Origin of the sequence: Enterococcus sp. 3C7_DIV0644 (assembly GCF_002141235.1) — a bacterium.
GTDB lineage: Bacteria > Bacillota > Bacilli > Lactobacillales > Enterococcaceae > Enterococcus_D > Enterococcus_D entomosocium.
In genome coordinates this window covers 710,122-940,807 of the sequence record NZ_NGLK01000001.1, presented here as the reverse complement: position 1 = coordinate 940,807, position 230,686 = coordinate 710,122, and the positions used below count along the sequence as shown (strand labels likewise).

Annotated in this window: 208 protein-coding genes, 1 tRNA gene, 1 riboswitch and 3 other annotated features (2 of these 213 running past the window's edge); of the genes, 160 read left to right on the top strand and 49 right to left on the bottom strand. The window is 44.4% G+C overall.

Features of this window, described 5'->3' with window-relative positions:
• The 11 genes from rhaB to tkt form a co-directional block, all read left to right on the top strand.
• Positions 1-1,274 carry the 3' portion of a rhamnulokinase gene (gene rhaB / locus A5877_RS04425; RefSeq protein WP_061053120.1) on the top strand. Its footprint begins 211 nt before the window's first position, so 1,274 of the gene's 1,485 nt are visible here — the last part of the coding sequence; the start codon falls outside the window, past its left edge; its stop codon occupies positions 1,272-1,274.
• The gene (rhaA, locus tag A5877_RS04420; RefSeq protein ID WP_061053119.1) at positions 1,249-2,502 is read left to right on the top strand and encodes an L-rhamnose isomerase; all 1,254 of its coding nucleotides are present in this window, start codon (positions 1,249-1,251) and stop codon (positions 2,500-2,502) included. The genes rhaB and rhaA overlap by 26 nt, the downstream gene beginning before the upstream one ends.
• 7 nt (positions 2,503-2,509) lie before the next feature.
• On the top strand, positions 2,510-3,334 hold the full coding sequence (rhaD, locus tag A5877_RS04415; RefSeq protein ID WP_005234418.1) for a rhamnulose-1-phosphate aldolase: 825 nt from the start codon (positions 2,510-2,512) through the stop codon (positions 3,332-3,334).
• An 84-nt stretch (positions 3,335-3,418) separates the two neighbouring features.
• Entirely contained in the window at positions 3,419-4,570 is a 1,152-nt protein-coding gene (gene fucO / locus A5877_RS04410; protein WP_061053118.1) for a lactaldehyde reductase, read from the top strand.
• A 345-nt stretch (positions 4,571-4,915) separates the two neighbouring features.
• Complete coding sequence (locus tag A5877_RS04400; protein WP_086316452.1) at positions 4,916-6,394, top strand: PRD domain-containing protein; 1,479 nt, start codon at positions 4,916-4,918, stop codon at positions 6,392-6,394.
• Complete coding sequence (locus A5877_RS04395) at positions 6,387-6,824, top strand: PTS sugar transporter subunit IIA (protein WP_086316451.1); 438 nt, start codon at positions 6,387-6,389, stop codon at positions 6,822-6,824. The genes A5877_RS04400 and A5877_RS04395 overlap by 8 nt, the downstream gene beginning before the upstream one ends.
• A 58-nt stretch (positions 6,825-6,882) precedes the next feature.
• On the top strand, positions 6,883-7,335 hold the full coding sequence (locus tag A5877_RS04390; protein ID WP_016612612.1) for a PTS sugar transporter subunit IIA: 453 nt from the start codon (positions 6,883-6,885) through the stop codon (positions 7,333-7,335).
• Positions 7,336-7,360: 25 nt separating this feature from the next.
• Positions 7,361-7,681 (top strand): PTS fructose transporter subunit IIB, encoded by a 321-nt coding sequence (locus A5877_RS04385; RefSeq protein ID WP_008380953.1) that lies wholly within the window; start codon positions 7,361-7,363, stop codon positions 7,679-7,681.
• A gap of 24 nt (positions 7,682-7,705) precedes the next feature.
• Positions 7,706-8,806 (top strand): PTS fructose transporter subunit IIC, encoded by a 1,101-nt coding sequence (locus tag A5877_RS04380; RefSeq protein WP_005234436.1) that lies wholly within the window; start codon positions 7,706-7,708, stop codon positions 8,804-8,806.
• A 71-nt stretch (positions 8,807-8,877) separates the two neighbouring features.
• A complete protein-coding gene (gene alsE / locus A5877_RS04375; protein WP_008380955.1) occupies positions 8,878-9,570 on the top strand; it encodes a D-allulose 6-phosphate 3-epimerase in 693 nt (230 codons plus the stop codon).
• Between the two features lie 166 nt (positions 9,571-9,736).
• Entirely contained in the window at positions 9,737-11,740 is a 2,004-nt protein-coding gene (tkt, locus tag A5877_RS04370) for a transketolase (protein WP_086316450.1), read from the top strand.
• A gap of 85 nt (positions 11,741-11,825) precedes the next feature.
• Here the strand turns inward: tkt and A5877_RS04365 are convergent, their stop codons facing one another.
• On the bottom strand, positions 11,826-12,698 hold the full coding sequence (locus tag A5877_RS04365; RefSeq protein WP_086316449.1) for an alpha/beta hydrolase: 873 nt from the start codon (positions 12,696-12,698) through the stop codon (positions 11,826-11,828).
• A 169-nt stretch (positions 12,699-12,867) separates the two neighbouring features.
• On the opposite strand from A5877_RS04365, the gene allC reads away from it, so the two are divergent.
• The 7 genes from allC to arcC (A5877_RS04330) are packed head-to-tail and all read left to right on the top strand — an operon-like array spanning position 12,868 to position 20,835.
• Positions 12,868-14,097, top strand: coding sequence for an allantoate deiminase (allC, locus tag A5877_RS04360; RefSeq protein WP_086316448.1), 1,230 nt, complete (start codon positions 12,868-12,870; stop codon positions 14,095-14,097).
• A 15-nt stretch (positions 14,098-14,112) separates the two neighbouring features.
• Positions 14,113-14,898: a (S)-ureidoglycine aminohydrolase gene (gene allE, locus A5877_RS04355; protein ID WP_086297689.1), complete on the top strand. Its 786-nt coding sequence runs from the start codon at positions 14,113-14,115 to the stop codon at positions 14,896-14,898.
• Positions 14,899-14,911: 13 nt separating this feature from the next.
• A complete protein-coding gene (allD, locus tag A5877_RS04350; protein ID WP_005234452.1) occupies positions 14,912-15,988 on the top strand; it encodes an ureidoglycolate dehydrogenase in 1,077 nt (358 codons plus the stop codon).
• An 8-nt stretch (positions 15,989-15,996) separates the two neighbouring features.
• A complete protein-coding gene (gene fdrA, locus A5877_RS04345) occupies positions 15,997-17,751 on the top strand; it encodes an acyl-CoA synthetase FdrA (RefSeq protein WP_086316447.1) in 1,755 nt (584 codons plus the stop codon).
• Between the two features lie 12 nt (positions 17,752-17,763).
• Complete coding sequence (locus A5877_RS04340) at positions 17,764-19,026, top strand: DUF1116 domain-containing protein (protein WP_005234461.1); 1,263 nt, start codon at positions 17,764-17,766, stop codon at positions 19,024-19,026.
• Between the two features lie 37 nt (positions 19,027-19,063).
• Positions 19,064-19,927: a DUF2877 domain-containing protein gene (locus A5877_RS04335; protein WP_086316446.1), complete on the top strand. Its 864-nt coding sequence runs from the start codon at positions 19,064-19,066 to the stop codon at positions 19,925-19,927.
• A complete protein-coding gene (gene arcC / locus A5877_RS04330) occupies positions 19,900-20,835 on the top strand; it encodes a carbamate kinase (RefSeq protein ID WP_086316445.1) in 936 nt (311 codons plus the stop codon). Before A5877_RS04335 ends, arcC (A5877_RS04330) begins: the two co-directional genes overlap by 28 nt.
• Positions 20,836-20,865: 30 nt before the next feature.
• On the opposite strand, the gene A5877_RS04325 is transcribed toward arcC (A5877_RS04330), so the two are convergent.
• Positions 20,866-22,497 carry a PucR family transcriptional regulator gene (locus A5877_RS04325; RefSeq protein WP_016613699.1) on the bottom strand — a complete coding sequence of 544 codons (1,632 nt, stop codon included), beginning with the start codon at positions 22,495-22,497 and terminating at the stop codon, positions 20,866-20,868.
• A 130-nt stretch (positions 22,498-22,627) separates the two neighbouring features.
• On the opposite strand from A5877_RS04325, the gene A5877_RS04320 reads away from it, so the two are divergent.
• The 4 genes from A5877_RS04320 (at position 22,628) to abc-f (ending at position 28,360) form a co-directional block, all read left to right on the top strand.
• On the top strand, positions 22,628-23,842 hold the full coding sequence (locus tag A5877_RS04320; RefSeq protein WP_086316444.1) for an alanine--glyoxylate aminotransferase family protein: 1,215 nt from the start codon (positions 22,628-22,630) through the stop codon (positions 23,840-23,842).
• Positions 23,843-23,993: 151 nt separating this feature from the next.
• Positions 23,994-25,244: an MFS transporter gene (locus tag A5877_RS04315; protein ID WP_005225368.1), complete on the top strand. Its 1,251-nt coding sequence runs from the start codon at positions 23,994-23,996 to the stop codon at positions 25,242-25,244.
• A gap of 18 nt (positions 25,245-25,262) precedes the next feature.
• Positions 25,263-26,531 carry a dicarboxylate/amino acid:cation symporter gene (locus A5877_RS04310; protein WP_005234475.1) on the top strand — a complete coding sequence of 423 codons (1,269 nt, stop codon included), beginning with the start codon at positions 25,263-25,265 and terminating at the stop codon, positions 26,529-26,531.
• A gap of 359 nt (positions 26,532-26,890) precedes the next feature.
• Positions 26,891-28,360: a ribosomal protection-like ABC-F family protein gene (gene abc-f / locus A5877_RS04305; RefSeq protein ID WP_086316443.1), complete on the top strand. Its 1,470-nt coding sequence runs from the start codon at positions 26,891-26,893 to the stop codon at positions 28,358-28,360.
• A 156-nt stretch (positions 28,361-28,516) separates the two neighbouring features.
• On the opposite strand, the gene A5877_RS04300 is transcribed toward abc-f, so the two are convergent.
• The 3 genes from A5877_RS04300 to A5877_RS04290 form a co-directional block, all read right to left on the bottom strand.
• On the bottom strand, positions 28,517-29,662 hold the full coding sequence (locus A5877_RS04300) for a cation:proton antiporter (RefSeq protein ID WP_081117446.1): 1,146 nt from the start codon (positions 29,660-29,662) through the stop codon (positions 28,517-28,519).
• Positions 29,663-29,866: 204 nt separating this feature from the next.
• Positions 29,867-30,664: an alpha/beta hydrolase gene (locus A5877_RS04295; RefSeq protein ID WP_086316442.1), complete on the bottom strand. Its 798-nt coding sequence runs from the start codon at positions 30,662-30,664 to the stop codon at positions 29,867-29,869.
• The gene (locus A5877_RS04290) at positions 30,661-32,238 is read right to left on the bottom strand and encodes a PucR family transcriptional regulator (RefSeq protein ID WP_086316441.1); all 1,578 of its coding nucleotides are present in this window, start codon (positions 32,236-32,238) and stop codon (positions 30,661-30,663) included. Before A5877_RS04290 ends, A5877_RS04295 begins: the two co-directional genes overlap by 4 nt.
• A 116-nt stretch (positions 32,239-32,354) precedes the next feature.
• Between A5877_RS04290 and fdrA (A5877_RS04285) the strand changes: the two genes are divergently transcribed.
• From fdrA (A5877_RS04285) to A5877_RS04230, 11 genes are all read left to right on the top strand, one after another.
• Positions 32,355-35,363 (top strand): DUF1116 domain-containing protein, encoded by a 3,009-nt coding sequence (gene fdrA, locus A5877_RS04285; RefSeq protein ID WP_016621459.1) that lies wholly within the window; start codon positions 32,355-32,357, stop codon positions 35,361-35,363.
• Positions 35,353-36,174, top strand: a complete 822-nt coding sequence (locus tag A5877_RS04280; protein WP_016621458.1) for a DUF2877 domain-containing protein — start codon at positions 35,353-35,355, stop codon at positions 36,172-36,174. Before fdrA (A5877_RS04285) ends, A5877_RS04280 begins: the two co-directional genes overlap by 11 nt.
• 15 nt (positions 36,175-36,189) lie before the next feature.
• On the top strand, positions 36,190-37,440 hold the full coding sequence (locus A5877_RS04275) for an MFS transporter (RefSeq protein WP_008379204.1): 1,251 nt from the start codon (positions 36,190-36,192) through the stop codon (positions 37,438-37,440).
• Positions 37,437-38,369: a carbamate kinase gene (gene arcC, locus A5877_RS04270; RefSeq protein ID WP_005234499.1), complete on the top strand. Its 933-nt coding sequence runs from the start codon at positions 37,437-37,439 to the stop codon at positions 38,367-38,369. The genes A5877_RS04275 and arcC (A5877_RS04270) overlap by 4 nt, the downstream gene beginning before the upstream one ends.
• Before the next feature lie 13 nt (positions 38,370-38,382).
• The gene (locus A5877_RS04265; RefSeq protein WP_086316440.1) at positions 38,383-39,600 is read left to right on the top strand and encodes a dicarboxylate/amino acid:cation symporter; all 1,218 of its coding nucleotides are present in this window, start codon (positions 38,383-38,385) and stop codon (positions 39,598-39,600) included.
• A 48-nt stretch (positions 39,601-39,648) separates the two neighbouring features.
• Positions 39,649-40,710 (top strand): ureidoglycolate dehydrogenase, encoded by a 1,062-nt coding sequence (gene allD, locus A5877_RS04260; protein ID WP_086297667.1) that lies wholly within the window; start codon positions 39,649-39,651, stop codon positions 40,708-40,710.
• Positions 40,711-40,938: 228 nt separating this feature from the next.
• The gene (locus A5877_RS04255) at positions 40,939-41,421 is read left to right on the top strand and encodes a single-stranded DNA-binding protein (protein WP_086316439.1); all 483 of its coding nucleotides are present in this window, start codon (positions 40,939-40,941) and stop codon (positions 41,419-41,421) included.
• 293 nt (positions 41,422-41,714) lie between these two features.
• Positions 41,715-42,425, top strand: a complete 711-nt coding sequence (locus tag A5877_RS04245) for a gamma-glutamyl-gamma-aminobutyrate hydrolase family protein (RefSeq protein WP_008379192.1) — start codon at positions 41,715-41,717, stop codon at positions 42,423-42,425.
• A gap of 28 nt (positions 42,426-42,453) precedes the next feature.
• Positions 42,454-44,097, top strand: a complete 1,644-nt coding sequence (locus tag A5877_RS04240) for a peptide ABC transporter substrate-binding protein (RefSeq protein WP_086316438.1) — start codon at positions 42,454-42,456, stop codon at positions 44,095-44,097.
• A 463-nt stretch (positions 44,098-44,560) separates the two neighbouring features.
• Positions 44,561-46,315, top strand: coding sequence for an ABC transporter ATP-binding protein (locus A5877_RS04235; protein WP_016613682.1), 1,755 nt, complete (start codon positions 44,561-44,563; stop codon positions 46,313-46,315).
• A complete protein-coding gene (locus tag A5877_RS04230) occupies positions 46,299-48,047 on the top strand; it encodes an ABC transporter ATP-binding protein (RefSeq protein WP_016613681.1) in 1,749 nt (582 codons plus the stop codon). Before A5877_RS04235 ends, A5877_RS04230 begins: the two co-directional genes overlap by 17 nt.
• Before the next feature lie 137 nt (positions 48,048-48,184).
• On the opposite strand, the gene A5877_RS04225 is transcribed toward A5877_RS04230, so the two are convergent.
• Positions 48,185-49,096: a LysR family transcriptional regulator gene (locus A5877_RS04225; protein WP_005234515.1), complete on the bottom strand. Its 912-nt coding sequence runs from the start codon at positions 49,094-49,096 to the stop codon at positions 48,185-48,187.
• 134 nt (positions 49,097-49,230) lie between these two features.
• Positions 49,231-50,070, bottom strand: coding sequence for a MetQ/NlpA family ABC transporter substrate-binding protein (locus A5877_RS04220; RefSeq protein ID WP_086316437.1), 840 nt, complete (start codon positions 50,068-50,070; stop codon positions 49,231-49,233).
• A 49-nt stretch (positions 50,071-50,119) separates the two neighbouring features.
• Positions 50,120-50,351: a binding site (T-box leader), on the bottom strand.
• 201 nt (positions 50,352-50,552) lie between these two features.
• Between A5877_RS04220 and A5877_RS04215 the strand changes: the two genes are divergently transcribed.
• The gene (locus A5877_RS04215; RefSeq protein ID WP_086316436.1) at positions 50,553-51,158 is read left to right on the top strand and encodes a short chain dehydrogenase; all 606 of its coding nucleotides are present in this window, start codon (positions 50,553-50,555) and stop codon (positions 51,156-51,158) included.
• An 82-nt stretch (positions 51,159-51,240) separates the two neighbouring features.
• Here the strand turns inward: A5877_RS04215 and A5877_RS04210 are convergent, their stop codons facing one another.
• A complete protein-coding gene (locus A5877_RS04210; RefSeq protein ID WP_005234526.1) occupies positions 51,241-51,825 on the bottom strand; it encodes an SOS response-associated peptidase in 585 nt (194 codons plus the stop codon).
• Between the two features lie 219 nt (positions 51,826-52,044).
• Complete coding sequence (locus tag A5877_RS17150) at positions 52,045-52,191, bottom strand: hypothetical protein (RefSeq protein WP_005234527.1); 147 nt, start codon at positions 52,189-52,191, stop codon at positions 52,045-52,047.
• A 717-nt stretch (positions 52,192-52,908) separates the two neighbouring features.
• On the opposite strand from A5877_RS17150, the gene A5877_RS04200 reads away from it, so the two are divergent.
• From A5877_RS04200 to A5877_RS04190, 3 genes are read left to right on the top strand one after another with little or no spacing between them, the layout of a single operon-like run.
• Positions 52,909-53,766, top strand: coding sequence for a PRD domain-containing protein (locus tag A5877_RS04200; protein WP_034872360.1), 858 nt, complete (start codon positions 52,909-52,911; stop codon positions 53,764-53,766).
• The gene (locus tag A5877_RS04195) at positions 53,756-55,627 is read left to right on the top strand and encodes a beta-glucoside-specific PTS transporter subunit IIABC (RefSeq protein WP_086316435.1); all 1,872 of its coding nucleotides are present in this window, start codon (positions 53,756-53,758) and stop codon (positions 55,625-55,627) included. The genes A5877_RS04200 and A5877_RS04195 overlap by 11 nt, the downstream gene beginning before the upstream one ends.
• Before the next feature lie 28 nt (positions 55,628-55,655).
• On the top strand, positions 55,656-57,086 hold the full coding sequence (locus tag A5877_RS04190) for a glycoside hydrolase family 1 protein (RefSeq protein WP_086316434.1): 1,431 nt from the start codon (positions 55,656-55,658) through the stop codon (positions 57,084-57,086).
• Positions 57,087-57,203: 117 nt separating this feature from the next.
• On the opposite strand, the gene A5877_RS04185 is transcribed toward A5877_RS04190, so the two are convergent.
• Positions 57,204-58,808, bottom strand: a complete 1,605-nt coding sequence (locus A5877_RS04185) for an amidohydrolase (protein WP_086316433.1) — start codon at positions 58,806-58,808, stop codon at positions 57,204-57,206.
• The gene (locus A5877_RS04180) at positions 58,809-59,888 is read right to left on the bottom strand and encodes a PotD/PotF family extracellular solute-binding protein (RefSeq protein ID WP_061054440.1); all 1,080 of its coding nucleotides are present in this window, start codon (positions 59,886-59,888) and stop codon (positions 58,809-58,811) included.
• A 267-nt stretch (positions 59,889-60,155) separates the two neighbouring features.
• On the opposite strand from A5877_RS04180, the gene A5877_RS04175 reads away from it, so the two are divergent.
• The 4 genes from A5877_RS04175 to A5877_RS04160 all read left to right on the top strand — a co-directional run bounded on the left by A5877_RS04175 (position 60,156) and on the right by A5877_RS04160 (position 63,425).
• Positions 60,156-61,124, top strand: coding sequence for an NADP-dependent oxidoreductase (locus A5877_RS04175; RefSeq protein WP_061054439.1), 969 nt, complete (start codon positions 60,156-60,158; stop codon positions 61,122-61,124).
• Between the two features lie 14 nt (positions 61,125-61,138).
• Positions 61,139-61,501: a TIGR02328 family protein gene (locus tag A5877_RS04170; protein WP_016613668.1), complete on the top strand. Its 363-nt coding sequence runs from the start codon at positions 61,139-61,141 to the stop codon at positions 61,499-61,501.
• A gap of 153 nt (positions 61,502-61,654) precedes the next feature.
• Positions 61,655-62,716 carry an LLM class flavin-dependent oxidoreductase gene (locus A5877_RS04165; RefSeq protein ID WP_008379161.1) on the top strand — a complete coding sequence of 354 codons (1,062 nt, stop codon included), beginning with the start codon at positions 61,655-61,657 and terminating at the stop codon, positions 62,714-62,716.
• Positions 62,709-63,425: an NADPH-dependent F420 reductase gene (locus tag A5877_RS04160; protein ID WP_086316432.1), complete on the top strand. Its 717-nt coding sequence runs from the start codon at positions 62,709-62,711 to the stop codon at positions 63,423-63,425. Before A5877_RS04165 ends, A5877_RS04160 begins: the two co-directional genes overlap by 8 nt.
• A gap of 235 nt (positions 63,426-63,660) precedes the next feature.
• Here A5877_RS04160 and A5877_RS04155 read toward each other — a convergent pair whose 3' ends face one another.
• The gene (locus tag A5877_RS04155) at positions 63,661-64,113 is read right to left on the bottom strand and encodes a DIP1984 family protein (protein WP_005234539.1); all 453 of its coding nucleotides are present in this window, start codon (positions 64,111-64,113) and stop codon (positions 63,661-63,663) included.
• A gap of 221 nt (positions 64,114-64,334) precedes the next feature.
• Positions 64,335-64,563: a binding site (T-box leader), on the top strand.
• Positions 64,564-64,675: 112 nt separating this feature from the next.
• Here A5877_RS04155 and A5877_RS04150 point away from each other — a divergent pair.
• Complete coding sequence (locus A5877_RS04150; RefSeq protein WP_086316431.1) at positions 64,676-66,328, top strand: peptide ABC transporter substrate-binding protein; 1,653 nt, start codon at positions 64,676-64,678, stop codon at positions 66,326-66,328.
• A gap of 93 nt (positions 66,329-66,421) precedes the next feature.
• Here A5877_RS04150 and A5877_RS04145 read toward each other — a convergent pair.
• A tRNA-Leu gene (locus A5877_RS04145) sits at positions 66,422-66,503 on the bottom strand.
• A gap of 452 nt (positions 66,504-66,955) precedes the next feature.
• Positions 66,956-67,195, top strand: a binding site (T-box leader).
• A 92-nt stretch (positions 67,196-67,287) separates the two neighbouring features.
• Between A5877_RS04145 and A5877_RS04140 the strand changes: the two genes are divergently transcribed.
• From A5877_RS04140 to A5877_RS04115, 6 genes are all read left to right on the top strand, one after another.
• Entirely contained in the window at positions 67,288-68,136 is an 849-nt protein-coding gene (locus tag A5877_RS04140; RefSeq protein WP_008379156.1) for an S-adenosyl-l-methionine hydroxide adenosyltransferase family protein, read from the top strand.
• Positions 68,133-68,687 carry an ECF-type riboflavin transporter substrate-binding protein gene (locus A5877_RS04135; protein WP_005234545.1) on the top strand — a complete coding sequence of 185 codons (555 nt, stop codon included), beginning with the start codon at positions 68,133-68,135 and terminating at the stop codon, positions 68,685-68,687. The genes A5877_RS04140 and A5877_RS04135 overlap by 4 nt, the downstream gene beginning before the upstream one ends.
• Before the next feature lie 26 nt (positions 68,688-68,713).
• A complete protein-coding gene (locus A5877_RS04130) occupies positions 68,714-70,423 on the top strand; it encodes an ABC transporter ATP-binding protein (RefSeq protein ID WP_086316430.1) in 1,710 nt (569 codons plus the stop codon).
• Positions 70,413-71,243, top strand: coding sequence for an energy-coupling factor transporter transmembrane protein EcfT (locus A5877_RS04125; RefSeq protein ID WP_086316429.1), 831 nt, complete (start codon positions 70,413-70,415; stop codon positions 71,241-71,243). Before A5877_RS04130 ends, A5877_RS04125 begins: the two co-directional genes overlap by 11 nt.
• Positions 71,244-71,688: 445 nt before the next feature.
• Complete coding sequence (locus A5877_RS04120) at positions 71,689-72,573, top strand: ABC transporter ATP-binding protein (RefSeq protein ID WP_086316428.1); 885 nt, start codon at positions 71,689-71,691, stop codon at positions 72,571-72,573.
• A complete protein-coding gene (locus A5877_RS04115) occupies positions 72,570-73,385 on the top strand; it encodes an ABC transporter permease subunit (protein WP_086316427.1) in 816 nt (271 codons plus the stop codon). The genes A5877_RS04120 and A5877_RS04115 overlap by 4 nt, the downstream gene beginning before the upstream one ends.
• Before the next feature lie 284 nt (positions 73,386-73,669).
• Here the strand turns inward: A5877_RS04115 and A5877_RS04110 are convergent, their stop codons facing one another.
• Positions 73,670-74,560, bottom strand: coding sequence for a neutral zinc metallopeptidase (locus A5877_RS04110; RefSeq protein WP_086316426.1), 891 nt, complete (start codon positions 74,558-74,560; stop codon positions 73,670-73,672).
• A 201-nt stretch (positions 74,561-74,761) separates the two neighbouring features.
• On the opposite strand from A5877_RS04110, the gene A5877_RS04105 reads away from it, so the two are divergent.
• From A5877_RS04105 to A5877_RS04070, 8 genes are all read left to right on the top strand, one after another.
• A complete protein-coding gene (locus A5877_RS04105; RefSeq protein WP_086316425.1) occupies positions 74,762-76,402 on the top strand; it encodes a PRD domain-containing protein in 1,641 nt (546 codons plus the stop codon).
• Positions 76,399-76,827 carry a PTS sugar transporter subunit IIA gene (locus A5877_RS04100; RefSeq protein WP_016613656.1) on the top strand — a complete coding sequence of 143 codons (429 nt, stop codon included), beginning with the start codon at positions 76,399-76,401 and terminating at the stop codon, positions 76,825-76,827. Before A5877_RS04105 ends, A5877_RS04100 begins: the two co-directional genes overlap by 4 nt.
• A 12-nt stretch (positions 76,828-76,839) precedes the next feature.
• Entirely contained in the window at positions 76,840-77,121 is a 282-nt protein-coding gene (locus tag A5877_RS04095) for a PTS sugar transporter subunit IIB (RefSeq protein WP_016613655.1), read from the top strand.
• A gap of 2 nt (positions 77,122-77,123) precedes the next feature.
• On the top strand, positions 77,124-78,374 hold the full coding sequence (locus A5877_RS04090) for a PTS ascorbate transporter subunit IIC (RefSeq protein ID WP_005234555.1): 1,251 nt from the start codon (positions 77,124-77,126) through the stop codon (positions 78,372-78,374).
• Positions 78,375-79,112: an SIS domain-containing protein gene (locus A5877_RS04085; protein ID WP_005234557.1), complete on the top strand. Its 738-nt coding sequence runs from the start codon at positions 78,375-78,377 to the stop codon at positions 79,110-79,112.
• A 399-nt stretch (positions 79,113-79,511) separates the two neighbouring features.
• Entirely contained in the window at positions 79,512-83,639 is a 4,128-nt protein-coding gene (locus tag A5877_RS04080) for a S8 family serine peptidase (RefSeq protein WP_016613653.1), read from the top strand.
• Positions 83,640-83,771: 132 nt separating this feature from the next.
• Complete coding sequence (locus A5877_RS04075; protein WP_016613652.1) at positions 83,772-85,313, top strand: hypothetical protein; 1,542 nt, start codon at positions 83,772-83,774, stop codon at positions 85,311-85,313.
• 67 nt (positions 85,314-85,380) lie between these two features.
• Positions 85,381-86,910 (top strand): hypothetical protein, encoded by a 1,530-nt coding sequence (locus A5877_RS04070; RefSeq protein ID WP_016613651.1) that lies wholly within the window; start codon positions 85,381-85,383, stop codon positions 86,908-86,910.
• Between the two features lie 351 nt (positions 86,911-87,261).
• Here the strand turns inward: A5877_RS04070 and A5877_RS04065 are convergent, their stop codons facing one another.
• Both A5877_RS04065 and A5877_RS04060 read right to left on the bottom strand, forming a co-directional pair.
• Complete coding sequence (locus tag A5877_RS04065) at positions 87,262-88,101, bottom strand: aldo/keto reductase (protein WP_016621425.1); 840 nt, start codon at positions 88,099-88,101, stop codon at positions 87,262-87,264.
• Positions 88,102-88,229: 128 nt separating this feature from the next.
• Positions 88,230-89,057: a manganese catalase family protein gene (locus A5877_RS04060; protein ID WP_034872349.1), complete on the bottom strand. Its 828-nt coding sequence runs from the start codon at positions 89,055-89,057 to the stop codon at positions 88,230-88,232.
• A 186-nt stretch (positions 89,058-89,243) separates the two neighbouring features.
• Between A5877_RS04060 and A5877_RS04055 the strand changes: the two genes are divergently transcribed.
• Positions 89,244-90,185, top strand: a complete 942-nt coding sequence (locus A5877_RS04055; protein WP_005234580.1) for a magnesium transporter CorA family protein — start codon at positions 89,244-89,246, stop codon at positions 90,183-90,185.
• 71 nt (positions 90,186-90,256) lie between these two features.
• On the opposite strand, the gene A5877_RS04050 is transcribed toward A5877_RS04055, so the two are convergent.
• Together A5877_RS04050 and A5877_RS04045 are read right to left on the bottom strand one after the other, a co-directional pair.
• The gene (locus A5877_RS04050; protein ID WP_086316424.1) at positions 90,257-90,445 is read right to left on the bottom strand and encodes a maltose ABC transporter permease; all 189 of its coding nucleotides are present in this window, start codon (positions 90,443-90,445) and stop codon (positions 90,257-90,259) included.
• The gene (locus tag A5877_RS04045) at positions 90,429-90,680 is read right to left on the bottom strand and encodes a hypothetical protein (RefSeq protein ID WP_223347170.1); all 252 of its coding nucleotides are present in this window, start codon (positions 90,678-90,680) and stop codon (positions 90,429-90,431) included. Before A5877_RS04045 ends, A5877_RS04050 begins: the two co-directional genes overlap by 17 nt.
• Before the next feature lie 425 nt (positions 90,681-91,105).
• On the opposite strand from A5877_RS04045, the gene A5877_RS04040 reads away from it, so the two are divergent.
• The 3 genes from A5877_RS04040 (at position 91,106) to A5877_RS04030 (ending at position 93,049) form a co-directional block, all read left to right on the top strand.
• Positions 91,106-91,354: a GlsB/YeaQ/YmgE family stress response membrane protein gene (locus A5877_RS04040; protein WP_005225422.1), complete on the top strand. Its 249-nt coding sequence runs from the start codon at positions 91,106-91,108 to the stop codon at positions 91,352-91,354.
• Between the two features lie 181 nt (positions 91,355-91,535).
• Positions 91,536-91,937, top strand: coding sequence for an Ohr family peroxiredoxin (locus tag A5877_RS04035; protein WP_005225423.1), 402 nt, complete (start codon positions 91,536-91,538; stop codon positions 91,935-91,937).
• Between the two features lie 77 nt (positions 91,938-92,014).
• Positions 92,015-93,049 (top strand): hypothetical protein, encoded by a 1,035-nt coding sequence (locus tag A5877_RS04030; protein WP_086316422.1) that lies wholly within the window; start codon positions 92,015-92,017, stop codon positions 93,047-93,049.
• Between the two features lie 60 nt (positions 93,050-93,109).
• On the opposite strand, the gene A5877_RS04025 is transcribed toward A5877_RS04030, so the two are convergent.
• Positions 93,110-93,454, bottom strand: a complete 345-nt coding sequence (locus A5877_RS04025; RefSeq protein ID WP_005234590.1) for a peptidase — start codon at positions 93,452-93,454, stop codon at positions 93,110-93,112.
• A gap of 292 nt (positions 93,455-93,746) precedes the next feature.
• On the opposite strand from A5877_RS04025, the gene pepA reads away from it, so the two are divergent.
• From pepA to ytpR, 4 genes are all read left to right on the top strand, one after another.
• The gene (gene pepA / locus A5877_RS04015; RefSeq protein WP_034872382.1) at positions 93,747-94,823 is read left to right on the top strand and encodes a glutamyl aminopeptidase; all 1,077 of its coding nucleotides are present in this window, start codon (positions 93,747-93,749) and stop codon (positions 94,821-94,823) included.
• A gap of 132 nt (positions 94,824-94,955) precedes the next feature.
• Positions 94,956-95,276 carry a thioredoxin family protein gene (locus A5877_RS04010; RefSeq protein WP_008379116.1) on the top strand — a complete coding sequence of 107 codons (321 nt, stop codon included), beginning with the start codon at positions 94,956-94,958 and terminating at the stop codon, positions 95,274-95,276.
• 12 nt (positions 95,277-95,288) lie between these two features.
• Entirely contained in the window at positions 95,289-95,750 is a 462-nt protein-coding gene (locus A5877_RS04005) for a universal stress protein (RefSeq protein WP_008379114.1), read from the top strand.
• A 272-nt stretch (positions 95,751-96,022) separates the two neighbouring features.
• The gene (gene ytpR, locus A5877_RS04000) at positions 96,023-96,637 is read left to right on the top strand and encodes a YtpR family tRNA-binding protein (RefSeq protein ID WP_005234600.1); all 615 of its coding nucleotides are present in this window, start codon (positions 96,023-96,025) and stop codon (positions 96,635-96,637) included.
• 67 nt (positions 96,638-96,704) lie between these two features.
• On the opposite strand, the gene A5877_RS03995 is transcribed toward ytpR, so the two are convergent.
• Positions 96,705-98,009: a S1C family serine protease gene (locus A5877_RS03995; RefSeq protein WP_008379110.1), complete on the bottom strand. Its 1,305-nt coding sequence runs from the start codon at positions 98,007-98,009 to the stop codon at positions 96,705-96,707.
• A 373-nt stretch (positions 98,010-98,382) separates the two neighbouring features.
• On the opposite strand from A5877_RS03995, the gene rlmH reads away from it, so the two are divergent.
• The 7 genes from rlmH to A5877_RS03965 all read left to right on the top strand — a co-directional run bounded on the left by rlmH (position 98,383) and on the right by A5877_RS03965 (position 102,059).
• The gene (gene rlmH / locus A5877_RS03990; protein WP_008379108.1) at positions 98,383-98,862 is read left to right on the top strand and encodes a 23S rRNA (pseudouridine(1915)-N(3))-methyltransferase RlmH; all 480 of its coding nucleotides are present in this window, start codon (positions 98,383-98,385) and stop codon (positions 98,860-98,862) included.
• A gap of 65 nt (positions 98,863-98,927) precedes the next feature.
• The gene (gene truA, locus A5877_RS03985) at positions 98,928-99,665 is read left to right on the top strand and encodes a tRNA pseudouridine(38-40) synthase TruA (protein ID WP_005225435.1); all 738 of its coding nucleotides are present in this window, start codon (positions 98,928-98,930) and stop codon (positions 99,663-99,665) included.
• A 42-nt stretch (positions 99,666-99,707) separates the two neighbouring features.
• Positions 99,708-100,466, top strand: a complete 759-nt coding sequence (gene map, locus A5877_RS03980; RefSeq protein ID WP_005234612.1) for a type I methionyl aminopeptidase — start codon at positions 99,708-99,710, stop codon at positions 100,464-100,466.
• Positions 100,467-100,553: 87 nt separating this feature from the next.
• Positions 100,554-100,652: a type I toxin-antitoxin system Fst family toxin gene (locus tag A5877_RS17060; protein WP_074534955.1), complete on the top strand. Its 99-nt coding sequence runs from the start codon at positions 100,554-100,556 to the stop codon at positions 100,650-100,652.
• A gap of 345 nt (positions 100,653-100,997) precedes the next feature.
• Positions 100,998-101,165: a PTS glucose transporter subunit IIA gene (locus A5877_RS03975; RefSeq protein ID WP_016621416.1), complete on the top strand. Its 168-nt coding sequence runs from the start codon at positions 100,998-101,000 to the stop codon at positions 101,163-101,165.
• 259 nt (positions 101,166-101,424) lie between these two features.
• The gene (locus A5877_RS03970; protein WP_176273416.1) at positions 101,425-101,715 is read left to right on the top strand and encodes a PbsX family transcriptional regulator; all 291 of its coding nucleotides are present in this window, start codon (positions 101,425-101,427) and stop codon (positions 101,713-101,715) included.
• The gene (locus A5877_RS03965) at positions 101,709-102,059 is read left to right on the top strand and encodes a type II toxin-antitoxin system PemK/MazF family toxin (protein ID WP_008379101.1); all 351 of its coding nucleotides are present in this window, start codon (positions 101,709-101,711) and stop codon (positions 102,057-102,059) included. Before A5877_RS03970 ends, A5877_RS03965 begins: the two co-directional genes overlap by 7 nt.
• A gap of 315 nt (positions 102,060-102,374) precedes the next feature.
• On the opposite strand, the gene A5877_RS03955 is transcribed toward A5877_RS03965, so the two are convergent.
• Positions 102,375-102,800 carry an AsnC family transcriptional regulator gene (locus tag A5877_RS03955; protein ID WP_086316419.1) on the bottom strand — a complete coding sequence of 142 codons (426 nt, stop codon included), beginning with the start codon at positions 102,798-102,800 and terminating at the stop codon, positions 102,375-102,377.
• Positions 102,801-102,902: 102 nt separating this feature from the next.
• On the opposite strand from A5877_RS03955, the gene A5877_RS03950 reads away from it, so the two are divergent.
• The 20 genes from A5877_RS03950 (at position 102,903) to A5877_RS03845 (ending at position 124,574) form a co-directional block, all read left to right on the top strand.
• Complete coding sequence (locus A5877_RS03950) at positions 102,903-103,448, top strand: cysteine hydrolase family protein (protein WP_176273414.1); 546 nt, start codon at positions 102,903-102,905, stop codon at positions 103,446-103,448.
• Positions 103,449-103,761: 313 nt separating this feature from the next.
• Complete coding sequence (gene msrA, locus A5877_RS03940) at positions 103,762-104,685, top strand: peptide-methionine (S)-S-oxide reductase MsrA (protein WP_086316418.1); 924 nt, start codon at positions 103,762-103,764, stop codon at positions 104,683-104,685.
• Between the two features lie 348 nt (positions 104,686-105,033).
• The gene (locus tag A5877_RS03935; protein WP_005225442.1) at positions 105,034-106,395 is read left to right on the top strand and encodes a hypothetical protein; all 1,362 of its coding nucleotides are present in this window, start codon (positions 105,034-105,036) and stop codon (positions 106,393-106,395) included.
• 16 nt (positions 106,396-106,411) lie between these two features.
• Positions 106,412-107,635, top strand: coding sequence for an amidohydrolase family protein (locus tag A5877_RS03930; protein WP_086316417.1), 1,224 nt, complete (start codon positions 106,412-106,414; stop codon positions 107,633-107,635).
• A 246-nt stretch (positions 107,636-107,881) separates the two neighbouring features.
• A complete protein-coding gene (locus tag A5877_RS03925) occupies positions 107,882-108,289 on the top strand; it encodes a helix-turn-helix domain-containing protein (RefSeq protein WP_086316416.1) in 408 nt (135 codons plus the stop codon).
• A gap of 322 nt (positions 108,290-108,611) precedes the next feature.
• On the top strand, positions 108,612-109,190 hold the full coding sequence (locus tag A5877_RS03920) for an LOG family protein (protein ID WP_086316415.1): 579 nt from the start codon (positions 108,612-108,614) through the stop codon (positions 109,188-109,190).
• Positions 109,187-109,522: a nucleoside 2-deoxyribosyltransferase gene (locus A5877_RS03915; RefSeq protein ID WP_016613630.1), complete on the top strand. Its 336-nt coding sequence runs from the start codon at positions 109,187-109,189 to the stop codon at positions 109,520-109,522. The genes A5877_RS03920 and A5877_RS03915 overlap by 4 nt, the downstream gene beginning before the upstream one ends.
• A 114-nt stretch (positions 109,523-109,636) precedes the next feature.
• Complete coding sequence (locus A5877_RS03910) at positions 109,637-110,347, top strand: deoxynucleoside kinase (protein ID WP_034872337.1); 711 nt, start codon at positions 109,637-109,639, stop codon at positions 110,345-110,347.
• 648 nt (positions 110,348-110,995) lie between these two features.
• Positions 110,996-112,045, top strand: coding sequence for an FUSC family protein (locus tag A5877_RS03900; protein ID WP_005234658.1), 1,050 nt, complete (start codon positions 110,996-110,998; stop codon positions 112,043-112,045).
• Positions 112,046-112,280: 235 nt separating this feature from the next.
• On the top strand, positions 112,281-114,350 hold the full coding sequence (locus A5877_RS03895; protein WP_086316413.1) for a BglG family transcription antiterminator: 2,070 nt from the start codon (positions 112,281-112,283) through the stop codon (positions 114,348-114,350).
• A gap of 24 nt (positions 114,351-114,374) precedes the next feature.
• Positions 114,375-114,677 carry a PTS sugar transporter subunit IIB gene (locus tag A5877_RS03890; protein ID WP_005225455.1) on the top strand — a complete coding sequence of 101 codons (303 nt, stop codon included), beginning with the start codon at positions 114,375-114,377 and terminating at the stop codon, positions 114,675-114,677.
• 31 nt (positions 114,678-114,708) lie between these two features.
• Positions 114,709-115,998 carry a PTS sugar transporter subunit IIC gene (locus tag A5877_RS03885; protein ID WP_008379073.1) on the top strand — a complete coding sequence of 430 codons (1,290 nt, stop codon included), beginning with the start codon at positions 114,709-114,711 and terminating at the stop codon, positions 115,996-115,998.
• 18 nt (positions 115,999-116,016) lie between these two features.
• On the top strand, positions 116,017-116,409 hold the full coding sequence (locus A5877_RS03880; RefSeq protein ID WP_086316412.1) for a hypothetical protein: 393 nt from the start codon (positions 116,017-116,019) through the stop codon (positions 116,407-116,409).
• Between the two features lie 22 nt (positions 116,410-116,431).
• On the top strand, positions 116,432-117,298 hold the full coding sequence (locus A5877_RS03875; RefSeq protein ID WP_010747730.1) for a class II fructose-bisphosphate aldolase: 867 nt from the start codon (positions 116,432-116,434) through the stop codon (positions 117,296-117,298).
• On the top strand, positions 117,299-117,919 hold the full coding sequence (locus A5877_RS03870; RefSeq protein WP_086316411.1) for a zeta toxin family protein: 621 nt from the start codon (positions 117,299-117,301) through the stop codon (positions 117,917-117,919).
• 206 nt (positions 117,920-118,125) lie between these two features.
• Positions 118,126-118,725: an NUDIX hydrolase gene (locus A5877_RS03865; protein ID WP_086316410.1), complete on the top strand. Its 600-nt coding sequence runs from the start codon at positions 118,126-118,128 to the stop codon at positions 118,723-118,725.
• A gap of 160 nt (positions 118,726-118,885) precedes the next feature.
• Positions 118,886-120,196, top strand: a complete 1,311-nt coding sequence (locus A5877_RS03860) for an NCS2 family permease (RefSeq protein ID WP_008379064.1) — start codon at positions 118,886-118,888, stop codon at positions 120,194-120,196.
• A gap of 373 nt (positions 120,197-120,569) precedes the next feature.
• On the top strand, positions 120,570-121,565 hold the full coding sequence (locus A5877_RS03855) for a LacI family DNA-binding transcriptional regulator (RefSeq protein ID WP_008379063.1): 996 nt from the start codon (positions 120,570-120,572) through the stop codon (positions 121,563-121,565).
• 146 nt (positions 121,566-121,711) lie between these two features.
• Positions 121,712-123,088: a PTS transporter subunit EIIC gene (locus A5877_RS03850; RefSeq protein WP_016613622.1), complete on the top strand. Its 1,377-nt coding sequence runs from the start codon at positions 121,712-121,714 to the stop codon at positions 123,086-123,088.
• Between the two features lie 43 nt (positions 123,089-123,131).
• The gene (locus A5877_RS03845) at positions 123,132-124,574 is read left to right on the top strand and encodes a glycoside hydrolase family 32 protein (RefSeq protein WP_086316409.1); all 1,443 of its coding nucleotides are present in this window, start codon (positions 123,132-123,134) and stop codon (positions 124,572-124,574) included.
• Positions 124,575-124,695: 121 nt separating this feature from the next.
• Here A5877_RS03845 and A5877_RS03840 read toward each other — a convergent pair whose 3' ends face one another.
• On the bottom strand, positions 124,696-125,367 hold the full coding sequence (locus A5877_RS03840; protein ID WP_086316408.1) for a cyclic nucleotide-binding domain-containing protein: 672 nt from the start codon (positions 125,365-125,367) through the stop codon (positions 124,696-124,698).
• A gap of 92 nt (positions 125,368-125,459) precedes the next feature.
• Between A5877_RS03840 and A5877_RS03835 the strand changes: the two genes are divergently transcribed.
• Both A5877_RS03835 and A5877_RS03830 read left to right on the top strand, forming a co-directional pair.
• Positions 125,460-126,116, top strand: coding sequence for a YitT family protein (locus tag A5877_RS03835; protein ID WP_086316407.1), 657 nt, complete (start codon positions 125,460-125,462; stop codon positions 126,114-126,116).
• A 109-nt stretch (positions 126,117-126,225) separates the two neighbouring features.
• Complete coding sequence (locus A5877_RS03830) at positions 126,226-127,488, top strand: PTS sugar transporter subunit IIC (RefSeq protein WP_086316406.1); 1,263 nt, start codon at positions 126,226-126,228, stop codon at positions 127,486-127,488.
• A gap of 56 nt (positions 127,489-127,544) precedes the next feature.
• Here the strand turns inward: A5877_RS03830 and A5877_RS03825 are convergent, their stop codons facing one another.
• The 3 genes from A5877_RS03825 to A5877_RS03815 are packed head-to-tail and all read right to left on the bottom strand — an operon-like array spanning position 127,545 to position 129,726.
• Positions 127,545-127,949, bottom strand: a complete 405-nt coding sequence (locus A5877_RS03825; RefSeq protein ID WP_086317419.1) for an arsenic metallochaperone ArsD family protein — start codon at positions 127,947-127,949, stop codon at positions 127,545-127,547.
• A gap of 50 nt (positions 127,950-127,999) precedes the next feature.
• Complete coding sequence (locus A5877_RS03820; protein ID WP_086316405.1) at positions 128,000-128,977, bottom strand: ABC transporter substrate-binding protein; 978 nt, start codon at positions 128,975-128,977, stop codon at positions 128,000-128,002.
• Complete coding sequence (locus A5877_RS03815; protein WP_176257005.1) at positions 128,974-129,726, bottom strand: polysaccharide deacetylase family protein; 753 nt, start codon at positions 129,724-129,726, stop codon at positions 128,974-128,976. The genes A5877_RS03820 and A5877_RS03815 overlap by 4 nt, the downstream gene beginning before the upstream one ends.
• A gap of 96 nt (positions 129,727-129,822) precedes the next feature.
• Between A5877_RS03815 and A5877_RS03810 the strand changes: the two genes are divergently transcribed.
• The 10 genes from A5877_RS03810 (at position 129,823) to A5877_RS03765 (ending at position 140,307) form a co-directional block, all read left to right on the top strand.
• On the top strand, positions 129,823-130,542 hold the full coding sequence (locus A5877_RS03810; RefSeq protein ID WP_228100732.1) for an ABC transporter ATP-binding protein: 720 nt from the start codon (positions 129,823-129,825) through the stop codon (positions 130,540-130,542).
• A complete protein-coding gene (locus A5877_RS03805; RefSeq protein ID WP_008379042.1) occupies positions 130,539-131,273 on the top strand; it encodes an ABC transporter permease in 735 nt (244 codons plus the stop codon). The genes A5877_RS03810 and A5877_RS03805 overlap by 4 nt, the downstream gene beginning before the upstream one ends.
• 113 nt (positions 131,274-131,386) lie before the next feature.
• The gene (locus tag A5877_RS03800) at positions 131,387-131,620 is read left to right on the top strand and encodes a DUF1858 domain-containing protein (RefSeq protein ID WP_008379040.1); all 234 of its coding nucleotides are present in this window, start codon (positions 131,387-131,389) and stop codon (positions 131,618-131,620) included.
• Positions 131,617-132,930, top strand: coding sequence for a DUF438 domain-containing protein (locus tag A5877_RS03795; RefSeq protein ID WP_086316402.1), 1,314 nt, complete (start codon positions 131,617-131,619; stop codon positions 132,928-132,930). Before A5877_RS03800 ends, A5877_RS03795 begins: the two co-directional genes overlap by 4 nt.
• 214 nt (positions 132,931-133,144) lie before the next feature.
• Positions 133,145-133,966 (top strand): PRD domain-containing protein, encoded by an 822-nt coding sequence (locus tag A5877_RS03790; protein WP_010747748.1) that lies wholly within the window; start codon positions 133,145-133,147, stop codon positions 133,964-133,966.
• A 111-nt stretch (positions 133,967-134,077) separates the two neighbouring features.
• Positions 134,078-136,012, top strand: a complete 1,935-nt coding sequence (locus A5877_RS03785) for a beta-glucoside-specific PTS transporter subunit IIABC (protein ID WP_086316401.1) — start codon at positions 134,078-134,080, stop codon at positions 136,010-136,012.
• A 13-nt stretch (positions 136,013-136,025) separates the two neighbouring features.
• The gene (locus A5877_RS03780; RefSeq protein ID WP_086316400.1) at positions 136,026-137,513 is read left to right on the top strand and encodes a sulfatase-like hydrolase/transferase; all 1,488 of its coding nucleotides are present in this window, start codon (positions 136,026-136,028) and stop codon (positions 137,511-137,513) included.
• A 29-nt stretch (positions 137,514-137,542) separates the two neighbouring features.
• Entirely contained in the window at positions 137,543-138,655 is a 1,113-nt protein-coding gene (locus A5877_RS03775; RefSeq protein WP_034872326.1) for an SPASM domain-containing protein, read from the top strand.
• Positions 138,652-139,428 (top strand): sulfite exporter TauE/SafE family protein, encoded by a 777-nt coding sequence (locus A5877_RS03770; protein WP_016613609.1) that lies wholly within the window; start codon positions 138,652-138,654, stop codon positions 139,426-139,428. The genes A5877_RS03775 and A5877_RS03770 overlap by 4 nt, the downstream gene beginning before the upstream one ends.
• Positions 139,429-139,443: 15 nt before the next feature.
• Positions 139,444-140,307: a formylglycine-generating enzyme family protein gene (locus A5877_RS03765; RefSeq protein WP_086316399.1), complete on the top strand. Its 864-nt coding sequence runs from the start codon at positions 139,444-139,446 to the stop codon at positions 140,305-140,307.
• 51 nt (positions 140,308-140,358) lie between these two features.
• On the opposite strand, the gene A5877_RS03760 is transcribed toward A5877_RS03765, so the two are convergent.
• The 4 genes from A5877_RS03760 to A5877_RS03745 form a co-directional block, all read right to left on the bottom strand.
• A complete protein-coding gene (locus A5877_RS03760) occupies positions 140,359-141,201 on the bottom strand; it encodes a hypothetical protein (protein ID WP_086297254.1) in 843 nt (280 codons plus the stop codon).
• Between the two features lie 181 nt (positions 141,202-141,382).
• Positions 141,383-141,598 (bottom strand): DUF378 domain-containing protein, encoded by a 216-nt coding sequence (locus A5877_RS03755; RefSeq protein ID WP_008379021.1) that lies wholly within the window; start codon positions 141,596-141,598, stop codon positions 141,383-141,385.
• A 28-nt stretch (positions 141,599-141,626) separates the two neighbouring features.
• Entirely contained in the window at positions 141,627-141,971 is a 345-nt protein-coding gene (locus A5877_RS03750; protein ID WP_086297251.1) for a YrhK family protein, read from the bottom strand.
• 19 nt (positions 141,972-141,990) lie between these two features.
• Positions 141,991-143,124, bottom strand: coding sequence for an alcohol dehydrogenase catalytic domain-containing protein (locus A5877_RS03745; protein ID WP_086317417.1), 1,134 nt, complete (start codon positions 143,122-143,124; stop codon positions 141,991-141,993).
• A 288-nt stretch (positions 143,125-143,412) separates the two neighbouring features.
• Here A5877_RS03745 and A5877_RS03740 point away from each other — a divergent pair, with 288 nt between their 5' ends.
• Positions 143,413-143,697 carry a hypothetical protein gene (locus A5877_RS03740; protein ID WP_005234711.1) on the top strand — a complete coding sequence of 95 codons (285 nt, stop codon included), beginning with the start codon at positions 143,413-143,415 and terminating at the stop codon, positions 143,695-143,697.
• A 70-nt stretch (positions 143,698-143,767) separates the two neighbouring features.
• On the opposite strand, the gene A5877_RS03735 is transcribed toward A5877_RS03740, so the two are convergent.
• Positions 143,768-144,271, bottom strand: a complete 504-nt coding sequence (locus A5877_RS03735; RefSeq protein ID WP_086297248.1) for an isochorismatase family cysteine hydrolase — start codon at positions 144,269-144,271, stop codon at positions 143,768-143,770.
• A gap of 242 nt (positions 144,272-144,513) precedes the next feature.
• Between A5877_RS03735 and A5877_RS03730 the strand changes: the two genes are divergently transcribed.
• The 9 genes from A5877_RS03730 (at position 144,514) to A5877_RS03690 (ending at position 155,760) form a co-directional block, all read left to right on the top strand.
• Positions 144,514-145,830: an ABC transporter substrate-binding protein gene (locus A5877_RS03730; protein WP_008379010.1), complete on the top strand. Its 1,317-nt coding sequence runs from the start codon at positions 144,514-144,516 to the stop codon at positions 145,828-145,830.
• A gap of 132 nt (positions 145,831-145,962) precedes the next feature.
• Positions 145,963-146,874, top strand: a complete 912-nt coding sequence (locus tag A5877_RS03725; protein WP_008379008.1) for a carbohydrate ABC transporter permease — start codon at positions 145,963-145,965, stop codon at positions 146,872-146,874.
• The gene (locus tag A5877_RS03720; protein WP_005225484.1) at positions 146,874-147,734 is read left to right on the top strand and encodes a carbohydrate ABC transporter permease; all 861 of its coding nucleotides are present in this window, start codon (positions 146,874-146,876) and stop codon (positions 147,732-147,734) included. The genes A5877_RS03725 and A5877_RS03720 overlap by 1 nt, the downstream gene beginning before the upstream one ends.
• Positions 147,731-148,333, top strand: coding sequence for a DUF624 domain-containing protein (locus tag A5877_RS03715; protein ID WP_086316398.1), 603 nt, complete (start codon positions 147,731-147,733; stop codon positions 148,331-148,333). The genes A5877_RS03720 and A5877_RS03715 overlap by 4 nt, the downstream gene beginning before the upstream one ends.
• Positions 148,334-148,473: 140 nt before the next feature.
• Entirely contained in the window at positions 148,474-149,508 is a 1,035-nt protein-coding gene (locus tag A5877_RS03710; protein ID WP_016613602.1) for a LacI family DNA-binding transcriptional regulator, read from the top strand.
• Positions 149,509-149,607: 99 nt separating this feature from the next.
• Positions 149,608-150,942 carry a PTS sugar transporter subunit IIC gene (locus A5877_RS03705; protein WP_008379001.1) on the top strand — a complete coding sequence of 445 codons (1,335 nt, stop codon included), beginning with the start codon at positions 149,608-149,610 and terminating at the stop codon, positions 150,940-150,942.
• A gap of 53 nt (positions 150,943-150,995) precedes the next feature.
• Complete coding sequence (locus tag A5877_RS03700) at positions 150,996-151,463, top strand: hypothetical protein (protein WP_042890335.1); 468 nt, start codon at positions 150,996-150,998, stop codon at positions 151,461-151,463.
• Positions 151,464-151,471: 8 nt separating this feature from the next.
• Positions 151,472-153,709 (top strand): alpha-galactosidase, encoded by a 2,238-nt coding sequence (locus tag A5877_RS03695; RefSeq protein WP_086316397.1) that lies wholly within the window; start codon positions 151,472-151,474, stop codon positions 153,707-153,709.
• A complete protein-coding gene (locus A5877_RS03690) occupies positions 153,706-155,760 on the top strand; it encodes a beta-galactosidase (RefSeq protein ID WP_086316396.1) in 2,055 nt (684 codons plus the stop codon). Before A5877_RS03695 ends, A5877_RS03690 begins: the two co-directional genes overlap by 4 nt.
• A gap of 74 nt (positions 155,761-155,834) precedes the next feature.
• Here A5877_RS03690 and A5877_RS03685 read toward each other — a convergent pair whose 3' ends face one another.
• On the bottom strand, positions 155,835-156,671 hold the full coding sequence (locus A5877_RS03685; protein WP_008378992.1) for an NAD(P)H-hydrate dehydratase: 837 nt from the start codon (positions 156,669-156,671) through the stop codon (positions 155,835-155,837).
• Positions 156,672-156,830: 159 nt separating this feature from the next.
• Between A5877_RS03685 and pepV the strand changes: the two genes are divergently transcribed.
• Together pepV and A5877_RS03675 are read left to right on the top strand one after the other, a co-directional pair.
• Positions 156,831-158,255 carry a dipeptidase PepV gene (gene pepV, locus A5877_RS03680; RefSeq protein WP_008378990.1) on the top strand — a complete coding sequence of 475 codons (1,425 nt, stop codon included), beginning with the start codon at positions 156,831-156,833 and terminating at the stop codon, positions 158,253-158,255.
• Between the two features lie 221 nt (positions 158,256-158,476).
• Positions 158,477-158,770, top strand: a complete 294-nt coding sequence (locus A5877_RS03675; RefSeq protein WP_008378988.1) for a hypothetical protein — start codon at positions 158,477-158,479, stop codon at positions 158,768-158,770.
• Between the two features lie 143 nt (positions 158,771-158,913).
• Here the strand turns inward: A5877_RS03675 and A5877_RS17265 are convergent, their stop codons facing one another.
• Both A5877_RS17265 and A5877_RS03665 read right to left on the bottom strand, forming a co-directional pair.
• The gene (locus A5877_RS17265; RefSeq protein ID WP_217809919.1) at positions 158,914-159,174 is read right to left on the bottom strand and encodes a DUF3482 domain-containing protein; all 261 of its coding nucleotides are present in this window, start codon (positions 159,172-159,174) and stop codon (positions 158,914-158,916) included.
• A 72-nt stretch (positions 159,175-159,246) separates the two neighbouring features.
• Positions 159,247-159,555, bottom strand: a complete 309-nt coding sequence (locus A5877_RS03665) for a DUF5960 family protein (RefSeq protein WP_008378984.1) — start codon at positions 159,553-159,555, stop codon at positions 159,247-159,249.
• Between the two features lie 162 nt (positions 159,556-159,717).
• Here A5877_RS03665 and A5877_RS03660 point away from each other — a divergent pair, with 162 nt between their 5' ends.
• Positions 159,718-160,068, top strand: a complete 351-nt coding sequence (locus tag A5877_RS03660; protein WP_086316395.1) for a hypothetical protein — start codon at positions 159,718-159,720, stop codon at positions 160,066-160,068.
• 120 nt (positions 160,069-160,188) lie between these two features.
• Here A5877_RS03660 and A5877_RS03655 read toward each other — a convergent pair whose 3' ends face one another.
• The gene (locus A5877_RS03655; RefSeq protein ID WP_008378980.1) at positions 160,189-160,932 is read right to left on the bottom strand and encodes an NADPH-dependent oxidoreductase; all 744 of its coding nucleotides are present in this window, start codon (positions 160,930-160,932) and stop codon (positions 160,189-160,191) included.
• A 349-nt stretch (positions 160,933-161,281) separates the two neighbouring features.
• Between A5877_RS03655 and A5877_RS03650 the strand changes: the two genes are divergently transcribed.
• Positions 161,282-163,933: a cation-translocating P-type ATPase gene (locus tag A5877_RS03650; protein WP_016613591.1), complete on the top strand. Its 2,652-nt coding sequence runs from the start codon at positions 161,282-161,284 to the stop codon at positions 163,931-163,933.
• Between the two features lie 58 nt (positions 163,934-163,991).
• On the opposite strand, the gene A5877_RS03645 is transcribed toward A5877_RS03650, so the two are convergent.
• From A5877_RS03645 to A5877_RS03625, 5 genes are all read right to left on the bottom strand, one after another.
• Complete coding sequence (locus tag A5877_RS03645; RefSeq protein ID WP_086316394.1) at positions 163,992-166,130, bottom strand: transglutaminase family protein; 2,139 nt, start codon at positions 166,128-166,130, stop codon at positions 163,992-163,994.
• Entirely contained in the window at positions 166,127-167,170 is a 1,044-nt protein-coding gene (locus tag A5877_RS03640; RefSeq protein WP_005234735.1) for a DUF58 domain-containing protein, read from the bottom strand. Before A5877_RS03640 ends, A5877_RS03645 begins: the two co-directional genes overlap by 4 nt.
• Positions 167,171-167,172: 2 nt before the next feature.
• Positions 167,173-168,111: a MoxR family ATPase gene (locus A5877_RS03635; RefSeq protein ID WP_005234736.1), complete on the bottom strand. Its 939-nt coding sequence runs from the start codon at positions 168,109-168,111 to the stop codon at positions 167,173-167,175.
• A gap of 192 nt (positions 168,112-168,303) precedes the next feature.
• The gene (locus A5877_RS03630; protein WP_086316393.1) at positions 168,304-170,145 is read right to left on the bottom strand and encodes an FAD/NAD(P)-binding domain-containing protein; all 1,842 of its coding nucleotides are present in this window, start codon (positions 170,143-170,145) and stop codon (positions 168,304-168,306) included.
• 37 nt (positions 170,146-170,182) lie between these two features.
• A complete protein-coding gene (locus tag A5877_RS03625; RefSeq protein WP_005234738.1) occupies positions 170,183-171,178 on the bottom strand; it encodes an ROK family protein in 996 nt (331 codons plus the stop codon).
• A gap of 172 nt (positions 171,179-171,350) precedes the next feature.
• Between A5877_RS03625 and A5877_RS03620 the strand changes: the two genes are divergently transcribed.
• The gene (locus A5877_RS03620) at positions 171,351-172,157 is read left to right on the top strand and encodes a Cof-type HAD-IIB family hydrolase (protein WP_042890481.1); all 807 of its coding nucleotides are present in this window, start codon (positions 171,351-171,353) and stop codon (positions 172,155-172,157) included.
• A gap of 85 nt (positions 172,158-172,242) precedes the next feature.
• Here the strand turns inward: A5877_RS03620 and A5877_RS03615 are convergent, their stop codons facing one another.
• Positions 172,243-174,393 carry a GH92 family glycosyl hydrolase gene (locus A5877_RS03615; RefSeq protein ID WP_034872311.1) on the bottom strand — a complete coding sequence of 717 codons (2,151 nt, stop codon included), beginning with the start codon at positions 174,391-174,393 and terminating at the stop codon, positions 172,243-172,245.
• Positions 174,394-174,398: 5 nt separating this feature from the next.
• Positions 174,399-175,451 carry a substrate-binding domain-containing protein gene (locus A5877_RS03610; protein WP_016613583.1) on the bottom strand — a complete coding sequence of 351 codons (1,053 nt, stop codon included), beginning with the start codon at positions 175,449-175,451 and terminating at the stop codon, positions 174,399-174,401.
• A 155-nt stretch (positions 175,452-175,606) separates the two neighbouring features.
• Here A5877_RS03610 and A5877_RS03605 point away from each other — a divergent pair, with 155 nt between their 5' ends.
• The 17 genes from A5877_RS03605 to A5877_RS03525 all read left to right on the top strand — a co-directional run bounded on the left by A5877_RS03605 (position 175,607) and on the right by A5877_RS03525 (position 196,600).
• Complete coding sequence (locus A5877_RS03605; RefSeq protein WP_016613582.1) at positions 175,607-176,896, top strand: glycoside hydrolase family 125 protein; 1,290 nt, start codon at positions 175,607-175,609, stop codon at positions 176,894-176,896.
• Between the two features lie 73 nt (positions 176,897-176,969).
• A complete protein-coding gene (locus tag A5877_RS03600) occupies positions 176,970-179,648 on the top strand; it encodes an alpha-mannosidase (protein ID WP_016613581.1) in 2,679 nt (892 codons plus the stop codon).
• Between the two features lie 3 nt (positions 179,649-179,651).
• The gene (locus A5877_RS03595) at positions 179,652-180,527 is read left to right on the top strand and encodes an ROK family protein (protein ID WP_016613580.1); all 876 of its coding nucleotides are present in this window, start codon (positions 179,652-179,654) and stop codon (positions 180,525-180,527) included.
• Positions 180,520-181,911 carry a glycoside hydrolase family 1 protein gene (locus A5877_RS03590; RefSeq protein ID WP_016613579.1) on the top strand — a complete coding sequence of 464 codons (1,392 nt, stop codon included), beginning with the start codon at positions 180,520-180,522 and terminating at the stop codon, positions 181,909-181,911. The genes A5877_RS03595 and A5877_RS03590 overlap by 8 nt, the downstream gene beginning before the upstream one ends.
• Before the next feature lie 240 nt (positions 181,912-182,151).
• On the top strand, positions 182,152-183,033 hold the full coding sequence (locus tag A5877_RS03585) for a sugar ABC transporter permease (protein ID WP_086294872.1): 882 nt from the start codon (positions 182,152-182,154) through the stop codon (positions 183,031-183,033).
• Between the two features lie 13 nt (positions 183,034-183,046).
• Positions 183,047-183,967 (top strand): carbohydrate ABC transporter permease, encoded by a 921-nt coding sequence (locus A5877_RS03580; protein WP_005225516.1) that lies wholly within the window; start codon positions 183,047-183,049, stop codon positions 183,965-183,967.
• 27 nt (positions 183,968-183,994) lie between these two features.
• Positions 183,995-185,464: an ABC transporter substrate-binding protein gene (locus A5877_RS03575; protein ID WP_016613578.1), complete on the top strand. Its 1,470-nt coding sequence runs from the start codon at positions 183,995-183,997 to the stop codon at positions 185,462-185,464.
• 273 nt (positions 185,465-185,737) lie between these two features.
• Entirely contained in the window at positions 185,738-186,358 is a 621-nt protein-coding gene (locus A5877_RS03570) for a DUF624 domain-containing protein (RefSeq protein ID WP_008378954.1), read from the top strand.
• On the top strand, positions 186,351-188,099 hold the full coding sequence (locus A5877_RS03565; protein WP_086316392.1) for a sensor histidine kinase: 1,749 nt from the start codon (positions 186,351-186,353) through the stop codon (positions 188,097-188,099). Before A5877_RS03570 ends, A5877_RS03565 begins: the two co-directional genes overlap by 8 nt.
• Entirely contained in the window at positions 188,092-189,576 is a 1,485-nt protein-coding gene (locus tag A5877_RS03560; protein WP_008378952.1) for a response regulator transcription factor, read from the top strand. Before A5877_RS03565 ends, A5877_RS03560 begins: the two co-directional genes overlap by 8 nt.
• Positions 189,577-189,683: 107 nt before the next feature.
• Complete coding sequence (locus A5877_RS03555) at positions 189,684-190,283, top strand: YitT family protein (protein WP_005234774.1); 600 nt, start codon at positions 189,684-189,686, stop codon at positions 190,281-190,283.
• Positions 190,284-190,471: 188 nt separating this feature from the next.
• Complete coding sequence (locus A5877_RS03550; RefSeq protein WP_042890478.1) at positions 190,472-191,692, top strand: sugar MFS transporter; 1,221 nt, start codon at positions 190,472-190,474, stop codon at positions 191,690-191,692.
• Positions 191,693-191,815: 123 nt separating this feature from the next.
• Entirely contained in the window at positions 191,816-193,147 is a 1,332-nt protein-coding gene (locus A5877_RS03545; RefSeq protein ID WP_086316391.1) for an APC family permease, read from the top strand.
• Positions 193,144-194,103, top strand: coding sequence for a D-2-hydroxyacid dehydrogenase (locus A5877_RS03540; RefSeq protein ID WP_086316390.1), 960 nt, complete (start codon positions 193,144-193,146; stop codon positions 194,101-194,103). Before A5877_RS03545 ends, A5877_RS03540 begins: the two co-directional genes overlap by 4 nt.
• Before the next feature lie 168 nt (positions 194,104-194,271).
• Positions 194,272-195,303, top strand: a complete 1,032-nt coding sequence (locus tag A5877_RS03535; protein WP_086316389.1) for a YibE/F family protein — start codon at positions 194,272-194,274, stop codon at positions 195,301-195,303.
• Entirely contained in the window at positions 195,300-196,061 is a 762-nt protein-coding gene (locus A5877_RS03530; RefSeq protein WP_016621571.1) for a YibE/F family protein, read from the top strand. The genes A5877_RS03535 and A5877_RS03530 overlap by 4 nt, the downstream gene beginning before the upstream one ends.
• Positions 196,062-196,078: 17 nt before the next feature.
• The gene (locus A5877_RS03525) at positions 196,079-196,600 is read left to right on the top strand and encodes a GNAT family N-acetyltransferase (RefSeq protein WP_074535022.1); all 522 of its coding nucleotides are present in this window, start codon (positions 196,079-196,081) and stop codon (positions 196,598-196,600) included.
• An 82-nt stretch (positions 196,601-196,682) separates the two neighbouring features.
• Here the strand turns inward: A5877_RS03525 and A5877_RS03520 are convergent, their stop codons facing one another.
• Positions 196,683-197,681, bottom strand: a complete 999-nt coding sequence (locus tag A5877_RS03520) for a LacI family DNA-binding transcriptional regulator (protein WP_086316388.1) — start codon at positions 197,679-197,681, stop codon at positions 196,683-196,685.
• 255 nt (positions 197,682-197,936) lie between these two features.
• Between A5877_RS03520 and A5877_RS03515 the strand changes: the two genes are divergently transcribed.
• The 4 genes from A5877_RS03515 (at position 197,937) to A5877_RS03500 (ending at position 203,506) form a co-directional block, all read left to right on the top strand.
• The gene (locus tag A5877_RS03515) at positions 197,937-199,208 is read left to right on the top strand and encodes an extracellular solute-binding protein (RefSeq protein WP_081343845.1); all 1,272 of its coding nucleotides are present in this window, start codon (positions 197,937-197,939) and stop codon (positions 199,206-199,208) included.
• Positions 199,209-199,347: 139 nt separating this feature from the next.
• Complete coding sequence (locus A5877_RS03510; RefSeq protein WP_016613570.1) at positions 199,348-200,583, top strand: carbohydrate ABC transporter permease; 1,236 nt, start codon at positions 199,348-199,350, stop codon at positions 200,581-200,583.
• 1 nt (position 200,584) lies between these two features.
• Positions 200,585-201,439 (top strand): sugar ABC transporter permease, encoded by an 855-nt coding sequence (locus A5877_RS03505; protein WP_016621567.1) that lies wholly within the window; start codon positions 200,585-200,587, stop codon positions 201,437-201,439.
• Between the two features lie 9 nt (positions 201,440-201,448).
• Positions 201,449-203,506: a beta-galactosidase gene (locus A5877_RS03500; protein WP_086316387.1), complete on the top strand. Its 2,058-nt coding sequence runs from the start codon at positions 201,449-201,451 to the stop codon at positions 203,504-203,506.
• A gap of 91 nt (positions 203,507-203,597) precedes the next feature.
• On the opposite strand, the gene A5877_RS03495 is transcribed toward A5877_RS03500, so the two are convergent.
• The gene (locus A5877_RS03495) at positions 203,598-205,112 is read right to left on the bottom strand and encodes a flavocytochrome c (RefSeq protein WP_008378933.1); all 1,515 of its coding nucleotides are present in this window, start codon (positions 205,110-205,112) and stop codon (positions 203,598-203,600) included.
• Positions 205,113-205,684: 572 nt separating this feature from the next.
• On the opposite strand from A5877_RS03495, the gene A5877_RS03480 reads away from it, so the two are divergent.
• Positions 205,685-206,407 carry a metal ABC transporter ATP-binding protein gene (locus A5877_RS03480; RefSeq protein ID WP_005234801.1) on the top strand — a complete coding sequence of 241 codons (723 nt, stop codon included), beginning with the start codon at positions 205,685-205,687 and terminating at the stop codon, positions 206,405-206,407.
• Between the two features lies 1 nt (position 206,408).
• Complete coding sequence (locus A5877_RS17430) at positions 206,409-208,166, top strand: metal ABC transporter permease subunit (protein ID WP_005234802.1); 1,758 nt, start codon at positions 206,409-206,411, stop codon at positions 208,164-208,166.
• A gap of 27 nt (positions 208,167-208,193) precedes the next feature.
• On the opposite strand, the gene A5877_RS17145 is transcribed toward A5877_RS17430, so the two are convergent.
• The 3 genes from A5877_RS17145 to A5877_RS03465 all read right to left on the bottom strand — a co-directional run bounded on the left by A5877_RS17145 (position 208,194) and on the right by A5877_RS03465 (position 210,252).
• Positions 208,194-208,367: a hypothetical protein gene (locus A5877_RS17145; RefSeq protein ID WP_005234804.1), complete on the bottom strand. Its 174-nt coding sequence runs from the start codon at positions 208,365-208,367 to the stop codon at positions 208,194-208,196.
• A gap of 134 nt (positions 208,368-208,501) precedes the next feature.
• Positions 208,502-209,362, bottom strand: coding sequence for a metallophosphoesterase (locus A5877_RS03470; RefSeq protein ID WP_005234806.1), 861 nt, complete (start codon positions 209,360-209,362; stop codon positions 208,502-208,504).
• 173 nt (positions 209,363-209,535) lie between these two features.
• The gene (locus tag A5877_RS03465; RefSeq protein WP_008378928.1) at positions 209,536-210,252 is read right to left on the bottom strand and encodes a hypothetical protein; all 717 of its coding nucleotides are present in this window, start codon (positions 210,250-210,252) and stop codon (positions 209,536-209,538) included.
• Positions 210,253-210,437: 185 nt separating this feature from the next.
• Between A5877_RS03465 and A5877_RS03460 the strand changes: the two genes are divergently transcribed.
• From A5877_RS03460 to A5877_RS03390, 15 genes are all read left to right on the top strand, one after another.
• Entirely contained in the window at positions 210,438-211,208 is a 771-nt protein-coding gene (locus tag A5877_RS03460) for a TatD family hydrolase (RefSeq protein ID WP_086316386.1), read from the top strand.
• Positions 211,201-211,773 (top strand): ribonuclease M5, encoded by a 573-nt coding sequence (gene rnmV, locus A5877_RS03455; RefSeq protein WP_005234813.1) that lies wholly within the window; start codon positions 211,201-211,203, stop codon positions 211,771-211,773. Before A5877_RS03460 ends, rnmV begins: the two co-directional genes overlap by 8 nt.
• On the top strand, positions 211,770-212,657 hold the full coding sequence (gene rsmA, locus A5877_RS03450; protein WP_005234815.1) for a 16S rRNA (adenine(1518)-N(6)/adenine(1519)-N(6))-dimethyltransferase RsmA: 888 nt from the start codon (positions 211,770-211,772) through the stop codon (positions 212,655-212,657). Before rnmV ends, rsmA begins: the two co-directional genes overlap by 4 nt.
• A gap of 117 nt (positions 212,658-212,774) precedes the next feature.
• Positions 212,775-213,386 carry a hypothetical protein gene (locus A5877_RS03445; RefSeq protein ID WP_005225537.1) on the top strand — a complete coding sequence of 204 codons (612 nt, stop codon included), beginning with the start codon at positions 212,775-212,777 and terminating at the stop codon, positions 213,384-213,386.
• Between the two features lie 138 nt (positions 213,387-213,524).
• Positions 213,525-214,295 carry a C39 family peptidase gene (locus A5877_RS03440; protein ID WP_016613561.1) on the top strand — a complete coding sequence of 257 codons (771 nt, stop codon included), beginning with the start codon at positions 213,525-213,527 and terminating at the stop codon, positions 214,293-214,295.
• 399 nt (positions 214,296-214,694) lie between these two features.
• Complete coding sequence (gene metA, locus A5877_RS03435; RefSeq protein ID WP_086316385.1) at positions 214,695-215,663, top strand: homoserine O-succinyltransferase; 969 nt, start codon at positions 214,695-214,697, stop codon at positions 215,661-215,663.
• On the top strand, positions 215,653-216,852 hold the full coding sequence (locus A5877_RS03430; RefSeq protein WP_086316384.1) for a MalY/PatB family protein: 1,200 nt from the start codon (positions 215,653-215,655) through the stop codon (positions 216,850-216,852). The genes metA and A5877_RS03430 overlap by 11 nt, the downstream gene beginning before the upstream one ends.
• Positions 216,842-217,936, top strand: a complete 1,095-nt coding sequence (locus A5877_RS03425) for an aminotransferase class I/II-fold pyridoxal phosphate-dependent enzyme (protein ID WP_086297017.1) — start codon at positions 216,842-216,844, stop codon at positions 217,934-217,936. The genes A5877_RS03430 and A5877_RS03425 overlap by 11 nt, the downstream gene beginning before the upstream one ends.
• A gap of 255 nt (positions 217,937-218,191) precedes the next feature.
• Positions 218,192-219,022 (top strand): MetQ/NlpA family ABC transporter substrate-binding protein, encoded by an 831-nt coding sequence (locus tag A5877_RS03420; RefSeq protein WP_005234826.1) that lies wholly within the window; start codon positions 218,192-218,194, stop codon positions 219,020-219,022.
• A 50-nt stretch (positions 219,023-219,072) separates the two neighbouring features.
• A complete protein-coding gene (locus A5877_RS03415; protein WP_016613557.1) occupies positions 219,073-220,653 on the top strand; it encodes an ABC transporter substrate-binding protein in 1,581 nt (526 codons plus the stop codon).
• A 72-nt stretch (positions 220,654-220,725) separates the two neighbouring features.
• Positions 220,726-221,685: an ABC transporter permease gene (locus A5877_RS03410; protein ID WP_005234830.1), complete on the top strand. Its 960-nt coding sequence runs from the start codon at positions 220,726-220,728 to the stop codon at positions 221,683-221,685.
• The gene (locus A5877_RS03405) at positions 221,685-222,515 is read left to right on the top strand and encodes an ABC transporter permease (RefSeq protein ID WP_005234832.1); all 831 of its coding nucleotides are present in this window, start codon (positions 221,685-221,687) and stop codon (positions 222,513-222,515) included. The genes A5877_RS03410 and A5877_RS03405 overlap by 1 nt, the downstream gene beginning before the upstream one ends.
• A 3-nt stretch (positions 222,516-222,518) precedes the next feature.
• On the top strand, positions 222,519-223,397 hold the full coding sequence (locus tag A5877_RS03400) for an ABC transporter ATP-binding protein (protein WP_005234835.1): 879 nt from the start codon (positions 222,519-222,521) through the stop codon (positions 223,395-223,397).
• Entirely contained in the window at positions 223,397-224,287 is an 891-nt protein-coding gene (locus A5877_RS03395; protein ID WP_008378908.1) for an ATP-binding cassette domain-containing protein, read from the top strand. The genes A5877_RS03400 and A5877_RS03395 overlap by 1 nt, the downstream gene beginning before the upstream one ends.
• Positions 224,284-224,676 carry an OsmC family protein gene (locus tag A5877_RS03390; RefSeq protein WP_086316383.1) on the top strand — a complete coding sequence of 131 codons (393 nt, stop codon included), beginning with the start codon at positions 224,284-224,286 and terminating at the stop codon, positions 224,674-224,676. Before A5877_RS03395 ends, A5877_RS03390 begins: the two co-directional genes overlap by 4 nt.
• 54 nt (positions 224,677-224,730) lie before the next feature.
• Here the strand turns inward: A5877_RS03390 and A5877_RS03385 are convergent, their stop codons facing one another.
• Positions 224,731-225,387 (bottom strand): Crp/Fnr family transcriptional regulator, encoded by a 657-nt coding sequence (locus tag A5877_RS03385; RefSeq protein WP_034872302.1) that lies wholly within the window; start codon positions 225,385-225,387, stop codon positions 224,731-224,733.
• A 222-nt stretch (positions 225,388-225,609) separates the two neighbouring features.
• Here A5877_RS03385 and A5877_RS03380 point away from each other — a divergent pair, with 222 nt between their 5' ends.
• The 4 genes from A5877_RS03380 (at position 225,610) to A5877_RS03365 (ending at position 229,336) form a co-directional block, all read left to right on the top strand.
• A complete protein-coding gene (locus A5877_RS03380; RefSeq protein ID WP_086316382.1) occupies positions 225,610-226,875 on the top strand; it encodes an MFS transporter in 1,266 nt (421 codons plus the stop codon).
• A 31-nt stretch (positions 226,876-226,906) separates the two neighbouring features.
• The gene (locus tag A5877_RS03375; RefSeq protein ID WP_005225550.1) at positions 226,907-227,089 is read left to right on the top strand and encodes a hypothetical protein; all 183 of its coding nucleotides are present in this window, start codon (positions 226,907-226,909) and stop codon (positions 227,087-227,089) included.
• A gap of 231 nt (positions 227,090-227,320) precedes the next feature.
• Positions 227,321-227,422: riboswitch (THF riboswitch) on the top strand.
• A gap of 26 nt (positions 227,423-227,448) precedes the next feature.
• Positions 227,449-227,979 carry a folate family ECF transporter S component gene (locus A5877_RS03370; RefSeq protein WP_005225551.1) on the top strand — a complete coding sequence of 177 codons (531 nt, stop codon included), beginning with the start codon at positions 227,449-227,451 and terminating at the stop codon, positions 227,977-227,979.
• Positions 227,980-228,109: 130 nt separating this feature from the next.
• Complete coding sequence (locus A5877_RS03365) at positions 228,110-229,336, top strand: glycoside hydrolase family 3 protein (protein WP_086316381.1); 1,227 nt, start codon at positions 228,110-228,112, stop codon at positions 229,334-229,336.
• 69 nt (positions 229,337-229,405) lie between these two features.
• On the opposite strand, the gene A5877_RS03360 is transcribed toward A5877_RS03365, so the two are convergent.
• Both A5877_RS03360 and A5877_RS03355 read right to left on the bottom strand, forming a co-directional pair.
• Positions 229,406-230,257 carry an Rgg/GadR/MutR family transcriptional regulator gene (locus A5877_RS03360; protein WP_086316380.1) on the bottom strand — a complete coding sequence of 284 codons (852 nt, stop codon included), beginning with the start codon at positions 230,255-230,257 and terminating at the stop codon, positions 229,406-229,408.
• A gap of 403 nt (positions 230,258-230,660) precedes the next feature.
• Positions 230,661-230,686, bottom strand: the final stretch of a protein-coding gene (locus A5877_RS03355) for a hypothetical protein (RefSeq protein ID WP_005234854.1). Its footprint extends 163 nt past the window's final position; the window shows 26 of its 189 coding nt (coding positions 164-189); the start codon falls outside the window, past its right edge — the gene reads right to left on this strand; it ends in the stop codon at positions 230,661-230,663.

The window sequence follows — 230,686 nt, the reverse complement described above, 5'->3', positions numbered from 1 at the left end:
GCTTCGTCGGAATCGACACCTGGGCAGTGGACTACTGTTTGATCGATCAAGCAGGCGAACGTTTAGGCGACCCAGTCGCTTATCGAGATAGTCGCACCAATGATGCGATCGCGGCTTTTGGCCAGCGCTATTCTTTGCAAAAACTGTATGAGAAAACAGGCATTCAGCTGCAGCCCTTCAACACGATTTTTCAATTAGCTACAGAAGAAGCGCAACTGTTGCAAAAAGCCGACAAACTGCTGTTGATTCCAGATTATTTGGGCTACGTTTTTACCGGCAAGATGGTCACGGAAAAAACCAATGCCTCGACGATGCAGCTTCTAAATGCCAATACCCAAACATGGGATGTAGAATTATTAGCTGAGATTGGCGTAACAGAAGGACTGTTCCCACCATTGGTTGATGCTGGAACGGTTTTAGGCACACTGCAAACTCAGAAGTTTCCAGCCTATGATTTGCCACAAGCGACCTTTGTCACTGTCGCTAGTCATGATACGGCGTCGGCGATCATCGGTACACCCGGAGAAGGGTCAGAGTGGGGCTACATCAGCAGCGGGACATGGTCATTGCTGGGGATCGAAACCAAAGTACCCAACGTTTCCCTTGCCGCCTTCGATGAAAATTATACGAACGAATGGGGTGCCCACAACACGATTCGCTTTTTAAAAAATATCATGGGCATGTGGCTGATCCAAGAAGTGGCTCGGCAGCAAGATTATCAGTATTCCTATGCAGAATTGGCGGAATTGGCGCAAGCAACGCCTGCTTTTCAACAGTTTGTCGATGTCAATGATCCTCGTTTTTTGAATCCAGAAAATATGATTACTGAACTGCAAGCGTATTGTCGAGAAACCCAGCAGAAAGTTCCAGAAACCGCAGGGGAGCTGGCTCGCTGTGTGTATGATAACTTAGCGCTTTGTTATGCCAGCGAATTGCAAAAGCTGGAACAGCTGACAGGTACGACGAACAAGCTGCAAAAACTGCATATCGTGGGGGGCGGTTCCAACAATCGCTTTTTAAATCAACTGACGGCTGATGCTGCGCAGCTGACGATCGAAGCTGGCCCAAGTGAAGCAACGGCGATCGGCAATCTTTTAATGCAGATGATGAGTGCTAGCATCTTCACGTCGCTGGTTGAAGCACGCCGCGCGGTCAAACACTCATTTCCTTGCAGTGTTCATGAACCACAGCCTTTTGATCACAAGATTTTAAGCGACTATCAACGTTTTATAGAAGGAGAAGGAAAAAATGACAACGATTCAACAGCGTTATGAAGAAGCTAAGACAGCATATGCCAAATTGGGCGTCGACACGGATACGGTTTTGAAAAAATTAGCCAATGTGAAAATCTCGATGCATGTTTGGCAAGGGGACGATGTCCAAGGATTTTTGAGTGATGAAGCATTATCTGGTGGGATCTCTGTAACGGGGAATTATCCTGGTGCTGCCCATACCCCAGAGGAGTTGCGCCAAGATTTAGAAAAAGCCTACTCTTTGATTCCTGGAAAACACAAATTGAACCTTCACGCTATCTATTTAGACACCGAGGAAGCAGTGGATCTAAATGAATTGGAGCCGAAGCATTTTGAAAAATGGGTCGCTTGGGCGAAAGAACAAGGCTTAGGTTTAGACTTCAATCCAACCTTTTTCTCACATCCCATGTTCAAAGATGGCTTTACCCTTGCTTCACCAGATGAAGAAGTTCGTCAGTTTTGGATCGAACACGGCAAACGTTCGCGTCAAATCGCTGCCTATATGGGGAAAGAAACTGGGCAAGTCTGTGTCAATAATTTCTGGGTGCCAGATGGCTACAAAGACAACCCGATCGATCGTTTTACACCACGGGAACGCTTGATGACAGCATTAGATGAGATTTTTGCTGAAGAATTGCCAGCGGAATACACAGTGGATGCCGTGGAAAGCAAGCTGTTTGGTCTTGGTGCCGAAGCCTACACCGTCGGCTCTCATGAATTTTATATGGGCTATGGCTTGACGCGCGATAAATTGATTTGTTTGGATGCTGGACATTTCCATCCAACCGAAGTGATCTCCAATAAATTGTCTTCATTGGCACTATTCAGCAAAGGCATTTTGCTGCATGTCAGCCGTCCTGTACGCTGGGATAGTGATCATGTCGTGATCATGGACGATGAATTGCAAGAGATTGGCCGCGAATTGGTTCGCAATGACTTATTGCCAAAAACCAACATTGGGTTAGATTTCTTTGATGCAACGATCAATCGGGTCGCTGCGTGGGTGATCGGGACGCGCAATACTCAAAAAGCGTTGCTAAAAGCGATGCTAGAACCGATCGAAGAACTAAAAGCAATCGAATTGTCAGGTGATTTCACCACTCGTTTAGCCATGACGGAAGAATTAAAAGACTATCCGTATGCAGATGTTTGGAATTACTTCTGTGAAAGCCAAGGGGTACCAGCAGGTCTGGATTGGCTATCAGAAGTGAAAGCCTATGAAGAAACCGTCTTAAAAGCCAGAAAGTAGGAGAACGATGAAAAAAATTGATATTTTACAAGCGAATTTTGTACAAGAAATGATGGAAACGACAGCAAATCTTTACCGTTTAGGGTGGGATGAGCGCAACGGTGGCAATATTTCTTACTTATTAACAGAAGAAGAGATCTTGCCTTTCATCGATCCGCAAAGCGTCTTGCGGGAAATTCCCATGATTTTTGATGCTACGGCACTAGCCGGCAAGTACTTTATTGTGACAGGTTCAGGAAAATACTTTAAAAATGTAGCCGCACATCCAGCGGAAAACCTTGGTGTGATTCGGGTCAAAGAAGATGGGCAAACATTGGAATTGCTTTGGGGCTTGGAAAATGGTGCGGTGCCAACGAGTGAATTGCCAAGTCATTTCATGAGTCATATCGCTCGCTTGTCGGTCGATCCAGAAAACCGAATCATCATGCATAACCACGCATCGCATCTTTTGGCCATGAGTTTTACCCATGAGTTGGATGAACGCAGTTTCACGAGGACCCTGTGGCAGATGTGTACGGAGTGCTTGGTGGTCTTCCCAGAAGGTGTTTCCATCATTCCTTGGATGGTTCCAGGAACGAACGAGATCGGCGAAGCAACAGCTGCTAAAATGAAAGAAACCCGTTTGGTACTTTGGCCGCAACATGGCATCTACGGTGCTGGCAAAGATATGGATGAAGTCTTTGGCTTGATTGAAACGGCAGAGAAAGCTGCGGAAGTGTACACATATGTTAAAGCGCAAGGCCCAATCTTACAAACCATTACAGATGAAAATCTGAAAAAATTGGCTGACGCTTTCAAAGTCACTCCCCGAGCAGGCTATCTTGAGGTATAAGTAATGGTAGAAGAATAGAAAAGGCTCTCAGTCTTTTCTATTTAAACTATATTGTGAATAAACAAACAAATGGAGGTAGGAAGAATGGCAAATAGAATGATTTTGAATGAAACATCGTATTTTGGAAAAGGAGCGATCGAGAACGTACCGACCGAATTCAAAGCACGAGGGTTCAAAAAAGCGGCTGTGATCACCGACAAAGATTTGGTGGAATTTGAAGTAGCAACCAAAGTGACGAAATTATTGGATGAAGCAGGTGTCGACTATGCGTTATATGATGGGATCGTGCCCAACCCAACGATCCAAAATGTCAAAGACGGCTTAGCCTTTGTCAAAGAAGCCCAAGCCGATTGTATCATTGCGATTGGCGGTGGTTCACCGATCGATACGGCAAAAGCGATCGCAATCATTGCTACGAATCCTGAATTTTCAGATGTGATTAGTTTGGAAGGCGTGGCAGACACGAAACATCCATGCTTGCCGATTTTAGCGGTACCGACAACTTCTGGGACTGCAGCCGAAGTAACGATTAACTATGTGATTACAGATGAAGAAAATCATCGGAAATTTGTTTGTGTAGATCCTCACGATATTCCTCTAGTAGCCTTTGTGGACAGCGATATGATGATGGGGATGCCGAAGAGCCTGGCAGCTGCAACGGGGATGGATGCCATGACCCACGCCATCGAAGGCTTCATCACCAAAGGCGCTTGGGAAATGACTGACATGCTGCACATCAAAGCAATCGAGATCATCGGGCGCTCATTGAGAGATTCCGTGAATGGCGATCAAGCAGGACGAGAAGCGATGGCACTAGGGCAATACATTGCCGGTATGGGCTTTTCAAACGTCGGCTTGGGCTTAGTCCACGGCATGGCACATCCATTGTCCGCTTGGTACAACATTCCTCACGGAGTAGCGTGCGCGTCTTTGTTGCCAACCATCATGAAATACAACAAAGACTTTACGGGTGAAAAATACCGTGAGATCGCGATCGTTTTAGGCATTGAAGGGGCAGAAACGATGTCACTTGAAGACGTCCGAGATGCTGCTTGCCAAGCAATCGATCAGTTAAGCAAAGATGTGGGCATTCCAGCGACCATTTCTGAATTAGGCGTCAAAGAAGAAGATATCCCAGCCATCGCCAAAGATGCCTTGAACGATGTCTGCACACCAGGCAACCCGCGGGAAACGACTTTAGAAGAGATTATTGAGCTTTATCGTTCGTTGATGTAAAAGCTCAAATCGTTCCTTTCAATGAGCGTGCTTATTTCGCTTGCTGTATAGGCGCTCAAACCTGGATTGCTCCTTAACGAAGGTTGAATGGTTTCGATAAACGGCGTTTTCCTTCTCGTTTCATGGGAACTAGCAGCTTTTCTTATTCCAACAGTTGAATAATGAACATTGATGATAACACTGACTTTGTTACAGCCATTTTGAAAAATGGCTGTTTTTTTTGTCCTTAACATTGTATTGTAATTCTTATTATTGATCATCTTTGTCCCATGAAGGGGACAAAGAATGATAGAACGCTTACATTTCCTAGTGCTATGATAAGTGTGTAGAAAGGAGAACGGTTACATGACTGTTATGGAACAACGAAAGAGAAAAATCATCCATATTCTTTCCAATACGAGAGAATTTGTCACGGCCGATGAACTATCCGCAGCGCTTCGACTTTCTACAAAGTCGATTTATCGCATCGTAAAAGCAATCAATGAGGATGCCGCGATTGACTATGTGATTCTCTCAGAAAAAGGGAAAGGCTACCGCTTAAGTTTCCATCATCAAGAAAAGTCCCAGAGTCAGAAAGCGGAAATGCCGAATGCGCTGACACCAGTGGAACGCCGGAACAAGGTGATGGAGGAGCTATTGCTTATTTCCCCAAAAAGAAAGAATATTTTTTCCCTGTATCAGCCTTTTTATGTGAGTGAAACGGTTATCAACAGTGATGAGAAATTAATTTCTGAAGCTTTGCAGCGTTTTGAGCTGACGGTTTCCCGCAAAAATAAAATGATCGGGGTGAACGGTGCAGAAAAAAATATCCGTCGTGCATTGCAGGAGTATATCCAACAAACCCGCAATATCCGCTTGGATGATCTGCATGTGACGAATGAGGCGTTCAACCGCTATGATGCGGAGTTTGTTTTGCGACAGCTGAATTTGATTGAAAATCACCTAGGATTAGTAATACCACATCCTTATAACATTAATCTTTTTTCTCACCTGTATATCTTATTGCGACGGTTTCGCAAAGTAGGGAATTCATTTAATGAGGATATTTTAGATGAGAAAGAGAAACAGCAAATGCAAGAAAACCCAGAATTAGCCACCATCGCCAAAGAGATCATTGGCAATAGCGAACAGTACTTGCATACGAAATTACCGGAAAACGAAAGCTATTATATGTATCAATACCTCGTCTCCTCACGGATGCAAAAGGCCACGGATGAATTAGAGGATCTGTCAGAACAAGTAAAACTAATTTCTAATGCATTTATAGAAAAAATGAGCACTCAGCTGCAGCGGTCATTTGAAGACGAGGAGTTATTCGGTAAATTGGCTCGCCATATCAAACCAATGATCAATCGGTTGCGACATGGGATCGAAGTCAAAAACAATCTTTTGGAGCAAATCAAATTAGAATATACAGATTTGTTTTTTGCTACCGAAGAGACTGCAAGAGAAATCTGCCAAGTGTACGATTTGCCAGCGCTCACAGAAGATGAAATCGGCTTTGTCACCCTTTACTTTGCTCAAGCGATCGAAGAACATCCTCAACAACTCAAGGTAATGATCGTCTGTACTACAGGAATCGGGACCTCCGAATTATTAAAAGTAAAAGTGCATAAGAAATTTCGTGAGTTAGCAATCACCGCTGTCCTACCTTCTCGTGATGTGGAAGCGGCTTTAAAGCAACACCCGGATACGGAGATGATCATCTCAACCGTTCAATTAACGATCGATAGTCCGATTCCGGTTGTGATCGTGAGCGCCATGCTGACGATGGAAGACCAAAAACGCCTTGAAGTGATGATTGGGAGGGTGAGAAATGACTAAATTCCCTTTGTCCCTTACTTTAGTTTCAACAGAAGCAGGAGAGACGAAAGTCGATGTTTTAAGGAAGATTGCAGGTGTTAGCCAAACAATCGGGCTGACGGAGAGCAAAACCCTGCTATTTGAAGCACTGCAAGCCCGAGAAGCGAGCGGCAATACGATGATTGCTGAAGATTTTGCGCTACCGCACATTGAAAGTGCTGTGGTGAAAAAAAGCGGAATCGTTCTAGTCAGAGGTGAAGAAGTCCTTTGGCAGGGAACGCTGCAAGCAAAAACGATTTTTGCGATCCTGATGAAGACTAACGAAACAACCGCGGTGAAACAAGCAGTCATCCGCTTAATGAAATGTTTCGCCTATGAAGAAAATCTGCAATTCATTGCAGAAAAATCAAAAGAAGAAATCGAAGCCTTCCTTCTCAACCAATGCGGCTGATAGGAATGAATGGTCAATTCAGTAAGGCAAGAGGTACTCAACTAGAGGAGGAAAACGAATGGATATTTCAACAGTGATTGATCCAAAAATAATCAAAACCAACATGGAGGCCGCTTCTAAAGAAGAAGCCCTGCAGCAATTGAGTCAGCTTTTATATACCAATGAGTACTTGACGGATCAGGCAGCATTTTTAAAAGATGTCTATGAGCGGGAAGCAGTTGGTCAAACAGGGATTGGTAATTACATTGCCATTCCCCATGGAAAAAGTGCTCATGTGAAGGAGATCGGCGTAGCAATCGGGGTTTTAAAACAAGAGATCCCTTGGGAAACGTTGGATGGCAAGGGAGTGAAAGGAATTATCTTATTTGCCGTCGGTGATGACACGGAAGGGGCGCAAAAGCATTTGAAACTGCTCTCTTTGTTCGCTCGGAAATTAGGAAATGACGAGGTGACGGCTGCCTTGTTGAAAGCAAAAGAGCCGCAGCAAGTGATTGAAGCATTTCAAGGATAACAGAAAATTTAAGGAGGAATTATTTATGAAAATCGTCGGAGTATGTGCATGTACAGTAGGGATCGCTCACACTTATATTGCTCAAGAAAAGTTAGAAAATGCGGCTAAAAAGGCAGGTTACGAGATCCATGTGGAGACACAAGGAACGATCGGTCGTGAAAATGAATTGTCACCTGAAGCGATTGCGGCTGCAGATGTCGTGATTTTAGCAGTTGACGTCAAAGTAGCAGGACGTGAACGATTTGAAGGGAAACGGATCATTCAAGTGCCGACCGAAGTTGCCATCAAGTCCCCAAGCAAATTGTTGGAAAAAGCCAAAGAGGTCGTTCAACAGCAGGCGGTCTAAGCAAACCGAAGGAGGAAGGAAACTATGGAAAAAATCAAAGCATTGAATTTAAAAGGACATTTGTTGACAGCCATCTCCTATTTGATTCCGATCGTCTGCGGTGCCGGATTCTTGATTGCCATTGGCATGGCTTTCGGCGGCACCAGTCAGGGACAACTGGTGCCAGGTGAATTTACGATTTGGGATGCTTTAGCTACGATGGGAGGCGCAGGACTCGGGTTGCTTCCGGTGGTCATTGCGACAGGAATTTCTTATGCGATTGCCGAAAAACCGGGGATCGCGCCAGGGTTTATTATTGGTTTGACAGCCAATGCCATTGGTGCAGGTTTTATTGGAGGAATCTTGGGCGGCTACTTAGCTGGATATCTTGTAATTGCTATTTTACGATTTATTAAAGTACCAAATTGGGCGAAAGGCTTGATGCCGACATTGATCATTCCCTTTTTGACCTCTTTGATCGGTGGTCTGATCATGGTCTATATTATCGGTACACCGATCACTGCCTTTACGAACTTACTAACGAACGCATTAAATAGCTTAGGCTCCTCTTCATTATTGGTTTTTGGTGCGGTCATCGGCTTGTTGAGTGGCGTTGATTATGGCGGACCAATCAATAAAACGGTCTTTGCTTTTGTTCTGACGATGCAAGCAGAAGGGATCAATGGACCGATCACTGCGTTGCAATTAGTCAATACTGCAACACCAATCGGTTTTGGTTTAGCATTCTTTATTGCAAAATTGTTCGGCAAAAACATCTATACGCCTGTAGAAGTGGAAACGTTAAAATCTGCCGTACCAATGGGTGTGATCAATATCGTTGAAGGGGTGATCCCAATCGTTATGAACGATATCGTCCGAGGGCTGATCGCAACAGCTATCGGTGGCGCTGCTGGAGGTGCTGTTTCAATGGTCTTAGGGGCAGATGCAACGGTACCGTTTGGTGGTGTGCTGATGCTGCCGACTATGACTCGTCCATGGGCTGGGGCAGTAGCTTTGTTGGTAAATATAGTAGTGACTGGGATCACCTTGGCTTTGATCAAGAAAAATGTCACTGAAGAACAAGTAGCCGCGCAAGCAGAAGTGGAAGAAGAAGAAATCGATTTAGATGATATTCAAATTTTCTAAGAAAAGCGATTCAATTGAAAGAAGAATCGTTCCTCTCAGTACAAGACTGATCGAGGAGAAAGGATAAGTCTATGAACAAAGTTGAATTTTCACCGTCACTGATGACGATGGATCTAGATAAATTTAAAGAGCAAATCACTTTTTTGAATGACCAAGTGGACTCCTATCATATTGATATTATGGATGGTCATTACGTACCCAATATTTCCCTATCCCCATGGTTTATTCAAGAGGTCCGCAAAATCAGTACTTTGCCTTTGTCCGCTCATTTGATGGTCACTGAACCTGCCTTTTGGGTGCAGCAGCTGATCGATATCAACTGTGAATGGATTTGCATGCACGCTGAAGTTTTGGATGGGTTAGCATTTCGTCTGATCGATCAAATCCATGATGCCGGATTAAAAGCCGGGATCGTCTTAAATCCTGAAACGCCAGTATCGGTCATTTTGCCTTATATCGATCGTTTGGATAAAGTCACGATCATGACGGTTGATCCAGGGTTTGCTGGCCAACGCTTTATTGAAGGGGCGTTAGATAAAATTGTTGAACTGCGGGAATTACGGGAAGAATACGACTATCACTATGTCATTGAAATGGATGGTTCCTCCAATCGGAAATCCTTCAAACGGATCGATGAAGCCAATCCAGACATCTATATTGTCGGACGCAGTGGACTGTTTGGTTTAGATGATGACATTGCCAAAGCATGGTCGATCATGGTCGCAGATTATCAAGAAATGACTGGAAAAGTTTTGAGTAGCTAAGCAAAGCCGAAAGCAAAAGAACCGGACGACTCAAGTTGCGGACTGTTAAAAAGAGGAGCATTAGATGCCTCCTAGCCTGTAAACTTTGGGTGTCTGGTTCTTTTCTATTGTGAAAAGGCAGTGAATAGAAACATGCTGGCTGAAGAAAGTGAAGGAGGCAATTTAATTGAAAAAATTATTTGATAAAATCGATCAATTAGGAGTGAACACCCTTCGTACATTAAGTATCGAAGCCGTACAAAAAGCCAATTCAGGACATCCGGGATTACCGATGGGGGCAGCACCCATGGCCTATGCCTTGTGGACCAAACACTTGAAAGTCAATCCAACGACTTCTCGCAAGTGGGTGGATCGTGACCGTTTTGTTTTGTCTGCTGGACACGGTTCGGCGTTATTGTACAGCTTGTTGCATGTGTCTGGTTACGATGTGACCATTGAGGATCTAAAAAACTTCCGTCAATGGGATAGCCGCACGCCAGGACATCCAGAAGTCGATCACACAGACGGCGTGGAAGCAACCACTGGACCTTTAGGACAAGGGATCGCTATGGCAGTCGGTATGGCAATGGCCGAAGCCCACTTGGCTGCAACCTACAATCGCGACAAGTATCAAGTCATCGATCACTATACCTACGCTTTATGTGGCGATGGGGATTTGATGGAAGGTGTTTCGCAAGAAGCTGCATCCATGGCGGGTCACATGAAATTAGACAAACTGATCGTCTTGTACGATTCAAATGACATCTCCCTAGATGGTCCGACCTCAAAAGCTTTTACAGAAAATGTCGGTGCGCGTTTTGAGGCGTATGGCTGGCAACACATTCTCGTTGAAGACGGCAATGATTTAGAAGCGATCTCAAAAGCGATCGACGAAGCAAAAGCTGAAAGCGACAAACCAACCTTGATCGAAATCAAGACTGTGATCGGATACGGTGCGCCAAATCAAGGCACCTCTGCCGTTCATGGTGCGCCGATCGGTGCCGAAGGCATTTCTGCAGCTAAAGCGATTTATGGTTGGGAATACCCAGAATTTACTGTACCTGAAGAAGTTGCCGCGCGCTTCAAAGAAACCATGGTCGATGAAGGACAAAAAGCTGAAGCAGCTTGGAACGAAACTTTCCATGCTTATGAAGCAGCCTACCCAGAACTTGCGGCGCAATTCAAACAAGCCTTTGCGGGTGAATTGCCAGCAGATTGGGATGCAACATTACCAAGCTACGAAGTTGGCAGCTCACAAGCTAGTCGGGTTTCCAGCAAAGAGATGATCCAAGCCTTATCCCAAGCCGTCCCTAGTCTCTGGGGTGGATCGGCTGACCTTTCTGGTTCCAACAACACGATGGTGGCAGCAGAAAAAGACTTTGAACCTGGCCAATACGAAGGCCGCAACATTTGGTTTGGTGTCCGAGAATTTGCGATGGCGGCAGCGATGAACGGAATCCAATTGCATGGCGGTACGCGAATCTATGGCGGAACCTTCTTCGTCTTCGTTGATTACTTGCGTCCAGCGGTGCGCTTGTCTGCGATCCAGCATGCACCTGTGATCTATGTCTTGACGCATGACTCCGTGGCGGTGGGAGAAGATGGACCGACGCATGAGCCAATCGAGCAATTAGCCAGCGTCCGGTGCATGCCAAATGTCCAAGTGATTCGTCCAGCAGACGGCAATGAAACCCGTGCTGCCTGGAAATTGGCCATGACGACAACGGATAAACCAACGGTCTTAGTCTTAAGCCGACAAAATCTACCAGTGATCGAAGGCACGCAAACCGGTGCGGATGAAAATGTCGCAAAAGGTGGCTACGTGATTTCAAAACAAGCTGGTGAAACACCAGCGGGGATTTTGATCGCCACAGGTTCTGAAGTGAATCTTGCGGTCCAAGCACAAGCTAAATTGGCAGAAGAAGGCATCGATGTATCGGTGGTCTCCTTACCAAGCTTTGATTTGTTTGAAGCACAAAGTTCAGAATACAAAGAAAGCGTCTTGCCAAAAGCAGTGAAGAAACGGGTAGCGATCGAAGCGGCTTCCCCATTTGGTTGGGAACGTTACACCGGTTTCCATGGAAAAGTGATCGCGATCGATCACTTCGGTGCATCAGCACCTGGCGACAAAGTCTTAGCGGAATTCGGCTTCAGTGTTGAGAATGTCGTGAATACCTTCAACTCACTATAATCAAAAAACAGGCGATCTTTAGAGGGAACATTCCTTTGAAGATCGCCTGTTTTTGTTTACTAAAGAAGCATGGCCAAATCTGCGCTTAATTTTTCTCTATTGTTAAAAGGAGCCATGAAATCATCTCTCGATAGCACTCATCAGCGATCGCATTTGGTGTCCGATCAAAGTCATGCTGATCTAAATCGAGCCAAAGTGTTTTGGCACGGGGGACTTGTGCTGCGAAAGCTTCGGAGGCGCTGAAGGGAACGTCTGGATCTTTTTTGCAATGAACGACAAAGCAAGGAGGAAAGTCTTTGTAAGCGGCAGCAGGAATCGCCAAGGCTGCCAGCTGTTCCCGATTGCCTAAATAACGCTGCCAGTTGCCATATTGACGGGCGGAAAGGTACAAAGGGAATCGTTTTTCTAACGTGCCGTGGGTGATTGGTTGGCTTTCGATCATAGCTTCGGCGTCGAGTGGCGGGACTTTCGGAAATTGCGTGTAAAAGCGTGCCGGCTGCAAAAATTCTTTATAAAACAACTCTTGGTATCCGTAAAATCGGATCAAGCCTTTTTGCTCCGGATGCTTTGTGCGTGCGGTCAGTAAGGTCGCTAAAAAACCGCCGGCGGAGCGACCGAATAGAATGTACTCATTTGCACCAACGCCGCTGAAGTGCCAGCCCTCTGTCAAAAACCATTCCACTGCCTTTTTTGTATGAAGGTAAATGTCGTTCAGCGCTACTTCGGGAGCCAGTGGATAATCAAAGAGATAAAGGCTAACACCGGCAGCCAGCAATTGGTGGACATAATCCTGCGGAAGGTCTTCCCGCTGACCATAGAGGAAGCCACCACCATGAAAATACAAAAGGCTGATCCGAGGCTGCGCTGCTTTTAGGATCGTCACTTCTAACGGCAAAATGCCGTAGGTGTCAAATTGGATTTTTTCTGTTTGCGCAAAGGCATTTTTAGGATAAACCATTGTTTTCTTCCTTTCTCTTCTTCGATAGTATAAGGAAGAGTATAGGAGAAGGAAGCGGTTTAGAAAACAGCGTTATGACTAAAAATAGAAACGGTTTTGTCGAAAGTGAACAATGATGTCCTTCAGTAACACGCTTACAATAACCGTATAAATCAAAGGAGGCAGAACAATGGAGTTGAAAAAAGAAGTAGCGGCAATGATCGATGCATTATCTCAGATTGGGAATGATCCAACTGGAGGAATGACTAGACTGCTTTATACCGATTCATGGAAAGAAGCGCAATCATTTGTAGAAAAACAATTAAAAAAAACTGGCTTAACGACGTCCTATGATGCAGTCGGCAATCTCTTCGGCAGAATGGAAGGCAGCCAGTATCCAGAAGAAACGATTCTTTCAGGGTCACATATCGATACCGTCGTCAACGGGGGCACATTAGACGGTCAATACGGGGTCGTTGCTGCTGCTTTAGCGATCAAGTATTTAAAAGAGACCTATGGGCAACCTTTACGCTCCTTGGAAGTCATCTCAATGGCAGAAGAAGAAGGCAGTCGTTTTCCAACCGTTTTTTGGGGAAGTAAAAACTTTGTCGGAGAGGCCAAAAAAGCCGATGTTGAAGCGATCGCAGATTTTGAAGGCAATAGCTTCGTGGCAGAGATGCAACGCCAAGGCTTTGACTTTCGCGACCCACAAGAACCGGTTCGATCAGACATCAAAGCCTTCGTGGAAATCCATATCGAACAAGGCAGTGTTTTAGAAAAAGAAAACTTGCAGATCGGTGTCGTCAATAGTATCGCTGGTCAAAAGCGCTACACCTTTGTCTTAAAAGGACAAGCCAATCATGCAGGCACCACACCGATGGGCTATCGTCAAGATGCTGTGTATGGTTTTGCCAAAATGTGTGCCGCAGTGATCGACCGTGGCTTAGATCTTGGGGATCCATTAGTTGTGACATTCGGTAAAGTTGAGCCAAAGCCGAATACGGTCAACGTGGTTCCTGGTGAAGTGTTGTTTACGATGGATTGTCGCCATACTGATGGGCAGCTATTGGATGCCTTTACTGCTGAAGCAGAACAGATCATTCAAGCGATCGCCAAAGAGCACGACCTGACAGTGGAGATGGACCTATGGATGGATGAACGCCCAGTGCCGATGGACGATACGATCGTTGCCACGGTGGAACAAGCGGTGAAGCAAACCGGCAAACGCTACAAAGTGATGCATAGTGGGGCGGGTCATGATTCCCAAATCATTGCACCACATTTTCCAACGGCGATGCTGTTTGTACCAAGTATTGATGGGATTAGCCACAACCCAGCCGAAGCAACAACTATCGAAGATTTAACAGCTGGGGTAGAAGTTTTAGCAGCTTCCCTTTACGAGCTAGCATACAAAGAATAGAAAGCAGGGACACACATGGGATACAAAAATAATAATACGGGCTATTTAGATGGATTGCTGCAATCACGTGCAGTCATTAGAAAAAATAATTTTGCGATCTTGCCGCATGACGGGTTAGTGAATAATGTCATTCCAGGATTCGAAAACTGTGAATGTTCGATACTCGGCACACCAAAATTAGGGGCGTCTTTTGTCGATTACATCATTTCATTCAAAAAAGATGGCGCCAACCAATTGGGCTTCGGCGGACCAGAGATCGAGAGTTTCTTGTATGTCATCTCGGGCAAACTGGAAGTGAGTGATGGTAAAGAAACCCATACATTGACGGACGGAGGCTATATCTATCTGCCTGCTGGAGAAAAACTGTATATGAAAAATCTCCAAGAAGAAGCGACAGAAGTGTTCTTATATAAGAAGCGTTACCAACCGTTAGAAAATCACCAAGCCTACAAAGTAGTGGGGAATCTTTCAGAGTTGATACCGATCCAATACGAAGGGATGGAAGACGTCCTGCTTTGGGATTTCTTACCGAAAGAGTTGGGTTTTGACATGAATATCCATATCCTTTCCTTTGAACCAGGGGCAAGTCATGGCTACATTGAGACCCACTACCAAGAACACGGGGCGTACTTACTGTCAGGTAAAGGGATGTATAACTTAGACAATGAGTGGTTCCCAGTGGAAAAAGGCGACTATATTTTCATGAGTGCCTATGTACAGCAAGCGGCCTATGGTGTCGGTCGTGATGAACCATTGACCTATATTTATTCCAAAGATTGCAACCGCGATCCGGAAATTTAAAGGAGTTTAGAAAATGGAAGAGACGGTTATTGTACAGTCACAAGAGTTACAGCAATTGATCCAAAAAAAATTAGCGGCTGCTGGTTTGTCTGAAGCGCACGCAGCCATCGTTGCAGAGCATTTGGTCTTTGCCGATGCCAGCGGGATCCACTCTCATGGGGCTGTACGGGTAGACTATTACGCAGAGCGGATCGCTAAAGGTGGAATGAATCGCACTCCACAGATCACGTTTGAAGAGACTGGGCCTAGCAGCGGGATCGTTCACGGTCAAAATGGCGCAGGGCAGGTCGTTGTATTAGAAGCGACAAAGCATGCCATTGAGATGGCCAAACGTTCTGGGATCGCGGCGGTTGGTGTACGGAAAACGAGTCATAGTGGGGCGCTATCCTATTATGTCAAAAAAGCTGCAGAAGCTGACTTGATTGCATTATCTATGTGCCAATCAGATTCAATGGTGGTTCCTTTTGGCGGCAAAGAAAATTATTTTGGTACCAATCCAATCGCATTTGCCGCACCAAGAAAACAGGGGGCACCGGTGGTCTTTGACATGGCAACGACGGTCCAAGCGTGGGGCAAAATATTAGACGCTCGCTCCAAAAATAAAGAGATTCCTGCGACATGGGCCGTGGATGCTCATGGCAAGCCAACGACGAATCCACATCATGTCCACGGCTTACTGCCGATCTCAGGGCCAAAAGGCTTTGGGTTGATGATGATGGTGGATATCTTATCAGGAATGCTCCTTGGGCTGCCTTTTGGCAAGCATGTTTCCTCTATGTACAACGATCTGACGAAAGGTCGCGACTTAGGGCAATTTATTTTGCTGATCGATCCGCAACGCTTTACAGATTTAGACACATTTAAAGAGTCGGTGGAGACGATGGTTGCCGAACTGCATGACATACCGGCTGCTGAACAGTTCCAGCAAGTCTATTATCCAGGCGAGATCAATCAACTAACCTATGAAAAATATATGGCAGAAGGCATTCCCATCGAGAAGAACATTTATCGCTATCTCATTAGCGACACGGTTCATTTTGACCAGTATTCTGGGTCAGATGCCTTTGCACAGACAGGAACAGGAGAGTGAGGAGACCCATGTTACACACTATTATTCAAAAAAACAATTACCAAGATTCCATTGTTTTAATGCTTTTGACCAATCGTCTACTGACGATCGAAGGGATCAACAACGCTTCGGTCATGATGGGCACACCTGCCAATAAGGACATTTTCAAGACGGGTGGTCTTTATACCGAGGAGATGAGCAATGCGACATCCAACGATATGGTGCTCGTTTTAGACATCGAAGAGGAAGAAATCATCGAAACAGTCCTGTCAGAAATCGATGCCTTCTTATCGGACCAAAGCAATAGTGCAGGAGAGGAAACCCAAAGCGTCAAAACTTGGGAAAAAGCCTTAGATCTTGGAAAAGATGCGAAGGTCGCTGTCTTATCGATTCCCGGTACTATGGCAGCACCAGAAATTGAAACCGCATTAGCAGCGGGCAAACATGTATTTTGTTTCAGTGATAACGTTTCATTGGAAGAGGAAGTTCGGCTAAAGAAACTGGCGCATGAAAAAGGACTTCTTTTAATGGGACCAGATTGTGGCACAGGGATTCTCAATGGGATACCAGTAGCCTTCACCAATGCCGTCCGTAAAGGGAAAATCGGTGTTGTCGGCGCTTCGGGTACTGGTATCCAAGAAGTCACCACTATTATTCATAAATTGGGTGCCGGTGTAACACAAGCCATCGGAACCGGTGGACGAGATCTCAAAGAAGCCGTCGGTGGGATCACCATGAAAGATAGCATTCTTGCCTTGGAACACGATCCTGATACGGAGGTGATCGTGGTGATCTCCAAACCACCTGCACCACGTGTCCGAGATGAAGTGTTGGCACTTTTAAGAAGAGGAACAAAACCTGCAGTCACGATTTTTCTTGGGGAAGAGCCAACGGACCACGAAGAAAATCTTTACCGAGCCTACACGCTGGAAGAAGCGGCTCAATTAGCCGTGCAGCTGCTACGCCAAGAACAGATTGGACTAGAGCCAGTGAAAGAGGAAACAGCAGCTGCCACTTTTGGACCTGAACAACAAAAAATCAAAGCTTACTATTCTGGCGGAACATTGGCGTACGAAGCAGCGATGCTTGTTAAAGCAGGATTAAATCTGGAACAAGAAGATACCTATCAGGAAGGGTACATCTTAAAAGCAGCTGGCCATGAGATCATCGATTTAGGTGATGACATTTATACTCAAGGCAAGCCCCATCCGATGATCGACCCAACAAAGCGGATCGAACTGTTGAAACAAGCGGGGGAAGATCCTGAAACGGCAGTGATTTTGTTAGATATCGTTTTAGGGTACGGCTCTCATCAAGATATGGCGAGTGAATTGGCACCGACCATCAAATCATTGAAGGAAGAAGCACAAGCAGCTGGTCGCGAGTTAGCGGTGATCGCTACGATCGTTGGAACTGATTTAGACCCCCAAGATAGCAACGAGCAAGCAGAGATTTTAACCGCAGCTGGCGTGATTTTGTGTCAAAGCAATGCCCAAGCAGTCAAAAAAGCTTTAGCAATGCTCGGCCATCCCTTTTCCCCAATTAGTCGTAAGCTGTTGCCAAAAGCAGTGACAACTGCCGATGGGTTGCCAGAGCCATCTGAAAAGAGCCGCGAATTGTTGTCGAATGACGCGTTCATCAATGTAGGGTTGCGTAGCTTTGCAGAAGCGATCCAGACGCATCACGGTCAAGTCGTTCAATATGACTGGCAGCCAATTGCTGGTGGGAACGTAACGTTACAAAAAGCCTTACGTTTCTTAGCACAAGTGTCACTATCAGAGTAGGAGGAAGTTATCGTGTACGAAACTATTGAAGAAGCAAACCAAGCCGTTATTGCCAAGATCGTTGCCGGTTCGCCTTTTTTGTTGGATGTCGTTCCAGCAGTCAGTGTCATTCCAGAATTAGGTGAAGGAAAAGTCCTATTGCACGCAGGACCACCGATCCGCTACGACCAGATGATCGATCCGATTCAAGGCGCTTGTGTTGGAGCGGGACTTTTTGAAGGCTGGGGCGAAACGGAAGAAGAGGTACGTCATTTATTAGCATCTGGGGAAGTTCAACTGATTCCTTGTCACCACGTGCAAGCGGTTGGCCCAATGGGGGGTATCACCTCTGCCAATATGCCGGTTCTCGTGGTGGAAAACAAAACAGACGGCAACCGAGCGTACTGTACGATGAACGAAGGGATTGGGGCAGTTTTACGTTTTGGCGCCTATTCTCAAGAAGTCATTGATCGCTTGCATTGGATGAAAAATACGTTAGCACCAGTTTTAAGTGCTGCACTACAAACAAAACCCGATGGCTTGAACATCAATGTCTTAGTCGCAAAAGCAATCGCCATGGGGGATGAGTTCCATCAACGGAATATCGCTGCTTCGTTGGCGTTCTTAAAAGAAGTAGCACCAGCGATCGTTACCCTTGAAGGATTTGAAAAAGAAAAACCAGAAGTCATTCAGTTTCTAGCAGACACGGATCAGTTTTTCTTGAATATCATGATGGCTTCTTCAAAAGCGGTGCTTGATGGCGCCCGGACGATTGAAGAAGGAACGGTTGTGACAGCAATGTGTCGCAACGGGCATGAATTCGGTATCCGTATTTCTGGTATGGGGGACGAGTGGTTTACCGGTCCTGTCAATACACCAAAAGGGTTGTATTTCTCAGGATTCAGTGAAGAAGATGCCTCTCCAGATATGGGCGACAGTGCCATTACGGAAACCTTTGGTGTTGGGGGAATGGCGATGATTGCTGCCCCAGCTGTGACACGCTTCGTTGGTTCCGGCGGATTTCACGATGCGTTGAAAACCAGCAATGAGATGTTAGAGATCTCCATTGATACCAATCCGAATTTTCCCGTTCCTACATGGGACTTCAAAGGGATCTGTTTAGGGATCGATGCTCGGAAAGTCGTGGAAACAGGGATCTTACCGGTGATCAATACAGGGATCGCCAACAAACAAGCTGGACGGGGACAAATTGGGGCCGGGACAGTGACACCACCAATGGATTGCTTTGAAAAAGCTGTCTTGGCTTATGCAAAAAAATTAGGATTTGAAGAATAACTCAGGGGCTGAAAACGTGAAAAGGAGCAACCTAGCGATGATACAGGCAAAATGGATCGACCAAGCTTTATTTGAACCCGCATTTATCAATGGCACCTGGCTCGTTCACAGTGTGTTTCAGCATAGTTTCAATCTGCAAGATCCTCGTCAGGATCAGCTGATCTGTGTCTCCAAACAAGCGGCTCGCGTGCCCAAAGGGATGATTTTAGCTGCCGACGATTATGCAGCGTTGGCGACAGGCTTAGTTGCTGGTACCACTCTTTTGGTTCAGCAACGGGTGATCCATTTTCCGCATCATCGTCTGTCTTTTCAAAAGGCAGCCAAATTTACAACCACCTTTCCAGCTGGCACAGCCCCATTTGATCGAGAACTGTTTTGGTCAACCCTCCAAAATATCACGGAAAAGACGGGGATTCAAGAAGCTGTTTCACAAACCATCAGCAGCAATCATCCGTTTTACGACGCAATCGATCAGCTATGCACGCCTTCATTTAAAGAACAACGGCAAGCAGTCGCTTATTTAGTCGGACGGGGTGTCGGATTGACCCCCACAGGCGATGATATGCTAGTTGGCCATTTACTGGCTCGCCGAGTGATGGGGCAAGAAGATACCCGCTTGGTGGCTTATCTACAAAGAAGGCTGTTGACAGTCAATGATTTGACGACTGACGTCAGTAAACATTATCTTCTGCATGCGTTGACAGGCGCATTCAATCAATCGGCGTTATCCTTGACCAGGTGTACCGATTCAGCGGCTTTTTACCAAGTAATCAAAGAGATACTAGCGATCGGTCATACCTCGGGGGCTGACTTTTTGGCAGGGTTTGCTCGCAGTATCAATCAATTTCAAAACAATAGAAATGAGGAATTCATATGGCAAAACGAGTGGTCATCGCTCTAGGGGGCAATGCAATTTTAAAACCGAATCAACCAGCGACCGTAGAGACACAGCTTGCAAATATCCAGTTAAGTGCAGAACAGATCGCTAAAATCGAGAAACTTGACCATCAAATCGTTGTGACGCATGGCAATGGGCCGCAAGTCGGCAATATTTTACGACAAAATGAAGAAGCCAAAGAAGTCGTGCCGCCTTTTCCACTGGATGTCTGCAATGCAGAGTCACAAGGCTTTATCGGTTATTTGATGGAGCAAAGCATCAAAAATAAAATCGATCAAGAAGAACTGACCAGCAATGTCGTGACCTTATTGACTCAAGTGGAAGTGGCAGCGGATGATCCCGCGTTTGAAAAGCCAACGAAGCCGATCGGCTTGTTCTACTCAGAAGAAGAAGCAAAAACAATGGCTGAGGAAAAACATTGGGTGATGGAAGAAGATGCTGGACGTGGGTACCGTCGCGTCGTGCCATCCCCACAACCTGTGACGATCCACGGCGTGGAATCAATGGTTCATTTATTGAATCAAAATACCATCGTGATCGCTGGTGGCGGCGGTGGGATTCCAGTCGTAAAACAAGCGGAAGGCTTGAAAGGGATCGAAGCAGTCATCGATAAAGACCGAACTGGGAAAAAATTGGCAGAACAAGTGGATGCCGATGTATTTATGATGCTGACCGACGTCAACAACGTTTATATCAATTACGGAACACCGGAGCAAGAAAAATTAACGGGTTTATCCGTAAGTGAAGCGCAAGCATATTTTGATGCGGGGCATTTTGCAGAAGGCAGTATGGGACCGAAAATGGAAGCGGCGATTGCGTTTGCCAAGCAAGGAAAGACGGCAATCATCTGCTCATTGGAAGAAGCAGACTTAGCATTGTTAGGTGAAGCAGGCACAAGGATCGCTGGGTAAAACCAACGATCCAACTGCTTGATTCGCCTATTAGTCGCCTTCTTCGGACAGCTCAAGGGCTAAGCGCAGATCCAGGCTAATGCTAGGATCATGCACGTTTTTTCCTAGTAGCTTTTGGCACTGTTCGATGCGGTATTTGATCGTATTGCGATGAACGAACAAGGCTTTGGCGGTGCGGGTGATCTCACATTGATAATCCAAGTAAGCCCGTAAGGTTTTGCGCAATTCGATGGTGGCATCTTCTTGCGGAAACGCCAATTCTTTAAGGATCGTGCGGCAGAAATAATGGATATCTTCAGGGCTCATTTTTTCAAATAGACTCCGCATTCCCCGTTGATGGTAGAAAGAGACGATGGGAGAATCATGTTGGCCTCTTCGTTCTTCATAAGCAGTCTTTGCTTCAATGTAGGAGCTGGCTAAATCATTGATGCTTTCACAGACACTCCCTACACCAAAGGCCATTCGAAAAGGCAACCGATTGGTCAAAGCATTGGCGGTCTCAATCAAATGGTCTTCTAAGGCATCACACTTATGCTGCACGAAAATCGCAAAGTGATTGCTGCCCTTTAAGCGAAAGAGACAAACATCTTTGATGCGATAAGGCAGTTGTTCACTAAACCACTGATAGACCAAGTCACTTTCTTCTTTTAGGTATTTGTCTTTGTCTTTGGTTTCTTTGGTTGGTTCACAGGCACCATAGATGACACGATAATGGCGGGCTTTGACCAACCCGTAAGTCTTTCCGAGATCTAACCAATCTTTTTGTTCCTGTTTGGAAGATTGCTGGTATTCGATCATCCGTGTTAAAAAGTCACTTTTTAAATCTTCAAAAGATTCTTGCACTTTTTGGTTTTTGTAGAGCATAAACGACAAGACCAATGCTGCTTGTTCCAGCGCAAAATCCGAGACAGGATAAGGAATCGCCTCAGGATTCAAAATGACTAAATAATGCGGGAAATAAGTGGAGGTTTCAATGGCATAATAAGAAATTTGTGACGTTTTTTCATGGAGATCTTTGATAGGGATCGCCCCACTTTTTTCACCAGTAAAAACCCCTTTCGTTTGTCCTAATTGATGGATGTAGTACTCCGCGGGTTTTGACATGCGGGTGAAATGTTTGGAGTGGGCAATCACTTGTTTAAAAGGATTCAACAAAATGATCGGTGTATTGACCATTTGGCCAAAATCAGCGATAAAGCGAGCGATGCTGACATCCTTCATCAAGGAAGCAGAGAACCGTTTTTGGATATCTAAGGCATAACTCAGCTGCTCGGTTTTGGTGTTCCATAGTAAATTCAAAAGCTGGTGCATCAAACGGCCCAGCGGCATCGTGGCAGGTACTTCTACGATGGGGAAACCTAAACTATCGGCGTAAGCGATGACTTCAGGATCGATGACATCCAAAAAACGACCGATCTTGATGCCTAATCCAGCGGCATTTTTGGCTACGAGGGAATCGATCAGTTCAAGCAGTGCTCCTTGATTATCTTTATAAACCATCGCCGTGCTTAAGATAAAGGTATGCTCAGGAATATAGTGGGCGATATCGGGGGTCTCAGTGATTTCGATACTGTCGACGGGAATTTCCGCGGTAATGGGATCTGTCAACAAACGCAAATTGGAAAAGCGTGGTGTAGCAAGCAATTCAGCAACTAACTTCATAGAGAAACTCCTTTTAGAATTGAACAAAACAAACAAAAACATGTCCTTTTTTAGCTTTATTGTACAACAAACTTGGAAACGTTGACAAGGCGTTGGGCAGTGAAATCAAAAAGAGAAATGAGGGGAAAAGATGTATAAAGAGTTAACGATCGCACAACGTACGATCATGACACCTGGGCCTGTAGAAGCCCATCCAGCTGTTCTTCAAGCAATGACCAATCGTATTTTGGGACAGTTTGATCCGAATTTTTTGGCGATCATGGATGAGGTCAAAGAAATGATCAAACAACCGTTTGGAACCAAAAACAAAGAGGCATTTGCCATTGATGGGACTTCCCGAGCTGGTTTAGAAGCGGCGCTGATCGCTTTGATCGAACCAGGGGACAAAGTCTTGATCCCCGCCTATGGGCGCTTTGCTTTCTTACTTGGAGAAATCTGTGAACGTGCCCAAGCGCAAGTCAAATATGTAGAAAAAGAATGGACGGCTCCTTTTGCACCCGCAGAGGTCATCAAAGAAATCGACGCATTTCAACCCAAGATCGTGGCGATGGTCCACGGGGAAACTGCCAATGGGCAAATGCAGCCGTTAGCAGAAATCGGGCAGTATTGTCGCGCAAAAGATATTTTCTTTGTCGTTGACATGGTGGCGACTTATGGTGGCGTGGCCCTGTCAGTCGATGATTGGTGTGTCGATTTGGCAATTGCCGGTACACAGAAGTGTTTAAGTGTGCCGTCTGGTCTTTCATTAGTGACCTACAACGATCGAGTCGAAGCCGTCCTTAATGCCCGTTACCAAAAAGAATTAGGCTTGAGCAAAACGGATCGAAACAAGCGGCACATTATGAGTAATTACTTGGATTTGAGTCAATTGCAACGCTACTGGAACAAAGAGCGAATCAACCATCACACAGAAGCGACGAGTATGATCTATGCGCTTCATGAAGGATTACGGATGTTGCTAAACGAAGGCCTCGATGCAGCCTATCAACGTCATTTGACGAATGAAGGGGCGTTGGTCGCTGGACTGGAGGCAATGGGGCTTTCGATTTATGGCGAAAAAGCAACCAAAATGCCGACAGTTACCCCCATCTTTATTCCAGAAGGTGTTGATGGCGAAGCTGTCCGAGAAGAGATGCTTCACTCCTTTGGTGTAGAGATCGCTAGTTCATTTGGTGATCTAAAAGGAAAAATCTGGCGGATTGGAAATATGGGCTACAGCAGCCGCAAAGAAAATATGTTACATGTCCTAGCCGCGTTAGAAGGGGCACTATTGTACCAGCAAGCACCAATTTCTGCCGGCAAAGCGCTCATCGCTGCGTTAAATTACTACCAAAAAACGACTTAAAATTTTAGCACAAATGCACAACGACTGAAAGCGCTTTGTGAAAAATGACAAATGCAATAGTCGGCAAAAAAACGTACACTAAGACTATCTTAAAGCGCTTTCGTTGGCGTGCTTCACAAACTTTACTTGTGTAACTGATGGAGGGAAAAAAATGGAAATCAATAAAGAACGTGGTGGGCTTGCCTACTGGAAACAAATTATTATCTTAATGTGTTCAGGCTGGGTCACTATCTGGATTTATCGCGCTGCGTTATCACCGGTCTATCCGCAAATCAATGAGTCACTTGGCGGCAATATTTCTGATACAGCATTAGGATCGATCGCCAGCTTTTACTTTTTCGGCTATGTGATCATGCAGATCCCTGCCGGCTTTTTAGTGGATAAGATTGGGAAGAAAACAGTTCTGCTTCCGGGATTTGTGGTATTTGCACTGGCAGCTTTACTGATTTCACAAGCCTCTTCAATCTCCATGATCTATACCGGTAGCTTTTTAGCAGGGATCGGCTGTGGATCATTTTATGGTTCCGCGTATTCTTTGACCTCACAGAACATTCCGAAAGAAAAGAAGAGCTTCTCAACAGCGATCGTCAATAGTGGTTCTGCCGTTGGTTCAGGGTTTGGGATGATCTTATCAAGCTTTATCGTTATTCAGATGAACATGCCTTGGCAAACAATGATGTATTTATCCGCTTTCTTGATCGTTTGTATGACGATCGCTTTCGCATTGGTGATCCGCAGCAACAAAGAAGACGTAGCTTTCTTGGAGAGTCAAGCAGCAGCTGAAGAAGAAACAACGGATCAGCCGAAAGAAAAAGTTTCCCTTTCGACCTTGTTCTCCCTGCGGATGCTCTTTACGTATGTGTTATATTTTGCGACGTGTTATGCCTACTATATGACGGTTACTTGGTTACCAAACTTCTTAGGAACAGAACGAGGCTTCCAAGGAGTCGCAATCGGCTTCTCTTCTTCATTGGTGGCATTTGCTTCGATTCCTGGGGCCTTGTTCTTTAGCCGCTTGGCAGACAAATACATGCATAAAAAAGTTACCTTTATCGTTATTTTAGAAGTATTAGCGGCGTTGATGTTATTAGTAACGGTGCAAGCAACAAATTCGACTTTCTTAATGATCGCGTTGATCTTGTACGGGTTCCTTGGAAAACTAGCGGTTGAACCAATCATCATTTCTTGGCTAGGGGAAAATGCACCAAAAGTTGGGGTCGGTACGACATTAGGGGTCTTCAACTTTTTCGGCATGATGTCTTCCGTTATCGCACCAACATTGACCGGATCGATCTCGGATGCAACAGGGTCAAAAGTAATGGGCTTTTATATCGCAATTATTTTGTTGATCGGTGGTACATTCTTATTCTTGACTGTAAACTCTAAGAAAACAGCAAAGTAGAAAAGTGAGGAACAACAGATGAAAAAACGATCCTTAAAAATCAGTTTGACCAACCAAATCATGATTGCAACGGTATTGGGGATTTTTTGGGGCGTTTCCTTTCCCGGTTTAGGTGATCAAATGCAGCTAGTCGGGGACTTCTTCTTGCGACTGATTCAAATGTCTGTGGTCGTGTTGGTCATGGGCTCGGTGATTGAAGCGGTGGGGGGACTTGATCCAAAAGAATTAGGTGGGATCGGCGGGAAAGTCTTCCTCTGGTTTACCGGTTCGACCCTCGTCGCCGCTATTTTCGGTCTCTTGTTCGCCTTGATCCTCAAGCCCGGCGCAGGCCTTGATCAGTCGCTGCTGCAAAGTACAGAAACTGCATTAAGTACCAGCAGCATAGAAGAAGTCATCTTGAACTTTGTTCCACTGAACATTATTCAAGCCATGGTGGAGCAGAATATGATCCAAGTGATTATTTTTTCGCTCTTCTTTGGCCTTGCCTTGAGCTTAATCAAGCATGAAAAAAAGAATCAGCTGTTTCTAGATATGATCGGTAGTTTTAATCATATTTTGTTAAAAATGGTCAGCATGATCATGAAGTTGGCGCCGATCGGGATTTTCGGCCTTGTTGCTTCCTTGGTAGAAGATACCGGCATTCGTGTGTTGGGAATGTTAGCCAGTTTTTTATTGACGTTAGCAGCGGCATCTTTGCTCTTTTTGTTTCTTTGGTTTCTCTTGACGTCGCTCTATTGCAAAGTTTCCTTGTTTCGTTTGATAAAGAATATGTGGCGTCTATCGGTGGTTTCCTTTACGACCACCTCTTCTGCTGTTTCATTGCCGTTTCAAATCGAAGATGGCAAAGAACGATTTGGGATCAGTGATCGAATCAATAAGCTCGTGATGCCTTTAGGCATGACCTTAAATAGCAATGGGCTCTCCTTATTTTTAGCCCTGGCAATCGTAACCGTTGCTCAGGCGTACCAGATCCAATTGAGCTGGGGGGATCTTTTGCAAGTGGTCTTGTTGTCCTCGTTGGCATGCTTGGGAACGATCGTCGTTCCAGGCGGCGGATTAGTCACACTGGCTACGGTTTTACCTATGTTAGGACTACCTAATGAAAGCATCGCCTTACTGGCAGGGATCGATTGGTTTTCTGGGATGTTTCGGACCCTCTTGAATGTTGACCCTGACGTCACGGTGGCGTTGATCGTTGCTCATGATGAAGGAGAACTGGATCGTGCAGTCTTCAATGGTGAAAAAGCCCAGGTCAAATTAGCAGAAAAAATCACCGATGGCGTATAAGACCAATCATTCTTGTGATGAAACTTTACTCTTTTTTGAAAACGTGCTACGATTGATTCGTTGATAGACTAAAGAAGCTTCCTGAAATACCGTAAACGGTAAACAGTAGCGGCTGATTTTCCGCTTGTCATTCAACAGACAACTACGACAAAAAGAGGAGGAAAAAACATGACAGCATCGATGAAATTGTGGATTGACCTTTTGAATAGCTAACTTAAATCTATTTCAAAAGTCTAGGCAATCGTGATTTCAAGGGATGAGTGTCCTCTTTTTTCCAATTTCTTATTAAAATCAGGGTATAGCGGTAGGCTATGCCCTTTTTTTGTGCTTGCGTTTTCCTAGACGGGAAGGACAGACTGATGGAACAATTAAGTGTAAAAATAAACAATCTAATCAAAAATTATGGGGCCAAAGAAGTACTGAACATTGAAGAACTGAGCGCCTATCAAACAGATCGTATCGGGATCGTGGGCGCAAACGGGCAAGGCAAGTCCACCTTGCTGAAATTGATTGCGGGAGTGATCGATCCTGATTCAGGAACGATCCAAAGAGAAAATTCGTTTCACTATTTCCCGCAAATCGCTGAGGTGACTGAAAAGACGGAGGCTCTTGACTGGGCGCTGTTTGGTCGTTTTTCGATCCCAACTAATGAATTGGCGACACTAAGTGGCGGGGAGGAGACCAAATACCGGTTGGCACAAATGTTATCTTCCTATCAATTAGGACTTTTGCTCGATGAGCCAACGACCCATTTAGACCAGCAAGGAATTCAAGTCTTGATTGAGGAATTGCAGTATTATTATGGCACCCTGATCGTGGTCAGTCATGATCGGTACCTATTGAATCAGCTGGCAACGAAAATCTGGGAAGTCGATCAAGGCAAAGTCATCGAGTATTCTGGCAATTATAACAGTTACCGACAGCAAAAAGAGCAAGCGACACAGCGTGTTGCCTGGGAGGCGGTGCAGTATCAGCAACAAAAGCAGCAGTTGACTCAAGCAATCCAAAAGAAAAAAGAACAAGTGATCAAGAGCAGTCGCATTTCTGAAAAAAAGCGGCAGCAGAACATCCGACCAGACCGTTTGTCGTCATCAAAACAAAAGGACACGGTGCAAAAGTCATTGCAAAAAACAGTCAAAGCCATGGAAAGCCGCTTGGATCAGTTGGAAGAAGTGAAGGGTGTCGCTCAGCAGCAGGTGATTCGTTTTCCAGTAGTCCCTGCAGTGGAACTGCATAATAAACGACCGATTCGTGGGGAGCAAGTAACCATTCAAAGAGGGACGAAATGTTTGCTAGACAGCAGCAGTTTCCAGTTTGCTGCCGGGAAGAAAATCGCTATCGTGGGTCCGAACGGTTCGGGGAAGTCGACTTTACTAAAAGAAATCATCGCAGGTGGAGAGGGGATCTATGTATCACCGAAAATCGTCTTTGCGATATACGAGCAAATGGGCTATCGAAAAAACAGCACCACACCACTTTTGACGGAATTGATGGCTCAAACAGACTATCAGGAACCACTGGTCCGCAGTATTTTACACAATCTAGGATTTAGCCAGAATGAAGTGATGAAGCCAGTCAATGTGCTAAGCGGCGGAGAAGCGACACGGGTCGAGCTTGCACGCATCTTTACTCAAGCTGCCAATGTCTTGATTCTTGATGAACCGACGAACTTTATTGATCTGCCGACAATCACCGTCTTGGAACAATTGATTCGCAGCTATCGTGGCATGGTTTTGTTCACTTCTCACGATCAAGCGTTTATTGATGCTGTCGCGGATGACGTGTATCAAATCGATCATGGGAAATTAACATTGGTTTCCAGTAACTAGCAGCATTGTCGCTTTTATACCTGTATAGAGAAAAACAGCGCGGGAAAGGAAATGACCGCCCAACGTTCGATCAAAAAATCGGCCGTTGAGCGGTCACTACAAAACCCGCACTGTTTTTTTGCAATCATCGGTATCGCCTAGCTGTTGCTACATCGCTTAATAAATCTTTTTCGTAAAGTATTTTAAGATCAGTGGAGAGATCAAGGTGCTCAACAAGACAACGATCACCAAAGGGGAATACAATGTGGACGAAATCAATTGGTTTTGTTGACCAATCTGCAAAATGATCAATGCCATTTCACCTCGGGAAATCATTCCAGCTCCCACCATCCAAGCACTGTTGTTCGAGAATTTCGCGATTTTCGCCCCGACATAGCCGCCGACCAGTTTGGTCAAGATCGCGACCACGGTAAAGGCAAGAATAAAGAATAATTGCTCATTTAAGCGGGAAAAATCAACTTCTAAGCCAACGCTGACAAAGAACACCGGAATGAAGACGGCATAACCTAATGCTTCGACACTGTGTTCCACTTCCTCACGAACCTTCGTTTGACTGACAGCGATCCCTGCGAAGAAGGCACCAATGACAGAGCTTAACCCAACGAGGTCAGCAAGATACGCCATTCCTAAGCAGATGATCAGTGACATGATGATCACCGCGGAATTTGCAAATAGCTTTTCTGCAAGTGCTAATAAGAACGGAGCAATCCATTTCACTAATAGAAAAATCAACACAAAATAAATCAATTCTACCAATAAGGTGACCGGCAGTGGTGTTGCTTGGCTGCTTTCGCCGCCTAAAAAGGAAAGGCTAAGACTCAAAACCAACACGACCAAAATATCATCCACGACGGAAGCACCAAGAATCGTCGACCCTTCTTTCGTATTCACCACATTCAACTCTTTCAATACTTCGACAGAAATACTGACTGAGGTGGCAGCTAATACGATCCCGAAAAAGAACGCTTCTGTGGGACTGCTTTGAAAACCGACCCCCGTGGCATACCCGAAGAGCATCGGGAACACGATCCCCAAAAGGGCAACGAGCATCCCTGGACGAAAATAGCGTTTCAATAAAGAAATATCACTTTCCAATCCCGCTAAAAACATCAGCAAAATAACACCAATCTCTGAAAAATCATGAACCAGAATATCTGGATGGACCCAATTGAGTCCTGCGCCTCCTAATAAAACCCCCGCTAACAACTGCCCGATAACAGCAGGAACGCCCATCCGTCTCGCCAGATGCGAGAAGAGGGTCGTCGTGATTAGGATCAAACACAAAATCCCGACAAAATGCATAAAACCTCATCCTTCTTTCCTATAACATACTCCCCTTTAGTATAGCATTCTCTCTTGAATTGAGCCTGTATCAAGCCTTTTTTTATTAAAAGAGTTTCATTAAACCACACGTTTTTTGAGATAAGGAGGAAGCGAAGGCAATCAGAGTTTTTCTGTGCACTCGTCGAAATAAAAAAACATTATTTTCACTTTACTTGTATCAAATTATTGTTTGAGCCAACGGGCGAGCTGCTGAAAGACCATTTGGACTTGCGGCTCCTCGACGTTTTTCAAAAAGTCGTGGGGCAAATCATAGACAGGGACAAATTTGCTTTTAGGCACTTTCTTCAAGCCTTTGCTGTAACGAAAAGGAACTTCCTCATCGGTACTGCTGGCACTGCTGAAAATTGGAGGAAATTGAGCAAGCAGCTCAGGATCAATGGCATAGTCAGAAAGAGCTTCAGCTGTTAGACCATAGATCGTTGTGAGTTCTTGCTGTTGAACCCAATAAACATAAGGCAAATAGCGCTGAAACTGCGGATCATCCCAAACGATCTCGGTTTGATCCAAAGAAGGGACTTGCTCTTTGCTTAAGAGCGGCTGCTGCAAGACTCGTTTGTTTTCAATAAAAGAAAGATCGGTATACCCATAAAAATTGACCAGTTTTTCAGGCAATCTCTGTTGTTCCTTCAGTAATTGCTGGGTAAGCGCCAGCATCAAATAACCGCCAGCTGAGCGTCCGCAGAAACAAAACGGGTTATCTTTAAGCACAGTTGCTTGCAATTCTTGAAAATTTTGCCAGTTCAGCGCCAAAATCTCCGCTAACGAGGAATTGGGCGCCAGTAAATAATCGACTGTGAGGACGCTGTATTGCTGCGCTTGAAATAGTGTGATCAGTGATGCGGGAATGTCTTGGCGGGTTCCATAAACAAAACCGCCGCCGTGAAAATAAATCAGGTATTTCTCCGAAGCAGGATAGAGGGTCACGGAAGCACCGGTGGTCAATTGCCATTCTTTTTTCATTTTGCTTGACTCCTTTTCTGAAGCTCTAATAAATAGGTGCCGATCTCGTAATTGACTAATTGGATCGGACTTGTCAGATCGATCTCTAGTAGCTGTTCGATTTTGCTTAGCCGATAACGAATCGTTTTGGCATGAAGAAACAAGGTTTCAGCCGTATTTTTGTAATTGCGATTCGTGATAAAAAAGGTATATAGCGTTTTGAACAGCTCTTCATTTTCTTCCGAGAGTTGATACAGCTTCGGGGGAATGCTTTGCTGCAGCTTTTCCAGTTGGTTCTCCTTGATAAAGGAACTAAAGATACCTAAGTCGCTATAGGCAATGATCGGCGCCAAATAAAACTGCCGATTGAAGCGAATCGCATCCAAACACTCTGGCAGGATCTCTTTGATCTGTTCCTTGCGCAAGACTTCGCTGACCACCAAGCAGCCATGTTCATCGGCTAGCAGGGCATCATCAAAATATGTCTGCAGCATCTGTTTCGTCACCTGATGGGCGATCGATTGGAAATTATAGAGGATCACCAAATAATTGTGGTGTTCAAAAAAGACGTGGGGTGTTTTCAACGCCCGTAGCTTGTGCAAAACGACGGACTTACGCTCCTTATCTTTAAAGCTGTTGGAAGCAAAGGCGATGCCTTGGTAGAAATCGTAGCGATCCAGTTGCGCTTCTTCTAACAAAAGATCCAGCTCAGCCAAATTGCTAGGAGTGTTTTGCAAGATCGCATCGGCAAGATTGTTCATGCGATTGTAGCGCTCTTTCTTCAACAAATACGCCATTTGGAGGCGTTCATAGATGACGTCGATCACATTTTCAATAATCATGACTTTTGCCTCAGGGATCTGCGAATCTTTCTGATAAACGATCAAGGTACATAAATCATTGTAAGGATTGATGATCTCTACTTTGATGGCAGTCACATATTGATTGTTCTCATGAGAAAATAATTCTAAATATTCGTAGTGGTTCTTGGTAAACTCGACGGTTTTCATGTGTTCTTGTTTGGTCACCACGAAATTCTTAAAGGATTGACCGACGGACACATGCACATCTAAATGGGGGATGCGCAAAGAACAAGGCTTTTCGATCAATTGATAGAACTCTTGCATGATCTGATCGAAAGAAGAGTGGTTGCGCTCGACTTTCATGAAGCGCTGACGAACTTCGTAATAGGTACGCAGCAGCTGGGTTTGGTGATTCAGCAATGGTTCGTAAACCGCTAGCATGATGGCTTCATAGCTGACTTCTTGCTGTACTTTGATCAAAGGGATCTGATAAGCAAAGCTAAGCTCAATCACCCAATCTGGAATCATAGGGATCAAGCGATCCACTTTGATCACTAAACCGCTGACACCGATTTGCTGCATTTTTTCAAAAAAAACACGCAGTTCCTCAGGCGATTGGTCTTTGAAGGCATAAAAAGAAGTCAAAATCAATTGATGGGCTTTGCTCCATTTTTCGATATCCATCGCTTCCAACACCATAACGGAACCAACGGAATTTGTTAAACCAATGGAGCCAGTCAGGACTTTACTTTTTTCAAAAAGCGGCAGTTCAACCAATTCTTTTAATTTCATAAAATGCTCCTTTTTTCTCTTTTGGATAAAAAGTATAGCATTTTTTTAGAACTTTATCCAATGAAAACGCAAACAAGGCTCGTTAGAATGAGAGTATAAGAAAAGGAGGAGAACAAATGCTGCACACAGTAATCTTAAAGAATAACTACCAAGATTCCATTAACTTAATGCTGCTGACGAATACGATCAATGATCTAGGCGATGTCGAAATGAGTCAAATCATGATGGGGACGGATGCAAACAAAGACATATTAAATAACACTGGATTGCTTTCTAAAGAGGCAGAAGGTGCTTCACCCAACGATATGATGATCGTGGTCGATAGCCAAAACGAACAGATCATGGATCAAGTAATGCCAGCGATCGATTCATTTTTAGCTGATCTTTCAGCAAAAGATCAAGGCAAAGAAACGCCAGCGGCGGCTTCATGGCAAGAAGCCTTGAGCGCAATGCCAGATGCCAATGTTGCATTATTTAGTATTCCTGGGGAATATGGCGCAGCCGAGATGGAAAAAGCGCTAAAAAATGACTTGCATGTTTTCTCGTTTACGGACAATGTCGCTATCGAAGATGAAGTGCGTTTGAAAAAGCTGGCTCATGAAAAAGGCTTATTGATGATGGGGCCTGACTGTGGGACTGGTATTATTTCTAGCATTCCGATTGCCTTCACGAATGTCGTGGCACCAGGAAACATCGGCGTCGTTGGTGCCTCTGGTACGGGGATTCAAGAAGTGACGACGATCATTGACCGATTAGGCGGTGGTGTCGTTCATGCCATCGGGACCGGCGGACGTGACTTAAGCGACAAAGTTGGGGCGATCACTGTCAAAGATGCCATCGTTGCTTTAGAAAATCATGAACCGACAGATGTGATTTGCGTGATCTCGAAACCACCTGCAAAAGAAGTGCGGGATGAAGTCGTTCAATTGCTGCAAAGTATCAGCAAACCTGTGGTAGCGATTTTCTTAGGAGAAAAACCAGAAGCCCATGAAGGAAAAGTCTATTTGGCACATACGCTGGAAGAAACAGCGCGTATCGCTGTTGATCTTGCCAATGAAGAACCCGTCAAAGCGAACTATTTTGAACGCGTGAAATCCCCAGATGTGCCCAAACTCGCTGAAGACAAAGTGGTCAAAGGTCTTTATTCTGGCGGTACATTAGCTGCCGAAGCAGGAATGCTGATCTCCGAAGCCTTGAATCTAGAAGGCCTTGTAAAACAAGAAGGCTATATCTTGCATTCCCACGGCTATGATGTGATCGACCTTGGTGATGATATCTATACCCAAGGCAAACCGCATCCAATGATCGATCCTGAAGTGCGCATCAAAAAAATCGAAGACTATGCGCAAGATGAGCAAACCGGGGTCATTTTATTTGATGTGGTGCTAGGTTACGGCGCGCATACAGATATGGTAGGAGCTTTGTTACCAGCTATCGAAGCTGCACAGCAAACAGCCCAAGCAGCTGATCGCGCGTTGTACTTTGTTGCTACCGTCTGCGGAACTGAAAAAGATCCGCAAAACTACCAAGAAGCAGTCAACCGTTTGAAAGCAGCTGGCGTCTATGTGGCACCGAGCAATGCTCAAGCAGTGCAATTAGCCCTAGCTTTAAAAGGGGCGACTCTTTCTGAAGCAGACAAAACAGTCAATGACTATACTGGTAGCAAGGTTGAGGTGCCGACAGTCAGCGAGAAAGTAATGGAGCTGTTGACCACCAAACCACGGATCATCAATGTTGGCTTGCAAAGCTTCAATGAATCGATCCTGCAATATGGCGGGAAAACAGAACAATTCAACTGGCGTCCTCGTGCCAACGGCAACAAGAAAATGATCCGTATTTTAGACGCGTTAGAAGAATTTGACGAAAAAATCACAGATGAAAACCAAGCAGTGACGGATAAAATCAAAAATGCCCAACCATTCTTGATCGATGTCGTTCCGGCTAAATCAGTGATCGCTGAATTAAACGAAAGTCAGAAAACCTTGCTGCATGCAGGACCGCCGATCCAATGGTCGGAAATGACGGGACCGATGCAAGGGTCTTGTATCGGCGCTGCCTTGTTTGAACGCTGGGCGAAAGATGAAGACGAAGCCCGCCGCTTACTCGAAAGTGGGGAAGTCCGCTTTATGCCATGTCACCATGTCCAGGCAGTTGGACCAATGGGGGGAATCACTTCTGGGAATATGCCTGTCTTTGTGGTTGAAAACCGCCTTGTCGGCAACAAAGCCTACTGTATTTTGAACGAAGGGATCGGTAAAGTCTTACGATTTGGTGCCTATTCACAAGAAGTCATCGATCGTTTGGATTGGATCAAAGACGTCTTAGGACCAACCATTGCCAAGGCATTAAAACTAACTGAAGAAGGCATCAATTTGAATGTATTGATTGCCCGGTCGATCACAATGGGGGATGAATTCCATCAACGAAATATTGCAGCATCATTGAACTTCTTGAAAGAGATCGCGCCGTTGATCATCCAAACAGAAATCGATGAAAAGCAAAAATATGAAGTGATCAAGTTCTTAGCAGATACCGATCAGTTCTTCTTGAATATCATGATGGCAACCGGCAAAGCCATCGTTGACGGTGCCCGTGTCGATGCCAAAGGAACGATCGTGACCACCATGACGAGAAACGGCGTCAATTTTGGGGTTCGTGTCGCCCAAACAGAAGACCAATGGCATACTGCACCAGTCAATACGCCGAAAGGTTTGTACTTTACTGGGTTTACCGAAGCAGATGGCAATCCTGATATTGGGGACAGTGCCATTACTGAAACCGTCGGTGTCGGAGCAATGGCGATGGTAGCCGCACCAGGTGTAACACGCTTTGTCGGCGCTGGTGGCTTTGAAGATGCGCTAGAAACTTCCAATGAAATGGCAAAAATCTGTTTCGGTCATAATCCGACCTTCTCGATCCCAACATGGGACTTCCAGGGGACTTGTTTGGGGATCGACATCCGGAAAGTCGTTGAAACAGGCATCACCCCAATCATCAATACTGGGATCGCCCATAAAGAAGCAGGTGTCGGTCAAGTCGGTGCAGGGACGGTGCGTGCACCGTTAGGCTGTTTTGAAAATGCCTTGACGGCTTATGCGAAGGATCTGGGGATCGATGTTGACTGAGAAAATCAAAATCAGTGATTATCTAGACCCATTGCAACGATTCGGTCGTACCGGTCGGGTGCATAGCGTGTTTGATCGTTCATTCAATGTGATGATCGGGCAGCAGCTGGTCAATATCAACAACTATCGCAACTATTTGACTGGCTTCGGAGTCTTTTTACCAGATGCATTGTTTGAGCAAGTCCTGCCTTTGATCGAGGTCGGCAATCGCGTGCAAGTCCGAGAGCATGGTCTGACCTTTTACAGCACAAAAGGAACATTTTCTCTTTCATTAGAGGAAAAAGAATTGGTTTCGCTGCAGGTGAAGGAGCTATCCTTCACCTCTGCGGAATTGCAGCTTTTGAAAGAAATCCTGCTTCAACAAAAACTAGAAACCAAGATTGGGTTGCCCGAAGATGAGAAAACCCAAGCAGTGTTTGCGGCATTGCGGCAGCCTGTCTCAGATTGGGAACCAATCATTGCTCACCTGATTGGCCGCGGCAAAGGATTGACACCTAGCGGCGATGATCTTTTAGTTGCCTATCAAGCGATGCTCTATGCCTTGCAGCAGCCGGAAGCTGACGCGTTAGCGCAAGCATTGGCAAAACCGCTGTCTACGACGGATGTCAGCCTTGCTTATATTCAAAGTGCCAGTCAAGGGTATGTCAATTCTCTGATGCTGCAATTATTCAAAGACTTAAAAAAGCAAAACCCACAAGTGATTGAAAAAGATGTGCAGCAGTTGATGTCCGTTGGTCATTCGTCAGGCAAAGATCTTAGTTTTGGGTTCTTGTTAGCGTTGGAGTCATTGTCACTTGAGGAAAAAGAATAGAAATGGGGAGAAATCATGGAAATCAGTAACCAGAAAGATGCGGTCAAAGTAAGCAATTCTTACTGGAAAAAAGTCGTTGCTATTTTCTTTGTCGGCTGGATTTTAATGTACGCCACACGGACGATCTTCAATCCAATCATGGGTGTGATCGGAGAAGAATTCAATTTAAGCAACACACAACTAGGACTTGCCAATAGTATTTTCTTTTTGACATATGCCGTTGCGCAAATTCCTTTTGGCATCATCGGCGACAAAATCGGTCGCAAATTGGTGATCGCCCTAGGTTTTGTTTTATTGGCGGTGACTACTTACTTCAGTGGACTAGCCACAAGCTTCGTTTTGTTCTTAGTGATTCGTGCCATTGCAGGGATTGGTCAAGGTGCCTATTACGGTCCGCAATACGCATTGTCTACCGAAGCGATTCCCGACAACAAACGGACCGTCGGAAATGCCATTATCAACAGTGGGATGGCGTTTGGAACGTCTGGCGGGTACTTGCTTTCTAGTAAATTGGTCTTGGATAACGGGGGCCATTGGAGCCAACCCTTCTTCCTAATGGCGTTTCCGACCTTGATCGTCGGTGTCTTGTTCTATTTTGTTTTGAAAGAAAAAGTGATTCGTCCAGAAGATGAAGGACAAGAAATAAAAGAAGAGGGGCCAAAAGAAAAGATTTCCTTGAAGCAGATTTTTTCAAACCGCAATCTCGTGGCAGCCTTTGTTCTATGCTTTACCAGCATTTATGCAAACTTTGTGATTATAACTTGGCTGCCGCAATTCTTGATTGCCGAGCGTGGCTTTGAAGGGGCGAGTGTCGGCTTTATTGCTTCCTTAGTCCCATGGGCATCGATTCCAGGTGCGTTGATTTTTGCTCGATTGAATGATAAAACTGGCGCGACGAAAAAACTAGTCTATTTATTGGTCCCATTGGCGACCCTTTCCGTATTTGCCATTGCCTTTGTAACGGATCGTACCTTATTGATCACTGTTTTGATTTTGTATGGATTGACTGGCAAGCTGGCGCTTGATCCAATCGTCGTGACCTTTGTGACGAAAAACGCACCAAAAGGCGCCTTAGGAACAACCTTGAGTGCCTATAACTTTATCGGGATGTCGGGGTCGATCTTAGCGCCTTATGTTACTGGCTTTTTAGCCGATTCTTTAGGATCGATGCAGGTCGGGTTTTACCTGTCTTGTCTATTACTGCTGATCGGATTAGGTGTTTTTGCCGTATTAGCAAAGGAAAATCAGAAGGAGAGCATAAAATGAGTTTGAATGTGATCGCTTTAGGCGGCAATGCTATTTTAGATAAAGACCCCAGTGATGAAGGACAAAAAGCAGTCGTTGCGCAAGCAGCACGTTATATTGCCGATTTTGTCGAAAAAGGGGAAAAAGTCATTGTTTGTCACGGCAATGGACCACAAGTCGGCAACTTGCTGTTGCAGCAAAAAGCCGGGGAAAGTGAAAAAAATCCCCAATTGAAATTAGACAGCTGCGTAGCGATGACCCAAGGAAGTATCGGTTATTGGCTGCAAAATGCCTTGATCAATGAGTTTGCCACACGTCAAGCACATCCATCGGTAATCTCATTAGTCACCCAAGTTCGTGTCGATCCAGCAGATCCATCGTTTGAGAGACCTTCCAAACCAGTCGGACCTTTTTATAGTGAAGAGGAAGCCAATGCTGCGATGGCAGCCAATGGCGGGGTATATCAAGAAGATGCTGGGCGTGGTTACCGCAAAGTGGTTCCATCGCCGAAACCGCAAGAAATTGTTGAAAAAGAAGCCATCAAAACATTGGTCGATGCAGGTGTGATCACGATTTGTGCCGGTGGCGGTGGCGTACCTGTCGTTCGCAACGATAATGGGTTTACTGGCGTGGAAGCCGTCAACGACAAAGACTTTACCGCCAGTGTCTTAGCAAAAGACGTGCAGGCCGATCGCCTGATCATTTTGACCGGTGTCGACAATATCTACATCAATTACAATCAGCCGAATCAGCAAGCCTTAGGGGAAATCAGTGTGGCACAAGCCAAGGGCTACATCGAGGAAGGCCATTTTGCAGCGGGCAGTATGTTGCCAAAAATAGAAGCTGCGATTGATTTTGTTGAAGAAGATGCAGCCAGAACCGCGATTATTACCTCAATCGAAAAGTTAGCTGAACTGGATCAGCATACAGGAACCATACTTCGAAAATAAAGAGGGGATCAAAGTGAAAGCAAAAAAACTACCGATGGTGACGCAGATCGTTATTGCCGTTCTTCTAGGGATTCTTTGCGGTTTGTTCTTTGGGCAAGCCGCTTCGTTCCTAAAAATTTTGGGCGATCTTTTCTTGCGTCTGATGCAAATGGCGATCCCATTATTGATCGTTGGACAAATCATTCAAGCAGTTGGGGGGATTGCCCCGAAAGAACTCACTCGTTTGGGTGGAAAAACGATCGCTGTCTTTGGGATTTCCTCCTTATTCGCTGCTGCATGGGGCGTGCTGATGGCGCTCTTCTTTGCTCCAGGCAAAGGGATCGACTTTTCACAAGCTGCCGGCGAACCTCTGCAAGCACAAGAAATTTCTATATCAGAGACAGTGATCAACTTTATTCCCACGAATATTTTCGATGCGTTGAGTAAAGGGTCAATTATTCAAATCATCGTTTTTGGGTTGTTCTTTGGTGTTGCCCTCAATCGCTTTATGCAAAAGAAACCTGAGTCAGCTCTTTATGGGCTGATCGTGGATCTGAATGAGGTCGTCATTGCCATCATTCGTTACGTGATGATCGTGGCACCAATCGGTATTTTTGCTTTGATCGCTTCAACGATCAGCTCCCTGGGCTTGCAGATCATTTTGCCATTAGGCAGCTATTTGCTTGTCTACGGTCTAGCCACCGTCACGTTCCTTGGGCTGTGGCTAGTCTTGTTGACCGTGTATTGTCGGATCAATCCGTTACGATTGATCAAAAATATGAAAAATATGTCGGTCATGGCATTGGCGACAACCTCCTCTGCCATCACGCTGCCGATCGCTATGGAAGAATCCCAGAATAAATTAGGACTCAGTAGCCGCATCATCAATTTGGTATTGCCGTTAGGGATGTCTTTGAACAGCAATGGATCAGCGATGCATATGGCGATTACCGTCATGACAATCGCCCAAATGTATCAAATCAACTTTGACGGGATCCAAATGGTGACGGTAGCTGTAACTGCGACTTTCGTTTCTTTAGCCAATGCAGTTGTTCCCGGAGCGGGGTTAGTTTCCTTGGCAATCATCGTTCCCCAGCTTGGTTTACCAATCGAAAGCATTGCGCTATTTGCTGGTGTCGAATGGTTTGTTGGCATGCTGCGGACAATTTTGAACGTGAACTCAGACGTCTATTCAGCGCTGCTGATCGCTAAGTCAGCCGATGAACTGGATTATCGCGTGTTTAATCAATAAGAGAAGCCGTTGCCAAGCGTGCTTCTCTTTTTCTAAGGAGGAGAAAAGATGGAAGAAATGAGCAGACGTTCTCTGCTGGAATTAGAAGCATTGATGAAAAAGAAACTATTGGCTGCTGGTTTGCCAGAAGCCGCTGCCAGTGAAACAGCGGCGCATTTGACCTTTGCGGATGCTTGCGGGATCCATTCTCATGGTGCCGTGCGGATGGACTACTATGCCGAGCGTTTAGTAAAAGGTGGCATCACGCTGGAACCAAACATGTCTTTTGAAAAAACAGGCGCCGCTACCGGAATTTTCCACGGAGATAACGGCATGGGGCATTATGTGTGCAATGAAGCGATGGCGATCGCCATTCATCTGGCAAAAGAAGCCGGGATCGCTGCAGTAGGAATCGAGCAGACCAGCCATAGCGGGACGATGGCGTATTACGTCAAACAGGCTGCTGAAGCCGACTTAGTAGCGATCGCCATGTGTCAATCGGATCCGATGGCGGTGCCTTTTGGTGGGACCGAAAACTATTTTGGCACCAATCCAATCGCGTTTGCTGCACCACGAGCCAATCATCCACCGGTGGTTTTTGATATGGCGACGACGGTTCAAGCGTGGGGCAAAATTTTGGATGCTCGCTCGAAGAAGCAGCAGATCCCCGATACTTGGGCAGTAGACGAGCATGGCTTGCCTACCACCGATCCCTATGCTGTCCAAGGATTATTGCCAATCGCTGGTGCTAAAGGATATGGCTTGATGATGATGGTGGATATTTTAGCTGGCTCGATGCTAGGCTTGGCTTTTGGTAAACAGGTCACCTCCATGTATGCGGACTTGACAGAAAAACGCCGCTTAGGACAATTCCTTCTTGTGATCGATCCATCTCGTTTTACCAACACCGAAACCTTCAAGCAAAGCATCGATCAGATGGTGACTGAGCTGCATGCAATCCCGCCAGTAGAAGGGCAATCACAAGTCTACTATCCTGGAGAGATCAGCCAAATACACTTTGAAAAAGCCCAGCAAGAAGGGGTCATGATCCCCAAAGCGATCATCGACTATCTCGAAAGCGAAACCCTCCATTTTGATCGCTATGGTAGTCAAGATTCCTTTGCTAAATAAAAATCCGCAAAAGGCAGTTGGTTCAGAGGGGGATTGAACCAACTGTTTTTTTGCTGTCTGGAGCAAAGAGAAGTTTTCAGTCAGAAAATCGCACATTATTGGCAGGATCAGATGAATTCTTTGAGTTGGTTCATTTTGTTCAAAGCATTTCTTAAGCCATTCGACCTTTGATTGCTTGTTTTTTGGAATGTGGTAGAATAGGTCGCATAAGTTAAGATCACTCAAGAAATGAGAGAAAAGCGAGGATGCAACGTGGCAATGAATAAAGTGGTTCTTACTGGGAAAATCGCAGAGATGCCTAGTAAAGAAGCGTTTGATGCGGCGGACGATCAGGGCGTACGTTTTGATCTTGTCATTGTGTCTCAATGGCAAAACAGTGAAGACGTGCACCATGAATGGTTTGCTTGCGTCATTCATGGAAAACAGGCAGAGACCTTTTTACGGTATACTCAAAAAGGGGCAAGTATCAAAATCAATGGACACTTGCAAGGCTGTCCTTATGAAACACCAGAAGGTCAGAGACTTTGTGCGGCAGAAGTGGTGGTGGATAGCTTCCAAATCATAGAGTTGGCAGAAGAACCAGCGGCGCCTTTTCCTAAAAAGCGGTCCTCGACACTTGATGAACCGACGCAAACAAAGTCGATCCGTAATGAAAAAGATCCCCTAAAAACACAGATGCTGGAGTTTTTAAAAGACAATCGATTATTTTAATGACGAAACATGCGGAAAGCAACGGCTTCTCGCATGTTTTTTTACGTAGAGAAAGCATTGGCAAAATTCAACTATATCTGACTAGCGGTGTTCTTTATTGCTTATCAAAGAGGGGGTTAAATAGAATGGTGATTGTAATAAATGATCGCGAAAGTGAAAATAGTGTTTCACAAAAAGTGCGGATTGGTTTAGAATAGTTGAAACATATCTTGAGAAAAAGTGCGGCGCTTGCCTTGTTCAACTGCTAGATACCGCTTTTTTCTGAAAAAATCGTTAATCAGGGAGGGATGTCGATGGGCAAATCAATTATAGGGATCGCTGCGAATGAAGTGCAAGATGCTGGCGATGTGCTGCATCATTTGCCGATCGCCTACACACCATTAGGGTATGTGCGAGCGATCCAGCAAGCGGGCGGACTGCCATTGCTCGTGCCAATCAGTGAGCCAGCTGCAGCCAAGGACTATGTTTCACAGATCGATAAACTGGTATTAGCTGGTGGACAAGATGTTTCACCCAAGTTTTATGGGCAGGAGGCCCATCAGGCAACTGGAAGCGGTTTGTTGGCACGGGATGAGTTTGAACTAGCGCTGATCGATGAAGCGCTGCTGCAAAAGAAACCAATTTTTGCGGTTTGTCGGGGAATGCAGCTGGTCAACGTGGCATTCGGTGGCACGCTGCAGCAAGACATCAGTACCTTCAGTGAGATCATTCATATGCAGGCGCCGATTCCGAAAGAAGTGCCGACCCATGCCATCGTGACGGCTGAAAAAAGCATGTTGGCTCGTGTTTACGGTCAAAAAACAAAGGTTAATTCCTTTCATCATCAAGCGGTGGATCGATTGGCTCGTCCATTGCAAAAGACAGCTTGGAGTCCTGATGGCATCATTGAAGGCATTGAACACGTGGGTCAGCGCTTGTTGGCGGTTCAATGGCATCCTGATTTTGCCTATGATGCGCTTATACAAGAACAAGCGGTTTTCAAGTATGTCGTTGACGTATTGTAAGAAAGAGGATCACGCAAGGAGGAGAAAAATGAAAAAGAAAATGATGGGTATCACTGCTTTCACAGTATTGGTTTTAAGTGCCTGCAGTACCACGAGCCCCACGACGGATTCTGGACAGCAAGAGGAGCAAGGAGCCGTTGCGCAAGAAATTCAAGTGTCAACCGCTGGCGCCTTATCAACCCTTGATAGCGGACAATACACGGATGTCAATAGTTCCGATATGATCGGACAAGTGGCAGAAGGGTTATACCGTCTGGATCAAGAGGGGGATCCTGAGCTTGCGATGGCCGCTGAAGAGCCTACGGTATCAGAAGACGGACTGGTTTATACCTTCACCATTCGTGATGCAAAATGGAGCAATGGCGATCCTGTTACTGCGGATGATTTTGTCTACGCCTTTCAATATGTTGCTAATCCAGAGAATGGTTCTAGTAGCAGTAATCAAATGGATGTGTTGAAAAATGGCAGCCAAGTGCGTCAAGGGGACGTTGAGGTGAGTGAGTTAGGTGCAAAAGCATTGGACCAGCAGACGTTAGAGCTGACATTGGCAAGTCCAATCTCGTATCTGGATCAAATTTTGGTCGGGACACCTTTTATGCCAAAAAACCAAGCGTTTGCTGAAGAAAAAGGCGCCGATTATGGGTTATCAGCGGAAAATTTTGTCGGCAATGGCCCATTCTTGATCGAAGGGTGGAACGGGACCAACGAATCATGGACGTTAACGAAAAATCCTGATTATTGGGATGCTGAGAATGTCCAATTGACCAAGATCGACGTGCAAGTAGTGAAGGAAACGGCGACTGGTGTCAGCCTTTTTGAAACAGGAGAACTGGACTACACCACCTTAACGGATACTTACGCGCAGCAATACCAAAACTCAGCTCAAGCCAACTATGTGCCAAAGGCGCTGGTGGGGTATTTAAGTGCCAACCAAAAACGAGAAGTCACAGGCAATGTCAAGGTACGTCAAGCAATTTTACAAGCCATCGACAAAGAGGCATTTGCCGAAAATATCTTAGGTGATGGGTCCACTGCATTGAACGGCTTTGTGCCAAGCAACTTTGCCAAAGATCCTGAAACAGACCAAGATTTTCGTGAAGAAAATGGCGATTTACTGCCGTACGATTTAACAGCCGCACAAGAGCTTTGGGCACAAGCCAAAGAAGAGTTGGGACAAGACGAAATCACTTTGGAACTGTTGTCAGCAGATACAGCAGCAGCCAAGAAAACCGTCGAGTTTGTCCAAGGGCAGTTAGAAACCAATTTGCCGGGATTAACCATCGATGCCAAGTCGATTCCTTTACAAAACCGTTTGGACTTGCAATCCCAAGGTGAATTTGATCTCGTCTTTGGGACTTGGACACCAGATTACGCGGACCCGATCAACTTCTTAGAATTTTATGATTCAACAGGTGGCTTGAATACGTCTGGGTATGCTAGTGAAAGTTACGATCAAGGGTTAGCAGAAGCACGGACGACTTTAGCAAACGACCCAGCTGCCCGTTGGGACTTATTGAAAGAACTGGAAAAACAATTGATCGTTGAAGATACAGCCGTTTTGCCGTTATATCAAGGGGCGGTGGCGTATTTGAAAACAGATCGTTTGCAAGGGGTGCAAGTATTTCCTTTTGGACGAACAGTATCCTATCGCCTAGCATCTGTCACAGAATAAACAGGTAGTAAGAAAACAGAGGAACTTTTTTTCAACCAAGTGTGCTGATCAAACAGCGTTTGTTGAAGAGAAGGGCATCTGTTTTTTTATTTTAGCCAAAATCGTTGCAACTCTTGGGGTAAAACAGGAATTCGTTTTCAAAAAAAGGTTGTTAAAAAGGGCTGTTTTCACATCTGTGTTTTTAGAAAAGTCAATCTTTTTTAAAGAAAATTAATAAAAGTTGTTGCATTCTCAGAAACTTATCTGTAAAGTGTTAGGTGTAGTCAGCAAAATAAAAAGAGAAGGAGGGATTACGATGCAAAAAGTATTTGATAAAAAAACAACCAAATTGAATAAAGTGAATCCCTCATTCGGTAACCATTAGTGTACAGATAATGTCTATAATAACGACGTTTATGCTCTGTCCTTTTTCCGAAGGGACAGAGCTTTTTTGTGTACTTTTTTAGAATGTGAGGGATAAAACATGAAGTATGTATTAAAACAATTAACAACGTATTTTAAAGAACATAAGGTGCGCTATACCTTCGTATTCGTCTTTATGGTGATTGCTAGTGCGATGTATGTCGCACCAATCTATATCTTGCGCTTATTCATTGATGCGCTGATCCAAGATAATTTTGATTATTCGGTACTGGTCCAATACGTGACCCTCTTTGCCGGAGCTATCTTGTTAGGATATCTGGCCGAATTTGTTTGGACGTTTAATTTATTTATTGGTTCCTACGATTTGCAAAAACAATTGCGGGAACAATTGATGAGCCACTTTCTTAAAATGGGGGCGCCGTTTTACCATCGTTTCCGAACAGGCGATTTAATGACTCGTTCCAGTGACGATGTCCAAGTGATGGGGATGACCGTTGGGTATGGACTGATGGTTTTCTTAAATACTAGTTTGTATCTAAGTTTTATCGTAGCGATGATGGCTGGGACGGTTTCTTGGCTATTGACGTTGATTGCCTTGATTCCAATGCCGCTTTTAGCCTATTACATTTTCAAATGGGGCTCGCAAGTCGATAAGGCGTTTACGGAAGCGCAGAATTCTGTTTCTGAGATGAACAGTGAAGTGCTGGAGATCATTGATGGCATTCGGGTCGTCCGAGCTTATGGACTAGAAGGAGCCACCACGGAACAGTTTCAAAAGAAAACACTGGAAACACGAGCAAAAAACAATATCGTTTCTGAGATCGATTCCCGTTTTGGGCCGCTGATTACCATCATCTTAGCGATCAGTTTTGTGATGAGCTTTGGTGTCGGGGCGTTTCTTGTTGCCAACCAAACGATCACCATTGGTGCGATGGTCTCTTTCCAAGTGTACTTGACAATGGTCGTTTGGCCGATGATCTCAGCAGGAGATCTTGTGAATGTGATGCAACAAGGTGCCGCATCCTGGCGTCGGATCAATGAAGTGCTGCAGACGGGTGATGAATTAGAAACTCCTGGTGAAGCCGACCTGCAAGCCATCAATACGATCCGTTTTGAAGCATACCATTTCCAATACCCACAAGCAGCTCGTTATGTGTTAGAAGGACTGGATTTGACGATCACTCGTGGAGAAGTCTTAGGCATCGTTGGGAAGACCGGTAGCGGAAAAACGACGCTGCTAAGACAATTCGGTCACCGCTATCCATACTCTGATCAAGTACCCTTGATCAACGAGCAGCCGTTGACGACCTATCAAACAACAGCAGTGCGCAACCACTTTGCAGAAGTGCCGCAAGAACATACCTTGTTTTCACGAACAATTCGCGAGAACTTGCTATTCGGACAGCCAGATGCTTCCGAAAAAGTGTTGTGGGAAGCACTGGAAGCCGCTTGCTTTAGTGAAGACATCAAGCGGATGCCAGAAGGGCTCGAAACGGTCGTCGGTGAGAAAGGCGTTTCCCTGTCTGGTGGACAAAAACAACGCTTGTCCTTAGCACGGGCGTTTTTACGAAACAGTGAAGTCCTCTTACTGGATGATGCCCTTTCGGCAGTTGATGCCAAAACGGAACAAGCCATCATCACGAATTTGAAAACGATGAAGCAGGCACCGACCTCCATCATCGTGACCCATCGATTGTCCGCCATCACCGAAGCGGATCAAATCATCGTCTTAGAAGACGGACGGATCACACAGCGTGGTACCCATCAGGAGTTGATCGAAACGCCAGGCTGGTACCAAGAACAGTATTACCATCAACAGTTAAAGGAGGACGATACAAGTGTTCTCAACGATTAAGCGTTTGCTCACGTTTTTGAGCTATTATAAAAAACAATTTACCGTGGGCGCAATCTTGCTGTTGTTGGCAGCAGCGCTCGAACTGACTTCACCACTGATTGCCAAACAGCTGATCGACCGAGTGATGACACCGGCGGTTGAAAGCAGAAACCTAAACACGATGCTTTTGATCCAATTGCTCGCTGGGTATTTGCTGGTCAATTTGATTGGTTCCCTCTTTCGTTATATCAGCTTGCTGCAATTGCGAAAAATGTCCAACAGTATCGTCAAAAAAATGCGGGATCAGCTTTTTGACCATATGCACAAATTACCCGTTTCTTACTTTGACCAAATCCCAGCAGGTAAAGTCGTTGCACGAATCACGAATGACACCGAAGTCTTGCGGTCGAATTTCTACGTGATCGTGATCAGTAATTTGTTAAGCAACATCATCCAAATCATTGGTGCGTTTATTGCATTGTTTCTTTTGAACCGCACCTTAGGAGCAGCGATGCTGATTTTGATCCCGATTTTAGGAATCTGGCAGCATTTTTATACCAAATATGCCTCTCGTTACAATTTAGCAATGCGGGAATACATCTCACAAATCAGTGGGCAGTTAAATGAATTTGTCCAAGGAATGGCGATCATCCAAGCCTTCCAACGAGAAAATCAGTTGCAGAAAGAATTTAATGAGACAGTAGAGAAATGGTTCAAAACCGGACGTAAATACCTCTTACTCGATTCAAGTATCGCTTGGGGATTAGGCAATTTGTTGCGAAATTCAACGATCTTGATTTTGATCACGACCTTGGCTGCCTTTTTCCTTGATGGCCGCTTGGCGATCTCAGCAGGCTTGCTGTATGCTTTTATTGATTACATCAACCGTCTGTATGATCCAATCGAGGGGCTTGTCCAAACCATCACCAATGTGCAGCAATCATTGGCTGCCGGACAGCGGGTCTTTGAGTTTGCTGATCAGCCAGTTGAAAAACAACAAAGTGAGCAGCTGACTGTCACGAATGGCGATGTTTCTTTCCAACAAGTGACCTTTGGCTACGATCCTGAGCAAGCGATCTTGCACGATATCAACTTTGACGTTGCCGCAGGAGAGACCATTGCTCTAGTCGGTCATACTGGTTCTGGAAAATCGAGTATTTTGAACCTGTTGTTCCGTTTTTATGATCCGCAGCACGGAAAAATCGTTGTGGATGGACAAGTGATCGCTGATTTTGATCGTCATAGTTTAAGAGATTCAATGGCGATCGTCATGCAAGATCCCTATCTATTTACTGGAACGATCGCCAGCAACATCGGAATGAACGATCCAACGATCACCGAAGCGATGATTATCGATGCCTTGAAACAAGTCGGCGCTGACTACCTTTTGAGCCGCTACGAAAAAGGCATCCATCATCCAGTCGTTGAAAAAGGCAATGAGTTTTCTAGTGGAGAACGCCAGCTGATCAGTTTTGCCCGTGCATTGGTGTTTGATCCGAAAATCTTGATTCTGGATGAAGCGACGAGCCATGTGGACACTGAAACAGAATCCATCATTCAAAAGGCGATGACCATCTTGCAAAAAGGACGGACGACCTTTATGATCGCTCACCGTTTGTCAACGATCAAACAAGCAGATCAAATCTTGGTCTTGGATCAAGGGAAGATCGTGGAACGGGGAACCCATTCGAGTCTTGTCCAAGGGCAAGGAATCTATCAGCAAATGTATCAAATGCAGGCAGAGCAGCTGTAATCAGCGGTGATTGCCGACAATGTTAACCGTAAAAGAAAATCCTTGAGCCTCCTGCATGGGAAGTGGCTCAAGGATTTTTTATATAATGCGAAGGAGCAGCCAATCATCTATGGGGAGTTGGAAGAGGAGGCCTTCGCTTATATATCACTAGGAAATGCTGTAAGATGATGCCGTAATTTTGCTAAGAAACGCTCGCCAATCACTGATAACGGGCGATCGTTCTTTTTAATGAGGATGATCTCACCCTCGGACGCGTCGATCAAAGGAAGAAAAGCCAAGCCTTGGCGTTCTGGTTGGGCAACGATCCCCGATCCGGTTCCATAAAGATCCGTCTGTTGTAATAGCTGGACCATCGTGCCTCGATCGCTGACATGCACCACTTGAGGGCTTTGAGCGAAGTCGATCAAATCTTCTGAGAAGAACGAATAGCGTTCATCTTCTTGCAAAAAGCGTACTTGTGGATAAGGGGCGAGATCTCTTAAGGAAAGCTGCCTTTTTTCTGTCAAGGGATGAGCTGCTCGCAAAAAGACATGGGGGCGAAACCGTCCCAACGCCTCGAAGGACAATTGGGCGCCTTGCAGCAGTCGTTCCAATCCTGCTTGGTTTTGCTCATTCAAATAAAGGATCCCAAATTCACTTCGATATTGTTGCACGTCCGTGATCACCTTTAAGGTCGTGGTTTCTAATAAGCGAAACTGGCGGCAGTCGGGAAATTCCTGCAGCAGCTCACTGAAAATTCCAGCCGTGAAATCATAGTGCTGGCTTGCGATAGCGAAGGTTTGACTCGCTGCTTGCTTGCTGGAAAAACGCGTTTGCAGCTGCGCCACTTGACTCAAGATCGGCTGGGCATGGTCTAGAAATTCCGAGCCTTCGGCAGTCAAGCGGGCGCCTTGATTCGTACGCTCGAAAAGCTGGACCTCCAATTCTGTTTCCAACTCTTTCACGGCTTGGGAAAGACTTGGCTGCGAAAGATACAGCCGTTTGGCTGCTTCACGAAAACTTCCATGGTCAGCGATCGCTTGCACGATGCGCATTTGTTGAATATTCAATTTTTGACCTCCTTTACAAAGATTCAGACGGGGAATGGTCCACTAATCAATAGTAGTCATGTCTTTTCCTTCTATAGTAGAAGCTTCTTAAAAAATAAGACGACAGTTGCTGCTTATTGCTACTTTTCAAGCGGTCATTGCAATTCCTCAGGAATAAACCAATAACCCGTTTGATTCTCTTCTGCCAGCAGTTCTTTAAAGGCTTCAGAATGATAAGCTGCCACCACTGCCTGTGCCCAATCACTATCTTTATTGGCTTCTTTTACCGTTGCCACCAGTTCATATTCTTGCAAAATGTCTTCACTTAATAGGCTTTCCTCTGCAGCGATTCCAGCGCTATAAACGATGCTGCCGGGAATCACCGCATAGTCTAAATCTGCTAAGCTGCGGGGGATTTGGGCAGAATCCATCTCGACGATGTCCAGGTCATAAGGATTGTTAGTAATGTTTCTCAAAGTCGCGTCAATGGGCGCCACTTCCGGGTCAAGCTCGATCCAGCCGGCTTTTTGCAGCAGCAACAGGGCCCGGGCACTATTTGACGGATCATTGGGGATCCCGATGGTATCGTTTGCTTCAATCGCTGCTAAATTGTCCTTTCTGCCAGGATACAAGCCGGCTGGAACGGTAGGAATCGGTGTGATACCCACTAAATCGGCATCCGTGTTTTCATTGAAGTTTTCTAAATAGGCGGTGTGCTGATCGACGTTTAAGTCGATCTCGCCATCGTTCAATGCAATGTCCGCTTCCAAGACCCCAGTAAAGCCAATATCCGTCACAGTATAGCCAGCTTCTTCTAAAATCGGTTTGATTCCTTTGAGAAACAGTTCGCTGTAAGGCCCTGGTGTCGTCCCCAATCTGATTTCTGTCTGCTGTTCCTCGGCATTTCCCGTTACTTCTTCTTGATTGCCACAACCGGCAAATAAAACTAAGGACAATAAACCAAAGCCCACACCCAATCGAATCTTTCGTTTCATAACTTTTCCTCCTTTTTTATAAAAAAAGCCTTCCCAAAGAATAGTCTTTGGGAAGGACGATCATTTCGCGGTACCACCTTCGTTTGTTTTTTGCTGAAACAAAAAACCTCAGTCAGTTCATCAAATAAACTGCATTGCGCTATCGGGCTTTCTCCGTCGGGGATTGTTCGTCCACGAATGCTCAAAGGTCATTTTCGGATCGTCTTCCTTACTCGTTTCCACCAGTTCCGAGTTCTCTTGAAAGAAAGGGGGGATCGTACTCTTCTTCTCACTGCATGTGTATGAAATTAGTAGTATCTTAGAACAAGATGAGAAAGTTGTCAATTGCTTTCGTGATAGGTGATTCCAATCACTACGCAGGTAGTAGGGGAACAAATGGACAAGGGCAAGAATAGACCTAAAAAGCAGGAAAAGCAGATGAATGGTCGAAATCGCTTGGTTGGGTTAGAATCGAAACACAAAACAAAAAAAGAGGCGAGCAAATGAAATTACTTTTGATTGGTCATACCGGCACACTTGGGCAGCTTTTAGTTGAAGGCTTTCAGCAGCTACCAGAGGTGGAGCTGATCACGGCTAGCCGTAGCAGCGGCGATCATCAAGTCGAAATTGCGGATGCAGCCAGTGTCAGCCAGCTATTTGCAGCCACTGGGAAAGTGGATGCCATTGTTTCCGCTGCGGGAAGCACAGTGTTTAAACCCTTTGAGGAATTGACGCCAGCAGATATTCAACAGTCGGTGGCTTCGAAGCTGCAAGGACAAGTCAACCTTGCGTTGATTGGCCAGCATTTTCTCAATGAAGGTGGCAGTATCACGCTGACTTCTGGAATTATCAAAGACGAATTTATCCCAATGGGCACGCCTTCAGCACTGGTCAACGGCGGTTTAGAAGCCTTCGTGGCATCGGCAGCTTTTGAGATCGGTCAGGGGATACGAATCAATGCAGTCAGTCCCAATGCGCTTGTGGGCTCTTGGGAAACCTTCGCCGATTCTTTCAAAGGCTTTATTCCCGTTGGTGACGCACCCGTTTTTGCAGCGTATCAAAAAGCAGTCTTTGGAATCATGACTGGCAAGACCTTCACCGTTTATTAAGAAAAAGCAGAAGTAGAAAAAAACCGCCAAATCAAAGCTGACTTGGCGGTTTTTGTTCTGCTGAAAAAGAAGTAGCAAGCAGTTAAGAAGAGAGCAATTGGGTTTTCAGCTTGGGCATTTCTGCTTTGAGTTGTTGGCGAGCAAAAGCCAAGTCATTGATCCAAGAAGCAATCGCTTCTTTTTCTAAGAACAGAGGCATTCGATCATGGACTGGTTCAACAGAATCGTTCGCGGCAGTCGTTAGAATGATTGATTCGGTTTCGATCTGATCCTCTTTTTGAAGGATGCGATAAAAACCAGCAGCATAAATCACGTGATCTTGCGAAAAGAGGAACTTTTCCTTTTCATGATTCCATTCATAGAAACCAGACATCGGAAAGACACAGCGATGCTCTTGGAAAGGCTGGCGAAAAGTCGGTTTCTCTTCAACGGTCTCAGAACGCGCATTGATCATCAAATGCCCTTTTTTAAAGCCGGTAAAGCCCCATCTTGTCACACCAGCTACAACTTGTTGTTGTTGATTTGCACCGATGGTTACGACGTGATTGGAGGGGAAAACATCATTGATAGCGACAGTCTGTTGGCGCTTGCGGGCTTTCGCCGCGGCTTCTTGATAATATTCTGACAATTCGCCAGTTGATGGATCAAATAAGTATCGGCCGCACATGGACAGGTCACTCCTTTTTTTGGATTGGCTGGTGCCTTTGTTTCAGTATAAAGACTCAAGGCGTCAAAACCAACTAACTTGCTTCACAGCGTGATTCGACAACGAAAGGATAGGGGCGGTTATGTAAAAAGTTAGTACCGCGAAAAGAGTTAAAAGAAATCAGATAACAAAAAAAGGCAGTCACCTACTGAGGTTGACAGCCTTTTTTATTCTAGTTGGTTAGCCAATTTTTTTAACTCTCCCGCCGATTTTATTTGCGAAACGTTCAGCATCTTCTCTGCAAGTATAGGTCAATGCAATTGTTTTGTCCCGTGTTCTTTTTCCTTCGGCGGTTAGATAACCATGAAAGATTTTAATCGCATACAATCGATAAACACCTCCTTATCCTTCGTAATAATAACAAATTTACCGCTTACATTCAAGAGATATAGTAAAACTTTATTTTTTGTTAGTTATTTTATTAAGAAATTGTTCAAACGCTTAAGAAAAGATTGAGGGATAAAGGGAGGTGTGGAATAGACCAATGCGCATTTGAAAGGAAAGACGAAGGAACCTAGATGTATAAAGTTACTGCTACTTGCTTTCCAGCATAGAAGGACAAAAAATGAGAGCGATTTTGTTTTGAAATTTAAACAAATAGACCAATCGAGGAATAGCTAAGATAGGTGTCAAAAGTAGAGAAGAGAATCTATTTTCGTTTTTGCGTGTTATTGAGACATTTTCCCCTCAAAAAATGGTTTGTAGAAAGAAACGATGATTCAAGCGCTGCATAAGCACGAAGATTGTTGTTTATTGTGCCGGCAAGTTGTTGGTTTGGGGATAAAAAAAGCAAAAGTTGTTCTTAAAACACCAGTCTGACAAAAATAGCTTTTGTGAGAAGCTCAACGGGGGCTTAACGATCGTGCGAAAAAATTTAAGGAAGCGATTGACAAGTTTTTTTTGAAGTGCTATGATACCGATGTAATTAGATAACGGTTACAGAAGTGCTGTGACCAAGAGGCGTGTTACTGTAAGAAGGCAAACCTCATATTCCACCAAGGGTGGAGTATGAGGTTTTTTAGTGTTTTTAAGGTGGAGGAAATCATGAAAATAAAGAAGTTTTTAAATAATAATGTTGTCTTACTAAAGAAAGGCAGCAATGAAATTATCGGATTTTCTACAGGCATCAGCTTCAATAAGAAGGTAGGAGATGATGTAGAAGAACAAGATTTTGAAAAGATTTTTGTATTGGATACTCACGCAATGTTGGAACATTTTAGCTATCAATTAGGAAAGTGCGATCCGAAATACGTAGCGATCGTTGCTAAAATCGTGGCTTATGCCAAACAGAATTATCGCTTAGCAGTCAGCGACTATATTTATTTGACTTTGCTGGATCATATTGATTTCACTGTTCATCGTATCAAGCAGCAAATGACTTTTCATAGTCCTTTGCAATGGGATATTCGGCGATTTTATCCCGATGAATATGCCATTGGGGTGTATGCTGTCCAACTTATGGAGCAAGAACTAACGATCGATGTACCAACAGAAGAAGCGATCTCCATCGCATTGCATTTTGTAAATGTCCAATCACAAAAGAAGGATATGGCGGTTACCAATCAAATCGCGAAATTTATAGAAGACGTACTGACGATCGTAAAGTATGAGTACAAACAAAATTTTGATGAGAATAGTTTCCATTATTCTCGCTTTGTCACGCATCTGCACTATTTTGCACAAAATGTGATCAATCATACACTTCCCAGCTATGAAGCGTCGACGCTCTATGCACAAATTGAGAAGATGTATCCGCAAGCGTTTCACTGTGTGGAAAAAATCAAGGTTTATATCAAAAATACGTATGATATCAACATCTCAGAAAATGAAGAAATTTATCTATCACTCCATATCCAGAAATTGACGGAACAAGGAGAAAGGGAGAAAAACAATGGACTATAAACAACTAGCCAATGAAATTTATGAAAATGTCGGCGGTGGTAAAAATATCCAGCACGTGACCCATTGTGCAACAAGACTGCGTTTCACGCTGGCCGACGACAAAAAAGCTGACAGTGAAGCAATCAAACAGTTAAAAGGAGTGACTGGACTCGTTCAGGGAAATGGTCAATACCAAGTGATTATTGGGCCAGATGTATCGAGTGTATACGCTCAACTACCGACGACAGAAACGACGGCTGATCAAAGCAGTAGCGATCAATCGATCATCTCACGACTCCTTGACTTTATCGCAGGCTGTTTTACACCGATGATTGCAATCATAGCAGCTGGAGGAATGCTGCAAGTGGTCCTTTCACTATTGGAGTTATCAGGAATTTTAGCTGCAACTGACGATACGTATCTCATATTGTATCAAGTATCGCAAGCAGCCTTCTTTTTCATTCCCGTTTATTTAGGAAATTCTGTGGCCAAACGATTGAAAATTGATCCTTTCTTAGGAAGCTACGTCGGAGCGATTTTTGTGATGCCAGGATTGACGGCCCTTCTTAGCCAAGAAGGAGGAATCACATTATTTGGATTGCTCGTACCGAATGTGAGCTACAATGCCTCCGTTTTGCCAGTTTTATTAAGTGTCTGGGTTATGTCTTATGTCTATCGGTTCGCCGATCGGATTTTACCGAACAGTGTCAAATTTATTCTACGTCCATTGATCGCCATCATCGTGATCACACCGCTGGCTCTATTGCTAATCGGACCATTAGGTGTGACGATCGGCAACTATGTGTCACAGTTTTTGAACTACTTAACAAACAATTTTGGTCCGTTAGCCGTCTTGTTTATGGGTGCCTTTGCTCAATTGCTAGTAATGACGGGCATGCACACGACGCTGACCCCTATTTTATTAACTTCTTTGGCAACGTACGGGTATGATGATTTGATCGTCCCTGGTATGCTGCTTGGATTGGCTGCCGAAGCAGCGATTTGTTTAGCGGCTGGAATCAAAGCTAAGGATACGGAATTTAAACAAGTGAGTTTTTCATCGGCAATTACTGCCTTGATGGGTGTGTCTGAACCTGCTTTGTACGGAGTAACCTTACGTCTGAAAAAACCGATTGTCGGAATGATCCTTGGGGGTGCTGCTGGGGGACTTTATTTTGGTTTGATGAAAATCAATACGCCAGTAGTCATTGCTTCATTTGTGGCGCTTCCATCATACAGCAGTGTGTTTCATGCGCTGATCGGCTCGTTGATTACTTTTGCGATTGCCTTTGCTTACACCTGGGTCATGGTCAAAGATGCAGATTTTCCTAATAATAATCAGCCGCAAGCAGTCAAATCTGGAGCGCAAGATGTGACAGCCAAAGCAACTGATGTTTCTTCTGAAACGAAGAAAGAACAATCAGCGATTGAAAAAATTGTATTATCACCTTTAAAAGGAACTGCCGTTCCATTGACAGAAACCAATGATCAGGCGTTTGCTTCATTGGCATTAGGCAAAGGAATTGCTGTTAAGCCACAAGATCAACAGGTGATTGCCCCATTTACGGGACAGGTTTCTGCCGTTTTTCCAGGAAATCATGCGATTGGACTTACCAGTACCGAGGGGATTGAACTTCTGATCCACATCGGTATTGATACGGTGAATATGCAAGGAAGTGCCTTTGAACGACTAGTCAATGAAGGTGATCAAATCACTATGGGAGAAACATTATTGCACTTTGATGCAGAAAAAATCGCTCAGGCAGGGTATGAAGATACCGTTATGATCACTGTTACCAATACGGCAGACTTCTTAGATGTTGTGGCACTTGCCCAAAATCAAGAAATTAAAGCTGGCGATCAGTTATTAGCCATTTTTTAACCATTAGAAAGAAGAAAGGATGACAGCAATGAGTTTCCCAAAACATTTTTTATGGGGCGGCGCTTCGGCGGCAAACCAATATGAAGGCGGCTATAATGAGGGCGGAAAAGGGCTCGCTTGTGCTGACTTGATCAGCGGTGGCAGCCATACGACTTCTCGGAAAATCACAGCAAAAATTGAAGAAGAGTTGTTGTATCCAAGCCACGAAGCAACTGATTTTTATCATCATTATCAAGAAGATATTGCATTGTTTGCAGAAGCTGGATTTAAAGCTTTCCGCATGTCTATCAACTGGACCCGGATTTTTCCCAAGGGCAACGACGCTGAACCGAATGAAGAAGGCCTGGCCTTTTATGATCGCGTGTTTGACGAGTGTCGGAAGTACGGGATTGAACCAATTGTAACCATTGCTCATTTTGATGTTCCCGCATATTTGAGCCAAGAATACAATGGTTGGGCGAGTCGTGAAGTGATCGACTTTTATGCGAGATATGCGGCGGTGTTGTTTGAACGCTATCACGAAAAAGTAAACTATTGGATCACTTTTAATGAAATCAACACGGCCACCTTAAGTATCGGAAACTTTTTATCACTGGGACTGCAAGTTGGTGAATCTGAATTTATCAATCAGCCGGATAATCTACAGCAACGCTACCAAGCCCTGCATCATCAATTTGTTGCCAGTGCAAAGGTTGTCGCTTACGGACATGAGCATTATCCAGACCTGAAAATCGGCTGTATGATTTCTTATATGCCACGCTATCCTTATACTAGCCATCCAAATGATGTATTACTAGCCAAACAAGAAGAAAATATGCACTCGAAATTTTGTGGCGATGTGCAGGTCACAGGGAAATATCCTTATTATGCAAAGAAATATTTTGCTGATCATGGCTTTGCAATCGAGTTTGCACCAGAAGATCAAGCGATCCTAGCTAAGGGAACAGTGGATTACTACACGTTTAGTTACTATCTAACACTTTGTGTCTCTGCAGATGAGAAAGTTACCAAAAATGGGCACAGTATGATTGGCGGTTCAGGCGTAAATAATCCTTATCTAGAGCAGACGGAATGGAATGCGATGATTGATCCAGTAGGATTGAGAATTGCGTTGAATGATATTTATGATCGCTACCAACTGCCATTGATGATCGTGGAAAATGGGATCGGGGTTTCAGAAACTGTTGCTGAAGATGGACAGATTCATGATGATTATCGCATCGATTATTTAGAAAAGCATATTGCTGAAATGGAGAAAGCCATCGATGATGGTGTCGAGTTGATTGGTTACACGATTTGGAGTGCCGTTGATATTGTCAGTGCTTCTACAGGAGAAATGAAAAAAAGGTATGGCATCATTTTTGTGGATAAATATGACGACGGGACAGGGACTTTAGATAGAAAGAAAAAAGACAGTTTCTATTGGTATCAAAAAGTGATTGAACGAAACGGCTTATGATTAAATACTCCAGTACTTGCGGTGTACAAGTGCTGGAGTTTTTTTGCGTATCAATTTCAGCGCGTACAAAACAAAAACCACGCGTAAAACACGCGTGGTCCATATCAGGGGTTCATGTTAGTTGCCCCGATAAACAAATCGTCCATCAAATACGGTGGCTTCAACGGTCGTTTGAAGCAATTCTTCGGCAGTTAAAGGCAAGATGTTTTGTGACAAAATACAAAGATCGGCTAAACAGCCAACTTCTAATTGACCGATATCTTGCCGACTCAAGGCTTTGGCGGCGCCTGCGGTGTGGGCATAGAGGGCATCGGCGATGGTGATTTTTTCCTGTGGCATCAATCCGCCTGCTGGCTGGCCATTTTTTTCTTGCCGAGCAACCGCATAATACAGCGAGTCTAAAGGGGGCACGTCGATCACGACCGGCGTATCAGTCCCAAAAGCCAAGGTGGCACCTTGCTCTAGAAAGGATTGAAAAGGAAACATTTGACTGGCACGCTGAGGTCCTACTTCTTCATCGAGGGTCTCATAACCGACTAATAAATGGCTAGGCTGTACGGAGAGTACCAGTTGTTCTTGGCGAACTAGTGGCAAATCGGCGGCATCCATCACTTCCAAGTGTTCCAAGGTATTGGCTTTTCCTTTAGAAAGCGGGTGAGCAGCAGCACTTTCTTGATAAAAGAGGAGTGCTTGTCGAATCGCTTCATCACCGATGGTATGGATGCGCATCGGCCAGTCTTGCTGGTTAGCTTGTAATATAAAGCGGCGCATCCGTTGAACATCGATCAACGGCATCCCGACATCACCAGCAAAATACGGTGTTTCATATTCCGCTTTTAAAAAAGCGGTGTGAGTACTCGTCACGCCGTCAAAAAATTGTTTGACGCCGCCCATTTGTACTTTTTCGGAGCGATACGTACGGTAAGTTTCTTTTAGTTGTGTGATGTCTTCTCGCATGGCTGGATAAAAGACAGCGCGCAAGGTCGCTTCTGCTTCCGTTTGTCGATAAAGATTGGGGTAGACCAAATCGTCCCAGCTTTCTCCTGTCAAGGCAACATCGCCGATCGTCGTGATGCCGTATTGATTGAGCTGTTTCATATAGGTCAAAAACGCAGCAGGGCTTTGCGCTTGGAATGACTGTAAGACCTTTGCTAAATAATGAATGGCGATCGCTTCTAAAAAGCAGCCGCTTAATTGTCCGCTGTTTTCGTCAAGCAATGCCTCCCCGCTGATCCCCGTTGGCAAGTTCTCAGGTGTGATCCCTAAAGCAGCGATCCCTTGGCTATTCAACCAAATGCTGTGGGCATCACCGGAAATCAGCATGACAGGCGTGTCGGCACAATAGTTGTCGATCGAATCTTTCGTTGGGTAGATTTGCTGACCGAAATCACTGCTGAACCAGCCGATGCCGATTTTCCATCCATGGGTGATGGGCAGCGCGGGCACTTGCTGGGCAACGGCTTCTTCTGTCACTCCCGTAAGATGGGTCAGTGCCCCTTGATGGAGTAATGCGGAAAGATAAAAATGAACATGAGCATCAATAAAGCCCGGGATGATCATTTGTTCTTTGAGATCAATGACCTGGGTGTCTTCAGCAAGTGTTGGCAGCGCTGAAAGAGGACCCACAGCCGTGATTTTCTGGTCTTCTATCAGGAGAAAGCCCGCAAAAGTCGTTTTCGTTTTGGTATCAAAGATGTGTTCAGATTTTAGTAATAGTGACAATTATAATCCCAACTTCCATTCAAGGAAAAGGTCGTTGTAAAGCTCAACCGCTTCTTTTCCTAAGTATTCATAATGTTCCATTTGTTCCATCGCACTTGGCTCAGGGTAGAAAGCTTTGTCAGCAGTCAGTTCAGCCGGCAGCATGGCTTTGGCCGTTTCACTCGGCGTGGCATAGCCTACGTATTCGGCATTTTGTGCGGCATTTTCTGGGCGGAGCATAAAATTGATGAAGGCGTAGGCTCCTTCAAGATTACCAACGGTTTTCGGGATCGCAAAATTGTCTGTCCAAATCGCACCGCCGTCATTGGGAACGATATAGGTGACGGCAGGATTTTCCGCCATCACATAAGCGGCATCGCCCGAATACCCGATTCCTAAAGGGGCATCGTTGTTGATCATCAAGGTTTTGATCTCGTCGGTCAAAACTGCTTTGACATTGGGACGGATACTTTCCAGCTTCTTCAAGGCTTTGGCGACTTTGGTCGGGTCTTTTTCATTTTGGGAAAGACCGAGCGTCTGTAACGCGATTCCTAAGGTTTCGCGAGCACCATCCACCATCAATACATCATTTTTAAATGCAGGGTTCCATAAATCCCCCCAGCCATGGATCGAAGAAACATCGACTTCTTCAGTATTTGCCATGATCCCGATCGTGCCCCAAAAATAGGGGATCGAATAGGTATTGTTTGGATCAAAGGCTTGATCCATCAAAAAAGGCGACAGATCTTCCGTTCCCGTCAATTTCTGATGATCTAAAGGCACTAACAGTCCTTCTTCGATCATTTTCGGAATGATCGATTCGCTAGGGAAAACCAAATCATAGCGTGAGCCGCCTTGTTTGATTTTTGTTTCCATCGCTTCGTTGGAGTCAAATGTATTATAAATCACTGAGTAACCAGTCTCAGTTTCGAATGTTTTGATCAATTCGGGGTCAATATATTCGCCCCAATTGTAAATAATCACTGTATTTTTGTCGGACGACGTTGCTGCCCCCGATTCTTTCGTTAACACCGAAGCACCGAAAAACAGCAATGCGGTGATGCCGATCACACCGCCAAAAAATACCCACAACCTTTTCAATTCATCAATTCCTTCTTTCTTTACAATTTCGTATTTCTTGAGTAGCGTAATTGATTTTTAAAGAAAAGGCAATAAAAAAATGAAGAAAAAATAAACCCGTTTCTTTCAAGGCTTAGCAGGAGGAATGGCCAGGTGGCTGCGGCAGTTTCCAAACATATCATTTGTCAAATTTCTTCCTTTTGCCTAAGCTAGGGAAGTGAGAAATCAAGGGATGGAAAAACAGGAACCTCTCTTTGATGAAGAATGAATGTAAGGAGTGAAGCATCAATGGAAACACGTGCTGTCGTTATTGAAGCCTATGGTGGAAAAGACCAATTAAAAGAAGCAACGGTCCAATTACCAGAATTAAAAGCAACTCAATTATTAGTCAAAGTTGCCGCAACATCCATCAACCCAATCGATTGGAAATTAAGAGAAGGCTATTTGAAACAAATGTTTCCATGGGACTTCCCAATTATTTTAGGATGGGATGTCGCAGGGGATATCGTAGAAATAGGCGCTGACGTGACAGAATTCAAAGTTGGTGATGCAATCTATGCCCGCCCTGAAACGACTCGTTTTGGGACGTATGCTGATTATGCCATCGTGGATGCTGAGTTAGCAGCGATTAAACCAGAAAACCAAAACTACGCAGAAGCAGCTGCAGTGCCATTAGCTGGTTTGACTGCTTACCAAGCGTTGTTTGAACACGGTCGTTTAAAAGAAGGGGAAAAAGTCTTGATCCATGCCGGAGCAGGCGGAGTTGGTACCTATGCGATCCAACTGGCCAAAGCAGTTGGCGCTTACGTCATCACGACGGCTAGTCCACGTAACCATGAGTTATTGCAAAAACTTGGTGCCGATGAGATCATCGATTACCACACGACAGATTTTGAAGAAGTCTTGCAAGACATCGATTTGGTCTTTGATACGATGGGGGGCGACACCCAGAAGAAAAGTTTCACTGTCTTAAAACCTAAGGGCCGTCTGATCTCGATTTTGAGTATTGAAGACGAAGACTTGGCAAAAGAAAAAGACATCTTCGCCAAAGCAGTTTGGTTACGAACCAACGGCAAACAATTGGCAGAATTGACAGAGCTGATCGAAGCAGAAAAAGTCAACAGTGTCATCGGTGCAACCTTCCCATTGACGGCACAAGGAATTTACGATGCCCACACATTGAGTGAGACACATCATGCGGTCGGCAAGATCGTTATTGAAAATCAAGACAATTTCATCAGCCAAGACGCAGAATAAAGGAGGCTGAACCGATGCGCTTATGGCATGAAGCACTGATACCTGCTTTGCCTCGGCAGCAGCTGTTAGGCCAGCATCGTGAAGCAGCAGCCTTACGAGGGTTAGGCTGGGGCAAGAAGCATGCAACCGTCGATTACGTTTTTACTCATCCACCCTATAAATTGTTTCAATACCATCAGTTAGTGCTGGATGAAATGACTCGTCGAGGCTATCGGCCAGCACCTGAATGGTACGATCCGGCGTATCGTGGCAAAAATCTGCCGCTGGAATCATCCGTTCAAGCCGTCCCTTTGACTACGCCGATCTATCCAGAACATGATGAAGCATACTTGGAAGAATGCTTAGTGAATCTCCATCGTAAGGGGATCTATCTTTAAAGACCAAACACTTTCCTGAATTTTTGTTCGGGAAAGTGTTTTTTTCGCTTTAAAATCGTTAACTTACAAAAAGTAAGCATATTGTTCGCAACTTTTTTTGTTCCTTGTTATAGTGAGAACAGAGAATCAGTAATGAGAAATGAGGAAAAGAAAATGACCATCAATCACAGAAATCTTGAATTTGGGTTAGATACTTTTGGCGATCTAGCCTTTGATGATACAACGAAAGAACGAATCAGTTACAGCGAATCGTTGCGCAATATCGTAGCAGAAGGAAAATTAGCCGATGAAGTCGGCATCGATGTCATTGCCTTAGGGGAGCACCATCGGGAAGAATATTCGATCTCAAGTCCTGATACGGTACTAGCGGCTTTAGCAATGGTTACCAAAACCATCAAATTAGGTACCGGTGTAACTGTCTTGAGTTCGGATGATCCTGTGCGGGTCTACGAACGGTTCGCGACCGTTGATGCGTTGTCGAACGGTCGCGCACAAATCATGCTGGGACGAGGATCTTTTACTGAATCATTTCCTCTATTCGGCTATGACTTGCAAGATTATGAAGAACTATTTGAAGAAAAAACAGCAATGTTCAGTGAATTGAGAAAAGGCAAACCATTAACTTGGGAAGGCAAGTTTACGCAATCCTTAAAACATGCCGACGTTTTTCCAAAAATTGAGGGGCATCAATTAGATACCTATGTGGGTGTCGGTGGAACCCCTGAATCGATCATTCGTGCCGTCCGTTATGGGTTTCCTGTTATGTTAGCGATCATCGGTGGCGAACCCGCTCGTTTTGCGCCCTATGTTGATCTGTATAAAAAGGCAGCACAGCAACTGGGGCAACCGATTTTGCCAATCGGCATGCACTCCCATGGTGTGATCGCCGACACCGATGAAGAAGCCTATGAAATCGGCTGGAACTACATCAAAAAGAGCATGGACAAAATCGGTCTTGATCGCGGCTGGCCAGCCATGAGCAAAGAGCGCTTTGACTTTGAAGTCGAACATGGGTCTTATTATGTAGGCAGTCCAGAAACCGTGGCGCAAAAAATCGCTCGTATGATGCCGCAAGTCGGAGTAGAACGCTTTGATCTGGTATACGGTACTGGCGGACAACTGCAAAAAGACCGTTTCAAAACGATTGAATTATATGGAACCAAAGTGATTCCACGGGTGAAAGAATTGTTGGCAGCAGGTGATGGCAATGCCTAAAACCATCGGTATTTTAGGCGCAGGCAAGTTAGGCTTAGCGCTCGCAAATCTTGGTGCCCAGGCGGGCTATCGGGTCTTGATCGCCAGTACGAAGCCAGCAGAAAAAATCGCCTTGTCCGTTTCTGTGTTGGCTCCGGGAGCGATCGCAAAAAATGCCGCTGAAGTGATGACAGAAGCCCAAACGATCATTTTGGCAATCCCATTGAGTAAGTACCAACAGCTGCCGGCAGAAGCATTGGCTGGCAAGCTAGTGATCGATGCCATGAATTATTGGTGGGAAGTCGATGGCAAAGAAACAGAATACTCATCCATCGAGCAGACTTCTTCGGAACGTGTGCAACGCTATTTTTCCCAAAGTAAAGTAGTCAAAGGATTCAATCATATGGGGTACCACGACATCCAAGAGGAATCCGTGCTGACGAGAACGGCTGCTCAAGGAACTGCCAAAAAAGCCATCGCCATTGCTGGTGATGACCAAACCGCCCTCGATCAGACAGCCGAAATCGTTGCCGCTTTCGGCTTTGATCCCTTTCCTATCGGTGCTTTAGCTAATGGCATCATGTTAGAACCCAGCAGTCCTTTCTTTGGTGTCAATCAAACCAAAGAGGGATTGACGGCATTGATGAAGGAGTTTTGGAGCAGTGAGAAAGGGCAAGCGTTTCTGGCGCGTCCTTCCGCTGTGAGTAACAAGCAGCAGGCTTCGCAGTAAAAGAGCCGCCTCCATGTACGACTGGATACGATAAAAACAACCCTCTTCTCAAAAAAGAAGAGGGTTTTTCCCATCCAGTCAAATCAGCACGTGGTCGCTAAAAAATACAATGTGATTGTTACGATTGTGATTCGTAAGCAGTGGTTGTTACGTTTACGTCTCTGCCAGACGTTCCATAGTGTACATATCAGCCTGTACCTGCTTTGTGCTCGCCTTTGACACCCACCCATATTGATTAAAGATCGACCAGCCAGTTGGTTTGTTGGATCTTTCCATCTAATTCTCGCAGCTGCTTGGCGGTCGCATTCAATTGCTCCGTTAGCGTTTTTGTATCGATCGTACGCACCAGTCGAATTTCGTTGCGACCTATTCGGGGAGCTGCTTTGGTTTCATCCAGTGCTTGCGTTAGCAGTGCATGCTTGCGGCGCAGCTGTTCTCGCTGTTCTAGTGCTTCCATCAGCAATAACGCACTATCTGCTAAAGAGGCAGTCGCATTTTTCCGATTGATGGCAACGACTAATTCTGAATATTGTTGATTGATCTCATCGTATTCCTTGAACAATTCTGTGATACTACGATCCAAGGTATCGCCTTCTTGGACTAACACACTGCTAGAGATCTCGTTACGTAATTGAAACAGACGATTGTTCAAATCCCGTCTTAAAAGTAACGCTTCTGCTAATTTCATTTTGGCACACTCCTTTTTACAAATGAGAACAGCTTATCTAGTTCTTATCCTAGAGAAGAACGTGATGAAAGGCAAGCAAGATGCAAAAAAAGGTCTGCCAGAAAAATCATAAAAAACTGAATATTCGCAATTCTTGTTGACTTCCAAAAACACCAATAGTATACTTTATAACAATCATGAAATAGACAAAAAAACGTCATTTACCTGTTTTTTAGATAAAAAGAAAGACGATGAAGAGAAGAGTAGCTTTGGAATCTGTTAGAAGAGAACCCGGATGGTGAGAAAGGGCAGCAGAAAAAAAGTGAAGATGAGCTCTGAGTGATCTGATTTGTTCACGCAAATCAGACGGAAAGCAGCCGTTATCGTGCCAAGTATCTTAGCGTACTGTTGAGGTGCCATTTGTGAGGATGGTGCGAAAAAGGGTGGTAACACGAAAATCTCGTCCCTTTGTTTGTCAAAATTGATAAGCAAAGGGATGAGGTTTTTTCTTTTTATCGATGAATGCGTTTTTTGCCGTCATGAAAAACACTTGCGTTGGTTGCGCAATCACATAGGAGGAAGAATGGAAATGATCTGGAAGAAGCGTTTATTGGTTGCAGCAGGAGTGATTGGGTTGACCCTTTCCGGCTGCACGACAACAGGAAATACCGAGGGATCAGAGGCTGAAACTAACGGAGCGCCGAATCAAGCGATTGCGGTGAGTCTACCGGCTGAGCTGACGACTCTCGATACGACTCAAACGACGGATAAAGCAACATTTACCATCGTTCAACATTTATTCGAAGGGCTTTACCGTTTCGATGAAAACAGTGAACCAGTTCCGGGCTTGGCAGAAGGAGTCGAAATCAGTGAAGATGGCAAAACCTATACCTTTACCTTGCGAGAGGATGCGAAGTGGAGCAATGGCGAAGCGATCACTTCAGCTGACTTTGCTTATGCGTGGAAAAAGTTAGTCGATCCAGCAACGATGGGACCTAACGCCTATTTGTTAGATAATGTAGTTAATAGTAAAGACATTCGTGAAGGCAATACTGATATAGAAACGATTGGTCTGGAGACCCCAGATGACGCGACCTTTATCGTGCAGTTGGAGCAGCCACAGCCATCCTTTTTATCCTTGATTTCCATCGGCTGGTTGGCACCGCAAAACCAAGCCTTTGTTGAAGAAAAAGGTGATACCTATGCTCGTACAAGTGAAGATTTGCTGTATTCTGGTCCCTTTACCTTGACCGATTGGCAACAGACTGGGGATGAGTGGACATTGGTGAAAAATGACCAATACTATGATGCTGATGTCGTTCAATTGGAGGAGATCAAAGGCTCCACCATCAAAGAAGAAAATACTGGGATCCAATTGTTTGAAAGCGGCGACCTGGATTTGCAAAAAATCAGTGGGATCTACGTTCAACAATATGGAGACAATGAAGAGCTAGTTACGCAAAATGATGTTGCGAACTTTTTCTTAGACTTTAACAAAACGGCCAACGATGCCTTGGCAAATGTTCATGTGCGTAAAGCGATCGCGTTGGCGATCGACAAAGAAAGTCTCGTGGATAATGTGTTGAACGATGGAGCGAAAGTTTTAAACGGGCTGGTCCCCACCGGCTTAGCTACGAATCCAAATACTGGCGAAGATTTTCGAGCATATAGCGGTGATTACAACTTGTATGATTTAGAGGCGGCCAAGGAAGAGTGGGAAAAAGCCCAAGCGGAAATTGGCGAAAGTACGACGTTGCGTTTATTAGTGACAGATGATGACAATGGTCAAAAAATCGGGGAGTACTTGCAAAGCCAACTGCAAGAAAACTTGCCAGGCTTGTCGATCTCCATCAACAAACAGCCACGTGCCAGCTTGAATCAATCAAGAGCAAATAGTGATTACGAGCTTTCCGTTTCTGGCTGGATCGCTGGAAGTAGTGACATGGATATGTTCTTTATCTTATACAAAAATGGCGCTTCCTTTAACTACGGCGGCTATGTCAACGAAGAATATACGGCATTGACGGAAGATGCTCGCACCGTTCATGCCAATGACCCCGATCAATATTTTGAAGATTACAAAGCGGCAGAAGAAATTTTGTTGAAACAAGATGCTGCGCAAGTCCCTCTATACCAGAGTGCTTCAAATTATCTGATCAAATCAAATGTAAAAGACATCCAATTCCCAGCCTATGGCGCGCATTTCTTTTTCCGCACCGCCTATGTCAGTGAATAAGGAGAAAAATAGCTGAATGAAGAGCGCATGTTTATTCGATGAACATGCGCTTTTTGCAACAAAAAAAGCAGTTCAGAAAGCTGAACTGCTAAATGCGGAAGATGGGAGTTGAACCCACACGAGATAAACTCACACGCGCCTGAAGCGTGCGCGTCTGCCATTCCGCCACTTCCGCATAAGATAAAGATAATCCTTTCTAGGAAGAAATGCAAGTCCAATCTCACAAAAAGGAGCCCGCCAGCGGGGACTGGCGGGATAGGAGTAAAAATGAAAAAGTGTTAGGGTTGTTTGTTGGTATGCATTTATAATAGCGTGTAAATGTGAAAAAAAGTTGACGAATCAAACAGAATTCTGAGAAGAAATCGCCAAGAAAAAGTGAAACCATGTAAAACAGTCAGAAGACAAAAAGGAGCCCGCCAGCGGGGACTGGCGGGAAGGAGTAAAAATGAAAAAGTGTTAGGGTTGTTTGTTGGTATACAAGTATCATACCGAGAAAATATGAAGAATTTTCGAGCGAAATTTAGGAATTGCGTGAATATTTTGACAAATTATGCCTTCTGTTTGAATTTTTTCTTAAAAGAGAATTGACAAAAGGCACAAGCTTTGATAATTTAAATGAAACAAAATGCAAACGCGATGAAAAAGAAAGTAGAATCAAGGAAGTTGTCTAGCAGAGAGTTCCGGTAGGTGGGAAGGAACGACAACGAATGATTTGAAAATGACTTTGGAGCGGATTTTCTGACTAATTAGGAAAATACGGTTGCCCCGTTAACAAGCGACAGTCTCCGAGTGTTTTCGGGTACTGAATGAGGTGAAGCCTGTGAAGGTTTTGCAGATTAAGGTGGTACCGCAGGTGATGCCCTTAGCTTTGGCTAAGGGCTTTTTTTGTGTCTGCACGGTCAGCTGTTTCAAGCGCAGGTTTTGTTAAAAAGGAGAAAGGTTGTTGGGAGGAGAGAAAAATGCACAAATTAGTGGTTCAAACCGATTTTGGTTTGCAAGATGGAGCGGTTAATGCGATGTACGGGGTAGCTTATCAAGTGGCACCGGAGCTGGTCATTGCTGATTTGACTCATGAGATCGAGCCATACAACATTCATGATGCCAGCTATCGTCTGCTGCAAAGCGTCACCTATTGGCCGGCAGGAACGGTCTTTGTTTCAGTGGTCGATCCTGGCGTAGGGTCTGATCGACGAAGTGTGGTTGCCAAGTTGGCGACCGGACAGTTGGTTTTGACACCAGATAATGGCACACTGACTTATTTAGCGACTTATATCGGAATCACTGAACTACGGGTGATCAATGAGGCAACTGAGCGGTTGGCAGGATCAGCCGAAAGCCATACATTTCATGGTCGGGATGTTTATATGTATAACGCCGCGCGTCTCGCCAGTGGCGCCATCAGCTTTGATGAGCTAGGAACACCCGAACCTAAAAAAGCGATCCAAGTCTTTGCCATTGAAAAGCCAAGCCAAACAGCAGAAACGATCACTGGCACGATCGATATTCTTGATATTCGTTTTGGTTCGTTGTGGACGAATATTCCCCATACGTTCTTTAAGCAATGGCAGGTACAGTACAATGAGCCGCTGCTCGTCAGTATTTATTACCAAGATACGCTGCGTTATCAAGAAGAAGTGCGCTTCGGACGCTCTTTTGCGCAAGTGTCGGAAAATGAACCTGTCTTATATGTCAATTCCCTATTGAATATTGGTTTAGGGCTCAACTTGGCTTCATTTGCTGAAACCTATAAAATCGGGACTGGCACGAATTGGAAAATTACCCTCAAAAAAAGGAGAAATGAAAAATGAATCAATCAAAATTTACAGTAAAACACATTGTTGCTATCGGAATCGGTGCTGCCGTCTTTTTCGTCTTAAAACGTTTCGTCACGATTCCAACTGGTTTTCCAAATACAGATATCGCCACAGCCTATCCTTTCTTGGCACTATTAGGCGTTGTCTACGGTCCAATCGTTGCTGGTTTAGCGGGCTTTATCGGCCATGCCCTAGGAGATTTGACGACTTATGGTCCGTGGTGGTCTTGGATCGCCGCCTCTGGGATCTTAGGGGTGTTCTTCGGACTTTTGACTCGTTGGATTCCAATCCAGCAAGGAACCTTTGGCGCTAAAGAAATTCGGACCTTCTTGATTGGTGAATCGATCGCAAATTTGGTCGTCTGGGTGATCATTGCCCCAATCGGTGATATTTTGATCTATGGCGAACCAGCGAACAAAGTCTTTGCGCAAGGAGTCATCGCGGGATTGACCAACGCAGTCGTAACTGGGATAATCGGAGTGATCCTGCTAAAAGCCTATGCCCAAACCAAAACCAAAAAAGGCAGCTTGAGCAAGGAATCCTAAACAAAGAAATGTGTGAAGGCTAAAAAATGAAACAAAAAATCATTCAATTTACGAATTTTTCTTTCCAATATGATGCACAAGCGGAACCGACCTTGAAAAACATCGATCTAACGATCTTTGAAGGAGAAAAAGTCCTGATCGTCGGTGCTAGCGGTTCTGGCAAAAGTACATTAGGAAAATGTTTGAACGGTTTGATCCCGCAAAATGACGAAGGTAGTAGTACCGGAGCATTGACGATCGGTACCAATGCCTTTGGGCAAGCTTCCATCTATGAGCTGTCTTTGACCGTTGGCACGGTGCTGCAAGACACCGATAGCCAATTTGTAGGTTTGACCGTAGCAGAAGATATCGTGTTTTCCTTGGAAAACGATCAGCGTAGTCAAGCTGTGATGCAGGAGACGCTGCGCGTTTGGGCAGAAAAGACCGACTTAATGGATCATTTGGCAAAAAAACCGCAGGAATTATCGGGTGGCCAAAAGCAGCGTGTTTCAATGGCAGGTGTTTTGATCGACGAAACACCGATTCTACTATTTGATGAGCCCCTAGCCAACTTAGATCCGCAAACAGGTGTGGAAGCCATCAAAATGATCGACCAGCTGTATCAAGAGAAGCGTTTTACCACCATCATCATCGAACATCGCTTAGAAGAAGTGTTAGCCGCCGCTGTCGATCGCATCATCGTGATGGAAGAAGGCCGCATCATTACCGACAGTACACCGAATGAACTATTAAAAACGGACATGCTGCAGCAAGTCGGCATTCGTGAACCACTGTATTTAGCCGCTTTAAAAAAAGCGGGGGTTCCTGTGACCGATGCTGCTGATTTGGTCGCGGTAGAAGCATTTGCATCACATGAGATTGCCGAAAAACTGACTAGGTTTCAAAAGGAATATCCGAAATCGGCACTTCCTAGCCAACAGCCGCCGTTGTTGGAAGCGAAGAATTTATCGTTTTCTTACCAAGTGGGCAAACCAATCTTGCAGGCACTGGATTTTACCATCCATCAAGGAGAAATGATTAGTTTGGTTGGGCATAATGGCGCAGGAAAATCGACCTTGTCCCATTTGATTACCGGCTTTTTGACACCGACTTCTGGCAAGTTGCTTTGGCAAGGAACAGACATGGGCAATGATTCCATCAAAGAACGAGCGCAAAAAATCGGGTATGTTTTGCAAAACAGCAATCAAATGCTGTCAAAAAACTTCCTGTTTGACGAAGTTGCCTTAGGCTTGCGCAACCGAAATGTCCCAGAGGCTGAAATCACAGAAAAAGTTCATCAGACCTTGAAAATTTGTGGTCTTTATCCGTTTCGCTCATGGCCATTGTCGGCACTAAGTCATGGGCAAAAACGCCGAGCCGCCATTGCAGCGATCCTCGTCTTAGATCCTGAACTCATTTTATTGGATGAGCCGACAGCGGGACAAGACTATCGCCATTACACCGAAATGATGCAATTTTTACAGGAGTTGAACCAGCGGGGATTAACGATTGTTATGATCACCCACGATATGCACCTGATGTTGGAGTATACACAGCGGACGATCGTTTTGACGCAAGGAACGATTTTGCTGGACGCACCGCCAGAAGTTGTTTTAGCAGACAAACAAGTGGTGAGTGCCGCGAACCTTAAAGAAACTAGCTTGTATATACTGGCGACCCTTAACCAGTTGACAGATCCCGCCGCTTTTACTGCCGCCTTCATTGCCAGCGAGAAGGAGGGACACGATGGAGAGTAATCTAATCGGCTATCTTGACCGCAAAACGTGGATCCACCAATTAAGCGGTGCCGCAAAACTGATTTGTTTTTTGCTGCTATCCGTTATCGGGATGATCTCTTATGATACGCGTTTTCTTATTGGACTGGCATTGTTTTCGGTCTTTCTATTTGCCAGTGCTGGAATTCGCTACCGAGATATCGCTTTTGTATTAAAATTTATCATCTTCTTTTCGATTTTGAATTTGGTGGCGGTCTATCTTTTCGCTCCAGAATACGGGGTGGAGATCTACGGGACGCGCCACGTGATTTTCGAAGGGATCGGTCGGCATACATTGACCCAAGAGCAAGTGTTTTATGAGTTGAATCTGTTGATCAAATATTTTGTCACGATTCCGCCAGGGTTGATTTTCCTGTTTACCACTAATCCAAGCGAGTTGGCGTCCAGTATCAACCGCATCGGGATTTCCTACAAGATCGCCTATGCAGTCGCACTGGCTTTGCGTTACATCCCTGATATTCAAGAGGATTTTCGAACCATTGCCAAAGCGCAGCAAGCACGGGGCGTGGAGCTTTCTAAAAAAGCACCTTTGCGCAAACGAGTGGCAGGCAATGTCGCGATCGCGATTCCTTTGATTTTTTCCAGCTTGGAACGGATCGACCATATTTCTGCTGCCATGGAGCTAAGAAGGTTTGGCAAGCATAAGCAGCGTACCTGGCTGAAAGCTAAGCCGATCCAAGGCAAAGATCTCTTGGCGATTGCTGTCGTTTGTTTGATCGTGGCGCTTGGATTGTTCTTGATGGTCCTTAATGGCGGACGCTTCTACAATCCGTTTCGTTAACAAATCAACACATGAAAACTTAAAAAAACGGACTCATTGTCAATAATGAAAGTGGGACGGATGAATCAACTCTGATTCATCCGGTCCCATAAATGATCGAGACAAAAAACGCAGGACAGTCAGTCAATTGACTTTAGCGAGTGCTACATTTGCTAAAGCCAGTTGCTGCTAGGTCTGCGTTTTTTTGCCGATAAAAAAAAGGAGCCCGCCAGCGGGGACTGGCGGGATAGGAGTAAAAATGAAAAAGTGTTAGGGTTGTTTGTTGGTATGTATTGATAATAGCGGGAAAATGTGAAAAATATCGGAAGAGAAAGTAATAGAAGTGTGTCAATCTTTTGATGATTTTCGTAAAACATTCCAGCGGAACCCTTTTAGATCTTTGATTGACGGAAACACGAAATAAGGCTACACTGATGGCATCAAAGCAGTACAAGGAGGGGACAGGATGGATGCCATTACGATCAACGGATTAAGCAAACAATACAACAAGAAGTACGCCATCGAGAATGTATCATTGCAAGTGGCAGAAGGAGAGATTTTTGGCTTTATCGGACCAAATGGTGCGGGAAAATCAACGACCATCAAAGTATTGTTGAATTTTATTAAACCGGATGCAGGGCATGCGGCGATTTTTGGACGAGATTGCCAACAAGCAGCCAAAGAAATCAAAACGTTTACTGGATATGTTTCCAGTGATGTACGGTTTTATTCAAAAATGACGACAGCAGAATTGCTGGCATTTACGGCAGATTTTCATCAAGTCAAGCAGCCAAAAAAAGAGATTCAGAATTTGATGGAGCTTTTTCAAATTGATCCAAACAAATCGATCGCAGAACTTTCTTTGGGCAACAAGAAAAAAGTCGGGCTTGCGAGCGCCTTGATTGCACAACCGAGAATGTTGATTTTAGATGAACCGACCAATGGCTTAGATCCCTTGATTCAAAAACGGCTGTTTGAAGAGCTCCTTAGAAGAAACAAACAGGGGATGACGATTTTTCTATCTAGCCATGATTTGCATGAAATTCAGACCTATGCCCATCGGACCGCCTTTATTCGTGAAGGACAGATCATCACCGTGAAAGAACTGAGTGAGGAAGAAAATTTCGGCAAAGTTGTAACGCTCACGAATGAGGGGAGCCTCTCATTAGCCGGCTTGGAAAACGTGCAAGTTCTTGCTCAGGAATCACACACCTTGCGTTTTTTCTATCAAGGGGACATGAATCAACTGGCACATTTTTTAACCAATCCTGCCATTAAAGAGTTCACGATCGAACACCCAACCCTTGAACAGCAATTTATGCTGCTCTATGAAGGAGGTTCTCGAAAATGACTTTAATGAAAATCGACCTTAAAAATACCTTCAAAGGCTGGCTGGTCTGGACGATCCTTTTTGCAGCAATCATTTTTGCATTTACGGCTATCTATCCTCAAATGATCACGCCAGAAATGAAAACGTCCTTAGACCAGATGTTGGGCTCTTTCAGCCCAGAATTACTAGGCATCTTTAACATCCAACTGACAGGACCCTCAAGCTTGGTTTCACCGACAGGCTTTTTCGGGTACTACTTTCAATACTTATTTATCGCCGCGTGTATTTATGGGATGCTTTTAGGCTTGAACAGTCTGATCACTGAAGAATCAGAAGGAACGATCGAGTATTTATATGCTCAGCCTATTAGCCGCAGAGAAATCGTTGGGTGGAAGTTCCTCGCCCGATTGTTGCTGCTGACTGGCTTTTGGCTGATTGCCTATGGCAGTAGTCTGGCCTCGTTTGCTCTATTCAAACTACCAGGAGACGACCTGTCCTCTTTTATAGAAGAAATCAGCAAAATCTTCGTTGCCGAGTATGGTGTCTTAGTCTTCTTCCTCTGTCTAGGTTTCTTTTTATCCACGATCTTGCGTTCCAGCAAACAAACCGCAAGTGTCGGCTTAGGCTGCGTGTTCGGTCTGTATTTGCTCGGCATCGTGGGGGAACTCTACGATAAATTGGAATGGCTGGCAGGACTTTCGCCTGTGCGGATGGCATTACCCGTCCAACTCATGGATAACGGCGCCACATCAATCCTATGGGTACTGCTGATCGGTGTATTGTGTTTCTTTGGCACCTTTTACCGTTACGAGCGCAAAGACTTGCAGGTCTGAGCACTACAATCAAAAGACAAAAAAGAGCCTGTCAGCGGGGACTGACAGGCAAAGGAGTAAAAATGAAAAAGTGTTAGGGTTGTTTGTTGGTATGCTTATATAATAGTCTCGAAATGTGAAAAAAGTATGACGAAGCAGGCACGTTTTTGCGAAAAAATCGTTGCGAAAGTTAAGAAAGCCTAAAGTGCCCCTTCACCAAAAGGCTTGAAGGGACACCCAGAACCTAAAAACACTCCGAAGCAGCAGGCGGTTCATGCTGTTACGGAGTGTTTTTTTAGTTGAAGCTACTTGCTTAAATCAAGGCTATCGACATTAAAGGTGTCGCCATGTGCTAAGTCACCATAACGATAGCCACGGTTAAACCAGTCCACGCGCTGCTGCGATGTGCCGTGCGTAAAACTATCTGGAACAACATAGCTTTGGTATTCTTTTTGCAGCGTATCATCCCCGATGGCATTGGCAGCCGTGATCGCTTCTTGAATATCGCCAGCTTCTAAAATCGGCTGTCCTTGATAGGTTTCGCCTTGCAAATATTTCGCAAAGGTACCAGCTAAGTAGTCAGCTTGCAACTCCAAGCGAACGCTGTACTGGTTGTACTCCTTCTCTGAAACTTGCTGGCGGATTTTTTCCAATTGTTGGGTGATCCCCAGCTCATTTTGCACATGATGACCGACTTCATGGGCGATGACATAGGCCATTGCAAAGTCGCCGCTTGCGCCATATTTATCAGAAAGCTCATTGGCAAAACTCAGATCAAGGTACACATTCTCATCTGCTGGGCAATAAAACGGACCAACCTGTGACGTGGCATATCCGCATGCCGACTGGACACTTCCCGTAAATAATACGAGTGTTGGGTCTTGATAGGTTTCTTGCCGCTCTTGAAAAACGTCTTGCCAGTAATCTTCTAAATAGCCGAACACGACTGCGGAAAACTCTTTTTCTTCCGTGTACTCACTGGTGCCCACATTTTCTGTCTGGTAATTGGCTGCTTGTCCGCTGCCACCCAAGACATCCGGCAGCGAATTTAAATCACCACCGCTAAACAGGAAAAATAAAACAGCGATGATCACCGTACCGATCCCGCCACCAGCAGCCAACATCCCACCTGAGCCAGATGATCGCCCCGTTCGATCATCGACATTGCTGCTTTGTCTACCCCCACGCCATTTCATGTTATCTCCTCCTATATAAATCCTAGCTTAATTATAAGAGAAAGGCGGCAGATTGTGAAAAAAAGCGCCTTGAAATTGTTATAAAATGCCTTCAGGAGCCTTAAAAATCAAAGTGTACACTCCTTTTAATCATTCTTTAATCTAACAATTAGCCTTCTAATTTGGTACAGTAGCAATAAAATAGATGTAGAGGGTGAGCGTATGAAAATGAATTATTCGGGGACATCGGAACGAAGGATTTTGATTTTTAAACGGTTGATTGCTGGCGAGCACCTCAGCTATCAGCAGTTAGCAGAGGATTATTTCGTTTCCCGCAGCAGCATTGCTAAAGATATTTCTTATTTAAAAGAGCTGTTTCAAAAAGAAAGCTTACGTCTGAGATTTGATAATTCAGGTACATTTTTTGAAGGAAGTGAATCCCAGATCCATCGAGTGCTCAAACGCTTTTGCTTAATGATGCTGGATCAACCAGCGGCGTTTTCCTTGTTGGTGGAACCTGCGAAATACCAGGAAGTAAATCAGGCCTTTCGTCGAGCATTAGTGGAAAAACAAGTAGAAATGCCCGACAGCTATATCCAAAGTATCGTCCTTTCCATCGTGCTGCTGATCGAGCGGGCGAGTCATGCGGAAAGCTTAGTGATTGAAGAAAACCGCCAAGTGGGGAAGCTGTTTTTGGAGTTCGACAAATATCCGTTAGTCTATGAGCTACTGAAAGAAATCGAAGAACAACACATTTATCAATTTTCACCAAAAGAAGTGCAATATCTAACCTACCTGATTGTCGGTAGCGGCTTGAAATTTTTTATGAAAAGTGAAAAAGTTCCTTTTGTCTTTCGGGGAAAAGTGCGTAACTTGATTCAAAAGATCAGCGAAGGCTTAGGCACCGACTTGACCCAAGACAATCGTTTGGAAGAAGATGTGACGATCCATCTGTATCAACTACTGCTGCGGATCGAAGCGCAAACCACAGTCATCAACCCTTTGTTAGAAGAAATCAAACAAAACTATCCTGCCTTGTATGGCGTGGTCTGGTTCTCGCTTCATGATTTCTTGAAAGCGTATCAAGTGGGGATCTCTGATGATGAGATCGGATTTGTCACGATCCATTTTCAAGCAGCAATCGAGCGAATGCGTCGCATGAACAAAATCATTTTTGTCTGTCCCAATGGTGTCGGCACTAGCTCATTTGTCTCTGCGAAAATTCGTCGCATTCTGCCTGAAATCGACAGTATCGAAACCGTTTCAGTAGAAAAATTAAAGCAGATGGACATCTCGGCGATCGATTTTATTATTTCAACCATCGATCTCGTCGGGATTCAAAAACCTGTGGTGCGGATCTCGCCTATGGTGACTAATCGCGACATGAAGCGGATCATGAATCACTACATCGATTTAGTCATCGATAATGAGGCGGTGGTCGATCAAAATGGTTTACTTCTTCAAGCCCAATCGATGATCCAGCCAACCGTCTTTTTCGAGCGATTTGCCAGTAAAACAGAAGCCATCAATTTTTTGGTCGAACAAACCCCTTTTAGTGATGAAAAACGAAAAGCGCAGTTTCGGCAATCCGTCATTGAAAGAGAGCAGCTACAATCAACCTATTTAGATAATGGCTTTGCCATCCCTCATGGCAATCCGAATTATGTCGAAAAAACAGCGATCTCGATCCTGCTTTTGGATCAGCCAGTAGAATGGGGCAACCAAAAAGCCGACATCATTATTTTATTGATGATCCGAGAGGATGAGACGCAAAAGGTGGAACCAATGATGAAATTGATCATGCAAGGAATCGAAAACAAAGAATGGTTCCTATCAAAAATGTTGGAGGTTAAATCAGAATGAAAGTGAAGGATTATTTGCCTGAGAAGCATATACAGACGGATGAGACAGTGGCAGATTGGCGCTCAGCTGTAAAATTAGCCAGTCAGCCCTTGCTGGATGAAGCGCTGATCACGTCAGCTTACATCGAAGCGATGATTCAAAGCGTGGAAGAAAATGGTCCTTACATGGTGTTGGCGGATTACTTTGCGCTGATGCATGCCCGTCCTGGAGAAGGGGTTTTGGAGCAAAGTATGAGCCTTTTAGTAACGAAACAGCCCATCGATCTTGAGGGCAAACCGGTGCGGATATTTCTTGTCTTAGCCGCCGCAGATAGTGAAAGCCATCTAGAAAGCTTGAAAGAGATCATGGCGATCTTTATGGATGAAGAAAAATACAACGTGATATTAAACGGCGATCGGGAACAAATTTGTCAATTATTCCAATAGGAGGAAAAGGATATGAAAATTTTAGCAGTATGTGGATTTGGTGTAGGAAGCTCAATGGTATTGAAGATGACGATCGATAAGGTGATCAAAGAGTTAGGGTTGACGGCAACTGCCGAGAATACTGATTTATCAACGGCAAAAGCGACACCAGCAGATGTTTATTTTACGAGTAATGAATTATTGAATGAGTTAAAAGGATCCGTGAAAGCACCCGTTTATCCAATCAAAAAGTATATGGATAAAGAAGAAGTCAAACAGCAAATGGAAAAATTTTTAGCTGAAAGAGAGGGATAATCATGAATTTTGTCACGGATTATATTTTAAAAAATCCGCCAGTCCTATTGGGGATCATTGCCATGATTGGGTTATTGGTACAAAGAAAGCCCTTCGCAGAAGTCGTCAAAGGAACCTTAACAGCTTCCTTCGGGATGGTGGCATTGACGGCTGGGGTAAACATGTTGGTGGGAACGATCGCACCGATCAATGCTGCGGTTCAAACCCAATTAGGCGTTGCTGTGTCAGATGGACTCTCTGACATCACCTTTACGGCAGAATACGGCGGAACAGTTGGTTTAGCGATGTTTTTCGGCCTGATCATTCATCTATTGATTGCTCGCTTTACACCTGTGAAGACGATTTTCCTCACCGGTCACATGTTGTGGTGGTTCCCATTCGTCATCGTCGCTGGGGGCGTTGAAGGCGGACTTACCGGAATCCCACTGTTGATCTTAGGGGCGGTTCTATCTGCTTGTTACTGGTCCTTCATGCCATGGATCATGCGTAAATATGTGTGGGATGCCACAGGCGATGATTCATTCTTGATCGGTCATCCAACGGGGATCTTGTCATTGGTTTCAGGCTTTGTTGCAAAACGGGTCGGAAACAAAGAAAAATCGACGGAAGATTTGAAAGTGCCAGAAAATCTATCGTTTTTCCGTGAAATATCGATTACTGGCGCGTTAGTGATGTTTTTGATGAATATCGTTATCGGTCTGATTGCGCCCGTATTAGTTCCTGAAGGGGGCAACTTGGTGATGTTTGCGGTTGATGCTGGCTTGAACTTCGGTGCAGGACTATTGATCATGTTGTATGGGGTACGTCTATTGATCAACCAAATCATTCCCGCCTTTCAAGGGATCGCAGAAAAAGTCGTTCCTGGAGCAAAACCAGCTTTTGATGTGCCCATCTTGTTCAACTATCGTCCAAATGCTGTAATCATCGGCTTTATCGTGGCGATGATCACCTCAACGATTTTAGTGGTCATTGCCAATACGACCAACGTCTTTGGCATTTTGATCGTTCCTTTAGTCATCACCAGCTTCTTTGAATGTGGCGGTGCTGCGGTGATTGGCGAAGGACAAGGGGGCTTGCGAGGGGCCATTATTGGTACGATCACAGCTTCTGTCGTTATGGTAGCACTCGTTGGGATCTCTGCAGCGTTATTCTCAACGACGATTCAAAACTGGATCTTGATTTTCGGTGGGAACGATTTATCTTTATGGGGCATCCTTGGTGAATTGATCGGCAAGCTGTTTGGAGGGTTTTAAATGTTTCAATACTTTGAAAAAGCAAAAGAACTATTGTCTATTGTAGAAGAAAAAGAAGCACCAGCGATTGAGCAAGCCATTGAATTACTGACGCAAGCCAACTTGACCAAAAAAGCCATCTACATTTTTGGCGCTAGTCACGCTGGGATCTTAGCCGAAGAGATGTATTATCGAGCAGGCGGCATGATGACGATCAACGCGATCTTTGGAAGAGAACTGATGCTTGATCGCAGCCCAATCACCTTCACTAGTAAAATGGAGCGCTTAGAAGGCTACGGTAGTGCCTTGGCGGCGACCCAGCCCTTTACAGCAGGCGATGTGCTGATCTTGCATTCGGTGTCTGGGCGAAATCCAGTTATCATCGATATGGCGCTTCATGCCAAAGAAAAAGGGGTCAAGATCATCGCATTAACGAACCTTACCTATTCGAAAACAGTCAGCAGCCGTCATACATCAGGCTTGCGTTTGTTTGAAACGGCGGATATCGTCATCGACAATCATGGGGAGATTGGCGATGCTGCGTGTACGATTCCAGACGTAGAACAAAAAGTCGGACCTACATCCACCGTAGTCGGCGCAACGATCTTAAATGCGATCATCGTTGAAGTTTGCCAAAAACTAAAAGAAGCCGGTGTCGACTATCCGCCGATTTTTTACTCAGCGAATCTAGACGGCGGGGATGAATTGAACCAGTCCCTGTTTGAAAAGTACCAAGAAGCGATCCATTATCAGCTGTAAGTCAAGAGTTAGTCGTTCCTTAGCGAAATAAGACGGTCAAAGAAACCATTCAAGACATTTTCTCCTTGCGAGAGAATGTCTTTTTTTGCTTACTTGTTAGAAAAGGGCCGGAGCATAGGGATGAAAAAGCGATTCAAGCAAAGAAGGCTTAAACTGGAATTATGTATTTTTACTTAATAATGGTCTTTAAAAATAAAATTATATAAAATGCTAGCTAAAATATGAATAAAATACTACAAAAACGATTGTTGTTTAACTTCCCGCTCGGTATAATTAGCTTGGGAGCTACAGCAAGACAACAAATAATGAATAAAAAATCTACAAACCGTTGATTAGAAAGGAGCAGCTTATGGAGTAGGTAGTGGGTATCGATTTTTCGATAAGAAGGAGAGGAAGAATATGAAAAAAGAAAAGAGAATGTTAGGTGATAAAAGTTATTGTGAAGAAACAGACAAGCGAAGGAGTCGGAAACTACATAAGTATCTGCTTGTCGGACTGATCGTTGTCCTTGTACTTAATCTATTTCCATTTGGTCGTTATGCTGACAATGTGGTAGAAGCCGTTACTTCTACAGAACAAAAGCAAAATAGTGAAGATGGTATCGAATATACAGAGATTCATTCAGCAGAAGAATTAGATACCTTAATACGTAAGGAACTAAACGGTAATTTTAAGCTAGTTAAGGACATTGATCTATCCGACTATCGTTCTAATACAAATACTGCGAATCAAGGATGGCTACCGATCCCAAACTTTACGGGTGTGTTCAATGGTAATGGCCATACGATCAGTGGGTTGCGGATAAATCGAACAGGTAGTAGTTTTTTAGGTTTATTTGGTTCAGTCAATGGAGCGACAATCAAAAATGTGACCGTTGCACTTGGTGGGGATATCCTAGGATCTTCCGCTGTTGGTGTCATTGCAGGGCGAACGACGCATGTAACAAACAATGGTGCCGTTTTAGAAAACAATCAGGTGATTGGCAACGGGCATACAGTTAGAGCCACGGCGCTGCTTGGGTATGCCGGCGGGCTGATTGGTTATTCTGGAGATAATACACGACTGGAAAACAATCAGGTAGAACATATCAATGTCCTGACAAATAGCGTTAGCAATTACGCCGGAGGACTTGTCGGTGCTGCTCGTAACTCTTCATTATTCGATAATGCAATCAATCGTGCCAAGGTAGAGGCGTATTCCTATGCTGGAGGGATAGCTGGGGTTACTTATGGATACTCTGCTCAGGCGCACAGCAATGGCACATTAGTAACGAAAAACATTGTCGATACTGAAAGCAGCGTACAGGGAAGAGGCTCCTATGCCGGAGGGGCATTTGGGGCAATTTATGAAGGCAGTGAAGTGCGGCAAACACTGACGCATGCGAAAGTAGTCGGCAAAGGGGCCTACAATGGCGGCTTTGCTGGAGTTATTTACGATCGTTCAACGGTTGACCAGTCTGCGGCTTATGGTTCTGTCGAGGCTGTGCGCTATACAGGTGGCTTTGTCGGAGCGTTGTATAACTCGGCCTCTGTAAGTAATTCTTACGCACGAGGAGCAGTGACTGGAACAACCGAACTAGGTGGCTTTGTTGGTACATTCTATGATTCAGCGATCATTGAAAACAGCTATGCAGCGAATACGATCCATACGGATGAAAGAAATCAAGAGCGTGCAGGTGCTTTTGCCGGTCAACATCTTGGCACACGGCAACAATATGCAGGGACGAATTATTTTGATCAGCAAATAGCTGGTATCGCACAAAATTTAAGTAATGCAGGCGGCGAGCAAACGAGTGGTGCTAGACCTCAAGGAAAAGATACGCAAGAATTTTCACAGTCAGGGACATTCGATGGGTGGGACTTTGAAGATACTTGGATCATTGATAAGGGCTATCCAGTATTTCAATTTTCCTATAAAGAACCTGACATTCCAAAGGAGATCGAAGAACCCATGATCATTGTTCATACAGCGTTTCCAGAAGGAGAAGTCACTGTCCCATTCATTGACATTGAGTATACAGCAACCCCAACAATAGGCAATGAGATTATAGAAGTCTATGTGAAGATCAACGGTAATTTTGATAGTTATTTGTATCTGAAAGGCGGGAATGGTATTACGCCCAAGGGTGAGTTGGGCACAGGGAGAGTCTTTTTCCGACCGATACAAGGAGAAAATCATATTGAGGTCGTGGCTTTTGATAGTAGTGGTGTGACAGGAAGTTATAAAGTTGATCAACCTGTGAAAGTGGTGGAACATCCTGTTCCAGATTCACCAAAACCAGAAGAAATTAGTACGGAGTTCTTTTGGGAAGATGAACGCACCTTTGTGAATAATCGCTTCCAGTTATGGCTTACAGGAGCTACCGTTGAGGAAAGAAAAAATGTGACGCCAGAGCTGATTGAAGAAGCACTTGCTTCCATTGATGCCACTTTATTGATCGAACCTGATTGGCTCGGTCAGCTTACTGTTCAAGTGAAAGAAAGTACGGCAGAAGAGCTGATTGAAATGATTGAAGATGTGATAGAAAATTTCCCAGAAGTCTTTGAAGATGGCAATCTTGATACATTAGATGATGCATCAATCAACGAAGTCACCCCTGTGGAAACACTGAGCAATAAGGAATATTTTCCTGACGATCCTTGGTGGAATAACGGTGAATGGGGGCTACGTGCGATTAATTTACCCGAAGCATGGGCGTTATTTGGCACACATGAAAGGGAGAATGTCAAAGTAGGGATTATTGATGATGGTGTTTGGGGGAAGCATGAGGACCTACAGATACCAGCTGGAAATATTGAAAATGATCCAAACGCTAAAACAAATACGGAACTATTTACAGCCGATCATGGTACGCATGTTATGGGAACGATCGGAGCCATTCAAGATAATCAACTAGGAGTCAGTGGAGTGATTAATATTTCACGGCAGAATCTTCTTAGTTATAATTCGTTTGATGGAATAGCTACAAATAGAAACACGGGTAAAAAATTTTTATCAACCAGTGCTAATGCTCAATTAAGTGGTTTAAAATGGAATGTCGAAAATGGGGCTCAAGTTGTAAACGTGAGTCTTGGTGGTAGCGGATTTCAATTTCCGCAATTGGGACTTTTTAATATTTTCATTAGGAAAACTCAACGATTAGTTGATGAGAACTATGAGTTTGTCATTGTTCATGCTGCAGGAAACAATGCGATTGATGCTAGATATGGGCAATCCTTTTCTAATATTGGAGAAAATCATGCATTAAGAGAACGAATTATAACAGTCGGAGCAACGACTAATGTGAATAATAGAATTCGGATGGCTAGTTTCTCTAATTATGGAACAATTGTAGATGTTGTTGCACCAGGGCATGATATAAAAAGTGCTTCATCGGTTAGCAAGGACTTATATGTTAATAAGAACGGTACTTCCATGGCAGCACCTCATGTTACTGGTCTTGCCGCTCTTGTATGGTCGGAAAACCCAGGTCTTTCTGGTGCTCAAGTTAAGGGGGTTATTACTCAGTCTGCGATACGCTCTGGTTTAAAAGTCACAGAAACCAGACCAAATACTCCTGAAATGACCTATTATCAAGTAAGTGCTTTTGCGGCTTTAAAGCAAGCTCGTGGTGTAGATCCGGACAGGGATACGGTTCTGATTCGAGGGAAAGTCAGACAAGAATCTACCGGTTACTTATTAGAAAATGCTCGCGTTCATTTGTATCAGAATAATAAACTATTAGAACAAACATGGACGAATTCATTGGGTGAATTTCGTTTCTTCAATCAACCACCCGGTCATGATTATCGAATCACAGTTCATTACCCATGGCATATTGCTGCAAGAATCAATAATTTTTCTGTTCCAGAGGGTATCAAAGAAAGAGATGTTGGGACAGTTGTTCTACATGATTCCTCTTATGTAGGAATTGACACTGTCTTTTTATTAGATGATTCTGGCAGTATCAGCGCGAATAATTTTAGGCAGATGACTAATGAAGTACAGGCATTATTTTTAAATGAAGATGCTTTTACGAGTGACGATCGGATTAGCTTGTTTACCTTTAATTCTAGAGTAAATCGACATTTCTCATTTTTAAATCCTTTACTTGCAGCTGAACGGCTTCCTAGGCAAGTTGGCGGTAGTACTGCATTAAACCAAGCAATTGCGCAAGGTAACCAAGAATTTGAACAGTATGGACGAAAAAACGCAAAAAAAGTAATGGTTGTTCTTACAGATGGACACAATAATATTTCAGGTCCCCCAGAGGCAGAATTGATCCAACAGGCTAAAGAAAACGATGTAACAATCTTTTCTATAGGGGTGGGGAATAATCTAAATCAACGCTTTCTCGAAAATATTGCAAAAGAAACAGATGGTGAATTCTTCCACATCTCTAACTTCCAACAATTAGCAGAAATTTTTGAAAAAATTCGTTACGAGCTATTTGATGAAAATATTCAAAAGCTGCAAATCGAACTCTCAGAAACTAGTGCTCAAAATCTTCAGACGACCAATGTGGAGTCTGAACGTTTAGCAGCATAAGGTTCTTTTTAAGGAACATGAATTTGTTGTTCATCAAATGGTTATCAATTAGTTTTTTTACTAGTGAAAAATAATCATTTGATGAACATTTTTCATAAACTTCGAAAACCTCAGATGTAAGGAGTGAATTGAATGCAATCAGATCAACGCATAGCCGCAATGAGTAAGAAAGAGGCTGATAGAGCAAATCCTTTATGTATCATTCTTTGTATTTTATTAATTTGTTTCACCATCTGTCACTTTTTAGTTTTACCTGTAAAAGCAGCCGAAGTTTCAGATACTGATTCAATTCAGATAGAAGGCACCTTAGCGGCCATCCTCAACAGCGAAAGAATTAATCCAGAACCCACAGAGCCGCTCACTGAACCATTGCTGGAAATCGTCACGGAACTTCCGAATTCAGAATTGATGGTTCCTTTTTTAGAATTGATTTATGCGGTCACACCAAGCGAAGGGCAAACGTTAGAAGAAGTCTATGTCAATGTGAACGGCGAATACGATCAGCACTTGTATCAAAAAAAAGCGGGAGAACCTGAAGTTACAGAGCGAACATTCGGTGAAGCTCGTCTCTTTCTTTCTACCGATGAACAGGAGAGCCGATTTGAATTAGTCGCCGTCGATAGCAGTAACAGAAGGACTTATTATCCCATAGAGCAGTCATTTTGGTTATCGGAAAATCCCGAACCGCCGTTGCCGACTATTGCCGACATATCAATACTTGATCGTTATGAAGGAAAGATAGCTTTTGTACATAATCGTCTCCATCTCCAATATAATGACGAGATACTTACAGGAATAAACGAGCAAAACGGCGAAACGAGTTTAGATCAGCTGTTGGATGAACTTTCTTACTATGACATGGAGTTGATTGCTGGACCAGACAAGAATGAGAGAGTAACGATTCAGTTAAAGCAAACTCCTTATAGAGAGCTTAATAGATTTATTTATGATTTAGAAACATTTACTTCTGGTATTGTTACCGATGGAGAAATTGAAGAGATGACTTTAGCTGAGGTGGACCAGTTACCCAAAACAGCAGCACCTGTCGATCGCTCGGTTGAGTTTAAACGGCATATGTTAAAAATCGGTTGGGTACCGGGCTTGTTTTTCCGAAGGTATCAGGACAACGTGGTAGGTTTCAAGCTGCATGAAGAAACCATTTTTTTAAATCCCGAGTCGTTTCCTGAAACTTATCTCAGTAAGAAACTGATAAATGAAAAAATCGACGAAGCTGTTGCAGCGATTGACGGCATTCGTTTAGAAGAAAATCGACTTTCTTATCCTTATGTGCAAATAGCTGTAAGAGGAAATACACCAAGGAATTTAGTGAAGAAAGGGCAGCAACTACTGACGAATTATCCCGAAGTCTTTTCAAAAGGGTATGTAATAATCAGAGGAAGGCAAAATATTTATGGCTATACTACCACAGCCGAATACAAACGACGATGGCGTGTTAGGAGTAATTTTGAAGAACGAAACTACCCTATCCGGGCAATCATCAACCCGAATGGCACAGTTTCTTCGTTAATGGATATAGGTTGGCACGGCGTGACTGTTAGCATGGCGTTAGTGATAGGATTTGGTTCTATCGGCTTTATTGTATTTATATGTGAACTTTTTGCTTGTCAAAGGGCAGAAAAACGAAAAAGGAATAGGCAATCAGGTAGAAACTGATACCCGTTTGTCATTCTTAAATTCTAATAGAATTCTGTTACCTCCAAAGAAGAAAGGAGCAAAGTGAATGCAATCCGCTGCGCAAATAAATTCAAACGACGAGAAAGGCATTAAAAACCTCTTTCGCAACCATAAAATCTTTAGTCTGTGTTTCTTTGCTCTTACCATCTATCATATGTCCAGTTGGCAAGTATTAGCAGCCGAAGAACCAACCGACCAGTCCCAAGGCGTCTTAGCCGACATCCTCAACAGCGAAAGGATTACCCCAGAACCCACAGAGCCACTCACTGAACCATTGCTGGAAATTGTCACAGAGCTACCCGATTCAGAACTAATGATTCCCTTCTTTGAATTGATTTATGCGGTAACACCAAGTGAGGGGGAAATGCTGAAAGAAGTCTATGTCAATGTGAATGGCGAATACGATCGGCATTTGTATCAAAGAGCGATGGGGGAGCCAAAGGTCACAGAGCGGAAATTTGGCGAAGCACGACTTTTTATTTCTGAAAATCAACAAAAAAGCCGATTTGAATTGGTCGCCGTCGATAGCAGTAACAAAAGGACTTACTATCCCATAGAACAGTCATTTTGGTTATCCGAAAATCCCGAACCACCATCGCCGACTATCGCTGATGTAACGACGGAAGAGTATTTCGATGAAGAAGTGACCTTCATTAACAATCGGATCCAGTTTCAACTGGATAGGAAGCGCTTTAATCAAGAATTCGGGTCAAACCATGAAACGGTTTTAGACAAATTGCTTTATGAACTTTCATATTTTGGTGGTGAACTTCTATCCGGTCCAGATAAAAATGATTTTGCAACAATTCGTTTGAAGGGAACTTCTTATGAAGAGCTTGAAAGGATTATACAGAAGTCAATCTCAGAATCCTATGGATTTATCGCTGATGGAAAGATCCAAGAGATAGATTTAGCCACATCAGACTTATTGCCTAGTGAGGAAGAACCTGTCAACCGCTCCTTTGAGTTAAAACCTGAAATGGTGCGAGTTGGTTTTGTTCCTGGATTGTTTTTGAGAAGGTACCAAAACAATGTGTTGAGCTTTCAATTGCATGAAGAAACATCTTTTTTGAATGCTGAAACGTTTCCAGAGACTTACCTTAGTAAAAAACTGATTGAAAATAAGATTGATGAAACAATTACAGCAATAGATGGGATTCGATTGGAAAGAAATCCTTCTAGTTATTCTCTTTTCCGCGTAAAGGTTGCTGATGGGACACCTAGAGAATTGATAAAAAAAGCCCAAAAACTATTGGCAGAGCACCCCAACATTTTTGCAGAAGCACGTTTAGCTATATTGGCAGACATAAAAACACCACGTTATGACACAATTCCTGAATACGAAAGAAAACCTCTTGATAGGCGATTAAATCACTTAGAACAACAAATATACCAATTTTGGGGAAGCATTAATGAAAATGGCACAGTTTCTTCAATGGCAGATATGGGCTTGAGAGGGCTGCCGACTATCGTGAAACTACTAGGAGGTGCCGGTCTATTTTGTGGCATTCTGAGTTTCGCCATCTTCATTTACCGAAAAAGACCTCCTCGCAAGAAACACGAATTTTGGGGATAATGTTCACTGATGGGCATGTGGAAATTCCTTTCAAGCTGAAGGAGAACGGGGGGAACGTTGTTGTCTTTAAGTGTCGAAACAGTGAAGGACAACCTTCTTTCAAGAAACCGACATTCGATTAAAAGCTGTGATGAACGCCTAGCTGAGGCTTGTCGCCTTTAAGAAAATCGAACTGCTAGCAAGGAAATTTCTGCCAAAAAGAATATTTTGATCTTACGACTTTGATCCAGGCAAAGCTAACCACTGGAGCCTTGGTTACATAAAAAACCTCTCAAAAGCAGCTGGTCGCTGATTTTTGAGAGGTTTTGTCTACCAAGAGATAGCTATGGTGTTTTTTCCAGTTGAAATTGTTTATTCAAATTCTTCATACTCATTTGGGTCTTGACCATCGATGCGGCCGTCTGCTTTGTTTAACTGATTGATTTGATTGATTTCATCTTCAGTCAGTTCAAAGTCGAAGATCGCAAGATTTTCTCGTTGATGGGCGAGGTTTCTTGATTTAGGTAGGGGCAAAATGCCACGTTCCACATGCCAGCGCAAGATGATTTGACCAGCTGATTTTTGGTATTTCTCAGCTAATTCAGTGATCAGTGGCTCTTTCAGGGCATCGCTGCCGCGGCCTAATGGGCTCCAAGCTTCCGTTACGATGCCGCGTTTTTTGTTCTCTGTAACCATTCGTTCTTGGACCCAGTAAGGATGGATCTCAATTTGATTTAGCGCAGGGGTCACACCAGTTGCTTCAATGATGGCATCCAAATGTTCTGGCTCGAAATTGGAAACGCCGATGGAACGGATCAAACCTAATTTCTGGGCGGTCACTAAGGCTTGCCAAGCTTCGACATATTTGCCGCGTTTTGGTAATGGCCAGTGGATCAAAAAGGCATCGAAGTAGTCGAGTCCCATGCGAGCAAGGGATTCTTGAATGCTGGTTAAGGCATCATCATAGCCATGGTATTTTCCCGGTAATTTTGAGGTGATATAAAATTCTGAACGTGGGATACCAGAGCGACGGATCGCTTTGCCGACAATGCCTTCATTGTCATAATTGGTTGAAGAATCGATCAATCGATACCCGTCAGCGATCGCTGCTTGCAGCTGGCTCAACCCTTCGCCACCGCGGATCTGATAGGTACCGATGCCCACGGCGGGGCGTAAATTGCCGTCGTTTAATGTCAGTAAAGGTGCTTTCATAAAATGATTCCTCCTTTTCTTTACATTCTACTCTAACGCTTTTTTGCCAGGAACGTAACCAACTTGCTCAAACAAAGAAAAAAGAGCAACGGTTTCTGTTTCAGAAACAATTGCTCTTTTTGATTAAATTATTTTTCAGGCGGTGTGCCATACATTTTTGGTGTGACTTGATCGAGTTTTGGCGCTTTTCCTTCGATCTTTGGTTCGTCTAGCCATTGGTATTCGCCTTCACCATCAAGGGCTTTGCCTTTCGCCCAAGAGCCTTCTTTACTTTGGTCGCCTTCTGAGAAGTTATAGAAATCATAAGCGATATCTAAGCGTTCGTTTTTGCGGTCAAAGGTAGTCGGCACTAAAATCGAGCCTTCATTTTCTTCCAATTCTTTCACGGCAGCTGCCCAAAGATTTTGGTGGTAGCTATCACGCGCTAATAAGACCGAAAGTAAGTCTTTGACCCCACGGTCATCGATCATTTCATAGATGCGTGCTACTTGCAGACGACCTTGTGATTCTGCATTTAAGTTGGCACGGAAATCAGCAAGCAAGTTGCCACTAGCAATGATATACGCACCTGACCATGGATTGCCGACGCTATCAGCAGGACGTGGTCCTAAGCCGGCAACGATGGCATGTTGCGGGTTCATTCCGGAAATGATCGCACCGATCGTTGGGTCTTTTTTCATGGCAGCTTCCTGATCTTCCACAGGTGCACCTTCCAGCAGACGTGCAACCATCGTTGCTAACATTTCAACGTGTCCAAGCTCTTCAGTAGCGATATCCATCAACATATCTTTGTATTTTTCTTCCCCACGGCAGCTCCATCCTTGGAATAAGTATTGCATGGCAACACTCATCTCTCCATATTGTCCACCGATTAATTCTTGAAGGTATTTCGCAACTAACGGATTTGGTTTTTCTGGTTTAGCTTCAAACTGTAGTTCTTTTTGATGACGAAACATACTATTCCTCCTAAAATTTTTTATTGGGCCCATAAAAAGTTTCTCATGAATCGAAAGGTTCGTCTAATAAAATGCACTTAGTTCAAATTGAAAAAAGCTCCAAAAAGAAAAGCCATTTACTTTGACAAAAAGCGAGAAGCGTTAGATAGTTAAATTAAGAGAGAATTAGAAAAGGAGCGAGTCACCATGTTTCAGTATTACAAAATGGACGACCGAAAAATAAGGGAATCCTCGGGGGAAGACTACAATTGGCTGGTGGTTTCTGGGACAGATCCAGAGGAACAACGCCACTTGTTAGATAAGTATCAACTGCCCGAAGATATTTTTATTGGCGCCAACGAACCGGAAGAAGTCTCACGTTTGGAATACTTACGTAACACTAAGTTAAATCATCCGATTCTTTATACCTTGATCGATTTGTCAGAAGTGACACAAGACCGCATCGAAGATCGTTTAGAACCGGTGACGTTTATTTATACCAAAGATCTTTTAATCACTTATGTCTCTCATCAATCTACACTGATTAAACGCCTGATTGAAAAGCATGAGCAAGATATTCAACGGTATGAAGATATTGTTGCCTACTCGACGCTGATGATCTACACCCATTACATCAAAGGTCTGCAGGAAATGAAGAAACAGATCGATGCACTAGATGAAGCAGCTCGTAAAACGACGGAAAACAACGAATTGTTTAATTTAGCCGATACCGAACGAGACATGGTCTATCTGGATCACACCTTACGGGATCAGAACCATACTGTCGATCGTTTGATGGATCGCAAAGAATTTTTGGATCGTTTGGATAATGAAGCACTCGTTTATGACATTAAGCTACGACAGAAGTTTGCCATGAAAATGGTCACTATCTATCGCGACTTGTTAGAAACCATTGGTGGCTTGTTCTCCGATATGATGGACAACAATCTAAACCATCTGATGAAATACTTAGATTCTGCGGCATTGGTGGTGGCTGTGCCGTCCTTAATCGCGGGGCTATGGGGAATCAACACCGGGGGCCTGCCAGGAAAAGACAATGCCATCGGCACGATCATTGTCTTTGGTTTGGCTATTTTAGTTGGGATATTAACCGCCATTTACTTGTCACGGAAAGACTTTTCAAAATAAAAAGCGTCGCTGCTCTGTGGCACCGTTCATCCGTAAAAGGAGAATGGTGCGACGAAGCAGTTGGCATTTTTTTATTTTAACCCGCTGTCCAAATTGCTGTCGAGAGTCCAGCGCTGAAAGGCGAGAAAGACCAGCAGCAAAGGCAAGATGTAAATTACCGAGGCAGCAATCAAAATTTTCCGATTGATATTTTCAGCGCCCACCAAGCTGCGGTTCGCCAATTGCAAGGTGTATTTTTTCGGATCATTCAAGAGGATCAAGGGCTAGATATAATCCTTCCACCGCCACTGGAAGGAGAAGATCCCCAGTGTCATAATGATTGGTCGGGCAATCGGCAGCATGGTGATGGCGATGATAGATGAAGAAAAAAATGGCATCGTTTTTTGTAAGCGCATAGCTGCAGTCGGCACTGACTAGAATCCTCAATAAATCCGCGTAAGGCAAATCAGGAACTTCTACAGTCACACCGTTTTTTTCTGTGTATTTTCCCGTCATTTTCAAATAAGTACCGCCTTCGCTAGGAGCTCTGGAAGCAAACATGGGAATCTGCGAAGATATTTCCAATCGGCAACGATCGAAACGTCCCCTAATGAAAAATAGCTGAAGTGCTGAAAAGATAGCTGTCCTAAAACGCACTGAGGAGTAAAAAGTGCCAATTATCTGACAAAATGAGAGTGGCTCTCCCTCAGTTTAGCGAAGAAGATGCAAAATAAAAAATAAAGCGATTTCAAAAAATGCACGAATATTAAAAAAAACGAATTAAAGCTCTTACAACGATAATTAAGAAGTACTGGTAAACGTTAATATAACAAGGTTTGAAATTTTTTTTTGCAAATTGAGTGCAAATCTTTTGTCTAAAACGGGGATTAAGCGTAACATAATATGTGTAATAACTACTTAAAAGAAAGAAGGAGAAAAATATGCATTGGTTATGGGTATTAATCGTAGGAGCTATTATCGGTTTGATCGCCGGAGCTATCACAAATAAAGGTGGATCAATGGGTTGGATCGCCAACATCGTTGCAGGTTTAGTAGGTTCAGCTATTGGACAAGCAATCTTAGGTTCTTGGGGTCCATCACTTGCTGGAATGGCAATCGTCCCATCAATTATTGGTGCGGTTATTGTAGTTGCTGTTGTTTCATTCTTCTTAGGACGTTCAAACGGCTAGTCCATTCAGCAATTGTTTCCATTCATTTATTTCGGGTAGTAATTACCTCGAATAGACAGGCAAATCCAGATTTTCTGGGTTTGCCTTTTTTGTTTTTAAGGAAGCATAAGCAATCCTTTTGTCATATCGGGAAATTGTCGTTACACTTGAAGTAGGTCAAAAAAAGAAAGGAAGAGGTTCAATGAAAAAGCAATATGAAACAGCGATGATCAATCGAGGCGGACGTGTCGGAGAGGTCGAAGCACCAAATGGCAGTTTTCACCTGAAAATCGACAAACCGGGTCTTCACAGTGAGGGCACAAACCCAGAACAATTATTTGCCGCTGGCTATGCTTCTTGTTTCAACGGTGCCGTACAGCATATGCTGAAAGAGCATAACATCGAATCCGAATCCGAAGTTAAAGCAAGAGTGTCTTTGTATCAGCACGAGGACGGCAGTTACCAAATCGGCGTGATTTTAGAAGTGTCGTTACCAGGCGTTGAAAAAGCCGAGGCAGAGAAAATCGCAGAAGAAGCCCATGATTTTTGTCCGTATTCTCGGGCAACTCGTGGCAACATTGATGTCGAAGTACAAGTAGTCTAAGCATTATTGCAGCTAGACAAACAATAAGCGGCTGATGAATCAGCCGACAAGAGGGAATTCATCAAGGAGGCCAATCAATGAGACAAACAGAGATCTTGCTGCTTTTGGGCGTGTTTGTGGTTGGCCTTTTTGTGGTGTACTGGCTGAAAAAGCACCGACATGCGCGCCACAATCAAGCACTGGCAGCTCAGCTGAAGCGTTATCCCAGCGTGCGGAAAGCGTGGCTGGCAGCCGGGGTAAAAAGGGAAGCAGTCCTTTTGGTTCCCGGTTTAAAAAAAGCTACTGCCGCAGTTGCAACGACGGCAACGGCGAAAGCAGAAACGAGGCTGTACAAGCATGCGGATCAGTGTCAGGCAATGACTCCACAAGGGTTGGCCGTTTCGGAGGACTATTTGTTCCTCTCTGCGTACTGTTCGCAGCAGGAACATCACTCACAGCTTTATATAATAGAAAGAACGAGCGGACGGCATCTGAAAACGGTGGTTCTGCCAAAACGCCCCCATGTCGGCGGATTAGTCTTTGATCGAGCAACGCAAGTGCTGTGGCTAACCATCACTGGGAAAGGAATGGGACGAGTGGCGTGTGTTTCTTTGCAGACACTGCTGGAAGATGATTCCTTGGCAACCAGTCAGCCGATCGCTTATCAGCAAGTCATCGAATTGGCAGGCATCACTCATAGCTCCTATTTGGCAGCCGATAGCGGTGAACTTGTCTCAGGGACCTTTGCCTTGAAAAACGGTGGCGTGGTGGCGAATTATCCGCTGCCTGTTCTTTCAGACAGCGGTCGCAAAGCATCTCCTTGCATCAAGCCGCGTAAGAGAAGGGTCACCACCACGAAAGTCCAAAGTGTCGCCTTTACCACTGAATACTTGTTGCTGGCACGTTCCTTTGGACCAGGGTCGGCTGAGTTATGGGTCTTTTCAAAGGATGCAACGGTGCTGACCCGCAAACATGCGTTGCGGCGCATCAAGTTTCCCCATTACCTTGAACAGATCGTGGTAGAAAAAGGGCAGCTGTACTGCTTGTTTGAAAGTGGGGCATGGGCGTATCGGCAAAAAGGCGGCAGCATCGATGAAGTCGTGGTATTGGACCTTGCGACCTTACTTCAGTAAGATAACTGCTTAAAAAGAAAAAAGACCAGCCTCTTAAGAAGCTGGTCGTAAATGCAGTAATTATTCCACGATTGCTCGTTGGATATCTAAGACGGTGCCGGTATGAGCATCTGCCAAAAATTCATAGGTGACAAGCTGTCCGTCTTCGGTGCGGGTGATGCCGCCAGTATATCCTTGGGAAGTGATCGCAAATTTGCGCAAAGGTTGTTTTTCGAAATTGATCCAAGAACCTTCGATCGGTCCTTCTTTGATAAACGCCGCTTTTATATTGTCTAAGACATCATCGGCATTCATGGCTTGCCTTTTCTTCAACCAGATCGTTGAAAAAATCCCTCCTGCAAAGCCAAGACCTAAACCGATGGTCAGTCCATTTTTAAAATAATGCAATGGATGCTCATTCTCCATCTAATGTCCCTCCTAAAGTAAGTTTTCCCGAATGTTTTGATCTCGGTGAAAGCACAGGTTCTCTTAACAATAGTTTACCATAGTTTAGAAATATTCTATAAGAAAAATAACCAACAATAGAAATTTGCGCTATAATAAAGAATATCAGTAGGAATAAGGAGGAAGAGAGCACATCCGTTGTTTCACCCGAAAATTGCTGGAAAACACAGCAACAGCAAGCGTTGCTTTTTCAAAAAAAGCAGCTTTGTTTCTTTGGGGCAGCAAACAACTGATACGTGTTTCTCGAATGATCATGGAAGAAAAAACATTTCAACGTATCAAAGAACTAACGGAGTTACAAGGAACCAGCGGGTTTGAACACGACGTGCGAGCGTATATGCGTGAAGCGATGACTCCATTGGTAGATGAAATTCAACAAGATGGCTTAGGCGGCATCTTCGGTTTGCGTCACCACCAAGAAGCAGATGCACCACGAGTGATGTTAGCTGCTCACATGGACGAAGTTGGTTTCTTATTGACGACGATCACCGATCGCGGCTTATTCAAAGTCACTCCTTTAGGTGGATGGAACCCTTATGTAGTTTCTGCTCAACGGTTTACATTGAAAACAGCGAAGGGCGATTACCCATGCGTTTCTTCTTCAGTACCGCCACATTTGTTGCGAGGAAGCAGCGGTCAAAAAAATGTCGAAGTGACAGATATTTTGTTTGATGCTGGGTTTGAATCAAAAGAAGAAGCAGAAAGCTTTGGCGTACGTCCTGGCGATACGATCGTCCCACAAGTGGAAACCATCAAAACAGCCAATGGGAAAAACATCATCTCGAAAGCTTGGGACAACCGTTACGGCTGTGCTGTCGTATTAGAAGCACTTGAAGCCTTGAAAGAGGAAACATTAGGCCATACGTTGATTGCTGGTGCCAACGTTCAGGAAGAAGTCGGCTTACGGGGTTCTCGTCCGTCTGTGACGAAATTCAAACCAGACTTGTTCTTTGCAGTAGATTGCTCGCCAGCGGATGACACAGTCACGAAAAATGGCACCTTTGGTCATCTAGGAGCCGGGACTTTGATGCGAATCTATGATCCAGGCATGATCATGTTGCCACGGATGAAAGAATTCTTGTTGGATACAGCAGAAAGCAACAACATTCCTTACCAATACTTTGTTTCAAAAGGTGGTACCGATGCTGGTGCAGCACACATGGCAAATGAAGGGATCCCAAGTTCTGTCATCGGTGTTCCTGGACGGTACATCCATACTCACCAAACCTTATTCAGTATCGCTGATTTTGAAGCGGCACGGGAAATGGTGATTCAAGTCTTGAAAGGTTTGGATCGTTCCACTGTTGATACGATTTTGGCTGGACAATAAGCTAGAACGAACGAAAGCAAAGAGACAGCAATCCGTTGTCTCTTTTTTTCTGCAGGGGTTCTGAGACCAGCATGTCAGTTGGTAGTCCCTGAAAGAAAGGTGTATACTTAAAGAAAAGAAAGTGGTGAGTATTTGATTATTCCAAAAGATTTAGCAGAGTTAGCAACATATGTGGAGAAAGGCAAAAATGTCTTCTTTTTCACCGCCGATTGGTGTGGCGATTGTCGATATATCAAACCGCAATTGCCTGAGATCGAAGCGGATTTTCCAGCGCTTCAGTTTATCGAAGTCGACCGTGATGAATACATGGATGTAGCGGTTGAATGGAACATTTTTGGTATTCCTAGCCTCGTCGTTATCGAAGACGGCAAGGAGCTGGGACGGTTAGTCAACAAGGATCGCAAAACCAAAGAAGAGATCGAAGCCTTTTTAACCAGCGTACAATCAGCATAGGAGGGGAAAAAGATGGAAGCACAAAGATATCAAAACATTTTAGTAGGGATCGATGGTTCAGAACAAGCGATGTCAGCCTTCAAAAAAGCAGTGGAAGTCGCTCGTCGAAATCAAGGGAAGGTCTATGCTGCAACGATCATCGATCAGCAAGTGCCGACCATGATGGGCTATGCACCTTTGGATAGTTCCATCTTAGAACAAGAAAAAGATACGGCGAAAAATCTGATCGACGACTGCAAAGCCTACGCAAAATCAGTGGATTTTGATCTAGTAGAAGGCATCGTCGCTTACGGCTCCATCAAAGACGCCCTTGCCACCCAATTACCGGATCAATACGACATCGATTTGATCATGGTGGGGCAATCCGGGCTGAACGCCGTGGAACGCTTCATGATGGGGAGTGTCGCCAGCTTCGTTATCCGTGAAGCCCGGTGCGACGTGCTGATCGTATCACCCGAAGAAACCAAAGCGTAAGGTCATTTTGGAAAAAATAAGCTTGTCGTTGCCGTGTTCTTTTCCATAGTTTGCATGGTAGTAACAAGTGACAAAAGGAAGTTCCTGAGAACCAGCGGTTTTGCTCGCTAGTGAAGCATTGTCTTTAGCAAATGAGCAGTAGCTGGTTTTCAGGCTTTTTTGTCTTTGAAAATAACTAGAATTTCAAGGAAAACAAAGAAATTCCATGACGGATGCCGAAAAATTTGATAAGATTATGGGCGGAATGTGTAAGTACCTAAGGAGGAAAAAACGTGATTTTTGCTTATAACAAAGAATATGTCAGTGATACACTGCTTGCCATCACAGCAGATGATAAAGGATTAGAACAAACCGTCGAACGAAAAGGCAATGTTGCCCAAATCAAAAATGAAGAAGGTACGATCGTTGGCTGGAACTTTTTTGCGATCTCAGAAGTGATGACGATCGAAGGCCGTGGTCAAGTGACGTTGACGAAAGAACAAATCCAACAATTGAACACCATGATCAAAGAAGCAGGATTCAGCGAAGAACTGCCTGCAGATACGGAACCAAAAATCGTCGTTGGCTATGTGAAATCTTGTGTAGAACATCCAGACAGCGACCATCTTTCTATCACGGAAACAGAAGTTGGAGATGGGAAAGTCTTGCAAATCGTCTGTGGCGCTGCCAATATTCGTAAAGGATTGAAAGTCGTTGTCGCAAAACCTGGCGCAATGATGCCGGATGGCTTGATGATTTGGCCGGGGACACTTCGTGGCGTAGAAAGCTTCGGAATGATCTGTTCTGCTAAAGAACTACATTTAGAAGGTGCCCCAATGAAAAAAGGCATCCTTGAGCTGCCTCAAGATGCCGTTGTAGGTGAAGCTTTTCCAGTCGGTAAAGCCTAAAAAATGAACTGCCGCTTCCTGTTTTTGCGGCAGTTCATTTTTTGATTGTTTCGATTGGTTTTGGTGATTAGTTGCTGCTGTCTGTTGATTGTTCGTTGATCGATGTATCAACGGAAAGTTTTACTTCTGCTGTTTTTTCTTCATCGCCACGATAGAAGGTTACAGTGATCGTGTCACCGACTTTGTGTTTGTACAACGCAGATTGCAGATCCGTTGTGGTGCTGACTTCTGTATCATCGATTTTCGTGATAACGTCATATTGTTGCAATCCTGCTTGTTCTGCTGGTGTTGCATTGTTGACTGAGTAGATCACAACGCCTGAAGTTACAGATGAAGGAACTTTCAAGATTTGTTCTTGTTGTTGTGATGTGATTGAACCTAAATCAATCGTTTGGATCCCTAGTGCAGGGCGAACCACTTTGCCGTCTGCTTCTAGTTGATTGATGATTTCAACGACATCGTTACTTGGGATCGCAAAGCCCATCCCTTCGACACTAACGCCTGAAGCAGAGCCCGAGGTGCTGGCGATTTTACTTGAGTTGATCCCAATCACTTGACCATCAACGTTGATCAGTGGACCACCTGAGTTCCCTGGGTTGATCGCCGCATCCGTTTGGATCGCATTGATACTGATCGTACCACCAGATTCGTTTTGGCTTGTTACTTGACGATTCAAGGAAGACACGATCCCTTGTGTCACAGAGTTTGCATAGTCAGAGCCTAGAGGAGAACCGATCGCGATTGCTGGTTCGCCGACTTTCAAGGCACTTGAATCGCCAAATGTTGCGGCAGTTGTAACTTTTTCAGAAGAGATTTTTAAGACGGCTAAGTCTGTGTAAGAATCGGTACCTACCAATTCAGCTTTGACTTTTGTACCATCTGCTAAGACAACTTCCAAACCATCTTGACCTTCAACTACGTGGTTGTTGGTTACGACATAGGCATCGTCGCCATCGATTTTGTAGATGACACCACTCCCTTCAGAAGAAGCTTCTAAGGCGCTGTCGTCTTCGCTTTGGCTATCGCCTTCACTTTGTCCACCTTGCTGACCAAAGAGGCTGTTCCAGTCGTTGCTTTGACTTTGTTGTAGATTAATGATGGAAACCACCGAATCTTGTACTTTTTCAACTGCCTCAGTGACATCGCTAGTCACATCAAGTTTTACATTGGATACTTGGGTTTGTCCGTTAGAATCTTGGACCCCGCTGTTGGTCGTGGTTTCTGGTGTTGAAGTCAAGGATGAACCCATTGCCAGATACAGACCGCCGAAGGTCAATAATCCGCCGACCATACCGCCTAAAATCCCAATACCTAATCGTTTTAATAAACCAGGAGAAGTTTTCTTACCTGGTGTGACATATTTTCTTGCCATTACTATTTCCCCCTTAATGAATAATTCGTTATAATCAGTATATTCCTTCTATCTGAGATTAGTCTACTAAGAGATTTTGAAAAAAATATGAAGAAGTTGCGTAAGAATCTGTTTCAAACGATGAAATTTTCTTCGCAAGACCCGTTCATTTTTGAATAAAAATAGCAGAGAAATCTGGGGAGGAGCAAAGGTTTTTTTATCCACAGTGTGTGGACAATCTTGATGGGGTTGGTTGGGTGGATGAAGAAATCATTGAATTGTCCCAGTTTTATAGATAAGATAGAAGAATTTCAAAGAAAGTCAAAGTGTGTAAAAGGTTGTGGATAGCATTGTCCACATTTTCATAAAATAAGGGGATAACGAGGAGGAACCTATGAAAATCAAAATCGTCACAGTAGGAAAACTAAAAGAAAAGTACCTCGTTCAAGGAATCAACGAGTACGCCAAACGATTGGGGGCATACGCAAAGCTTGAGTTTGTCGAAGTACCAGATGAAAAAGCGCCAGAAACCTTGAGTGAAGCCCAAATGCTGCAAATCAAAGAAAAAGAAGGCCAGCGCATTTTAGCCAAAATCAAAGACACCGAATATGTCTTTGCCTTAGCAATCGAAGGCACCAATCCCACCAGCGAAGCCTTCGCCAAACAAATCGATCAACTCGGCATCCAAGGAAAAAGCCAACTGACCTTCGTCATCGGCGGCTCCCTAGGCTTAAGCCAAGAAGTCATGACTCGCAGTGATGCCAAAATCTCCTTTGGCAAAATGACCTACCCCCACCAACTCATGAAACTGATCTTATTGGAGCAGATTTATCGCGCGTATCGAATCAATACGGGAGCGCCGTATCATAAGTAAATATCTTAAGCAGTATAATAGAAAAAATTAACCACCGGTACTACCGGTAAAAAGGAGCAACAACCATGCGAAATATCAAATTAACGATTGAATATGACGGCAAGCGCTACTTAGGGTGGCAACGACTAGGAGATTCTGAAAAAACGATCCAAGAAAAAGTTGAAGGGGTCATCAAATTATTGACGGGAGAAGAAATTGAGATCGTGGGTTCTGGTAGAACCGATGCGGGCACGCATGCTCGAGGACAAGTGGCAAATTTCAAGACGACCCATCAAATGAGTTTGCCAGAGATGCAGCAGTTCTTTAACCGCTATTTGCCGCAAGACATCGTTGTCAACAAGATTGAAGAAGTGCCTGAACGATTCCATGCACGCTATCACGCTAAAGGCAAGCAATACAGCTATTATGTTTGGAACAACGCGATCCCATCGGTCTTTGCTCGCAATACCAGTTTTCATTGCCCGCAGCCCCTTGATTTGGAAAAAATGCAGCAAGCGGCTGAGAAGTTGATCGGCACCCATGATTTTATTGGCTTTTCTGCGTTGAAAAAATCAAAAAAATCAACGGTGCGCACAATCGATGAAATCACTATCACACCAGAAGGCGACCTATTGCGGTTTACCTTCAAAGGCAACGGCTTTTTGCATAAAATGGTCCGAATCTTGACAGGCACACTGATTGCCATTGGCGATGGCACGCTACCGCCAGAAGTGATCGATCAAGTGTTAGCCGATAAAGTACGACAAGCAGCTGGTGAAACAGTGCCTTCTCATGGCTTATTTCTAGATGAGGTGTATTATTAAAAGAAACATGGTAATGGCTATTTAAGGAAAGGAGATCATCTATTGATCACATTAAAATCCCCACGAGAGATCGAACAAATGAAAACTTCTGGTCGTATCTTGGCAAGTATTCACGAGCAGCTACGGGAAAAAATCGTTCCCGGTATCACCACGAACCAAATCAACGCCTTTGTCCATCAACAGATAGAAGCTGCAGGGGCAACAGCCGCGCAAATCGGGTTTGAAGGGTATGAATTTGCGACGTGTATCAGTGTCAATGAAGAGATTTGTCATGGTTTCCCTTCAGAATATGTTTTAAAATCAGGCGATGTCGTCAAAGTCGATTTTTGTGTCGATTACAAAGGAGCAATCTCTGACAGCTGTTGGACATATGCTGTAGGAGAGATTTCGCCAGAACATCAAGCACTGATGGAAGTAACGAAAGAAGCCTTGATGAGAGGCATCGAGCAAGCACAGGTTGGCAACCGAGTCGGCGATATTGGTTATGCGATACAAAGCTTCGCTGAAGAAAAAGGATATGGTGTCGTGCGGGACTTTATTGCTCACGGCATTGGCCCAACCATTCATGAAGAACCATTCTTTCCTCATTTCGGGTTACCTGGTAAAGGAATTCGTTTGAAAGAGGGCATGACGATCACCATCGAACCGATGATCACGACCGGCACTTGGCGCATGAAGATGGACCCAAACGGCTGGACAGCACGCACGATTGACGGGAGCTATTGTGCCCAATATGAACATTCGATCGCCATCACCAAAGAAGGTCCAGTCATCATGACGTTGCAAAAGGAAGAAACGTGAACATCACTTAATGTCTTTGAAAAATAACTGTGTGTAATTTCCGTAACATGAATACTTTCTACTCCCCCTGTGGAGGGTATAGTGTATATGATTTATCTATCGTTGGTTGTCGCACCAATTGTTGTTGGTATAGTCATCGAACTATTTTCTCACTGGTTGGATGAGAAAGACAAAGACGATAACTAAGCAAGTTGCTATCCAACTCACATGCTAGCAGTCGCAACTAGCATAAACAAGGCGCTCCCTTTCGTCGCGGTTAGGGAGCGCCTTTGTGCTGTAGTGCTATAAACTTTCTATCGTTTCGCAAGGTTATTATATCACAGGGAAAATAAAAAACTACCCGTGATATCCACTCGAATAGATAAAGAAAACCTAATAAATTTGAAATTTAATTACCTCTACTTCTATTTTCCGAAATATGGATGGTAACCCCCACTTGAGGTATTACCGTGAAAAAAATAGTCTATAGTGGGAGTTATTGTTTTCTCTTTTTTTTAAATAGAGAAAAATTTAAATTAGGTGTACATGTAAGTGATAAATTCGGATAAAGTAAACGACCCAGTATTTTCTGATAAAGCCATGGGTGACGGTTTTGCAGGTATTCCTATTGAAGAAATTGTTGGCTCCCTGATTAGTGGGAAAGTTAACTATTTTTTCGAACTAGCTATGCTATCGAATATAGAACACATGAAGGAATAAGTAGGGGAGGGACAGCAATCCCTGTTGTTTACTACTTACTTGCATCCAAATATTGTTAATACCTAAAGTGTGTATCAACGTGGTTATAATCAAATCGTTTATGTCAGTCATTGTCCTGCAATTTGACATTTTGGTATACTACAAATTTTTATTAGCACAGCAGTGTAAACTTGTAAGAACAATTCTTTTTAAATGAATTTAGGTGAATCGACCAAAAAGGATAATTATGTATATACTCTGTCGCAATATATGTTATACTATGTATATACAGAAAGAGGTGTCGCGCATGGAAATGCTACCTATAAAAAAATGGGGCAATAGTAACGGTCTTAGATTGCCAAAGTACATTATGGAGTATCTTGGCATTCATACAGATGACAAAGTGAAGATAATACAAGAAGAAGTAAACGGGCATAAACGGCTAATCATCGAAGCAGCAAATTTAGAAAACGAGTTAACGATTGAAGAGTTATTTGAGAATTACACTGCTGAGAAAAATCATGTGGAAATTCAACATTTAGGTGAAGCAGTAGGGAATGAAAAATGGTAAGAAAACCTAGACAAGGTGATATTTTGTTATTGGATACAGCTCCTCGTTCTGGACATGAACAAACGGGAAAAAGACCCTATATTGTTTTAAGTCATGACATGATTGCAAATTATAGTAACGTTGCCACCGTTGCTCCAATTTCTAGTACAAGTAGAAATTATCCGTTATATGTAAGTATTAATCCAGATTATGGAATGAAGACAACAGGAAAAGTATTGTTGGATCAATTAACGACAATTGATTATGAAGCCAGAGCATGTGTTTTTTTGGAAAAAGCGCATGAGCACTTGGTTGATGAGTTATTGATAAAAGTTAGAACAGTATTTCAAAAAGTAAGTAGATAAAAACAGCATGATCATCTAATCGATGTTGACCATGCTGTTTTCTTTTATTCTATAAACGCTTTGTCTCGTAACATTATACTCCATTGCAATCTTTAAGATACTAGCTCTATTCCCGTGATCCTGAACGATACTTTTATAAACAAGGCAATGGGGGCGCTTTTGTGTTTGCACTAGCAGTCTTAATACTTTATGCTTGGCGATGTTTGAATTCGGCACGCTGCTGCTGGGCATCATTGCGAAAATTTCGACGATCAAGACTTTGATGAATATATCAAGGAATCTAATGGATGTAGGACTAGCCCACAGCGTCTAACATCAATCATCCCCATGATTGAGTTTGTCAGCCACAAAGGTTTCTACACTATACCTGCCCCATTTTGAGAGACTCTCTATAAACAAAGGGAAGGTTACATCTGTAAAATGACTGACCAAGAGATAACAAGCTTGACCTGAAACTTTATGAAAGACCTCAATTTCTTTGTATTGATTCACGAAGGCTTCAAAAGCTGTAAAGCGATTTGAATCCATAAAAAATCGGATATATTGCGTACTTGGGTAGTTTACTACAATACTAAATCGCTGAATGATTCCCTCATCTTGCAATTTCAAGATCCGATTGCCCACGCCTTGTCCCGTCAGGTGGACCATTTCGCCGATTTCTTTGTTCGATAATTTGCTGTTTTGTTTCAGGATAGCTAGGATTTGTTCATCAATGATGTCCATAAGGGTTCCTCCTTTCATAATGAAAGTAAATTGACTTTATCTTTTTCAAGAGACGCTTTGTTGTACGGTCATGTGTATTTATACTGGATTATAACAAATAAGAAAAGAAATGGTGATTCTATGAAAAAAGCTTTAGTAATTATTGATGTCCAAAATGACTATTTTAAAGAAGGAAGAATGGCCCTTCATTCCCCTGAACAGGCGCTTGCGAACATAAATAAACTAGAAGCGTCTTTTATCGAAAAGCAACTCCCGATCATCTATATCCAACACATCAACGATCAAGAAGCGGCTGATTTTTTTGAACGAGGGACCAAAGGCGTACTGCTGCATGAACATTTAAAAACAACGCATTCTTCTATTATTATCGAAAAGCACTTTCCTAACTCGTTCATTGAAACAAATTTAAAAGAGACGTTAGACTCTTTAGGTGTTCAACAAGTCATCATCACTGGGATGATGACGCATATGTGCATCGACTCAACCACAAGAGCTAGTAAAGAGCTCGGTTATCAGCCCATACTGATTTCTGATGCCACGGCAACGAAAACATTAACATTTGAAGCACACGCAATTCCTGCAGAAGCTGTTCAACGAGCGTTTTTATCGGCCTTGGAAACCTTCTCTACGGTGATGAAAACCGATGACTATTTAAACGGATTGTAGAAAAATTGCGTATTTACCAACAAAGGCAACGTTCATTTGCATTGAGTGGTTCTTGATCACTCTTTGAAATTGGCAATCCTATCTCATTCCGCTTCAATGTTTCTAAAAAAAAGAATGCCCAGTTGCGTACACACCAACGATACTGAGCTGATTCCTCAGAGGATGCATAAGAACTAATCCATACAAAAGCCAAAAACGTTCGAGGATTTCTCTCGAACGTTTTTTGGGCATCAAATTGGGCGAATCGGCGAAACTATGGTACAGTGCAACCAAACAAGGAGCGAGAGCCGCTCCTTCATGAGGCAAAGGGGCAATGGTGATGAAGCAAACAACGATGGCGTGGCTGTCAGAAATCTATAATTTGATCTTGCATCCTGGCACGAGACAGTGGGAACGAGAACAACTGGTGCAAGCGAAAAATACCTTGGAAACCCAGCTGGCGACCAAACAAAAAGCAGGCAAACACGAAAAGGAATCGTCAAATAGTCTTGAAGACCAACAGACCAGGCGGGTTTTGGAAAAACTAGAAGCGTCGTTGCGTCCTTTGGCACTGAGAAACAATCTGACCCCGAATGTCGCCGAGTTTTATCAAACAATCAGCCAGCCAGCACCGAAAAAGGCAATGAATGAAGAAACAAGCAAAGTCCAACCAGCAGAAGTTTCCGTGGAGCCGACCGAAACAGGTGGAAAAGCACAAGAAGTGGCTATTTTTGCTGGCGGCTGCTTTTGGTGTATGGTAGAGCCTTTTGAAGACCAGCCGGGCATTCTTTCCGTTTTGTCGGGGTATACTGGGGGAACAGTCCCGAATCCGACGTATGATCAAGTACTAAGTGGAACAACAGGGCATGTCGAAGCAGTAGAGATCATTTTTGATCCCAAAATCATCACCTATCAGGACTTGTTACAGTTGTATTGGCAAGTGACAGACCCGACAGATGCTTTCGGACAATTTCAAGATCGCGGCAATTTTTATCGTCCAATCATTTTCTATACGACTGCTGAGCAAGAAGTGCTTGCGCAACGAGCCAATAAGGAATTAGCACAATCTGGTTATTATCAGCAACCCATCGTGACCGAGATCCGCATGGCTGCACCCTTTTGGCCAGCGGAAAACTACCATCAAGCATTTTACAAGAAGCAGCCCAAGCGCTACCAGCGGATCAAGCGAGCGCGCAAGCAACTGATGCTTTTTTATAAACTGAAACGCTGGACAAACCGAGGGGAAAAACGATCATAGGCAGAAGATACATCAAAAAAGCGGGGCTCCGAGAAAAGGCCAGAGGATCAAATGAAGGCTCTTTTCTCCACAGGCCGCGCTTTTTTCTGCGCGTTTAGCCAATTGGATAAAAAACGAAGATTTATTTTAGAATAATGTCCAAAGAAAGCGTTAACAACAAGAATTATAATAGAGAAAGAAAAAGTGGCGAAAAAGGTCGAAAAAGCAGGCGTCTTTTGCTTGGTTCCTTTCTTCGAGGAAAGAAGGTGGGAAACACCAGAGAAAAATCAGCGGAAAAATCAATCAGCAACACCCCATAGCAACACAACATTTATTATATGAAGATTCATATAAGTTAGGAGAAATGTGATGAAAAAAAAGGGAACGTTCGTCTCACTGTTTATGGCTCTCATTCTTTTTATCTTTTCAGAAAGAACAGTGTTTGCGGCAGAAGCGATCAATGAGATCGTTGCACCAACTGGAGTCAAAGCATTTTTAGTACTGATTCCGTTAGTGTTAGTACTGGTTTTACTCTTTAAAAAAGTAGATATGATCATTGCTGGCTTGATTGCTGGGATATTGGCGATGATTATTGGCGGGATCAGTTTAGCTGAAGCCAATTCGCAACTGTTGGAAGCTATTCCGACGATGTTAAGTATTACGGTGCCAATCATCAATTCCGCTGTAGCGATGGCGGTCTTCAAAGCCGGTAGTTATACGGCAGCCTTAACCTTAGCCAAAAGAGGGACCAAAGGAAAAGTGGAATATGTGGCTGGTTTTATTGTCATCTTATTGGCAGCAGCGACTTATATGTCTGGGATCGGCGGCGGGAGTGCAATGGTGATCGCACCATTAGCATTTGCGGCGGTTGGGGTGGTACCCGAATTGATCGCAGCGATGTCGTTAGCGGCAGCTGTCTCCTTTACGACCTCTCCTGCCTCTTTGGAATCTAGTATCGTGTCTGAACTGGGCGGCTTTAGTGTCGCTTCTTATGTCGATCAAATGCGCCCATTTTGGTTGTTATTCGTTGGTTTGGCGATTTTATTGGCATTCTTCGGGACCAAGCGTCGTCATCTGGGCTTCAAAGAATCAGCCAACCAAGAGTACGAAAACAAAAGCAATGGCGAGTTATTCAAAACGACACTGCCTGCGATCTTCTTGCTTTTTGCGGTCATCTTTGGCCCGTTGATCAATGACCTGATCGGCTTTGTCCTCTTTACGCCGCTAGTTTATATGGTGGTCACGTTGGCGTTGATTTTTGTTTGTACCGACTTTTCGATGAATCAATCGGTGGAAGCGATGGTGGATGGGTCCACGTATATTTTGACCCGCTTGTTCCAAGTGGGGATCTTTTTAGCCTTCATCAACGTGATCGCTGAAACTGGGACGTTTGCTGTTATTGCCGGTGCGGCACAAAATGCCCCCGCAGCGATCGTCGTTCCCGTGGCGATCTTGACGGGTGTCTTGATTGGGATTCCCGCAGGTGCCTATGTCGGCTCCGTATTAACATTAGTGTTACCAGTTGCCGTTTCATTAGGCTTCCCAGTGTTAGCTCTTGGTTTTGTAACGATGGGGGTTGGACTCGGCAGTCAAATGAGTTTCGTCAACATTACGATGCAAGCTTTATCTTCTGGTTTCCAAATTCCGATTCTGGATGTAGTCAAAGGAAACGTGAAGTGGTTGAGTTTAGCAGCCGTATTATTATTAGTCATCGGCTTAGTGTTTGGCTGATGGATAGGAGGAAAACATGGATTTATTGATCAAACAAGCACGTCTTGAAGACGATGCAGAATTAGTAGACATTGCAATTTCAGGAGGAAAAATCACCGCAGTTGCACCCAACATTGAAGAATCAGCAGCAAAAACGATTGAGGCGAAAGGCAAAGTGGTGATCCCCGGATTGATCGAAAGCCATATCCACTTAGACAAAGCCTTGATTGCCGATCGTGAACCTAATAATTCAGGTACATTACAAGAAGCGATCCAAGTTACGGCAAAACTGAAACCGACTTTTACCGAAGAAGATATTTATGATCGAGCGAAACGTGCATTAGAAATGCTGATCGTACATGGTACGACTGCTGTTCGCACCCATGCCGAATTTGATCCGGCGCAAGGCTTCACTGGGTTTGACACCATCATGCGCTTAAAAGAAGAATACCGAGACCTGATCGACATTCAGGTCGTTGCCTTTCCGCAAGAAGGAATTTTTAAAGCACCCGGAACGGATAAAATGATGATTGAAGCGATGGAAAAAGGCGCCGATGTCGTTGGCGGCATTCCTTACAATGATGCGCCAGCCAATGAACACATCGACTTGATCTTTGAGATCGCCAAACAATTTGACAAAGACATTGACTTGCATCAGGATTTTGCTGACGAAGCAGACGATACATCGATCGTCTACCTGTGTGAAAAAACCATCGCAGAAGGCTACCAAGGTCGGGTATCTGTAGGACATTTGACTGCGCTGCACGCTATGGAACCGGATCAGCTGGCAGAAGTTATCGATTTGATGGTCAAAGCCCAAATCAATGTGATGCCGTTGCCTGCGACCGACTTACACTTAGGTGCTAGAAATGATGCCTACAACGTTCGTCGTGCCGTTACGCCGATTCGCAAATTACGTGATGCCGGTGTGAATATTTGCTTAGGCAGCAACAATATTCGTAACGCCTTTACGCCCTATGGCAACGGTGATTTGATTCAAATCGCTATGTTGACTGTGCCAGTGGCGCATTTAGGCGGCGCCGATGACCTGCCGACAGTCTTGCCAATGATTACGACCAATACCGCCAAAGCATTAAATATCAAAGACTATGGGATCGCTGTTGGCAACCGCGCAGATTTGATTCTTTTAGATACCCAGAGAAAAGCCGATGTGCTGATCGATATTCCTGAACGTTTAGTGGTCATCAAAAATGGCCGCATCACCGTGGAAGTCAAAAAAGAAGTGACGATCCACCGTTAACAACAGGTCATGTTTTCTCAAGTAGTACGATTTATTCGTGCTACTTTTTTTGTCGTAATATAGTCGAAATAAAAAAATCATTTTCTAGTCATTTGTTCTTTTTTCATCTATGATAGAAAGAAAACCGCTATCACGGAGAGTTCGTTTAAGAAAATCCTGTCAAAACTGTTTGACAACGCCATGATATCAATGGATTTGAGCAGAAACCACAGCAGGTCTGCGTTAAGGTAGAAGAAGGAGGCCAAGATGACGATTGGGGAAGCATTAAAGAACCATCGAGTCACACAGCAAATGAGCCAAGAAGAAGTAGCGACAAAAATTTTAGTGACCCGTACATCGATCTCAAATTGGGAAACCGGCAAGACGGTACCAGACAGTTTGAATTTATTGAAACTGAGTACCCTTTATGGGTGCAGTGTCGATGAGCTATTAAAAAAGGAGCGAGCAGGAATGAAAAAGAGCTTTCGTACGATGACCTATGGTGCTGGATTGAAAGACGGAACGATGCGTTTGAAAATCGAGACTGATGCCAGCAAGTTTTTCCCACGAGGGGTTGAAGTCAAAGCATCCGTCGATTTAGAAACAGGAGAAGTGACCTTTTTTGTCGAGCAAGAGGATTTGAAAAAGCTGAAAGCAGCCACCGACGAAAAATAATTTTTTTATACAGATTTTTGCTAAATTTTGCTTGGACAAGAGAAAAAAAGTGATGGATAAAAAAACACGAGCCTAGCTGCATCGTGTTTTTTTATGTGGGATGAAAGAGGGATGAGGCAATCGATGGAAGCTGATTCTGTTTTTTCTTGTCTGCTATTTTCAAGATTTGTAACGATTAAGGAAAAGCGAAAAGATGTAAACGGCTATATACAATATATAGTGAATAGATCGATTTTTATCAAAATGACGCACAATATGTAGTGTTTACTTTTTTAAGGGATTGTGTAAAATAGCAGATGTAGTGAAGAAGGAGCTGTTGTTTTTGAGAGTAACTGTATGTTGCGGCACCCATTTAGAAAATGAGAAAAAGTTGGCAAAGACCGCTCGTGCCATCGGCAATGCCTTAGCAAAAAATCACATCGAGTTGGTTTATTGCGGCCCTTTGGCTGGCTTGATGAGGGAGATCGTGAAAGGGGTCTTTGAAAAAGAAGGCGCAGTGACGGGGATCTATCCATCAGGTTCCTTTGCAGAAGATTTGCCGCCAATTGTCACTGGGTCAAGCACATACACTGAGTTCTATACGGATACGAGGGAGGAACAAACGCAACAATTGCTGGAAATGAGCGATGCCTACCTTGTATTACCTGGTGGATTTGGTACACTAGAGGAGTTGTCATCAGCATGCTCTTTTATGACTCTTGGGCCATTATCAGGCAAGCCGATCAGTGTGTTGATGACCGAAGGCTTGAAGGATGGACTGAATCCGCTGCAAACTATGTTCGAAGCTTCCAGCTTTGCTTGGGCTGAACTGCCGGAACCGCTCTTTGTCCTATCTGACGTTGAGACGTTGATCCAGCGATTAGCGGAGAAGGGTTCAAAAAAGGAGTGCTTGGCAGGATGAAGCAGGTCTATTTAGCTGGACCGTTTTTTTCAAACGAACCAATCGCACGACTCAATCAAGCAGAAAGCAGTTTAGCTGAGGACCCGCAGCCCTTGGCGGTCTATGCGCCGCGCTTGTATCAAAAAAGTTCATCTGAACCCTATACACCGGAATGGGCGAGAGAAGTTTTTGAAAAAGACATGCTGGAATTGACACGAGCCGACGTCGTCGTTGCCGTTTTGGATTACCATGAAGGAATCACTGATCCGGGAACAGCCTTTGAAATCGGCGCAGCACACGTACGAAATAAACCAGTGATCGCTTTTCAGGAAAAGCCGCGGCGGTCAATCTGATGTTGACGGAGTCGGTGCAAGCGTATTTGACTGATCTGGCGGCACGAACAACGTATGATTTTGAAGAGATGGCGCACCGAGCATTTGTCGGTGACTATATTTAATAAAGGATGGATGAATGTGTTATTAATCGCAGGTACGATCGGGGCAGGAAAAAGCAGTTTGACTGATTTTTTATCGAAGGAAATGGCGTCGAAGCCTTTTTATGAAAACGTGGAGGACAACGATGTTCTGCCATTGTTTTATTCCAATCCAGAACGATACGCTTTTTTATTGCAGATTTTTTTCTTAAACAAAAGTTTTTTAGGGATGCGGGAAGCGTTATCGAATGATGACAATGTCATTGACCGCTCCATCTATGAGGACAGTTTGATGTTTCATCTAAATGCGGATCTAGGTCGCATCGCACCGATGGAGGTCGAACAATACGATAACCTGTTGAATACGATGCTGCGGGAATTGGAAGAATCGGCGCCGTTGAAACATCCAGATTTAATGGTTCATATTAAGGTTTCCTTGGATACAATGATTGAACGGATCAATAAACGTGGGCGTTCCTATGAACAAATTGCCAATGATCCGACATTGTATGACTATTACAAAGAATTGAATCAGCGATACGATGAATGGTATGAAAACTTTGATGTCTGTCCGAAAATGCAAATTGATGGGGATCAATTGGACTTTGTTGCCAATGAAGACAATCTCATGGTGATCCTCGAGATGATTCAAGAAAAATTGGTGGAAGTCCGTCAGACCCATGGCAAAGGCCACTATTGTACGAACAAAGCCATCGCAAAAGGTGATTTTTCCAAGAAAAATTAAAGCAGAGAAGCAACCGATGATTCTTGCCAGTTGGTTGAAAGAGCACTCGTCCCTGTCAGCTTTTTTATGATTAATCGAAGTGCTTGAAAACGGCGATTCTACAGGATTATAGAGCAATTCTCGTTGTCAAACCAATCATTCAATGGCGTTTGCAGTAAACAAAAGAAAATTGGTCAGCACTGAAGACGCCGTTTTCGGTGCTTTAGTGTTTCAATTATCTATTGAGAGAAATATTCGCGCCAGACACCAGCAACAAAGGTAATGACTCGTGTCGGTGTATCAAGAGTCTGTCCATGTGATCACTAGGGTGAGACACTAGCTGATTGAGTGCATCAAGTGTTATTCTAACGGGTGAATGCTGCGAAATACTAATAGTTGATACAATCACCAGCACTTCATTGAAGAATATTTTGCCTAAAGGTAGAGAGATTCGCTTGTAGTCTATTGCCAAGCGAATGCTTCTCTTTTTTTATTGGTATGGGCTGTTTTGTGCCAGCGTATGATTTGATCAAGAAAACATCGATACGATTATATCGAAAAGTTTCTGAAAAAAATTTGCATATTCATCTTTTGCTCCGTATACTAGTTTAGGACGTTGTTTATAAAACGCTGTATCATCGTACATATTTTTTTGATAGGAGGAATTGCATGAAAGACAAACGAAAAGTCTTGCGTCCGTTAGGATCAGGGTTTGCGATGGCGGTTCCTTTGTTTATAGGGATCCTTGTTCAGGACCCTTTGATAAGTTCTGTGGGGGCGATGGGGGCTTTTTCATACTTAGCTTTTCAACATCGGTCCCTTTTTTATAATCTGCGCGCCATTTTGACCCACGGGGCGGCGTTGCTGCTGGCCTTTATTTTAGGCGCTGGGACAGCACTGATTCCTTGGAGCGCGCCTTTTATTATCGGTGCTTTATCGTTTTCCGCGTTTTTGTTGTCAAAAGTGATGCGGATCCCCAAGCCGGATTATTTCTTCGTGTTGATGCTTTATGCCACCGGCTTTAACTTTCACGCCGCTCATCTTGGAGAAATCTTGCACCACAGTTCCTATTTGCTTTACGGCATCGCAGGCTCATTGCTTGCTGGACTGGTGATTTCGTTAGCTGAACAGCTACCGTTGAAAGAAGAAAAAACGGCCTTTCAACAACTGAGCTTGCACGAGAAATATTCGCTGGCATTATCTCAGCAACCAGAAATGGTCATCAAAGCACTGCACTTTTCTTTGATATTGTTTATTGCGACCTACATTGCCTATCTGTTGCGGGACAGCAACGGGTATTGGATCTTGATTTCCGCTGCTGCCGTATTGGCAGGGGAACATATGGAAAAAATCAAAAATCGCACGATCGGCAGGGTACTGGGAGGAATCGTAGGGCTGCTGCTGGGTTTCTTATTGATGTCCTTGCATATGCCCCTTGAAGCGATCGCAGTTGTCTTGATCATTCTAAACATATTGACGGAGTTTTTTATGCCAGTCAATTATACCGTTGCTAATTTCTTTACCAACCCACAAGTCCTGCTGTTAATGACGATCGGTACTAGTTTTACGCCACTGAAATTGATCCCATTGCGTTTTTCAGGGGCATTGATTGGCAGCGTGCTGGCAATGCTGTTGATCTTTCTAATGGATTGGGCAGTAAAGCAAATGGAGCAAGCGCTGGGAAATAAGCCAGAAGACACGACGGATCAAACACAATAGAATGCACCATCATCGAAAAGCAAGAGCAGCTGCTCTTGCTTTTTTTGCATCTGATCCTCTATCTAAACGTTTTCTCCATCGGATAGGAAAAATAAGGAAAATATGAAATAATCGAGCAAAGATTCCTATTTCGAAATAGAAGCGTTTACATTTTTGCAAACTAAAGTGGCAGAAACATCTACTTTTTTTGTTGTAAGCGAAATCATATACTCAAATCAGAGAAGGAGAGAAAGTTGTGAAAAAACGAATCGTAGATGTTTTGCATCGCCTGTTGGTGACTGATTATCCACTATCCATCGAACAACTGGCAGAAGAGACCGCAGCGAGTGGGCGGACGATCCGCAATGATTTGAATGAGATCAACACGTTTCTTGCTGACTTACACATCCGACCGATCCAAACTCTTCGAGGAAAGGGCATCCTTTTGAAACTGACCTCGAAACAGCAAGCCATCGTTTGGCAGGCATTACAGGCACAACAGTCGGAATATATGACCCGTGAAGAGCGTCGTTTTGATCTGCTGCTGCATCTGACCTTTTCAAATGAGATCCTGGTGTTGAATAAAAAAGAAGAAGCGTACCAGATATCAAAAAGCAGCATGGATGAAGACATGCGCCGTTTGCGGGCGGACATCAATAAATATGGCATTGAGATCATCAGCCTAGGAAAAAAAGGACTGCGGTTGAATGGATCGGAACGAGCGATTCGGACGATGATTTTTGACATCATCAATCAGCGGATCGGTAGGTTGCCACTTGATAAACAGACCCCAGATTTAGTCTTTACTAAATTGCTTTATCGCTATTTGCCGCAAAAAGAAATCAAACAGATCCAACTAGTGATGCAAGCAGTGTTGCCGCCAAATCAAAATGAGTTGTATAGCAGCCAAATTTTATTGTTTACCGCCATTTGGCTGATGCGTATCAGAATGAAGGAATTTATCACTCGCATGAACTGGTCTGCTTCCAGCAATCCGCTCCAAGGGTCAGCCTATATCCAGGCGATCGCTGAAACCTTTTCGATCGAGCCACCAGAAATCGAAGTCAACTATCTTTCTTTCATCATCGAATCACTGAATTTTAAAGATTTGTCCAATTCCATCGAATGGGCGCATGCGCAACTCTTGTCGCTGCAGCTGATCCAATTTGTGGAATGCCAAACCAAGATCCCTTTTAGTAAAAAGGAAGAAGAGTTGTTAGAGGGATTGTATAAACATATGGCAGCGCTGATCGTTCGAGCCAAGAGCGGTATTCAAGTACCCAATCCGATCAAAGAGACCGTTCGCAAAAATTATGGACAAATCTACCAAGCCGTCAAGGGGTTCGCTCCTACGATCGAAGAGATCGTCGGTCAACCACTATCGGAAGATGAACTGACATTTCTCGTGATCCATTTTTCTACAGCCCTAAGTTCATTGAACCACGAGATTATTACGATCTATAAGGCGGTCGTCGTCTGTAACCATGGAATGGCAACCGGCAATCTGCTGGCAGCCAGCCTCAAGGAGAAGTTTCCAGAAGTAGAAGTTGCGGCAGTCTTGAATTCACAAGAAGTCAATTTGATCACGAAATTCGATGTGGATCTAGTTTTTTCAACCTATGAGATCGATTATCGAGAAAAGCCGGTATTACTGATCCCACCGATCATCAATGAAGAAAATCACCAAGTGATCCGCCGTTTCTTAAAAAACAATGAACAATTCAAGCGGATCGCCTTTGACCAAAAAAATGCCACGCTGTTCTTCAATCAATTGCTTACAGTCATTGAAGAAAGCGGTGGGACGGTCGATGCTGCCGCCTATCGCAAATTGACACACTTGTTTGAACAAAATCAATTAGCCATTAATGCAAGGGAGATTCAGCCAATGTTAAAAGATGTTTTATCCGCTAGTCATATTCAATTAAATGTTCCTGTTCAAAATTGGGAAGAAGCCATTGAACGCTCGGCGCAGCCGCTAGTAAAAGAACAGATCATCGAAAAACGCTATATCGAGGCAATGGTTGCTGCGGTGAAGGAATACGGTCCTTATATCGTCATTGGCAAACATTTGGCGCTTGCGCATGCCCGACCAGAAGATGGCGCCCAGCAGTTGGGTGTGAGTGTCCTCACCTTGGCGCCGCCAGTCGCATTTGGGAACCCAGAAATGGACCCTGTCAAAATCATTTTTTGCTTGGCTGCGGTGGACTCCTACTCTCATCTTGCCATCATGAAGGAATTGATCGAACTGATCAATGATGAAGAAAAAGTCACGCAGTTGCTGGCTTGTTCCACGATTGAAGCTTTTCAATCATTGCTATTTTCATAAAAAACAAGAAAAGGGGAAAAAATCATGAACAAATTATCGATCTTATTCGTATGCGGTGCAGGTCTTGGCAGCAGTTTTGCGGCTCAGATGTCAACAGAAGATGTCTTAACGAAATTAGGAGTGGAGGCGAAATTGGATCATGTCGATATCTCATCAGCAGTATCAATGAAACCAGACATCATCATTACGGCAGAGAATTTTCGGACGCAATTTGAAAAGTTTGCTTTGGACCCGACAACCGCAATCATTTATTTACGCAACATCGTTTCAAAACCAGAAATCGAAGAAAAAATCACCCCAGTATTAACGGAAAAAGGCGCACTGTAAGGAAGAGGCATGACGAAGGGAGTTTGAAAAAATGGGCATCATCAATTTTATCATTGATAATATTTTAACGCAGGCATCGATCACGATCGCTTTGATCGCGATGTTAGGGCTGTTGCTTCAGAAAAAGTCAGCAGGTCAAGTCATTTCAGGAAGTTTGAAGACGCTATTGGGCTTCCAGGTTTTAAGCGCTGGTTCTAGCATCATCGTCGGTAGTTTGACCTATTTCGGCGAGATTTTCACAGAAGGATTCGACATGCAAGGCATAATTCCTTCCATCGAAGCCATCAACGGGCAAGCGATGAATGAGTTGGGCTTGGGTCGGGACATAGCGCTGACATTTTTAGCCATCTTTGTTTTTAATATTTTATTGGCACGCTTTACAAAATGGAAATATATTTTCTTGACGGGTCAAGCCATTTTATGGATGGCGACCATGACGACGGTCTTTGGCTATTTCGCTGGTTTACGGGGCGTTGTCTTGATTCTTGTCGGTGGGTTGATTGGGGCGATCTTTGCCGTAGCGATGCCAGCGATGGCTCAGCCCATCATTCGCAAAGTCACTGGTTCAGACGACATTGCTCTCGGACATTTTTGTACGATCGGCTACCTCTTTGAAGCAGGCGTTGCCTATCTGTTTGGGGAAAGAGGCGAGAAGAAAAAATCGATCGAAGACATCAAACTGCCACGTTCTTTTGAATTTTTACAAGACACCTATCTTTCTGTCATGGTCGTGATGGTTCCACTGTATATCGTGACGGTCTTGTTTGCTGGAGAAACCTTTGCTTCTACGCTCTCTGGTGATCAAAACTATATCATGTATGCCTTCTTGCAAGCCATCCAATTCGTGGTTGGGGTCTATGTTTTGTTAGCCGGTGTACGATTGCTCTTAGGCGAGATTGTCCCGGCGTTTCGTGGGATCGCCATGAAATTGGTGCCCGATGCAAAACCAGCACTCGATTGCCCGGTGTTCTTCCCATATAGCCCAAACGCAGTTATTTTAGGCTTCATTACTACAACGATTGGGACAGTCATCGCCATGTTCGTTTTACCAGTCTTTGGCTTGGCGATGATCTTGCCGGGGATGCTGACGAACTTCTTTGCCGGCGGTACCGCTGGGATCTTCGGCAATGCGGTCGGTGGACGTCGAGGGGCGATCATCGGAGGGATCTTCCACGGTTTCTTCATTACGTTACTACCAGCACTACTTGTGACGATCTTCAATCAAATGGGCTTTGTTAACGCTACGGCAACTGATGTGGATACCGTCACGGCAGCCCTGCTATATGCTTGGATCATCAGTCCATTGTTGAAAAACTTTTAATCGCTAGGAGGAAGACGCATGTTCTCTTTTTTCAAAAAAGAAAAAAAGCCCACAGAAACACCAGCGGTTCCTTTGACCGCTGAAGAAAGCCAAGAGGAAAAAGCGCTTATTAAAACTTTAGAAAGTCAGTTGCAAGCAGAAACCGACATCGACGAACAGGCAAAATTGTATGAAGCGTTAGGCTTAGCCCAGGCAAAACTTTCTCGCACAGAAGAAGCGATCGACGCATTGGAAAAAAGTTTGCAGGCGAAGAAATCGATCGGGGACGGCTACAAAAAACTGATGTCCCTTTACAATGCTCAGCGTGCCACCGCCGCACGAAATGGCGATGATGCAAAGATCGACTATTACATGGATAAAATGGAAGAAATGCGGCAAATCGCCAAACAACTTACGATCAGCGGCAATTAAACTAGACGAGGTGGAATCAAGGATGTATACAACATTAAAAGAAGTAACGAAAACAGCAGAAGCATTGAATTTTACAGTGGGGGCTTTTAATACCCATAATTTAGAAATGCTGCCAAGCATGCTACGGGCAGCCAAAGAGATGGGGGCACCTATCATCATTCAAACAAGTATCGATACGGCGAAATACATCGGCTATGATGTCTTGGTCAATGTCGTCAAAACGATTGCCGATCACGAGCTGGTGGACGCTGTCTTGCATTTGGACCATGCCAGAGATTTCGATGAGATCAAAGCGGCGATTGATAGCGGCTATAGCTCGGTGATGTATGATGGCTCGCATTTGCCCTTCAAAGAAAACATTTTGAAAACGCGCGCAGTCGTAGAATACGCTCATGCCCATGGGGTGTCCGTCGAAGGAGAACTAGGAACGATCGGCGGCACAGAAGAAGGCATTCATGTGGAAGAAGACGATAAAGTCTTCACACGCCCAGAAGATGCGGTAGAGTTTGTCGCTGCTACTGGCGTCGATGCGCTAGCCATCGCTATCGGAACCAATCACGGTCAATTCCGCTCCAAAACCGAAGTGAATGTTGAGTTATTGAAGGAGATCCATGCAGTCGTCGACGTGCCGCTAGTCATTCATGGAGGAACTGGCGTCAAAGAAGAAGATTATCCTGAATTGATCAATAACGGCATTCGTAAGTTTAATGTAGGTACTGAATTGTTGGTGAACTGGACGAAGATTGCGAAAGAAAATTTTGGGGCAACGGAAGTCAACAAATCATTGCGTCACAACGTGATCCCATCCAATGAAGCCATCAAAGAAATCGTCAAGCACAAGATCGGTCTTTTCATGAATACGAAAGCGCCGACTGCGATCGGCAAATAGATGGTACGCAAAAAGATGCTTGTTTTATTGGCAGGCAGCCCTGGAACTGGAAAAAGTTATTTACTGGATCTGTTGAAGACACGTTTTCCTGATCTTTTCGCTCTTACGCCAGATGAAATCAAAGAGTGCTATGCCGAATCCCTCGGCTTTGATTCATTGGCAGAAAAAGCCCAGATCGAAAAGCAGTATGTTTGGCCTTTTTACTATCAGGCATTGGGCTTGTACATGTCTTTAGGAAAACGCTTGGTGGTCTCGGAATACCCTTTTAGTGAAAAACAGAAGCCATTGCTAACTTTTCTCGCCCAAAGCTATGGTTATGAGTGCTTGACCATTCGCTTGACTGCTTCTTTTGAAACCTTATGGGAAAGACGTTTCATACGTGATCGAGCGGATGACCGTCATTTGAGTTTTATCATGGAACGATACCATTACGGGGATGTGCTGGAAGATAGACAAGCTGCAACCAACCATATAACCAAAGAAGCGTTTCGGCAAATCATCAGCGATCGCCGTTACGATGACTTTCAGTTAGGGGAGCTTATCGAAGTCAATGTGGAAGATTACAAGCAAGTGGATTATCGCCCATTGATCGAGAGAATCGCAATTGAGCTAAGTAAATAAGCAAAGCAGTGGGCGTTATACCTGTTCTAGGTACATGCCAACTGCTTTTTTTGAGGAGCTATTTCTCATGATTCAGCTTTTGGGGAAGTTTAGCTGTCAAAGCAAGACGGATTGTTTCTTATGTCTCAGAAGACTTTCTTTTGCAAAACCGCCGATTTCCTCTAGAATAAGAAGCATAACAGAGAAATGGAAAAGGCGGGGAATGGATGAAAGATTATTTTGCGCAATACAAACGCCTGTTATCGATCGCTGAAGCAGGTTTGTACTATGGCAAAGATGTGTACGATAAGGAACGATACCAAGAAATCAAAGAGTTGGCATTGCATTTGATGAGTACCGTCGTGGATCAAGACGCAGCTGCGTTGACCCTTTTAACAGAAAAAAATGAGGGGTATCCTACACCTAAAGTCGACGTACGAGCATTGATCCAAAAAGACGAAAAAATCTTGCTAGTGGAAGACAGCCTGACGAAAGAATGGTCACTGCCGGGTGGCTATGCAGAGATTGGCTTGACGCCTCGGGAAAACATCAAAAAAGAAGTGCTGGAAGAAACCGGTTTGCTAGTAGAGGTGAAGGAGCTGCGAGCAATTTTTGATACGAATCTAAGACAAGACATTCCGCAAGTGTTTCAATACTATAAGTTGGTCTTTGAATGTGAGGTTCTGGCAGGGGACTTTATCAAAAACAGTGAAACTTCCAACAGCGATTACTTTGCGTTGAACGAGTTGCCAAAGCTTTCCATCAAGCGCACCACCAAGGAACAGCTGGAGCAATTGATGAATGAGAAGTCGTTACACGTTGATTAAAAACAGCTAAGGGTAAGATGTTGGAAAAAGCGTTTTATTGGTTTTTTTAACCGGATAATATTTACTTGCAGATAAAGTTGGTTTATGATTGATTTCGTCGTTTTCATTATAAAAAATCAAGCAATTGCGACACCTTTGCTTGATTGCTGGAGGAGTAAAAATGAAGAATCAAATCAATTCCTTTTTTGGGCTAGATACCTTACAAACAACGGTCAAACGAGAAATCTTAGCTGGTTTCACCACCTTTATCTCAATGGCCTATATTTTATTCGTCAATCCAACGGTCCTCGGGGCATCTGGGATGGACGAAGGTGCCGTCTTTACAGCAACGGCGTTAGCCAGTGCATTGGGCTGTATCTTGATGGGGGTTTTAGCAAAATATCCGATCGCTACAGCACCCGCATTAGGGATCAACGCTTTCTTTTCTTATTCAGTCTGTATTGGAATGGGGGTTCCATGGCAAACAGCATTAGCTGGCGTTTTTGTGGCATCACTGATTTTCATCGTGATCACGATCTTCAAATTACGGGAGCTGATCATTGATGCGATCCCTGCTGATTTAAAATACGCCATCTCTGGCGGGATCGGTCTGTTCATCGCCTTTTTGGGACTGAGCGAAGGTGGGATCATCGTTTCCGACGATTCGACCCTTGTGGCACTAGGTTCATTGAGTGTCGGTACGACGTGGCTGACGATTTTTGGTCTAGTGATCACTGCCGTCTTGATGGTTCGCCGAGTTCCTGGTGGAATTTTTATCGGGATGGCCGCAACAACTGTTTTAGGTCTTTTGACTGGCTTGATCCAAGCACCGTCCAGTATCGTTTCTGCTGCACCAAGTATTTCTTCCACATTCTTAGTGGCGCTCAACCATGTAGGAGACATCAACTCCCTGCAAATGTGGGTCGTGGTGCTGACTTTCTTACTCGTCACTTTCTTTGATACCGCAGGCACCTTGGTGGGACTTGCCAATCAAGCTGGCTTCATGAAAGACAACAAAATGCCACGAGTCGGCAAAGCACTTGCTTCTGACTCCACTGCCATGCTCGCCGGTTCTTTATTAGGGACCTCACCAGTAGGGGCGTATGTGGAATCTTCCGCTGGGATCGCCGTGGGCGGTCGTTCTGGCTTGACTGCTGTGACGACTGGAATTTTCTTCTTGTTCGGCTTGTTCTTTTCACCATTGCTATCCGTTGTTACTTCCCAAGTGACGGCACCAGCACTGATCGTCGTAGGTGTGCTGATGGCACAATCGCTACGAGAAATCAAATGGCACGAAATGGAAATCGCAATCCCAGCCTTCTTGATTCTACTAGGCATGCCGTTGACCTACAGCATCTCCGATGGGATCGCCTTGGGCTTCATCTTTTACCCAATCACCATGTTAGCAGCCAAACGCGGCAAAGAAGTCTCACCGATCATGTACGGCTTGTTCTTTGTCTTTCTTGGGTTTATGTGGATTTTGAATGTGTGATAGAGGCGTTTTAATGTAAACTTAGGATTGGATTTCTACTAATGAAAAACCAGCTAAGCGTGGCTTAACTGGTTTTTTTCTTATATGTCGCTTGCTATAAAAATGTTCAGAATCCAATAATGGTTTACTATCCGTGGTTTATCTGCTGACGAATCATGGCGGTGTATTGCTTAAAAAATATGCTCAATGATCTGATCGATCTTCGCCATAGCTTGTAAAGGGAGATTTTAGTTTCTCAACCATTCATTGATTGTAAGATTACTTTGAAGTGAAGCTTCATTCCAAAACCGCCCAACCCAACAATTTTTACGCAAAACCTGCGCTTTTCTTTCAGTTATTGTTATAATAAAAGAAAATGCAAAGGTGGGAAATCATGACAACGATCAAGGACATTGCTGAAAAGGCGGGAGTAGCGAAAAGTACGGTTTCCCGCTATCTGAACAATGGCTATATCAGTGAAGAAAAGCGCAAAAAAATTGATCAGATCATTGCTGAAACTGGTTATCGCCCCAATACATTTGCTCGATCGCTGAAAGCCCAAGACACGAAATTGCTGGGCGTGATCATTCCTCGATTGAATTCGCCCTCGACAAATGATGTGTTAAAAGGGATCGATACGACGGCTCGGGAAAACGGCTATCAAATGCTGATCACCAACTCTGATCAAAGCGATGAACGGGAACTAGAAAATATCGAAATGCTAGTCAAACAAAAAGTAGCAGGGATGATCCTTTTTGCGCGCAAAATCACGCCGCAGCTGCAAGCGGTGCTGGCAGAGGTTCCTATGCCTGTTTTATTGTTAGGTCAACAGTTAGCTGGCATTCATTCCATCGTCCATGAAGATTATCAAGCTGGCAAAACCATGGCAGAATATGCAGTCAGCGCTGGCCACCGACGTTATTTATTTGTTGGTGTCAGCGAAAATGATTATGCGGTAGGTGTCTTGCGGAAAAAAGGATTTCTTGATGTCTTGGCACAAACCCCCAACGTCAAAGTCGACTTTATCGAAACGTCTTTTTCAAGAAGAGAAACGTACCAAAAAGCCCTTGTGTTCTTGAAAGATCAACCGGCAACGTACATCGCCTGTGCTACCGACAATATTGCTGTTGCTGTATTGAAAGCCGCCCATGAACTAGGGTATCAAGTGCCGCAAGACTTTTCCTTGAACGGCTTTGGCGGCTATGATTCGACGGATTATGTCTATCCGACCATCACAACGACCCAATATCCCTATGTCCAATTAGGCATCGATGCCGTCTTAACAATCCAAAAACTGACGCAAGGGGAAGAGGTTCCTGAAGTGATCGAATTGCCGAATCGATTAGTGGTCAAACAGTCGACTGCCAAGCGTGAAAAGCAGGAGAAATAAAGCAAATATTTTTAGAGAAAACAGGACGACCATTTGCGGCGTTCTGTTTTTTTATTTTCTTTGCTTGCAATTGCAAACGGTTTCTGTTAATCTACAGATGTAGAACCGGTTCCACAAATGAACCGACGATCAAAGGAGTGGGAAAAATGAAGGAACAAAAAACGATCGACCAAGTGTTAGAAGCTATTGGCGGCAAAGAAAATGTCAAAAACTTTGAACACTGTGCCACACGTTTGCGCTTGATTTTGAAAGACGATCAGTTAGTAGATAAAGACAAAGCGGAAGCAGTTGAGGGCAGCAAGGGCTATTTTTTCAACACGGGACAGCATCAGTTCATTTTTGGAACAGGAAAAGTCAATGAAGTTTATCAAGCCTTCGCAGCAGAAATGGGCAATGACGCCTCCGCTGAAAAAGCTGGCTTCAAAGATGATGTTTATTCGAATCTGTCACCCGTCCAAAAAGTTGTCCGCACGTTGTCAGATGTCTTGGTGCCATTGATTCCAGCTTTGGTAACGACGGGGCTCTTGATGGGGATTCGGGGGTTATTGACCGAGTTGGGGGTCACCTATAGTGCTGACTGGTTAGCCATGTTTGAAATGTTAACGGATACAGCCTTTGCCTTTTTACCTGTTTTGATCGCCTATAGTGCGACGAAAAAATTCGGCGGTAATCCGATCATCGGGATCGTGGTAGGGTTAATGATGGTGGCACCGCAATTGCCGAACGCTTGGGCAGTTGCCAGCGGGGATGCAGAGCCATTGCACTTATTCGGTTTATCGATCTCTGGGTATCAAGGGTCGATTTTTCCAGCAATTATTGTCGGGATCTTAGTTTCTAAGCTAGAAAAATGGTTCCGTAAATTTGTTCCGCAAATGATGGATTTGATCGTGACACCATTCTTAACGATCGTCATTACTTTAGGCTTGATTTTGTTTGCGTTAGGACCAATCTTGCAAGTAGCTGAAAGAGCAGTCATCAACAGTATCGTCTACTTGGTGCAAGCGCCATTGGGCATCGGTTATATCATTTACGGAGGGGTTCAGCAAGTGATCGTGATCACTGGATTGCACCATTCGTTAAGTATTATTGAGTTAGGGTTATTGAATACGACAGGCGAAAACGTCCTACAAGTCTTAGGTACAGCAAGTATGGCGGGACAATTCGGGGCTGCGATCGCTGCGGCATTTATTTATAAAAACAAAGTCAAACGCTCAAATGCCATCAGTGCGGCGGTTCCAACCTTATTTGGGATCACTGAACCTTTACTATTTGGGGTCAACTTACGCTCGATGCGGATTTTTGGCGCAGGCATGCTGGGGGGCGCAGTCGGCGGGTTTGCGACGTATGTCTTCCAATTAGCTGCCACTGGGATGGGCATCACTTTTATACCAGGACTGTTGTTGTATACTGGAGATTTCGGTGCCATGCTGAAATACGTTGTCGTGATTTTGATTGCCTTTGCAGTCGGTTTTGCTGGTGTCCAATTGCAGCGCAAACCGCTAGCCAAAGAGTTGAATCAATAAATAATCCCTTGCTGTTCATCGGCAAGAGAAAAGAGGTACCGCATTGTTAACGAAGGAATACTGGGCACAGCTTGCCCAAACACAAAACGAATTAGCAGAAAAAATCAGTGCTGATGCGTGGCGCTTGAACTATCATTTGATGCCAGAAACAGGATGGATGAACGACCCGAATGGTCTTTGCCAATTCAAAGGCGTGGTTCATTTTTACCATCAATATGTACCGCAAACGCCCCATGGCGGGGAACCACCTCACTGGGGACACAAAACGTCGACGGATTATGTCACGTTTCAAGAAGAAGCGCTGTTTCTTTCTCCCGAACACGACTATGACAAAGACGGGGTCTACTCGGGCTCTGCCTTTATCGATAATGACGCGATCCATTTCTTCTATACTGGGAATGTCAAACATCCTGGTGATCATGACTATACCTTTAGTGGAAGAGAACAAAACACGGTCCATGTAATCAGCAAAGACGGCTATACCGTCGAAAAGCAAGAAGTCGTGATTCCTCATGAGGACTACCCTGAAGGATTTACCGATCATATTCGTGACCCAAAGGTTTTTGCCCACGAAGACACCTACTATATGCTGCTAGGCGCGCGTACGTTGGAAAACGAAGGGAAAATTTTGATTTATGAATCGACGGATTTAAATGAATGGACCTATCGAGGAATCTTTTTCGGTGAGGACTATGCTCTAGGCTACATGTGGGAATGCCCAGACTACTTCCATTTAGATGGCAAAGATGTGTTGGTCTTCTCACCGCAAGGCTTGGCAGCCAAAGAACATGCCTACCAAAATATTCATCAATCAGGGTATCTGATCGGTGAGGTGGATTGGGAAACCCTGACGTTTAAAGAAACTTCTGCGTTTCGTGAACTTGATTATGGGTTTGACTTCTATGCCCCGCAAACCTTTGAAGATGAGCAGAAACGTCGGATCTTGTGGGGCTGGATGGGGCTAGGAGATACCAGTCCTGAATACAGCAATCCTACGACCCCTCGCGGCTGGCAGCATGCCGCAACGCTGCCAAGACAGCTTTCGGTCAAAAATGACCAGTTGTATCAAGAACCTTTGCCAGAATTCCAAAAATTGCGAGACAAGCAAGTCAGACAAAAAATTGTGCTTTCAGAGAAACCGCAGCACTTGTCTTTCGATGAATTGGCATATGAGTTGCAAGTTACGGCGGAAGCCCCATTGCAGCAGTTCCAGCTTGGACTTTTGCAAGATACGACTTTGGCTTATGAAGCTGGTGTCTTCACGATCCATCATGGCGTTTCTGGCTACGGTCGTAAACAGCGCAGTGTCAAGGTCGATGAACTGACGCAGCTGCAGATTTTTGTCGATACGTCTTCGATTGAGATCTTCCTAAATGGCGGGCAATATTGTTTGACCTCTCGCGTGTATCCAAAACGGACCGAGGCGATCGCTCTCAGCGGAACCGGCACGGTTACTGTCAATGCTTGGGCATTGGCGAAAAAATAAAGCAACGATCCGAAAACGACAGCAAACAGTTGGTTTTTCTTGTTGCACCCCCAAGAGTCAGCTTTTTCTCTGGCTTTTAGGGGGGCATCATACCAACTATTTCGCTGTCGTTATTTGCTTGTTACTGCTTTTGTTGGTTTTGGATAAAGGTCTGCAGCGCAGGCGCATCGATCCGATAGCCGTCTTCAGTTTTTGTGACTAGTTTTTGCGTTTTGAAATCTTTTAAGGTATACGTCAAATGGCGATAGCTCACGCCTAAGTATTCTGCGGTCTCCGTCAATTTTTCTTGAAAAAGATCATCGATCGAAGCTTCCAACAGTAGATGAGCAAGGCGCCAAGCTAAGGGATAGGTTTGATTGACGGAAAAATGATCCATACGCAGCAGCAATTTTTCACCGATAGTTTTGCCTAGTGTTTGTACGAAAGCCAGGTCTTGCATGAGCCCGTGAGCTGCTGCTTGCATCGGAATGCCCAGACATGTTGTTTCACCGATCGCAACCACGGTTTTCGGTACTGTTTCGGCGCCAATCAACGTGAGATCGCCAATGCAATCACCAGGATGGAGAAACTGCAGCAAGGCACGTTTGCCGTTTTCTTGCGTTTGAATGATCTTGGCTTTTCCAGTCAATAGGACGAAAAAGACCGACATCGGCACCGTTTCTTTTTGGATCGCTTCTCGATGATCAAAGGTCCAGAGGGCACTTTGTTGTAAAATCTCCTCAGGAATCGGCAAGGGGCAGCTTTCTTTGATTGGTACCTGCTTTATTGCCAAGGCATAAGTGGTTTTTTTCACTTTTTTCCTCCAAACTAGGAGAAATCTCCTATTTGTTTTTAGTCAGTATAGCACATACTTAGAAAAGCAAAAACGAAAGTGTGGGAGAAAAAATGAATAAAAAGCAATGGATAGGATCAGGGATTTTTTATGGGCTGAGTGCATTCGGGATCAGCTTGACCATTAAAGCAAGCGTTGGGGTCAGTAGTTTTAATGCCTTGAATGTTACGCTGGCAACGATGTCAGGAATCAAAGTCGGCACCATCACAACAGCCATCAACTTGGGCTTTTTAGCTGCCTGTTGGCTATTGGATCGGCGGCAGACGTCCCTCAAACAAAAAGGCAGTGAGTACTTGATTATGTTTTTCGCTTTGCTGGCTTTCGGCTATTTGATCAATGGCTTTGTTTACTACTTCTTGGCATCGCTGCACTTGACGAATTATTGGAGCCAACTAGCTGCTTTGATCGGTGGGATCTTGATTTCTGGAACGGCGACGGGACAAGTCCTACGGTTGCAGGTCTTGAAATTTCCAATCGAGCACTGGTGTCATTTGCTGGCGCAACGCAGTCGTTGGACATTTAAGCAGTACCGTTATGGCGTTGATGCAGTCTGTATTTCGGGGGCACTCTTGCTAGCGATCAGTTTGGGCTTACCGCTAGCGGTGAGGGAAGGGACGGTCATTAGTTTCTTTTTGCTGTCAGGTGCCATCGCTTGGTCGAAGGAACGTGATTTGGCAGGGGCTTTACCCATTTGGCAAAGAAACAGCTAGCCAGCAGTATTCTTGGAATCGGGAAGGCGTCGAGTGTTCTAAAAATGCAGAAAGCGTTTTTTATGCTACTCTTATTAAAAAAGCGAGATATTTAGTAGGAGGAGACAGGATGAATCGGTTGATTGAAGGGTTTCAGGAAAATTTTGCACCAAGATTGGTTAGGATCAGTGAAAATCGATTTTTAGTTGCCGTACGTAACGGAGTCGCCGTTACGATGCCGCTGACGATTATCGGCAGTCTCTTTTTGATTTTAGCCAATCTGCCTTTTCCCGGCTGGACCGAGTTTGTCGGGGAGTTTGGCATCAAACTAGGCGCCGCCAGCAATTTTACATTTGGGATTTTGGGACTGGCCGCTTGTATCGGGATCGCCTACTATTTGGCGGCTTCGTATGAGATCGATCGGATCGGTTCTGTCGTGTTGGCAGTCTGCGCGTTTTTGCTGCTGCAGGCGGGGGAAGAATGGACGATCGATCCAGCTTCTTTGGGGGCGTCTGGTCTGTTTACAGGAATCGTCACAGCGATTGCGACAGTAGTGATCCATCGCTTTTTTCTCAAGCACCGCTTAGTGATTCGGATGCCAGCAGAAGTGCCGCCCGCAGTTGCCAAGAGTTTTTCGGTCTTGCTTCCCGGAGCTGCCATCATCACTGGTGCCTGGGTGATTCGGGTCTTGTTGGAATTTAATGTCAATCAATTCGTGCAAGCCATCTTTTCACCGCTGGCAGTTGGTCTAAACACATTGTCTGGGATGCTGTTGTATACCTTTTTGATTTTGTTGCTTTGGTGTTTAGGGATTCATGGCAGCAATGTGATGGGGAGTATCGGCGATCCGATTTTTCTAGCTTTATTAGCAGCCAATACCGAAGCCTACACTGCAGGCGAACCGTTACCGAACATTTTTGCAGGCGGGTTTTATATCATGTTTTTGTGCTATGGAGGCACTGGTTCAACACTGGGGCTGATCATCAACATGTTAGTTTCAAAGAAAAAAGCCTATCGTTCCCTAGGGAAGATGGCTTTGCCCTCTGCTATTTTTTGTATCAATGAGCCAATCATTTTTGGGTTTCCGATCGTGATGAACCCTATTATGATGATTCCTTTCATCCTGACACCCCTTGTATTATGTGTCGGAACGTATTTCTTGTCGGTCACCAATGTCATTGGGCGAATCATGTTCAATCCACCGTGGACCACACCGCCCTTTATCAATACTTACCTTGCAACCGGCGGCAATATCCCTGCTGTTCTTTGGAGTATCGCTTCCTTACTGATTAGTGTGGCGATCTACTATCCATTCTTTAAAATCAGCGAACGAAGTTTAACGGAAGAAGAAAAAGGCGTTACCGACGCAGTTGCCGCGAAGGGGGAGAACTAAACGCTTATGATTGGCACGTGGTGCGTTGTTTTGTCTGGCAAAGAAAACAGTGGCTGCTACTCATCAAATTGCACAGTGATCCCAGATTTCGTCAATTGTTCCCATTCACGGATCGTTGGCAAGCGACCTTGGCAAAATAGCTGATCGTCGACATAAACGAGTGGCAGACAGCTGCGGCCATTGCTTGCTAATTGCTGCTTGACGGCTTGATTCGTATGAAAAGGGGCAGGATCTTCTGTAAAGAAGTATTCGTCGATCGTTAAAGGTTCGTTATGGAATGTTTGATGAGCCTGGGTCCTTTCTTCATTTATTTTTAACTGGTGAGTCAAGTGTGCTTCCCAAGTATCTTCTTTCTGGTCGGCATAAACAGCGATCGTTGGCATTAAATCAAATCCTTTCATGGCAGCTGATTTGTCAAAAGTATACCTGAATTTCTTGCCACGAGCAAAAAAGAGTGTCAAAAAGAAGTGAAAAGACAAAAAAGACGCATTTGCGTCTTTTTTGTTGTTTCTTATTCGTCAGCGGGTAAAAAATCGAAATTGGTCAACTCGTTGTAGGAATATGCTTGGTCGATTTGTCCTTTGTCTTTCGTCCAAGCAATGATCGCGTCGTATTGCTCTTGCGGTACAGCTTGGGCATAAGGATAGTCTTCCTGGCTGTCTAAGTAAGTACTCATAGCATCTGGAAATTGATAGTCTGCCAAGATGTCGGCATAGTCTGTTGCTGAATGAGCATTCATGTAATCGATGGCTTCGTTGTAAGCAGTGTAGAATGCTTTTAGGTCTTGCGGTCGATTTTGGATGACTTCGTCCATAAATTGCAGCGTCCCGCCTTTGATGCCAGCATCTTTAGAGCTGCCTAAAACAATCGCCCCTTGGGCAGCCAACATGCTGGCTTGCGGTTCCGTATAAACAGCGCCATCGACTTGGTCATTGAGCAATGCTTCGGAACGGGCAGAAAAAGAAGCGATATCCACGATGTCATAAGTAAAATCATTTTCTTGTGCAAATTGATCCATGATGTATTCTAAAATGAAATTCGGTACAAGGGTGATTTTTTTATCCGCTAACCCTTTCATCTCAGTAATCCCTGAATTCGGTGAAGCGAGAATCTTGAAGTTTTCCAAAATATCAGAAGTGATCGTCATATCGATGCCGTTTTGCTTGAAGGTCGCTTCTGTCATGACATCGCTGATGGTACCATCCAGCTCGCCTGCCTGCACCGCCACATTGCGGTCATTCGGGGAAGTGAAGGATTTGAGTTCCACAGTCAATCCTTGCTTTTCGAAAAAGCCTTCTTCTTTTGCTAGAATGATCGGAATCGCTGATTCTGCTGGTAACACCCCGATCGTCAATGTTTGATCCGTTACCGCAGCTTCTGTACTGCTAGTGCTGGAATTGCTGGTACTTGCTGTTTCGCCAGTGTTGCCGCATGCGGCAGCGCCAACAGCGAATAGTGCTAGGATACTTGCTAAAATCGTTTTTTTCATTGGTTCATTTCCTCGTTTCTAAATCGTTGTTCAAAAGCAGCCATTGGTAGTGAGAACGGGATGACTGCCCGATGGAGTTCCATTGGCTTGGTTTTTGTCGTATTGATGCCTGGTTTGGTTGTAAATGCCAGAACAAAGCCTTCATTTTCTAGTGTTGCGATCGTCTGCTGATCATAAAAGCCAAAGGGATAGGCAAAAACATCCTTGATGGCCACGTGCTGATTGCAGCTTCGTAAGTCTTGCGCAAAGGCTGCCGGTGTTTCCCACATTGACCGCCCTTGCTGGTTCTTGCGTTCGTGAAAATGAGCGGTATGATTGGCATATTCGAAGACATCGCTCATTTCGGCTAATTCGGCACTGCTCAATGTCCGCGAAACTTCTGGTTCGTAAGGCTGAGGGGCATCAAAAAGCCAGCCGGTCACGACAAAGGCAGTGGCCTTGAAACCAGCTTCCTTCAACAGTGGGTAGGCATATTCTTTCATTGATTGATAACAGTCGTCAAAGGTCAGCAACACGGATTTTTCTGGTAGCGGCTGCTGCCGGAAATAAAAATCTTTGACTTCTGCAAGGGTCAACGTATGGTAATTTTCTGCTTTCAAAAAGTCGATTTGTTGTTTAAAATGAGAAGTGCTATTGAATAAGGGCAGAGGCAAGGCATCTTGATAGCCGTCTGCGACTTTGATCGGGCGCACCTGATCATAAAGTTCTGCTTCGGGACGTATTTCATGAAATACGAGGGTCTGAAACATCATAAACCATCCTTTCTTGTCAATCACGCAAAAAATAGTATAGCATAAAATGTGAAAACCAACACAAATAATTTTAAGAAAGAAGTTTATTCTCTGATGAGTATTCGATTCGATTCCGTTTCCTTTACGTATGGGGAAACCGTCATTTTTAAGGATCTTTCGTTTTGTTTTGAACAAGGAACGACCTATGTGCTGCTGGGAGAATCGGGGATTGGCAAAAGCACGCTTTTATCCTTGATCAAAGGGTTGCAGCGACCGCAATCAGGCACGATCACTTACCAAGGCTGTTCCCCTGACAACATCGAGGTCGTTTTCCAAGAACTGCATTTGTTTCCTTGGCAAACAGTTTACCAAGCACTGGAAATGCCGCTGCTTATCAATCAAACACCCAGTGAGAGCCGTAAAAAACGGGTCACAAGCTGTTTGGCGGAGTTGGGATTGACGCAGGTGCAGGACCGCTATCCACATCAGCTTAGCGGCGGTCAAAAACAGCGGGCTGCCATGGGGCGGGGACTGATCACACAGCCCGATGTTTTATTATTGGATGAGCCGACTGCTTCACTGGACCAAGAAACCAAAGCAAACGCACAAGCCATGATCGCTGCTCAACAGCAGCGCAGACAAAACAGCTTAATCGTGGTGACCCACGATCCTGAAGAGGCAGTGTTTTTGGGGCAGACGATTTTGTTGCTAAAAGATCAGGACGTTACGCCGATCAGTAATCCATTTTACGGCAGCCAGCTGGAACGAGACTCGTTGGCTTTTTATGAAGTCGTCTTGCAGTTGAAAGAACAAATGAGGGAGGCGAGGCAATGAAACCCATCAAATCTTTTGCTTGGGGCTTCTGTTCGTTTGTCGTGGTTTGGTGGGGCGTAAGCTGGGTGACCAACAATCGCTCACTGCCTAATCCTTTAGAAACGGCCGAACGTTTTTGGGCACTGCGAGAAGTCTTACTGATCCACACAGGTGCCAGTTTGCTGCGGGTATTTGCGGCGTTGAGTGGGGCGTTGCTAGTCGGGGTGCCGTTAGGAATCTTGATTGGGCGATCCCAAAGAGTGGATCGGCTGCTTGGTCCACTGCTTTACTTTTTATATCCGATTCCTAAAGTTGCGTTTTTACCTGTCTTTATGATTTTCTTTGGCTTAGGCAATCTCTCAAAAATTCTCTTGATTTTTGCGGTGATCGTCATTCAAGTGATCGTCTCGATTCGTGATGCAGTCACGAAGATCCCACCAGCGTATTTTCAGGTCATGAAAAATTATACCAACCAATGGCACCATGTCTTGCGCTTCGTTATTTTGCCCGCGCTTATGCCAGCACTTTTTGCCAGTGTGCGGGTCAGTATCGGGATCGCGTTGGCTTCCCTCTTTTTTGCCGAAAACTATAACACGACGTATGGTGTCGGCTATCTGATCTTAAGTGCGTGGTCAAAAATGGACTACCCACAAATGCTTTCGGGTATCCTCCTGATTGCTTTGATGGGCTATCTGCTTTTTGCCAGTATCGATTGGTTGGAAAAAGTGGTGTGCCGTTACCGACAATCTTAGAAAAGAATGATCGATTGATAAATGTTTACGGCAGTTCGTGTATTTTTGAACAAAATGATTTATACTAAGGATATCTTATTGAGAATCATTCTCACTGAAAGGAAGACCTTACTATGAAAGAAATCGATCTGTCAAAAACGCTCTATGAACTTGTGGCACAATACCCTGAAATACAAGAAATCATGAGTAAAATAGGGTTTACGGCGATCAATCAACCAGGGATGCTACAAACTGCTGGACGTTACATGACGATTCCCAAAGGGGCTCAGATGAAGAAGATCCCCTTGGAAAGGGTTTGTCTCGCTTTCGAAAAACAAGGGTTTCTTGTGAAAGGAGCGACGAAATGAAAACTAACAGTCAAAGACAAGAACGGATCGTCGAAATACTGAGTTTGCTTCACCAAGGCGGTTCCTTTGAAGAAGCTAAACGCTTGTTTAACGAAGAATTTGATGGTGTGGATGTGACGGAGATCACTGCTGCTGAAAAAGCTTTGATCCAAACGGGGTTGGACCCTTCTGAGATTCAGCGTTTGTGCAATATTCATGCTGCTGTTTTTAAAGGATCGATCAATGAGATCCATCACTCCAATGAAGAATATGGGCAACCAGGCCATCCTGTGCATACTCTGAAATTGGAGAACCAAGTCCTGCAATCCTTGTTGACCGATGAGATCGATAGCCTCTTAGCTAAAATAAAAACCGGTGATTGGACGCCTAAAAAGCGTCTAAAAGCTGCCTGCAATGATTTAATGCAGATCGACAAACATTATGCGCGAAAAGAAACGTTGATTTTTTCTTACATGGAGAAGTACGGCATCACTGCACCGCCAAAAGTGATGTGGGGTGTCGATGATAATATTCGGGTCATGATCAAAGCGCTCAATGAGCTTTTGGCTTCCGAAAAAACTGCCTATAATCCGATTGCTGTCCAATGGGAAGCGGTCAAAAACGAAATCGAAGAGATGATTTTCAAAGAAGAAGAAATCATGGTGCCAATGACGCTGGATGTCTTCAGTCTTAAAGATTGGGAACAAATTGCGGCTGACAGTTTAGACATCGGCTTTGCCTTTATTCCAGAACCGCTTCCTTGGAAACCGAGCCAAGAAGCTCTTGAAAAGGAACAGGCGGCAGAACCCGCAAGGCAGGCGGCGATCAAACAATCCCAAGAAACAACCGCCGGCATCGCAGCCGGTTTAGGATTCGATGAATTTCAAGTCATAGAAACGGAAAATTCGCCGCAAATTGCTGAACAGCCGACCCTCTCATTGCCTACTGGTAATTTGCAATTTGAACAATTGGTGGCGATTTTTCAAACGTTGCCAGTGGACTTGACCTTTGTAGATAGTGAAGAGCGGGTGCGCTTTTATTCAGAAGGCAAGAGTCGCGTCTTTCCACGAACGAATTCGGTTTTAGGCCGTGAAGTCGTCAACTGCCATCCACCGAAAAGCATGCATCTCGTGCAGCAGATTTTGGATGATTTTCGAGCGGGCACACGGGAGACTGCTGAATTTTGGATCGATATGCGAGGCCGTAAAATCTATATTCGCTATTTTGCATTAAAAAACGAAGCGGGCATCTATTTAGGTTGTCTAGAAGTCACGCAAGACATTACGGAGATCCAAAAAATCGAAGGGCAAAGCCGTTTGCTGGATCAGTGAACAGTTTGGAGAAAGGCTGATCTGCGTCTATTTGAAACGAAGCAAAAAAAGAAAAATCAATAAAACGCTTGCAACGTTTCTAGAAAAATAGTATAGTAAAGGCAATCAAATGGGTAGTTACTGATAATGCAGGCTATACCTTTTTACGTGTGTATGGATCCTACACATGTATTAAGGTATCGCCTTTTTTCATTTTAAGGAGGTGAGAAGCGTCTTGAAGATCAAAAAAATCTTAAACAACAATGCAGTTTTGGTCGGACAAGATGGCAAAGATTTTATCTGGATCGGTACCGGCCTTGGCTTCAAAATGAAACCAGGACAAACCGCCGATGAATCAAAAATTGAAAAAGTGTTTGTGCTTCATAAGAAATCCTCTGATCGTTTGATGGAATTGCTAGAGAACATTCCAATCCAATATGCGTCTCTTGCGGATGATATTATCCGTTATGGAAAGCAAGTCATTTCCTACCAATTAAGTGATTCCATTTACATCTCTTTGACGGATCACATCTATAATTTGATTCGCTTGAAAGAAGAAGGGATCAGCATCAACAATCGCTTGACTTGGGAAATCAAGCGTTTCTATCCCAACGAGTATGCAGTAGGAGAGCATGCGGTTCGATTGATTGAAAGCAAAACGCAATTCTCCCTAAATGAGGCAGAGATCAGTAATATCGCCATGCATTTTATTAATGCGCAAATCAATGACGATTCAGAGAAGATGGAAGATATCGAATTGCTGACACAAAAAATCAAAGACATTATTTCACTTATTCGTATTCACAATCGTGTGCACATTGATGAGAATAGTTTAGCTTTCGATCGCTTCGTCACCCATTTGAGATTCTTTTTTAAACGGATTGAAAACAAGGAAATCGTTGAAGGCGTCGGGAATCCTCTGTTAGTCCACGTGATTGATAAATATCCTAAAGCCTATGAAACCACCCGTTTGATTGGCGAATATTTAAATAAAACATTATATGACGATGAACAATTGTATTTAACGCTTCATGTACAAAAATTGATCGATCAATAATTCAAGGTGTTACTGGTAAAGCAGGCAAGACTTGACAAGGCTACAAGAAATGTAGTGTTGTTTGGTCTTGCCTTTTTTATTGGTTGTATAGTAGAGAAAGGAATGAATGAGATGCAATACCAAGAATTGAATGAACAAATTTTAAAGAATATCGGCGGAAAAGAAAACATTGCTGGATTGACGCATTGTATTACCCGTCTTCGGTTTAAACTTAAAGATGAATCAAAAGCCCAGACCCAAACGATCAAAAATTTGCCGGGGGTTGTCACCGTCGTCCAAAGTGGGGGACAATATCAAGTAGTTATCGGAAATCACGTAGCAGAAGTTTATAAAGAATTTACGGACATGATCGATATGAATACGGAAGAAACTTCTGGACAAGAGGAAGAACCAAAAGGGATTTTAAACCGATTTATCGATATTGTCGCTGGTATTTTTACGCCGATCATCAATGTCTTGATGGCAGCAGGGATGATCAAAGGGTTACTTGCTTTATTGACAACATTTGAAGTGCTGGATAAAGCATCAGGGACGTATTTGATTTTAAATGCGACAGGGGATGGATTGTTTTATTTCTTCCCACTCTTTCTAGGGTACACTGCTTCGAAAAAATTTGGGGGTAAACCCTTTATCGGAATGGCGATCGGGGCAGCATTGGTTTATCCGACGATCGTAGCAGCAAATGGCGGAAGCGAAGCGATGTATACCTTATTTGCAGGTTCTGTCTTAGAATCTCCAATCTATATTACTTTTCTTGGAATCCCTGTTATATTGATGAGCTATACTTCAAGCGTGATTCCGATTATTGCAGCTACTTATTTGGCATCAAAACTAGAAGCTTTCTTTTCTTTATTGATTCCACGAGCAGTGCGGAGTTTCTTTGTTTCTTTTCTGACCTTGATCATCACAGTTCCCTTAGTCTTTCTAATCGTTGGACCGATTACTACTTGGGCAGGATTATTATTAGGGCAAGCATTGTCAGCTGCTTACGAATTTAGTCCGATTATCGCTGGTATTGTTATTGGGGGATTTTGGCAAGTCTTCATTATGTTTGGCCTGCATTGGGGTTTTGTGCCGATCGCTTTGAACAACTATGCCACACTAGGGTACGATGTCGTGATGATGGCTGGTCTGGCAACTCCCGTGGCGATGGCGGGAGTCACCCTCGCAATCTTTTTGAAAACTAGAAACAAAAAATTAAAAGAAATCGCCTTCCCTGCTTTTCTTTCGGCTATCTTTGGTATCACGGAGCCGGCACTGTATGGGGTAACCTTACCTAGGAAAAAAGCATTTTATACTACCTCCATCGCAGTCGCTGTTGCCGGAGGAATCATGGGATTGTTCAAAACGAGAGTCTACATCAACGGCGGGACAGGTATTTTCGCTTTACCACGATTTATTCACCCAGAAAATGGCATTGATAATAGCTTTATCGGGTTTGCCATAGCTAGTGCCGTTGCCTTTGCATTAGGATTTTTGATCACGTTCTTTTATGCCTATGATCCTAAAAGCGATGATGAACCAGCTAGTGAAGGCACCGAGGAAAAAAACGTGGAGCCATCGACACTGAATCATGAACTTGGACAAACTGTTCTCTATGATTTGGCAACACCGGTTAGAGGAACGATCATCCCACTAAAAGAAGTAAAAGACGAAGCGTTTTCCAGCGGATTGTTAGGGAAAGGATTAGCTGTCATTCCGTCAGAAGGAAAGGTCTACGCACCAGCAGATGGAATCGTTTCAACACTTTTTCCGACAAATCATGCAGTGGGAATCACGACCGCAGATGGCGTTGAAGTTCTGATTCATGTAGGGATGGATACAGTGAATTTGAAAGGACAGTATTTCCAGCCAGCAGTTGCCCAAGGAGACTCAGTAACGAAGGGACAATTACTTTTGAGTTTTGATAAAGACGCATTGGAAAAAGAAGGCTATTCCATCGTGACACCGATTATTATTTCAAACACGGCGGATTACCTAGATATTGTTGAAACAGACAAACAAGATGTTGACAAACAAGATACCTTATTAACGGTCATCGGTTAGGAGGAAAGACAAGTTGAAAAAAAATATCTTTTTATTCGTAGCAGATCAGATGAGAAATGACGCACTCGCACATATGGGGAATCCCGCATCAATCACCCCTAACTTTGATGAACTGGCAGAAGAAGGGGTTTCATTTGAAAATGCCTACTGCCAAAACCCCGTCTGTGTGCCTTCTAGAAATAGTTTTCTGACGGGTTTTTATCCACATGTCAATGGGCATCGAACGATGCACTATTTGCAAAGAGAAGATGAACCCAATATTTTGAAAGAAATGAAGAATCAAGGCTATGAAGTCATCTGGATCGGCAGAAATGATGTGGTTCCGGGAGATAAACCAAAAACAGACTATTGTGATGAATATTATGACGGTGTGGTAGACGAAAACACTCGGGATGCACAAAACAGTGAAGTCAATCATTCCGCCGATATGAACGAAGCCAGTAAACAGCTATACGACCAGATGCTTTCAGGAGATACGTATTATTCATTTTATATGGGAAAATTACCAGATAGTGAGGGTTATGGCAAAACGGATTGGAATTGTGTGAAAAAGGCGTTGGACTATCTTGAACGTCGCAGTCAGGAAAAGACAGACAAACCATTTTTCGTTTATTGTACGATCTCATTCCCACATCCACCCTATGCTTGCGAAGATCCATGGTATTCGAGTATTGATCGTCAGAAACTGCCGAAACGCCGACCGAACATCAAAGATATTCCTAACAAAGCCTCAATGCTGTATGGCATCAATGAGAAACAGAATTTGAACGGTTGGACAGAAGAGCGCTTTGATGAATTACGCGCCACCTATTTAGCAATGGTTTCGCGCTTTGATCATCAACTGGGCATGATCAAAGAGAAGCTGCGTGAAACAGGCTTTTATGATGAGACAAACCTCATTGTTTTCAGTGATCATGGGGACTATACTGGTGACTACACGATCACTGAAAAAGTCCAAAACTGTTTTGAAGAGCCGATCACGAATGTCCCATTGGTCATCAAACCTGCTGAAACGATTGAAAGTGTGCCGCGAATCACCAAAGCACAAGCGGAACTGCTAGATTTACCAGCAACGATCGCCGAAATGGCTGAGTTTGATCTTTCCTATACACAATTTGGAAAATCCTTGGTTCCTGTGATCAAAGGAGCCGAAGAGCACAAAGATGCTGTTTTTTGCGAAGGCGGACGCACTCATGGGGAGACACAAGCGATGGAGCTGGGGCATGGACCGAAATCTCCGTATTGGCCGCGGCTTGCGACACAGTATAGCGAAGGTCCGGAACATACAAAAGCAGTTATGTGCAAGATGGGAAACTATAAATATGTGATGCGTCTTTATGAGCATGACGAACTATATGATTTGGAAAAAGACCCGATGGAAATCAAGAATTTGGCGCTAGAAAAAGCATACGCCGAAATTGTCGAGAAAATGAAACAACGCGTTACTCGTTTTTATATGGAAACGACTGATTTTGTTCCGATGAAACGCGACAAACGCTAAAAAAGTAAAAAAAGAATCGAGGCCTCCACATGAAACATATCTCCGTATTGATCAAGCCAGCATCCTCTCTTTGCAATCTGCGCTGCACCTATTGCTTTTATGCCAACGTCAGTTCCTTGCGCGAAGTGCGTTCCTTTGGCAAAATGAAAGAGGATGTAATGGAAAAGATGATTGCAAACATCTATGCAGACTTAGAAGCTGGCGATCATTTGACGTTGGCATTTCAAGGCGGAGAGCCGACGATGGCAGGGCTGAGTTATTTTAGAAAACTAACGGCTTATGTTGCGGCGCAAAAAAAGCGAGTGACAGTACACTATGCGATCCAGACCAACGGCATGGTGATCAATGATAAATGGTGTCGTTTTTTGAAAGAGCATCGCTTTTTAGTCGGGCTGTCGATCGATGGGCATCCGCTTGCTCACGATCGGCATCGATTAGACGCCAAAGGGCGGGGGACCTTTGCGCGGGTTTTGCAGACCAAGCGATTATTGGACGCCTATCAGATTGAGTACAATGTCTTGTGCGTGTTGACTAATCCCTTAGCAAAGGAAGCCCAGCGTGTGTTTGATTTTCTCAAGGAAGAGCAGATTGCATTTGTGCAGTTCATTCCTTGTTTGGCTGATTTGGATGCCACATCAACCAACAACTATGCCTTGACACCAAGAAGCTTTGCGCACTTTTATCAGCAGCTATTGGCGTTTTGGCTGCAGGAATTGACACAAGGGCGCTACTTAAGTATCAAGCTGTTCGATGATTTACTGAATCTATTGGTGCGGCAGCAAGTAACTGCCTGTGGGATTCTAGGCAACTGCCAAGTGCAGTATGTGATCGAAGCCGACGGCAGTGTCTATCCTTGTGACTTCTATGTATTAGATGAGTTTCGCATGGGCTATATCCAAGAGCAAACCTTGCGGGAATTGTTTTCTCAAGACTGTTCGCAGCAGTTTTTGTGCCAGAAAAAAGACATGCCTTCGAAGTGTACGCAATGTCCTTTCCAAAAAATGTGCCGAGGAGGCTGTAAACGAATGAAAGATGCAATGTACGTGGATAGTGAGGGGTTTTGCGGCTATCAGGAGCTGTTAAAAGACTTCACACCCAGAATCAATGTGATATTGGGGCTGTTGCAAGGGGTGAGACAATGATCGGACTGATTTATTTTCTCGTGATCGTCTTAGCAAATACCGTAGGGGCAGTTTCGGGCATGGGGGGCGGCGTGCTGATCAAACCGATTTTCGATTTTATCGGCGCCCATTCTGTTGCTGCGATCTCTTTTTACTCGGCGACAGCTGTCTTCACGATGTCTATCGTTTCGACAGCTAGACAATTAGCCAGTGGACGGAAAATCAATTGGTCGATTGCCTTGTGGGTTTCTGGTGGTGCTGTGTTAGGCGGTGTTTTAGGCAATGTTGCCTTTGAACAGCTATTGCTGGTTTTTCGAGACGACAAGATGGTTCAGCTGATCCAAATCCTTGTGACCGTGCTGACACTATTGTTCGCTTTTTTGTATACAAAATATAACTGGCGCGGGTTTGCGTTGGAAAAAGTCGGCTGGTATGCAGCTTGTGGCTTGATTCTCGGTTTTCTAGCCAGTTTGCTGGGGATCGGCGGCGGACCCATCAATGTTTCTTTATTGATGTTGCTGTTTGCCATGCCGATCAAAGAGGCGACGATTTATTCAATTTGTACGATTTTTTTCTCGCAGCTGGCAAAAATTTTGACGATCGCTTTTTCGACAGGTTTTGGTGCGTATGATCTGCAAATTTTGTGGTTTGTTATTCCAGCCGCGATCGTGGGAGGACTATTAGGCGCCAAGGCCAGCAACGTCCTGTCACCGCAGCGAGTGACACTGGTATTTCAAACTGTGATCGTGCTGGTGTTACTGATCAATCTGTACAATGGCTATCAATTATTGTAAAAAGGAGGCAAACAGATGGCCACGATTCCAGCAGGAACTTATCGAATCGGCACGAATACGATGGACGGCTTTGCCGAGGATCTTGAGGGACCGCAAATCAGCCTCGACAGCCCAGCATTTGCCATTGATGCCACGACGGTGACGAACCAAGCTTTCCAAGTTTTTGTGGAAGCAACAGGATATGTCACAGAAGCCGAGCGCTTTGGCTGGTCGTTCGTTTTTCACTATTTTTTAAGTGAGCAAACGAAACACCGCAGTCAAAAGATACCGAATATGGCTTGGTGGTACGCGGTTAGCGGCGCAGATTGGCGTCATCCTGAAGGACCTGATTCAACGATTGCCCAGCGGATGGATCACCCAGTGGTTCAGGTGTCTCGCAACGATGCGATCGCCTATTGCCAATGGGCAAAAAAACGCCTCCCGACAGAAGCAGAGTGGGAGATCGCTGCAAAAGGCGGGACAAGTTTTGAAAAATATCCTTGGGGAAGGGAATTTTTGGCAGAAAATACCTATCATTGCAATATTTGGCAAGGAGAGTTTCCAAAAAGCAACACGCGAGCAGATGGCTTTGCCAATACAGCGCCAGCGAAATGGTATGAGCCCAACGGCTTTGGTATGTATCAAGTGATCGGCAACGTCTGGGAATGGTGCGTCAATCCTGCCCGCATCCCGTTGACGCAGTTTCAACAACAGACGGGACAAACCTTTTGGATAAGGAATCAAACACAAGATGATCAAATGTATGCGACTCGCGGCGGTTCATTTTTGTGCCATGAATCCTATTGCAAACGATACCGAATTGCCGCTAGAAATGGTAATTCTGGGATGTCGGCAGCCAATAATTTAGGGTTTCGGTGTGTCAAAGACTTGGATCAGTAAACCGATAAAAGCAAAAGCGGCACCTATTCACGGGGATAGGTGCCGCTTGTTTTATTGCCATTCGGATTGATAATTTCCTTTGAGATCATAGACATAATTGATCTCGGTTCGATTACGAATCCCATTTAAACCAACGGTCCAAGTCCATTCACCTTGGAAGCCGTTTAAAATGACGATGCTGACACCAGGAACATAGTGATCTAGCTGAGCTGCTCGCGCCTCAGAATCCTTGATGATCTTGGGAATGACGCCCCAGTCGATGACATCAAAGGCAATGGTATCTTCCATCGAAAGCTCGATCGTATCGTCGTCTTTTTTCCATTTGGTCAACAGATTTTCTGGGTAATACCAATACTCGTCTTGTAGGCCTGTGTTTGGATTGATCACTCGCGCAACTGCATAAATGCCGCTTTTTAGCGGGACATTTCGGATGTGAAAACTATAGCTGACCAGTTGCAGCTCTTTGTCCTTGAATGAAGATTGATTTGGCAGCGCCGCCATAATTTCTTTGGCACTGGTTTCTTCTCGAAAGAGTTGGCGGTCTACAGGTAAAAAGGTGGAAACTACGCCAATACAAAAGAGAATCGCTGGTAGCAAGAGCAATGAGAATAACCAGTAAAATGGCGATTTTTTGTGTTTTTTGAGGCCGATGATCAGACCGATCAGAAAGACCAGCAGGATCCCTGCTACCCAAAAGTAGGGGAACAAACGAATGATCTGATGCCTGGTTTCAACGACTTGGTATTCATTCAGACCAAACCAGTTTTCCGCGATGGTGAGGTTATTTAAAACAATGATTCCGCCAATAATACTTAAAATAAATAAGAAAATCAATAGCAAAAGCATCCGACCGAGTATCCGACGTATCAGCGAGGGTCTAGTAGGTGGGGTCATGAGTCACGTCCTTTTTGTTTTTTCGAAAATAGTAGGTTAAATATAAGAGTAGTACAACTGGTGTTTTTTTTCAATGATTGTAGACAAAAAAACTGCATCCACAGATGCGACCTCAAAAAGTTAGACCAAAAATCTAACTTTTTTGGGGTCAGGACATCGCAGATGCAGGTTTTATTTTCATTTAGTCGAGGGTTTGTTGGCGGGCGATAGCTGGAAAGAATTTCAGGCTATACAATGCACTGATCCCAACTAGAATATAAATGACGCGGGCAATGATCGACGTGCTGCCGCCGGTGATCGCTGCGACAAGGTCAAACTCGAAGGCGCCGACCAGCAGCCAATTGATACCGCCGATGATCAATAAGGTCAGTGCGATCCCATCAAATGTTTTTAACATAGGAAACTCCTCTCTAGTTGTCGTCCCATCAACTTTCATCGTCGGTGATGGTGACATCTTTTTCTTTCTCGCCGTCTTGATTGCGCTCATTATAAATATAGACATGGCGAACGATTTTAATCAGCGGGCGAATGGTCAAAAAGACTCCGCCGATCAAATAGGCGATCGTTCCGTATATCGCAGGCAAACTAGTTAATGAAACGATACTCCCGAAAATATAAAACAAGCCCGTCAAAATATCATTCGTAAGTGAGATCAACATGTAGCGATTTTGAAAGTAGATGCGAAAGCGACTTGCCTTGATGATCACATCTTCTTCTTTTCCCGGATCGAATTGATGTTCACTCCGTTTGATTTTTGGCATAGGTGCCATCACTGCTCCTTTATTTGTGCTAAGGTTTCAAGACAACTTTGATGTTCTTGTCTTCTTTTTTGTCAAAAATCTCATACGCTTTGGCAGCATCTGCTAAAGGCATCGTGTGGGTGATGATCTGTGACGGGTCAAACAAACCGTCCGCAATCATGTCATAAATTTTTGGCATCAAATGGATCACAGGTGCTTGCCCGTGTTTGACATCGATGTTGCGCATAAAGAATTCTTGCAATGGATAAGAAGAAGCTGGTGTCATGTAAACACCAGTGATTTGGACGGTACCAAATTTTTTGACTGCTTTGGCGGCCATCTGGATCGGTGAGATCGTTCCACTTTGCAAGCTGACTAGGTTTTTGGCTTTTTCTTTGACGGGTTCTAAACCATCCATCCCAACACAGTCGATGATCACATCAGCGCCACCTTTGGTCAGCTCATACAATTCATCGGCACTAGTAGCCAGATCATCCAATTGGAATGTTTCGACTTGATTGTAGCTGCTGGCTTTTTCTAAGCGATGAGCAACAGGGTCCACGGCAATCACCCGCTTAGCGCCTGCCATCACAGCAAATTTTTGCGCAAACAAGCCAACTGGTCCTGAGCCTAAGACGATCACGGTATCATCTTTTTTGACGCCGGCATTTTGGACGCTCCAATATGCTGTAGGTAAGATATCAGATAAAAACAATACTTTTTCATCAGGGATCGTTGATTCAGGTACGATAAACGAGGTGAAATCTGCGAACGGTACGCGCAAGAATTCGGCTTGACCACCCCAGTGGTTGCCGTTCATTTTTCCAAAACCGAATAAGCCGCCATACAATGTATCTTCTGAAGAATTGTCGCATTGACTTTCCATCTCATTTTGACAAAAGTGGCAGTGACCGCAACCGATATTGAAAGGGATGACGACGCGGTCGCCTTTTTTTAGTTTCTGTATTTGACTGCCGACTTCTTCGACAATACCCATTGGTTCGTGACCAACGACATAGCCTTCTTCCAAAACCGAGCCGCCATGGTGGTAAAGGTGGAGATCAGAGCCGCAGATTGCAGTTGCGGTGATTCGGATGATCGCATCCGTCGGTTCTAAAATCGGTGGATCTTCTACACGGCGAACGTCCATTTTTTGATTTCCTTGCCAGGTTACTGCTTGCATCATTTTTCCTCCTTGTTTGTTCAGATAAGTTCGGACAATCACTAATTTTTCCAACAACATGTTTTTACTTTTCAGTAACAGATAAGTTAATTCTGCAAGGATTTTAACGATTTGACAACGAAAACGCTCAAAACGGTTGATTAGGATTTTTCTTCATCAATGGTTTAAAAAAAGAAAAACAGATGATTTGCTAAAAAAGTGAAAGCGTGACACTATTAAAGTGAAGCATGCATGTGTTACGAGTATCTACTGGAACCTGCATCAACCAGTGACAAGAAATGAGGAGGGATGATCATGGATCTAACGATTCGAGGAAAAGCTTCCTGCACCAATTGCAATGAAAACTTTGATGGGAAGCTAGTCGTTCATTTACAAGAAGACAGCGAGGGGCAATTAACCATGGTACCACCGTTGGAAACGAATGAATTGGCAGAAGATGAAATCGCTATTCATTATACTTACGGGGAAGTGAAGGAAGCCATCGAAGGAACCTTCGTATGTCCAAACTGTCAGACAGAAAATGAGGTTCGGATTGAAATTCCGACCGAGCTATTAGATGGCTCAATGAATTGAATGAATAATTAAATTGAAAAAGCTCTCTGTTCCTTGAACAGGGAGCTTTCGTTATTTATTGGTCATTGGTTTATTTTGTTCCATCAATGATTTGGACATTGAAGTCTCGTAAGATGTCGAGTCCTTGCGACTCGTGATTTTTACCGGCGACTAATGTTTTATTGATGGTGAAATCAGCGTCAGGAAAGGCGCTTTGGATCTCGATCGTATTGGAAAGGACGCAGATGTTGGTTTCAACACCGGTGATTTCGATTTTCTTTTCTTCTTCAGGCTTAAATAGATTTTTCTTGATGTCGATCAAGACTTCAGGTGGAATACTGTAATAGTATTTCTTGACGACTTTTTCATTTTCGAGAGGCTTAAGTTCTGGGATAAGCTGCAGGGCAGCGGCTTCTTCATCAGACGTTCCTTTGACTTCGATTGGGATGTCGCGGGTGTGTAAGATGTACTCCCCATTCGCCCGCGCTTGTTCTAGGCGCTTGGCGATTCGTTTGACGAGAGCGGCGCTATCTGGCACATACGCTTCGTTCTCTTCATCGAGAATTTGGTTTTGCATATCGACAATGACTAGCATGTGGTTACTCCCTTTCTATAAACATCGTTTTTCAAATGATCTAACGAGAGGTTGAAAAATAGGTGCTATTTCTATGATGCCCCACTTTTTTTAAATTTTCAAAGAAAACGCTCTTCTTATCGTGAAACGGTAAAAATGTTATTTTTTTATTCGAATAACGATGCTTTTTGTTTGCTGAAAAGAAGAAGTAGTGATAGCTTTTAAATAGTACATTAAAAATAAATGAAAGTAGGTTAGGTTAAATGAGAAAGTTATTTTATATGGGGACTTTGCTTTTTTCAGTTGGTGTACTGGCGGCAGGATGTGGCAATAGCGAAACCGCTGATTCCTCGGGGAATGAGTCAGCAGATGGCAAAACGACGTTGGATTTTTGGTCCTTCTGGGGGTCTGGTGCAAGACAAGAAGTAATTGAAGAAATTATTGATGATTTTAATGCGTCACAAGATAAAATCGAGGTCAAATACAGCTACCAGCCTTGGGGCGATATTTGGACAAAATCACTGTCGTCGATCACTGCTGGTAATCCGCCTGATGTTATTGTACAAGATATTAATTCTGTTGCTCAGCGGGCAGAAGCGCAGCAAGCAACAAATTTAAGCGAGTATATCGAAGAAGGCTTTTCTGATGAATTTTATCCGCAATTATGGGATACGGTGGAGTATGAAGGGGATGCGTATGCTGTTCCTTTCAATACAGATACGCAAGTGATTTTCTACAACAAGACACTCTTTAAAGAGGCAGGTATCAGTGAAGAGCAACTGCCCCAAACGTGGGAGGAGTTAGAAACAGTTGCTCGTAAATTAGATGTCAAAAACGGTGATGACTTTGAGCGGATCGGTTTTTACCCATTGTGGAATTTAGGCGCCGATGTGTGGGCCTTGAATGCCGACGATGGCGTCAGCTGGTTTGACAAGGATGAGAACGTCAAAATCGATACAGACAACAAAGTGGAAGCGTTGGAATGGATCTTAGACTGGCAAGAGTATTATGGTCAAGATACCATCAATCGGTTAGAAGCTGAATTTGGTTCAGGTGTTGCCGATCCATTCATTTCTGGATTAGTGGCGATGCGTGCGCAAAACATCAACTACTACTCAAGTTTAGCGGAAAATGCACCGGATGACTTTGAATTTGGGGTCATTCAAATTCCTGAAAAAGAAAGTGGTTCTGGTCACTGGTCATGGGGTGGCGGGTTCGTCTTAGAAGTGCCATACGGAGCCAAAGATCCTGAAGCGTCCTATGAGTTTATCAAATACTTGTCGACACCAGAAGTTCAAGAGAAATTTGGTGAGAAAAGCTTTGATATCATGGCGAATCGAACAGCCAACGAAAACTTGGTCAACAACGACAATCTAGATGAAAACGGCCAAATGATCTACCAAATGGCAGATGAAAACTTTGCCAATACGGTGATCACACCTGTACCATTGACAGCTCCTGATTTCAGCAGTCTTGTCAATGAACAGATCGACCAAATCATGCTGGGCAGCAAAACACCGGCTGAAGGGTTGGCAGATGCGCAAAAAGCGGTCGAAGATCTCGTTGAGCAAAACAAATAAATTTCAAAACGAGCGTTTTTAAAAAAGAAGGAAAGTCCAGTCGGTTAGCGGACTGGGCTTTGCTTTCTGCTTTGCGAAGCGGACGTGTTTTCTTGAATAAACAATGAGTAAAAATAGAATGGAGTGGAAGGAATGCCAAAGAAGCGTTCAAAAAGTAAACGGCAAGAAGCTCTTTGGGGCTACTTCTTCGTAGCACCATTTTTGCTTGGGTTCGTGATCTTTATGTTAGGGCCCATGCTGTTTTCCTTCGTAGGAAGCTTTACCGATTACAATCTGACTTCAAAAATGAATTTTATCGGCTTTAAGAACTTTACCCGCATGTTCACGCAAGATACCCTGTTTTGGAAATCTCTTTATAACACGGCGTATTTTGTACTCTTCAATGTTCCCTTAACCACGTTATTCAGTGTTTTTCTAGCCACTTTACTGAATCAAAAAATCCGCGGAATCAGTTTTTTCCGAACGACCTTTTACTTACCAGCGATCCTTTCAGGGGTTGCCGTCTACGTCTTATGGATGCAATTATTATCTCCTTCCGCAGGATTGATCAATACCTTCTTGAGCTGGTTCAATATCAAAGGTCCGGCATGGCTGTTTGATCCAGAATGGACGAAACCAGCGTTGATTTTGATGAAGATTTGGAGTTCAGGGGGCGCGATGCTCTTGTATCTAGCTACCTTGCAAAATATTTCGCCGACGCTGTACGAATCGGCTGAGATCGATGGAGCGGGGGTTTGGGCGAAATTCAAAAATATTACGATTCCTTTGATCACGCCGATCATCTTCTATGATGTGATTACTTCAACGATCGGTTCTTTTCAAATTTTCCAAGAAGCATACGTGATGACCAAAAATGGTACCGGCGGTCCGGCGAATTCGTTGCTATTCTATAATTTGCATATGTGGAACAAAGCATTTGTTGCCTTTGATATGGGTTATGCGATGGCAATGTCGATGATCTTGTTCTTGATCGTCCTAGTCTTGACCTTTATCAATCTCAAGCTGGCACCACGCTGGGTTCACTATACCGGAGGTGGCAGCTAATGGAAATGACGACAAAAACGCGAAGCAAATCAAGCCAACAGCGAGTCAAGAAAATCATCAGCTATGTGGTGATGTCGATCATCGGGATCGTGCTGCTGATTCCGTTGCTGTGGATGGTCTTTACGTCATTGAAACCGATGGAGGAGATCGTGCGTTACCCGCCGACCTTTTTCCCAGAAGAAATCAATCTTGGCAATTATTTGGAGACCATCAACGCCTTTCCTTTTTGGCAGTATGCAAAAAATACGTTATTCATTACTGTCTTAGTGGTCTTCGGGAATGTCTTATCAAATTCCTTCATTGCTTATGGGTTTGCAAAATTGGCCTTTCCAGGAAAAAATCTGATCTTTGCCCTCGTCTTGTCTACCATGATGATTCCTGGCTTTGTGACGATGATCCCGCAGTATGTTTTGTTTTCCAAAATCGGCTGGGTCGGCACCTATCTGCCGCTGATCGTTCCAGCGTTTTTCGGCAACGCCTTTAACATTTTCTTGATGCGGCAGTTTTACTTGTCCGTCAACAATGAATTGATCGAAGCCGCTAAGATCGATGGCGCCAATCATCTTTATATTTGGAGCCATCTAATGATCCCATTGACGAAACCCGCACTGATCACCATCGCCATCAACTCCTTCAATGGGGCGTGGAATGATTTCTTAGGGCCGTTACTGTATATTCAAAACCAAGAAAAGTACACGCTGCAGATTGGCTTGCAAGTCTTCCAAAACCAATCAACGACCCAGTGGAACTACTTGATGGCAGGAGCAACGCTTGTGTTATTGCCGACGATCTTGCTGTTCTTCCTCGCACAACGCTACTTTATTGAAGGAATGGATCTGACGGGAGGTTCCAAAGGATGAGAACAAAAGTCACGCCGCAACGCTTGAACCAAGGGCTGCTGACTGGCATCAATTGGCTCCCGCATTTGCTGGTTTTACAAGGCATGTGGCTGTTGTATTCCTTGCCTTTGATTACCAGTACCACTGCTAGTCGAGCATTGATCGGGACTTTGGTGGAACTGCGGAACGATGGCTTGGAAGCAAGTAGCAAAGCTCGTTTTCAGCAGGTGTTTCATCAACAGTGGGCAACGAGAAAAGGGCAAGATCGTTTGCTCAGTCTATTCTTTCTGCTGCTTTTAGTGGACAGTTTTGTCTTTCGCCGTCTGCAGCACCCGCTGTTTCAGATCGCTAGTTACGCGTTAGCGCTCACCTTTGGCTTGTTTTGCTTGGTCTTACTTTATCAAACGAGGCTGCTTCACACCTATCCGCAGCAGCCCATCTCATTGTTTTATAGTTTTTATCAGTTTGCGCGTTCACCAAAAAGAGTACTGGCGCATCTTTTAGTAACAGTGACACTTGTCTTGACCTTTTTGCTGTTTGGTCCTGTCTACTTATTGGTCTTAGGAATCAGCACCTTGTATTTGGTCAATGTCGTGCTCTGTGACAAAGCGTTCAAATAGAAAACAAACGGGTATCCCGGAACTTCTTTAGTGAAAAGCTAGGGAATTCCGTTTTTTTGTGAAAAGAAGGTTGACAGGGTCGAAAATTATGCCTATGCTGAAGGTGAATTTAGTAAACAGTAAACAGATGAGGTGCAGCTATGGCAAGTATGAGAGATATCGCGAAATTAGCCGGGGTGTCGGTAGCAAGTGTTTCTAGAATCCTTAACAATGATGAAACCTTCAGTATCAATGAACACACGCGGCAACGAGTCATTGAGATCGCCAACCAAATGAACTATTCAAAAGAAAAAAATCAACCCCATTCCCGTGAAGTCGGCGACCAAAACACGATTGCCATCATTACCCGCCACGATCGAGAGTCGGAAAGAAACGATCCGTACTTTATGATGATCCGCAATGGGATCGAAAAAGAAGCGGCGAAGTGGCGCTTAAAAACGATTCGGGCCTTTTCCATGCGGGAGCCTCAAAAAGATTTGGCGCAATTGGCGAAGTATGGCGCAGTCATTATTATTGGAGAGATGACCAGCGATGCTTTGGCAGAGATCAGTCAGCAAAATGCCAATATTATCCTGGTGGATAATTATAGTGAAGCACCCAGCTACGATTGCATCCAAACCGATTTTGCCCAAAAGACCCACCAGATCCTCACGATGTTAAAAGAGAAGGGTCATGAGCATATCGCCTTTGTGGGTGGTGTTGCCAGCCGAGTGACGATTTCTGGCGAAGTCGTTTACGATGAACAAGAGATTCGAGCAGAAAACTACCGCCAATGGATGCTGCTCAATAAATTGGAAAAGTTCACAACCGTGCTGCAGGGGAAGTGGTCACCGGAGACCGGTTTGCATTTTGGTCAGCAGATTGCGCAAATGAATCCTCGCCCCACAGCGATCGTCGTTGCCAGCGATCCTATGGCAGTCGGGGTTTACAAGGCACTCGCTGAAGCGGGGCTATCGATTCCTAAAGATGTGTCAGTCGTTAGTTTTGATGATATCGAAATGGCGCAATTTATGACGCCCGCACTGTCCTCCGTCAAGATGAAAGCCGAAGAGATGGGGCAGATGAGTGTCGAATTAGCGAAAAATAAAATCCTAGGGGTGCGGACGATGCCGGTTCGCGTCGTTTGTGGCAGTGAATTGATCATTAGAGAATCGATTGCCGAAAAAGATCAGTGACGTCTGATCTTTTTTATTTTAGGGGTTGTGTAAACATTAACTAAACAACTATACTGATTGTAGTAAACGTTTACAGTTAAAAATAAAGGAGAAAACGAAATGAAGTTTATTGATAAATTAGCCGAAAAGATGGTGCCTTTTGCTCAGATCATTGCCAACAACAAATACTTGTTAAGTCTGCGTGATGGGTTTATGGTCGCTTTTCCTGCAACAATGTTTGCGTCAATTATGATTATTATTCAAAATCTGCCTGCTACTTTCGGACTCTCGGAAAAACTTCCAGAGGGATTCATCACGTTTCTAAACGACTTTTTTGGTCCTATCGGAAATGCGACCATGAGTATCACCGCTATTTTCGTTGTTTTTGGGATCGGCTATCAATTGGCTGGCAAGTATGGACAAGCCAAATTATTTGCGGGTGCCATCTCACTGTCTTCGTTTTTGATGCTGCTGCCTTTTGGCTCATCCGAAGAGTTAGGTACAGTGATCCCCTTGTCGAAATTAGGGGCTGAGGGAATGTTTGTTGGAATCATCACGGCCATTATCGCTACGCAGATCTATTGCAAAATCAGTGCGGCTGGGCTGACGATCAAAATGCCAGATTCGGTTCCGCCAATGATCGCAGAATCATTTGTCGCCATCATTCCTGGTGCGGCACCGTTGTTCCTTTTCAATTTGATCCGCTACTTGTTCACCTTTACTTCATGGGGCAATGCCGTTGATTTCGTTTATGAGATTTTGCAAAAACCATTGATGGGCTTAGGCGGTACGTTGCCAGCAGTACTGATCGCCGTCTTGTTCACCCAATTCTTCTGGTGGTTTGGGATTCACGGGACACTAGTGGTCAATGCGGTGATCGATCCAATCATGAATGCGTTAGCGATTGAAAACTATGAAGCTTACAAAGCAGGGGCTGAACAATTGCCCCATATCATTAACACTACGTTTATGGGCGTGTTCGTCAATCAAGGAATGCAGCTGGGGATCTCGATTACAATGGCCTTCTTTATCGCTCGTTCGATTCGGATGAAAAAATTAATGAAGACGGTGATCGCTCCATCTGTTTTCAACGTATCTGAACCGATGACCTTTGGTTTACCGATCGTCTTGAACCCGATCGCTTTTGTCCCATGGATCTTAGCGCCATTAGCCAGTACGACGATCTCTTACTTTGCGATCGCCGCAGGCTTGGTGCCACGACCAATTGGAGCAACGGTGGTTTGGACGACCCCTGTTTTCTTATCTGGTTGGTTAGGCACGGGTTCTGTTGCCGGCGCAATCTTACAGTTAGTGACGGTTGCCGTAATGACCTTGATTTGGGTGCCATTCTTGATCGTAATGGATCGCGGGTACTTGAAAGAAGAAAAAGCAGAAGCGGCATTAAATGAACAAGCGGCATCTGAGACGATCAATCAAAGGGTAGAAGAAAGATAAGCCCAGAAACGTAAAGGAATGCAATAAGCGCATCCTTTAGAAAGGAATTTGTGATGAGAACCGATACATTGTCTTGCAGTTATCAAATGAATACCACACCTACGGACTTTTCCCGTGTGTTATTGGCGGAACAAGAGAAATTCTTTCTAGCCAAACAAGCCCAAGAACCGTTCGGGGAAGGTTGCCGTATTGAAACGATGATTCAAACCAAAACCGCTCCGCGGATGGTACCAGCCGTTATGACGGTCAAAAAAATTGCCGCGGATGCGCTGTGGCTTTGTACGACCCATGAAGAAGGAGTGATCGATCAACGGTATAGTTTTGCTCCAGGACGAAAAGGGAAGCTGCAAGTCACGTATTCGGAACAAAGCCGTTTTGAGCAGCAGAAAACAACCTACAGCTTTATGTTGGCGGCGCTGTTTTACAAATTCTTTTTCAATCGTGGTGTCAAAAAACGCTTGCGTTATCTTGAAGCAGCTTGTCAACGAGCAGGGACAAATGAAAAAAATGGGGAAAATTGAGGATAGCAATGATAGAAATAAAGAACGAACAACTCTTTCACTTATACAATGAAAAAATCAGTTATATCATAAATGTGTTACCAAATCAGCAACTGGGTCATGTCTATTTTGGGCCATCTCTAGGCACACTGGCGCCGTTTGATCAAGCGTACCTTGAGAAAAAAGAGAATAAATCGGCAGGAACCGTCAAATTTTTTGAAGCAGACAATCTTTTTACCTTGGCAGACCGTTTTCAAGAATTGCCAACGTATGGGACTTCTGATTTTCGAGAAGGGGTAGTGTCGGTTTTTGAGGAAGAAACCCCACTTTATGTTGATTTTAAACTTGTGGCTTTTCACTGTTTTGAGGGCAAAGAACGAAAGCTGGCGCAACCAGCCAGCTTCGCGGCTGCCGATGAAAGCCAAAGCATCGTCTTTGAATTAGTAGATCAAGAGCGACAGCTGGAAATGGCGATCACCTATACGATCTTCAAAGGATCAGGAACCATCACGAGGCAGCAGACACTGACCAATATGGGAAGCAAGCCTAGAACCATCCAGCGCTTTTTGAGTGGTGTCTTGGAGCTGAAAAATCGCGATTTTGAACTGCTGCATCTTTCAGGCGCCTGGCTGAAAGAACGGCATATCAAGACGGTCCCTTTGACCCAAGGGACGATCAGTGTTGGCTCGTTAAAAGGAGCGTCTGGTCATCAGCACAATCCTTTTGTCGCCTTAAAAGAACAGCAAGCCACCAATGACACTGGTCACGTCTACGGTGCCAACCTGATTTATTCTGGTAACTTTTTGGCGCAAGCAGAAATGGATGAATGGGACAACGTTCGATTGATGTTGGGGATACATCCTGAACATTTCAGCTGGCAGCTTTCACAAGGAGAAACCTTTGAAGCGCCGGAATGTCTCTTCACCTTCACCGCTGCTGGCCTGAATGGTTTGAGTCAAGAATCCGCCCAATTTATCGAAAAGCATGTGATTGCCCCTTATTGGCAAAAGCGGCAGCGGCCGATCGTCTTTAATAACTGGGAAGCGACTTATTTTGATTTTAATGAAGAGAAGCTGTTGACCTTAGCCCAAGAAAGCAAGGCGTTAGGGATGGAGTGCTTTGTGCTGGATGATGGTTGGTTTGGAAAACGTAACAACGACCGCAGTTCATTAGGCGATTGGGTGGCGGACCCTGCCAAATTTCCAAAAGGAATCGGCTCTTTTGCTGAGAAAATTCATGCCATGCAGCTGCAGCTGGGGATTTGGTTTGAACCGGAAATGGTTTCGCCAGATAGTCAGTTGTACCAAGAGCATCCTGAGTGGGTAGTCAAGCATCCTTATGAGCGGATCTCTGTGGGGCGCGGGCAATACGTGTTGGATTTTGCCAATCCAGCAGTGGTCGAGGCAATTTTCGAAGCGATGCAAAAAGTGATCCTTGAAACCAAGCTGAATTACATCAAATGGGATATGAACCGCAATATCACGGAAGCTTACTCTCCTTACTTAGCGGAACAGGGAATTTCTCAGACGGAGTTTTATCATCGTTATATTTTAGGCCTTTATCGCTTATATGAAAAAATCTTAGCGGCGTTTCCGACCCTTTTGATTGAAGGCTGTGCTGGCGGCGGGGGCAGATACGATTTGGGGATCTTGTTTTACAGTCCGCAGATTTGGCCTAGTGATGATAGTGATGCAGTGGAACGTTTAGCCATCCAAAGCGGAACGTTGCTAGGGTATCCGTTGTCCTCCTTCAGCAATCACGTGTCGGCGGTACCAAACCACCAAGTCGGCCGGGCAACTTCTTTAGCCTTTCGGCAAACCGTCGCAATGTTTGGGCCTTTGGGGTATGAACTCGATCTCTTTCACTTGTCTGAAACCGAAAAGCAGGCGATCAAATCCCAAATCGTCTTTTATAAAAAACAGCGGCAATTGCTGACCTTTGGCACTTTTTACCAGCTGCAGCAGTTGGACCATGCCAATGAAACGACTTGGGCAGTGTATGATCCGCAAAACGAAGAAGCATTGGTTGCTTTCTTTCGCGTGTTGGCACAAGCCAATCCGACGGCGGAAGACTTTTTGCCCGCACCCTTTCTCGATGGCCAACAGGTGTATCGGGTCAATGGCGAAACTGTCTCTGGTCAGCTGTTAAGGCAATTAGGGTTGCGTAAACCTTATCAGTTTAATGCCGTCAACCATGGAACAGCGCAAGTCACTGGCGATTTTCAATCATTTGTCTACCAGTTACAAGCCAAAAAAGGAGTAGAATGATGAGCAATCAATTGTTTGATCAGCAGTTTATGCATGGCGGGGATTACAACCCCGATCAATGGCTGGCTTATCCAGAAATCTTGCAAAAGGATCTTGCTTATATGCAGCAAGCCCATGTCAACACCGTCACATTAGGGGTGTTTGCTTGGAGTGCCTTAGAGCCGCAAGAAGGCGTTTATCAGTTTGACTGGTTGGATCGTGTGTTTGATCAGATCCATGACATCGGCGGCAAAGTCATTTTGGCCACTCCTAGCGGTGGGCGTCCGCAATGGCTGAGCCAAAAGTATCCCGAAGTCAATCGGACCAACGCCCAAGGGCAAAAACATACCCATGGGTTTCGCCACAATCACTGTTACTCTTCACCGATCTATCGGGAAAAGGTGACGCAAATCAATCAGCAGTTGGCAAAACGTTACGGCAAGCATCCGGCATTAGCCATGTGGCATATCTCCAATGAGTACTCTGGGGAATGCTTTTGCTCCTATTGTCAAGAAAACTGGCGCAGTTGGCTGCAAAAGAAATATGGTGATTTAGCCACGTTGAATCATGCCTGGTGGACTTCTTTTTGGAGTGGTACGTACTCCGATTGGTCGCAGGTTTTACCGCCTTCGCCTCTAGGAGAACACAAAGTGCATGGCATGGATCTTGATTGGAAACGATTTGTTACAGATAGGACGATCGATTTTTATTTGCATGAATGTACGCCGATTCGCCAACTGACACCGGACATTCCTGTGACGACGAATTTTATGGCGGAAGGACATGCTACCCAAGATTTTATTCCTTTAGAAGGCATTGACTACAGCAAGTTTGCTCGTCATGTGGACATCGTTAGCTGGGATAGTTACCCTGATTGGAACAACAACTTTGAATCTTTGGCAGCGACAGCAATGAAATCTGCCTATGTGCATGACCAGTACTGGTCTTTGAAGAAACAGCCCTTTTTAGTGATGGAATGCACGCCGAGTTTTGTTAACTGGCATTCCTTTAATAAAGCGAAAAAGCCTGGTGTCCATCAGTTGAGTGCCATGCAGCAGATCGCTCACGGCTCAGATAGTACCTTGTATTTTCAATGGCGCCAATCCCGCGGCAATTCAGAAAAATTCCATGGGGCAGTCGTGGGACATGATGATTCCACGGAGAATCGGGTCTTCAAAGAAGTTGCGGCTTACGGCAAGCGCTTGGAAAAAATCAAAGAGATTCAAGGAACCACAAGAAAAAAAGCAGCGGCGATCCTTTTTGACTGGGAAAGCAACTGGGCATTGAAGCGAGGCGGCGGGTTTGGTCGACCAACCAGACGGTATCCGCAAACGTTGCAGGAGCATTATCGTTATTTCTGGGAACAAGACATCGCTGTCGATATTTTGACGCCAGAGCAAGATTTTTCTGACTATCGGTTGGTGATCGCTCCGATGCTTTACTTGATGTCATCGGAGACGATGGCAAAACTTTGCCAGTACACGGAAGCTGGTGGTACCTTGATTTCCAGTTACTTTAGCGGCATGGTCAATGAAACCGACCTGTTGTATATGGGGGGCTTGCCACAGCCGTTGCGAGGGTTATTAGGCATCAACGTGCTGGAGCTGGAAACTCTTTTTGACACTGAACACAATCAAGTGGTTTTTCAAGGACAGCCCTTTGAAACACGGGACTATTCTGCAATCATCGAAGCCGAAACAGCGGAGGTACTAGGGGTGTATCAAGCGGATTTTTACCAAGGAACACCTGCGATCACCAAACATACCTTTGGTGCAGGCACCGCCTACTATCTGGCGGCTCGCACCAACTATGACTTTTTCGAACAGTTTTATGCCTCTTTGGTCCGTGAGCTGTCCTTGGCAGAGGAAAGGATCGCGCATGCCAATCCTGCAGTCTCGATCCAAGGCAGGATCAGTCCAGAACGAACGTACTTTTTCATCATGAATTTTTCTGAGAAAGAGCAGACACTACACTTGATCAAAGAAGTCGTTGATTTAGAGACCAATCAAGCAGTTCCTCCAACAGCAACCTTGGCGCCGTATGAAGTGCGAGTGGTTTATTTTAACAATTAACTGACCATTGGAAAAAACGTCCCTTTCGACAAATACAGAAAGGGACGTTTTTTTGGTGAATGGTTTATAAGAAATCATTCGGGATCAGATGCTTGGTGCTTTTTCATCCATTGAGGCAATGCGGCACTGATTTGTGTCGGCAACACGACATAGTGCTCTTTTGCCAAGTCTTCGCCAATCAGGCTATGGAGATAGACAGCCGCTTGGATCGTTTCCTCTGTTTTTTCAAACTGTGCCAAAAAGCTGGTGATCATGCCTGCCAGCGTATCCCCCATGCCGCCGGTCGCCATTGCGGGTGTTCCTAGGGGATTTTGGGCGATGCTGCTACCGTAAATTTGCGTGCGATGGCTTTTTAAGACCACCAGACTTCCGAGTTTTTGTTGGGCTTGCTGATTGTTTTCTTCGGTCTGGTCGGCAATTGCCAGTCCGCTGAGCCGTTGCCATTCCATCTGATGCGGCGTGAAGACGACTTGTTCAGGAAAGGGGATGATCAGCGGATATTTGGCAGCCAAATTGATCGCCGAACCATCGATCACCAACCATTGGTGTTCTTTTTGGGCAGAAACGATCCGCTGCAGCAGATCAAAATTGCTTTTTCCTTCTCCTAATCCGGGACCAATCAGTAGGACGTCCGCCGATTCGGTGACCGTATCGATCAGTTCTGTTTGCTGCCAATCGACAAACATCGCTTCAGGCAAGCGGGCGTGCAGGGCGGTTCGGTTGACGCCATCGGAGATCACAGTGGTCAAACCAGTTCCCCCATATACACAGGCTTGCGCCGCCATTAAGATCGCCCCACCGAATTGGCGGTTGCCCCCTACTAAAACGGCCCGGCCAAAGGTACCTTTGTGGCTTTTTGTCGGGCGCTGTTGGATCACTTTGGATAAAATCGCAGAATCAAGTTGCTCCATGCAATGACTCCTTTCGTTAATCAAAATCGAGTTATATTTATTATACCTGTTTCCTAGAAATTTCATAGAAAAGACCCATGGAAAAAGGCGCAATTTTTTTTCCTTTTTTGGTTTAAGAGTGTTATCATAAATAGCGAGAACAGAAATGGAGGGAACACTATGACAATCGATTGGAAAAAAGAGGTCGAAGCCCGCAAAGACGATTTGCTGAACGACTTGATTGATCTATTGAAAGTGAAAAGTGAAAGAGAAGATGATAAAGTGACTGCGGACGCGCCATTTGGTCCTGGACCTCGTGATGCGTTGCTACACATGCTAGCTTATGGCGAACGTGATGGCTTCACAGTCAAAAACGTCGATAATTACGCTGGTCACATCGAATTTGGTGAAGGAGACGAAACATTAGGGATCTTCGGTCACATGGATGTTGTTCCTGCAGGTGACGGCTGGTCAACCGATCCTTATGATCCAGTCATCAATGACAACAAAATCTATGCTCGTGGTTCTTCTGATGATAAAGGTCCTTCAATGGCCGCCTATTATGGGATGAAAATCATTAAAGAATTGGGCTTGCCATTATCGAAAAAAATCCGTTTTGTCGTTGGTTCTGATGAAGAAAGCGGCTGGGCAGATATGGATTACTACTTTGAGCATGAAGAAAAGCCTGATTTTGGCTTCTCGCCAGATGCCAATTTCCCAATCATCAATGGAGAAAAAGGAAATGTGACATTAGGGATCCATTTCCAAGGCAACAATGAAGGAGACTTCACGCTACAAAGTTTCACTGCTGGCTTGCGAGAAAATATGGTACCAGGAACGGCAACGGCAAGCTTCATTGCTCCATCAACAGAAGAAGCATTAGCGATCGAAAAAGCCTTTTTCGATTACGTTGAAGCCAATCCAGTGACGGGCACAATTGAAACAGAAAATGAACAAGTGACGATCGAATTAGTCGGTAAAGGTGCCCATGGTGCCAGCCCACAATCAGGAATCAATGCGGGAACCTTCTTAGCTGTCTTCTTAGATAACTATGCCTTTGGCGGCGGCGCAAAACAATTCATCCATGCAGCAGCAGCCTATGTCCATGAAGATTTCTACGGTGAAAAATTAGGTGTGGCGTACGAAGACGAAAAAATGGGTAAATTAACTATGAATGCTGGCTTGTTTGCTTTTAAAGCGAACCAAGCAGGAACGCAAGCAGACAACTTTATCGCCTTGAACTTCCGTTATCCTAAAGGTGTAACTGCGGAAGGACTTGAAATCGGTGTGGAACGCACCGTCGGTATGGAAGGGGCCACCGTTACTCGCAATGACCGCAACATGGAACCTCACTACGTGCCAGCAGATGATCCATTGGTAGAAACTTTATTGGCGGTTTATGAAGAACATACCGGCGAAAAAGGCTTTGAACAAATCATCGGCGGCGGCACATACGGCCGTCTATTGAAACGCGGCGTTGCCTATGGCGCAATGTTCCCAGGCTATGTTGACACCATGCACCAAGCCAATGAATTCATGAGCTTGGATGACCTATTCAACGCAGCGGTGATCTATGCAGATGCTATCTACCGTTTGGCGAAATAAAGAGACATTGATACCGTCTATTCTTTTTTTAGCTGAGTCGATTTATTAATACTTAGATGAATAGAGGTAATAAAGGAATAGCAGTACGACTGATTGTTTCAATCATTGTCATACTGCTATTTTATTACTTTGGGAAATAAATATTTTATTTTCGTTGGGTTATTTTATTATTGACATCAAATCATCCGAATGATTTACTTTTTGTAAGGAGTTGAAAAGTGATGCCTGATTTGGTGAAATTTATTTTGGTCATTCTGGCGATTTGGGTGGTTTATCAAGTATTTACGACGGTTTTATTTACCCTTTCTCAAAAAGCAGTTGCCAAACAAATCAAAAGCGGGAAGATGTCTGATCAGCAGTTGGCGAATTTGTACCACGCTGTAGCACGAGCAAATCAAGGAAGCAATTTCCAAGCGATTTTCTCTTATGGGCTCTTTTACCGCAGTCATGCAAAGCAAAGTGATGCGGTTTATGAACTGTATCGCGCGGAAATGGCGAAAAGAAATCTGCTGTAACCAACTGTGAAGCAACTGTTTTCGAGAAAATTGCTCGAAGTAGCAAAAAAGCCCAGGTCCTGTACAACAAGTGCAGAACCTAGGCTTTTTTTGTATTTACTGGGCAGCAAGCTGTGACAGATAAACACAGCTCTTTGCTTCAGCTATTTCTTGTCTTTGTTGCTTTTTTGATCCATACCGGCACCGATCGCTACACCTAGTGCGATGCCTAAACCCATGCCTAATGCCAGGTTGTCAAAAAACAGCATCCCAAATGCAGCACCTAAGGCCATTCCGACACCGATCCCCAATCCCATATTGTTAGAAGCGGCTTCTTTTTCTTCAGACGTTTGCGGCGTTTTTTCGTCATTGTGAAAAACCCCTTTCTTTTTAGTATAGAGGGGTTTTGTTTTGATGACAAACATTCGAACTGCTACCCATGATTTTCATCAGGAGAGAGCATCCGCTTATCTAAGCAAACGTATCGAACCATTTGTCTATCTTCCACCGGGTAAATAGTTACGCTCGGGGTTGTAGCGGCGAATGATCTTATTTTCAGCAAGTACGTGCTCATAATAATAAACAGGCGCATCCTTAGTCTCTAGTCGAAAAACAAAGACGAGCGGAACCTTTAAGACGGAATAGCGCGCGGGGATCGCAATATATGATTTTTGATTGCGCTCCATCGTCAATGCGAATTCATCAAACAAAAGCGCCACTGGTGTGGGAAAGTTTACCAATTCATAATAGTGTTTTTCAAATGCATAGGTTTCTTGTTTTGCATAAGCGATTTTTGCAGCTGGCATACGCATTCACCTCACTTGAATTATACGAACGTTTGTTCCGTTTGTAAAGTGGAAAATCGCCAGACGAGGAAAAAGGGGGTGCGTTCTCTATGAAAAAGATGTTTTGCTAACAAGAAATTTGCTACACTAGAGGAAAGAAGGAATCAAAAAGGAGCAGATACCATGGATTATGAACGCTTTGCACGATTACAGGCACGCTTTACCGATGAAAAACTGCTGACCAATGAAGGGTTCTATCGGTTGCGCTTGTCAGGGAAGGCGCAGTTCGAACTAGCCTTTATCAAAACTGGACCTTGTGGCGAGTCTGTCTACCAGCCGCTGATCAAGGGCACTTTTTCTGAAAAAGAAGCAATCCCTACCTATTTGCTGGATCTTGCGGCGCAACCTATGACGCAAATCAGTCAGCGAACCTCCGAAAATGCAGTCGTGTTAGATAAAGCATTCGTAGAATTAATGGAAAAATGTGAGCAGGCAGTTGCCGTCAACGAAACCGCACAAGAAGCCGCACGTTAATTAGCGCGACAAAGATACAAGAGCCGCCTGAACCTGATTTTTTACACCAAGCAAAAAAACGATCCTGACAAGATTCCTTGCCAAAGATCGTTTTTTATTTTCCCGTGGTGATTAGTGTCCTCATTCGCCGAAGTGGTCTGAGAAGCCTTGTTGCTTCATAAAGGCAGCGACATCTGGACGTCGCGGTTCACGGAAAAATTCCGTCATTTTCGTTTGCCAATTGGTTTGCTGTTGATTGCTGCTGCGCTGTGCATAATAGGCTTCCGTCGTTTGGTTGTACTGGGCTGTTTGCTCCTGCGTCAGCGGTTGATACTGATCGACACTTACGATCGCTTCTTGAGGCAAGCGGACTTTCGGCTCATTTCTATGTTGCGGATAACCGATCGTCAAGCCGAATAACGGAAACGTCAATTTTGGTAAGCCGACAAGTTCTGCGATACGAGGCAAATCATTGCGGATGCCGCCGATGTAGCAAATTCCTAAGTCTTGTGCTTCAGCATATGCTACCATATTTTGGGCAGCGATCGTCGTATCAACGACAGACACAATAAACGGTTCCATCGTGGTTAAGTGGGTATCCGGCAACCCTGCTTGGGTCAGCAGCTGCTGATGCTTATGTAAGTCGGCGACAAAAAGATAGAAGACCCCCGTTCGAGTGATGTAATTTGGGGCACCGGCAATTTTTTCGATGGCAGCCAGTTTTTCAGGATCACTGACCTCAATGATCGAATAAGCTTGAACAAAGTTCGAACTGGAACCACTTTGGGCAACCGTCACTAATTTTTGCTTGAGTTCCTTTGATAGTGGCCGGGGTTGAAAATCTCTGACAGAGCTGTGGCGGGTAAAAGTATCAAAAAGATCCATCGTTTTTCCTCCTGTAACGTACAAATTTCTTTCTTCTTTAGTGTAACAGAAAAAAAGGAATGGGAACAAAAAGAATGTTTTCAAAAAATTTTCAAATTGATGTTTTATAGTTGCCAAGAACAACAGTTTCCGTTATGATAATGATACATTCTTATTATTATTCCTTAGGGGAGTAACCGGTGGCGCAAGCTGCGATAATATCAACAGTAAGTAAGCTGGCGACAGCTTTCTGGTATTATTTGAAATGGTGAGACCTAAGACAAGCGTATACTTGTCTTAGGTCTCTTTTTTTCTAGCAGAGTGCCTAAGGAAAATAAAATTAAAAGGGGCAAAAAAATTGGCGAAAGAAATGTATCAAAAAGAAATCTCGGAAATTATGGCAGAGGTCCAGAGCAGTCCAGAGGGGTTGACGCAGCAAGAGGCAGCCAAGCGGTTAGAAAATGGCCTGAACCAGCTGAAGGAAGCACCTAAGAAATCAAGCTTTGCCTTATTCTTAGATACCTTCAAAGATGCGATGGTGATCGTCTTGTTGATTGTGGCAATCATCCAAATGGTTATGGGTGCACACGTTGAGTCCATCGTTATCTTCGCAGTACTCTTGTTGAATTCCGTCGTCAGTGTGATACAAACGAAAAAAGCCGAAGGATCGTTAGACGCTTTGAAAAGCTTGTCAGCACCAGATGCTAACGTCATTCGGGATGGCAAAGAACAAAGTGTGCTGGCGAAAGAATTGGTTGTCGGCGATATCGTTATTTTAGAAGCTGGGGACTATGTACCAGCAGATGGTCGATTGATCGAAGAGGGTTCTTTGAAGGTCGATGAAGGAATGCTGACTGGGGAATCAACGCCAGCGGAAAAAGAATTAGGTGTGATCGATCGTACCGCACCGATCGGCGACCGTGACAACATGGTCTTCAGTGGAACGATCGTCACTTATGGACGTGGTCGGTTTATCGTAACCGCGACTGGTAATGTGACGGAAATCGGTCAAGTGGCTGGCTTATTGGAAAGTACAGTTGAACACAAAACACCATTGCAACGAGGACTGGACAGCTTCAGTAAAAAACTGAGCTTGGCGATCTTGGTCCTTTCATTGATTATTTTAGGGGTTCAAGTAGCACGGTTGTTCTTAGGTGACGGAACAGGTGATATGACGGAAGACTTAGTCAACGCCTTTATGTTTGCGGTAGCCGTAGCCGTTGCAGCGATTCCAGAAGCATTGCAATCGATCGTGACGATCGTCCTTTCGATCGGAACAAAACAAATGGCGAAGCGTCATGCCATCATTCGAAAACTACCAGCGGTTGAAACATTGGGTTCAACGAGTATCGTTTGTACAGATAAGACAGGGACCTTGACCCAAAACAAAATGACCGTTGTTGACTACTATTTACCAAATGGGCAAACGGGCACGTTCCCCGATGAGCCAACTACCTGGACATTGCCTGAAAAACGCTTAGTAGAGATCAGTGTCTTGGCAAATGATGCTGCCATCAGTGAAGATGGGGCGAAGCTAGGAGACCCTACTGAAATTGCTTTTCTGGATTACAGTGAGAAACTAAATCAGCCATATCGGGCGATTCGTCAACAGTTTCCTCGTTTGCAAGAATTGCCTTTCGATTCTGATCGTAAATTGATGTCCACCTTACATGAGATCGATGGCGAACATTTGTTGTTGACCAAAGGTGGTCCAGACATCGTCTTTGGCCGCAGTACCAAAGTCTTGATCGATGATCAAGTCGTGCCTTTAACAGATGAAATTAGAAATAAATTGCAGCATCAAAACGAAGAATTCTCAAAACGGGCATTACGGGTCTTGGCGTTTGCTTACCGTCCATTGACTGATGCCCAATCACGAGAATTGACACTTGAGGATGAAAACGAGTTGATTTTGGTTGGTTTGATGGCGATGATCGATCCTCCTCGTAAAGAAGTCAAACAAGCCGTAGCGGATGCTAAATCTGCTGGTATCAAAACAGTGATGATCACAGGGGACCACAAAACGACAGCCGTGGCGATCGCACAAGAGATCGGTATTTCAGCCGAGGGCGACTTAGCTTTGACTGGTACGGAATTGGATGCTCTTTCTGAAACCGAACTAGCGGATCAATTAGACAAAATCACAGTCTATGCTCGTGTTTCGCCAGAAAACAAAATCCGTATCGTGCGGGCTTGGCAAGACAAAGGCAAGATCTCTGCCATGACCGGAGATGGGGTCAATGATGCCCCCGCCTTGAAACAAGCGGATATCGGGATCGCAATGGGAACCGGAACGGACGTTGCCAAAGATGCAGCGGCGATGGTCTTGACGGATGATAACTTTGCCTCGATCATTCGTGCCGTAGAAGTTGGCCGAAACGTCTTTGACAACATCAAAAAAGCCATTTCGTATTTGTTTGCTGGAAACCTAGGTGCGATCATTGCGATCGTCTTTGCCTTAGTGATGGGTTGGGACAATCCATTTACTGCCTTGCAGCTACTCTTTATCAACTTAGTCAACGACTCATTACCAGCAATTGCTCTGGGAATGGAAAAAGCCGAACCAACCATCATGCAACGTCAGCCTAGAGATCCAAATGCTGGTATCTTCACTGGAAAAACATTGATCTCAGTAACGTATCGCGGTATTTTGATTGCCGCTGTCGTGATTTTGGCACAATGGTTAGGGATGAGCCAATCACCTGAGTTAGGTGTAGCGATGGCCTTCTCAACACTTATCTGGAGCCGGACATTGCAAACATTGCCAGCACGCTCAAATACCGAGACTGCTTGGCAAGCTGGCCTTTTTGCCAATAAAATGGTGTGGTTGGCGATCGTCGTTTGTGGTGGACTATACAGCATTACCTTGATTCCTGGCATCCGTGAAGTCTTTGCGATTCCAGCAACCTTCACTTTAGGACATGTCGGTCTATGTATCGCAATGGCTGCTGTGGCAGTTGTTTTGATGGAAATCACAAAGCTGATTATTATTGCCGTTCAAAAACGTCAAGGAAACGCCTAAAGCAAAAAACGTATCGATCCTTTGATCGATACGTTTTTTTGTCGTTTCTCCTCACTGCTTAGTTGATTTTTTTCAGCTGACTGATTTGGGCAGCGACTTGCTTCAAGAAGGCTTCTTGACCAGCCGGCTGTTCCTGGCTGTAAAGGTAGGCTTCGTATTGCTGCGTCAAGCGGATAAAATCACCATGAAACAGTGGATAGAATGCTTCGAGTCGTTGGGCATAATCGATCAACGGCTCCGCCTCGTTACGGTACAAAACTTTCGTCGTTTGCCTTAAAAACAAAGGATAGGCAGTAACTAGCGGCTGTTTGTTAAAGCGGCAGATCAACCATAAATGAATACGGAAAAACGAATGGCGGAAATAGAAAAGTAGGCCAAGTCCTAGGAGAGCTAAGCCTCCAAAGAAGCCATTACGCAGCGTTTGTTTCAGCTCCTCAGTCAACCAAACATCATCGGTAACCGCGGCTGTTGCCGAACTGCTGGTCGTGGTTTCACTACTTTCTGTTTCCGTGCTGCTCGTTGGTATTGTCTCGCTGCTAGCGGTCGGCGTTTCTTCGGAGCTAGTAGATTCTTGAGTCAACACGGGACGATCTGGATTTTGGAAACTAGGTGTCGGTTCAAAAGGCACCCAACCGTATCCGTCAAAGTAGACTTCCACCCACGAGTGGGCATTCAAGTTGCGAACGGTATAGGTAGTGATGCCGTTTTCTGTTGTAGGAGAGCCGGGAGAAAAGCCTTTTGCCCAGCGAGCAGGGATCTCTAAACTCCGTAGTAGAACGACCATTGCCGTGGAAAAATTGTCGCAGTAGCCGACTTGTGATTCAAATAAAAATTGATCAACGTAATCTTGCTCTTCTGCAGGCACGACGGCATCGGTCTTGGAATAGCGAAATACTAGCGGATCTTTCAAATAGCTTTCAATTGCGGTGACTCGGTCAAACAGACTGTTGCTGTCAGCAGTGATCTCAACAGCGAGGTCTTGCACTCGTTGCGGTAAGGAGTCAGGCAGTTGGATATAATTGATCGGTGTATCCGGATAAATCAAGGGCAGATTCTGAAGATTTTCAGCGGCAAAATCGGGATGGTCCCAATCGAGGGTCAAGGCCGTGTCTGGTAGCGAATCAATCAAATCGACCCGTTGAATAGCGTCGCTGATTTGAAAGCCACGTGCGCCGCTTTCAAGGGATAACCTACTGCGGCCATAGGGCAATGGCACATAGTCTCCATGGTTTTGGAATTGGATCCGCACTTGTTCATTCTCAGGATAGGTTTGTTGATAGCTCTGGTCAGCGATGGTGACATCGTCTGCTTCCAAGCGAACGTCTTCGCGGCTCGTACTGATCCAGCCTTTACCAGAATAAAAGTCTTTGCTTTCCACCCGCCAGTAATGCGGGGTTTCTTGTTGCGCTTCAAATAAAATCGTCGCATCATCAAGTAGTGGTCCGCCTAATTGACGATCATTTTCACTGAAACCCGTGCGAGAACCAGTGGGGGTGCCATGTTCTTCAATAAATTGATAAAAACCCAGCTGATTCAGATTTGTCCGTATAGGCGTGGAACGGGCTGCCAACTGATCCCGCACGCTCGTTTGCGGCAAGTAGACAGCAGTGACGGCTAAGCCACCAATCAATAGCATCACACCAAACCAAGGGGCGATCGTTTGACTGGATCGAAAGGTGCTGCGCTGGATCAGTGAAGAAGCCAGTGCGCAAAGAAAAATACCAATCAAATGCCACGTCAAGTCAAATTGATTAAAAATCACGACTGTCAGCAAGTAGCCGATCATGGTACCGTAAATCAAGAAAAAGCGTTGATAAGCAATCGGTAAGATCGCTAAAAACAAGACCCAACTAACGATCAATGTCACCGCCGCCAGTTCGGTGATATAGCCGACTTCACCACTGAGGATCTCTTGAAAGGCACGGTGCAGGTCTAGCCAAAAACGCAGTAGCCAGTCAAAAGAAAAGGCAGTCCCATAAGGAAAGATCCGATACAAGACGATCAGCCAAGCGGCTGCCAGCAAAGGCAAACTGTAACGGACTTTCGGCACGACGGTCAAAATCAAACAGATACTAAAGGCATAAGTTAACAGGGTGAACTGATTGCCAAGGTCATAAACTGCGATAAACGGCAAGATCACCAGTGATAGACTGAGAAAGGTCAAAAGACCAATCAGTGCTTTCTTAATAAATCTCATCCTACCACCTCCTCAAGTTCATTCAACTGCCTCATTAAATCAGCGTAGGTAAACACTTGGCAGCTGTTTTTTGCTTCCAACTGACTGAGGTAGTTTTCCAGTTGTGGGGTGAAAACCGGGGTAATGAAGATAAGATGGCTGCCAGTCAAGAGCGGTACCCCTTCAGGAACTTTCTCGAAGGGAAGGATCTGGGCATAGGCAGCGGCATCCGTTTGGTAAGGAGAAGTCAATCCGTCACCAATCAAGAGCGGCTGAAAAAGTCGTTGATTTTGTGAGAAATGGTGGATCGAATAAAACAGTGTCAAGGTCTCTTCAAAAGCAGGATGATCTTCTCCCCAAAAGAGCAGAAAGATGTCTTGTTCTTCTTCGTATTCTCGTTCGCGATAGATCAATTCCTGTTGTTTGCTGGATAATTTCCAATCGATATTTTTTAATGAATCCCCTAACTGGTATTGACGGAACTGTCGAATAGAAAAATTGGGTTCCCCATGGGTTTGGCTGCGGACTTGCTGTTTAAAAAATGGCAATAGGGCAACGGCTTCTAGCTTCAATTTCGGTAGGATCAAAATCGATTGTTTCGCACCTGCAGCGTAGCTTTTTTCAAAAAAGCCAAAGAGATCATGGCTGTACAATTGAACGGGCAATTCTTCATAGCTGCCGCGCTCCTTTGGGGTCCAAGGCAGATGGAGCCGAATCAGATTGCCTCGATAAAAGGCGCTGTGATGACTATTCTTGAAACGATCGTCAAACTGCAAGGTGAAATCGACCAGCGGCAGCAGCGTCGGGCGATACTTGAAGACTTGCAGCGGTAAGGTGATCGCTGTCTGTGTTTCAGCTTGGATCGATTCTTCTAAAACGATTTGGACCTTCTTGAGGGAGGGCAGCAAGAATACTGCGTCAAGCAACAATAACAGAGTCAGTAAAAACCAGAGGCTCCAACCGGCATTATTATTAAAGATCACACAGTAAGCCAGCAGCAAAAAATAGGCAGCGCTAAACAACAGGAGGCGCAGCACGCGTTCAAGCTTTTTTTTCTTCATCGCTATTTCCTCGTAGGGACAGGCACCCGTTGGATCATCTGTTTCATCAAATCTGAAAGGGTCTCCGCGCTAGCATGAACGCCGCCTTTCAGTAATAAACGATGACCGAAGACTGCTGGTAAAATTCGCTGCAAGTCTTGCGGCGTGACAAAGGTCCGTCCTTCCGTCAACGCTAACGCTTTTGCCCCTTTTAAGAAGGCGATCCCACCACGAGGACTGATACCAAGGTCAATGGCATTATGCTGGCGGCTCGCTTGAACCAGCTGCAATGCGTAACGGGCGACCCGCTCATCGACATACACGTCGTCCACCATCGCTTTCAAAGCGGTCACTTCATCAGCATGTAAAATGGTTTGGATCTGATCCAAGCTTTGCTGTCGTTTTCCAGTCAAGAGGGCGAGCTCATCTTGAAAATCTGGGTAACCGATATGCAGGCGGAACAAAAAACGATCCAATTGGGCTTCGGGCAAGGGATACGTTCCTTCATATTCGATTGGGTTTTGGGTAGCTAACACAAAAAAGTGGGGACTCAATGGGTACGTTTGATTGTCGATGGTGACATGATTTTCTGACATGGCTTCTAAGAGCGAGGCTTGCGTCCTTGGTGTGGTTCGGTTGATCTCATCTGCCAAGAGGACGGAGGTGAAGATCGGGCCGGGACGAAACTCGAACTGGTGGCTTTGGGAATTAAAAATCGACACACCTAACACATCGTTAGGTAAAAGGTCTGGGGTAAACTGTACCCGCTTGTAGTCACTTTGAATGGCTTTGGCTAACGATTTGACCAACATCGTTTTCCCAACACCAGGGATATCTTCGAATAAAACGTGTCCGCCAGCAAGCAGCGCAGCCACGGTAAATTGGATCACATCTCGTTTGCCTAAAATCACTTTTTCCACTTCTGCGATCAAGGCATCTATTTTTTGTAATTCAGCGGTCATCTGATAACCTCCCTACATTCGTTTCTTCCATTGTAACGGTTTTCTAGGACTGTCGCAATTTTCGTGTAACAATTAAAGAAAATTTCAAGAATATTCAAAAAAAGAAAAATCCTTTCTGCGGATTTGCGAAAGAAAAACAAAAAACTTCCGAAGCGTTTCCTCGGAAGTTTGCGTTTGATAGAAAAGAAGCGACTAGAAGATGTGGTGTAAGAGGTCAGCGGCGATCTGGTCCGCCTGCCGTAAATTCCAAGCATCGGTTCCTGGCTGAGCAGTGGCAGCCGTCAGCCAGTGGATGCCTTCTGTGGGAATCCCGAAACAATAGAGGGCAGTGTAGGGGCGTTCATCTGGTCCAAGGACCTGATTGGTCTCAGGATCGATGGCGATAGCACCCGTCTCAAAAGGCACCTCATTGGGTATCGGCAACCGGTGCGGGTGAATGATCCGATCGTTTAGCAGTTGCCGCAATAAGGAATTGTTGGTTCGACGAATCGCTGTCGATGGAATGCGGGCCTCAATTAGTTGCGTCGCGTGATAGCGTGTGTCGGGAAATCGCTTTGAATACGTACAATAAGCCTCCTCGATCTCAACAGTCATGTCAGGACCTAGTAAGGTCACCACTCCGGCTTCCATCAAGGCGACCAGTTCCTGCAGTCGTTGAACCGGCGGACCGATCGATAAAAAGCTGTTAAAGGGAACGAAAGACTGCCAAAAGAGTGTTTTCAGGTCTTTTGCTGGCATTAGCTGATGATCGAGAACAAACCGAATCGGGTCACGCAGATCTTTGAAGACTTCCAAGGCACTGCTGATAGGTCCCGCTAGATTGCCTTTTTCGGCATCTTGGATTTGGGTACGTAATAGCGCAATGAAAAAGTCTTGCAAGGACTGCTGCTCTTTCTGAGCAAAGGGATCGGCTAGTTGGTGCCATGACCACCATTCCCTCTTAGGAAGCTGCCATTTTTTTAGCAAGTCTTCAGATCCTTCCGTGGCAACAAAGGCGGTGGTAAAAGCGTCAAGCTGCTCTTTGTCAAGCCGCTGTTTATCTAAAAGCAGCGTCTGATAATAGACGAGTTCTGCCTCTTTCTTTAAATAGAAGAGCAGTGTCTTGCCAGCAACCGTTTTGGCTGCTTGCCAAGCAGCTAGGCGTTCAGGGGTCAAAAAAACGGGCTTTCGCTGCTGCGTTGGTGTTTTTTGATTGCGGCCACGAGGATGATACGGGACACCCCGACGAGAACCGGCGATGATTTGCGGTTCTTCACCAGAAGGTTGATAGACGAGGGATTCATTGACTTTGACGAAGGTTCCGCCCCGACCACTGGTCAAGCGGGTGACGTAATCGTAAAAGGCAAGTCCTAGTCCCCGTAAAATCACAGGTTCTCCGGCTTTCACAGCCGTTAGATCCGTATCTGCCGCATTGGCTGGCGGTGCATAAAACCAGCCATTATTTTCTGCGGCAGCCGCCAATTGTTGTTCCCCTGATGACAGTTGGGCCTGTGAATGGCCTGTAGCTAAGACGACGGCATCAACAAGGAATGTTTGGTGAGCCGTCGTCAACTGGTAGCGATTTTTGGAAAGAGGGATCAAAGAGCTGACACTATCTGACAGATGGTTGACGGTAATGGATTCAGGTAGCTCTATTAACAACTGCTGATAAAACCACTGTTGATAGAGTCCATATAACGCCCGCGAGCAATGCCCGTTAGGATCAAGTGAATCAAGTGCTGTGCATTTCGCAATGAGCTCAGGGGCATGCGTGGCTGCGAAATGTTTCCCTTCTGTCACTGCCCATTCGTATAAGGTAGGTCCTTTGACCACGGGGCCGCCGGTGCTTAATGTGTCATCCGTGAAAAGGGTGACTTGGCTGGTCACAGAATTCAATAGCAAATCTGCCGATTGGTCCGTGCGCCAAACTGCCCCAGGAAGAAAAGGATCAAACAGCAGCAAGTCGATGGCTTGTTTGTTTTGTTTGCTATGAGCAATCAGCCGTTCTGAAAGTGAAAGTCCACGAGGACCAGCACCAATGATCGCTATTTTCATATCACACCACCTCAATTATTCTATGGTCTTTGTGTCATCAACGGGCTAAGTCAAAAGGTGTCTTGCGGAAAATCAGCCAGTGCATGCCTAGCACCATGGCTTCCTCGATAGCATCGATATAATGGAAAGCGGGCTGATTGGGTTGTTGCTGCAGCAATGGATTTTTTTGGATCGCGTCTAAGAGATCGGTTTTTACTGCATCACTGCTGGCTAAAATGATACAGTGGGGGGCAAAAGCTGCATTGTAAAATGGCAGTAAGCTTGTCAGGCGCTGGACCAAAGCCGTGCGGTCTTGCGGTGCCCCTTGATCCAAGTAGCCGGGTAAAAATTTTGCCTCTCCCGCTAGGGCATCTTTTCCTTCTAAAAGCGCACCATTGACTAGGAGCGTGATACCGGGCATGCTTTTTTCGGGATTGTACATGCCAACGATGGTTTGCTGCAAGGAGATCTGTTGGGCGATGCAATAGCCGATTGTTAAAATATGGGCATCGTTTTGACAGTAGAAGGGCAGTGCAGTGACCTCTGCCACGAGGGCTGCCAGCTGCCAACCGTTAAATTTTTCATACCAGCTGGAAGTCACGGTTCCTCTACTGATTTTTCCTGGTAAAAAGAGGGCGATCTGTTCCACAAAGGGAAATAATGCCAGCTCGTTCGTTACACATTCTTGAAAGCGGTGAGGGGCAACATCAGGAAAGGGCTGGTCGTGTTTTGCCAAAACCTTCCCCTTACGATCGATCAGCATGGACCAAAGAGCCAAGGAGCCATCGTGATCGATAAAGCTAAGCAAAAGAGAATGACCTCGGTCTTGATTTAGCTGATAGGTCACTGCTGGTCGTCCTAGCTCTTTTTGCTCCAGCGGACCTTTCGTGATTTCCCCCTCTGTTAACAATTCTTTTAATAATGAGTTAGTGGTGACCATGCTGATGCCGGTTTTCTTCACTAAATCGGAGGCGAATAATGCCCCGTTTTGAAACAAAGTTTTTAAAACCAGCTGTTTGTTTTGCTGGCGAATGGTATGGGTGGTAGAAGCCATAAATGTTCTCCTTAATGAAGTGATTTAATTAAGTATACCGACGGGATGAAACGATGTAAAGTTTTTAAAAGACTGACTTGACGGAAAACTTGAAAATAAGTATACTTAATTAATAACGTTAATTAAGTGATTTGGAATGAAGAGGACACGAGGTAGAGGGGAAGAGAAACGTATGATCAAATTAGTCATCACAGATTTAGACGGTACATTTTTGAACAGCCAAGGCAGTTTTGATCGGCCTTATTATGAACAAGTCAGCCAACAAATGAAAGAAGCGGGTGTTGCTTTTGCTGCGTGTACCGGCAAACAGTGTGAACGAGTGGAAGAACTGTTTGGTGAAGCAGCAGCGGATGTTTGGATTCTTGGGGATAGCGCGACCCGCATCAAACATCAAGGAGAGTACATCTTTGAATCGCTGCTGCCAAACGAATTAGGGCGGCGGATCATTGCGAAGCTCGCTGCGATTGCGCAAGATCATGTAATCATCGCTTGTACACCGACTGCGGCGTACATTGCTGACACAACCAATGAAGCGGATGCGCAGAAAGTGCGTGGCTCTTATCGGGTGGTCAAAACGGTGGCGGATTATCAAACTATCACAGAAGATTTTGTGAAGCTCACTATTTTTGATCCCAAACTACGTTGTTTTGAGCATGTCCAACAGTTAAGCGAATTTACCAATGAAGCGTACATCGTGGCTTCGGAAGCCGCTTGGATCGATATCACCAATCAAGGCGTCCACAAAGGAACGACTGTGGCACACTTGCAAGAATTGCTGCACGTCACACCCGAGGAGACAATGGTTTTCGGCGATGGCTTGAACGATTTGGAGTTGATGGCAGCTGGCACGTTTAGTTTCGCCATGAGCAATGCCTTTGAGGAAGTCAAGGCAGCGGCAGCGTTTGTGACCAAATCAAACGATGAAAATGGCGTGCTGAAAACTATCGAACGTCTGTTACCGCTACAAATGAAACAATAAAAAAATCGCTCCCTGGCAGGGACAGCGTGCACTTTCAATTGACTGAAAGTAGACTGCTGCCTGTTGCTAAGGAGCGGTTTTTTCGTTATGCATGTGGTTGACTGACGCTATAAGGATAGGCATCGGCTGACCACTCTTTGCTGCGAGGGACGATACCTAGCTGGAAGTTCAATGTACCACCGGCAGTCAATTCTTGGTGGGTGAAAAATAATCGCTCGAAGGGTTCTTCGTTCAATGTAATTTTATCCACGAAGAGCTGTTGCGGCGCATTGGGCGTGCTCTTGATCACTAAGTCTTTGCCTGAAGCAAGATGCAGTGTTGCTTGATCAAATAAGGGCATGCCAATGACATATTCGCCTGTCCCCGGTGTGACTGGATAAAAGCCCAAGGCATTGAAGATGTACCAACCAGCCATGCTGCCGTTGTCTTCATCGCCAGGAAAGCCTTTTGGTGAGTCATTGAAGCACTGTGTCAGTAGCTGCTTGATCAAGGGCTGTGCCATTTCTGGTTTGCCCAAATAGCTGAATAGATACGGATAGTGGAAGCTTGGCTGATTGGAGATCGCCAGCTGACCAAAATCGAGTGCGGCCATCTCACTCATTTCATGGATCTCGAACCCATAGCCTTCTGTCGTATAGCGAGGTTCTTGATTGCACAAGTCGATCAGTTTTGCTTCAAAGGCCGCTTTGCCGCCGTGTGCAGTGATCAAGCCAGCGAAATCATGGTAAACAGCAAAACTACTTTGCCACGCACTGCCTTCTGCATAATCCAAGCCCCAGCGTGTGTCACTAAACTCTGGACGAAAAGCGCCATCTGGGTCTTTTGCCCGCATAAAGCCGGTCTCCTGATCGAAAATGTTGCGGTAATTTTGCGATTGCTGCTGATAATAGTCTGCTTGCTCGTCACCCAGCTGTTGCGCGACTTGTGAGATACAAAAATCACTGTAACAATAATCAAGGGTGTGATTGACCGATTCATGATGCGTCAATGGCACATACCCGTAAGTCAAATAGTCCGTCGTGCCGCGCCGACCATAATTGGGATTTTCACTTTGGACGGTGGCACCTTTTTTCATCGCTGCTAAAAATTCGGGCATCAAATCGGGACGGATACCTTTTACTGCGGCATCAGCGATCACGGCATCGATCAGCGTCCCGGGCATCAACCCCCGCTCATCAGGTGATAGCCATTTTGGTAAAAAGCCGCTTTCGCGATAACTGTTCAAAAAGCCTTCCAGCATGTCTTCCAATTGTTCGACAGCCAAGAGTGAAAAGAGCGGGTAGACAGTTTTATACGTATCCCAAAAGCCGTTGTTTGTGTACAGTGGTCCTGGTTTGATCGCTTTTGCCAAGGTATCCCAGTGCACTTTGCGACCCTCTTGATCGATTTCGAAGAAGGTTTGAGGAAACAAGAATAAGCGATAAAAATTATGATAAAAAGTAGAAACTTGTGCTTGATCGTGATGCTCGATCTCGATTTTTTGCAAAAAATGATTCCATTGCTGTTGGACAGAAGCCAGATAATCGGCAGGAGCCCATTGCTGTTCCCGCTGCAAGTTCAAACAAGCTTGTTCGCGACTGAGAAACGAGGTTGCAAAACGGATCGTCTGTGTTTGGCAATCATCAAAGCGGAGAACGACGAAGGCTTCTTTGCCTGTCAAGGCACCTTCGATCGCCGTGATGGGTGTTTCAAAACGATAGACGAAATGGATGGTGAAGCTTTCGTCTTCGCATCCTGAAAATACGATCAGTTGACCAGCCACTGTCTGTTCATCCAACTGTTCTAAGACATAGTCACCCGGCAGTGACAAGCCAAGACCCGGCTGATCCCCGCAGTTTTCAATAGACAGCACACCGCCATACATACTGGGAATCAAAGTCGTTGTTGTTAAATACCGCTGCGTCTTGATTTTAAGAAAGGCTGGATTAAAGGTGCTTTCTTCCGGACGATACGAGCTTTGCGCATGGAAAAGGGTATTTTCAGAAAGCGTGCCGTTTATCGGCAGCATCGTCAGATGGCTGAAATCACCCATCCAAGGGCTAGGCTGATGGGTGATGCGAAAGCCCTGAAAGGTTCGATCTTCTGGATGAAACCACCAACTGCCTCGTTGATCGCTGGTTTGCGGGGCAAAGTAGTTCATGCCAAAAGGAACCCCTGTATAAGGCAGGCAGTTGCCATGGGAAAAACTATATTGGTTGTCTGTTCCGTGTCGTGTGTCGATCATTGATACGTTCACTTGGTTCACTCCTTTAATTGGGTTGATTCTCTTTTGATCAAAGAAACAGCCACTAAATGGGTGGTCGTCTCCGTTGGTACTGGGGGTGCTGCCTTCGCAGCGTTGATTTTCTCAATCACTTGGTTTCCTGCCAAGCGCCCCATCTCCGCAAAATTCTGCCCGATGGTCGTTAGTGCTGGATCAACGAGGGCAGCGGCTTGGATATTATCGAAACCAACCAGGGAAATGTTGGCAGGGACGTGCAAATCTGCTTGACGCAGTGCACGCATCAATTCGATGGCGATCAAGTCATTTTCACAGACGGCTGCCGTGACCTGATGTTCTTCCAGGTAGGCAAGCGCATTTGCGATACTGGCAGTAGCGTCGTCTAGCTTGGTGCGAAAGGTTCTTTGGTTTTTTTTCAGCGCATCGATGTAACCTAGATAACGCTGACGGACGGATTGTGGATGGTGGGTATCACCAAAAATATAAGCGATCCGTTGATGCCCCAACGCAAGTAAATGCTCCGTAGCTAGCTGTCCACCTTGAAAGTTATCTGGCATGACCGCTGGAAAATCAAACTCATGCAGCTTTTTATCTAAGGTCACGATAGGAAAGTGTTTTTCAGCACATTCGAACAGCAAGTCATAGTAAGAAAACGTATTGCTGGCGTAATAGATCAGGCCGTCGAATTCTTGCATCAGCTCAGCTGCCGTCGTTTTTTCCAAATAATCCACTGGTGTCATCAAAAGTTCAAAGCCGTGTTCTTGCATCACGGGGTAAATGCCTTCGGTAAAGTTTCCTAAAGAGAGATCATTGGCAAAGGGCAAGACAAACAAAATTCGTCCAGTCGCTTTTTTTTCCTTCAATTCTCGGACAAAGCTGCCGCTGCCTTGCACGCGATAGATCAGCTGATTTTGTTCCAGTTCCGTCAAGGCTCTTTTAGAGGTGATCCGACTGACTTGGTATTGTTCAGATAGTTCTTTTTCAGTAGGGACACGACTGCCCGGAGCTAATCGCCCTTCAACGATGGCTTCGTGAAGCTCCGAGTAAATTTTTTTATATAATGGTTGTTTCATAAGAAAACCCCTTTTGATATATCATATTTGTTAGCATACCATAAACCGATAAAAATGAAAACCCTTTAATTATTTTGAAAAAGCGCTAGACATTCACATGATTCATGATATACTAGGTTCGTAAATTGATATATCAAATCAGGGAAGGTGATGGAATGGTTTATAAAGAAATACCAACTTCAGTAGCAACATTTATGGAAACGATTACGGATCTATGCGGAGAAACGCATGCCGATTGGGCGAAAAATTTTAATGCAGCTTTTGCTAATACACTATTAACGACGGTCAAGCGTCATGAGGATGGCACGACCTTTTTACTGACGGGGGATATTCCAGCCATGTGGCTGCGAGATTCCACTGCGCAAGTTCGTCCGTATTTAGTGATCGCCAAAGAAGATGAAGACTTAGCAAGTATGATCAGCGGGTTGGTCAAGAAGCAATTCTACTATATTACGATCGATCCTTACGCAAATGCCTTTAACGAATCAGCCAATGGCGCTGGCCACCAAACAGACGATACAGAAATGAACGATTGGATCTGGGAACGCAAATATGAGATCGATTCTTTGTGTTATCCGATCCAACTGGCCTATCTGCTATATAAAAACACAGGCAGAACAGATCAGTTCAATGATGATTTTGTAACAGGCATCAAAAAAGCCTTGGAGGTGTTTGTAACAGAACAAAACCATGAGGAATCCCCGTATCGCTTTGAACGGGATACCTGGCGAAAAGAAGATACCTTGACTCATGACGGCAAAGGCGCGCCGGTGAAACCCGTTGGCTTGACTTGGTCAGGTTTTCGACCAAGTGATGATGCCTGCAAATACGGCTATTTGATTCCCTCCAATATGTTTGCGGTGGTGGTCTTAGGCTATATCCAAGAAATCTTTACGACGGTTTTAGAAGACACAGCGATCGTGGCACAAGCGAAAAAATTGCAAGCAGAGATCGAAGCAGGGATTAAAGCATACGGGTTGACCAAAAATCAAGCTGGCGAAGAAGTCTACGCGTATGAAGTGGATGGATTCGGCAATGGCACACTGATGGATGACAGCAACGTGCCGAATTTGATCGCTGCCCCTTACTTGGGGTATGGCAGTATGGAAGATCCCCTTTATCTTCAGACCCGTAAAACGTTGTTAAGCAGTGAAAATCCGTATTTCTATGAAGGCAAATACGCTAAAGGCATTGGCAGCTCTCATACGCCAGAAAATTATGTGTGGCCGATCGCCATGGCAATGGAAGGCATGACCACCACTGACAAAGAAGAAAAGAAACGAATTTTGGATCAGTTAGTGGCGACAGATGCGGGTACAAATTTGATGCATGAAGGGTTCGATGTCGATGATCCTTCGCAATACACGAGAGAATGGTTCTCTTGGGCGAACATGATGTTTTGTGAATTGGTCATGGATTATTTCGATATCCGAGTGGAAAAATAAGCAGCACGACCCACGACCGTTCGAGTGACACAAAAAGCAGTCCAACGACGCAAACAGCGAGGAGTAAAAATCAATGAAGAAACAAGTTTATATCATCTCTCACAGCCACTGGGATCGGGAATGGTACATGCCTTACGAACAGCATCACATGCGGCTAGTTGAATTGATGGATGATCTTTTAGAGTTAATTGAAAATGACCCTGAGTTCCACAGCTTCCATCTAGATGGGCAGACGATTATCTTGGATGACTATTTAGAAGTGCGACCTGAAAAACGCGAAGCGGTCAAAGCGGCCATCAAACAAGGAAAATTACAGATCGGTCCGTTTTATATTTTGCAAGATGACTTTTTGATAAGTGCTGAATCAAACACCCGTAATATGCTGATTGGAATGGCAGAAAGCAAAAAGTGGGGCACCCCTGTTATGTTGGGGTATTTCCCAGATACTTTCGGCAATATGGGGCAAACCCCGCAAATGATGCTGCAAGCCAATCTTGAAAGTGCTGCATTTGGACGTGGCGTCAAACCAATCGGCTTTGACAACGAAGTTTTACCCGATGATCAATTTACTTCCCAATATTCTGAAATGCATTGGGAAGGTCCAGATGGCAGTCAAATCTTTGGTCTACTTTTTGCCAACTGGTACTCCAATGGCAATGAGATTCCAGTGGATAAAGCAGAAGCCAAAGCTTTTTGGACACAAAAACTGCAAGATGTAGAGAAATTTGGTGCCACCAATCATTACTTAATGATGAATGGGGTCGATCATCAACCTGTCCAAAAAGACATTTCGGCAGCGATTCGTACAGCTAACGAGCTTTTCCCAGAGTATGAATTCAAACACGCCAGCTTTACCGAATACCTTGAAGCGGTGCAAGCAGATCTGCCAGATGACCTAGGAACTGTCACAGGTGAATTGACCAGTCAAGAAACCGATGGTTGGTATACTCTAGCCAATACCGCCTCTTCCCGAGTCTATCTGAAACAATGGAATACAAAGGTTTCCCGCCAATTAGAAAATGTCGCTGAACCATTAGCAACTATGGCTTATGAAGCAAGCGGCAGCTATCCTCACGATATGTTGGATCATGCGTGGAAAACACTGATGCAAAATCATCCTCACGACAGTATCTGCGGCTGTTCAGTGGACGAAGTACACCGAGAAATGATGCCGCGGTTTGAAAAAGCCAATGAAATTGGTAAGTTCGTGGCAGATGAAGCGTTACGCAATTTAGTAGCCGCCATCGACACGAGCAGGTTTCCTGAGGAGAGTCGTCCCTTTGTGGTCTTCAACACCACTGGCAGCACCCGTTCTGGTTTAGTGGAAGTCGTGATCGAACTTGAGCGTAAAACATTCCGTGAAGGATTGCCAAGCAAGCTTTACCACGAATTATTGGCGAAGCCAAAAGGTTCTTATTCGGTGATCGATGAACAGGGGAAACCTGTTGCTGCGATCATCAGTGAAGAAGAGGTCCTTTTTGACTATGAATTGCCTAAAGATGCCTTTCGGATTCCTTTCATGAAACGCTTTGTCACGGTTCAAGTAGAAGCAAACCAGTTGCCGGAATTTTCATGGCAGACCTTTGCCCTAGTGGAAAAAGCCGCTACGCCAGTAGAGAGCGCACCGATCGTTTCAGAAGGAGGGCGTAAACTTGCCAACGCACATTTGGAAGCCGTCATTACTGAAAACGGCAGCTTGACGATTACAGACAAAGCAACCCAAAAAACGTATCGCAATTTACTGGTTTTCGAGGATGTGGGGGATATCGCCAATGAGTACATCTTCAAACAACCAGAAGGGGATCAAGCAATCTTATCGACGCAATTTCCGCATCAGGTGACGATCGAACAAAACGATCCGCTGGTGGGAATTGTGCGACTGACACAAGAATTACAGATTCCTGTTTCAGCAGATGACCGTTTGTTAGAAGAACAAAAAGCTGTCGTCGATTTCCGTTTCCGTAAAGCACAGCGGAGTCAAGAATTGGTTGCTTTCAAGATCGAGACGGAGATTCGCTTAGAACGAACCAGCAACCGCCTGGCATTTAAAACCACCGTCAACAACCAAAGCAAAGATCACCGACTGCGGGTTTTATTCCCAACAGGGATTATCACGGATTTCCATGAAGCTGACAGCATTTATGAAGTCGTAAAACGGCCGAATCAGGTTTCCAGTCATTGGGAAAACCCAACGAATCCGCAGCATCAACACGCCTTTGTCAACTTGCATGATGAAACAGGCGGCATGACGGTTTCTAATTTTGGTTTGAACGAATATGAAATCGTGAAGGATCAGATCTGCTTGACCTTGTTGCGCTGTACGGGAGAGCTAGGCGATTGGGGCTACTTCCCAACACCAGAAGCGCAATGCTTAGGCAGCCACACCTTTGAATATGGCGTAGCCTGTCATGGGGCTCCTGAAGAACGTTATGAAACGTATCGCCAAGCACAAGCTGCCCAAGTTCCTTGGACGGCAAGCCAGACCGACAAGCATCAAGGCAAGCTAGCCAGCAGCAACCAATACATGGAAGCTCATGGAACGACGGTAGCTATCACCGCCTTAAAACGCAATCGCCAAGACCAGCAGATCGTTTTGCGGGGCTATAATTTGGCGGATCAAGCCACTGCCTTTCATGTGCAAAAAGAGCAGGCGACACTCTGTCTGTTGAACCTATTAGAGGAAGAACAAGCATCGTCCGTCAATGAGCAATTACATCCATATGAAATTCGAACCATTGGAGTAAAGGAGTGAGAAATGATGGTTTACGGAGGAATTGAAGCCGGCGGCACAAAAATGATTTGTGCCGTTGCCGATGAACAGCTGACGATCATCGCCCAAGAGTCGATCCCAACGACAACGCCAGAGGAAACGTTAGCGGCGATCTTTGCCTTTTTCGATCCCTACGATCTCGTGTCATTAGGGGTAGGTTCCTTTGGTCCGATCGGGATCGATCCAACCCAAGCGACCTATGGCCACATACTAGCAACGCCGAAACAGGGCTGGCAGCAGTTCGATTTTCTCGGTGCGTTGAAGAAGCGCTACCCAGAGACAGCATTTGCTTGGACAACAGATGTCAATGCTGCCGCTTATGGAGAATTACGCCAAGGAGCGGCACAAGGCAAAGACAGCTGTGTCTATTTGACGGTAGGGACCGGCATTGGCGCCGGGGTCGTTCGTGAAGGAAAGATTTTCGAAGGGATCGGTCATCCAGAAATCGGTCATACCTATGTCAAACGCCACAGTGAAGATATGTATGCTGGTACATGCCCGTATCACGGCGACTGTTTGGAAGGATTAGCCGCAGGGCCTTCTTTGGAAGGACGTACGGGGATCAAAGGACAAGACTTGCCGCAAGCGCACGAGATTTGGGGGTTGCAGGCCTTTTATCTAGGGCAAGCGCTGGTCAATATCACGTTAACTTTAGCACCTGAGATAATCATTTTAGGCGGTGGGGTCATGAATCAGCCGCATTTACTCGCTCAAATCCAACAAGCCTTCCTGAAACAAATGGCAGGCTATATGGAGACACCACCAGTGGAAGACTACATCGTCACTTGGGGCTTGCCGAACAAAAGTGGCATTATCGGCTGTCTCTTGTCAGGCAAAGAGCAGGTGACTGCCCATGACTAACCTGCATTTTCCTAAAGATTTTTGGTGGGGAGCCGCTGCCAGCGGTCCGCAAACTGAAGGACGAACGGCCGATGATGGCAAAGGCGATTCGATTTGGGACTATTGGTACGCAACGGAACCAGAACGCTTTTATCAAAAACGGGGACCCAAAGATACCGTCCAGCTGCTGCAGCGTTACCCAGAAGATGTAGCATTGATGAAAGAGATCGGCTTTAATTCTTTTCGAACCTCGATCCAGTGGAGTCGCTTGCTGCCAGAAGGAAGAGGAGCGGTCAATCAACAAGCGGTGGCGTTTTATCGCGAGTACTTCGCCACTTTGATCGAAAATGGCATCGAGCCTTTCATCAATTTGTATCATTTTGATATGCCGATGGCACTGCAAAAAGAAGGCGGCTGGCTCAATCGCGAGACTGTCACAGCATTTGCAGATTATGCCGCTTTGTGTTTTGAGTTGTTCGGTGATCAAGTCCGTCATTGGTTCACGCAAAATGAACCGATTGTGCCAGTGGAGATGGGGTATTTGTATCAACAGCATTACCCAGCAGAAATCAACTTGGCACATGCGGTGCAAGTCGGCTACCATGAAGCACTCGCCAGCGCTTTAGCGATCCAACGCTTCCGTCAGTCTCAGCAATCAGGCGAAATCGGCATCATCTTGAATTTGACACCGACCTATCCGAAAGATCCGAATGATGAAAAAGATGGCCAAGCGGCGCAACTGGCAGATGCCTTTTTCAACCGTTCCTTCTTAGATCCAGCGGTCAAAGGCACCTTTCCGGAAGAATTGATCACTGTCTTAAACGAGTTGGCGATCATGCCAGAAACCAGAGCAGAAGATTTGCAGATCATTAAAGAAAACACGGTCGATCTCTTGGGGGTCAACTATTATCAGCCGCGGCGGGTGCAGCAAAAGCGTTCTGCCAAAACAGCGGACACTCCAATGCCAGAAGATTACTTCGATGTTTATGATTGGCCAGAAAAGAAAATCAATCCCCATCGAGGCTGGGAAATTTATGAACGAGGCATTTATGATACCTTGATCAACCTACGAGACAACTACGGCAATATCCCTTGTTATATTTCAGAAAACGGCATGGGAGTCGAAGATGAAACACGCTTTATCGATGCCAGCGGTCAGATCCAAGATGAGTACCGCATCACCTTTATCAAAGATCATTTGCGGTATGTTCACCAAGCAATCCAAGAAGGCAGCCGGTGCCGCGGGTATCACATGTGGACTTGCATGGATAATTGGTCTTGGCTGAATGAATTCAAAAATCGTTACGGGTTTATTGCCGTTGATTTGGCTACCCAAAAACGCACCATCAAAAAGTCAGGTGAGTGGTTCCGCGAAGTGATTCAGCAAAACGGCTTTGTCGATTGATCCTTTGTAAAAAACAACTCAATGAAGCGTCCTATCTTGCAAAAGGTAGGACGTTTTTTTGGTTTTTAGAGAATAAAAACAAAATATAAACAAAGACCTTTAATTTGTTTCATTTTATCTTTAGTTTGTTCCTTATTTTTTAGGGATGAAAGCGTTATTCTAGTAGCATGAAGGAGATGATGAGATGTGAAGAAAAAGGGGTTTTGGAGGAATGTCTGGCAATACAAAGCGTTAATATTGATGGCTTTGCCAGGTGTTGTCTGGTTTATCTTTTTTTTCTATATACCTGTATTCGCAAATGTGGTGGCGTTCAAAGATTTCCACATTTCACCAGACGGCTTTTTTGCCAGTTTGAAACAAAGCCCGTGGGTCGGCTTTGATAACTTTAAATTTTTATTTGCATCCAATGATGCTTGGCTGATTACTAGAAATACGTTACTCTACAATATCGTATTTTTAGCATTCAACCTATTCTTTGCGATTGCCTTTGCCATTATAATGAGTGAGCTACGCAATAAGCGTTTGGTAAAAGTTTATCACACGATGTCACTGTTGCCGTACTTCCTTTCTTGGGTGGTTATTTCGTACTTTGTCTATGCCTTTTTGAGTCCAGACAAAGGGATCATCAACCAATGGATCACGGGTATGGGCGGTGAAGGAATCAACTGGTATGCTGATCCGAAATGGTGGCCGTTTATTTTCGTCTTTATGAATGTCTGGAAGAGCTTAGGCTACAACAGCATCATCTATTATGCGTCAGTGGTCGGGATCGATCAAACGTATTACGAAGCCGCGATGGTCGATGGCGCCAGCAAATGGCAGCAGATTAAAAATGTGACGTTGCCACAACTGATTCCAATGATTTCCGTCTTGTTGATTTTGAACATCGGTGGGATCTTCCGTGCCGACTTCGGACTTTTCTATCAAGTCCCACGAAACTCTGGGGCGTTGTACCAAGTCACCTCCGTTTTAGATACGTACATTTATAATGGACTGACTGCCACAGGCGACTTCGGGATGACCGCAGCTGCCGGCCTTTATCAATCAGTGGTTGGGGCATTATTATTACTAACAGCGAATTTGGTTGTTCGTAAACTAGAACCAGATTCAGCATTATTCTAAGGAGGATGGATAAATGAAGAAAAAAGTAACGAAAGTCGAGATCCGCTCCTTTAACCCAACGGTCAACCTGATTTTTAATATCGTGATCGGTCTGTTCGCGATTTCCTGTGTCTTGCCGTTTCTCTTTGTGATCGCGATCTCATTGACCAGTGAAACCTCTTTGGCAGAAAACGGCTATCGCTTTTGGCCACAAGAATTTTCGTTCGCAGCATATACCTACCTGTTTAGCGGACAAATGAGCAGCAAAATTTTCCAAGCATTTGGCGTATCTATTTTTATCACTGTTTTTGGTACCTTCGTCAATGCAACGATGACTTCACTATATGCCTATGTCATCTCTCGCTCAAATTTTCCATTCCGTCGGTTCTTTACGATCTTTGCTTTGATCACCATGTTGTTTGCGCCAGGGATGGTTGCCAATTACTTAGTGATGGTCAACTTGATCCAATTGAAAGACACGATTTGGGCGTTGATTTTACCCCTTGCCTTAGGGCCTTTTAATATCCTTGTTATGCGGACCTTCTTTAAAAAGACGGTACCAGATAGTATTATAGAATCTGCGCGCATCGACGGTGCCAGCGAAATGAAGATTTTTCTGTCCATCGTGTTGCCCTTAGCGGTTCCAGGGATCGCAACGATCAGTCTATTTGCCGCTCTTGGCTATTGGAACGACTGGTTCAATGCATTGTTGTATATTCAAAAAGACTCTTTAGTGCCGTTACAAGCACTTTTGATGCGGATTCAAAGTAACTTGGACTATCTAGCCAAAAGCTCTGGTATGGCTGCCCAGATCCAAGGTGGTTTGGCCGCTTTGCCAAGCGAAACTGCTCGCATGGCAATCGTTGTTGTTGCAACCTTACCGATTGCGATCACCTATCCATTCTTCCAACGGTATTTTGTCGGTGGTCTGACAATTGGTGGCGTCAAAGAATAATCAAATGAGTATAGGGAGGAAACAAAAATGAATTTGTGGAAAAAAACAGCTTTTGCTGGGATGGCCGCAGCGGCAACTTTGGGAATGGCTGCCTGTGGGTCGAACGGCGCAACATCCGATTCAGAGAACAATGCAGACGGCGTAACGACTTTATTGATGTATCAAGTCGGGGACAAGCCAGAAAACTTTGATCAATTAATGGAGATCGCTAATAAACGCATTGAAGAAAAAACCAACGCTCGCATCGATCTGCAGTACATCGGCTGGGGAGACTGGGATCAAAAAATGAGCACCATCATTTCATCGGGTGAAAACTACGATATTTCTTTTGCCTCAAACTATGTTGCCAATGCGCAAAAAGGCGCGTATGCAGATTTGACGGAGTTAGCACCAAAATATGCCAAAGAAGCGTATGATCAATTAGACGAATCTTATATCAAAGGCAATACGATCGACGGAAAATTATATGCCTTTCCAGTCAACGGCAATATTTATGCCCAACAAGTCTTGACCTTCAATAAACAATATTTAGACAAATATGATTTGGATATCAGCGGGATCGAATCTTATGCAGATGCCGAAGACGTGTTGAAGAAGTTCAAAGAAGAAGAACCAAACATCGCACCGTTTGCGATCGGACAAACCTTTAATGTTTCTGGAAACTATGATTATGTGATTGGGAAAGATTACCCATTTGCTGTCAAATTGGATGGCGATACAACGAAGATCATCAATCAATACGAAGATGATGAACAAATGGAAAACTTGAAATTGATGCACAAATGGTACAACGAAGGCTTGATCCCAACCGATGCAGCCACCAATACAACTGGTTACCCATTAGAAGGCAACACATGGTTCATGCGTGAAGAAACCCAAGGACCAATGGATTACGGTGATACGATCTTAAGCAATGCCGCAGGTCATGAATTGGTTTCACGTCCAATCACGAAACAATTAAAATCAACCGGACAAGCGCAAATGGCAAACTTTGTCGTAGCGAATGTTTCGAAAAACAAAGAAAAAGCAGTGGAAGTGTTGGGCTTGTTGAACAGCGATCCTGAATTGTTGAATGGATTGGTTTGGGGTGTCGAAGGTGAAGCATGGGAAAAAATCGAAGGCCAAGACAACAAAATCCGTCTCCTTGATGGCTACTTGCCAAATACCCGGATGGCTGCTTGGAACACTGGGAACAACATGATCCTTTACACACAAGAATCCATCACAGACGATATGATCAAAGAGCGTGATGAAAACATTGCTAACGCGGAAGCATCACCAATCTTAGGGTTCAACTTCAAGACTGATAATGTGAAAACAGAAATCACGAATATCGCCAATGTCATGAACCGTTACAAAGCAAGTTTAGCAACCGGAACGATCGATCCAGAAGAAAATGTTCCGAAACTAAACGAAGAATTAAAAACCGCTGGCTGGGAGAAGGTCCGCGATGAAATGCAAAAACAATTTGATGAGTACCGCGCAAGCCAAGAATAAGTAACAGGTGGTTCTCATAAATCAATAGATCAAGCAAGCCGGAGGCTAAACGCATCAGGACCAATGGTTCCCACGTCTAGCTTTTGGCTGCTTTTTCTTTTAAAGTAAATAGCAAAATCTTTGATAAAAACGTTACTTTTGTTTTTAACGTTCAAACAGCAAGCATGTTGCATCTAAAACGTACATAGCATTAAAAGATTCTCAGGTAGCTTGAGTAGGAAGCTGAAATCATGCTACATTTTCGGTAGGGAACAAATAAGGGAGGAATTTTAAATGGAAGAAACAGCAAATAGCGGGTTGGTCAAGGGCTTTCGCTTGATTTGGGCGATCGTGAAGTTGAATTTGTTTTTTGTCGTATTGACGCTTGCCGGTGGGGGAATCTTAGGGATTGGTCCAGCGTTTCATACCATCAGTGCTTTGATCCACGAAGATGGACTAAATTATGAGAATCAAAGTTTTCGTAGCGCATGGCGCATTTGGCGCAACGTCTTTGTCAAGGCCAATAAGCAGTTTTATCTGTTCTTCCTACTGACAGGGTTCTTAGTGTATAACCTGTATTTAGCTACCCAGATCCAAGGCTTGATTTGGTTGATGATCTCTTTTGTTTTAGTTGTTGTCAGTGGATTGAGTGTTTTACTGTACCTGTTAAGTGTGGTTTTTGACACGTCTTATGAGATATCCTTGTGGAATAACCTGAAATTGTCCTTTGTGTGTCTGTTTCTTCATATGGCGACCTTTCTAAAATTGCTGGTTGGGATCGCTAGTATTCTAGTTTTTACTTGGATGATGAAAGGGCTCTTGCTCTTTGGAACCTTCAGCTTACTGATTTTATGGTGCCATGTGGCGATCAGTCAGGAAAAAAACGTCATTGATCGGGATTTGGCACATGACTAAGTGGCGTTTTCGTTTGTTCAAACACGATTTTTTGATCAATCAGTTGATGCAGCTGTACAGTGTACTCTTGGTGATCATCTCCATCATTATTATGTTGGTCCTGACCGCTTATACCGGAGCGGATCGTTTTACTACGAGTGAACGTTTAGTGGAGAGCACAAGCTTGCAGCTGGATGCTTACGTGCAAGATCAAAATACCGTTGTTTCAACGGTACTTGGCGAATTTACTAGTTCAGATACCGCCTTTGAATCATTACGCAACTATTTGCAGCTTTCATTGCCAGATTATTTTTCCTATAGTAATGATATTTTTCGCCAGACGGGACAGAGTGTATACTTGCCCAATATTCTCTATCGTTTGATTCGTAATCATCCTAGTATCGAAGAGATCATCATTCAATTGGATGAAAGCAATGAGACACTAGTGGCAACGCCGGATACACCTTACGGAGAAAAACACAGCGGCAAACAGATTGATTTAAAAAATCGTCTGTTTTTTGTTCGTTCGATCGCCCAACCAAGTAATTATGCCCAGCCCTTAGGCCAAGTCTACGTGATCTTTCGTTCAGACGATGTTTTAGCCAATCGACAAGAAGACAACCAAATTCATGGAATCAACAGTTTTTTGTATACCTCAAATGGTCAGCGGCTGTACAAGGATGCCACGAACCTCAGCAAGGAAACTTTAGCCAAAATTGATCAGGCGGTTGCTCACGGAACCATTCACGACACTCTTTCGAAAGACTTTTATATCAAAAAACAAACCACTGTCAGCGGAGAAGTGTCCCTGGTTTTGTTGTCAAAAAGGGTGATTTGGCGGGATATTTTTTCCAGCGCCATTTGGATCTTTAGTTTTGGGATTGGGATTCTATTATTGGTCCTATGGGTGCTTCATCGCACCTTTAAGCGCTATACATCGCAAGTAGAGCAGATCGTCTATGCGACGAAAGAAGTCAGCCAAGGGAATTTTGACAAACGGATCGATACCGCCAATGTCCAACAAGAACTGAAAGAAATCGCAGAAGCCATTAATCAAATGACTTACAGTATCAACGAGTACATCAAAGATATTTACACACTGGAGATCAAACAACGGGATGCCGACATGCGGGCATTGCAAGCCCAGATCAATCCGCATTTTCTGTATAACACGTTAGAATACATTCGAATGTATGCCTTGAGCCGCAACCAAGAAGAGCTGGCGGATGTCGTCTATGCTTTTTCGGCCCTATTACGGAACAACACGACGCAAGAAAAGACGAAGACCTTAAAAGAAGAAATCGATTTTTGTGAAAAATATGTCTACTTGTTTCAGATGCGCTACCCAGATAAGATCGCCTATCATGTAACCATCGATCCGGCATTAGAACAGTTGGAATTGCCGAAGTTCACACTGCAGCCACTTGTCGAAAACTATTTTGTTCACGGCATCGATTATCAGCGCAATGATAACGCCATCAGTATCAAATCTTATAAAGAAGCCGGTCAAATCGTGATTGAAGTCAAAGACAACGGCAAAGGCGCAGATCCGCAGCAGTTAGGGATGATTCATGAAGAATTGCAAAATCAGGAGATCGGAGCCCAAACCTCAATCGGGATCAAAAATGTTCACGAACGGTTGCGGGGCATGTTCAATGGCGCTTATCAAATGGACGTTACGTCTCAAGCAGCCGCTGGGTTTACGGTCAAGATCCGTCTAGATGAAAACAATTTGCAAAGGGGGCATGAGGCAGATGTATAAAGCAATGTTCGTTGATGATGAATATATGATCTTGCAAGGGCTGCAAATGATCTTGCCTTGGCAAGAGCTGGGCTTTGAGGTGGTGCATACAGCGAAAAGTGCTAGTGAGGCCCTCGAGTATCTACAAGAACATTCCGTTGATTTGCTGATCACGGATATTCGGATGCCAGAAATGAACGGCATCGATATGATCCGCCAAGCGCAAGCGTTTGGGAATCGATTTTTTTCGATCATTCTATCTGGTTATCAAGAGTTTGCCTTTGTCAAACAAGGCATGGCGTTAGGTGTGCGTAATTATCTAGTCAAACCTGTTAACAAAGAAGAACTGCGTAGCAGTGTTCAAGCGATTGCAGCTGAGTTAGAGGAGCAGCAAAAACTGTTGGCAGAAAAAGAACTTTATCAAGAATCAAGCCTGCTGCTTTGGTTGAATGATGAATTGAACGAAAGCGAGTACCTCCATTTGCTGGCGCAACAGAGGGTGCCGCTAGCAGCCCCCTTTACCGTTTTGCAGTTCAATGGGACTGCCGAGATCTTACAAAAAATCACGACGTTTTTTCAGCAACACGATCAGCCATTGATCTTACCAGGGCGATTAGATGAAAACCAAGTGATCATTACCGCAGCCGGACCAAGACAGCAAATCAACGCTGACTTAAAAGCATTAGCCCAGCAACTTAATAGTAAAGACTGGCAGTTGATCATGAGCGAAACCATCAACGAGTGGGAGAATTTGTATAAAGCCTATGAGAAAATCAAGCAGGTTCAATCGCTGCAAGCCTTCTATCCAGATCTGTTTTTACAAGAACAGACGATCCACGTGGATATATTAGAGCGAAACGAAGAACTACCGTTTCTATCTTTTAACAAAGCGCTGACCATCGGGGATGTTAAAACAATCCAACATGAGCTAGATAAAATGTTCGCTATTTTGGAACAAACCCAAGCAGACCCTGAGCATGTTCGTTATGTTTCTTTTTTATTGTTCAATGATATTTATCGGCAACTGCCGGTGCTTTCCCAAGAAAACCATGAGCAGATTTTAGCACGAATCCGCGAGTCCAATACATTGGCAGATTTGCGGCAACTCTTTGATGATGTGCTGGAGCTGGCTAAATCACAACCGCCGCAAAAACGTTATTCAGAGATCGTTCAAAAGACGATCCAGCTGATTGAAGAAGGTTATACCCATGATTTGACGGTCAAATCAGCGGCAGAAGAACTGCACGTTAGTGTTGTTTATTTGGGGCAGCTCTTTAAGAAAGAAACGGAAATGAGCTTTAATCAGTATGTCAATCTGGTGCGCATCAAGCAAGCCCAACAGCTGCTGCTTCATTCGAAAGCCACGATCAGTGAGATCGGGGATCGCATTGGTTACAACAATACCAACTATTTTTCCAAAATGTTTAAGAAATTGAATGGTTTGACCCCCAAAGAGTTTCGCGATACCTATGAACAGCATTATGAATCCCTTGATTGAATTTAGATTTCTTCAAAAAAAATCCGGTTTTTGTGATTAAATGATAGTAATTGTGACGCTTTCACGGTAAACTAAGAGAGGAAAAATAAAGAAGAGAGCGTGATGTTGTGAAAGAAACCAAAAAATTTGCACAAGTTTTGATAGGTACCGGGCTGATTGCGTTAGCCATATCCTTATTGATCACTGCCCATCAAGGATATGATACGATCAGTACGTTTTTGTTAGGAATTTTGAATTTTATCGATGTCCCTTTTTGGATAGCCAGTTTGTGTTTTAACATTGTTGTTTTGTTGATCGTTGCAGTCTTTGATCGTGCCGAATTAGGCATTGGCAGTTTTATCAACGGGATCGGCTTAGGCTTGTTGATTGGGATCTTTGAACCAGTGATGGACAAAGTATCAATTCATTTGCCTTTCTACCCATGGATCGCTATTTTCGCTGCACCGATCTTATTTGGCATCGGCGCCGGCATTTACGTTTCTTCCAACAAAGGTTCAGCGGCGTTAGAAGCCTTGACGGCCTTGATCTATAAACGAAGCAAATTGACCCAAAAAACGATCCGTATCGGCTTGGATGCTGCGATGGTCTTGATCGGTTTTGCGTTAGGCGCCAGTGTGGGGTTAGGTACTCTCTTGTGTATCGTCTTTATTGGCCCAATCTTTGAAGCCACCATGAAAACCATCGCTGCCCGAAGGAAAAACGCCTAGCCTTGAGAATAAGTCGGAAAAAGCTGTCTGTGAGGGCAGCTTTTTTGCTGCTTCCATTTAAGGAAATCATCTGAAGAAAGAGGAATCCTGATTTCCTTAAGATTCTCTGGGTAAAAAAAGTGTTTTCTCCATGGTTCCCGACTGATTGGACTTGGTATACTGATAAGACGAGTAAAGGAGAAGTGAAAATGAAAAGTTATCGTTCGACGATTGCGGCTTGCTTTGTAGGGTACATCGTTCAAGCCGTGATCAATAATTTTGCCCCCTTATTATTTTTGACCTTTCAAAGCCAATACCAGCTACCAATCAGCCAGATAACTTTGTTGGTCAGTTTTAACTTTTTGACTCAGTTAGCCGTCGATTTTGCAGCAATCTTTTTTGTAGACCGTATCGGCTATCGTATTTCGATCGTAGCGGCGCATTTTTTTGCAGCGATCGGCTTGATTGGTTTAGCCATTTTTCCCTTATGGTTTCCGACCCCGTTTAGTGGATTATTAGCAGCGGTTTTGTTGTATGCCATTGGCGGTGGCTTGCTGGAAGTTTTAGTCAGTCCCATCGTTGAAGCCTGTCCAACGGAACATAAGGAAAAAACGATGAGCATGCTGCACTCGTTTTATTGCTGGGGGTACGTGGGGGTCGTTTTGTTCTCAACGGCGTTCTTCATGGTGTTCGGTATTCAACAGTGGCCGATTTTAGCGATCGTCTGGGCGCTGATCCCGTTGGTCAATTTGTTTTTCTTTACCAAAGTCCCGTTGGCGCCAATCGTTGCCGAAGGAGAACGAGGGTTGACCACTCGGCAGCTCTTTTCCTTGAAAAGCTTTTGGCTGTTTCTGGTGATGATGGTCTGTGCTGGAGCCAGCGAACAAGCAGTCAGCCAATGGGCATCGACCTTTGCTGAACAGGGCTTAGGTGTTAGTAAGACACTAGGCGATTTGGCAGGACCGATGGTTTTTGCCTTGATGATGGGGATCTCCCGCTTGCTTTACGGCAAATTTGGAGAACGAATCGATTTGAAACGCTTTATGTTTTTGAGTGTTTTGCTTTGCCTACTGGCGTATATGATGATCGGCTTTGCTTCATTGCCATTGATCGGGTTCCTTGGCTGCGGCTTAAGCGGTTTTGCCGTAGGGATCATGTGGCCGGGGGTCTTTAGTCTTTCTGCGCAATACATTCGCAACGGCGGGACGGCGCTATTTGCTTATTTGGCATTAGCGGGAGATCTAGGATGTTCGATCGGACCCGCTGTCGTCGGTAGCATCGTCGAATGGACGGGACAACAGCTGCAGGTTGGGATTTTAGGTGCGATCATTTTCCCGATCATCTTGCTGGCAGGAATTTATTTGGTTCAACAAATGCACAAAAAACGACAGCTTCCGTTGCTGGTTTTTCAAGAATCCACAAAAGAATAAAAAAATTTTGGAGCAAATGCCGTCTTTTCATGGTATTTGCTTTTTGTTTTCTGAAATTCCTCTAGTCAAGATAGTTTCTATCCGCTATACTTTGACTTATTCATTTAAAAAGGAAGTGATGTTGTGAAAAGTCAATTGAAAAAAGAAATCAGTTTTTTTGGGGCATTATCGACAGTAATGGGAACGGTGATTGGCGCCGGCGTGTTTTTCAAAGCAGCGGCTGTGGTCCAGCAGACCCAATCGACTGGATTGACCTTGTTGGTTTGGCTGCTTGCCGGCTTTCTAACGATTTGCGGCGGCTTGACCGTGGCAGAGTTAGCGACGGCGATTCCTGAGACCGGCGGACCTATTCGATATATCGAAAGAATTTATGGGAAATTACCCTCCTTTTTATTAGGCTGGGCACAAAGTATCATTTACTTTCCAGCGAACGTGGCGGCTTTAAGTATTATTTTCGCAACACAATGTTTGAACTTATTTCATCTACCTAGCAATTATTTGCTTCCTTTATCGATTTTGACCGGAACGAGTGTGACCTTGATTAATCTTTTGGGAACAAAAGCTGCAGCTCAAGTCCAGTCCGTCACCTTAGCAGTCAAGCTGATTCCGATTGCGGTGATTATCGTGGCTGGCCTGATGACACCAGGGCAAGTATCGGTCTCATTGGTGGATTTTTCTTCCAATACTCAAGGATCCCTTGCAGCTGGTATCAGTAGTGCCCTCTTAGCAACCCTTTTTGCTTATGATGGCTGGATGGGGGTCGGCAATGTCGCTGGAGAAATGAAGCGACCCGAAAAAGATTTGCCAAAAGCCATCATCTTTGGGTTGAGTTTTGTTACCTTGGTGTATGTGTTGATCAATGTTGCCTTTTTAAAAACATTGCCGATCGATCAAATCGCTGGTAATTTGAACAGTGCCTCAGAAACTGCGATGGCCTTGTTCGGCAGTTTTGGCGGAAAATTGGTCACGAGCGGTATCTTGATCTCTGTGTATGGCGCATTGAACGGCTATACAATGACTGGCTTGCGGGTCCCATATGCGATGGCGTTGGAAGATGAGATTCCTTTCAGCAAGACCTTTGCGACCTTAAGTAAAACCACTAATGCACCCTATGCGGCGGCCTTTTTACAATTAGGGATCGCGTGTGTCATGATGCTTTTAGGCACCTTTGATCTCTTGACCGATATGCTGGTTTTTGTTATGTGGTTCTTTAGTGTATTATTGTTTGTAGGAGTTTTTCGTTTGCGAAAAACAGAACCGCAGATGAAGCGTCCGTATAAAGTTCCTTTCTATCCAATCATTCCCTTGATTGCGATTTTAGGCGGCTGTTTTATCTTGATCATGACCTTGATCACTGACACGTGGTTAGCAGTCGTGGGAATCGGCGTGACGTTACTAGGAATTCCCGTTTTTTATGGAAAAGCAAAAGGAAAAGCGAGAGGGGCGAAAGAATGAAGATCGTTGTACTTGATGGCTATGCGTTGAATCCAGGGGATTTGGCTTGGCAAGGGTTTGAAGAATTAGGAGAGGTGACGGTGTATGATCGTACCTCATATACAGATAAACAAGAAATTATTGAGCGAATCGGTGATGCCGAAGCGATTTTGACAAATAAAACGCCGATCACCGCTGATGTGCTCAAAGCATGTCCGCAATTGACCTACATTGGGGTATTAGCAACTGGATACAATGTCGTTGATTTGGCAGCAGCGAAAGAACAAGGAATCACCGTGACCAATATTCCTAGCTACAGTACCAATGCAGTGGCACAAGCGACCTTTGCTTTGCTGCTGGAAGTGACGAATCAAGTGGGACACCATAATCGTTCCGTGCATCAGGGAGACTGGCAAACTAGCAAAGATTTTTCTTATTGGCAGACACCGTTGATGGAATTGGCAGGCAAAACGATTGGGCTGATTGGATATGGTGCGATCGCTCAAGCAGTTGCCACGATCGCACATGCGTTTCAATTGAAAGTAATCTACTTTAATCATCGACCAAAACCAGCACAAGCGGATTGGGCAAAACAAGTTTCGCTGGCGGAACTGTATCAAGAAGCAGATATCATTAGCCTTCATGTTCCACAGTTTCCTGAGACAGAAAAAATGATCGATCGCACAGCATTGGCACAAATGAAATCTTCTGCGATCCTGATCAATACCGCCCGTGGCGGCTTGATCGATGAAGCGGCAGTTGCTGAAGCGCTGAAAACCGGGCAGATCGCAGCCTTGGCGGCAGATGTCGTCTCGAAAGAACCGATTGCAGCGGACAATCCCTTGTTGCAAGCACCAAATTGCTATTTGACGCCGCATATCGCTTGGGCGCCAGTCGAAACCCGACGTCGTTTGATGGGGATCGCTGTGGCGAACTTAAGCGGCTTTAAAGCAGGTACAGCGCAAAATGTCGTGTAAGCAAAACGAGCAATTAAAAGGACTTTGACAAAGCAGGCGACTAGCAAAGCAGTTAGTCTCGCCAACACAGTAACCATTTCGACCAGTCAGCCAGCCTCACAAGGTGATTGGTCGTAGGACTGGTGGTTTGTCTAAGTCTTTTTTTGCTGAAAAAGAAAGGAGACGGTCTTGAAAAAGTATTATTATCTAGCGGCCTTTGTTAGCTTGCTGGTCTTGAGCTGGCTGATCCAAACCCAAAGCAGTCGCTTTTATACACAGCCGATCATAGAAGTACAAACGGTTCAAGTCACCGCCGACCAGCAGCAGATTCAAGGGATCCTTCGCAACAGAGAAGAAGCTGGGGCACTGCGGACAGTCACTACGCAATACACCCCCAACGGTGCGATTCATCCGTTGTATCAGAACGGACAACAGCTGCTTTTGCAAAAAGAAGGGGATGGCTGGCAGGTACAAGCACAAAAACGGGATGGGTATCTCTTTTTCTTCCTTGCCTTATTCCTGATGGCAGTAGTCGCAATTGGTGGCAAAAAGGGCTTACGGGCTTTGCTTAGTATCTTTGTGAATACTGGCTTGCTGCTCCTTTTTCTTTGGTTTCACAAAGGCAACAGCTCCTTTTCATTGGTCTTTTTGATGATCGTTTTTACGATCGTCTCGTTGGTTTTGACGATGGGGATTTCCTATGGCTTTCGTACGATCGACAGCCGCAAAATCATTGCCTCGTTAGCCAGCGTCCTCTTGGCGTTTTTTCTCTGTCGGTTCGCCATGGATCTTTTGCAAGATCATGGGTTGCGCTATGAAGAAATGTCGTTTCTGACCCGTCCGTATCGCAGTGTCTATCTAGGGAGTCTGCTGATTGGCGCGATTGGTGCCAGCATGGACAATATCGTCATGCTGATTGCCAGTTTAGATGAGATCCAACGCATCAATCCCCAGACGAGCCGCAAGGAACGATTAGCGATCGGTCGGTCCATCGCGCAAGATACGACTTCTTCGATGATCAATGTCTTGTTGTTTGCCTATTTAAGTGGGAGTATGCCAGCGCTATTGTTTTACCTAGCCAATGGCTGGCTGCTTTCGCAAGCATTGCCGATGCATCTTTCTTTAGAAATAGTGCGTACAGTATGCGGCGGCTTTGCGTTGGTTTTATCGGTACCGTTGACGCTTCTATGTTTTGAAGTGCATAGGAGGAAAGCAAAATGACTGTTTTGTTTGTGTTGATCTTGCTTTTTCTCTTGCTGACTTTCGCTGTTTTTCGGATCGAAGGGCTGTTTCAAGTCACTGGTCTGTTTATGAATGTGGCTGTCTTTCTAGCGCTTCTGGTCCTGATTGACCGAGGGGCACCGATCATACCAGCGGCTTGTGTTGCCTTTTTAGCCGTGGCGGCGATCACCTTGTTTTTCGTGAATGGCGTCAATCAGAAAACCAAAATTGCCTTTGTCTGTGTGTTGGTCTTTCTAGGGCTTTTTCTACTATTATTTCCTCTTGTGCTCTCTGCAATGAATCTTCATGGGTTTTCGGCAGAGGAACTCGATGAGTTGGCGATGTATTCCTTTGATGTAGCTATCGATTTTAAGACATTGATGACTGTGATCATTTTGATGAGTTTTTCGGGGGCGGTGGCAGATGGGAGTATGGCGATCAGCACTGCGACCTATGAACTTTTTCAAGCAAACCCGCAAGTCTCAATCAAGGCATTAAGTAAAAGTAGTATGACAGTGGTATCAGACGTATTGTCTTCGACGATCAATACCTTATTGTTTGCCTTTATGGGAAGTAATCTGGCGTTGATTGCGTGGTTTCAAGATTTGTCGATCTCCTTTGGTGAAATGATCAATTCAAAGGCGTTCGTCTCAGAATTGATCGTTTGTTTGATCACGGGGCTGGCAGCGGTGATTATTTTACCCATCACCGCATGGGCAGCAAGTTGGTATTTTTTGAAAAGAAACCGAATGGAATAGGAAGGAGCGCAACCACCATGGAACCACTAATTGAAACTAAGCGATTAGTGCTGCGAGAAATGAGTCATGACGATCGACCAGCGATTGAAAAGATTTTGCAAGATCCAGAAGTTATGATTGCCTATGAAGGACCCTTCAGTGAGCAAGAAGTCACTGGTTGGATCGACAAACAGCTGCAACACTATCAAAACGATCACATTGGCTTGTGGCTAGTGATTGAGAAAGCATCCGGGCAAGCGATCGGTCAATGCGGGTTGACATGGCAAGACGTCAAGGGAGAAGCCGTTTTAGAAATTGGGTACTTGTTTCAAAAGAACTTCTGGCATCATGGGTTTGCCACAGAAGCCGCCCAGGCCTGTAAAGACTATGCGTTTGCAACGCTGAATGCCGCCATTGTTTATTCGATCATTCGTGAGACCAATCAAGCCTCCATAAATGTGGCATTGCGCAATGGAATGAAGCTGGTGGATCGCTTTGTTAAACACTATCGACAAGTGGACATGCCGCATCTTGTGTATGCTGTGGCGAAAGAGATGTGAAAAACGAAAGAATGCTTTTTTCGATTTAGACAATGAAATGCCCCTAGGAAGTTAGCTTTTTCTAACTTTCTAGGGGCGTTTTTTAAGCTTGCGTAAAGCTTTTTCGCTCGATGAGTTCAGCCCCTAAAAGGACTGTTTTGGTGATCGCTCGAGGATGAACGATCTGATCCACCAGCAAATCGATCGCGGTTTTGGCGATTTCCTCCACATCGATGTTAAACGTTGTTAGTGGGGGAGCCACAAATTTTGCGATCTCATTGTCATTGATACTGATTAATTCCAAGCGATCAGGAATGATGATAGATCGTTCATTTAACGCTTGGAGCACACCAACTGCGACGGTGTCAGAAGCCACAAAGAGCGCCTCTGGCAAATTGTCACCAAGGGATTCCACCATTTTTTTCGCCAAACGATAGCCGGTTTCAACGGAAAAATTGCCACCACTAAATAAGAACGCCTCATCGAACGCATCTCGACGAGCCAGCGTTTGACGGAAGATGATCTCGTGACTATCCATTTCTGCACGTTGAGTATCAGGATTTAGATAAGCGCCACCAATAAAGCCGATCTTTCGGTATCCTTTTGTTAAAAACAGATCGATCGCCAGTTGCGTCATTCGATCAGTATCGGGTTTGACCGTATCGAACAGCTCTGGACAGGGGTTGATTTCCAAAAGGACACCATAGGGGCAAACGGATTTGAACTGCTGCGTTTCTTTCTCAGTGAAAGAGCCAATCCCAATAAACCCCGCGACCTCTTGCAATGTTTCTAAAACATCATCTTCATGGGTGATCAGTTGAATTTCCAAATTGTTGATTTTCGCATATTTTTCTAAAGAGATTCGCAATTGTCGAAAATAGACATCTTGAAGCTCTTCTTGTTCTGTCAGCCAGAAAAGGACGGCGATTTTTTCTAGTGTTGTTTTTATTTTTGAGCGATCATAACCTAGTGATAAAGCGGTATGAATAATTTTTTGACGCGTATCGGCTGCGATCGACAACGATTCGTCGCCTTTCAATAATCGGGAAACAGTCGCTTGTGAAAAGCCTGATTGCTCGGCAATTTTTTTTATTGTAACCAATCTTCTTCACCTCTTTCTTCTAGTATACGCTAACAACTTTACCAAGTAAATGAATTTACTAAATATATTTACTGAATAGTGGAAGTTTGTAACATAGAGGTATTTCGAAAAAAATATTTGTGTGATAAACCTTGATTTTATCCGTTTATTTACTCCATTGAAGAAATTAATTTAGTAAAACTATTTACATATTAAGTAAAATAATTTATTATAAACGAGAAGATAGCGTTTGCAAAATAAAGAAAAGGTGGAGAAATGATGATGAAAAAAATGTCTCGAGTTCTTTTTTTAAGTGTAGCAGCTTTAGGATTAGGTGCTTGCGGTCCACAAAGCGAAGGGACAGATAGTACTGCAGCAAATAGTGGCAGCGGTAAGGACTATGATCTATTGGTCTGGGAAGACCAAGCAAAATCAACTGGGATTGAAGAGGCAGTCAAACAATTTGAAGAAGAACACGATGTGACGATCAAAGTGGTCGAAAAAGCCTATGGTGGACAGATCGAAGATTTACGATTGGATGGCCCCGCTGGTACAGGTGCGGATGTCATCACGATTCCTGGCGATCAAATCGGTACAGCCGTTACCGAAGGGTTGTTGAAAGAATTAACAGTCGATCAAACGCTACAAGATCTGTATACAGAATCAGCAATGCAATCGCAAATCGTTGACGGCAAAGTTTACGGCTTACCAAAAGCGGTTGAAACACAAATTTTGTATTATAACAAAGAACTAATTTCCGAAGAAGACTTGCCACAGACAACGGATGAGTGGCTGGAGTATTCCAAGTCTGTCTTAGGTGCTGACAGTTATGGGTTACTGGCATTATGGGATCAAATTTATTACGCACAAGGTGTATTGAGCGGTTATGGCGGTTATGTTTTTGGCGAGAATGCCGATGGATCCTATGACCCTGAAGATATTGGATTAGCTAATGAAGGTGCGATCGAAGGAGCGGACTATATCCAACAGTTTTATGATGCAGGTGTTTTTCCATCCGGATTGGTCGGTGAACAAGGAATCAATGTGTTGGACTCTTTATTTACGGAAGGAAAAGCTGCAGCTGTCGTCTCGGGACCATGGAACTTGTCTCCTTATAAAGAAGCGGGCATCGACTATGGTGTGAAAGAATTGCCATTATTAGGGAATGGTGAACATATGGGCTCCTTTATCGGTGTCAAAAGCTACAACGTAAGTAGCTATTCCCAAAACCCTGAATTAGCTGAAGCGTTCGTGAAATTTATCAGCAATGAGGAGAATTCAAAAGTCCGTTATGAAAAAACACAAGAAGTACCAGCGGTTGCTTCTTTGGCAGATGATCCATCAGTTCAAGAAAGTGAAAGTGCTGCAGCCATCGCCGCTCAGTCCCAACACGCAGAACTAACACCAGGGATCACTGAAATGAATTCAGTATGGGAACCAATGGATGCCGCATTGCAAACCATTGCTACTGGAAAGGCTGAACCGAAAACAGCTCTACCACAGGCAGTCGATCAGATCAAATCAGCCATTGCAGCAATTCAAAACTAAAAAGTCGTTACGAGGACAAACGTTTCGGATGGTGATTCAGCACTAGGAATCAAGTAATGCCGAACGAAACGTTTGTCAGCGGCTTTTTCTTACAGGGGGCGAAAATGTGAAAAACACGCAGTCGTATGCAAAACGAGCAATGCTATTCTCGATAATACCAGGATTCGGTCAATTTTATAATCGGCAAAAAATCAAAGGCGCTTTATTTTTCTTCTTTTTTGCTATGTATCTTGTCGTCTTTAAAGATTTATTTAATATGGGACTTTGGGGCATCGTGACATTAGGCGTGGAAGTGCCGAGAGACAATTCCATCTTTTTATTAGCAGAAGGATTAGTTGCCTTGATCGTCATCGGTTTTGGTCTGTTGTTCTATTATTTAAACATCCGTGATGCCTATAAAAACGGCGAATTAAGAGACAATGAGCTACCAGTCAACTCTATCCGTGAAAGCTACCAGGCACTATTAAGAGAAGGCTATCCTTATTTAATGAGTAGCCCAGCATTTTTCTTACTCGTGTTTTCTGTTATTTTTCCGATTCTCTTTAGTATCGCGTTAGCTTTTACGAACTATGATCTGTATCATTCTGCACCTGCCAATTTAGCAGATTGGGTGGGATTAGAGACCTTTAAGAAGATTTTTACTGTCGATATTTGGCGTAGTACCTTCTTCAATGTTCTAGGCTGGACAGTTATCTGGACCTTGATCGCCTCAACGTTACAAGTTTCTATCGGAATATTTTTAGCGGTGCTGGTGCATCAAAAAGAACTACGATTCAAAAAGTTCTTTCGAACGATTTTGATCCTCCCATGGGCAGTTCCGGGATTTGTTACGATCTTGGTATTTTCAGGAATGTTCAATGATTCCTTTGGTGCGATCAATAATACGATTTTGAATTTCTTCCAGATTTCACCGATTCCTTGGCTAACGAGTGCGAATTGGACCCGTTTAGCTTTGTTACTGATTCAAGGCTGGCTAGGCTTTCCGTATATTTTTATCGTGACTACAGGGACGCTGCAATCCATTCCTGATGATTTGTATGAGGCGGCGACCATCGATGGTGCTTCAGCTATGCAAAAATTCCGACGAATCACATTGCCATTACTGCTTTATGCAATGGCACCAATTTTGATTACGCAATATACGTTTAACTTCAACAATTTCAATATCATTTATCTGTTTAATTCTGGTGGGCCGGCAGTTCCTGGTTCGACCGCTGGTGGTACCGATATTTTGGTTTCATGGATCTATAAGCTCACGATGCAAAATAGTCAATATGCACTAGCAGCAGCATTGACGATTCTCTTATCGATCGTCGTAATCGCGATTGCTTTATGGCAATTCCGTCGAACAAATTCATTCAAGGAGGTTGGATAACATGAAGGCAGCAAGTATGAAAAAACAAAAATTTGTCCGCCTATCCTTGACATATCTCGTACTGATTTTTACGGTAGTGGTGATCGTCTACCCTTTACTATGGACGATCGGTGCTAGTTTTAATCCTGGGAACAGTTTAATAAGTACGAGTCTGATTCCGACGAGTCCGACATTAAGTCACTACACGAAATTGTTTGCTGGCGACAACTCGCTATATTATAGTCAATGGTATTTGAATTCATTGAAAATCAGTGTATGCACTATGTTCCTGTCACTGATCTTTGTCTCCATGACGGCTTATTCCTTTTCACGGTTTCGTTTTACAGGCCGTAAAAATGGATTGATGCTGTTCTTACTACTACAAATGATCCCGCAGTTCTCTGCCTTGATCGCAATTTTTGTACTGGCGCAAATGCTCGGCTTGATCAATAGTCATTGGTTGCTGATCTTGATTTACGTTGGGGGTCAGATTCCCATGAACACGTACTTATTGAAAGGATATTTTGACTCGATCCCGTTAGATTTAGACGAGAGTGCCAAGATAGATGGCGCAAGCAATACGCGAATATTCTGGCAAATTTTGATTCCATTATCTCGACCAATGCTGGCAGTGGTTGCCATGAATGGTTTCACCGGACCACTGGGAGACTTTGCCCTGTCTTCAGTGATTTTACGTAATCCTGAGTACTATACATTACCCATCGGGTTATACAAATTAGTCACGGATAAAATGGGTGCCAGCTATACGACTTTTGCGGCAGGGGCCATTTTGATCAGTATTCCGATCGCGCTCGTCTTTATTGCATTACAAAAACATTTTGTCTCCGGTTTGACCGCTGGCGGCACAAAAGGATAGGAAGAGAAGATGACAAGATATAACTTAGAAGAACGCTTTTTACATGGTGGGGATTATAATCCTGACCAGTGGCTAAATTATCCCGAGATCTTAGCCAAAGATTTAGAACTAATGGAAAAAGCTCATGCTAATACATTTTCCCTTGGTATTTTTGCTTGGAGTGCCTTAGAGCCAGCAGAAGGGGTGTTTCAATTTGAATGGTTAGACAAAATCATGGATGAGCTTGCCGAACGAAACAGTAACGTCATTTTAGCGACGCCAAGCGGCGCGCGTCCTGCCTGGTTGTCTAAAGCATACCCTGAAGTTCTCCGGACCAATGAAAAACGGGAAAAAATGTTACACGGTGGGCGACACAATCACTGCTTTTCTTCGCCAATCTATCGTGAGAAAGTGGCGATCATCAATCGGAAATTAGCTGAACGCTACCACGATCACCCAGCACTATTGATGTGGCATATTTCCAATGAGTATTCTGGAGATTGTCATTGTCCTATTTGCCAAGAAAACTTTCGTCAGTGGGTCAAGCAGAAGTACCAAACGCTAGCAGCCTTGAATGAGGCCTGGTGGGGACCGTTCTGGAGCCATACCATCACCGATTGGTCGCAAATCGAATCTCCTTCACCGATCGGCGAAATGCAAGTTCATGGACTAAATCTAGACTGGCATCGTTTTGTAACCGATCAGACTATTGATTTCTATGAACATGAGATCAAAGACATTCGTCGTTTGTCTCCAGATGTGCCGATCACAACGAATTTCATGGCAGATACCCGTGATTTGATTCCCTTTTATAGTCTTGATTATGGAAAATTTGCCCAGCATGTGGATGTCATTAGTTGGGACTGTTATCCTGCTTGGCATAATGATTGGGGAACGACAGCTGATTTGGCAAGTAAGGTTGGGTTTATCAATGATCAATATCGTAGCTTGAAAAAGCAACCATTTTTGATCATGGAATCAACCCCTAGTGGTGTGAATTGGCATCCAGTCAATCGCACGAAACGTCCCGGGATGCATCTTTTGTCTTCTATGCAATTTATTGCTCACGGTTCAGACAGTAATCTTTATTTCCAATGGCGGAAATCTCGAGGCTCGTCTGAGAAGTTCCATGGGGCCGTCGTGGACCATGACAACGACGAGCAAAATCGTGTTTTTCAAGATGTAGCAGAAGTGGGGAAAGCCTTAGAAGAAATCAAAGAAATCAAAGGATTGCACAAAAAAGCCAAAGTGGCGATCATCTATGATTGGGATAACAATTGGGCGCTCAATGATGCGCAAGGTTTTGGTTTGGAGAGCAAACGCTACCCACAAACGTTGCAAGAGCATTATCGCTATTTTTGGGATCATGACATCGTGGTTGATGTCATCACGAAAGACCATGACTTTGATGCTTACCAATTGATCATCGCTCCGATGCTTTACCTCTTACCAAAAGAAACTATGAAAAAATTTCAACAGTATACGAAAAATGGCGGGACACTGGTTTCCACTTATTTGACGGGGATCGTGAATGAAACGGACTTGACCTATTTAGGGGGCTGGCCCCAAGAGTTAGAAGAACTGTTTGGTGTGTCTGTGAAAGAAATCGATACGTTATATCCGAAACAAAAAAATCTGCTTTTAATGAAGGAGCAGCAGTACCAAATTCATGATTATTGTAGTATTGTCCAAACAAACACCGCCCAAACGTTAGGGGTGTACGGTGCAGATTTTTATCAAGGTCAAGCTGCAGTGACCGTAAATGATTATGGTGAAGGAAGTGCCTACTATCTCGGGGGACGGACGGATCAAGCCTTTTTGGAAGACTTCTATCAAGAAGTAACACAACAGCTTCGCTTACAAATTGAGTGGGTCCGCCAAGGTTCAACGAACGTGTCGATTCAAAGTAGAGAAAGTCAGCAAGAGCAGCTCGCTCCGACCACCTATTATTTTGTGATGAATTTTTCCGAAGAAAATCAAGAAGTAGAGGTAGCAACTTCAGGAATCGACTTGCTTACAGGAAAAACGACAAACCAACTTCTTCAGTTGGCGCCTTATGAGGTGCAGATCATCAAAGTGACAGCATAAGATCAATAAAACTATTGTGTCAATTATATGAGAAAAAAGAAGTACTAACGCTGATGAAAAGCGTAAGTACTTCTTTTTTATAGAGAGTGTTTTAATTTTCTTGCGCAAATTCGGCAGCTTTTGTTCCTGCTTGGCGTCCGAAGATGATGATATCGGCAACGGCATTACCGCCAATTCGGTTTTCACCATGCAACCCACCAGTTACTTCACCGGCTGCAAAAAGACCTGGAATGATCTCGTTATCCGTAGCGATCACTTCTGTGTTGGTGTTGATCTTCACGCCGCCCATCGTGTGGTGGATACCAGGAGCGATGGCAATGGCATAGTAAGGTCCTGTTGACAAATCGTTGTCCATTGCTGTGCTGCGTCCAAAGGCTTCGTCTTCACCAGCAGCTACACTGCTGTTCCAGGTAGCGATCGTTTCAGCAAGCGCTGCTTCTGGCATGTCCAATTCTTTTGCCAATTCTTCAATCGTGTCAGCGGATTTGACTAACCCTTGTTGCTCGTAAAAATCAATGGCTGTTACGCGTTCTTTGACACCTGCATCAAAAACTAACGTTGCCGATTTTTCAGGTAGGGCAATAATCGCTTCAGAGACTTTGTCTCGTGTTTCCATTTCATTGAAGAACCGTTCGCCTTCTTGATTGACCAAGATCGCGCCTTCTCCACGGACAGCTTCAGTGATCAACAGTGATTTAGACTGATCCACTGTTGGGTGGATTTGGATTTGCTCTAAATCAACCGTTTGTCCGCCTAACGCTTCGATCATTTTGATTCCATCACCAGTCGAACCCTCTTGGTTCGTTGTCACGTAGTCTGCCAATTCTGGTTTGTACTCGGTGATCATGTCGAAATTGGCACCGAAACCGCCTGTTGTAACGACAACTGCTTTGGCATCAATGGTTTGTTCGTTTCCTTCTACTTCAACGGTCACCCCGTTGACTTGACCATCTTCTTCATTGATTTCTTTGACATCGGCATTTACAAAAATTGGGATTTCCAATTCATGGATGTTGCGCATCAAGCCATCAACTAAGTATTCCCCAACCGCGGAACCATCAGATGGACGGTGCGTTCTTTTTTCACTCATCCCGCCAGTCGTTGTTAAGTTGTCTAAAGTGATACCCATGGAATCTAACCAATCGATCGCTTCTGCTGAATGATCCACAAAGTAGCGCAACAATTCTTCATCATTGGTGTTGTGACCGCCAGCTAATGTTTCTTCATAGAATAGATCGTTTGAATCTTCAATGCCTTCTGCTTCTTGGAATTTGGTTTCTGAAGCGTTCATTCCTGCAGAAGATTTCAATGTATTCCCACCAGAAATTGGCATTTTTTCTAAAATAACTGGGTTTGCGCCAGCTTCCTTTGCTTGGATCGCAGCGGCCATTCCAGCGCCACCCGCACCGACAATCACGACATCGTAGCTGTCTGCAAGTTCGCTAGGGTCTGTGTATTCTTGACCAGATGCAGCGGAAGTTGCATCTGTTTCTTCATTAGCAGATGAACCAGTACTTGTGCTGCTGCTTGTTTGTGAATCAGCGCCACAAGCACTCAAAGTTGCTAACGAGGTTAGGACTAATAGTGTTTGGAAAATTTTCTTCATTGTTTTTATTCCTCCTAAAACTTTTTCCAAATCAAAGACTAACATAGTTGTCATGTTATTTTTAGGTTTTGTTCGAAAAATCACATAATAATTAGAAAAGTTTAATTTATAAAGCGTTTTAGTCGAGATGAAAGGGTTTCTTGGTCATCATAAAAAAGAGTAGATTCGTGAATTTGTGGAAATAGAAGAATTACTGATTCTTTGATTTGTTTGGTATTAATCATGAAGGGAGTATGAAATGAGATTTGATTTTTCTCTTTTCTGTTATTGAAAAAAAGTACGTCACTGAGGTGCCGAGGAACGATCTCTTTTATTGAAAATAAATTAAACGCTTTGCGATCAAAAGATAGAAAGAAATTAGTGGAATCAGTATTTGTGGTCGCCAATTTTTATTCAATAAATAGAGATAGAATCTTGGGTTTCAAGAACCATTGCCAAAAAATTGCGGTGTTTCTTAAAAAAATCAAGAGAACTGTCTTGCAAAACCAATCCTTTCTTGTATAATAAAAATAAGTTAGGTCTACCTAAAAAATAAATAAACTATCCTTAACTATGGAAATGGAGTGAAAATAATGATTACTTTTTCAGAAATATCCGCAGCCTATGATGGCAATCATCAAGTGATCTCGGATTTGTCGTTTCAAGTAGAGAAACCAGCGATCGTAGGGATCATCGGACCAAATGGGGCAGGGAAGTCGACGCTGATCAAAGCGGCGTTGAAGTTGATCCCTTCCAGTGGGAACATGAGTGTCAACAAAAAAGCGTTAAAAGACTTTCAAAAGGAAATTGCCTATGTCGAACAAAAGACTGCGGTTGATTACACGTTTCCGATCACAGTCAAAGAAGTCGTATCTTTAGGCTTGTATCCTAAGATGCGCATGTTCCAAAGAATGTCAGCCAACGATTGGCAGAAAGTGACAGCCGCTCTGGCAGCGGTAGAAATGGAATCCTTTGCGGAGCGTCAGATTGGGGAATTGTCCGGTGGGCAGTTTCAGCGGGTCTTGATTGCTCGAACGTTGGTGCAAGATGCTAACTATATCTTCCTCGATGAGCCCTTTGTAGGGATCGATGCCACCAGTGAAGCGATCATCGTCGGCCTGTTGCGTAACTTGCGAGATGCCGGAAAGACGATTTTTATCGTTCATCATGATCTGGGGAAAATCACCGAATACTTTGATTACTTGGTTTTTCTCAATCAAACCCTGATCGCTGCGGGCCCAGTGAGTGAAGTCTTTACCGAAAGCAATTTGAAGCAAACATTTGGCGATGCGATCATCGTGAAAGGAGGCGTTTAACATGTTGACAAGCTTTTTTACCAGTTTAAGTAACTATCATTTCTTGCAAAATGCCTTGATCACGGCAGTCGCGATCGGAATCGTCGCAGGGGTGATCGGTTGTTTTATTATCTTACGAGGGATGTCCTTGATGGGGGATGCAATCTCTCATGCGGTCTTACCAGGGGTAGCCTTGTCTTATATCTTCGGCGTTCATTTTTTTGTCGGGGCAATCTTCTTTGGGATCTTGGCTTCCATGATTATTACCTATATCGCCAATAACAGCCTGATCAAAAGTGATACGGCGATCGGTATCACCTTTAGTTCGTTTCTAGCTTTAGGGGTTATCTTGATTGGGGTAGCAAACAGTTCGACTGATTTGTTTCACATTTTGTTTGGGAATGTGCTAGCGGTACAAGATAGCGACAAATGGCTGACGATCGCTATCGCTATCCTTGTGCTGGCAGTGATCATCCTTTTCTTCCGTCCACTGTTGATCACGTCTTTTGATCCGATGATGGCAAAGGCTTTTGGGATGAAAGTGCAAGCCTATCACTACTTATTGATGTTCTTATTAACTTTGGTTTCAGTGACAGCGATGCAAAGCGTCGGAACGATCTTGATCGTGGCTTTATTAGTCACTCCAGCAGCAACGGCTTATTTATATACAAAACAATTGAAGCATATGATGATCATCGCAGGGGTTTTAGGTGGTCTCGCCTCATTTATCGGCTTGTTTATCGGGTACAGCTTTAATATTGCCGCAGGATCAAGTATCGTTTTGACCGCAGGAGCCTTTTTCGTGATCGGTTTCTTGTTCTCACCCAAACAAAAGACCAGTCCAGTCAAGCGCTGGTCAGCGACAGCGGTTTTAGCAACGGCAGCTGTAGCCGGTGGCTTCTTTTTGGCACAGCAAAACGGACAGATGGATCAAACAGAAGGGAAACTTTCAGTAGTAGCGACCAATTCGATCATTGCTGATATTACGGAAAACATTGCCGGTGATCGAATCGATCTTCACAGTATCGTACCAGTGGGGCGTGATCCCCATGAATATGAACCTTTAGTGGAAGATGTTCGAAAAGCGACCGATGCTGATCTTATCCTTTACAACGGCTTGAATCTAGAAACTGGCGGCAATGGCTGGTTTACCAAATTGATGAACAATGCCAATAAGGTAGAAAATGAAGATTACTTTGCCGTCAGTGATGGCGTGGATGTGCTTTATTTATCTGATGATGAAGACCACAGCAAAGCCGATCCTCATGCCTGGTTAAATCTAGAAAACGGCATGATCTATGCCCGTAACATCGCTCAACGTCTGAGTGAAAAGGACCCTGACAATCGCTCTTTCTATGAAGAAAACCTTGAACGCTACTTGGCTTCATTAGAAGAACTGGATCAGCAAGCGAAGGAAAACTTCCAATCGATTCCTGAAGAGAAGAAATTGATCGTCACCAGTGAGGGAGCCTTCAAATACTTCTCTAAAGCCTATGGTGTACCGTCTGCCTATATTTGGGAAATCAATACCGAAGAAGAAGGTACCCCTGCGCAAATCAAAAACTTAGTGGATCAGCTGCAAAACTCAGCCGTCGCTTCCTTGTTTGTCGAAAGCAGCGTCAATACTCGTCCAATGCAAAGTGTTTCTCGTGATGCGGGCATTCCGATTTTCGGAACCGTCTTTACCGATTCGATTGCAGAACCGGGAGAAGAAGGCGACAGCTACTATAACATGATGAAGTGGAATCTCGAGACGATTTATCAAGGCTTGAATCAATAATACAAAAACATCCTTAGCTCGTTCTGGCTAAGGATGTTTTTTCGTTGTATTTTTGTGCTGGAGAAAAGCAAAGAGATAAAATCCGCAGCCCATCAAGGCAGCAAGAAATGCGATGACAGGAAAGTACAACCCCTGACCGTAAACATAGGCTGTATAAGCAAAGAAGGCGATCAAAAACCAGAGTGTTCCTGAGATGACCATTTTTTGGTTCCTCCTAATTGTTTAAAAGTATTTATTTGGTATATTTTAACACGATAGGGGCAAAAAGAAAATCAGCGAATCGAACGTTTGCTGAAACGATTTGCTGATTTTTTCCCAATTACAACGATGAACAGTTAAGAAACGTTCAATTGCTGTTGCGGTTCTAAATGGTAATAAAGGATCTCTGGCGGGACGCCGAGTCGGGCGGGAATCTTGGTCATACCGACCCCACTGGAAACACTCAATAAGGTCTCATTTCCTAAAAGGTAGAGCCCATCGGTATATTTCAACGCGCCCTTTGTTTTCGCATAATAAAAAGGCAAGCGAATCTGCCCGCCATGGCTATGGCCAGAAAGAATCAAGTCGTAGTTTGGCAGATTGGTGATCCGAGAAACATAATCGGGTTCATGGAGCAAAAGCAGCTGCCATTCTGCTAAGGTTGCTTCATAGGTAAAACTGACTTTCGGACTTTCTATATCGATACCGACAATATTCATCGACGTCTTGTCATCAGAACCAAAAACCGACTCATTATCAAGTAAGGTAAACCCTGCATGCTGGTATATTTCCTTAACAAAGTAATGACCGTCATTCAAATGGTCATGGTTCCCCATAACTGCGATCTTACCCAGAGGCGCTTGCAATTTTTTCAGCTTTTCGATCAGTCGCTTGGTTGAACGATGCGGCCATTTTTTATAATTATCGATCAGATCCCCCGTGATGATGATCAGATCCGGCTTGTTTTGGATCGTTGATCGAATGATGCGATTCATTCGTCTTGGTTTAAACCAACGAGAAAAATGGAGATCACTGATATGGGCAATCACGATATTGCTTTCTGCTTGGTAAAGGTCATAAGCTTTTGAAATATCTAAGACGGTGCGCTTGTCTTTTTTTATGAGATAATGCCGTTGTTTGAGAAGATGCGGTTCAATAATAAAGGAGTAAACTAGCAAGCCCGTAAGGAGGAATGCAATAAGAATGAGGGTGTACATGGCGTGGCTCCTTTTTTGATTTGCTAGTTTCTAGCATAGTAGATTCTTACAAAAAAAGCAATCATACGGAAGCAAAAATAACAAAAAATATCCATCGTATTTCGCTTGATTTTTCCATTAAAAAAGATACAAAAGAAGCTGCAACAGCCTATCTTTTGTATCCTAGATCGCAATTATTTGATTTTCACCAATCGTTTGAAGCGTGCCTTGTGTTTGACAGGGATCAAAGCCATGACACAATCATAAGGGACAGAGATGATCGCCCATGCGAGACTTTTACTTGAAGCAAAGGGATAGTTTTGCTGTAAGACAAAATGGCCACTGATCAAGGCAAAACCGATACTACCGACCCACAGCCATTGCGGGTCCCAATTCGTGAAGTGCTGGAGGGCTGTGATGACAAACGGATAGCCGTAAAAGTACAATGCAGTCAAAACGAAAGTGACATTTTTGGTTAATTGACGCAAGGTCAGTAAGAAAAACAAGCCAGAAAGAACGATACCCAATGGAGGGAACAGACTAACTAAGAAGGAATAAACGATGCCCCATAAGATCATGCCTGGGCCTTTGACGAGAGCAGCTATGACAAAGACAAAAAGTAGGAATAAGAGCTGTTGCGAAAAACTTGCTGCCGTCAAAAGTCCGAAGAAACCAACCAATAACCAGTGAGAAAAAGTCGCTGTTTGATTCTTTTGTGGCGTCTGCTGCTGTAGTTTTAGCCATGTAGCAAAATTGGGGAAATCTTGCTGGAAATTTCGCTGAAAGTCGCTATTGAATGCTTGATGGGCATTTTGCTGCCGATAGTAATGATATTGATGTTTTAACGTGCCTTTAGCTGCTGCTTTTTGGCCAGAAAAAAAGCGGCCGGGATCAATTTTTGATCGTTCCATATTTCCACCTCCATACGATTTCGTTACACTCAGTATAGAGAAAATCAGCTTCGGCGTCCTCCAACTTTGGGCGGATTTTTTTTGCTTGCTGAAAGTTTTCTTAAACTGCTGAAAAAAGCGAAGAGGATTCGTTTCTTAAACCGTCAAAATATGCTAGAGTATAGAAGGACTAAGGAGGAGATTTCATGATTTTTGATTCTCATACACATTTGAATGCAGAACAGTTTAACGAAGACATTCCCGAAACGGTCGCCCGTGCGCAAGAACTAGGAGTAACGGAGATGGCGGTCGTCGGTTTCGATCAGCCAACGATTGAAAAATCGTTAGCATTAAGCAAAGAATATCCTGGCATTTACAGCATTATCGGTTGGCATCCCACCGAAGCTGGTTCTTATACCCCACACGTAGAAACCTATTTGCAAGAGCGCTTGGAACGACCAAAAGTCGTTGCCCTAGGTGAAATCGGTTTAGACTACCACTGGATGGAAGATCCGAAAGAAGTTCAAGAAAAGGTCTTTCGTCGGCAAATGGCAATCGCTCGTGAACATCAGCTGCCCATCAGTATTCATACCCGTGAAGCCTTAGAAGATACCTATGCGATCTTAAAGGATGAAAAAGTCCAAACAATCGGTGGTATTATGCACAGCTTTAGTGGAGACGGAGAATGGGCGAAAAAGTTCTTGGATCTAGGAATGTACATTTCCTTTAGTGGTGTCGTGACCTTCAAAAAGGCTACGGAGGTACAAGAAGCTGCACTAGTCGTGCCACAAGATCGGCTACTCGTTGAGACTGACGCGCCGTATTTAGCCCCTGTTCCTTATCGCGGCAAACGCAATGAACCCGGCTATACCCATTATGTGGTGGATAAAATCGCGGAGCTGCGGGAAGAAGCGGTCGCTGATGTTGCGGCCTACACGACAAAAAATGCCCACCGCTTGTTTAGGATCAATGACTGATAAACCGAAAATCGAAGAAATCATTGTCGTCGAAGGCAAAGACGACACCCGTCGATTGCAAGAAGTGTTCGAAGTAGATACGATCGAAACGATCGGTTCAGCGATCGATGATACGATCCTTGATCAAATCGAGCATGCCCAAGAGACACGAGGGGTCATCGTGTTTACCGATCCCGATTTTTCGGGAGAAAAGATCCGCAAAATCATTATGGAAGTGGTTCCGGATGCCAAGCATGCCTTTTTACCGCGCAGTCAGGCAGCACCGAAAAGCAAAGGCAGTTTGGGCGTGGAACACGCCAGCCATGAAGCATTGAAAGAAGCCTTGCGAAAAGTCGTAACCCCGATTGCTTCAAATGAAGTCAGTGAAGGAACCATTGATCGCCAACAGTTATTAGCGTATGGCTTGATCGCAGGCGCTGGAGCAAAAGAGAAACGAGAGCGGCTAGGAGATCTTTTACGCATCGGCTATACGAACGGCAAACAATTAGAGAAGCGGCTGGCAATGTTTCGTATCACCGATGCAGAGTTGGCAGAAGCTATGAAAACAGTGGAGGAAGAATTGTGAAGGAAGAACGGGATATAGCAACCCCCTCAAGAACCAAAGAGATTTTAGCGAAACATGGCTTTACCTTTAAAAAAAGTTTAGGACAAAACTTCTTAACAGAACCGAATATTTTACGGAAAATCGTAGAAACAGCAGGCATCGACGAAACGACAAACGTCATTGAGGTTGGACCTGGAATCGGTGCGCTGACCGAACAGTTGGCAAAACAGGCCAAGCAAGTGTTGGCGTTTGAAATCGATGATCGGTTGATCCCTGTATTAGCTGATACGATGCAGCCTTACGCAAACGTAAAGATCATTCATCAAGATGTCTTGCAAGCAGACCTATCAACGACCATTCGGTCAGAATTCAGCGATACGGCTGCTTCATTAAAAGTTGTCGCAAATCTGCCTTATTATATTACTACGCCTATCATGATGCACTTTTTAGAGTCTCAGGTACCAGTAGATGAAATGGTCGTGATGATGCAAAAAGAAGTGGCTGATCGAATCTCAGCAGTTCCCGGGACCAAAGCCTATGGCTCGTTGTCGATCGCTGTGCAATACTACATGGAAGCAAAACTGGCATTCATCGTCCCGAAAACCGTTTTTGTACCCCAACCGAATGTTGATTCGGCTATTTTGAAATTGACGCGCCGTCCACAACCAGCGGTCGCAGTCACCGATGAAAAAGAGTTCTTTAAATTAACGAAAGCAGCCTTTCAGTTGCGTCGTAAAACCCTTTGGAACAATTTGCAAAATAGCTATGGAAAAGATGAAGAAACCAAACAGTGGTTGGCAGACAGTTTAGAAGCAAGTGGGATCGATCCGAAACGTCGTGGAGAAACGCTGTCGTTAGCGGAATTTGCCAAATTAAGCAATGAAATGCAAGCGCGCAAAGGATAACTTCTATAAAAACGGATGTTGAATAAACATTCGTTTTTTGTGTCTTGACACCTTGTGGAAATACCAGTAGAATAAGCAAGACAGAACTGTCATGACACATTGAAGGAGAGAGTATAAATGAAAAATCATTCCATCCGCCATTTAACGATCGCTGCATTGTTAATCGGCATGGGGATCGTCATTCCCATGGTAATGCCCAAAATCGTCATCGGACCTGCATCTTTTACCTTAGCTAGCCATGTTCCCGTATTTGTGGCGATGTTCTTTTCACCAGCGATGGCGATCGCTGTAGCTTTAGGAACGACCTTTGGCTTTTTCTTAACACTACCACCAATCATTGCATTACGGGCATTGTCCCATGTTGTTTTTGCAGTCATCGGTGCCTTTTATTTACAGAAGCACCCAGATATTTTACTGAAAAATGGCAAACCCTCTTTATTGAATATCAAATTTCAGAGCTTTAACTTGATTATCGGACTGATTCATTCTGCCGTTGAAATGGCAGTCGTTGCCGCCTTTTACTTCACAGGAAATGTACCAGGGACAGCATTCGATGGCAATTTCTACTATTTCTTGTTCGTTTTGATGGGGATCGGTGGCTTGATCCATAGCTTGATCGATTTCAATTTGGCTTATTTTGTTGCAGGTGCCTTAAGCAAACAATTTGATATTCGTTCGTTTTCAAAAGCAAAAGGACGCTTTATTCAGAAACAGAAGAAAGCGGCATAAGCGCCAGTTTGAATAGACCCGCTGCGTAAACGGGTCTATTTTTTTGTGTTTAGATTAAGAAAATACTCCCTCTTAAAACGTTTATTATAGTGAAATAATAAACAGAAATAAGTTATAATATAAAAGAGGAGGAAGTAGATGAAGAAGAAAAAGTTAAAACGGTTACTTTTAGGTATGTTCGTCTTGATGCTCTTCTTTCTGCTGATTTTTTATGACAGTAAGAATGGGCAGTCCCCCTTTGAAAAGATAGAGGATGAATTGACACTAGCACTTTCGGATGAAGAACAAACACCAGAGCCTGAATACAGTGACGTTATTCAATTGGACGTTCCGTTAGAAAATCAATTCGATGAAGTTACGTTAGGAAATGGTTGTGAAGTAACGGCTTTATCGATGCTCTTGAATTTTTACGGATTTGATACCAATAAAAATCAATTGGCAGAAGAATTAGTGTATGTCCCACTTTATGAGGATTATAATCACCATGGAGATCCGCGAGAAGGCTTTGTTGGAAACATCTATGGCGGCGATAGCGCGATGGGTGTTGACGTAGAACCGATCACTGATGTCGCCGAAAGTATTGTAAAAGAGCAATATGAAGTCGTTAGTGGACGAGACAAAAGTTTTGATGAGATCGTCAAAGTCCTGCAATCTGGGAAACCAGTTTGGATGATCGCGACGTTAGAATTACAAGTACCTACCGATGCTGATTTCTTTCAATGGAATACCCAAAATGGCGAAATCCTTGTGACTGCATTGATCCATTCGGTAGTGATCACTGGCATCGATGGTGATACAATGTATGTCAACGACCCTTATGGGCATAAGGATCGCGAAGTCAGCAAAGAAGACTTAGCAGCGATCTATGAAAAAATGGGTCAGCAATACTTATATTTAGAAGAAATCTAAGAAAAAGTCTCAACTTGCCGTTGACAGTAAATGAAAAAACAATTATAATTTTTTAAAATTAAACAAAGAATTCGATAACGTTGAAGAGAAGAGTAGCAGATCAACAAAGGTACAGAGACTCCGGTTGGTGAAAAAGGAGACATGCGGTGATCAGTGAAGATGAGCTCTGAGTTTTTTTGTTGGTTCACGCCAGCAAAACGGCATGCGCCCGTTACAGCGCCAAGTATCATAGTGTACTGTTGAGGTGTTATTTGTGAGAATAGCACGAATTAGGGTGGTAACGCGCATCAAGTCGTCCCTTTTATCCATAAGGATAAAAGGGCGGCTTTTTTTGTTTTTCACAGCCGAAACTGTTCGCTTTCTCTTCAACAAGAAATTTATCTGTAAGGGGTTGAAGCAATGCCAATCATTATTCCCAAAGAATTACCCGCTGCAGCGGTCCTGCAAAAAGAAAATGTCTTTGCCTTACTGCAGCATAAAGCGGCGAAGCAAGAGATCCGTCCCTTGAAAATCGCGATCGTCAATTTGATGCCGAAAAAGATCGCTACAGAAAATCAGTTGTTGCGTTTACTTTCCCAAAGTCCACTGCAAATTGAGGTGACTTTACTAAAAATGAAATACCACGAAAGCAAAAACACGTCTGTCGATCACATGGAAAAGTTCTATCAAGAATTCTCAGTGATCCAGTCCCAACGATTCGACGGCTTGATCATCACTGGTGCCCCGGTTGAAAAAATGGCCTTTGAAGCCATTGATTATTGGCAAGAACTGCAAGAGATCATGGATTGGAGCCAGACGAATTGCACTTCAGTCCTGCATATTTGTTGGGGGGCACAAGCAGGTCTTTATTACCATTATGGTATCGACAAAGTGTTGTACCCAAGCAAGTTGTTCGGTGTCTTCGAACAAGCAGTCACGCATTTTCATCCGCTTGTTCGCGGTTTTGACGACGTTTTTTATACGCCTCATTCGCGCTATACTGGCATCGATGAGGGCCAGCTCGCCCAAGCGCCTTTAGAAATCTTGGCAGCGGGTGTTGAAACAGGGCCTTCCATCTTCGTATCAGAAGATCATAAAAATGCCTTCTTGCTAGGGCATTTTGAATACCACACAACGACCTTGAATGAAGAGTACTTGCGAGACATGGAACGGGGCTTAGCTACCGCATTGCCCCAAAATTACTTTGCCTATGACCGTTTAGGCGGAAAAATTACCAACCGTTGGCGGGGACATGCCTCTTTGTTTTTCAGCAATTGGATCAATGAAACCTACTTGCGAACGCCGTATGACCTGTCCGTCACGCCGACGAAAGAAGGTTACCGAATTGGCAGTGAGCCAGAAGGTCGGGTGAGTATCAATGACGACTGAGCATTTTCTCTCCCACTATGCTAGACAGCGAAAAGGCACTGATTCTTTAAAATGGGATCTTGTGGATCAACGGTTCCAAGGAGAAAAGCTTTTGCCTTTATGGGTAGCTGATATGGATTTTGCTGCGCCAAAGGCAGTGGAAGAAGCCTTGCAGCAACTGGTTGCTCAAGGAACCTTTGGCTATGCGATTCCCCCCTCAGGCTATTTTTTAGCCTATCAAGCTTGGCAAGATCGCCACTGGGGGACGAAATTCGAAGAAAAATGGCTCTCGTTTTCCACAGGGGTCGTCCAATCTTTGGTTGATTTGCTTCATTGTTTCACAGAACCAGACGATGGCATCTTGATCCAGCCGCCCGTCTATTATCCCTTTTTTGACAGCATCAAAGAGACGAAAAGGCGCTTGATAGAAGCACCCTTGCAAAAGGTGGGGAATTCTTATCAAATCGATTTTGCTGCTTTTGAAGCCAAAATCATTGAAGAAAAAGTGAAACTATTTATTCTCTGCTCCCCTCACAATCCAGTAGGGCGGGTCTGGCAAGAGAAAGAACTGCATCAGTTATTGGCCATTTGCCAAAAACATGAGGTTGTCGTGATCGCCGACGAGATCCATCGTGAGCTGATACTCGGTGAGCAGCAATTTGTTTCAGCCGTGACAGTGGCACAGGGGGGCGGCTTTGAGAAGCTGATCGTTCTGGATTCGCCCTCAAAAACCTTCAACTTAGCAGGATTATTGCTCTCTCATGTTTGGATTCCTGTTTTAGAGATGCGTAGAGCCTATGAGGAGTGGTGCCGACAATACAAGCAGACGGAAGTCAATCGTTTGGGATTGGTGGCTGCGAAAGCCGCGTATGAATCGGGGGATCAATGGCTAGCGGACCTGCTTTTGGTGATTGCTGCCAATGAACAAATGGTCCGCCAGCAACTGCAAGCAGCATTTCCCAAAATTGAGCTGCTGCCATTAGAAGGAACCTATCTTCTCTGGGTGGATCTGCGGCAAGTCATTGCCAAAGAACGAACCAAGCACGTGATCCAAGATACTGCCGGTCTGGCAGTCGACTATGGGGAATGGTTTTCACAAGGCGGTCAGGGCTTGATTCGTCTGAATCTTGCGACAACACCGACGATCATTCAAGAAGCCCTTGATCGCATGATCGAGGCAATCAAAAAGGAGGAACGACATGACGATTGATACAGCAACTTTTCTGGCACAATTAGGCAATCATTCGGATCAGCAAACTGGGGCGATCAGCCCACCGATCTATCTTTCCACGACCTTTGCTCATCCTGAGTTAGGGCAAAGTACAGGCTATGATTATACCCGTACCAAAAACCCGACCCGTGATATCTTAGAAGCAGGTCTTGCTGAATTAGAAAAAGGAGCTCGGGCAGTAGTGACCAGCTCTGGCATGAGTGCGATCGCTTTGATTTTTGATTTATTTGCCAGCGGCAGCCGCTTTTTGGTTTCTCGTGACTTGTACGGCGGTAGCTTTCGCTATTTTGCGGAACTGGAAAATAGCAAGCGGGCCTTTTTCGATACCTTCAGTACTTTAGCCGAATTAAGTGAAAAATTAACTGACGAGGTAACGGCTGTCTTCTTAGAGACCCCGACGAATCCCTTGATGACCGTGACGGATATTGCTGAAACCGCCAAGCTTGCTCACGAACAGGGGGCGCTATTGATCGTAGATAATACCTTTTTGACGCCCTTACGGCAGTTGCCCTTAGAAGATGGCGCGGATCTAGTGATCCATTCAGGTACTAAGTTCTTATCTGGTCACAATGATATTTTGGCAGGCGTCGTCATCGCAAAAGATGCGCAGCTGGGGGAGCGTTTGAACTATTTAGCCAATACTTCTGGCCCGACCTTGAGCAGCTTTGATACGTGGTTATTTATTCGTAGTTTAAAGACGCTGCCATTGCGCTTTGAACGGCAGGAAGCCAACGCCAAGGAAGTCGGCCGCTTTTTACGAGCCCATCCGGCGATCAAAGAGGTGCTTTATCCGAACGCCGGCGCGATGATCAGTATTCGGGTGCTTGATGAAACCAAAATCAGCGGCTTTTTAGCAGCATTACAGGTCTTTACCTTTGCGGAAAGCCTAGGTGGTGTGGAAAGTCTCATCACGTATCCAACGACACAGACCCACGCGGATATTCCTCAAGAGGTACGAGAATCTTATGGGTTGACGCCGGATCTTTTACGGATCTCCATTGGGATCGAAAGTAGTAAAGATTTGATCGATGACTTAGAAAATGCACTGAAGATATTCAAATAACCCGACCACAGATCAGCTAGTTAAAAACTTACTTTTGTAGAGTAATTTTATTGACAGTTTTAGTTGTATAGGATAAAGTTACACTACATATGAATAGTGAGTCCGATGTTTTCGGTTGACGGCAACAGGCATTTGCCATTTCTCCTTTGAAAAAACAATTTGTTTTGAGAAACAGAGGTGAAATTGGTCTAGTTGAGCAATACGTCAAGAAAACGGGACGATTGATCTGAGGAGGGAACAAAAGGGGAAAAAGGGATGAAAAGAAACGTAGTAAAGGGATTGGCAACAGGGGCTCTTGGATTGCTGGCATTGTTCAGCTTCGCCGCTTGCGGCAGCAGTCAAGCAGATGAGGAAGCCACCGTTGTCAAATTGGGTGTCGTGGGTGAGCAAAACGAAGCCTGGGAACATGTGCAGGAAGAATTGAAGGAAAACGAAAATATCGACTTGCAATTGGTGAAATTCACCGATTATCGTCAGCCAATCGTGGCGCTTGAGGATGGCTCAATTGACCTTCACGCAGCATTGACGGAGATTTTTATGGACAATGTCAACGAAGAAAGTGGTTATTCCAACACGACGATTGCCTATACGACATTAAACCCACTTGGTATTTATTCCGATAAAATCACCGATGTCAACGAATTGGCAGATGGTGCTACGGTGGCTTTACCCAATGATGTCTCAAATGAGAGCCGTGCACTATTACTCTTACAGACCGCCGGTTTGATCACTTTGGATGAATCAAAAGGTTTACTGCCAACAACCAGTGATGTCATTGACAATCCCAAAGCCCTGAAATTTGAGCTACTTGACTCCAATCAAACTGCTCGGGCAATGACCGATGTCGACATTTCTTTGATCAATAATGGCATGGCCGTCGATGCTGGTTTGGTTCCTACAGAAGATGCGATTTTCTTAGAACCTGTGGCTGATTCCTCCAAGCCTTATTATAATGTGATCGCTGCGCGAGCAGACGAAGCAGACAATGACGTTTACCAAACGGTCGTTCGATATTATCAGACCGATGAAGTAAAAGCAATCATCGAGGAAGTAACAAAGAAATCTAGTATACCTGTATGGGAATAGAAAGTTAAAAACGACTATTACTATATAGGAACAGGAAGTAGGATGGAAAAATGATAAATTGGAAAAAAGGTTTAGCAAGTGTTGCCGTCGTTGGACTAGGATTTGTTCTAGCAGCCTGCGGTGGATCAAATACAGAAGAAACGTCAACCAGTAGTGCAGCTGGAGCTGGGGATGATTCAACATTCACTTATGCGATCAGCGGGGACCCATCGTCCACTAATCCGATCAACACCAGTGATCGTTGGGGATTGACAGTGACAAACATGATCTATTCTCCACTAGTTACAGTGGAAGCAGACGGAACAACACAAAATGCGTTGGCAGAATCAGTGGAACCAGCTGAAGACGGCCTTTCATTGACAGTACATTTGAAACAAGATGTGAAATGGTCAGATGGCGAAGACTTTACCGCCGATGACGTTGTTTTCACATATGAACAAAAAGTCAAAAAAGAAAATGGCAATGCCGATTCCCTTTGGGTCGACGACCAACCAATTGCGATCGAAAAAGTGGATGAATACACCGTCAAATTCGTGTTGCCGACACCGAGTGCGGCAGCGATCAGCAATATTGCAACCGAAACATACATCATTCCCGAGCATATCTTTAAAGATGTTACCGACTTCTCTGTCAGTGAACTGCCTGAAAAACCAGTCGGCACTGGTCCGTATCAACTGAAAGAATACAAACGTGGTGAGTACTTTACTTTTGAAGCCAATGAAAACTATTATGGCGGCAAGCCTTCGATTCAAAATGTGACGTTGCGCATCATCGAAAGTACCGATACTGCGAAAGTCGCTTTGCAAAAAGGGGAAGTGGATGCAGCCGTTGTCTTGCCTTCAGATATTGAAGACTTAGATGATGAGCAGATCTCTGTTTATCCTTATACTGAAAACCGTGTTGGTTATCTAGGCTTGAACACTCACTCAGATGCTTTGCAAGATGTGAAAGTTCGACAAGCAGTTCTCTATGCGTTGAACAAAGATGAATTAAATCAAGCAGCATATTTAGATGAAGAGTATTATGCAACACCATATTCATTCTTGCCACCGAACAACCCATACGTCACTGATGATGTTGAAAAATATGAGACGAATGCTGAAAAAGCAAAAGAACTTTTACAAGAAGCTGGTGTGACTGATTTGTCATTGAATTTGGCTTTCAACTCAACCGATCCAGCCCAAACGATCCAAGCTACGTTGATCCAACAACAATTGCAACAAGCAGGCATAACGGTTACACTTGAAGGTGGCGATGGTACAGCGATCTTTACCGAGTTGAAGAAACCTGATTCAACGAAGTACAACTTATTCCTTGGCGGGTATATCATGGGAAATGACCCTGACTTATACGGCAGTCTATTTGAAACTGGCGGTAGTGCCAACTACTTCCAAAGCAATAGCGAAACCATTGACAATTTGTTTGCCCAAGCAGCAGTTGAATTAGACACGGACAAACGTGAAGCATTGTATGATGATTTGCAAAAGGCCATTGCTGACGAAGCGATCATTTACCCAATCGTTGACAACAAGAAAATCCTAGCGGTCAATAACCGAATTGGTAATGTAGAAGATGCAGGTTTGATCCCAATCTATACATTCGAAGATATGTCTAAATTGACAATCAAGTAAATCCATTGGCTGTGATAAAGAGGAATCTTTTTTATCACAGCTTTTTTCTATGAAAAAGAAAGTAGGTCAGTTATGTTTCGATACATTGCAAAACGAGTATTGCAAGCAATCCCTTTGCTGTTTGTGATCTCTTTTATCGTTTTTTCACTTATACATATCGCACCGTATGATGTGATCGACTCCATCACGACACCCAATATGTCGCAAGAGCAAATCGATCTTTTGCGGCAGCGCTATGGCTTGGATCAACCCTTTTTGGTTCAATATTTTCTTTGGATCAGAAATATTCTTACCGGTAATCTTGGCTTTTCTTTGGTGTCTCAAAGTAGTATTTCACAAGAACTTGCGACTCGGATTCCCAATACCATGCGCCTAGTGATCCCCGCTTATTTGACTGCCTTGTTGTTGGCCATCATTTTGGGCCTGTTGGCTGCTGCCAACAAAGGAAAGATTTGGGATCGGATCATTGACGCTGTGGCATCTCTAGGAATCGCTGTGCCGACCTTCTGGTTTGCGATGATCTTGATTTATGTGTTTGGTTACTTATTAAATATGTTTCCAATCATTGGCATGTATACGGTCGGTAAAGAAGGGGATTTTGGCGATTTTCTGCAGCATTTTATTTTGCCTTATACCACATTGACAGTCGCCTTCTTTCCAGATTTGACGCGGTATATCCGCGCATCAGCGACACAACAAGTTTCAGAAGACTACGTGATGGTGCAACGGGCATTTCATGCCAGCAAATGGCAGATTTTCAGCCGTCATATTAGTCGAAATATTTTGATTCCCGTTGTCACCCAAATCGGCTTGGCGTTGCCGATGTTAGTTACCGGTGCGATCATTACAGAAACGATCTACGGCTGGCCGGGCGTCGGCCCTTACTTGATGAGTGCGACGAAAAGCCTCGATTATCCTGTGATCATGGCCATCATGCTGTTGTCAGCAACACTGGTCATCTTAGGGAATTTGTTAGCGGATGTATTATACTCCGTGGTTGATCCACGTATCCGTAAAGGAGGGAGTAAGTAATGAAACGTTTCAAAAAAATCAGTGAAGTCATGCTTGCTTCGCCCATCTATACCTTTTCTGTCGTTTTCCTGACGTTATTGATTATTTTGTCGCTTGTTGCACCTTTGATCCCCATCGATCCTAATGCAACGGATGTCAGCAACATGTCACAGCCGCCGAGTTGGTCTCATTTATTTGGAACCGATGAAGTGGGGCGAGATTACTTTATTCGGGTCGTCTACGGCGGTCGGGTATCATTGTTTGTAGGTGTTTTGGCAATGATCACAGCGACGTTTATTGGGACTCTTGTCGGTCTTGTTTCTGGCTACTTTGGCGGTTGGATCGACAACCTTCTGATGCGGCTCGTCGATGTATTGTCATCGATTCCTTGGTTGGTGTTAGTGATCGTTTTGAGCGTCTTTTTACGTCCCGGACTAACCACGATTATTATTGTGATCGGCGGCTTCTCCTGGATGAACATCGCTCGTTTGATTCGTGGTGAAACGTTAGCGGCGAAAGAACGGGAATATGTCGCTTACGGGAAATTTATCGGACGTTCTTCATTTAGTATTATCGTGAAGCATGTTTTCCCAGCAGTGCTTCCTACCTTGATCGTTGCGGCATCTGCAAGTATTTCAGGAGCGATCATGACCGAATCGGCTTTGAGTTTTCTAGGCTTAGGAATACAGCAACCGATGGCTTCGTGGGGCAGTCTGTTGCAAAACGCGCAAAACAGCTTGCAGCGGGCACCATACATGGCGATTCTTCCAGGGCTCTTTGTTATTTTCACCATCTATTCCTTTAACAATATCGGCGACATGATCAAACATGTCTTGCAGAGAGAGGTGTGACCGATGAAGACAGAGTTATTAGCGATCGAAGCGTTGAATGTGACATTTCAAAGCAAAACCGGTCCGAAACCGTTAGTAAAAAATCTTGATCTGGTAATTCCTAAGGGCAAAGTCGTTGGGATCGTTGGCGAATCTGGCAGCGGCAAAAGTATGACCATGAAAAGCGTCATGGATCTTTTGCCTGATAAAGTGACCGATCACTATACCAGTTATACATTTGAAGGAGCAGCAGTGACCGATCGTCGAACATTACCGATCGCCATGATTTTTCAAGACCCGATGACTTCGTTAAATCCTTTGCGCACGATTGGCTATCATTTGATCGAAGTGATTCGCCGCTCACAAAAAGTATCGAAAAAAGCAGCACAAGAAATCGCCGTCAAAGAGTTAGAAAAAGTCGGCATACCTTTTCCAGCACAACGCATGAAACAATATCCTCATGAGCTATCTGGGGGGATGCGTCAGCGGGTGATGATTGCCATGGCTTTGTTGGCGCAACCGAAATTGCTGATCGCAGATGAACCGACAACGGCTTTAGATGTGACGATCCAAGCACAGATTTTGGCATTGATCAAAAACCTGCAAAGAGAGAACCAGCTTTCCGTCGTCCTTGTGACCCATGACTTTGGGGTCGTTGCAGGAATGTGCGACTTTATTAAAGTGATGTATCAAGGCCGAGTCGTGGAAGAAGGAACCACGGAAGAAATTTTTTATCAGCCGGAACATCCTTATACGAAACAATTATTGCAGGCGGCCCATTTAGGCGACAAGCATGCCGAATTAAAAGTCTTTGACTATCATGAGACATTGGCAGATGAACTGCAAGAAACGCAACTATCTAAGACACATCGCGTCTGGCGCAATCAGGAGGTGACAGAATAATGGAAGAACTGATTCGCGTAGAACATGCGACGAAAATCTTTCGCAGTAAAAACTGGCGCGGCACTGTCAGTGAAGTCCGAGCGGTCGAAGATGTCAGCCTTACGATCCATCGGGGCGAGACATTGGGGCTAGTGGGGGAATCTGGGAGTGGGAAAACCACTTTAGGACGCAGTATTTTAAATTTAGAGACCTTAACAAGCGGGGAGATTTTCTTTGAAGGCAAAGAGATAACAGCATTGACGGCAGAAGATCGCAAAGCAGCGTATCAGCAAATGCAGATCATTTTCCAAGATCCGTATTCATCATTGAATCCCCGTATGACAGCACTTGAACTGGTGATGGAGCCGTTGTATCATGAAACGAAAGATGCTGCTCGAGCGAAAGCCAAAGAAATCTTAGCGATCGTCGGGATCACCGGTGATGATGTTCATAAACTGCCTCGCAGTTTCAGCGGCGGACAACGGCAACGGATCGGTATCGCTCGTGCGGTGGTCAATCGCCCGGCGTTCGTCTTGTGTGACGAACCGACTTCGGCATTAGATGTCTCCATTCAGGCTCAGATCATCCAATTGCTACTGCGTCTACAAAAAGAGTTTTCATTGTCTTATTTATTCATTTCCCATGACTTATCCGTGATTCGTCATATCAGTGATCGAACAGCCGTCATGTATCAAGGGAAATTAGTTGAATTGGCACCTACCGACCGTTTGTTTGAAAATCCGCTGCATCCTTACACGAAGAAATTATTAGCAGCAGCTCCGATCGCTGATCCTGTGTTAGCAAGAGGTGCGATGGAACAAACGGAAATTCAAAGCACGATTACCTTGACACCATTGTATGAATGGGTCGAAGTTGAACCAGATCATTTTGTGAGGAGAGAAAAACGATGACAGTAGAAACATTGACGATCCACCAAGGAAGCGACAAATTTGAAATGACGACCCCAACTGGCAATTGGGTGTTAGCACGGGAAAAAGGCTATTCGCCAGTCCAAATGCTGGTGAGTGCGGTCGCTGCTTGCGGCGGCTATGTATACGCATCCGTCCTAGAGAATTCAAAAATCACAGCAGAAATCGAAAAGATCGAAGTCAGCTATGACCGGGACGACAACAAAAAAGCCCAACCAGTCAGTGCTATCCACATTCAGTTTTATGCGAAAATCGCTGAAGCCGACTATGACAAAGCGACCCGTTGCCTAAAACTCGTTTCACCAAATTGCCCCGTGATCCAATCGTTAGATCCAACGATCGAAGTGACGGAAACGGTGACGTTTATTTAATCGAAAAAAGACTTTGTGTGCCTGAAACCAAAAGGCGTACAAAGTCTTTTTTGATCAATAAATAATATTCTCCCGAATAAAGTCGATATCTGTCACTAATAGTTTGCGATCGACACTTTTTAGGGCGCCAGATTCTCGTAATTTTTGCATCATTCGATTGACACTGCTGGCAGAGGTAATGCCGCAAAAGCGAGCGATCTCCTCATTGGTGACTTCAAAGTCGATCAAGACGCCCTCTGTTGTTTGAACCCCAAAAGTTTCATAGAGCTCATTGATTTGGGTACAGACAGCACCAAATTTGCCGTTCATCAGCATTTGCTGCATCTTTTTCATCGTATCCATCAAGTTTCTCCGATAATACTCTTTGACATAATCCTGTAGCAGACGGTCACGATTGACATCTGCCCAAAATTGATCCCGCACGATTTTGTATAATTCGGCTTCTTCTGATTCAACCCGCACATTAAAAGGGGCTTCGACTTCTTGAGAGGATTCGTCTTTAAACAAAGAGACGATCTCGAAATCCGTCAAATAGCGCAAGTTGAATTCGCGCCCTTCATGGGTCACTACGCTAGTTTTGATGATGCCTTTTTTTAAAATATAGACGTACCGATCCGGGATCCCCTCATACGTCAAGTAACTCTTTTTCTTACGGATAACGATCGGTATTGCTTGTTTTTCTAAATAATCACGTAATATCTGTTTTTCCACCCGCGTTACTCCTTCACTTGATGCCAACCCAACATTTTCTGAAAAAAAGATGAAATATCCTCTATTCAAGCTTCATTAAAAGACATTTCTAGTGAAAAAGCAATAACAAATGTTAATGTTTCTTGTTAATGCTCTTTTTTAACAGCAAAAGCGCATTTCAAGTAGAGGAAGTTTCGGTATAGTAAAACGCATCACAGCACAAACAGGAGGAATGGAAGAAACATGTCAGACAGGGAAACCAATCAAGAAGGAATCGTCAGCTCGACGCCGTCAACCAAAAATGAAAAACTATGGAACAAAGGGTTTATCACGATTACCTTGATCAATTTTATCGTCTTTCTCGTGTATTATTGTTTTGTCGTCATCACTGCGAAATTTGCCACTCAGGAGCTAGGGGCATCCACCGCACAAGCTGGCTTGGCAGCGGGGATCTACATTATCGGGACCTTGATCGCTCGCTTGTATGTTGGAAAAATTTTAGAATTAGTTGGTCGTAAAGCTGTTTTGCGCTGGGGGATATTGTTTTATGTCATTACCACCGCTGCTTATTTGGTCTCAGTCAACATTTATATTTTAGATACTGTGCGCTTTTTCAATGGCTTTGCTTATGGTGCTGTCTCAACTGCGGCTAATGCGATCGTCACAGCATATATCCCAGCTTCCAAACATGGCGAAGGGATCAATTACTATGGATTAAGTACCAGTTTAGCAGCGGCAGTCGGGCCTTTTATTGGCATGCTATTATTACCGACCGTCGGCTTTGATTTCATTATTTGGTTAGCAACCATCTTATCAATCGCAACAGCCATCGCGTGTTTCTGGTTCCCAGTCAAAAACATCCCATTAACAGAAGAACACAGAGCACAACTAAAAAAATGGTCCATCAAAAGTTTTGTCGAACCAAAAGTCTTTTTCATTTCCGGGATTGCCTTTTTGATCGGGTTGGCTTATTCCAGTGTTCTCGGCTTCTTGTCGATCTACGCCAGTGACCTTGGGTTAGAAACGGCCGGTGCCTTTTTCTTCATCGTCTATGCACTTTCCGTGACCTTCACACGGCCAATGACTGGCAAACTATTTGACCGCCATGGCGCAGATGCGGTCATGTATCCCAGCTTTCTTTTCTTGACCCTTGGTCTTTTCCTATTGAGTATTACCGGCAACAGCTGGATGTTGTTGCTTGCGGGTTGCTTTGTCGGCTTGGGCTATGGCACCTTCATGTCGAATGGCCAAGCCGTTTGTCTAAAAGAGGTCGATCCTCACCGTGTCGGCGTAGCGCTCTCCACCTATTTCATCGGGCTGGACCTCGGCTTAGGCGTAGGTCCCTATGCATTAGGAAGCTTGCACGGTCTGTTTGATTATTCGCAAATCTACATCTTATGCGGACTGATCCCAGTCGTCGTCCTTGTTTTATACAAATTGTTTTATAAAACGAAACGCGCAGTTGCCGCCGTTGGTACGATGAAGCAGCCAATCAACGAAGAAGACTAACCTCAACCATTACAAAAAGGAGTGTTTCACCATGGATAACAATCAACTGATTATTGAAGCATTGAACAAATTAGTAACGAATATCAACGAATTGAATGAAGAAATGCATGCCATGAAAGAGGTCACCGCAACGATGACCCATGAACAGCTTGCTATCGATCATCAATTACGCGACATCAAATCGGTATTGATCAATGACAATCTGATTGGATAAATTGTCATAAAGCATGAAAGGAAACAAGAAACAGGAATGAACGCTTTTTTTGAGAATGTTTCCTGCTCACTTACTGGTGGTAGAAAGATTCACATGAGAAAAGCGTTTTTTTGATGCACAAAAAAAGAAAAGCGAACATTGGCAGAGTTTGTACAAGAAAATAAGCAAGAAAAATTGTAGCAGTCCGCGCTTGTATGCTATAGTGTGTCTGGGTAGCAATACCTAAAAAAAATCAGAGTAGGAAATAAAGCGTTAAGTGCTGAAAGGATGGGATGTTGCCTTTCGGACGAAGAACGATCATTCGTTCGCGGTTTTATTTTCGCATTCGCTGCATGAATTTGTAGCAACTCTAAAAGGAGATGCTCGCTATGAAAAGAAAAGTCGATGCACACATGATTGCGGTCATGGGACTTTTGATTGCCTTAATGGTGGTCTTGTCGCAAATCTTGGGGTTTGAAACCTCCTATATCAAAATCACATTTTCCTTTGTACCACAGCTGATCATGGGTATGCTGTTTGGTCCGTTTTGGACAGCAGTTGGCTCCTCATTAGCCGATATCGCAGGAATGGTGATTTTTCCAAAATCAGCCTACTTTTTCGGCTTTACCATCAATGCCTTTGTTGGTGGACTGATTTATGGCTACTTCTTCTATCGGAAAGAAGTCACATTAAAACGAGCGGCGATGGTCGTCTTGTTAAATACACTTTTAATAACCTTGATCTTAACACCGATCTGGTTAGCTATGATGCTGAATATTCCTTTGACAAGCTGGGCCATCTGGTCGGTCCGCTTGCTAAAAGCAGTCATCATGTTCCCGATACAAACTGCGTTGATTTACATCGTAGGGCGTGCGGTACCATACAAACGGCTGATCCGACGGTTCGTTTAACGAGTAAAAAAGAACGATAACATCCATTGAAGTGAATCATCTGCGAATATTTCGTCAGTGGTTCACTTTTTTCTTTCTAAGGATGGGCTTAGTCATTCTCAATAACTTGTTTAGAGGGGAAGGGTAACCTATGAATAAAAAAGGACTCGCTATGGGACTGTTTCTTTTCTTGGTCTTAGCAGCAATGGGAGGGATGAAGTGGGTGATAGAACAGCAAAAACAGCAAACGGAGGAGTCATCCGTGATCCAGCAAAGCAGCTCGAGAGACGAAACAAAGGAAGAAAGCAGTGCAAGCCAAGAAACCACCTCAGTTTCCACGTCACCTTCTGTTTCAACTTCCACGCAAGAACAGTCAGAAGAGGCAATAGCAGAAAAAATCGCCACGATGAGTTTGGAGGAGAAGGTCGGGCAATTGTTTTTTGTCCGTGTACCTGAAAGCAATCAAATCGAAGAACTTCAAAACTATCACTTTGGCGGCTATCTGTTATTCGGCCGTGATACCGAAAATGAGACGGCGGAGAGCTTGAAACAGAAAATTTCAGATTACCAAGCAGCCAGCGCCATTCCGCTGTTGATCGGTATGGATGAAGAAGGGGGCACGGTGACTCGCATCAGCCGCAATCCGAACCTTACGGATCAGCGTTTTCTCTCACCACAACAGCTATATGCCCAAGGTGGATGGTCGGCGATCGAAGAAGATACAGCAAAGAAAGCGGAAATTTTAAAAGCGTATGGCATCAATGCCGGGCTGTTTCCCGTTGCCGATGTTTCCACTGATCCGCAGTCCTTTATCTACGACCGAACCATTGGCATGGATGCGCAGGGCACGAGTGCGTTTGTAGAACGTGTGGTTCATGTTTTGCAGAAACACCACGTGGGGTCAACCTTGAAGCATTTTCCCGGCTATGGCAACAATCGTGACTCGCATGTCGCCATCGTCACCGATGACCGCCCGCTATCTGCACTGCGGGAAACGGATTTTCTGCCTTTTGCCGCAGGGATCAAGGCTGGTGCCGATAGTATTTTGGTGGCCCATACGATTGTCAATAGTATCGATAACACTGTACCCGCCTCTATTTCAAAACCCGTGCATGAGTTGCTCCGAAATGAATTGCATTTTGAAGGGGTCATCATGACGGATGACTTGGATATGGCAGGACTTTCTGAGTTCATTCCGCAAAATGAAGCCGCATTACAGGCGTTGCAGGCGGGAAATGATCTAGTGATCTCATCTACCTACCAAGAACAGATCCCCTTTGTCGTACAAGCGGTTGAAGATGGCCGCTATTTGGAAGCTGATTTGAATGCTTCCGTCAAACGAGTTTTGCTCTGGAAAGAAGCATTGCATTTACTTTAAGAAAAAAAACCTGCTGTTTCCTCCGTGTAAGAGAGTCGTTCTCTTACTGAGAGGAAGCAGCAGGTTTTTTTAGATACTCTGAGCCAGTACCTCTAATTCTTTGGCAAAGGCTTCTTGCCCAATAAATCGCAGATAGTCCAAGGCTTTTTCAATCGTGGCCATTCCCAGCGTACGATCTCCCTGGAACAAGGCGTAAATGCCTTCGAAATAACGAATCATCAGGCGGATACGATCATTGTCCGGCGGCAGGTGATCGGCTAGATACGTCAGCACATGCGCCAACTCGGCAGGTTTTTTGCGATCGATAAACAAGAAAGCCGCATTCGTCAGCAATTTTGTGTAGATTTGATAATTGATACTTAGCGTATTGCTGTAAAAAATTTTTTTATTCAGGTGTTTCATTTGATACAAGATGTACTCGTCAGAAAAAAGGAAAAGCAGATTGGTAAATAAGGAGATTTCAAACTTTCCCCACGTGTCGATTCGTTCCAAGTATTTCTTGATGGTCGCTTCGATGATGCAACGTTCTTCCTCGTCGGTAACTACGCCTTTTTTCTCTAAAATCAAAAAGAATTGACTATACAATACATAATAGAAAAAATCCTTCGTGGTTTTATACAGTGCTTGGGCTTTGTTGATCAAAGAGAGTACTTCAGAATAATTGCTTTCATAGTAAGCGGTGGTCAACTGTTTGGATAGCTGTTTTTTCTCGCTGACTTGATTGTCATCCAAGCGATACTCAAATTCCTCTAAGGTGACATTTAAGCGGTCCAAATATTGGTGCAAAATATCAAAGGCGATGCGATGCCCTTTTTGTTCAAAGGTTGCCAGTGTACTGCGTTCTGAAATGTTCTCAACCAATTTTCGCTGTGAGATATTTCGTTCCGTTCGTAACTCTTTTAACAAGTCATTGGCCTTCAAAAAATCCCTCCTAAAAAAGTGGACGGAAAAATAGTCCAAATATGTTACAGCTTTATTTTGCGGGTAAACTTGAAGAAAGTCAATTAAAGGAGGAGAAATGGATGTTTGATTTTTTTAGTTTTCCCTGGGAAGTTGTAGAACTAATGGCTAACGTTTTTTCTTTCTTCAAATAATCGATCCTTTGTGATTGGTTAGCAATTGATTTTTTAACAGGAAAAAAGTATAAGTGGTTTCACGTAATAAGTTACTGTTCATTCGCGCATTCAAACGCCCTCTCCCCAAACAGCTTACCCTGTCAAGGTGCGTAGGTTTGCCGAATCCCTTTTAAAAAAGGAGCAAACACAACAGCGAGTGATTGCTCTTTTTTTGTTGGTCAAAAAAACTGCATACGGCATCGCAACAGTCAGTTTTGCTTTTTCTTAAACATTG

Excerpts from the sequence above, each read along its gene's own strand:
- A5877_RS03865 (WP_086316410.1), top strand. The coding sequence starts at position 118,126 with ATGAAAGATTATTTTGCGCAATACAAACGCCTGTTATCGATCGCTGAA.
- A5877_RS03585 (WP_086294872.1), top strand. The coding sequence starts at position 182,152 with ATGGCTTTGCCAGGTGTTGTCTGGTTTATCTTTTTTTTCTATATACCT.
- A5877_RS03595 (WP_016613580.1), top strand. The coding sequence starts at position 179,652 with ATGATGGTTTACGGAGGAATTGAAGCCGGCGGCACAAAAATGATTTGT.
- A5877_RS03820 (WP_086316405.1), bottom strand. The coding sequence starts at position 128,977 with ATGAAAAAAACGATTTTAGCAAGTATCCTAGCACTATTCGCTGTTGGC.
- A5877_RS04135 (WP_005234545.1), top strand. The coding sequence starts at position 68,133 with ATGAATCAATCAAAATTTACAGTAAAACACATTGTTGCTATCGGAATC.
- A5877_RS03590 (WP_016613579.1), top strand. The coding sequence starts at position 180,520 with ATGACTAACCTGCATTTTCCTAAAGATTTTTGGTGGGGAGCCGCTGCC.
- A5877_RS03650 (WP_016613591.1), top strand. The coding sequence starts at position 161,282 with ATGTATCAAAAAGAAATCTCGGAAATTATGGCAGAGGTCCAGAGCAGT.
- A5877_RS03550 (WP_042890478.1), top strand. The coding sequence starts at position 190,472 with ATGAAAAGTTATCGTTCGACGATTGCGGCTTGCTTTGTAGGGTACATC.
- A5877_RS04390 (WP_016612612.1), top strand. The coding sequence starts at position 6,883 with ATGGATATTTCAACAGTGATTGATCCAAAAATAATCAAAACCAACATG.
- A5877_RS03410 (WP_005234830.1), top strand. The coding sequence starts at position 220,726 with ATGTTTCGATACATTGCAAAACGAGTATTGCAAGCAATCCCTTTGCTG.
- A5877_RS03525 (WP_074535022.1), top strand. The coding sequence starts at position 196,079 with ATGGAACCACTAATTGAAACTAAGCGATTAGTGCTGCGAGAAATGAGT.
- A5877_RS04320 (WP_086316444.1), top strand. The coding sequence starts at position 22,628 with ATGTATAAAGAGTTAACGATCGCACAACGTACGATCATGACACCTGGG.
- A5877_RS03470 (WP_005234806.1), bottom strand. The coding sequence starts at position 209,362 with ATGTACACCCTCATTCTTATTGCATTCCTCCTTACGGGCTTGCTAGTT.
- A5877_RS03495 (WP_008378933.1), bottom strand. The coding sequence starts at position 205,112 with ATGAAGAAAATTTTCCAAACACTATTAGTCCTAACCTCGTTAGCAACT.
- fdrA (WP_016621459.1), top strand. The coding sequence starts at position 32,355 with ATGCTGCACACAGTAATCTTAAAGAATAACTACCAAGATTCCATTAAC.
- A5877_RS04310 (WP_005234475.1), top strand. The coding sequence starts at position 25,263 with ATGAAAAAACGATCCTTAAAAATCAGTTTGACCAACCAAATCATGATT.
- A5877_RS03955 (WP_086316419.1), bottom strand. The coding sequence starts at position 102,800 with ATGAAAGGAGGAACCCTTATGGACATCATTGATGAACAAATCCTAGCT.
- A5877_RS04240 (WP_086316438.1), top strand. The coding sequence starts at position 42,454 with ATGAAAAAGAAAATGATGGGTATCACTGCTTTCACAGTATTGGTTTTA.
- A5877_RS03630 (WP_086316393.1), bottom strand. The coding sequence starts at position 170,145 with ATGAAAATAGCGATCATTGGTGCTGGTCCTCGTGGACTTTCACTTTCA.
- A5877_RS03965 (WP_008379101.1), top strand. The coding sequence starts at position 101,709 with ATGGTAAGAAAACCTAGACAAGGTGATATTTTGTTATTGGATACAGCT.
- A5877_RS03915 (WP_016613630.1), top strand. The coding sequence starts at position 109,187 with ATGAAGCAGGTCTATTTAGCTGGACCGTTTTTTTCAAACGAACCAATC.
- rlmH (WP_008379108.1), top strand. The coding sequence starts at position 98,383 with ATGAAAATCAAAATCGTCACAGTAGGAAAACTAAAAGAAAAGTACCTC.
- A5877_RS03400 (WP_005234835.1), top strand. The coding sequence starts at position 222,519 with ATGAAGACAGAGTTATTAGCGATCGAAGCGTTGAATGTGACATTTCAA.
- A5877_RS04165 (WP_008379161.1), top strand. The coding sequence starts at position 61,655 with ATGACCATCAATCACAGAAATCTTGAATTTGGGTTAGATACTTTTGGC.
- A5877_RS03995 (WP_008379110.1), bottom strand. The coding sequence starts at position 98,009 with ATGGCAAGAAAATATGTCACACCAGGTAAGAAAACTTCTCCTGGTTTA.
- A5877_RS03950 (WP_176273414.1), top strand. The coding sequence starts at position 102,903 with ATGAAAAAAGCTTTAGTAATTATTGATGTCCAAAATGACTATTTTAAA.
- A5877_RS04200 (WP_034872360.1), top strand. The coding sequence starts at position 52,909 with ATGAAAATAAAGAAGTTTTTAAATAATAATGTTGTCTTACTAAAGAAA.
- A5877_RS03765 (WP_086316399.1), top strand. The coding sequence starts at position 139,444 with ATGGCCACGATTCCAGCAGGAACTTATCGAATCGGCACGAATACGATG.
- A5877_RS03795 (WP_086316402.1), top strand. The coding sequence starts at position 131,617 with ATGAAAACTAACAGTCAAAGACAAGAACGGATCGTCGAAATACTGAGT.
- A5877_RS03810 (WP_228100732.1), top strand. The coding sequence starts at position 129,823 with ATGAGTATTCGATTCGATTCCGTTTCCTTTACGTATGGGGAAACCGTC.
- A5877_RS03705 (WP_008379001.1), top strand. The coding sequence starts at position 149,608 with ATGAAGTTTATTGATAAATTAGCCGAAAAGATGGTGCCTTTTGCTCAG.
- A5877_RS03730 (WP_008379010.1), top strand. The coding sequence starts at position 144,514 with ATGAGAAAGTTATTTTATATGGGGACTTTGCTTTTTTCAGTTGGTGTA.
- A5877_RS03710 (WP_016613602.1), top strand. The coding sequence starts at position 148,474 with ATGGCAAGTATGAGAGATATCGCGAAATTAGCCGGGGTGTCGGTAGCA.
- A5877_RS04025 (WP_005234590.1), bottom strand. The coding sequence starts at position 93,454 with ATGGAGAATGAGCATCCATTGCATTATTTTAAAAATGGACTGACCATC.
- A5877_RS03655 (WP_008378980.1), bottom strand. The coding sequence starts at position 160,932 with ATGGATCTTTTTGATACTTTTACCCGCCACAGCTCTGTCAGAGATTTT.
- A5877_RS03645 (WP_086316394.1), bottom strand. The coding sequence starts at position 166,130 with ATGAGATTTATTAAGAAAGCACTGATTGGTCTTTTGACCTTTCTCAGT.
- A5877_RS04385 (WP_008380953.1), top strand. The coding sequence starts at position 7,361 with ATGAAAATCGTCGGAGTATGTGCATGTACAGTAGGGATCGCTCACACT.
- A5877_RS04365 (WP_086316449.1), bottom strand. The coding sequence starts at position 12,698 with ATGGTTTATCCTAAAAATGCCTTTGCGCAAACAGAAAAAATCCAATTT.
- A5877_RS03375 (WP_005225550.1), top strand. The coding sequence starts at position 226,907 with ATGGATAACAATCAACTGATTATTGAAGCATTGAACAAATTAGTAACG.
- A5877_RS03850 (WP_016613622.1), top strand. The coding sequence starts at position 121,712 with ATGAAGGAACAAAAAACGATCGACCAAGTGTTAGAAGCTATTGGCGGC.
- A5877_RS04150 (WP_086316431.1), top strand. The coding sequence starts at position 64,676 with ATGGAAATGATCTGGAAGAAGCGTTTATTGGTTGCAGCAGGAGTGATT.
- A5877_RS04130 (WP_086316430.1), top strand. The coding sequence starts at position 68,714 with ATGAAACAAAAAATCATTCAATTTACGAATTTTTCTTTCCAATATGAT.
- A5877_RS04030 (WP_086316422.1), top strand. The coding sequence starts at position 92,015 with ATGAGACAAACAGAGATCTTGCTGCTTTTGGGCGTGTTTGTGGTTGGC.
- A5877_RS04125 (WP_086316429.1), top strand. The coding sequence starts at position 70,413 with ATGGAGAGTAATCTAATCGGCTATCTTGACCGCAAAACGTGGATCCAC.
- A5877_RS04395 (WP_086316451.1), top strand. The coding sequence starts at position 6,387 with ATGACTAAATTCCCTTTGTCCCTTACTTTAGTTTCAACAGAAGCAGGA.
- A5877_RS04400 (WP_086316452.1), top strand. The coding sequence starts at position 4,916 with ATGACTGTTATGGAACAACGAAAGAGAAAAATCATCCATATTCTTTCC.
- A5877_RS04215 (WP_086316436.1), top strand. The coding sequence starts at position 50,553 with ATGAAATTACTTTTGATTGGTCATACCGGCACACTTGGGCAGCTTTTA.
- A5877_RS03970 (WP_176273416.1), top strand. The coding sequence starts at position 101,425 with ATGTATATACAGAAAGAGGTGTCGCGCATGGAAATGCTACCTATAAAA.
- A5877_RS04300 (WP_081117446.1), bottom strand. The coding sequence starts at position 29,662 with ATGCATTTTGTCGGGATTTTGTGTTTGATCCTAATCACGACGACCCTC.
- A5877_RS04210 (WP_005234526.1), bottom strand. The coding sequence starts at position 51,825 with ATGTGCGGCCGATACTTATTTGATCCATCAACTGGCGAATTGTCAGAA.
- A5877_RS04120 (WP_086316428.1), top strand. The coding sequence starts at position 71,689 with ATGGATGCCATTACGATCAACGGATTAAGCAAACAATACAACAAGAAG.
- A5877_RS03860 (WP_008379064.1), top strand. The coding sequence starts at position 118,886 with ATGAAGAATCAAATCAATTCCTTTTTTGGGCTAGATACCTTACAAACA.
- A5877_RS03760 (WP_086297254.1), bottom strand. The coding sequence starts at position 141,201 with ATGACCCCACCTACTAGACCCTCGCTGATACGTCGGATACTCGGTCGG.
- A5877_RS03855 (WP_008379063.1), top strand. The coding sequence starts at position 120,570 with ATGACAACGATCAAGGACATTGCTGAAAAGGCGGGAGTAGCGAAAAGT.
- A5877_RS03415 (WP_016613557.1), top strand. The coding sequence starts at position 219,073 with ATGATAAATTGGAAAAAAGGTTTAGCAAGTGTTGCCGTCGTTGGACTA.
- A5877_RS03500 (WP_086316387.1), top strand. The coding sequence starts at position 201,449 with ATGACAAGATATAACTTAGAAGAACGCTTTTTACATGGTGGGGATTAT.
- abc-f (WP_086316443.1), top strand. The coding sequence starts at position 26,891 with ATGGAACAATTAAGTGTAAAAATAAACAATCTAATCAAAAATTATGGG.
- fucO (WP_061053118.1), top strand. The coding sequence starts at position 3,419 with ATGGCAAATAGAATGATTTTGAATGAAACATCGTATTTTGGAAAAGGA.
- A5877_RS03745 (WP_086317417.1), bottom strand. The coding sequence starts at position 143,124 with ATGCAAGCAGTAACCTGGCAAGGAAATCAAAAAATGGACGTTCGCCGT.
- A5877_RS03530 (WP_016621571.1), top strand. The coding sequence starts at position 195,300 with ATGACTGTTTTGTTTGTGTTGATCTTGCTTTTTCTCTTGCTGACTTTC.
- arcC (WP_086316445.1), top strand. The coding sequence starts at position 19,900 with ATGGCAAAACGAGTGGTCATCGCTCTAGGGGGCAATGCAATTTTAAAA.
- A5877_RS03785 (WP_086316401.1), top strand. The coding sequence starts at position 134,078 with ATGCAATACCAAGAATTGAATGAACAAATTTTAAAGAATATCGGCGGA.
- A5877_RS03665 (WP_008378984.1), bottom strand. The coding sequence starts at position 159,555 with ATGCCAGCTGCAAAAATCGCTTATGCAAAACAAGAAACCTATGCATTT.
- A5877_RS03390 (WP_086316383.1), top strand. The coding sequence starts at position 224,284 with ATGACAGTAGAAACATTGACGATCCACCAAGGAAGCGACAAATTTGAA.
- A5877_RS04140 (WP_008379156.1), top strand. The coding sequence starts at position 67,288 with ATGCACAAATTAGTGGTTCAAACCGATTTTGGTTTGCAAGATGGAGCG.
- A5877_RS04040 (WP_005225422.1), top strand. The coding sequence starts at position 91,106 with ATGCATTGGTTATGGGTATTAATCGTAGGAGCTATTATCGGTTTGATC.
- A5877_RS04080 (WP_016613653.1), top strand. The coding sequence starts at position 79,512 with ATGAAAAAAGAAAAGAGAATGTTAGGTGATAAAAGTTATTGTGAAGAA.
- A5877_RS04220 (WP_086316437.1), bottom strand. The coding sequence starts at position 50,070 with ATGAAACGAAAGATTCGATTGGGTGTGGGCTTTGGTTTATTGTCCTTA.
- A5877_RS04105 (WP_086316425.1), top strand. The coding sequence starts at position 74,762 with ATGAAAATGAATTATTCGGGGACATCGGAACGAAGGATTTTGATTTTT.
- A5877_RS04110 (WP_086316426.1), bottom strand. The coding sequence starts at position 74,560 with ATGAAATGGCGTGGGGGTAGACAAAGCAGCAATGTCGATGATCGAACG.
- A5877_RS03370 (WP_005225551.1), top strand. The coding sequence starts at position 227,449 with ATGCTCGCTATGAAAAGAAAAGTCGATGCACACATGATTGCGGTCATG.
- fdrA (WP_086316447.1), top strand. The coding sequence starts at position 15,997 with ATGTTACACACTATTATTCAAAAAAACAATTACCAAGATTCCATTGTT.
- A5877_RS03890 (WP_005225455.1), top strand. The coding sequence starts at position 114,375 with ATGAACAAATTATCGATCTTATTCGTATGCGGTGCAGGTCTTGGCAGC.
- truA (WP_005225435.1), top strand. The coding sequence starts at position 98,928 with ATGCGAAATATCAAATTAACGATTGAATATGACGGCAAGCGCTACTTA.
- A5877_RS03755 (WP_008379021.1), bottom strand. The coding sequence starts at position 141,598 with ATGTTAAAAACATTTGATGGGATCGCACTGACCTTATTGATCATCGGC.
- A5877_RS17265 (WP_217809919.1), bottom strand. The coding sequence starts at position 159,174 with ATGTTTGTCATCAAAACAAAACCCCTCTATACTAAAAAGAAAGGGGTT.
- A5877_RS03605 (WP_016613582.1), top strand. The coding sequence starts at position 175,607 with ATGGTTTATAAAGAAATACCAACTTCAGTAGCAACATTTATGGAAACG.
- A5877_RS03575 (WP_016613578.1), top strand. The coding sequence starts at position 183,995 with ATGAATTTGTGGAAAAAAACAGCTTTTGCTGGGATGGCCGCAGCGGCA.
- A5877_RS03675 (WP_008378988.1), top strand. The coding sequence starts at position 158,477 with ATGCCTGATTTGGTGAAATTTATTTTGGTCATTCTGGCGATTTGGGTG.
- rhaA (WP_061053119.1), top strand. The coding sequence starts at position 1,249 with ATGACAACGATTCAACAGCGTTATGAAGAAGCTAAGACAGCATATGCC.
- A5877_RS04055 (WP_005234580.1), top strand. The coding sequence starts at position 89,244 with ATGTTTCAGTATTACAAAATGGACGACCGAAAAATAAGGGAATCCTCG.
- allD (WP_086297667.1), top strand. The coding sequence starts at position 39,649 with ATGGAAGAAATGAGCAGACGTTCTCTGCTGGAATTAGAAGCATTGATG.
- A5877_RS03900 (WP_005234658.1), top strand. The coding sequence starts at position 110,996 with ATGAAAGACAAACGAAAAGTCTTGCGTCCGTTAGGATCAGGGTTTGCG.
- A5877_RS04075 (WP_016613652.1), top strand. The coding sequence starts at position 83,772 with ATGCAATCAGATCAACGCATAGCCGCAATGAGTAAGAAAGAGGCTGAT.
- A5877_RS03720 (WP_005225484.1), top strand. The coding sequence starts at position 146,874 with ATGGAAATGACGACAAAAACGCGAAGCAAATCAAGCCAACAGCGAGTC.
- A5877_RS04245 (WP_008379192.1), top strand. The coding sequence starts at position 41,715 with ATGGGCAAATCAATTATAGGGATCGCTGCGAATGAAGTGCAAGATGCT.
- A5877_RS04100 (WP_016613656.1), top strand. The coding sequence starts at position 76,399 with ATGAAAGTGAAGGATTATTTGCCTGAGAAGCATATACAGACGGATGAG.
- A5877_RS03480 (WP_005234801.1), top strand. The coding sequence starts at position 205,685 with ATGATTACTTTTTCAGAAATATCCGCAGCCTATGATGGCAATCATCAA.
- A5877_RS04170 (WP_016613668.1), top strand. The coding sequence starts at position 61,139 with ATGCGCTTATGGCATGAAGCACTGATACCTGCTTTGCCTCGGCAGCAG.
- A5877_RS03685 (WP_008378992.1), bottom strand. The coding sequence starts at position 156,671 with ATGGAGCAACTTGATTCTGCGATTTTATCCAAAGTGATCCAACAGCGC.
- rnmV (WP_005234813.1), top strand. The coding sequence starts at position 211,201 with ATGACTGATAAACCGAAAATCGAAGAAATCATTGTCGTCGAAGGCAAA.
- pepV (WP_008378990.1), top strand. The coding sequence starts at position 156,831 with ATGACAATCGATTGGAAAAAAGAGGTCGAAGCCCGCAAAGACGATTTG.
- A5877_RS04045 (WP_223347170.1), bottom strand. The coding sequence starts at position 90,680 with ATGACGGGAAAATACACAGAAAAAAACGGTGTGACTGTAGAAGTTCCT.
- A5877_RS17060 (WP_074534955.1), top strand. The coding sequence starts at position 100,554 with ATGATTTATCTATCGTTGGTTGTCGCACCAATTGTTGTTGGTATAGTC.
- A5877_RS03600 (WP_016613581.1), top strand. The coding sequence starts at position 176,970 with ATGAAGAAACAAGTTTATATCATCTCTCACAGCCACTGGGATCGGGAA.
- A5877_RS03935 (WP_005225442.1), top strand. The coding sequence starts at position 105,034 with ATGAAAAAAAAGGGAACGTTCGTCTCACTGTTTATGGCTCTCATTCTT.
- A5877_RS03800 (WP_008379040.1), top strand. The coding sequence starts at position 131,387 with ATGAAAGAAATCGATCTGTCAAAAACGCTCTATGAACTTGTGGCACAA.
- A5877_RS04115 (WP_086316427.1), top strand. The coding sequence starts at position 72,570 with ATGACTTTAATGAAAATCGACCTTAAAAATACCTTCAAAGGCTGGCTG.
- A5877_RS03425 (WP_086297017.1), top strand. The coding sequence starts at position 216,842 with ATGACGATTGATACAGCAACTTTTCTGGCACAATTAGGCAATCATTCG.
- A5877_RS03930 (WP_086316417.1), top strand. The coding sequence starts at position 106,412 with ATGGATTTATTGATCAAACAAGCACGTCTTGAAGACGATGCAGAATTA.
- A5877_RS17430 (WP_005234802.1), top strand. The coding sequence starts at position 206,409 with ATGTTGACAAGCTTTTTTACCAGTTTAAGTAACTATCATTTCTTGCAA.
- A5877_RS03660 (WP_086316395.1), top strand. The coding sequence starts at position 159,718 with ATGGATTATGAACGCTTTGCACGATTACAGGCACGCTTTACCGATGAA.
- A5877_RS03505 (WP_016621567.1), top strand. The coding sequence starts at position 200,585 with ATGAAGGCAGCAAGTATGAAAAAACAAAAATTTGTCCGCCTATCCTTG.
- A5877_RS04065 (WP_016621425.1), bottom strand. The coding sequence starts at position 88,101 with ATGAAAGCACCTTTACTGACATTAAACGACGGCAATTTACGCCCCGCC.
- A5877_RS03515 (WP_081343845.1), top strand. The coding sequence starts at position 197,937 with ATGATGATGAAAAAAATGTCTCGAGTTCTTTTTTTAAGTGTAGCAGCT.
- A5877_RS03805 (WP_008379042.1), top strand. The coding sequence starts at position 130,539 with ATGAAACCCATCAAATCTTTTGCTTGGGGCTTCTGTTCGTTTGTCGTG.
- A5877_RS03365 (WP_086316381.1), top strand. The coding sequence starts at position 228,110 with ATGAATAAAAAAGGACTCGCTATGGGACTGTTTCTTTTCTTGGTCTTA.
- A5877_RS04070 (WP_016613651.1), top strand. The coding sequence starts at position 85,381 with ATGCAATCCGCTGCGCAAATAAATTCAAACGACGAGAAAGGCATTAAA.
- rhaD (WP_005234418.1), top strand. The coding sequence starts at position 2,510 with ATGAAAAAAATTGATATTTTACAAGCGAATTTTGTACAAGAAATGATG.
- alsE (WP_008380955.1), top strand. The coding sequence starts at position 8,878 with ATGAACAAAGTTGAATTTTCACCGTCACTGATGACGATGGATCTAGAT.
- A5877_RS03815 (WP_176257005.1), bottom strand. The coding sequence starts at position 129,726 with ATGTTTCAGACCCTCGTATTTCATGAAATACGTCCCGAAGCAGAACTT.
- A5877_RS03440 (WP_016613561.1), top strand. The coding sequence starts at position 213,525 with ATGAAGAAGAAAAAGTTAAAACGGTTACTTTTAGGTATGTTCGTCTTG.
- A5877_RS17145 (WP_005234804.1), bottom strand. The coding sequence starts at position 208,367 with ATGGTCATCTCAGGAACACTCTGGTTTTTGATCGCCTTCTTTGCTTAT.
- allC (WP_086316448.1), top strand. The coding sequence starts at position 12,868 with ATGGAGTTGAAAAAAGAAGTAGCGGCAATGATCGATGCATTATCTCAG.
- A5877_RS03395 (WP_008378908.1), top strand. The coding sequence starts at position 223,397 with ATGGAAGAACTGATTCGCGTAGAACATGCGACGAAAATCTTTCGCAGT.
- A5877_RS03405 (WP_005234832.1), top strand. The coding sequence starts at position 221,685 with ATGAAACGTTTCAAAAAAATCAGTGAAGTCATGCTTGCTTCGCCCATC.
- A5877_RS03420 (WP_005234826.1), top strand. The coding sequence starts at position 218,192 with ATGAAAAGAAACGTAGTAAAGGGATTGGCAACAGGGGCTCTTGGATTG.
- A5877_RS04235 (WP_016613682.1), top strand. The coding sequence starts at position 44,561 with ATGAAGTATGTATTAAAACAATTAACAACGTATTTTAAAGAACATAAG.
- A5877_RS03570 (WP_008378954.1), top strand. The coding sequence starts at position 185,738 with ATGGAAGAAACAGCAAATAGCGGGTTGGTCAAGGGCTTTCGCTTGATT.
- A5877_RS03380 (WP_086316382.1), top strand. The coding sequence starts at position 225,610 with ATGTCAGACAGGGAAACCAATCAAGAAGGAATCGTCAGCTCGACGCCG.
- A5877_RS03610 (WP_016613583.1), bottom strand. The coding sequence starts at position 175,451 with ATGAAACAACCATTATATAAAAAAATTTACTCGGAGCTTCACGAAGCC.
- A5877_RS03625 (WP_005234738.1), bottom strand. The coding sequence starts at position 171,178 with ATGGCTTCTACCACCCATACCATTCGCCAGCAAAACAAACAGCTGGTT.
- pepA (WP_034872382.1), top strand. The coding sequence starts at position 93,747 with ATGGAAGAAAAAACATTTCAACGTATCAAAGAACTAACGGAGTTACAA.
- metA (WP_086316385.1), top strand. The coding sequence starts at position 214,695 with ATGCCAATCATTATTCCCAAAGAATTACCCGCTGCAGCGGTCCTGCAA.
- A5877_RS04255 (WP_086316439.1), top strand. The coding sequence starts at position 40,939 with ATGAGAGAAAAGCGAGGATGCAACGTGGCAATGAATAAAGTGGTTCTT.
- A5877_RS03910 (WP_034872337.1), top strand. The coding sequence starts at position 109,637 with ATGAATGTGTTATTAATCGCAGGTACGATCGGGGCAGGAAAAAGCAGT.
- A5877_RS03830 (WP_086316406.1), top strand. The coding sequence starts at position 126,226 with ATGAATCGGTTGATTGAAGGGTTTCAGGAAAATTTTGCACCAAGATTG.
- A5877_RS04325 (WP_016613699.1), bottom strand. The coding sequence starts at position 22,497 with ATGAAGTTAGTTGCTGAATTGCTTGCTACACCACGCTTTTCCAATTTG.
- A5877_RS04295 (WP_086316442.1), bottom strand. The coding sequence starts at position 30,664 with ATGAAAAAAGAATGGCAATTGACCACCGGTGCTTCCGTGACCCTCTAT.
- A5877_RS03925 (WP_086316416.1), top strand. The coding sequence starts at position 107,882 with ATGACGATTGGGGAAGCATTAAAGAACCATCGAGTCACACAGCAAATG.
- A5877_RS03620 (WP_042890481.1), top strand. The coding sequence starts at position 171,351 with ATGATCAAATTAGTCATCACAGATTTAGACGGTACATTTTTGAACAGC.
- A5877_RS03695 (WP_086316397.1), top strand. The coding sequence starts at position 151,472 with ATGATAGAAATAAAGAACGAACAACTCTTTCACTTATACAATGAAAAA.
- A5877_RS03735 (WP_086297248.1), bottom strand. The coding sequence starts at position 144,271 with ATGCTAGTCATTGTCGATATGCAAAACCAAATTCTCGATGAAGAGAAC.
- A5877_RS03775 (WP_034872326.1), top strand. The coding sequence starts at position 137,543 with ATGAAACATATCTCCGTATTGATCAAGCCAGCATCCTCTCTTTGCAAT.
- A5877_RS04160 (WP_086316432.1), top strand. The coding sequence starts at position 62,709 with ATGCCTAAAACCATCGGTATTTTAGGCGCAGGCAAGTTAGGCTTAGCG.
- arcC (WP_005234499.1), top strand. The coding sequence starts at position 37,437 with ATGAGTTTGAATGTGATCGCTTTAGGCGGCAATGCTATTTTAGATAAA.
- A5877_RS04060 (WP_034872349.1), bottom strand. The coding sequence starts at position 89,057 with ATGTTTCGTCATCAAAAAGAACTACAGTTTGAAGCTAAACCAGAAAAA.
- A5877_RS04380 (WP_005234436.1), top strand. The coding sequence starts at position 7,706 with ATGGAAAAAATCAAAGCATTGAATTTAAAAGGACATTTGTTGACAGCC.
- A5877_RS04315 (WP_005225368.1), top strand. The coding sequence starts at position 23,994 with ATGGAAATCAATAAAGAACGTGGTGGGCTTGCCTACTGGAAACAAATT.
- A5877_RS03635 (WP_005234736.1), bottom strand. The coding sequence starts at position 168,111 with ATGACCGCTGAATTACAAAAAATAGATGCCTTGATCGCAGAAGTGGAA.
- A5877_RS03740 (WP_005234711.1), top strand. The coding sequence starts at position 143,413 with ATGATCATGGATCTAACGATTCGAGGAAAAGCTTCCTGCACCAATTGC.
- A5877_RS03540 (WP_086316390.1), top strand. The coding sequence starts at position 193,144 with ATGAAGATCGTTGTACTTGATGGCTATGCGTTGAATCCAGGGGATTTG.
- allD (WP_005234452.1), top strand. The coding sequence starts at position 14,912 with ATGGAAGAGACGGTTATTGTACAGTCACAAGAGTTACAGCAATTGATC.
- A5877_RS03715 (WP_086316398.1), top strand. The coding sequence starts at position 147,731 with ATGAGAACAAAAGTCACGCCGCAACGCTTGAACCAAGGGCTGCTGACT.
- A5877_RS04290 (WP_086316441.1), bottom strand. The coding sequence starts at position 32,238 with ATGAAATTAAAAGAATTGGTTGAACTGCCGCTTTTTGAAAAAAGTAAA.
- A5877_RS03770 (WP_016613609.1), top strand. The coding sequence starts at position 138,652 with ATGATCGGACTGATTTATTTTCTCGTGATCGTCTTAGCAAATACCGTA.
- A5877_RS03725 (WP_008379008.1), top strand. The coding sequence starts at position 145,963 with ATGCCAAAGAAGCGTTCAAAAAGTAAACGGCAAGAAGCTCTTTGGGGC.
- A5877_RS04155 (WP_005234539.1), bottom strand. The coding sequence starts at position 64,113 with ATGAAATTAGCAGAAGCGTTACTTTTAAGACGGGATTTGAACAATCGT.
- A5877_RS04090 (WP_005234555.1), top strand. The coding sequence starts at position 77,124 with ATGAATTTTGTCACGGATTATATTTTAAAAAATCCGCCAGTCCTATTG.
- A5877_RS03835 (WP_086316407.1), top strand. The coding sequence starts at position 125,460 with ATGAATAAAAAGCAATGGATAGGATCAGGGATTTTTTATGGGCTGAGT.
- A5877_RS04035 (WP_005225423.1), top strand. The coding sequence starts at position 91,536 with ATGAAAAAGCAATATGAAACAGCGATGATCAATCGAGGCGGACGTGTC.
- A5877_RS04275 (WP_008379204.1), top strand. The coding sequence starts at position 36,190 with ATGGAAATCAGTAACCAGAAAGATGCGGTCAAAGTAAGCAATTCTTAC.
- A5877_RS03875 (WP_010747730.1), top strand. The coding sequence starts at position 116,432 with ATGTATACAACATTAAAAGAAGTAACGAAAACAGCAGAAGCATTGAAT.
- A5877_RS04085 (WP_005234557.1), top strand. The coding sequence starts at position 78,375 with ATGTTTCAATACTTTGAAAAAGCAAAAGAACTATTGTCTATTGTAGAA.
- A5877_RS03560 (WP_008378952.1), top strand. The coding sequence starts at position 188,092 with ATGTATAAAGCAATGTTCGTTGATGATGAATATATGATCTTGCAAGGG.
- A5877_RS04195 (WP_086316435.1), top strand. The coding sequence starts at position 53,756 with ATGGACTATAAACAACTAGCCAATGAAATTTATGAAAATGTCGGCGGT.
- A5877_RS04005 (WP_008379114.1), top strand. The coding sequence starts at position 95,289 with ATGGAAGCACAAAGATATCAAAACATTTTAGTAGGGATCGATGGTTCA.
- A5877_RS04280 (WP_016621458.1), top strand. The coding sequence starts at position 35,353 with ATGTTGACTGAGAAAATCAAAATCAGTGATTATCTAGACCCATTGCAA.
- msrA (WP_086316418.1), top strand. The coding sequence starts at position 103,762 with ATGGTGATGAAGCAAACAACGATGGCGTGGCTGTCAGAAATCTATAAT.
- A5877_RS04335 (WP_086316446.1), top strand. The coding sequence starts at position 19,064 with ATGATACAGGCAAAATGGATCGACCAAGCTTTATTTGAACCCGCATTT.
- A5877_RS04190 (WP_086316434.1), top strand. The coding sequence starts at position 55,656 with ATGAGTTTCCCAAAACATTTTTTATGGGGCGGCGCTTCGGCGGCAAAC.
- A5877_RS03700 (WP_042890335.1), top strand. The coding sequence starts at position 150,996 with ATGAGAACCGATACATTGTCTTGCAGTTATCAAATGAATACCACACCT.
- A5877_RS03580 (WP_005225516.1), top strand. The coding sequence starts at position 183,047 with ATGAAGAAAAAAGTAACGAAAGTCGAGATCCGCTCCTTTAACCCAACG.
- A5877_RS04095 (WP_016613655.1), top strand. The coding sequence starts at position 76,840 with ATGAAAATTTTAGCAGTATGTGGATTTGGTGTAGGAAGCTCAATGGTA.
- A5877_RS03460 (WP_086316386.1), top strand. The coding sequence starts at position 210,438 with ATGATTTTTGATTCTCATACACATTTGAATGCAGAACAGTTTAACGAA.
- A5877_RS03510 (WP_016613570.1), top strand. The coding sequence starts at position 199,348 with ATGCTATTCTCGATAATACCAGGATTCGGTCAATTTTATAATCGGCAA.
- A5877_RS04175 (WP_061054439.1), top strand. The coding sequence starts at position 60,156 with ATGGAAACACGTGCTGTCGTTATTGAAGCCTATGGTGGAAAAGACCAA.
- A5877_RS03430 (WP_086316384.1), top strand. The coding sequence starts at position 215,653 with ATGACGACTGAGCATTTTCTCTCCCACTATGCTAGACAGCGAAAAGGC.
- A5877_RS03880 (WP_086316412.1), top strand. The coding sequence starts at position 116,017 with ATGTTCTCTTTTTTCAAAAAAGAAAAAAAGCCCACAGAAACACCAGCG.
- A5877_RS03885 (WP_008379073.1), top strand. The coding sequence starts at position 114,709 with ATGGGCATCATCAATTTTATCATTGATAATATTTTAACGCAGGCATCG.
- A5877_RS03565 (WP_086316392.1), top strand. The coding sequence starts at position 186,351 with ATGACTAAGTGGCGTTTTCGTTTGTTCAAACACGATTTTTTGATCAAT.
- A5877_RS03750 (WP_086297251.1), bottom strand. The coding sequence starts at position 141,971 with ATGGCACCTATGCCAAAAATCAAACGGAGTGAACATCAATTCGATCCG.
- A5877_RS03870 (WP_086316411.1), top strand. The coding sequence starts at position 117,299 with ATGGTACGCAAAAAGATGCTTGTTTTATTGGCAGGCAGCCCTGGAACT.
- A5877_RS03445 (WP_005225537.1), top strand. The coding sequence starts at position 212,775 with ATGAAAAATCATTCCATCCGCCATTTAACGATCGCTGCATTGTTAATC.
- allE (WP_086297689.1), top strand. The coding sequence starts at position 14,113 with ATGGGATACAAAAATAATAATACGGGCTATTTAGATGGATTGCTGCAA.
- A5877_RS03640 (WP_005234735.1), bottom strand. The coding sequence starts at position 167,170 with ATGAAGAAAAAAAAGCTTGAACGCGTGCTGCGCCTCCTGTTGTTTAGC.
- A5877_RS03690 (WP_086316396.1), top strand. The coding sequence starts at position 153,706 with ATGATGAGCAATCAATTGTTTGATCAGCAGTTTATGCATGGCGGGGAT.
- A5877_RS03465 (WP_008378928.1), bottom strand. The coding sequence starts at position 210,252 with ATGGAACGATCAAAAATTGATCCCGGCCGCTTTTTTTCTGGCCAAAAA.